Genomic DNA, 168,811 nt, shown 5'->3' with positions numbered 1-168,811 from the left:
CGATGACATGAAGAGGTAAAAACAAAAACCAGCTCTCATCTTTACTATTATTTTTAAGTTGATCTTTACAATGTTCAAAAACACCCACGGTAATATTTTTGAATAGTAAAACTTACGCAACTATTGTACGTTATACCTTTTATCCTTTTATGGGATTATACTTTGCATGTAAATGTTTTAAAGAAACCTCTTATAATGTTACATATTGCTGCGCTTTTTTATAAAAGATACATTTCTCAATCTGTGTCATACTCATCGACGATTTCCGCAAATTATATGATGATCTCTGCAAGCTATATAATGTAAAAGCTTTTGCGAACTATATAAAAATCACAGAGTATCTTAAATAAAAGGCAGCATCATTTTCTTTATCAGCTGCCAACATTACAACAGCCCTTGGCACCTGAAAAAGGATGAAGTGTTTGATGTATTTCTTAAACGATTTTATCTGCCCATCAGCTCTGTTTGTTCACGGGGAAGAGAAAAAATTTGATTGATTATGAAAAGATTTAAGATGAGAGAGGCTCATGATATTCAGAGTTTTTCATTGAAATTGCAAAACAATAAACACTTATTATAAATTAATATATTATCCAATGAGTTGAAGATGAGAAATATTTTTTAGCTTTAATGGAACAAGAGAGGGATTGTATAAAAATTAAAACGATCACTCAATAGAATCTATTTCTAAAGCTTTATATGTTTGAGAAGAAAACTATCCCTTCCGATCATGCATTTGTTTTTATATAAGATTGCTAAAAAACAGATTATTGCGTACAAATAAAAAAGCACTTCTTTCGAAAGCTATCGAAAGTTTAAGCGATATATACGTCCATCCTATATTCATGCAACATATTAATTTATAATGATAATATAGCGTTATTGACATTGAATGAGAACTCTGAATACCATAAAATGCTCTCGTTGCAAATTTCTCTCATGTTAAATCAATCCCAATCACTTGCTTGCATGTCATAAGTGGGGTGAGCCATGTGGCTAAAACTGTACAAAAAAAGCATGCCTCCTATAAATTCTTTCAAGTTTCAAGGATCGTCACAACTTTGGGGGTATGCCCAAGTGTGCGATGGTGAGGGGTTATCCAACCTATGAGTCATAAAATAAGATATTAAAAGATCATTTTAATTCTCTTAATATTTAATTTAGTAAACAAAAGCCTTATTTTTAGGCTATAAGAAGTTTTATTTTGAGAGGCTTTTTTGGTTGATATTCTTTTGAAAGGTTCTCGATAACACATAATTGGTCTTTGCGTTTTGTATTATTCTTTGCTAAATCGCCTTATATGACAATAGATCGTAACTATATTCGTAATTTTTCCATCGTGGCGCATATTGATCACGGCAAATCCACTTTAGCTGATCGTTTGATTCAAATGACAGGAGGGCTTGATACACGTGAGATGAAGGAACAAGTGCTTGATTCCATGGATATTGAGCGTGAACGTGGGATTACTATTAAAGCACAAACAGTGCGTTTACACTATAAAGCAAAGGATGGAGAGACCTATATTTTAAATCTTATGGATACACCTGGTCATGTGGATTTTGCTTATGAGGTTTCGCGTTCATTGGCTGCTTGTGAAGGTTCTCTATTGGTGGTGGATGCAAGCCAAGGTGTAGAGGCACAGACATTGGCAAATGTGTATCAAGCCATTGATAATTCTCATGAATTAGTTGTTGTGCTTAATAAAGTAGATCTTCCAGCAGCAGAACCTGAGCGTGTAAAAGAACAAATTGAAGATGTGATAGGCATTGATACATCTGGGGCTGTGGAAATATCAGCAAAAACAGGATTGGGTATTCCTGATGTTTTGGAGGCAATTGTAACACAATTGCCACCCCCACGTACAGGCGATGTTTCAAATCCCTTAAAGGCAATGTTGGTTGATAGCTGGTATGATGCCTATCTTGGCGTCATTGTGTTGGTACGGGTGATTGATGGTGTATTAAAAAAAGGTCAAATCATTCGTATGATGGGTACTGGGGCAAAATATCCTGTTGAGCGTGTTGGGGTATTTACACCTAAAATGGTACAAGTTGATGCGTTAGGGCCAGGCGAGATTGGTTTTATCACGGCTTCTATCAAAGAGGTTGCCGATACACGTGTTGGGGATACGATTACGGAAGAGCGTCGTCCTTGTGAAAATGCTTTACCTGGTTTTAAGCCTGCGCAACCAGTTGTCTTTTGTGGGCTTTTTCCAATTGATGCTGCCGATTTTGATGATTTGCGTGCAGCCATGGGCAAATTACGCTTAAATGATGCGAGTTTTTCTTTTGAAATGGAAACATCAGCGGCCTTGGGGTTTGGTTTTCGGTGTGGCTTTTTAGGGCTTCTGCATCTTGAAATTATTCAAGAGCGATTAGAGCGTGAGTTTAATTTAGATTTAATCGCGACAGCACCCTCGGTTGTTTATCGCATGAATATGAATGATGGCTCTGTTAAAGAGTTGCACAATCCAGCAGATATGCCTGATGTGGTTAAAATTTCTTCTATCGAGGAACCGTGGATCCAAGCGACAATCATGACTCCTGATAATTATCTTGGGTCAATTTTAGAGCTGTGCCAAGAGCGGCGTGGGATACAGGTTGGGTTATCCTATGTTGGAACACGTGCTATGGTGACGTATGATTTACCACTCAATGAAGTTGTTTTTGATTTTTATGATCGCTTAAAATCGATCTCAAAAGGGTATGCTTCTTTTGATTATCAGATGAAAGATTATGCAGAGGGGGATTTAGTTAAAATGTCTATTTTGGTGAATGGAGAGCCTATTGACGCATTGTCAATGCTTGTGCACCGAACGATTGCGGAAAAGCGTGGGCGTTCAATGTGTGAAAAATTGAAAGATCTTATTCCTCAGCATATGTTTCAGATTCCAATTCAAGCGGCAATAGGTGGTAAAGTGATCGCGCGCGAAACAATTCGTGCTTTGCGTAAAGATGTAACAGCAAAATGTTACGGGGGCGATGTAACACGTAAGCGCAAACTTTTGGAAAAGCAAAAAGAAGGCAAAAAGCGAATGCGCCAATTTGGAAAGGTAGAAATTCCTCAGTCAGCGTTTATTCAAGCGCTCAAAATGAATAAGTAATAAAGAAATGCCGTTCACTGATGGCGCTTTTTGCATTTATCTTTTGGCTTAGATTTTTAAAGAGTTCTTTTTAATGAAAATTGCACAGTATTCATATTTTGGTTATCGTTTTTTTCATTGTGTCTCGTTTCTTACGTAAAACAGAATATTTTAAAAATACATTTGCGTTATATATTAGCGCACTTTTTTAAAGAAATATCTCTCAATGCACCTGACCTCATTTTACAGCGGGACCATGAAGATATAACGGTAAAGATCTCCGTGAACGACCTAAAACTATTTGTGGCATTATCATCTTTACCTGTCATAAAGTTCATAGTGCCGTCATCATACTTTTTACACGCTCAAAATGTTATGAGTGCTCTTAGGGTTTGAGAGAATGCATTGAAGACATTTTACTTTTTTTATTAAGAGGTATCTTACCCAAAAACTCCTTACGTTTATAATGCGCAAGGAGATGAAAGCGATTGATTGAATATGAAAGGATTTGAAGTGAGAAAATCCTTGTATTTTAAGATGTTTTTAAGTCTAAAACAATGAATTATTATTATAAAACAATAGGGTATTTAATCACGTAAAAGATCATTAATGGATGTTTTCTCTCGTGTTTTTTGATCAACACGTTTTACGATAACAGCACAATAAAGATTAGGGCCTGCCTCACCATTTGGGAGTGGTTTTCCAGGGAGAGACCCCGCTACAACAACGGAATAAGCTGGGACTTCACCAATAAAAATTTCCCCTGTTGTCCGATCAATAATCTTTGTAGATTTTCCAATAAAGACTCCCATTCCTAAAACAGCGCCTTCACGAATAATACAGCCTTCAACAACTTCAGAGCGAGCACCGATAAAACAATGATCTTCAATAATGGTTGGATTTGCTTGCAGAGGTTCCAAAACACCTCCAATACCAACACCGCCAGAAAGATGAACATGTTTACCAATTTGTGCACAAGAACCAACGGTGGTCCATGTATCAACCATTGTCCCCTCATCGACAAAAGCACCAAGATTGACAAAGGAGGGCATGAGTATAACGTTGGGTGCAATATAGGCAGAATGGCGTACAATGGCTCCTGGAACGGAACGGAAAGCAGCGTTTTTAAAATCTGCCTCTTGCCAACCGGAAAATTTCGAAGGAACTTTATCCCACCAATGTGTTCCATTGACTCCACCAGCAATAATTTGCATTGGATTTAGCCGAAAAGAAAGCAAAACAGCTTTTTTCAACCATTGATGAACATGCCATTGTCCATTTTGTTGCCGTTCTGCAACACGAATTTCCCCTTTATCAAGAAGGTTCAATGTATGTTCGACACTCTCACGAATTTCCCCCTTTGTGGTAGTATTAATAGAATCACGATCATCAAATGCTTTTTCGATAATGATTTCAAGTTGTGTGAGATGAGGCATGATAAGAGTTCCGTTAAACAAGTTGAAAGCTTCAAGATTTATTCTCTATGAACTACGCGAAGAAATGTTTTCAGTCAATAAAATGGTAAGAAAGTAGGACATGTGTATGAAAAAAGGCTGTAAAGAAAAAAGAAAAGAAGAACAAGAAAATTGGACACCACTTCTTCATACGAAAGAAGCTCTCCAACAGATCCATAAAGGCTCTAATTCAGCACAAATGCGTTCATCGACTTATCGTTTAGCTTATATCGATCAAGATTTTATGATGCGTCCAGAGCTGCGTTCACAACGTATTAGTCTTGAATTTTTAAAGCCGGAAATAACCCTTAAAGAATATAATATTCAATCAACCGTTGTTTTATTTGGTGGTGCACGTATTCCTGAACCCGGGCAAGCAGCGTGGGCTGCAAAAAATGAAACCCAAAAGAAAAACTTGCATGCTATGTCACATTATTACGATGAAGCAAGAGAGTTTGCGCGTTTGTGTTCCCGCCATTCGGCAAAAACAGAATATCGTGAATTTGTCGTTGTTACGGGGGGCGGACCAGGGATCATGGAGGCAGGAAATCGTGGTGCCTGTGATGTTGGGGCTCCAACGATTGGTTTGAATATTATTTTACCACATGAGCAAGCACCTAATTCTTATGTGTCTCCGCATTTGTGTTTTAATTTTCATTATTTGGGAATGCGCAAAATGCATTTTTTAGTACGGGCAAAGGCATTAGCAATTTTTCCTGGAGGATTTGGAACTCTGGATGAGTTGTTTGAGACGTTAACTTTAATACAAACAAGACGTATGAAACAGGTACCCATTTTATTGTTTGGTAAAGAATTCTGGAGCAATGTTATCAATTTTGAATATTTAGCTTCGCAAGGTACAATTTCTCCTACGGATGTTAATTTGATAAAATTTGTCGATACAGCAGCAGAAGCTTTCAAAGAAATTTGTTCTTTTTATAAGCTTTCTTAACGGCTTTTGAAAAAGTTATTTTTGTGAGACAGTTAATATTCTACCTTAGTCAAATAAAGCCCTGAAGGAGGAGCAACAACACCACAACGTTTACGATCTTTAGCATGAAGAGCTGCTTCAAGATCTTGAGCTGTCCAGCGTCCAATACCCACTTCCATGAGGCTTCCTGCAAAGGAACGGATTTGATGATGAAGAAAAGAGCGGGCCTGCGCGTAAAGGAAGATTTCTTCTCCTTCTCTTTTCACATCGAGGCGTTCAAGGGTGCGAATAGGGCTTTTGGCTTGGCAATGTGCTGAACGGAAAGTTGTAAAATCATGGTGTCCTACAAGTTTTTGAGCTGCTTCATGCATGCTTTCAGCATTAAGAGGTTTTGGCAACCACCACACACGTTTGGCATTTAAGGCTGGTGGAGAGCGACGATTGAGAATTTTAAAAAGATAATGGCGTTTGATAGCGGAAAATCGTGCATCAAAGTCATCAGGGACATTTTCTACATTTAAGATTGAAATCGCTTCCCCCTGTTGACGCAAAAGAGCATTGAGTGCATCTCGTACAGTATGGGGAGGCCAGTTTTTTATGAAATCAACATGGGCCACTTGTCCTGTAGCATGCACCCCTGCATCTGTTCGACCTGCTGTTGTTATGGTTAATTGTTCTCCACTAAAGCGGAAGATAGCCTGTTCAAGAGTCCCTTGTATGGTTGGGAGGCTTGCTTGACGCTGCCAGCCAGCGTAATTTGATCCATCATATTCAAGAGTAAGTTTAAACCGTGGCATATCAAAAAATAGCAGAAATATGAGCGCCTCGCAAAAAAGTTGCGCTCTCAAGGACTTTACCACCAGATCTTTGTAGATGGGTTATTTCAAGACGCCCTTGTCCACAATGGATAATCAAAGAACCTGGTTCTATTCGACCAATTTCAAGAGAAGGACCTGTGATTAGACGACTTCCAAGAATTTTCACCCGTTCTTCTTGTCCAGTGATATTCATGTTACACCAGCAACCAGGAAAGGGAGAGAGCGCACGGATATATTGATGAATAAATTCAGCAGATTTTGTCCAATCAATGCGGGTTTCTTCCTTTTTGATTTTGGTAGCATAGGTGATGCCTTCTTCTGGTTGGGGGGTAAGTTTAAGTTGTCCTTTTTCCAGAGTTGATAGAGTTTCTATCATAAGTTCTGCACCAATATGTGAAAGTTGTTTTGAAAGCTCAGCAGTGGTGGTGGTATCCGTAATAGGGAGTGAGCGTGAAAGAGCAATAGGCCCTGTATCAAGCCCTTCATCCATTTTCATAATCATCATCCCCGTTTCTTTATCTCCAGCCATAATGGCACGCTGAATAGGCGCAGCACCGCGCCATCGTGGTAAAAGCGAAGCATGGGCATTAAAACAACCAAAACGGGGCGTTTCGAGAATAGCTTTGGGCAATAGGAGTCCATAGGCAACGACAACAGCAGCATCAACACAAAGTGCTGCAAATTGAGCTTGCTGTTCAGCTGTTTTGAGTGTTTGAGGCGTGAATACGGGAATAGATCTTTCTTCTGCTGCATTTTGAACAGGTGAGGGGATGAGTTTAAGACCGCGACGCCCTGCTGGACGAGGGGGTTGACTATAAACGGCGACAACATCATGCCCAGCATCTAACAAAGCATGTAAAATGGGAACAGAAAAATCCGGTGTTCCCATAAAACTTAATCGTAATGCCATTACAAAACTGTTTCCTGCGTATTTTTTTCTTTTGCGCGTTTTTTAAATTTTCGGATGACCATATCACGTTTGATTTTTGAAATATAATCAATAAAAAGGCGCCCATCTAAATGATCAATTTCATGTTGCAAGCAAGTGGCTAAGAGATCATCTGCTTCAATCTCTGTTTGTTTTCCTTCACGGTTTTGATAGCGAATACAAAGGCGTTTAGGGCGTTCAACTTCTGCAAAATAGTCAGGAATAGAAAGACAACCCTCCTTATGAACATTACGTTCCTCTGAAAGCCATAAAATTTCAGGATTGATAATGACAAGCGGATTTTTTGGCGCATCATTTGGAGAGACATCTATAACCAACATGCGCAGGGGTATGCCAATTTGAATAGCAGCAAGACCAACGCCGTTGGAATGATACATAGTCTCCAGCATGTCATCAGCAAGCTTTTGGAGAGCTGTATCAACCTGCTCAACAGGTTTTGACACTTCCCGTAAAATCGGATCTGGTAAAGTAACTAAAGATCTCATTGACATGAAGAATAGATTAATCAATGCGTGTGTATTGGTCAATATTGAATAACGGATTCTGGCGCTTTTTTGAGATAAGCGCGTTATATTACTGTTTATGTTTGATTCGTTTTTTTCTATATTCGCAGATGAGTCTTTTTCTAAACTAATGCTTTTGCTTTTATTGATACTCGTCTGTTTGGCATTTTTTATGCTGATATATTCTCATCGAAAAAAAGCGCTTTTGGAAAATGAGATTGCTGAACGCGCACGTGAAGCACAAATGCAGATGGCTACTTTGCTGAAAACACAAGCTGAAATGCAAGGCCGAATGCAAACGATGGCAGAAATTTTTGGTCAAAGACAGGCAGAATTGAATAAATCACTCAGTGAGCAACTCAATGGCATGACAACAAGCTTGGGGCAGACACTTCAGGTACAGACAAAATCTACTTATGAAAATTTGAATCGTTTGCAAGAGCGTTTAGCCGTCATTGATGCGGCGCAAAATAATATTCAGTCACTGACTGGACAGGTTGTGCAGCTGCAATCCATTTTAAGCAATAAGCAGACCCGTGGTACTTTTGGTCAAGGGCGGATGGAAGCCATTATTGCTGATGCTTTACCAGCAAATGCTTATGCTTTTCAAGCTGTTCTTTCTAACGGAAAGCGCCCAGATTGTCTCATTCATATGCCCAATAAATCCCCTTCTCTTGTTATTGATGCTAAATTCCCTCTAGAAGCTTGGAATGCGCTGCGTAAAGCAGCATCAGAGCAAGAACGTCAAGAGGCAGAACGTCAGTTTCGCACCGATATGGATGTTCATATCCGTGATATTGCGCAAAAATATCTCATTCCTGGAGAAACCCATGATACCGCTTTTCTTTTTGTGCCGTCGGAATCGATTTTTGCAACAATTTATGAAGATTTTGAACCATTGGTACAAAAAGCCAATAGAGCTCATGTGATTATTGTTTCACCATCTTTATTAATGCTTTCTGTCCAAGTTGTGCAAACCATTATGAAAGATGCGCGGATGCGCGAACAAGCACATTTGATACAGTCAGAAGTGGCAAAATTAATGGAAGACTTTGGACGAATGGATACACGTGTTCGCGCACTACAGAAGCATTTTCACAAAGCAGGGGAAGATATAGAGGGAATTTTAATATCGTCCTCCAAAATTATGAAACGGGCAAATCGTATTGAAACTTTCGAATTAAAAGAAAATTACTCCGAACCAGCAAAAATGACAACATCGGCCCCATCGACTCAGTCGCAAACATTACGTTTTGTTGACGAGGAATAAAGTAAAGCAAGCCTCTTCAAGATAAGAAGTTAAGATCATATTCTTTATTGATTAGTAATAATTTTTGACTATCTCTAGTCTGTTTTATTTCTTAAATTGAAAGGAATAGGAAATATGCGACACCTTTTGTGTTTAGGGGCATTGGTGTTTTTGCTAGGGGGCTGTGCAACAACCACTCCGATCCACACAAACAATGCTTGTGCTATTTTAGCACAAAAAAATGGTTTTTTTGATAATTGGGGTAAGGCATCTAAAAAAGCAGAAATGCACTATGGTATTCCTATGCCGATTATTCTTGCAACTATTAATATGGAATCGGGCTTTCGTCATAATGCACGTCCTCCACGCAAAAAACTACTTGGTTTTATTCCATGGAAACGTCGGTCTACAGCTTATGGCTATTCTCAAGCGCTTGACAGTACATGGGCCATGTATCTTCGCTCCACAGGCAAGTCTTTTGCACGGCGTACGAATTTTGCAGATGCTGCTGATTTTGTTGCTTGGTACTATCGCCAAACTGTTCAACGCAATGGGGTGAGGTTTGATGATGCCTATAGCCTTTATTTAAATTATTATATGGGGCATGGTGCTTATGCGCGGAGTGGTGGGCATGTTAATGCTGCACTTTCACAGGCAGCGCAGCGTATGGCAAGGATGTCGAGACTCTATGAACAACAATTAAAGAGATGTGGATGGCGTTAGAGAAGATTTTCGAAAATCTTAATTAGGAAGTTGATGAGATAACATTATTTGAAAGCAAAATTTCTTATGGTGTAATTAACAGTATCGTTTTTCTAGTTGCAACAACATATTGATTTATAATGCTAACCTAGCGCTATTCATATTGAGTTAAAATTCCGCATACTGTAAGATTCTTTCATTTCAAATCTGTTTATCTTGAATCAATTAAAATCACTTGCTTGCATGTCAAAAGCGGGGTTGGCGTGTGGGTAAAAATTGTATAAGAAAGGACTAAAAGTGGCTTTTATGAACCGTCTTAATGCAAGGTCTGTCGCAATATTGGGAGCTGGCAAATATAAGGATGGTGCTAGCTTGCTGAATCAAATAAATTGTTATTAAATAAAATAAATGCAAATGACAAAAAAGCTTTTGCAATATGCAATGTATCTCAAGGTCCTCTTGGTATTTTTTCCTTTTGTCCAAAGAAGTTATATTGATGCAAAACATTTACAATAGAAACGATCTTCTATTTAGTATTCTCATTGAGTACCGGATTAAATACCAGAGATTGTTTAATAAAAATTTTTAAAGATAATATTATTTTATTCGGATTAAATTGAAGAGTCTCGAATACCGTAGAGTTTTATCATTTCATATTTCTTGATATTAAATCAATAAGAACCATTCGTTTGCACATAACAAGCGTAATCGGCATGTAAGAAAAATTGTAAAAGAAAGGATTCCCAATATTTCTTATGAATTATCTCAAATCTTAAGATCTATCCCATAAGCGGTCGCCAATATAATGGTGGGCCCGTCCTAGATTTCAATTTCGCTTGTGATAGGCTAGGAAAACATATTGAAGGGACTCAATTGTGTGAGGGCTTATGACGAGAAAATTTACTCTATTTTGAGTTTTTATGGAATACATAGATAATTTATCATGCAAAATCAATATGTTATTTTATCGTTAACATATCTCATGAATGAGCAGGTAACCTCTATTTAAGAGGAGCACTTTTAAAATTGGTGCACATACTCCCTGCTATAATTTTTTTGATAGAAAAGCTGGTCCTTTTGGTGGAGCTAAGCGGGATCGAACCGCTGACCTCTTGCATGCCATGCAAGCGCTCTCCCAGCTGAGCTATAGCCCCTATAAAAATCTTCCCCAAAACGATAGTACACAACCTCAGCTCTTGTAAAACGAGAAAAATTGAAGATCAAGAAGAATTTTTATTCCAGAGAAAAGATGCCTTCTTTTACTTCTCTTAAGAGTCGTCATCATTAGAAACACCGCCTCCGAGAATATCGGTAACGTCATCATTCTCATCGTCATCATCGTGAGATAAAAATGTATCATCATCATCACCCAGATCGACATCACTGTCTTCTAAATCAGGAAGATCATCATCTTTAGAATCGTCATCTTCTTCTTCAAGCAGCATAAAAGCAGACTTTTCAAGTGCTGTATCAAGCTCTTCAGTATCCACTTCTTCTTCATTGTTTGCTTCAGCTGCTGCAACCTCAAAATAAGAGCGCGGATAAGAAATCCCTGTATAAGGCGACACAATAGGGTCGCGATTTAGATCGTAAAATTTTTTTCCTGTTTCTGGATCAACACGTTTCGTTCCAAGTTCTTGTTTTGCCATAAACCGTGCCTCTTTGATTAACTCTATTCCATTAAAAGATAAATTTTATGGTGCTTAATCGAAAAATAATGCCTTTGTCAAAGATAAATATACTGTTCCACAGTGATTTTCTCATGACGCTCTTTAAAGCATGTGCTAAAGAATACATAATTTCATAAAAGTTAGATAGAATTAAATAGAATTTTCATGCAAAAAGCAATCCCTATAACTGCCTATAAATCGAGTCGTCTCTCTGGAAAGATTCAAATACCAGGAGATAAATCAATCTCTCATCGCTCTCTTATACTGGGAGGATTAGCAAGTGGTGAGACATATATCCACGGGTTACTTGAAAGCGCTGATGTACTTAATACAGCTGCTGCTATGCAAGCTATGGGCGCCTATATAATTAAGAAAGATGACTTCTGGATCATACGAGGAACAGGAAATGGTTGCCTTTTAGCTGCACAAAAACCTTTAGACTTTGGAAATGCTGGAACAGGTGCTCGCCTGATTATGGGAATGGTTGGTTCCTATCATATGAAAACAACTTTTATTGGTGATGCTTCTCTCTCTAAGCGTCCTATGGGACGTATCCTTGATCCACTGCGTCTCATGGGGGTTGAAATTGAGGCAACTGACGGCAATCATCTTCCTTTAACGCTTTATGGTCCGAAAATGGCTCATCCGATTCGCTACCGTGTTCCAATAGCTTCCTCTCAAGTTAAATCGGCCGTTCTACTTGCTGGACTGAATACAGCGGGCATTACAACGGTTATTGAGCCGGTTTTCACACGTGATCATACGGAAAAAATGTTAAAAGCATTCGGTGCAAAACTTGACATAGAAAGAGATAAAGAAGGCGCGCGTTTGATACATCTTCATGGTCAACCTCATCTTACTGGACAAACGATTCATGTTCCGGGAGATCCTTCTTCTGCTGCTTTTCCAATTATCGCAGCTCTTCTTGTAGAAGATTCTGATATCACCATTGAAAATGTTCTGATAAACGATTCTCGAATAGGGCTTATCGAAACATTGTGGGAAATGGGGGCTCAAATTGAATTTTTGAATCAACGCCAAACAGGTGGAGAGGATATAGCCGATCTACGGATAAAATCATCGATCCTTAAAGGTGTTAGAGTGCCTAAAGAACGTGCTCCATCGATGATTGATGAATATCCTGCTTTGGCAGTTGCAGCAGCCTTTGCAGAAGGTAAAACAGTGATGCTAGGAATTGAAGAATTGCGCGTTAAAGAATCAGATCGACTGTCTTCTGTCGCTCAAGGATTAAAAATTAATGGTGTAGACTGTGAAGAAGGCCAAGATTTTCTTGTTGTTTATGGAAAAGGTTCTGCCAAAAATTTAGGGGGTGGAAAGGTTTCCACACATCTTGATCATCGAATTGCTATGTGCTTTCTCACCTTTGGGCTTGCATCAGAAAAACCTGTTACCATTGATGATAAACGAATGATTGCGACGAGTTTTCCAGAATTTATTCCTTTTATAAAACAACTTGGGGGAAAAATTTCTTGAAGCCTTTTGTTATTGCCATTGATGGACCTGCTGCTTCAGGCAAGGGGACCTTAGCACGAAAAATTGCTGCCCATTATCATCTTCATCATCTCGATACAGGACTGACATATCGTGGTGTTGCGCATGCGCTTTTACAACAAAATTTAGCGCTTAATGATGAAAAAAATGCTATTATTTATGCTAAAGAACTTGATTTTAATACCTTAAATTCTGCTCTTCTCTCTTCTCATGAACTTGGTGAAGCGGCTTCAAAGATAGCGATTAACCCCGCTATACGTAAAATTCTTATCGAAAAACAACGTAATTTTGCCAAAACTTTACCTGGAAGCGTGCTGGATGGGCGGGATATTGGCACGGTCGTTTGTCCGGATGCCGATATCAAATTTTATGTTCTAGCCAATGTTCAAACACGTGCCAAACGTCGCTACCAGGAGATTTTAAAAAAGGGAGAGCAAGCAAATTATCATGAAATTCTCAGCGATCTTGAACAACGAGACCGTCGGGATATAACGCGCAAACAAAACCCGCTAAAACCAGCAAAAAACGCCCACTTGCTTGATACATCAGAATTGAGTATAGAAGCAACATTTGCAATTGCATGTAGTTTTATTGATCCAATCATAAAAATGCATATAATTGGATAAATTCGTTAAGGTAACTTCCAGCCTAGCGCTAACTTTTCTTCCTTATATGCAAGGAAAAAGGCTAAGGAGTTGCTCATGTTAACACTAACCTAGCGCTCATACCTTCATAATACAAGGTATATATTAGGAGTTCTTATGTCACAATACAATCCCACAACAGCGGATTTTGAAGCTCTTTTAACAGAATCTTTTCAAACAAATGATCTCAATGAAGGATCTGTTGTTAAAGGTCGTGTTATTGCAATCGAAAAAGACATGGCCATTATTGATGCTGGACTTAAAGTCGAAGGACGTATTCCTCTCAAAGAGTTTGGAGCAAAAGCAAAAGATGGTTCTTTGCAAGTTGGCGATGAAGTTGAAGTTTACATTGAACGCATTGAAAATGCGATGGGTGAAGCTGTTTTATCGCGTGAAAAAGCACGGCGTGAAGAAAGTTGGGTCCGTTTAGAGGAAAAATTCAATGCTGGTGCACGCGTTGAGGGCGTTATCTTTAGCCAAGTAAAAGGTGGTTTTACGGTTGATCTTGATGGGGCTGTTGCTTTCTTGCCACGTAGCCAAGTTGATATTCGTCCTATTCGTGATGTTTCACCTCTCATGCATAATTCACAGTCCTTTGAAATTTTGAAGATGGATCGTCGTCGTGGCAATATTGTTGTCTCACGCCGGACTGTTTTAGAAGAAAGTCGTGCTGAACAACGTTCAGAAATCGTACAAAATCTTGAAGAAAACCAAATTGTTGAAGGTGTGGTAAAAAATATTACAGATTATGGCGCCTTTGTTGATCTTGGTGGGATTGATGGTCTCTTACACGTTACAGATATGGCATGGCGGCGTGTTAATCACCCATCTGAAGTGCTTACAATTGGTCAAACGATTAAAGTTCAGATTATTCGCATCAATCAAGATACGCACCGCATTTCTCTTGGAATGAAACAGCTTGAAAGTGATCCTTGGGAAAGCATCAGTGTTCGGTATCCGATTGGTAAAAAAATCAAGGGTGCTGTTACCAACATTACGGATTACGGTGGGTTTGTTGAAATTGAACCAGGAATCGAAGGATTGATCCATGTTTCTGAAATGAGCTGGACAAAGAAAAATGTTCACCCTGGAAAAATTCTGTCTACATCACAAGAAGTAGAAGTGGTCGTTCTTGAGATTGATCCTTCTAAACGGCGTATTTCTCTTGGCTTAAAGCAAACATTTGAAAATCCATGGGAAGCTTTTGCCAATAAATTTCCTGTCAATTCACAAATTGAAGGAGAGGTTAAAAATAAAACAGAATTTGGTCTGTTTATTGGTCTTGAAGGTGATGTTGATGGTATGGTTCATCTGTCTGATCTGGATTGGAACCGTCCTGGTGAACAAGTTATTGATACTTATAACAAAGGTGATGTCGTTAAAGCAGTGGTCCTTGATGTTGACATTGAAAAAGAGCGTATCTCTCTTGGAATTAAGCAGCTTTCCAGCGATAAAGTTGGAGAGGCAGCCGCTTCTGGCGAATTGCGAAAAGGTGCTGTTGTAACGTGTGAAGTGATTGCTGTTAACGACAATGACATTGATGTGAAGTTGATTGATCATAACCTTGAAACAACCATTCGTCGTGCGGATCTCGCGCGTGATCGTGATGAACAACGTCCTGAGCGTTTTGCAATTGGACAAAAGGTTGATGCGCGCATCACAGCATTTGATAAAAAAACACGTAAAATTTCAGTATCAATCAAAGCGTTAGAAATTGCAGAGGAAAAAGAAGCAGTTGCACAATATGGTTCTACAGATTCCGGTGCTTCTCTTGGCGATATTCTCGGTGCAGCTTTGAAAAAACAAGAACAAGATTAATCATCAATCATTAAAGTTATTGGTGTTATTAAGGTCACTCCTGAAAGGAGTGACCTTTTTATTTTTTTAAAAAATTATCTATTTAATTTTTTAATTATTGCATCAAAAATTATAAATGCTTGCAAATAAAAACAAAAATTTTATTTTTTTGTTTATCAACGGTTCACTATTCAGATAAAATGCTTACAATTAAAATAAAAAAATAATATAATCGAATAACAATGGGACATTATGGCGTGCACAATACCTTTCATAAAGTGCTTTTTTTCTCAAAAAAAAGAAAAAGACCATTTTATTAAGACAGATTTTCCTCTTCGTGCAATTTATAAAGTGCAGGAAGATCTTTATAATTTAGGGAATGATATAGCTTCTGGTAAAGAAATTTTACTCCCTGAATATGAAGGAGTAGAAGATTTTCGCAAGAGACTGAATGAAAACTCTAAACTTATACTTCATGCTTTTCATACCAGTGATTTGGCTGCTCGAAACGATGAAACGATAGCACCCTCTGCTCAATGGCTTATTGATAATCATTACACTATTGATAAAACAATACAATTGTTACGCCGTAATCTCCCCAAGTCCTTTATAAAGAAACTTCCTCTTTCTACACAAAAAGCAGGAATACCACGCATTTTTGCTTTAACTTGGCTTTATATTGCACATACCGATAGTCGTTTTTCACAAGAAACACTCACGGCTGTGATTAATGGATTTCAAGAAGTTTCTCCGCTCACAATTGGTGAATTATGGGCACTTCCTTCTGTCATAAAAATGCTGCTCATTGAAAATGTGCGTCGTCTCTCCGTGCGTATCGAAAAAGCGCGGCATATGCGCCATCTTGCTAGTCAAGTGGCTGATAAAATTTCTCTTGTAGAAAATACAACAAGCTTAAACTCTCTTTTTACGCGGTATAAACCATTCATTGCTGATCCAACTTTTTCAGCGCATTTATTCTATCGTTTGCGTAGTGCATCTGTCGATTCAACTGTAGCCTTAACTTGGCTTGAAAAACAATTGGAAAGTCAAGGCAGTAGCTTAGAAAGTGCAACGGCTGATGAACATACCCGACAAGCAGCAGATGGCGTGACCATGGGCAATATTATCCGTGCTCTTAAAGCGATAGATGATGTTGATTGGACAGTATGGTTTGAAACAGTAAGTTGTGTTGATGCTATTTTGCGTAAAAATAGTGATTTTTCTGAAATTGACTTTCATTCACGCAGTATCTATCGACAAGTTATTGAAAAAATTGCACGATTTTCGCCTCTTAGCGAGCTGGAAATTGCTCATAAAGTCGTAGAAATGGCAAGCGCCACTTCTGAAGATACATCTCATTGTTCCTATGTGGGGTGGTATCTTGTCGATAATGGTCGAGATGCCTTTGAAAAAGCTTGTGGGTATAATCCACCTTTTTTCATAAAATGGGCACGTGCTTCTTATTGCTTAAAACTGAGAGTCATCGCCGTTCCTGTCTCTTTTCTGACACTTGCTCTTTTGTTTGCAGTTTACACCCTTTTACAAATATCTGGCATGACACGATGGGGGTCGTTTTGCTTTACTGTATTAGCGCTTTTTCCTGCTATGGATGCAGCTTTTTCTTTCTTTAATACGATTGTTTCATGGTTTGTTCCCTCAAGACAACTGATTGGTTATGAATATAAAGAAGGTATTCCAAAATATGCACGGACAATGGTTGTTGTCCCTACTTTGATAGCATCACGCGATGATATTGATGAGCAAGTGCGCAATCTTGAAGTGCACTATCTTTCCAATCCTAAAGGCGCTATTCATTTTGCACTCATTACAGATTGGGTGGACTCTTCCTTGAGAGAAACACAAGATGATATTGATTTGTTGCATTATGCGCGAAGAAGCATTGATAAACTCAATAGTCGTTATCATCGTAATGAATTTCCTCTTTTTTTCCTTTTACATCGCCGACGCCTTTATAATGAAAGTGAAAAATGTTGGATGGGATGGGAACGAAAGCGGGGAAAACTTCATGAACTCAATCGGCTGTTAAGAGGCGATAAAAATACGAGCTTTTATCCTCCTGATCCACATCTTCCTATGGATTGCCGTTTTGTTATGACACTGGATTGTGATACACGTCTTACCCCTCAGAGTGTCACAAAACTTGTTGGAAAGCTTAATCATCCACTTAATTATCCTATTTTCGATCCGCAAAGTGGAAAGGTTGTAAAAGGTTATAGCGTTTTGCAACCGCGCATTATTCCCTCTCTGACAACTGGGAAAAAAACATCAATTTTCCAACGGGTTTTTTCTACCAACCGTGGCATTGATCCTTATGTTTTTGCTGTTTCTGATACTTATCAAGATCTTTTAGGAGAAGGCAGCTTTATTGGTAAAGGTCTTTATAATATTGATGCATTTGAACAAGCACTGGATGGTAAAATTAAAGAAAATTCTGTTCTCAGTCATGATCTGTTAGAAGGAGGTTATGCCCGTACGGCTCTTGTAAGTAGCATAGAAGTCATTGAAGATTATCCAACAGCTTATCATATTGATGTTATGCGTTATCATCGCTGGATTCGTGGTGATTGGCAACTTTTACCTTATCTTTTTTTCCCCCGTCAAATAAGCTCTGTGACGCGTTGGAAAATGCAGGATAATTTGCGTCGTTCTTTCACGCCATTGATGTGGTTAATCGCAGCATTTGCAGGATGGGCTTTTTTGCCATTAAAGAGTGCAATCGTATGGCAAATATTCTTGCTGCTTAGCGCCTTCATTGCACCCATTTTATGTGTATTAAAAATGTTTGTCTCATCCAATATAGATTATTCTTTGCGCGGGCATTTTCAATTAATTGGGAACAAAATTTCTCTTACAAGCGCTGATATATTTCTTAAAACAACGTTTCTGGCTCATTCGGCATATTTTATGACCGATGCGATTATTCGTACACTCTACCGTATGATGATTTCAAAACAGCACCTTCTTGAATGGAAGACCTCTGCTGCAACAAAATCAGCTCCTAACCGTTTAAGTTTTTATATCCTTATCATGGCACCAGCATCGCTTATTGGTGCCCTTGCCATAGCGCTCCCTCTTTTTTCTGATAGTTTTGCAAGCCTTATTGCTTTACCTTTTGGGATAGCATGGTTTTTTTCACCCCTCATTGCTTGGGCTGTGAGTCAACCTTCAACATTTCAAGATAGCCTTGATCTTTCTTCAAAAGATGAAAAAAAACTCCGCTCTATTGCAAGGCGGACATGGCTTTATTATGAAACTTTTGTCAATGAACAAAACAACTATTTACCTCCCGATAATTTTCAAGAAGATCCTGAACCTCTTGTTGCGCAACGTACGTCTCCTACCAATATTGGGCTTTATCTTCTTTCTGTTATTGCTGCGCGTGATTTTGGCTGGATTGGTTTTGAAGAGACCATCAGCCGTATTGAATGTACATTACGCTCTCTTGAAAAAATGGAAAAGTTCCGTGGCCATCTTTATAATTGGTATGAAACGAATACACTTAGACCTCTTTTGCCGACTTATGTCTCAACCGTTGATTCAGGAAATCTTGCTGGCCATTTGGTAACACTCTCTTCTGCTTTAAGTGAATGGACTGAAAAACCGGCTCTTCTTTTTAAAAGTGACCGAGAAGGCTTAGCGGATGTTCATGCTATTCTTGAAGAAACTTTCCAAGAAATTGCAAATGATCGATCCGATTTACACCCTTTACGCCAAAGAATCGAAGAAAATATCACTCGTTTTCATCATTCTGTTCGTACTTTTATAGAACAAGAAAACACTTCCTCTTCTTATATCGCGGATCTGTTACGTGCAGCCCATGATATTGGGCACTTAGTTGATGAACTTGATCAAAAAATTCAAACAATAGAATCTGCTCGTGCACTTTCTTGGGCTAAATGCCTTATCGAGACTTGCAACATTCATTATCGTGATGCGACTACTCATTATGATACTGAAAAATTATGCAAAAAACTAAATAGATTGGCTATAGCGGCACGAAAAATAGCCTTTGATATGAAATTTGATTTCTTAGAACAGCCTAAACGGCACCTTTTATCTATTGGATATCGTGTGCAAGAAAACAAACTCGATGAAAATTGTTATGATCTACTCGCTTCAGAGGCACGTCTTGCAAGCTTTTTTGCCATTGCAAAAGGAGATATAAAACTTAAACATTGGTTTCATCTGGGACGCCTCCTCGTCCCCATAGGTTGGAAAGGTGCGCTCCTATCATGGTCTGGTTCCATGTTTGAGTATCTTATGCCATCTCTTGTGATGCATGAACCTTTAGGATCTCTGCTAGATCAAACAAATCGACTGATTATTCGTTGTCAAATGCAATATGCCCATACACGGGAATTGCCATGGGGTATTTCAGAGGCTGCATTTAACACGCGTGATCATTTAATGAATTACCAATACGCTCATTTTGGTGTTCCAAGCCTCGGACTCCAACGTGGTCTCTCACGCAATGCTGTCATTGCTCCTTATGCAAGTTTTCTAGCGGCACAATATGCACCTGCTTGCGCTGTAAACAATTTAAAACGGCTTCGTAATCTTGGAACTTTAGGAACCTATGGTTATTATGACTCTGTCGATTTTACCCCTTCACGCTTGAAGACAGGGGAAAAATACGCTGTTGTACGCAATTATTATGCGCACCATCATGGCATGTCTATTCTTGCTCTTAACAATGTTATTTTTCGAGGGCGAATGCGTGATCGTTTTCATCGTGATCCTGTTGTTGAAGCAACGCAATTGCTCTTACAGGAAAGAGCGCCTCATCTTATTCCTATGATCCACACCAAAGCGATTAATCGCATGCGTAATAAGTCTCAAACATTGGATGACGCCCCTTTGCGCATTATTACAAATCCGTTGCTCAAACCACGGGCAACGTTACTTTTGTCTCATGGCTTTTATTCTACCATGTTAACCGCAAATGGCTCTGGTTACAGCCGTTGGCATGATTATGCGATTACGCGTTTTATGCCTGATGCAACAGAAGATCAACAAGGCACTTTATTCTTCTTACGCGATATACATAGTGGACGGTGGTGGTCTGTGACCAGTGAACCAACACGCGTTATTGAAGAAGAAGCTGTTAGCATTTTTACGGATGAAAAAGCTGAATATAGGAAAATAGTTGATGGTATCAAATCAACACTTGAATGTCTTATTACATCTGAAGGGAGTGGTGAAGGGAGACGTATTCAATTGATGAATACAACAAATAAAGACTGTCTTATTGAAATTACTTCGTATGGTGAACTAGCACTTGCAACAATGGATATGGATAGTGCGCATCCTGTTTTTTCACGGATGTTTATAGAGACGGAAATTGCTGATGAAGGAAAAACAATTTTTGCCAAAAGGCGTAAACGCTCACCGAATGACCCTGAAATCTATGTTGCTCATTTTGTTTCCAGTACAACAGATACTCTCCAAGAGACAGAAGCTGAAACGGATCGCTCGTTATTTATTGGGCGGGGGCGATCCATTCGTCGGCCTGCTGCATTTGATAAAAATGCGCGGTTCAGTAACAGTCAAGGTTGTGTTCTTGATCCTATTATGTCATTGCGATGCCGTGTAAAAATCCCAGCTCATGGAAAAGCTGAACTTGTTTTTTGGACTTTTGCGGCTCATGCAAAAGAAACACTTCATAATCATATGAAACATTATCGGCAATCTGATATGTTTCAAAAAGAACTTTCAATGGCATGGACACGCTCACAAGTCGCACTATACCAAAGCGGAACCCAGCTTAAAGAAGCCATTGTTTATCAAAAATATGCAACGCCGCTTATCTATCTTGATCGAACATGGCGTCTTCCTTCTGAAATATTAGCCAAAACGCTTGGAAAACAGTCTGATCTTTGGCCTATGTCCATTTCAGGAGACAATCCAATCTGTCTTCTTAGATTAAATAACGAGGGAAATATAACGGTATTGCGTGAGCTTCTTAAAGCACATGAATATTGGCGTATGCGGGGACTCATCGTTGATTTGGTCATTCTCAATGAACAAACATTTTCTTACATACAAAATACACAACGCGCTCTTGAGTGGGTCTGTGAATCTTATCGACATCATATGCAAGAAACAGATGAACGCCAACATATTTTCACGCTTCGACGTGATCACATCAGTGAACAGAGCTTTAGAACGCTTCTTGCAGCAGCACGCATCGTTCTTGATGCACAAAATGGCTCTTTGTCTGAACAGCTTAAACGACTTGATGAGAGTGATTTTGATTTCACAATCCGTAAAAATTACCAAGAATCGTATGATCAATTAGACTCGCCAAAATATAACGAAGAAAGGCGGGTTACAACACAAACTGAACAAAATCTTTTTGCTTCTATTGGTCTTGTTAGCCACCAAAAACCATCCTCTTTCCACACAAATGGAGAAGATCTAAAATATTGGAATGGTTACGGTGGTTTTAATCAACATAATCATTATGTCATACGTCTTCATGGACACACTACCACACCCCATCCGTGGATTAACGTCATTGCTAACAAAAGCTTTGGCTTTCATGTCTCTGCTGAAGGTGCACTTTTTACTTGGGCTCACAATAGCCGCGATTATCAATTAACGCCTTGGGCCAATGATCCGACGTCTAACCGGCCAGGTGAAGCACTTTATCTGGTTGACCGTCAGTCTTTAAAACGTTTTTCACCCATTTCTGCTGTAGAATGTGATGAAAATGTGATCTATGAGGCTTGTCATGGTTTTGGATTTTCAACTTTTAAATCGACACATTCAGAAATCGCATTAGAACTAACGCATACACTTGACCTAGAGAAACCTGTCCGCTTTTCACGTCTTATCCTTAAAAATGAAGGGGAAAAACCACGCAGTTTACGCCTTTATAATTATGTTGAATGGGTTTTGGGTAATGTTCGTACAAAATATGCCCCCTTTATTGTTTCCTCTTATGAAGCCAGATGGGGTGCACATTTTATTCAAAATCCCTATCATATTGAAAAGTCTCAACAAGTTACATTTTTATCCGCATCAGAAATGCCTACAAGCACCACGACCAATCGCGCTGAATTTATTGGTGCAACGGGAACCGTAACTCATCCAAATGCGATCTGTAAAGCTGGTGCTCTTTCCAATACGGTTGAAGCAGGATGTGATCCTTGTTCCGCATTCGCCTATGATATTGATCTTCAACCAGGGCAAACAAAAGAAATTATCTTCTATCTTGGCAGCGCTGAAAATAGGCAAGAAGCTGAAAAATTACTCAATAAAGTACGTGTCAGTGATTTTGAAACTTTGCTTACACAACAAGAACAATATTGGAGTCATTTTGTTTCCCCATTCCAAGTAAAAACACCTGATCCCTCTTTTGATATCATGGTCAATCATTGGCTTCCTTATCAAGTCTATGCATGCCGAATCATGGCACGTGCAGGATTTTATCAAGCCAGTGGTGCATTTGGTTTCCGCGATCAGTTACAAGATAGTTTGTCTTTACTATTGCTGGAACCACAATTGACACGTGAACAATTGTTAAATGCCTCTGCACATCAATTTCTTGAAGGTGATGTACAACATTGGTGGTTGCCTGATACGCAGGCTGGCATTCGCACACGCATTTCTGACGATATCGTTTGGCTAGCATATGCAACAGCTCTTTATGTCAATACCACGGGCGATGATGCTTTTCTTGATACGCTTATTCCTTTTATTGAAGGAGATATTCTCAAAAGTGGACAACAGGATGCTTATTTTCAACCCACCCAATCCTCAAAGGTTGCAACAGTCTATGAGCATTGTGCTTTAGCTTTAGATCTTGCCATTAAACGCTGCGGTCCTCATGGACTTCCGCTTATCTTAGGGGGTGATTGGAATGATGGCATGAATTTGGTAGGAAGCCAAGGAAAAGGAGAAAGCACGTGGTTGGGATGGTTTCTTGGGAGCACACTACAAGAATTCATTCCTTTAGCTCAAAAACGGAGTGATAATACCCGTGTTGAAACATGGAGTGCTTACTTTGAACGTTTGAAAAAATCCCTAGAAAAAAATGCTTGGGATGGCGCTTGGTATCGACGTGGTTATTTTGATGATGGGACGCCTCTAGGTTCTCAAACCAATGATGAATGTCAAATTGATAGCATTGCTCAATCTTGGGCTGTCATTTCTAAAATGGCACCACTGGAGCGTCAAAAACAGGCTATGGCCTCAATGTTTGAACATCTATATGATGAAAAAGGGAAACTTCTCCGTCTTTTCTGGCCTCCTTTTGATAAAACAACGCTCGAACCTGGTTATATAAAAGGTTATCCCCCAGGCATTCGAGAAAATGGTGGGCAATACACCCATGGTGCTATTTGGAGCATTTTAGCGCTTGCTGAAATGGGTGAAAGCGATAAAGCGTATGCTTTATTTTCTATGATTAACCCCATTACTCATGGACAAAATCCTGAAACCTATCGAGTTGAACCTTATGTGATGGCTGCAGATATTTATGCTGTTGAACCACACCGTGGTCAAGGCGGTTGGACATGGTATACAGGCTCAGCAGCGTGGTTTTATCGTGCGGCAACACAAGCTATTCTTGGCATACAGCGTCAGGGAGATCTGTTGTTTTTACAGCCAAATTTACCCTCTCTTTGGCCAAAATATGAAGCAGAAATGAAGTTTTATGATGCCGTTTATTCCATTAAAGTCAAATGGGGATCTGAAAATATGCTTCACGTTAATGGCAAAAAATATACCGAAGTTCATACCGGGATAAAATTACAAAAAACAGGTCAGCATGAAATTATATGTATTGTTAAATCCTAAAGACGAAAAAAGAGAGCATATTTTTTATTATTGTCCAAAACTGTAGAGTTGTTATAGTTCTTGCACCGCATATATTGATCTTGTTGGTGCATAATATTTTAGATTTTATGAGACTGAAAGAAAAAGATTATGAATCATCCGGATATTGCTAGACGTGTTTACGATCATACTTGGAAACTTGATCCCATTATTCGTTCACTTCTTGATACGGATTTTTATAAGCTTCTTATGGTACAGATGATTTGGGGGCTTTATCCCACTGTCAACGTGACTTTTTCTCTTATAAATCGCTCTAAAACAATACGTCTTGCCGATGATATTGATGAGAGTGAATTGCGTGCCCAACTTGACCACGCCCTTAGTTTGCGCTTTACAAAAAAAGAAATGATCTGGCTTGCTGGTAATACATTTTATGGACGCAAACAAATTTTTGAACCGGATTTCCTTCAGTGGCTTGAGAATTTTCAACTTCCAGAATATGAACTAACCCGTAAAGATGGCCAATATATTCTTCATTTTCATGGTCCGTGGGCTTATAGCTCTATGTGGGAAATTCCAGCTCTTGCTATTATCAGTGAGTTACGTTCACGTGCTGCTATGAAAAAATTAGATCGCTTTGCTCTTGATGTACTTTATGCGCGGGCTAAAGCCAAAATGTGGAGTAAAGTTGAACGCCTTAAAAAATTGCCTGATATTAAAATATCCGATTTTGGTACAAGACGCCGCCATTCTTTTTTATGGCAGCGCTGGTGTGTGGAAGCATTAAAAGAAGGTATTGGTCATTCTTTTACGGGAACTTCGAATGTCCTTCTTGCCATGGATACAGATTTAGAAGCTCTTGGAACCAATGCCCACGAATTACCTATGGTTATTGCTGCTCTTAGTAACAACGATGATGAATTACGCAGAGCTCCGTATCAAGTTTTGCAAGATTGGAACCGTTATTATGGTGGGAATCTTTTGATTGTTTTACCTGATGCCTTTGGTACGGAAACATTTTTATGTGATGCTCCAGATTGGGTCGCAGATTGGACGGGCTTTAGACCAGATAGTGCACCTCCTATTGAAGGTGGAGAACGTATTATTCAGTGGTGGAAAGAAAAAGGGAAAGATCCGCGCGAAAAACTCTTAATTTTTTCTGATGCACTTGATGTCGATACAATTGAAAAAACTTATCATCATTTTCATGGAAAAGTGCGCATGAGTTTTGGATGGGGTACTGATCTTACCAATGACTTTACAGGCTGTGCCCCTCAAGAAATCGCAACCCTTGATGCTCTTTCTCTTGTTTGTAAGGTGACCCATGCCAATGGTCGACCAGCTGTAAAACTTTCAGATAATCCTGAAAAAACGATTGGTGATTCAAAAGAAGTACAACGTTATCTGAATTTTTTTGGTAATAAAAAGCGTATTGCTAGACCTATAAAGATGTAGTTTTCGGCTCTGTAAACCGATCATTAACGCGTCATATTGTTTTATAAGGTTAACCTTTTTCATATCCTAAGGACGAGAATTCTTACCCCTTGCAGGTCTCCTTAATAGTTTGGCTTCAGTAGATTTTTCTTAGCTTTCCATACATGTCGTTTACTTAAAACTAAGGCTCGATAAGAAAAACTTAAAAATACGGTACGATGCACTTAAAAGATTTCACGTGCTGAGAAGGTTTAACGAAAGAAGCTTACATGCTTTATATCATTGTTATAGATAAAAGTATTTTACGGTATAACAGGATACTATTATTTTTTATATTGAGTGAGGATTACCGTAAGTTTTATCTCATTTTAAATCTATTTTTGGATCAAGCACAATCATCTCTTTGCATGCTACGACAAGTGGAATAGTTTCGTGTGGATAAAAACTATAAAACAGCTCTTATGAATGCAAAAGGCTATGGCAATATTCGCAATGGGTAAGGCAACCTTTGAGCATGACAAATAGCGTAGTGACAATCAGATCGCATCTGACAAAAGAAGGGTAGTGGTGATCAAATAGATTTTACAGGACATTTAATATTATACTCTAGAGCCCTTACGAAGGGGCATACAGCATTGAGAAATGTTTTGTGTAAAATAAGCGTGTAAATAACACGATAGGTATGAGGGATTTTTTTTATTTTACGTGAAAGACATGATTCATAAAAGCAGAGAATGTGATCATATTTTATTTTGAATAAGCTTCATGCAAAGTCAGAAAATTCGTTTATGCGCATATCACCACAAGAATACATGAATATATAAAGCCATTTGAACAAAATTCTGTTGTTTCTTATGGCTTATCCTTAAACTAAAAGTGTAGGAGAACATTGATCACTATAATAGATTGGCTTCTTAAGCGTATAAGTATAAAATAATGAAGTTAATAAGCTTTATATGATGTTCTCATCAAGAGATATGAAAACAAACGGAATGTCTTGCTAAAAAATGCGATATGAATGAGTTTTAAGGGGGGAGTGCATAATTTGCTTTGCTCATAGAAATTATTGCACAAACATACAATTAATCAATTTCTCTTAAAAAGCTTGTTATTTCATATGCGTTTTGGACCTAAAAAGGTTATATCTAAAACTTAAAATAGTTTTCACAAATAAGTCAAAGCTAAAAAGAGCATCTCATAAAGCCTTTTTTCTCATTATGAAGATGGACGCGTTACAATATAAAGAGCAATTAACAGTAATATAACGGCAATGAGTAACGAAATCCACAAAGGAGGGTATACCATTACGAAAAAGGATAAAAATCCTCCTGTCATACTTATCATTGCAAAAACTTTAATAAATGGGGAGATAGCTTTTTTTTCTTCCCATCGTTTAAGCGGAGGACCAAAAATACGATGATTATTCAACCATTGATGAAAACGTGGGGAAGAACGCGTAAAACACCATGAGGCGACCAATAAAAAAGGTACAGTCGGCATAATAGGAAGTATCACACCGATAATACCTAATATAACCATTATCCAACCTGCTATAGAATAGCAGATGCGCAAAGGATGTGATATTTTGAAATATTTCTTCATTCTCTTGTATTATTTTCTTCTACGCAAAACATCACACAAAAATATTGCATCTATTTTTTTTGGCTGTTCATATGTTTGAGCGCACAAACATTCTCTCCATCTTCATGGGTAAGCATCTTTGCTGTTATAAGTTCCTTAAGAATATTAAATAGCTTCGCAATATGATAATTATTGTATGACTTCAAGAAATAAAAAGAGATTCTAGAAAAGAAAAAAAATAAAAAGGCTGCAGAATAAATCAATGCAGCCTCTTAATTAAGAATGCAGTGTTGGGGGGGAGAATATGCACTGCATTCACCTGCTAGACATTAGGAGGAAAAATAACCTAGCACCCCGAAATCTAATTAAAATAAGCATGAGAAACAATATATAAAAATGCATAGCTGATATGCATGAATTTAAATTCTTCAAGTTTCTTGAGCTGTGTTTTGACGAAAGAAAATTGCCATGAAAATTGCCATAAAAATTAACGTTAAGATCAACACAATTGTGGAAGCAGAATCAGAACCGATAAATAAGCTGAGATAAATCCCTAAAAAACCAGAAACAGCCGCAACAAATATAGCGATCATCAACATGAAAGAAAATCGTTTTGTGATAAGATAAGCAATTGCTCCTGGGGCTATTAATAAAGAAATAACGAGAACAATACCAACCGCTTTCAAAGCTGCAACAATTGTCAGAGAAATCATAGTTAAAAGAGTATAGTGGAGCAATGATATTCGCAGTCCCATAGCACGGCCTTGAACGGAATCAAAAATATACAGCATAAAATCGCGCCATTTTGCTCCTAGAATAAAAGTAACAATGGCAGAAATGATCGCCGTCTGTGTAATATCAAGCCAGTTAACACCCAATAGGTTACCGAATAGAATATGATTTAAATCTAAGCTGCTATAGATAGATGTTGCTAAAACAAGCCCTAAACCAAACATCGATGAAAAAACAACGCCCATCACTGTATCTTGTTTGATACGACTATTGCTTCCCAAAAAACCTGTTGTCAGTGCACAAACCATACCGGCAACAAAAGCCCCACAAGTAATCAAAGTCATTGTAATATTCTCTGGACGTATATGCTGGAACCAAGCAAAGGGCAAAGAAGTTAAAAATGCTATCACCCATGGTGTTGTCATATAACCAACCACAACACCTGGAAAAACAGCATGGGAAATGGCATCGCCTAATAGTGCCCATCCTTTCAAAATAAGAAAACAGGAAAGCATTGCCATTGGAATAGAAAGGATTGTAACAATAAGCATGCCTTTCAGCATAAAAGAAAACTGAAAAGGAAGTAGTAATTGATCAATCATGATAACATCACACCTTTTTTGGCTGCATTTATCCGTAAACGCGCAGCAATATATCCGTGTTTAGGAGCAAAAATAAAAGCTAATATAAATAGAAATGCTTGAAAAAGCACAACAACACCACCTGTTTGCGCATTTAAAAAATAACTCACATAAACACCCAATACGCTTGTGAATGTCCCAATTATAACTGCAATAACCAAAATATTTACAAAACGATCACTTAAAAGATAAGCTGTTGCTCCAGGTGTCACAACCAAACAAATGACCAAAAATGCTCCGACTGTTTGCATAGCAGCAACAGTACAAGCAGCAAGCAATGTGAAAAAGAGAATCTTTAAAAACTTTACATTCAACCCAATGGCACGGGCATGTGTTTCGTCAAATAAAGAAACGAGAAGATCTTTCCATTTCAAAAGCAGTATAAATAAAGACAAAAAACCAATAAAAGCTAATTGTATAATATCTGATGAACTAACCGCTAAAATATTTCCTAAAACAATCGTATCAATATTAACCGCCATCGGTTTTAATGATTTAAGAAATAATCCAAAAGCAAAAAAGGAAGAAAAAATGAGACCAATAATGGTATCTTCTTTCAGTTTTGTCCGATGATTAAAAAAAAGCATTGCTGCTGCTGCAAGACCACCAGAAAAAAAAGCGCCAAGTGAAAAAGGTAACCCTAAAAGATAAGCTCCTGCGACACCAGGTACAATCGAATGGGAAAGCGCATCACCAATCAATGACCAACCTTTTAACATCAAAAAAGCCGAAAGAAAGGCACAAACACACCCAACTAATCCAGAAACCCACATCGCATTTACCATATATTGATAGCTCAGTGGCTCAAGCAACCAAGAAATCATGCAACGTGCTCCACTCTTTCAGCATTATCACGAACTATAGACTGTTTTCTCCCCATGAAAGCATCATTTTTTTTGGTGCCTTGAAGATTAAAAAGATGGTGGTGCAAAGCCCCTCCAAAAGTTTTTTCTAGATTTTCCTTTGTGAAGATTTTTTCTGTTAATCCAGAAGCTAATACGGTCCCTTTTATTAAAACTGTATGATCACAAAATTCTGGAACAGAGCCTAAATTGTGAGTGGAAACCAAGATGACCGCTCCTTCTTTACGAAGCTCTTGTAACAAAGCAATAATTTTATCTTCTGTGGTAACATCAACCCCTGTAAACGGTTCGTCTAATAAAATAGCTTTTGCTTTCTGTGCCAGAGCACGCGCCAGAAAAACACGTTTTTTCTGTCCACCAGAAAGTTCTCCAATTTGGCGCTTGGCAAAAGACAACATATCAACCCGTTCTAAGGCAATACGGACAGCTTCATAATCTTTTGTACGTGCATAGCGAAAGAAATTCATATGACCGTATCGTCCCATCAAGACAACATCTTCAACCAGAACAGGAAAATTCCAATCAACATCTTCACTTTGAGGAACATAAGCAATAAGGTTTTTTTTCAAAGCCATATCAACGGGCGAATCGAATATGCGAATTTTTCCCTTTGAGGGACGTACAAACCCCATAATTGCTTTAAATAACGTTGACTTACCGGATCCATTCACACCAACCAATGCCGTAATAGACCCCGTTGGACTTTCAAAATTTACTTCGCGTAAAGCTGTATGTCCATTACGATAAGTTACTGTTACTCCTTCGGCAAATATTCCAGATTTCGTCATTGGCTTTTTACTCCCTCTAATAAGGCTTTGCTAATACGTCCACTCGTGACACGTAATAAATCGATATAAGTGGGGACTTCACCATTTTTCTCACTGAGAGAATCAACATAGAGAACACCTCCGTATTTGGCTCCTGTTTCTCTTGCGACTTGTTTTGCAGGTGCTGGAGAAATTGTGCTTTCAGAAAAAACAACGTGAATATTATGTTTGCGAACCATATCAATAACATGCTTAACCTGCTGTGGTGTTCCTTGCTGGTCAGCATTAATGGGCCATAAATAGAGTTCTTTCAGATCAAAATCATGTGCTAAATAGCTGAAGGCACCTTCACTGGTCACAAGCCAACGTTTATCTTGAGGCACGGCTTGCAATTCCGATCTAATTGGATCAATCGTTGCACGAATCTTCTTTTTATAAATTTCAGCATTTTCTTTATAAATAGCAGCATGCTCAGGATCATATTTTACAAAAGCATCGCGTATATTATCAACATAAATTAAAGCAGCAGTTGGTGACATCCATGCATGAGGATTTGGCTTACCGCTAAATGGGCCTTCACCAATTGTAATGGGGACAACACCTTTTGAAACAACAACACTTGGAACATCCTTGATGTTTTGAAAAAACTTTTCAAACCAAAGCTCTAACTCTAATCCATTCCACAATACAAGGTTAGCGCCTTGCGCACGCATAAGATCACGGGGGGTAGGTTGATATTCGTGAATCTCAGCCCCTGGTTTTGTAATCGATTCAACATCAGCAGCATCACCTGCTACATTTCGTGCCATATCAGCAATGATGGTGAATGTTGTGACAGCTTTAAATTTACCAGCACATACCGCCAAATTGGGAGTGAAAAAAATAAAACTACCTAGAATTAGAGTAAAAATCTTTTTTATATTCATTAATTTTCTCTTCATATTGCGAATGATTTGCATTATCATTTAGCAATAACAGTTATCTTTTGCATTTGCAATGAAGGATTTTTACAAAAATTAACTTTTCAAGCCTTTTAAAAACAATTCTTTCTCGTCTTAAAAATTTACCTTGAAAAAATGAATGATTTTAAAGAGAAGGCTGTTTTGCACAGCATTATATAAAAAGCAGAGATATCTTTCTCGCTCGTTTCTGAAGACCTTATGCTTTATGGCACTTTTATGTCTTATAAAACCTATGTTTTTTTATTGCTGATTAATCAACATCTCATTCCAATGATAACATATTAATTTATAAGAAAATTTATCTTTTTATTGAGTTAATATTCTGAATATCATAGGATTTTTTCATTTTAAATCCTCTTATTATAAATCAATGGAATGTCGTAAAATTCTCTTTTAAAAGAATTCGATAGACTTCAAGATTTAAAAAAATAAAGGAGCATTTTGCAATGCTCCTGTCTTTATTAAAATTTATTCCGAAAAGACTCAACGACGAAGATAAGCGCCTGTCATTTTAGTGACATTTTCTATCACTTTTGCAGCAATTTCTTCTAGGTCTTTATCTGTCAAGGTGCGTTCAATCGGTTGAATAACAATTTCAATAGCAACAGATTTCTTATTTTCACCAAGGCTTTGATCTTCAAAAAGATCAAAAATTTGCACGGAATGAATAAGTTTTTTATCGGCTCCTTGAGCAGCACGAACAATAAGTGAAGAAGCAATTGTTTTATCAACGATAAATGCAAAATCACGCCGCACCATTTGAAATGGTGATAATTTCAAAGGAGGACGGCTTTTTGTTGTTTTTTTCTTTGGCTCTGGAATTTGATCTAGAAAAATTTCAAAGCCGCATAAAGGACCACTAACATCTAATTTTTCTAGGGTTGCTGGATGAAGAACACCAAAAAAACCAAGAATAATTTTTGAACCAAGTTTTATGACTCCTGAACGGCCTGGATGATACCAATCAGGGGCTCCAACTTCAATCTGTACTTTTCCAATATCTATATTGCATGCTTCTAAAACGGCTAAAGCATCTGCTTTGGCATCAAAAACATCAACAGCTGTTGCATTTCCATTCCAAAAACGCCCAGCCCCTTCAAATTTCTCTGTGCCACGACGAATCCCACTCACGATACGTCGTTGTTTATCAGGGGTATCACCTTCATAAATGCTGGAAACTTCAAACAAAGCAAGATCAGAAAAACCACGATCAGCATTTTTCTGGGCTGCTATGAGCAACCCAGGTAAAAGAGAAGGACGCATCACGGACATATCAGCGGCAATAGGATTGACTAATTTAAGCTCGGCTTGACCTCCTCCAAAAGCAAGAGCCTGATTTTCAGAGATAAAAGACCACGTCACCGCTTCTTTCATACCGCGATGGGCTAAAGTCAAACGCGCAACTCGTGAACGAATTTGCACGCTTGTTAAAACTTGATCTTTTCCTTCTGCGAAGTTTTCCAAAGGAATAGGTTTAATTTTATCTAACCCATAAATCCTCATGACTTCTTCAACCAAATCGGCTTTACCCATAATATCAGGGCGCCATGATGGTACTTTTACTGTAACGACATCTCCCTTTCCCTCAACGCAAAATCCAAGTTTTGTTAAAATAGAGATGGCTTTTGCAGGCTCTATTTCCAAATGTGTCAAACGTTTAATTTCAGAAAAAGGAAAAGCGATCTGTTTGATTTCTTGTTGCTGATAGCCAACAATTTTTTCCTTGGATACTTCACCGCCACAAAGACGTAAGACCATTTCTGTTGCAAGCTCAAGTCCTGTTTCCATAAAAACTGGATCAACGCCCCGTTCAAATCGATAACGTGCATCACTGATAAGCCCTAATGCTCTCCCTGTGTGGGCGATACTTTTTGCATCCCAAAGTGCCGATTCAATGATAACGCGACGTGTTGTTTCATCACAGCTTGTCCTTTCACCGCCCATGATACCGGCAATCGAAACAACGCCCTCTGCATCGGCAATGACACAATCGTGAACGCTCAAATGATAGGTTTTTCCGTTCAACGCTTGAAGTTGTTCCCCTTCACGAGCACAACGAACAGACAAATTTCCTTTAATTTTATCGGCATCAAAAACATGGAGCGGACGACCAAGGTCAAAACAGATGTAATTGGTCATATCAACCAGTGCATTAATCGGTCTTAAACCAATTGCATTCAAACGCTGTTGTATCCACTGTGGTGATGGGCCATTTTGAACATTGCGTACCTCACGCCAAGCAAAGCCTAAACATAACGATGTATCTTGCGCAAAATCGAATGAAACATCGAGAGGAGTGTCAAAGGAAGCTTCAAATTTTGCTAAAGACAATTCTTTTAATTGTCCGATTCCAGTGGCAGCAAGATCACGTGCAATACCACGAACACCTGTGCAATCAGAGCGATTGGGGGTTAAACCAATATCAATGATTGGATCATCTAAACCGGCATAAGTTGCAAATGAACCCCCAATAGGTGCATCTTCTGGAAGTTCAATAATGCCATCGTGTTCACCTGATAATTCAAGCTCTGCTTGTGAGCACATCATTCCAAAACTTTCAACACCGCGGATTTTTCCTACAGATAATGTCACATCGAGTCCTGGAACATAAGTGCCTGGTAATGCAAGAACACCAATAAGACCAGCACGCGCATTTGGTGCTCCACAGACAATTTGTAGAGGTTTAGCAGTTCCTGTATCGACTGATAGAATCTGGAGTTTATCTGCATCAGGATGTTTTATTGCCGTTAAAACTTTTGCAATCACAAATCCTTTTAAAGAAGAGCGATCATCAACGTGCTCAACCTCAAGACCGATAGCTGTTAGTTTCTCACAAATTTCATCCAAAGATGCGTTTGTCTCTAGGTGATCTTTTAACCACGACAATGTAAATTTCATTTTAAAACCTCACATGAAAGCGATGACTAAAATCACACATTTTTATTAGGAAAAAAAGCAGGCATATCAAAGCAACGAAAGCCATAATGATCTAACCAACGAAGATCAGCATCAAAGAAAGCCCGTAAATCAGGCATACCGTATTTTAACATGGCAATACGATCAATGCCCATTCCCCATGCAAAACCTTGATATTCATCGGGATCTAACCCAACATTTTTTAATACATGAGGATGCACCATTCCGCATCCTAAAATTTCCAACCAATCCTGTCCTTCTCCAAACTTTACTTCTGAACCAGAACGATCACATTGAATATCCACTTCCATAGAGGGTTCGGTAAAAGGGAAAAAAGAGGGACGAAAACGCATATTTACAGAAGCGACTTCAAAAAATTCTTTACAAAAGGTTTCATGCAGCCACATCATATGCGCAATAGTGGAGGTTTTATCAATGACAAGACCTTCGACTTGATGAAACATGGGGGAATGCGTTGCATCTGAATCCATGCGATAAGTTTTTCCAGGAATAATGATCCGTATCGGTGCTTTTTGTTTTTCCAGTGTACGAATTTGTACAGGTGATGTATGGGTGCGCAATAATTTGCGTTCTCCCATTTTATCAACATCAAAAAAGAAGGTATCATGCATTTCACGTGCTGGATGCCCTTCAGGAAAATTCAATGCCGTAAAATTATAATAATCTGTTTCAATATCAGGTCCCTCTGCGAGAGAAAAACCCAATTTCGTATAAATGGCGATAATTTCCTCAATCACTTGTGAAATAGGATGGATACGTCCCCGTTCCATAGGAAAAGAGCGAACAGGCAAGGTAATATCAACCATTTCACGAGCAAGACGAGCATCCATTTCTTGTCTTTTTAGAAGATCACGCTTTTGTGCCCATAATTCTAAAATGCGATTTTTTAATCCATTAAGAACGGGACCAACTTTTTGACGCTGGCTCGCCTCCATTTTTCCTAATTCTTTTAATTTTTCAGAGATGCTGCCTTTTTTACCTAATGCTGCAATACGCACTGTTTCAAGTGCCTGTTCATCCCCCGCAGCTTCTAAAGCTAAACAAATTTCTTGTTCCAGACGCTCAATATCGTTCATATTTTTGCCTATTTTTTTAATAAAAGAAAACCCGCACTCGCAACAGCCAGCACGGGACCTCGGATAAATAAATGCTTTAAGAGAACACGACTGGCTTACTTGACAGCGCTTTCAAAAGCATTAGGTGTTGTATCTTTTAAATATTCTAAAGCTTTTTTTGCCGAAGCGACTAAAGCAGAAAATGCTTCCGCCTCGTGGATTGCTATATCTGAAAGAACCTTACGATCAACTTCAATACCGGCTTTTGATAAGCCATCAATAAAGCGTCCATAAGTGAGACCTTCTGCACGAACAGCTGCATTAATTCTTTGAATCCACAAAGCACGGAAAGTACGTTTTCTATTTTTGCGATCACGATAAGCATACTGCTTTGAACGATCAACGGCTGCTTTAGCTGCACGAATGGTATTTTTACGACGACCGTAAAAACCTTCAGCTTGTTTTAAAACTTTTTTGTGCTTAGCGTGTGCTGTCACACCTCTTTTCACACGTGCCATATTATAATCTCCTCAAAATCAAAAGCGTAAGGTTTAAATACCATTCGGCAAATAATGCTGAATGACTTTTTTAGCATCTTGTTCACACAAAACCATTGTTCCACGTGCATCGCGAATAAATTTATTCGAACGCTTAATCATACCGTGGCGCTTACCTGCAGCTGCTACTTTAACTTTGCCTGACGCTGTGATTTTAAACCGCTTTTTAGCGGATGATTTGGTCTTCATCTTGGGCATTTTGCTACTCCATACATCAATTGATTCAATCAAACATTTTATTTGCTCAAACGGACCAACGCTTGAACAAGCATTTCAAACAGCCACGGCATGCCCTGCCGGGCGGCTCTTCAAAGACGCTTTCATAAGCTAGTATACACAAAATAGCAAGACCGTATTATAAAAAAATGGGTGCTCCATTGCCTTGAATTTCAATCAAAGGAGCCGGAATAGCATTTGTTTTGCTTGCGGCTTTACAGAGATCAGCAATAATGCATTGTGTACATTGTGCTTTACGCGCTTGACAAATATAGCGTCCATGTAAAATCAGCCAATGATGTGCATGACGAAGATAACGGGTTGGTATAATCTTTAATAATTTTTTCTCGACAATTTCTGGTGTTTTGCCAGGCGCTAAACCAAGGCGATTACTTAAGCGAAAAATATGTGTATCAACCGCCAATGTAGGCTGACCAAAAGCAACATTCAAAACAACATTAGCAGTTTTTCGTCCCACGCCTGGAAGGGCCATAAGTGCTTCACGTGTATTAGGAACTTGACCGCCATATTGATCAATTAAACAGTTGCAAAGCGCGTAAATATTGCGTGCTTTTGCACGCCAGAGACCAATTGAACGGATATGATGGGCTATTTCTTCTTCTCCCAATGCAGCCATTTTTTCCGGTTGATCAGCAAGATAAAATAATTTCTTTGTCGCTTTATTAACGCTTACATCTGTCGCTTGAGCTGAAAGGACAACAGCAACCAAAAGCGTAAAAACATTTGTATAGATAAGGTCACTCTTAGGTGTAGGACGTTGTACAGAAAAACGATGAAATATTTCTGTAATTTCATCTTCATTATACAATATACCAGATAAATTTCGCATTTTTGATAATTTTATGGTATTTTGAGATGTTTTTATGTTACTTTGAGGCATTGAATTCTCTTAATCTTCTCTCTTGAAGTTATCATTCACGCTCGCCATATGAGAGGAATGCAGCGAACACTTTAATATAGAGTTTGGTCAAGTAAAGCCGCTTTAAAGAGGATACTCATGAATGACACATGTGACACCTTTCTCCAATCCTTTTCTTTTAGGATTTGAAACCGTAGAAAAAATATTACAACGTATCGGTAAAGCTGATGAGGCTTACCCAGCCTATAATATTGAACGTTTACACAAAAACGATGATGCAAATCATATCCGGATAACTTTAGCTGTTGCTGGATTTAAGATTAATCATCTTAATATTTTGCTCGATGATAATCAATTGGTTATTCATGGTAAACAAACAGACAACCAAAATCATCAATATTTATATCGCGGTATAGCTGCGCGACAATTCCAGCGGACCTTCGTTCTTGCGGAAGGAATGAATGTCACAAATGCTGAGTTGAAAAATGGTCTTTTATCAATTAATCTATATCAACCAAAATTAAAAAAAGAAATAAAACAGATTCCAATTAAAGTCAGTTGTAGTGAGTCATAAAAGTTAAGGCGTAAAGGAACAGTGAAATGGGAGAACATAAACAAAGCTTATCGTTTCAGAACACGTCCTACTCTGATGCGGGACAGATTGCTTATTTAAAAAAGGTTTGTACAGATGATTTGGCTAAAAACTTTCCAGATCTTCCACCCATGACTCCAGGCATTACCATATGGGCACTTTTTGGTGAAACAGGTTATCCTATCATTTTATCTGATGAGCGCTCTATTGCTCTTGCTGGAGCCAATGAGCATGAACTCCAAATTGTAACGCTACACTAGATTGCCTTATGAGAGAAAAACGGGTCTTTTGTCAATTTTATCCGTTTTTTCTCAATTAGAGGGGATTGAGACATTTAGCGGTATTATTGGCTTTGGCCTTCTTTTGTTGGTAAGGGCACGCGGTATCTTGGTATTGTATGTGTTTCTTAAAAAGGATTGGTCGTCTGCTGTAATGTCGTGTTATCACTCAAATAACATATTGAAGACTATTCATAATTGATTTGTTACAACTGGAATGGGAGTCATGAAAATCGTGCGATTTTCCCATTTAAGTTTCTATCGTATGGATCAATAAAAATTCTTGTTTGTCATAAGCAGAGTGAGCGTGCAGGTGAAAAGTACGTGAAGACAAGCAGTAAAAATGCCTTTTATGACTTATCTTAAGTGCCAAGGGCTCTCGCAACATTGGGGATGAATGAGTATGATTTTGCCAATTTTTATATAAGTATAAAGTTGGTGGTGCTCTATAAGTTTTTTATTTATAGAATCATATTCCTTACGGGCTTGGTGAGAAATGGGCTAGAGCGTAATTAAGAGATGTTTCTTAAAAAAACGAGTGCGTGAATTGGTAGAACAAGTAAATGTGTTTTGTTTTTCGTGAGGGGTGTGACTGCATTGAGAAATATGAAAAACAAAAGCATGAGACAAGGTGTCATCATTATTTAAGGTATCGCTATGGATGCTTTTGAAAGGCATAAAGCTAAAAGTGTGAGGAGATAGTAAGTTTTTTGACAATTAGGCTTTCATGTCCTTCACCAATTAGACTGTATTCTTATTCCAGAAATTACGCAAACAGATCGATGCAATAATAATTTTCCACTAAATTTGGCATATAAAAATCTGGAACAGTTCGTGTTGCACTGAACCGTTTTAATATTTATCTTAAATATACAATTGTGCTGAGATTAGATGTTGAGGTAAAAATAAAAGCTTTATGATTTTATAAAAAAATTTATGCAGAACTTTTAATTTTGTGCTTCAACTGTCTCAGTAGAAAGGTATTTTTCTCTTTTGAAGATTAAAACTCTTGTTTTTAGAGTGAAGTTACAGCACAACAAGCAAAATGGAATTATTTGAGGGGAAAAAAATAATGCCTTCTTACCGTTCAAGAATATCGACACACGGGCGTAATATGGCAGGTGCCCGAGGTCTTTGGCGTGCAACCGGGATGAAAGATACGGATTTTGGTAAACCCATTATTGCGATTGCGAATTCTTTTACACAATTTGTACCAGGGCATGTCCATTTAAAAGATCTTGGACAATTGGTTGCGCAACAAATAGCCATTGCTGGTGGTGTTGCAAAAGAGTTTAACACCATTGCTGTCGATGATGGCATTGCAATGGGGCACGATGGAATGCTTTATTCTCTGCCTTCACGTGAAATTATTGCTGATTCTGTAGAGTATATGGTCAATGCCCATTGTGCGGATGCTCTGGTCTGTATTTCTAATTGTGACAAAATTACACCTGGAATGCTAATGGCTGCTTTAAGATTGAATATTCCAACAATCTTTGTTTCAGGCGGTCCCATGGAAGCCGGTAAGATTAAATGGAAAGATCAAGAGTTAAGAGTTGATTTGGTTGATGCTATGGTTGCCGCCGCTTCAGAACAAAACTCAGAAGAAGAAGTTGCTGAAATGGAGCGCGCTGCTTGTCCTACATGTGGCTCTTGTTCTGGAATGTTTACGGCCAATTCCATGAATTGTTTAACAGAAGCCTTAGGGCTTTCGCTTCCGGGAAATGGATCAGTGTTAGCAACCCATGCAGATCGACGAATGCTTTTTGAAGAAGCTGGAAAGCAGATTGTTGCATTGGTCAAGCGTTATTATGAAAAAGATGATGAAACAGTTTTGCCACGCTCTATTGCTTCACGCAAGGCTTTTGAAAATGCCATGACCGTTGATATTGCTATGGGGGGATCAACCAATACAGTTCTGCACCTTCTAGCTGCGGCGCAAGAGGGTGAGGTGGATTTTACCATGACAGATATTGATCAACTTTCACGTCGTGTTCCTGTTTTATGCAAGGTTGCTCCTGCTATTGCGAATATTCATATGGAAGATGTTCATCGTGCAGGTGGGATTATGGGTCTTTTAGGTGAATTGGATGCGGCGGGACTTATTGATACATCAACCTATACGGTTCATGCAAAAACTATGAAAGAAGCTCTTGATCATTGGGATATAAAACAAACCAATGAACCAGCAGTCCATGCATTTTATCGTGCTGCTCCAGGTGGTATTCCAACACAGATAGCTTTTAGCCAATCTTGTCGCTATGAAACTCTAGATCTTGATCGTAAAAAAGGTGTGATTCGTGATAGGGACCATGCCTACTCACAAGATGGAGGATTGGCAGTTCTTTATGGGAATCTAGCAAAAGAGGGCTGTATTGTAAAAACAGCAGGTGTTGATTCATCAATTTTGACCTTTAAAGGTCCGGCAAGAATTTTTGAAAGCCAAGATTCAGCTGTTTCAGCAATCTTAAATAATAAAATTAAAACAGGTGATATTGTTTTAATCCGTTATGAAGGTCCACGTGGAGGACCTGGAATGCAAGAAATGCTGTATCCAACGAGTTATCTCAAATCTAAAGGATTGGGTAAAGTTTGTGCACTTGTGACAGATGGACGTTTTTCAGGGGGAAGCTCAGGGCTCTCGATAGGACATATTTCACCAGAAGCAGCTGAAGGAGGGGAAATTGCGTTGGTGGAAGAAGGAGATATCATAGAAATTGATATTCCAAACCGTAATATTCATATGTTGGTTGATGACCTTGAGATAAAGCAGCGTCGTGCTAAGATGGAAGCGAAAGGAAAAGAGGCGTGGCAACCGGTTGAGAAACGTCAACGCAAAGTTTCAAAGGCGCTCAAAGCCTATGCTGCGATGACGACATCTGCCGCAAAAGGCGCGGTTCGCAGTATTTAATGAGATAATGGACGTATCTTATAAAGAAAGCACTCTGTTTTTTTTGGTATCTTTTACGTGATATTCTACGCAGATTATTCTATTTGAATGAGAATTTTGAATATCGTAAGATTTTTTCATTTCCGACCTGTGTATGCTGAATCAATTAAAATCATTCTCTTGCGCGTTATAAGCGCAGAGAGCCCTGCGGAAAAAAACATTCAAGAAAAGAGTAAAAATACCTTTTATGATTTGTCTCAAGCACAAAGGATTTATCGTAACATGAGGGATGGACAAATAGAATGATGATGCCAGTTTGCAAGATACATCAAAAAAAGAGCACATGAGTTTTTATTAAGAAAGTTTTTGAATAAAAAAGAACATCTATTTTTTATAGGGGCTTATTCTTTTCAAGCTGTTTGAGATGATAAATTGCTTCTAAAGCTTGCTTAGGGGAGAGCTCATCGGGATGAATATTTTTTAAAGCTTCGTGAAGGACATCATGTTTGTTGTTTCCTTCGTTGAGGGGAGAGGTCGCTTTAAGAGAAAAGAGCGGTAAATCATCAATGAGTTTATGTCCTTTTCCAGCCATTTCACCTTGTTCTAATTGATGGAGGACATCTGTCGCTCGTGTAATAACAGCGCTAGGAAGTCCAGCAAGCTTTGCAACTTGTACCCCATAGGATCGGTCTGCGGCTCCTGGTGTGACCTCATGAAGAAAAACCACATCGCCATTCCAATTTTTAACTTTCATGGTTACATTATGCAGTCTGCCAAGTTTTTCGGTCAGTGCTGTCATTTCATGAAAATGGGTAGCGAGAATAGCACGACAATGGTTAACTTCATGGAGATATTCAACGGCAGCCCAGGCAATAGAAAGTCCATCAAAGGTTGATGTACCACGCCCTATTTCATCGAGAATAACAAGAGAATGGTGGCTCGCATGATTGAGAATCGTTGCTGTTTCAACCATTTCCATCATAAAGGTTGAGCGTCCTCGCGCAAGATCATCGGAAGCTCCGACACGACTAAACAAGCGATCAACGACACCAATATGTGCTGAAGTGGCTGGAACAAAAGATCCCATTTGCGCCATAATAGCAATGAGAGCATTTTGTCGCAAAAAAGTTGATTTTCCTCCCATATTAGGCCCTGTCAAAAGCCATATTGCGGCATATTGCTGATTTTCTTGCACAGAGAGATCACAATTATTGGCAACAAAGGGTTCTGCTGCTTGTTTGCGCAGCGCCTGTTCAACAACAGGATGGCGTCCTGCGGTAATATGAAAGGTTAGGGAATGATCAATTTTAGGGCGGCAATAGCCTTGTTCTTCAGCAAGATATGCTAAAGCAACAGAAACATCTAAAATAGCAAGTGCTTCAGCGGCTTTACGAATAAAGTCAATTTGTTCAATAATTTCCTGAACGAGCGTATCAAAGATCTCCAGTTCAAGTGTCAAGGCGTGGTTTGCAGCATGCGCAATACGACTTTCAAGGTCAGCAAGTTCTGTTGTCGTAAAACGCATAGCGTTTGCCATTGTTTGCCGATGAATAAAGCGTGCTTTAGCTTGTGGATCATTTATAAGGGCAGATGCTTGTGTACTGGTGACTTCAATGAAGTAACCTAGAATATTATTATGCTTTATTTTGAGTGTCTTAATATCTGTTTCTCGGGCATATTGCGCTTGAAGTTCAGCAATGACACGACGTGATTCATCACGTAAAGAACGCATTTCATCAAGCTCTTTATGATATTGAGAGCGAATAAAACCACCATCACGTTTCAGCAGGGGAAGATCATCAGCCAGTGCTTGTTCTAAATGGTGATGTAAAGCAATGGGTAGGTTCGAAAAGACCTGTTGTACATCACTTATTTCTTGAGGTAGGAGCTCATTATTAAGAAGCTGATGAATTTCACGAATGATTTCAAATCCGCGCTGAATCGTTGCCATATCACGAGGACCTCCTCGTCCAAGAGCTAAGCGTGAAACGGCGCGGGGCATGTCTGGTCCCCCTTTTAAAGTGAGCTTTATTGCCTCTGCAAGAGAAGGATTACGGAGAAAAAAATCGATAGAATCCAAACGCGTATCAATCGCTGAAGGGGTGGTAAGAGGAGCAATAAGGCGATCGATGAGAAGGCGAGATCCTCCTCCTGTTACAGTGCGATCAATAGCTTTTAGTAAACTTCCATTCCGTTGACCTGATGTCGTTCGAATAAGCTCTAGGCTTAGTCTGGTTGCAGCATCAATAAAGAGGGTAGCACTTTCATTTTGACGCTCAGGTTGCATGAGGGGAGGACGATGTGTGATTTGTGTTTTTTCGATATAACGAATAGCCGCCACAATTGCAGAGAGTTCGCAGCGTGAATAATCTGCAATACCTTCAAGAGTTGCCAATTTAAAATAAGTACAAATATCGCGTTCAGCGGTGAGGGTATCAAAAAGAGAAGTTGGTTGAGGTGAGACGATACGATCAAGAACACTAAAAAGTGATTTGTGAGATTTATCATGAAAAAAGGAATCAGCAACAATGATTTCCTGTGGATCCACACGCATAATATCTGCTAAAAGTTTCTCTTGGCGGCTTTCTGTTACACGAAATATGCCTGTTGAGATATCAATCCAAGAAAGAGCAAACTCTTCTCCGTCGCTGGTTTTTATGCGGGCAAGTGTCATCAAATAATTTGCGCGTGTTGGATCAAGGAGTTTTTCTTCTGTTATCGTTCCAGGGGTTACAAGACGAACAACATCACGCCGAACAACGGATTTTGAGCCTCGTTTTTTCGCTTCAGCAGGATCTTCTGTTTGTTCACAAACAGCAACGCGATAACCACAAGCAATTAGTTTTTGTAAATAATCATCAGCAGCGTGAACGGGAACACCGCACATAGGAATATCTTGTCCTAAATGTTTTCCGCGTGCTGTGAGTGTGATTCCCAAGGCTTGAGCAGCTTCAATGGCATCATTAAAAAATAATTCGTAAAAATCCCCCATTCGGTAAAAAAGAAGAGAATCATGATGAACGGCTTTAATTTCTACGTATTGCTCCATCATAGGTGTAAGACGTTCTTGAGAGGAAGCAGAGAGGGAAGCAGGCTGCGGAATTAAATTATTTTTATGGTTGTTTTTTTTATCCATTTTTACGTGGCCTGTTTCCTTGCAGTAAAGCTTTGACTCTTTTTTTTACTTCAATATTTATTTATCTCTAAATTGAAACGCATTATCAGATTTGCTAAGGCAAAGAATAGCGATTTCTAATATATGAATCAAATTTAAAAATTGAGTGATTATACGTATTATCAAGCAAAATTTATACCGTTTTTGGAGAAAATAAAGTGAGATGAAAAAGAGCGAACAGGATCAGAAAATATCTCAAACCGTTTACAGTGCGAGCGAACGAGAAGCTCTTGATTTTCATAGTCGTGGTCGACCAGGAAAGCTTGAGATTGTTGCAACAAAGTCTATGGCAACACAGCATGATTTAGCTTTGGCTTATTCACCAGGTGTTGCGGTTCCAGTTAAGGCAATTGCTCAAAATCCCGCGCTCGCTTATGATTATACAGTAAAAGGCAATCTTGTTGCTGTTATTTCAAATGGTACAGCTATCTTAGGCTTAGGAAATTTAGGTGCACTTGCTTCTAAGCCAGTCATGGAAGGCAAAGCAGTGCTGTTTAAGCGTTTTGCGGATATTGATTCGATTGATTTAGAAATCGACATAGACGATACGGAAAGTTTTATCAATTTGGTGCGTCATCTAGAACCTTCTTTTGGTGGAATCAATCTTGAAGACATTAAGGCGCCTGAATGTTTTATGATTGAAAGTCGCCTGCGGGAGGTGATGAATATTCCTGTTTTTCACGACGATCAACACGGTACAGCAATTATTGTGGCCGCTGGTGTTCTCAATGCTTTGACTTTAACAGGACGCGATATGCAAAATACGCGGTTAGTCTGTAATGGTGCTGGTTCTGCAGGGATTGCTTGTATTGAATTGATTAAAGCGATGGGCTTTCGTTCTGAAAATATCATACTTTGTGATACAAAAGGTGTGGTTTATGAAGGTCGTAAAGAGGGAATGAATCAGTGGAAGTCTGCGCATGCTGTTCGGACGGATAAACGTACGCTTATGGAAGCAATGGAAGGGGCAGATATATTTTTCGGGGTTTCTGCTAAAGGGGCATTGACTCCTGAAATGGTCAAATCCATGGCACCGCAGCCAATTATTTTTGCTATGGCCAACCCTGATCCAGAAATTACGCCGGAAGAGGTTATGCAAGTGCGTCAGGATGCCATTGTCGCAACAGGTCGTTCCGATTATCCCAATCAGATTAATAATGTTCTCTGTTTTCCTTATATATTTCGTGGTGCACTTGATGTGCGTGCAACGGTTATTAATGAAGACATGAAAATCGCTGCGGCAAGGGCTATTGCCAATTTAGCACATGAGGAAGTTCCTGACAGCGTTGCAGAAGCCTATCGGGGAAAGCGATTAAAGTTTGGTCCTGATTATATCATCCCTGTGCCATTTGATCCGCGTTTATTTACGGTTGTTTCAATGGCGGTAGCAAAAGCCGCAATGGAAAGCGGTGTTGCGCAAAAGCACATAGATGATTTAGATGCCTATGAGCGCGATTTGAATGCGAGACGTGATCCTATTTCTTCGGTGATGCGAGGGGTTTATAACCATGTTCGTCAAGCACCAAAACAAATTGTCTTTGCAGAAGGTGAAGAAGAGCAGGTCATGCGGGCTGCTGTTTCCTATGTTCATCAAAAATTAGGACAAGCGATTTTGGTTGGTCGTGAGGAGCAAGTAAGAGAAACGGCTGTTTTTGCTGGAATTGATCTGGAGCGTGAAGGTATTTCTATCATCAATGCTAAGCTTTCCTCTCGTACAGATGCTTATGCGAATTATCTTTATAAAAAGATGCAGCGTCAAGGCTGGCTGTTGCGTGATTGTCATCGTCGTATCAATAATGATCGAAATTATTTTGCTGCGTGTATGGTGGCACTAGGGGATGCGGATGCAATGGTTACAGGGGTAACACGCAATTATGAAACAGCGCTTGTTGATATACGTCGGGCAATTGATGAAAAACCAAAAGAACGATTGATTGGTATTTCAGTAGCTATTTGCCGTGGTCGAACTGTGTTTATTGCGGATACTGCTGTTTATGAAAATCCTAATTCGGAAGAACTTGCGGATATAGCGGAACAAACGGCTTCATTTGTGCGTGGATTTGGGTATAAGCCAAGGGTTGCATTTTTGGCATTTTCTACATTTGGTTATATGAAAGGGAAGGTTACACAGCAAATTCAGGAGGCAATTAATATTTTGCATGAACGCAAAGTTGATTTTGAGTTTGATGGAGAAATGAGTGCTGATGTCGCGCTTAATACCAAATTGATGCAGCAATATCCATTTATGGGATTAACGGAGACCGCTAATATTTTGGTTATGCCTGGATATCACGCCTCTTCTATCGCAAGCAAAATGTTACAAGAACTTGGGGACGCAACTATCATTGGTCCTATTTTAATTGGATTGGAAAAATCTGTCCAAATTGTACCGTTTAGTGGAAACGATACTGATGTTGTCAACATTGCAATGCTTGCAGCTTATCATGCGGCAAAAGTCATCTAAAAAAAGCCCCATAATATAACAATAATATGTTATGGGGCTTTATGATAGTAAAAGAATAAATTTTTAGGATGGCTGTGTCTGATTGTCTTTTTGTTCTTCAGCAAGACGCTTTTGGAAGAGGGCTGCAAAATCAATAGGATCAATCCACAAAGGCGGAAAACCACCATTTTGAGTAGCATTCGATATAATTTGGCGAGCAAATGGAAATAAAAGACGAGGACATTCAATAAAGACCAGTGGCATAACATGTTCTTGTGGAATGTTTTTAAGGTGGAAAACGCCACCATAAATCAGCTCCACATGAAATAAGGTTTCAGTGTCATCATTGGCTTTGACGGAGAGAGACAAAACGACATCGTAATTATCATCCCCAATGGGGTTAGCATTGACATTAATATTGATATCAATTTGTGGGGATTTTTCACGTGCACGCAATGAATGAGGAGCACCTGGGTTCTCGAATGAGAAATCTTTTAAATATTGAGTTAATACAGCAAAAACCGGCTCTACACTATTGTTGTTCATTTCACCTTCAGCCATACGACGAACCTCTCTCATTATAGTATATATGTTTTTATTTTAGCTCTAAAGATCGGATTGGTTATCATGCCTTGCAAGAGGTTGCAAGGAATGCGCTCTTTTTATCTTGAAGATTTTTTAATTCATTACAGATTTTGGAGCATTTTAATGGTTATCATCATTTTTGCGCCATGGGGATTCTTTTGTATCATAAATTTTGTAATCTTCAGCATTAAGATCAATTATTTTTTCAGAGTCATGTGTTCTTTTCGTGTTGGGATTCATTTTGTTTTTTAATGATGAAAAGAAATGCCAAATAACAGAGCGAATTGGTTTAATAAGAAGCAATATTCCCAAAAGATCACTTACAAAGCCAGGAAGAATGAGCAAAAGCGCACTAAACATGATGAAAGCATCATGAATAATATTATTTTCTAATGCACGTCCTTGGATAAGTTCACTTTGTATGTTTTTTAAAAGGCTAAGCCCTTGAATTCGCAATAAAACAACCCCAACTATGGTTGTGAAAACAACCAAACTCAAAGTTGCCAAAATACCAATTTCTTGACCAACAAAGATAAAACCAGCGATCTCGATTAAAAGAATACAAAGAAAGATAACGACAAAAAAACGAGGTTTTATAGAATAAAGTTTTATCACATGAAAATTTCCTTCTGGATGAGGTGGGGAGAAATCCTTAAGAGAACTCCTTCATATAAAATCTATAAAAATATTTGAATGGTAGGATTCCTTATTTTACATATTTATTGATAAATGATATTGACTGCAATGTTTATTACTGACTTAAAGCTTGGAGATTGACAGCGCCCATGGAATTTGACGTTATACTTGTCATCGCTCTTGTTGTTATGGTTGTTATTTTTGTGCAACTCCGTAGTGTATTAGGAAAACGAATTGGGTTTGAAAAGCCTCCCTTTGATCCTTATTCACGTCGTTCTAAAAAACAAGCTGAAACAGAAACGGCTGATAATATTGTTTCGCTCCCTCATCAGAAAAATTCACAAAAAGGTAATTTTAGTGAAATTGATAAAATTGCACCGGAGGGAAGTGTTTTGAATAGAGATTTGCGGGCACTGTGTAAAGTTGATCCTCATTTTTCTCCTCAATCTTTTATAAAAGGTGCACAAATTGCTTATGAAATGATTGTAACGGCTTTTGCTAAAGGTGATCGTGGTCAACTTAAAAGCTTACTTTGTCAGGATGTTTTTGAGAGCTTTTGTACAGCTATTGAGCAACGAGAAAAAAACAAAGAAAGAATAGAGTTTACTTTTGTTGGAATTAATAAAATCGAATTTGTTGCAGCGGCAATACAAGAAAAGGACGAACTTTTAACGGTACGTATTGTTAGTGAGATGATTTCTGTTACTTATAATGAACAGGGTGAGCGTATAGATGGTGATCCCGATGCTATTGTAGAAATTAGAGATATTTGGACGTTTGTTCGCAATAGCCTATCGCCGGATCCAAACTGGAAGCTTTTTGCTACAGAGGATGAAAATTAAAGTTCTTTTTGTTTTTCTTCCATAAGTACGCAATGATTTATGAGAAATTGAAATGTCCTCAAGTGAATGGAGACAAAAAAGAGATTTATTGACTGCACAAGATCGCCTTTTATGGGAGATGGTTTGTCGTACGACAAAACCTCTTCATGGTAAGATGTCTTCTTCTGTTTTAGAAGATATTGTAATGACTAATGATAAAAACCATTACACAACTCAACCTCCTTTAATTTCTCAGGAAAAGCAACAAGCTTCAACAATTATTAAAAAAGAAAAGAAAGCAGTTACACAAGCGCATAAAATTCATTTTTTTGATCATGTTGCGCATCGTAAAATTTCCCAAGGGCGTTATCCTCTTGAGGCGCGTCTTGATCTTCACGGTTATATGCAAGAAGAAGCTTATTTTTTCTTAAAAAATTTTTTACAATCCTCTCAGAAGAGGGGGTTGCGTTATGTTCTTGTGATTACAGGAAAAGGCCGATCCATTGGGAGCGATGGGGCTTTGTGTAGATTTGTTCCGTATTGGTTATCAACACCAGCTTTTCGATATTATGTTCATGCATTTGAACAAGCTGCGCGTCATCATGGTGGTGAAGGGGCGCTTTATGTTTGGTTGCGTCGTTTCGTGTCGGGAAAAGGAAAATGATGTTATTATAGTCGTCAAGTTTAATATTTATTTCAAAAGATTTTGTCTATTATAGATCATAGAAGAGGTAAGATAAAATAATGATTTATAATCATAAATCATTATTTTCGTCTCTTGTATAAGACGCTTTTAATACAATATCTTCTTATTTTTAATTTTTTTATAAAGACTATTATCTTACACTCTATATAGTGGCTCATTTTTTATGGTTTAATAGAATGACTCACCTACGAAAAACAGAAAGTTTTAAGTAGAGCACTTTTGAAAGAGAATGGAGTTATTTAATTACTTTCATGGCTTTTAGATGATAAAGGTCCGTAAAACTTTTTTGTAGTATTACGCTGCGCGTTTTCATATTTTAGAGTTGGGGATTGCTCATATATTGCCATCAATCTTATCTCTATGAATATGACGTGTAGTGCTCTGTAAGAATAAGTAAACATAAAGTCCGATGTGTCACGTTGGTATGTCACAAAGTTTTTATCAGAAACTGCCACTTTTTTTCCGATTCATCGTTGGAAAGTTTTACGTTTTATGGCGTTGTTTCCTTAAAAGAGCTTTTGCTTTTGTCACTACTTATAAATCAACATTCAAATCTAATGCAGCTGCATATTTGAGATAAATATTAAGGTGGTTCATTGCTCTACGAGTTGTATCAGATTTTGGAGGTCAAATAGATAAGCGTATCTTTTGTGGGGTAATTTCTGAAATAGGAAAACAGCCTAATTGAAGAAGGATATAAAGCTTTAAAGCTGTTCCCCAGTTTAGTCATTTCCTTTAATTTGGCTTTACGGTTTTCAAAAGTATCTAAAGCAGTATCTTATAATAGAGATTACGCATTATTTCAGGCTTTTGTTTATTGCGTGTTTTTTTTGGGTCACGACCCTCATATAAAATAGAATGCTATTGGTTTGCTCATTCACGGGTTTATTAAAAAAATATTTTTCAATGTTCATCACACTCGTTTTGCTACGGCCCTCATGAAGGGGATATAATGACAAAGCTTTGAGCTCCTCATCTTTATGCTTATAAAGAATCAAAACGATACCATTACACACTTGTGTCAGCCCTAGAATATTGCGCTAATCTTGGGCATGTGTGGCAATTCATTAGAGGTATTTTTATTGGTAAAGTTTTTACCCACACGCCAGATTCACTTGGTTGTGTGCAAGAGAATGGTTTTGATTGATTCAAGATAAACAGATTTGAAATAAAAGAATCTGACGATGTGTGGGATTCTTATTCAATATAAACAATGATAAACTATCATTTATGAATCAATACCTTAAATCATATCTAAAAAATTCTTTAAGGATTTTTGCATAATCGATCAGCGCACATATTACTACTGGTGTTAAAAACAGATAAGTCCGTGAAATAACGAAGAATTTTATGTGTGTAATATTTATCTTTCTTTGTTTAGGTGCGAAAGATAAGCAATTGCTTTTTCAATACGATGCAAACTTTCATCTATTTCTTCTTCCCTAATGATAAGAGGAGGCAATAAGCGTACGACATTGTTGTTGGCTGCAACACTTAAGAGATATTCTTTTTCCAAAGCATCGACGACAAGATTTGAAGGAACAACACATTGAATGCCCATCATAAGACCCACCCCCTGAACTGCACGGATAATGTCAGGGTAAATATTGAGCATATGCAAAAGCCCACTTTTTAGTTTATCCCCCATGTTTTGCACATGGCTAAGAAAACTTGACTCTAACAGGGTATCAAGAATACTATTTCCTACAGCCATTCCAAGAAGATTCCCTCCAAATGTTGAACCATGGGTCCCAAGTGTCATACTTTTTGCAACTTTATCTGTTGCAAGGCAAGCCCCTAATGGAAACCCACCTCCTAGTCCTTTTGCGAGGGTAAGGATATCAGGTGTGACACCACTCCATTCATAAGCAAAAAGCTTTCCGGTTCGTCCCATGCCCGTTTGGACTTCATCAAAAATCAACAATAGACCATTATCATCACATATTTTGCGCAAAAATCTTAAATATTCATGAGAAACTGTTCGTATCCCTCCTTCTCCTTGAATGGGTTCAATAAGAATAGCGGCGGTATTTTTATGAATAGCGTTCCGCACAGCGATTTCATCACAAAAAGGGACTTGAATAAATCCACCAGCTTTAGGTCCAAAGCCCTCAAGATATTTTTCATGTCCCGTCGCAGCAAGTGCTGCAAGTGTTCGTCCATGAAATGCCCCTTCAAAAGTAATGATTTCAATGCGTTCTAGATGACCAGCAGCATAGTAATAATGACGTGCGGTTTTGAAAGCGCATTCCAATGCTTCCGTGCCTGAATTGCAGAAAAAAACCTTATCTGCAAAACTATTTGCACAAAGCCGCGTGGCAAGAGCGGTCTGTTCAGGAGACTGAAAAAGATTAGAAACATGCCAAAGTTTTTCAGCTTGTCTTTTGAGCGTATCAACCAGTTTAGGATGGGCATACCCTAATGCATTAACAGCAATGCCAGATGTGAAATCAAGATAACGTTCTCCTTTGTCGGAAATAAGCCAGACACCATGCCCCTGTTCAAAATGCAAGTTTCGTCGTGCAAAACATTCGTAAAGTGGTTGGATAGAGATGGTATCCATCATAATTTCCTTTATATTTTAACCTTTTTAATATATACAAAGCAACACTACAAATAAGACAACATGATACATTTCGTTACAGTGTTTTCAACGTTTTATGACGATGAATGATTATATCTATGGAGTAGATCATTACACCAATTGAAAAAAGTCAACAAAAGTTCTATAAACAAGCATTTTGGGGAAAAGCCTTAAATAAAAGTGAACGCTTAACCTATGATTGGTTTGCAAGTTGGGGAAAACATTCTAAATAAATTCTTCAAGAGGCAAAGACTCTTGTCATAGAGTGAGTGCATATTGTAATTTACATTATCGTTAAGCAAGATGATGTGTTTTGATTTGTAAGTTCCACAGGTTGGATGATTTTCTTATGCTCGCTTAGAGTGTAAAATTCTTTCATTCAGCGCATTGAAAATATTATTGAAACATTTGAAGGTGTGAAGGGGGAGCATCTCAGTGATATAATCGGAATGGAGTGCTGGTATGGGTTGGACATGTGAACGCGTTGAGCTTCTTAAGAAGCTTTGGAGTGAAGGGTTAAGTGCAAGTCAAATTGCTGCTCAATTAGGTGGGGTCAGCAGAAATGCAGTCATCGGTAAAGTGCATCGATTAAAATTGCCAGGGCGTGGTAAGACAGCACCAGGAAGCGTGCGTGCGCAAAAAGCTCCTGCAGGAAGTAGCTCATCATCTCCACGTGTGCGTCGCAACACATCCAGCGCATCACCAATAAACACACAACCTATCGATATTGAAGAAAAAACTTTAAAGACAGAGTTTATAGCAGAAGCTGTAAAAGAAGTTGATATGTCTGCAAAATCCAATGTCGTTGTGCCTATATCACGTCAACTTAATCTGCTGCAATTGAGTGAAAATACATGTAGATGGCCGGTGGGGGATCCATTATCAGCAGATTTTCATTTTTGTGGTGCTGATTCTGATGAAAATAGTCCCTATTGTGCTTTTCATGCTAAGCTAGCATTTCAACCAATATCTGAAAGACGACGAATAAGAGTGTAAACTCCACGATATAATCTCATATTTTGCGTTTTCTATGCTTCATTATTAAATTTTAATGATTGAATTATTATGAGATAAGAAATTTTATGAAGCTTTTAGTCAATGAGAATATCTCTCCATAAAAATATTCGATGAAATTATATCTTTTGGTGCTGTTTCATAGATAGATGTAACAATTTATTGGTTTATAAAGCTACTCTAGTGCCATTCATATTAAATTAGAACTCCGAATATCGTAAGATTCTCTCATTTCAAATCTGCGTATTTTGAATCAATAAAACCCATTTGCTTGCACACCACAAGAAAGACTGGTGTTGTAGGTAAGGTTGTATAAGAAAGGAGTAAAAATACCTCTTATAATCCTTCTTTCAGTGCCAAGAGCTTCAAGGATTGTCGCAACATTGAGGGTAAGTAATAGTGCTAGCTTGCTCTTTAAACTTCAAGATCGAAGTCCTTAATAGCTTTATCGTTACCTCTTTCATGAGGGCTGTCACAAAACAGGAAAGGTCAAAAAACCTTTTATAGATAAAACACTCGCGATGATTTTTGACAGATCATCTGCATGCCTCCATACTTCATTCGATATCAGTATGTGCTAGCTTGAGAGAGGTTCCATTATGCTTACGGGCTCGAAGATGCAGATTGATTATAGTAAAGATATAGCTGATACAGAACGTATTTTATCGCATTTTTGGGGATATCGTTATATTGCAAGCAACAAAACACCAACGCATGCTCAAATGAGCGCAATATACACAAATTCCAGTTATTAATGCCCTGACAGATGATATATATCTTTACCAAATGCTAGCAGGCATTTTAGCCTATGAGGAGCATTGTGGGCCAATTAATGGCAAAATGTTTTTGTGGATGGGAATAAAGTACTCCATTTTTTGATTGAAGCTGCGGCTTTTTGTATTTTCATTTTCGTATTGTCATTCCAAAGGGCAGTGAACCTCAAGCGCAATTTATAGATTGACTACCTATAAATTGGGCACGTCGAACTGGGAGCGTATCTTACGTTAACTCATAATCTCCTTCAAATCGCTCAAAATGCTGATTGTATTACGACTGAGTTTCGATGGGATAAGAATTTCATGCTTGCAGTCATTCTATTTTTCAGCCTTATCAAGTCAATGAAGTTTTCATGAAATGAGCAAACCTTGATGCTCTTTATTATGCATTGTCTACCTGTTTATCGTGGGGAAGAAGTTGCCAAGACTGTGATTGGTGGACTACATTCAGTTATTTTCGATGAGGTTAAAAATCGTTTTCATGCTCAAAAAGCGTTTCTGTCTTGGTATTTACAAGATGCGTTTTTCTCTCCACAATAGTCTTTCTATAACAAATTATAATAAAAGGTACAGCCATGAATGAATCCGCTAAAGATGAAGCCTCTTTCAACCATATCTCCTTGCATGAAGATGATAGTGTTATTCCTTTCCAAGTCGAAGAACTTGATATCCGTGGACGTGCTGTACAACTTGGGGAAACTTTAAATTCTATTCTTAACAGACATCAATATCCTGAGCCAGTTTCATATCTTCTGGCAGAGGCTTTACTTTTAACTGTTCTACTTGGAACCTCTCTCAAGCTTACGGGAAAATTTATTTTACAAACCCATTCCGATGGGCCGGTTAATATGTTAGTGTGTGATTTTTCTCCTCCTTCTAGTTTACGTGGATACGCTCGTTTTGATAAAGAACAGCTTAAAGAAGCCATGGACCATGATCAAACACCTTCAGAAACACTTTTAGGAAAAGGCACTTTAGCCTTTACGATTGATCAAGGGCCTCACATGCAACCCTATCAAGGGATCGTGGCATTAGATGGATCAAATTTACAAGAAGCTGCTCTTACTTATTTTGATCAATCAGAGCAAATTCCGACCGATATTCGTTTGGCTGTTGCTATATTAATCAACCGTGATCAACAAGGACACCCCCAAAAAAGCTGGCGAGCTGGAGGTATTTTAACGCAACTTTTACCTCAATCATCGTTCCATCATAAAATAGATGCTCCTCATCAAAAGCAAGAAGAAACAAAAACTCAAACCCAATTGGATAACCAATGGCAAGAAGCTAAAATACTTATGGCAACGATTGAAAGCTCAGAATTAACAGATCCCCAAGTTGGGAGTAAAAAGCTCTTGTTTCGCCTTTTTCATGAACAAGGTGTCAGAGTTTTTAATCCTTTTTCTCTTGTTGATCAGTGTTCTTGTTCACGCGACAAAATTAAAGGAATCTTAGAAGGTTTTCCAATTGATGAACGCGATAAAATGGTTAAAGATCAATATATTTCAGTCACATGTGAGTTTTGCTCACAAACCTATCGTTTTACACCACAAGAGTTTTTGGAAGAAAAAATATAATCAATTTCATAGCAAAATGATGATTACAACAAAAGCCCATGTTAGTTTATGCTCTAAAAACGTAAAGCATAAGCTTATATGAACCTCTAGAATGTGTCTTTCCTTAGCTTTTTTAGATGTATGCTCATGATCTTTCTGTTGAAATCACTATTCACTCGACATGCTTTTTAAAAAAGGGGTCTCTGTAAAAGATGTTTTACTTCTGTTGAAAGGAATTCTTTTTTATTTTTCTTCTGTCATAATTGCTTGTTCAATTTTGGGGAGAATTTTTTTCTGATAAACTTGCCATGTTAAAGGACCAACATGTTTAGCAATAATGATGCTCTCTTTATTTAAGAGAAAGGTTTCTGGGGGGCCATACACCCCCCAATCAATGGCTGTATGTCCTGAAACATCAAAGCCAATCAATTTAAAAGGATTCCCAAAGTTATTTAAAAAGCGCAGGGCGTTTGCTTTGTTATCCTTATAATTAATACCAATCAGATCAAAACGTTTATCTTGTGCAATTTTTATAAGAAGAGGATGCTCTTGGCGACAGGGTAAACACCAAGAACCCCAAAAATTGATCAATGTGACACGTCCTTTAAACTGTTTTGAATTGAGATAATTTTCTTTATCAAGAAGAGGAAGGTGTGTCTTGGGGGCAGGCTTTTCAGCCAATGCATTTGGAAGAAGAGAAGGATCTTGAGAATATTCCTTATCCATAAAATTGAAAAAAAGCGCGATGAGAAGAAGAAAAAGTACAAATGGTCCAAAAAGAACAAATACAACAGGTAAAGAGATATTTTTTTTAAGTTTTGGAGGGGTGTTCTTCATTGTATTTTTCTTTTTGCGACAGTTCTTTTTTGTTTAGCTGTTGGAGAATTTTTTTTTGGTATAAAGCTCTGCAAAGAATATAGCCAAGGAGGGATAAGAGAGATATTGCAGAAAGCCCATAGCTGAAAATAACAATTTGCTCGTGTTTTAGGGTCCCAAGGAAAAAATCAATTTTTTGAGATAGGTTTCCTAAAAGCCCGCTGTGAATGCCATTTAGGTCGAGCATGATGAAGAGTCCTGTTGTTGTATACGACGGGATTTTTTGGTCTGAAGTATCTGGATATAACGATGATTAATTTCATTTCGCATCGCCATTAAATAGAGCGTAATACACATAAAGATGAAACAAAATAGCATTGTTATAAGGGGCCATAACATAGCATTGTCAATTGTTGGTCCTCCAGCACGTAACAGGGAGGCTGGTTGATGCAATGTATTCCACCAATTAACGGAAAATTTAATGATAGGAATATTAACAAATCCAACAAGGGTAAGAATTGCAGTAGCACGAGCAGCTTTTACTTGGTTATCAAAAGCACGTCCAAGCAGAATGATGGAAAGATAGATAAAAAGCAGAATTAAAACTGATGTTAATCGTGCATCCCAAACCCACCACGTTCCCCATGTAGGGCGCCCCCAAAGTGCTCCTGTCATGAGAGCCAAGGTGGTAAAAATTGCTCCAATATTTGCACCACATTTGAGAGCCACATCAGCAAGATGATATCGCCAAATCAAAGTTCCTAATGCTGCTACACTTATTAATACGTAACAGAATGTAGATAACCACGCAAAAGGTACATGAAGGTACATAATCCTAACAGTGATACCCTGTTGATAGTCGTCTGGGGAATGCATCACTAGAATAAGTCCTAAGATAAGAAGACAAACCGTTATGCTGGCGAGCCAAGGCAAAACGATACTGCTTATTTTCATGAAATGGGTAAAACTTGCAGGTAATGACCTTATTTTATGTGTATGAGATAGTTCATTCATAAAATTCATAATAGGCAGAGTTTCGCTATGCGGCAATCATCTTTTATTATTCTGATAAAAGCTTGAGTGTTAAAGCAGCAACAAAAGAGCTAAAAAGACTCAAAAGAAGTGAAAAAGCGCTAAGAAGCGCCAAGGATGTGAGAAAAGAGGCATTTGGATTTGTTGGGGAAGTTGCAGCTGAAACGCCAAAAATCATAATGGGAATAATCCACGGTAAGATAATGATGAAAATAAGAAGAGTGCTGTGTAACAATGAGGCTGCAAGTGCCGCTCCTATAGCGCCAATAAAAACGATAGCTGGTGTTCCGCATAAAAGGGTAAGGATTGTTGTAAAAGTTATCGTGACATCTAAGTGGAGCATGAGGGCTAAAATAGGTGTTACAAAAATGAGCGGAAGCATTGTTCCTATCCAATGAGCGATGCATTTGGTAAAGACAATCAGTGTAAAACTTTGTCGTTGTCCTGAAAGGATAAATTGGTCGAGATTGCCATCATCGCGATCGATTTGAAAAAGTTTATTCAGATTGAGAAGTCCTGCGAAAAGAGCTCCAAACCACAATATCCCTGGTCCTATTTGTGCAAGAGTGTTGGGATCTGGTCCAATGGCAAAAGGGGTTATGATAACAACAGCAATGAAAAACAATAGTCCTGTGAGTGAAGAAGTTTGTGGTGCTAATAATAGTTTAAGATCTCGCCAGAACAGTGCTTTCATTTTATTCTCTCCTAGAGAGGTAAAAATTTTTCCAGAGCAATGGTATGGTTTTCTGGAATACCTAGGGAATTATGGGTTGCGGCGATAATCATACCACCTTGATTGAGATGACGCTGGAAAATATGAGAAAGGCATTTTTGAGCATGGCTATCAAGCCCAGATATTGGTTCGTCTAAAATCCAAATAGGACGATAAGAGAGCAAAAGTCGGGCAATAGCGACACGTCTTTGTTGTCCAGTGGACAGAGCGTTAAAGGGTAAATATTCAAGATCAGAAAGACCAATATCAGCAAGGGCCTCATAGGGGGAGTATAGAGGTTGACCATAAAACTCTGCCCAAAATTGCAAATTGTTTATGACAGATAAGAAAGGTTTCATGGCATTTTGAGACCCGAGATAATGACACGCAGTTGCAACAGGATATCTTTGATCATGGTCTTTAAGGACGATTTGACCTTCATCAGCTTCAAGAAGACCAACAATGATTCGCAGTAATGTAGATTTTCCGATACCATTGGGACCGGTGATGGTCATCAGTTGCTGTGGAAATAAACAAAAAGAAAGGTTTTTGAACAGAGTTTCCCCGTTTCTATAAGCTGCTAATTTTTTTCCTGATAACATCATTAGATTGCCTGTTTTGCTTTAATTTCCCTATTTTTTATTGCATTAGAGCATAAAAAACACGTTTTTTATGCAATTGTCCCTAGAATAGTTCTAGAAATAGTTCTATAAGAAATGTGTTACATCAATATCTGGTGTAAAATGGTTTTCGGCGCTGATTTCCGCATTTGCCTATAAAAGGTGGAGGGGGAAATGGATAGCGGAGGTAGTTGCGTCTGCGCTCAAGCTGCGACCTTGACTCGTAGTTTGTGTTGTTCATTCCTGGAAATTGGGTAGTTTTTAGTATGAGGGTGGACACAGTCATGACTCACATTGATAGTTTTAATTGTCGCAGAATTTTAAATGTTGGTGGCAAAGAATATACTTATTATAGCTTGATTGAAGCGGAGAAGAATGGACTTGAAGGTATTTCTCGTTTACCGTTTTCAATGAAAGTTATTCTTGAAAATTTATTGCGATTTGAAGATGGTCGCACGGTTAAAAAAGAAGATATCCTTAATGTTGCTAAGTGGTTAAGCGACAAAGGAAGCGCGGGGGCAGAAATCGCCTACCGTCCTGCACGTGTTCTTATGCAAGATTTTACCGGTGTTCCTGCTGTTGTTGATCTTTCTGCAATGCGCGATGCTATGGTCAAACTTGGCGGTAACGCTGAAAAAATTAATCCTCTCATCCCTGTTGATCTTATCATTGATCACTCAGTTATTGTTGATGATTTTGGCACTCCCATGGCTTTTAAGGAAAACGTTGAGCATGAATATGAACGCAATGGAGAGCGCTATCGTTTCCTTAAATGGGGGCAGCAAGCCTTTCAAAATTTTCGGGTTGTTCCTCCAGGAACAGGGATTTGTCATCAGGTTAACCTTGAATATTTAGCGCAATGCGTGTGGATGAAGAATGAAGAGGGGGCTGAGACGGTTTATCCTGACACCTGTGTGGGAACTGATTCGCATACAACGATGGTCAATGGTTTGGGGGTTTTAGGTTGGGGGGTTGGTGGTATTGAAGCTGAAGCGGCAATGTTAGGCCAACCCGTTTCTATGTTGTTACCTGAAGTAATTGGTTTTCATCTAACAGGGAAACTTAAAGAAGGTGTAACAGCTACTGATCTCGTGTTGACGGTGACTCAAATGCTTCGCCAAAAAGGTGTTGTTGGTAAATTTGTTGAGTTTTTTGGTCCTGGTTTGGAACATATGACGCTTGCTGATCGGGCAACGATTGGGAATATGGCACCTGAATATGGAGCAACATGTGGTTTTTTCCCAATTGATAATGAGACAGTGCGTTATCTCAATATGACAGGGCGTGATGAGCATCGGATTGCTTTAGTCGAAGCTTATTCCAAAGCACAAGGGATGTGGCATGATGAAATGGTGGCTAGTCCCATTTTTAGTGATACAATTGAATTAGATATGGGAACCGTTGTTCCTTCTATGGCTGGTCCTAAACGTCCTGAAGGGCGTATTGCATTGGAAAATGTTGGGCAAGGCTTTGAGAAGGCCTTAGTCGAAGATTATAAGAAGACTGGACAAGATGAGCGTTATTCGGTTGAGGGTGAAGAATATACGCTTGGTCACGGTGATGTGGTGATCGCTGCGATTACATCATGTACGAATACATCAAATCCAAGTGTTCTTATTGCCGCAGGTCTTTTGGCACGAAATGCTGTGGCAAAAGGGCTCAAGAGCAAACCGTGGGTAAAAACCTCTCTTGCACCTGGTTCACAGGTCGTTGAAGCTTACCTTAAAAGTTCAGGTCTACAAAAAGATTTAGATGCACTAGGATTTAACTTAGTAGGGTTTGGGTGCACAACATGTATTGGGAATTCTGGTCCTTTGCATCCAGCTATTTCCAAAACCATTAATGACAATGGTGTCATTGCAGCTGCAGTTCTTTCAGGAAATCGTAACTTTGAAGGGCGTGTTTCCCCTGATGTACAAGCCAATTATTTAGCTTCTCCTCCATTAGTTGTCGCACATGCGCTTGTTGGGACGGTGTGTAAAGATTTAACCAAGGAACCTCTTGGTGAAGATTCAGATGGTCAACCGGTTTACTTAAGAGATATTTGGCCAACTTCTCAAGAAATACAGGCGTTTATCGAAAAAAATGTTACGCGTAAGGTTTTTGCCGAAAAATATGCCGATGTCTTTAAGGGAGATGAAAATTGGCAAAAAGTTCAAATCCCTACAGGTTCTACCTATTCTTGGGATGAACAATCCACCTATGTCCGTAATCCTCCTTATTTTGATGATATGAAGAAAACGCCGGATGTCTTATCAGATATTAAGGATGCGCGGATTTTAGGTTTGTTTGGTGATAAAATCACGACAGATCATATTTCTCCTGCTGGTTCTATTAAGGCAGCTTCTCCTGCTGGTAAATATTTAATGGATCATGGTGTTAAAGTCGCTGATTTTAATCAGTATGGAACGCGCCGTGGGAATCATGAAGTTATGGTGCGTGGGACCTTTGCTAATATTCGCATTCGTAATTTCATGTTAGGAGAAAATGGTCGAGAAGGAGGTTATACGATTCATTATCCATCAGCGGTAGAACAAGCCATTTATGATGCAGCAATGGCGTATAAACAAGAAGCTGTTCCGCTTGTTGTTTTTGCAGGTATTGAATATGGCAATGGATCATCACGCGATTGGGCAGCCAAGGGGACCAATCTTCTTGGTATAAAAGCGGTGATTGTACAATCTTTTGAAAGGATTCATCGCTCTAATCTTGTTGGTATGGGTATTGTTCCTTTTGTTTTTGAAGAAGGTGTAAGTTGGAAATCTTTAGGCTTAAAGGGAGATGAAAAGGTAACAATTGAAGGGATTCATAACTTGAAGCCTCGTCAAAAGACTGTAGCAACAATTACTTTTTCTGATGGTCGGGTAAAGACTGTTCCATTATTATGCCGTGTTGATACTGAAGATGAACTAGATTATTTGCATCATGGTGGAATTTTGCAATATGTCTTGCGTAAGCTAGCCGTTTAAATGCTTTTGTTTGTTGAGAAATGTCTTTAAACGATTAAGTTATAAAGTTGCGCATCAAAGAATTTGACGGCGTTTTTTATGTCTGTCTTTGAAAATTCAATTGACGTTGGCTTTAACATTGCGCTATAAGTCACACGAATTATAAGCAGCTTTATAGTTTTGCTTGGGTTAGGTTTGTTTATATTGGTAGAGTGTTCTGTAGACTCATTTTGCCAAAGTTTTGAAAGAGAGATTATATTTATGGCGAATACACCTTCTGCTCGAAAAGCGGTGCGCAAGGTTGCAGCACGCACACAGGTTAATAGGGCCCGCCGTTCACGCGTTCGTACTTTTATACGTAAGTTTGATGATGCTTTAGCTGGGGGTGATAAGGCAGCTGCGGAAATTGCATTTAAGAATTTTGAGCCTGAGATTATGCGTGCGGTTTCTAAAGGGGTTTTTCATAAAAATGCTGCTGCGAGGAAAGTATCGCGTTTAGCGAAGCGTTTGAAAGCTCTTAGCGCTTAAGTTTTTTCTTTTTTATTGAGAATAAAGCCAGCATCCATCAGGGTGCTGGCTTTTTATTTATTGCTTTAAAAAGTTTCTGTTGAAAATAAGAATCGGCAATGATTCTCCTCTTGAAAAAGGAGATAAAGTTTATCGGGGGGGCATGGTTATCCACAAGCTTTGTGGATTTTTACAGAGTCTTTTTTGTCAAGCATTTTATTTTTTTTTTTAATCTGAAGAGATTCTTTAATGATTGGTAAATTTAGAGAAAAAAAATGAATTGAATCAATAATTTTTCTCATTCTTTATTGATATAAGCATTTTTTTGGGGATCTTTTGATTTTATTTTGACCTCTTGCATTTTACCTCTGCTGTTTTGTATGTTTCTTGTGAAGACTGAAAAGCATGAAGGGGTTACATCAGCGTGTTATTCTGTATTTTATTGAATACAAGATGCTTTGGTTTAGACTTTTAAAGCTTTTGTGTTGGAGAGGTTTTCTGACGTTTTTTTAGTTTTCTTAATTGGTATGTTTACCATTTTAGAAGGTTGGGTCATATCATGAGTGCAAGTAAATCTTATTGGTCATCTTTATTAGTAGGGTTGTGATGAGGCTATCCTAGGGGAGGGTGAGTAATCTTATTTGGGATAGGGCGTTTTGCCTTCACTGGGCTTATTTAGGTGTTTGGCAGGACAAATTTTATTTTTATCAGGATGGAAGATGGTGGATAAATTGAACTCTAAAGCTAGTTCCTTTAAAAGGGTTGCGGTAAATATCCTGTCGACAGAGAACATAATAAAGGATAGGATGACAGAGAATGATGGGGCCGTTTGTAGAAGTTCTTCTGTAGGATATTCTATTGTTTCAGAGGAAGAAAGTGCAGCGGCTTTTATACGTGTGATGGCACAATTAAAGGCCCAGGTTGGTGTTGAGGCTTATACCAGTTGGTTTGGTCGTGTGAAGCTTGCTGAGTATAGTCATACGCTTGTAAAGCTTTCTGTTCCTACCGCTTTTTTACGTTCATGGATTAATAATCACTATGGTTCTCTTTTAACAAATTTATGGAAACAGGAGAATTCATCGATTCTTCGTGTTGAAGTTATTGTTCGCGGTATGGAACGCGTTTCAAAAGATGTGGTTTGTAAAGCAAGTGCACCTTCTGTTGTGCTAGAGGAGCAGGCAACGTCATCTTTTGTTGAGAATTGTCCAGAGCATTCAATCAAGAATTCTCAGACGGGTGTTTTTGGCTCTCCGCTTGATTCTCGCTATAGTTTTGAAACTTTTGTTGAGGGGGCTTCTAACCGTGTTGCTTTAGCGGCTGCGCGTTCAATTGCAGAGGGGCATAAAAGTGCTTTGCGTTTTAATCCTCTTTTTATTCATGCCTCTGTTGGTTTAGGAAAAACACATTTGCTTCAAGCAATTGCTGCTTCTGCCTTGAAGCGTTTAACGTCTGCACGTGTTATTTATTTAACTGCTGAATATTTCATGTGGCGTTTTGCAACAGCTATTCGTGATAATGATGCTCTTTCTTTTAAAGAACAGCTTCGTGATATCGACCTTTTGATTATTGATGATATGCAGTTTTTGCAGGGTAAGTCGATACAACATGAATTTTGCCATTTGCTTAATATGTTGCTTGATAGTGCAAAACAGGTTGTTGTTGCTGCAGATCGTCCACCAGCGGAACTAGAATCGCTTGATCTTCGCGTTCGTTCTCGTCTTCAAGGAGGGGTCGCTCTTGAAATTGAAGCTCCAGATTATGAAATGCGTTTGCAAATGTTACGTCAGCGGTTGAAGGTTGCACAACAAGACGATGGCATGATATCAATTTCTGATGATATCTTGGAATATATTGCAAAAACCGTTTTAGGGTCTGGGCGCGATATTGAAGGCGCATTTAATCAGCTCTTGTTTCGTCAATCTTTTGAGTCTGATTTATCTTTAGAACGGATTGATGAGTTATTAGGTCACTTGACACGTCCCGGTGAACCTAGACGCATTCGGATTGAAGAAATTCAGCGTACGGTAGCACGCCATTATAATGTTTCTAAACAGGACTTGTTATCTAATCGTCGAACACGGACAGTTGTGAAGCCACGGCAAGTCGCAATGTATTTAGCAAAAGTATTAACGCCACGCTCACTGCCAGAAATTGGACGTCGTTTTGGTGGACGTGATCATACAACAGTTTTACGCGCTGTGCGTAAAATTGAAGATTTGGTTTGTGGTGATCAAACCTTGGCTAAGGAACTTGAATTGCTCAAGCGGTTGATTGGAGAACAGGCTGTATAGCGTTTATCATTTCTTCCTTTGGAAAAACTTTAAAGGATTTAATGGAAAGATTTATTTTTTCTTATGCAGGGGTGACTTGCCATTTTAAGAGAGCTTTAATAAAATCCGGTAGGCGATTCTTTTAAGAGAGTCTATTATTTTAATTCTAAGGAATTTTTATCGTTTTTTAGTAAATCATACAGGGTTTTTATGCGTATTACAGTTGATCGCAGTCAATTTCTCAAGTCTCTTGGTCGTGTTCACCGTGTGGTAGAGCGCCGTAATACTGTTCCTATTTTATCGAATGTATTGATTGATGCCGAAAATGGCCGTGTTCAGTTAAAAGCAACAGATCTTGATTTAGAGGTTACAGAATCTTTTACAGTTAATGTTGAACAAGCTGGAGCAACGACTGTTCCGGCATATTTGCTCTACGATATCATTCGAAAACTTCCTGATGGCAATGAGGTTGTATTATCTGTTGATGAGAATCAAGCAAGTGCAATGTCGATAGTTTCTGGTCGTGCACACTTTCAGCTTCAATGTCTTCCGAAGGCAGATTTTCCAGAATCACTTCCTGGGCAGTTTGGTTATCGCTTTTCTCTATCGGCGTCAGGGTTAAAGCATTTACTTGATTGTACGCAATTTGCTATTTCTACTGAAGAAACCCGCTATTATCTTAATGGTATTTACTTCCATGTTATTAATGATGATGTTTTGAAATTGCGTTTGGTTGCAACAGATGGTCATCGTTTGGCACAAGTTGAAATGGAAGCTCCTTCAGGAGTTGAGGGAATGCCCGGTGTTATTGTTCCCCGTAAAGCTGTAGGAGAATTACAGAAACTTCTTTCAGAAGAAAATGATGGCGATGTATGTATAGAACTTTCAGAGGCGAAGATTCGTTTTTCTGTGGGTTCTGTGATTTTTACCTCAAAGTTAATTGATGGAACATTTCCAGATTATCAACGTGTTATACCTCTTGGTAATGACAAAGAATTGGTTGTGAATAGGCAGGACTTTTCTTCTGCAGTTGATCGCGTTTCAACGATTTCAAGTGATCGGGGGCGCGCGGTTAAGTTAATGATTGAGCATGGACAGTTGCGGCTTGTGGTTAACAGCCCTGATTCTGGCAGCGCAGAAGATCAGTTAGCTGTAACTTATACATCTGAACCGCTTGAGATAGGGTTTAATTCACGTTATCTTTTAGATATTGCTGGGCAACTTTCAAGTGATGAGATGGTTTTTCTGCTGTCAGATGCTGTAGCACCTGCTCTCATTCGTGATAATAATGATGCGGATGTGCTTTATGTACTGATGCCTATTCGTGTTTAGGGGCCGTTATTTTGCAATATATGGCTGGTCATGTGCACAAAGTGGCAGTGAGACAGCTGAGACTGTTGCGTTATCGTAATTATGCTTCCTTGGAAATTCATTTTTCGGGTCAGCATGTGGTTTTTACTGGCCACAATGGAGCTGGTAAGACAAATCTTTTAGAGGCGTTATCTTTTCTTTCTCCGGGGCGTGGTTTAAGGCGAGCCTCTTATTCTGATGTTAGTTTTTCAGATGGTAGAGGTGAAGGGTTTGTTGTTTTTGCACGTCTTGAATGTGTTCTTTATGGTGAAGTAAAGATTGGTACAGCTTTAGAGATTAGCGATAACAGTCGAAAGATCCATATTAATGGTGTGAATGAGCCAAGTGATCGCTTAACAGATTACTGTCATATAAGTATCTTGACGCCTTCTATGGATGGTCTTTTTACGGGATCTTCGCTTGAGCGCAGACGTTTTTTAGACCGTATGGTTGTGGCGATCGATCCTTTACATAGTCGCCGCATAGCCGATTATGATAGAGCGATGCGCGCACGTAATCGCTTGTTTTTGGATGGAAATGAAGATTATACTTGGTTTGACGCTTTAGAAAAACAGATGGCAGAACTGGCGGTAGCTATTTCTGCGGCGCGTATTGATGTTATTCGGCTTTTAAACGATATGTTTACACAAATGCCATCTCAGATACCCTTTCCACGGGCTTTTTTACAAAGTGATGGTTTTTTGGAAACGGCTCTCAGTAGATTATCAGCGACTGAAGTTGAAGAGCAATTTTGTGATCGGTTGCAGCGTAACCGTGCAATAGATCGTGCTGCTGGGCGAACATTAGAAGGACCACATCGCGCAGATTTGCAGGTTTTTTATGCGGATAAAAATAGAGCAGCAACATCTTGTTCAACAGGTGAACAAAAAGCGCTGTTGACAGGTTTGGTTTTGTGTCATGCACGCCTAACAGGTATGATGTCGGAAAGGGCTCCAATTCTTCTTCTTGATGAAATGGCTGCTCATCTTGATTCGCATCGTCGTGCTGCTTTATTTGACATTCTTGATGATTTAGCTGTGCAAACATTTATGACAGGAACAGACCGTCTTTTATTTGACAGTTTAAAAGGACGCGCAGAGTTTTTTGAGATTAAGGATGGCGCTGTATTGCTGTAAAACATGCTAAATATTTTTTAATAAGTGATAATCGAGAAGAAAAGGCTTGCTATGTCTGTGATGATAACGATTTTAAACGGTCCTAATTTAAATTTTCTAGGCCAACGCGAGCCAGAAATTTATGGAACTGAAACTCTAGAAGATATTGAAAAAAGTTGCAGAGAATGGGCAAAAAAAACGAACTTTATCATAAATTTTTTTCAAAGTAACTGTGAGGGTCAATTAGTAGAATGGATCCAAGAAGCAATAGGACTAAGTTCTGGATTGATCATAAACCCAGCAGCTTACAGTCATACATCTGTTGCTCTTCTTGATGCTCTAAAAATGTTTTCAGGGCCGAAAGTAGAAGTTCATTTATCCCATATTTATCAACGTGAAGCTTTCCGTCACCATTCTTATACCTCTTCAGGTGTCGATGCTATCATAACTGGATGTGGAAGTGATGGGTATCGATTTGCACTTGAGTATATTGCAAAACAATTAAATAATAATCATTAAAAAGCAAATGTTGGATCATTGGATGAAAGAGTGGTATAGGCTTTGAATTCGCTTGATAATTATTTTCAAATTTGTACAATATGAGGTATGATATTTATGACAGTTTTTAGTGCGTATGATGGGGGCAGATAAAGATGGAAAGTTTTGTTAGACGGACAAAAATGCTTATGATTTTAGGGGGCATAGCACTATTTTTGTCTGGTTGTAAGATTGATGTTTTACAGCCCTCGGGTTATGTTGCACGTCAACAGCTCATTTTGATTGCTGCTTGTGTGTTTGTTATGCTTTGCGTCGTTATTCCAGTCATGGTGAGTGTGGTGTTTTTAGCGATAAAATATCGGGCATCAAATATGAAAGCGGAATATTCTCCTGATTGGGCACATTCAAATAAAATTGAAGCAGTGATGTGGGGTATTCCAATTTTAATCGTAATGGTTTTGGGTGTATTCGCAACTTATTATACTTATAAGCTTGAGCCTGCAAAGCCTCTTCCAGTGGAGGTTGTGGGTGAAGGGGAGCCATTGCAGATTGATGCTGTTGCTCTTGATTGGAAATGGGTTTTTATTTATCCTCAGTATGGTATTGCATCGATCAATGAAATTTACGCACCTAAAGGACGTCAAGTTTTATTACAATTGACGTCAGAAAATTCTGTCAATGCTTTTTGGGTTCCTAAATTGGGTACAGTTCTTTACGCTATGCCGCAGATGAATGCGAAGTTGCATTTGATTGCTGAAGAACATGGCGTATTCAAGGGGACCTCCGCAAATTACAGCGGCGATGGTTTTTCGGGTATGCGGTTTAATTGGCATTCTGTATCTTCGCAGGATTTTGATGATTGGATTGTAAAAGCTCGGGCCAATGGGCGAGAACTTGATCGTAAGTCTTATCGTCAACTTTCTATTGCGCCTCGTATGGGTGATATTGCTGCGAAGGAAAAAGATGCTGAAGTTCGTTATTTTGCACCTGTTGAGAAGCGGCTCTATTATCGCATTGTTAATCGATGTGTTGATGAAAATACGGTATGTAATGAAGATTTAATGAAGCGCGCTGCTGCTCAGACGCTATGGGGTGCACTATGTTCAGTATTTGATCCCGAGGTTATTTAAGGGATCAATAGAGAGAGAGCCCTTTTAACATAAGGTTTCTTTTAAACTTGAATTTCATTTGAAATGGATTGAGAAATGTTTGGAAGACTTACAGATCCTACAGCAGGTGCTTTTCATGCGCTTGCACATGAACCGATCGTTTTATATACATGTATCGCGATTGTTGTGGTTGGTTTTATTGCTGTTGTTGCTTTAACAGCGCTTGGGTGGTGGGGGATCTTGTGGCGAAATTGGATCACCACTGTTGACCATAAGCGCATAGGTATTATGTATATAATTCTTGGAATTATTATGCTTGTTCGCGGTTTTGCGGATGCACTTATGATGCGAACGCATCAAGCTTTAGCTCTTGGGAGTGAAACAGCGGGTTATTTGCCCCCTGAGCATTTTGATCAGATTTTTTCGGCGCATGGTACAATCATGATTTTTTTCATGGCTACGCCTATTTTATTTGGTCTGTTTAATTATCTTATACCACTTCAAATTGGTGCACGTGATGTTGCTTTTCCCTTTGCAAATAATCTAGGTTTTTGGATTACGGCTGCAGGGGCAATCTTGATTAACATATCACTAGGTGTTGGTAATTTTGGCCGTGGTGGTTGGCTCATGTATCCGCCTTTTACAGAGTTGCAAACAAGTCCAGATACAGGGGTAGACTATTATTTATGGTCGCTTCAGCTTTCTGGTATCGCGACAACAATGGGGTCAGTTAATTTCATTGCAACAATGATTAAGATGCGTGCTCCTGGAATGACAATGATGAAAATGCCTGTTTTTTGTTGGAGTGCTTTTGTCAGTAATGTCCTTATTTTGGTTATTTATCCTGTCTTAGCTGTCGCCTTTGCACTTTTGGCTTGTGATCGTTATCTGAACATGAATTTCTTTACCAATGTTGGTGGTGGTAATCCAATGGTGTGGATTAACTATGTTTGGGTTTTTGGTCATCCTGAGGTTTATGTTTTGGTTGTTCCGGCTTTTGGGATTGTTTCTGAGGTTGTATCAACTTTTTCTTCAAAACGCCTCTTTGGTTATACTTCCATGATATGGGCCATGTTGGTAATTTTGATTCTTTCGCTTCTTGTTTGGGGACATCATTTCTTCACAATGGGTGGTGGTGAAGCTGTAAATACCTTCTTTAGTATTGCAACGATGATCATTGCCGTTCCAACAGGGGTAAAAGTCTTTAATTGGTTGCTTACGATGTATAAAGGAAAGATACGCTTTGAGCCTCCAATGCTTTGGTGCATGGGAATGATTTTTACGTTCGTTGGTGGTGGATTAACCGGTGTTTTATTATCGATTGTCCCTGCAGATTGGCAATTTCATAATTCGCTCTTTTTAGTCGCGCATTTCCACCATACAATTATTGGAGGTGTGGTTTTTGCTTATTTGGCTGGACTTGCTTTTTGGTTTCCAAAAGTCTTTGGGTATAAACCAAATCGCATGCTAGGTATTGCATCTTTCTGGTGTTGGTTTATTGGTTTTTATCTTGCCTTTTTCCCAGTTTATGCTCTTGGTTTAATGGGAGCGACGCGTCGTCTTCAGCATTACATGGAACCTAGTTGGCAACCGATGTTTATAATTGCTGCACTAGGGGCTCTTATTATCTTACTTGGTATTCTCTGTTTTGTGTTACAGATTGTTTTGGCAATTTGGTATGGCATTAAACATAAGGGTCATTTACCGGTAACAGTCAATGATTCTTGGGGTGATGCACGGACTCTTGAGTGGTCAACTTCTTCACCGCCTCCTGCATATAATTTTGCAATACTTCCAGAGGTGGAGACGGATGATGCTTATTGGAATATGAAAAAGAATGGTTATCAACGTCCGACAAGTGGATTTAAAAAAATTCATATGCCATCAAATACTTCAGCTGGAATTATTGCAGGATTCTTTTCATTAGTTGTTGGTTTTGCGCTTGTTTGGCACATTTGGTGGCTTGTTGCGATTGGACTGATTGGTTTTGTTGCAACGCTTGTGGGTCATTCATTAATAGGTGATCACCATGGTTATTATATTCCAGCTGAGGAAGTGCAAAAAACAGAAGATGCTTTTACAGCTGTTCTTAAAGAACAAGGAGTAACAGTATGAGTGCTGTAACAATGAATAATGCGAGTACAGTGGATGAGCATCATCACGACAATAGCTCGATCATGACGTTTGGATTTTGGGTCTATATTCTTTCAGACTTGATTCTGTTTTCGACACTTTTTTCAAGTTTTGCTGTTTTTTCTGCTTCTTATGGTGGCGGTAAAGCGGGCAATGAATTTATAGATTTAAAGTTTGTTTTGGTTGAGACGGCTTTATTATTGTTTTCATCAATTACTTATGGGTTTGTGATGGTACAGGCACATAAGAACAGTATTAGTGGTGTGCGCTTATGGATGGCCATTACCTTTGTACTTGGAGGTTGCTTCATTGCTATGGAGCTTTACGAATTCCATGAATTATTGGGTGAAGTCTTTTATTACGATCCTCGTGCTTATGTGGGTATTGATCCTGCAACAGGTTTACAGCTTTTTGGAAAAGAGGTTTTATCTGCTTATTGGTCAGCATTTTTTGCTTTGGTTGGTACCCACGGGCTTCACGTAAGTGTTGGTCTTCTTTGGATGGTGGTGATGTTTTTTCATCTACGTCGGAGTGGTTTGGATCAGGATAATAAAACGCGTCTAACATGCCTTTCAATTTTCTGGCATTTACTTGATATTGTGTGGGTTGGTGTTTTCACCATGGTTTATTTATTAGGAGCGTTGTGATGAGCATGCAAAATGAAGCACATGGTCCCAGTACTGGTTCCTATTTAATCGGTTTTATTCTGGCTGTATTTTTCACTTTGGGTTCTTTTATTCCTGTCATGTATGGAATGATGGAAAGTTGGGCAATTAGTACAAAGGTTGCATATCTTATTGGGATGGCACTTATTCAGATTATAGTACAAATTGTTTTCTTTTTGCACTTGAACTCTGGTCCAGATGCCAAGTGGAATTTAAGCGCTTTATGGTTTGCAGCCATTTGCGTTTTTGTTATTGTTGGAGGTACGTGGTGGGCTATTTCCCATTTGAATTATAATATGATGGGTGGTTCAGGACGTGTTATTGAACCGGAAATATCAGGAGTAAATGATTCTTCGGTGTCTGGGCAGTTATCAAACAAAGATATATCTGCAAGAAAACAGCCAGAAAAGATGCTGGAGTTAGAAATGCCTATGGAGCAAACGCCGGGTATGCAAACTCCTGTGGATCAAGTTCCTGGTTCAGAAACGCCCATGGAGCAAATGCCAGGTATGCACTCTCCTGTGGATCAAGTTCCTGGTTCAGAAACGCTCATGGAGCAAATGCCAGGTATGCACTCTCCTGTGGATCAAGTTCCTGGTTCAGAAACGCCCATGGAGCAAATGCCAGGTGTGCAAACTCCTGTGAATCAAATCCCTGGTTCAGAAACGCCCATGGAGCAAACACCAGGTGTGCAAACTCCTGTGGATCAAGTTCCTGGTTCAGAAACGCCTATGGAGCAAACGCCAGGTGTGCAAACTCCTATAGAATAGATGTGAGAAATGCTTGTAGGGCTGATGCGGACTGTATCAGCTCTACAAGGTATACTGTAGAAGTTCTTAGGATATGAAAGAGGGGGCTTGAGTGTAAGATATCAGTGGTGCATATCATTATTTTGACTGTGTTTTTATTTTTAACAAGGCGATCCATTGAGTGTTTCGTTAAGCTTTAAAACAAATAGCTATTGTAGAATATACAAAGAGTATTTTTATAAAATTCAGTACAAAGAAAGAGAATGTAAAAAAACAAGTTTTTATGTTGTGTGCGATAAAGCTACGAAGAAATAACATTTTGGTTTTATAGGATTTATATTAAAGATAACATTGAAGTTATTTGTAATAATAATGAGAATTTGAAATCAAAAATTTAGAGAATAAACAGAAAATTTAATGAAAACCATTGCAATGACAGTTATTGGTGCTGGTTCTTTTGGTACTGCATTAGCGATTGCTCTTGCTCGTAATGGTCATAATGTTTTACTTTGGGGACATAATTCTCAAAATATCGAAAAATTACAGGAACAACGTTGTAATCAAATATATTTACCTGATATTCGATTTCCTGAAAACTTATTACTTGAAGCTTCGCTTGAAACTGCCATAGCAGCAAGTGATAATATATTAATTGTTGTTCCAAGCCATGTATTTCGTCAAGTGTTGTATAATATTCAACCCTATTTGGATCAACATTCACGCGTTATTTGGGCAACGAAAGGTTTAGAACATGGCACTGGACGTTTTTTACAAGAAGTCGCTCGTGAGATTTTAGGTGAAAAAGTCCCTTTAGCTGTTTTTTCCGGACCAACTTTTGCTAAAGAACTTGCTCTTGGTTGGCCTACTGCAATGACGATAGCAGCTTCTGATGTTGAGTTTGGTAAAGAGTTACAGCAACTTTTTCATTGTGACAAAAATTTTAGAGTTTATAAAAGCTCAGATATGATTGGTGTTCAATTAGGGGGAGCCGTCAAAAATGTTATTGCTATAGGTGCAGGAATATCAGATGGCATGGGATTTGGAGCAAACGCACGAATAGCTCTCATCACGAGAGGATTAGCTGAAATCAGTCGTTTAGGGGGCGCTATGGGGGCTGAGCTTTCCACATTCATGGGAATGACAGGCTTAGGTGACCTTGTTTTGACATGTACTGATAATCAGTCGCGTAATCGTCGTTTTGGAATACTTCTTGGTCAAGGAATAGATATAAAAGAGGCGGAAAAACAAATTGGTCAGGTTGTAGAAGGGTATTTAAATACCAAAGAAGTACATATGTTAGCGCAACGTCAAGGAGTAGAAATGCCCATTGTAGAGCAAATTTATCAAATTCTTTATTGTGGTAAAAACGTAACTGAAGCAGCTAACACATTACTAAGCCGTGCTCTCAAGGACGAAATATAATACGAGCCTTGTGTTTTTAAATATTGCCAATCTTAAAAAAATAGAAACATTCTATGAAGAAATATAAAATAGATTTTTTTGATGTTTTTATAAAAAATAGCTGAAATATAAAAGCGTTAGCTTTTGTTAAGCGATTGCTTTGAAATAAATTATCGTTTTCACATTAAACATGTTTGTGTAAGCTTTGAAAAAAGATAGGAAACCTAATTTGGTAAGAATATGAAGCTTTAAAAGTCCAGTTTTCATCTTTACTATCATTTTCTTATTCAGCTTGACGATTTTCAAAGGCATTTCTTAATACATGCAATTCCATTCCAAAATGGTACTATAAACAGTATAATTAAAATCTCTGGGAAATACACAAAACCCATCATGCTTCCTATCTTAATGTTTTGTGAAAGAGAAAGCTGATGTTATTATATACTTTTTCAGCTTACAAAGTTTAGGCAGGTTTTGGCACTTGAAACAGTTAAAACCATCCGCTCGCACATTACAAGCGGGAAAGGCTGTGTGGATAAAAACGATCAAGAAAGGACTGAAAATTCTTCTTATGGCGCCTCTCAAGTATCAAGAGCTATTGCAACATTGAGGAGTGGCAGGACTTAATTGTTCAGGCTTTTTTCACAAGTGTAAAGATGGGAGCACAATGGCTTTATGGCTACACAAATGGTTGCTCTTGTCGCGAAATGGACTTGGGAGCAAGATATCTCTTAAAAACACCTGATTGGCACTTTAAGTCATAGGGTTTGAAACATTTTATTTTGCACAAGGAGTGTAATTCCAAACAGATATGCGATAAACAAAAGCATAATCTTTATTGTTAAAAACAATATTGCTGTAGATATTTTTGAGAGTCGTAAAGCTGAATTAAAGGATGATGGTAAGGCTGAAAGATGGTTTCTACCTTTATACTTTTATATTCTCTCCATAGTTAGGTGTCTCCCGTTTCAGAGATAAATCAAACAAAGAGATGCAACGTACTTTCTCCTATCTGGCATATACAAAGCTGCAACAGTAGAGGAGGCGCTAAATAGCTTACATATTTGTTCTTATGCTGCACTTTAGGATTGGATGTTGATTGACAAGCAGCAGAAAAAGCATGGGATTTATTAGGAAAATAATTCCATAAAATATAAAACTTTTTAGAAAAATCGATTGTAGAGGTATGGCAGCTTTTTAGACAAAACAATAATAATGATACAATTGGCTTTGTGTTGGCTTATTCTTACAAGGATTTTTACACAGTTCTGTGCGTTATATTTATAACAATAAATTGAAAAAAATATATTGATTATCCTTGGTTTGAAAATATGCAAAGAAAGCGTAATTCTACCATAGAATTTCGTTTTTCTTTTTCATCAGAGGGATTAAAAATTTTAGCAACAAGTACGTTTGCTATCTCGGAATGATTTTTGTATTCTGCGAAAAATTGTAGTCCTCTTAGTGAGAATGATATGTCATTATATATGCAATAGACTGGCCTTAAAGCCTTTCCCTATGAGGGTTCAGTTCAGCTGAGACAGCACTCAATACGCAATTTAAAGCATTCTACATATGATTAATTTTCTTTTTTAAGTCGAATATTTTTTATCCTTCTGGGGAATCTTCAGTTTTTTTCAGTTCCTCAAGTATTGGCATAGACATGATGTTATAGCCTGAATCAACATAATGGATTTCACCTGTAACGCCTGAGGATAAGTCAGAGAGTAAATAAAGGGCAGATTGTCCAATTTCATGAATATTCACGGTACGACGTAATGGGGCATTACGACGTTGATGTGAAAATATTGCACGTGCAGCTGCAATACCATTACCTGCTAAGGTTCTAACAGGACCCGCTGAAATCGCATTGACGCGGATATTTTGCGGGCCAAAGTCTGCTGCTAAATAACGAACCATAGCTTCTAAAGCAGCTTTAGCAACCCCCATGATATTATAATTAGGCACAACTTGTTGTGAAGCACCATAAGTAAGGGTTAAAAGTGCTCCTCCATTAGGCATAAGCTTGCCGGCGCGTTGGGCAATTTCAGTAAAGGAATAAGCTGAAATAACCATTGTACGTTGAAAGTTTTCACGCGTTGTAACATCAACGTAACGTCCTTTTAGCTGATTTTTATCTGAAAAACCAATGGCATGGACAATAAAATCAATCGTTTTCCATTCTTTTTCAAGTTTCTCAAAAACCTCGTCAACATTTTCAATTTTTTCAACATCACACTCTAGAACTAATTTGCAGCCAAGTTTATCTGCTAGGGGCTGAACACGTTTTCCGAAAGCATCTCCTTGATAAGTTAATGCTAATTCAGCTCCTGCTTGTGCGAGTTGACAGGCAATACCCCAAGCAATTGAATGGTCATTTGCAATTCCCATAATAAGGCCACGTTTGCCCTCCATCAAACCTTTCATATTATTCTCCGTAAGACCGTATTTTTTTCAATTACTAAGATACTTTCATTTATACATAGCGTTGAAAAACAAGCGTTGCATTGGTACCGCCAAAGCCAAAAGTATTTGACAATACGGTATTCAGTTGTTGATGATCACGTCGTTCACGAACAATTGGCATATCAGCAAAAGCTGGATCAAGTTCTTCAATATGGGCACTTTCACAAATAAAATTATGATTCATCATTAATAATGTATAGATCGCCTCGTGGACCCCTGCGGCTCCTAGGGAATGTCCTGTTAGAGATTTGGTGGCAGAAATGGGGGGACATTGATCACCCGCTCCAAAAATACGGCGGATAGCTTCTATTTCAGGAGGATCACCAACAGGCGTTGCTGTTGCATGGGGATTGATATAATCAATTTTATTATTGACTGTTGCAAGGGCCATGCGCATGCATCGTTCTGCTCCCTCTCCTGATGGAGCAACCATATCATGTCCATCAGATGTTGCACCATATCCAACGATTTCTCCATAGATTTTTGCACCACGTGCTTTAGCGCATTCCAGTTCTTCAAGAACCAAAACACCAGCGCCTCCAGCAATAACAAATCCATCACGATTGACATCATAGGCACGTGAAGCTTTGTGAGGGATGTCATTATATCTACTAGACATAGCACCCATAGCATCAAATAAAACAGAGAGTGTCCAATCCAAATCTTCGCAGCCACCGGCAAAGATACGATCTTGCTTGCCATATTGTATTATTTCATAAGCATTCCCAATACAATGATTGGAGGTAGCACAAGCTGAAGAGATTGAATAATTGACCCCTTTTATTTTAAAAAAAGTTGCAAGTGTTGCGGATGCTGTAGAACTCATCGCTTTAGGCACAACAAAAGGCCCAACACGTTTTGGGCCCTTTTGACGTGTAATATCAGCCGCTTCTACGATTGACTGCGTTGAAGCACCTCCAGAACCCATAATAATACCAGTGTGTTCGTTTGATACTTCATGAGGTTCTAAACCAGCATCAGCAATCGCTTGATCCATGGCTATATGATTCCATGCTGTTCCACGTCCATGAAAACGGAGAGCACGTCGATCTACGAGTTCTTCTATATTAATATCGGGTTTACCGTAAACTCTACTACGAAAGCCCAATTCAGCATACTGAGATGCGTAAGAAATCCCGGATTTTGCTTCATATAAACTGGTTAAAACAGCCTCTGGATTATTCCCAATCGCGGAAACAATTCCCATTCCGGTTATAACAACTCGACGCATCCATACCTCCTTGTTTCATACAGAATAGTAAAAGATTCTTTCTGGTGAAAATAATGTTCAATCTTCTTTGAATAAAGCAACGCGTAAATCATTCGCTTTATAAATAGTTTCTCCATCTGCCTTTAGCCATCCATCAGCTATTCCTAAGACTAAATTTCCACGTCGAATACGCTTAAAATCTATTCCATATTCAAGAAGTTTGGTCTGTGGCGTTACCATACCTGACAACTTTACTTCACCTGTTGATATTGCTCTGCCTTTTCCTGGTTCGCCCAACCAACCAAGAAAAAAACCTGTTAATTGCCACATACCATCCAATCCAAGACATCCTGGCATAACGGGATCGCCTATAAAGTGACAATTAAAAAACCACAGGTCTGGTGTGATGTCAAATTCAGCACGAATTATTCCTTTATCGTATTTACCACCAGTCTCACTGATTTGAGTGATTCGATGAATCATCAACATTGGCGGTGCTGGCAATTGCGCATTACCCTTACCAAACATTTCGCCGCGAGCGCAGCTTAGAAGCTCTTCATAAGTGTAGCGAGACTTTTGTTCAGTCATGGTTACTCCATTTATTTGCATATATCTTTATTTCTGCGCTTTTCCCGAACTTACTTTTAGAGCAAATTTCAAAGAGAGGGAAATGATTTTATATCATTTTTAATGACAAAAGCTCTTTTTCATGTATTCTACATAGGTAATTATTTAAAAATGGAATACAAGATTGTACCATACTATTCCCATTTTTTTATATTTTTATCTTATTGAAGCAGGAAGATATTTTAGTTTGTAACATGTCAGGGAGTCCAGACAATTTAGATATGGATGAAAAGAAACAGTCCACAAAAGAGTGTGGAGAAGGTGTACAATATTATTCCACTTCTATGTTAGAAAAACGTTTACGTGAAAATGGTTTGCGTCCAACACGCCAGCGGTTAGAGCTTGCGCATATGATTTTTTCTGAAGGAAATCGTCATATTACTGCTGAAGAGCTCTATGAAGAAGCAGTGAGAGCGGGGGTTCCTGTATCTTTAGCAACGGTTTATAATACGCTTCATCAATTTACGGAAGCGGGATTGTTACGGATTATTGCTGTAGAAGGTTCGAAGACTTGGTTTGATACAAATACCTCTGATCATTATCATTTTTATATAGAAGGTGAAAATCATATCCTTGATATTCCTTGCAACTTAGAAGAAGCTCCCATTATTGGAAATTTGCCTAAACCACCAGAAGGTATGGAAATTTCACATGTTGATTTGATTGTGCGATTAAAACCAAAAAATCAATCTTGTGATAGGGAGCAAGAATATTCGATGAGGAATAAAAGTTAAACGTGATGTGTTTGAGTATTCACCACCCTTTTATTTTTTCATCAGGATAAATCCCCCATAATTGAGGTTGATGAAGCCATCCATGAACATTATTAAGAGTGATTTCGCACCATTGTCCATCGCATTGGTGAATATTGCCAATGACATTAGGCTCTATTTCTGCCACAAGTTCTGCATTGTCAGTGGGGTTTTTTCGTAGCATCAGCCTTTTTGTTTTATCTTTTTGCCATGGAATCGTTATAGCAGTTCGTTTCCCTGATAAAAGCGATTGATATACCCATCCTTCATCACCTTCTGCATCACGAATTTTACGCCATTGATCGTATTCTTGGATGATTTCAATAGGTAATCCCTTTTTTTGATAGGTGAAAATGATAGAATAGTTACTTCCTGGTCCAACGCGGACATTAACACGGTTAGGTTTAATCGAAGCAAATCGCGGAAGTGGTAAACCACTAGGACCTAAATTTTGATTAAATGTTTGTGCATGCAACAAACGCGGTGAACCTAATACAATGACCTTTGCGATTAAAATACATGATGCGAGCATTAAAACGCGAAACCAACGAGAATTTTGCACACTGAACTCCTTATATTGCGTCATATATTGGTCAATTTAAAATCTGGAAGATAAGATTGGAGACGAATAAAAATTATGACATATTTCTCGTTAAAGAGATCTAAACAATGAAAAAATTGTTATGAGACGAGCAAAATAAAGAAAACAAAAGTTTGAATTTCTTAGTGTTTATCGTGTTTATGAGGGGATAGTTATAAATAAATATTAGATTTTTAGCGAGCTGTATGTGTGAGAAAGATATTAAATAGAAAAGTATATTGTGGTCGAGGTGGTGTTTGTAGAGAGAATCGGAGCTAAAATATTATCTCTTTTTTCTGAGGGTATTTCTCGAAATAAAAGCGTAGTTATGCATGTTATGAATACGAAAACTGTTCAGTAAAGAGATTATGGTGTGGCTTGAGAAGATAGTTTTAAAGGAACAAAATAATACGATAGATGAAGCATTCAAGCGTAAAAATTGAAGAACATTATAGAGTAGATTGATATATGAAGGAATAATTTTAACAGAATAGTTTCTATTACATAAAATTTGATACCCTATGATCTTATGCAATGATAATGCTTATCCTTATGGGAGAGATATTGATACGATCATTCTATTTCACTCGTTCACCGTTCTCAATGTTATGCTATTCTCATTATTTGAGAGCATTCATAAGAAGCATTTTTATTGTATTTGCATACGGACTCCGCTATGTCGATACACAAGAAAAAATCTTGATTGCTTTAATATGAGAAAGTGTTGAAACACCTTACTCTATTCAGAGACATTACTTAATATAAAAACATTTCATTATTATAAATAAACAAGTTATAAATTTAAGCGCGTTATTTAAATTGTAAAAATATTGTCATTAAAAATGATTAATATAAAACACTAACATCTATATTAAAATACAGCATTTTCTCTGTTTATTTTACCTTTTATTTTTTAAACTTAGTATAAAAAGTTGAATAAAATAAATGGTTTATTTGAAACAAGGTCAATGATATAAGTGATAAGTAGAAGAAACTTATCAAGAACAAGGAATCTGTAGTGCAGTGGCTAAAATTCTTCATCCTTTAGGGAAATCAGAGTCAAGAGGTATTACATAAGTGAAGGAAGAGAGAGTTATATATTTTCATATCCCCCATACACAATCGCATATGGCAACAGCCACTTGTGTTTTGCAAATTGATCTAAAATCTTCGAAGGATACAGAATATTTAAGAACCCAAAAAGAAAATCATCATAAGAAGTTCATAGAAGAAACAGTTATTTGAAAGATAACAAGACGGAGAAAATCATAGTGAAAGGTGATAAGTAAACACCTGACACTCAATCCACATTCTACATAGAAATAAGTTGCTTAAATATCTACAGTGTTTTTTGCTAGCGACTTTTGAAACTTACAAAAGTGAAATAAGCCCCACTATCTGTAATAAGAGCGTTTATCACTTCCAGATAATTAATAACTTATTTTATATCACTAAAGTACTCAACAACATTGCACAATTGCAAACAAAACAATACGATAAACAACCTATCATAATTGCCCCTAAAGATAAAATCTTCGATAGCTTATTCTCTATTGCTTATACAATTCTATGATGCATTAAAAGTATATTACTTCACTGCAACAGCGCGTCCGTTACTAACAAAACCCTCTCTTTGCGCACGCTTACGAGCAAGCTTACGTGTACGACGAATAGCCTCAGCTTTCTCACGAGCACGCTTTTCAGATGGCTTTTCATAATAACTACGCATTTTCATTTCACGGAAGATACCTTCACGCTGCATCTTTTTTTTCAACGCGCGGAGCGCTTGATCAACATTATTATCACGAACGAGTACTTGCACTATGTATCCTGCTTTTTTCAGTGTCACAAATGATAGGAAAACCTACGTCCTTTTAAAGACATATCCAAAAGGACAAGGGCTTATATCATATAAATAAGACATTTGTCTATATCGCTTTTTAAAATTCTATTCCTTTTTGCAATAAAAGGTTTTTTTATAATGACTGATAAAGTTGACGTTTATCAACTTATGAAAGTCCTTGTATTTGATCATTTTCGTCAAGATAAATTTTTTCAGCGGTAGGATAATGTGGTAAGCCGGGCATGGTCATAACATCTCCACAAATGACAACAATAAAGCCGGCTCCCGCACAGAGACGAACTTCTCGCACAGGAATTTCAAAATCAACAGGAGCACCATATTGCTTAGGGTCAGCAGAAAAAGAATAAGGTGTTTTTGCCATACAAATAGGGTAAGTGCCAAAACCTTCTTTTTCCCAAGATTCAAGTTGTTTAAGAATAGGAGCTGAGATAATGGCGCCACGCCCACCATATAGCTTTGTTATAATACAATTAATTTTCTGAATGAGGGGAATATTATCTTGATAGAGAACTTGAAAATGAGAATCTTGCTTTTCAATTAAGTCAATGAGTTCTTGTGCAAGTACTACTGCGCCTTTCCCACCTTGTTCCCAATGTCTACAAATAATTGCTTTGTGTCCAGTTGTGGCAACTATTTTTTGTAATGTTCTTATTTCAGCGTCGCTATCGCTGTTGAAATGATTAATTGCGACAACACAAGGGATACCGTAATGTTCCATATTTTGGATATGTCGTAGAAGATTCGCTGCTCCCTTTTCTAAAGCGGTAATATTTTCTTCGGTCAGATTATTTTTGTCCACACCACCATTCATTTTTAATGCACGAATTGTTGCGACGATCACTGTTGCATTTGGTATAATACCGGCTTGCCGACATTTGATGTTGAAAAACTTTTCTGCTCCAAGATCGGCTCCAAATCCTGCTTCTGTGACAACATAATCAGCCAATTTTAAAGCGGTTTTGGTTGCTATAACTGAGTTACAGCCATGAGCAATATTGGCAAAAGGTCCTCCATGAACGAGAACAGGATTATTTTCAATTGTTTGTACAAGATTGGGTTGTATGGCATCTTTAAGAAGAACGGCCATGGCACCTTCGGCATTGAGATCAGCCACTGTTACAGGTGTTTTATCATAACGGTAAGCAACAATAACTTTTTTAAGCCTTTGTGTCAGGTTTTCTAAATTTTCAGAAAGGCAAAGAAGTGCCATAATTTCTGATGCAACGGTAATATCAAAACCTGTTTGACGTGGAAAACCATTTGTTATACCGCCCAATGAAATGACAATATCACGCAACGCACGGTCATTCATGTCAAGAACACGTTTCCAAACAATGCGACGTGGATCAATGTTGAGAGCATTTCCCCAATAGATATGATTATCGATCATTGCAGCAAGAAGATTATGAGCCGCTGTAATAGCATGAAAATCCCCGGTAAAATGCAAATTAAGGTCATCCATTGGAACGACTTGCGCATAACCACCACCGGCAGCCCCACCTTTTACACCAAAACAGGGGCCCAAAGACGGTTCTCTCAGTGTGGCTATTGTTTTTTTTCCAATAAGGTTAAGGGCATCACTCAGCCCAACAGTTGTTGTTGTTTTTCCTTCTCCAGCAGGTGTAGGATTGATCGCTGTGACGAGGATAAGTTTACCATCTGGATTGTTATTGAGTGATTTTATGTAAGAGGAAGAAATTTTAGCTTTATCATGGCCATAGGGAATGAGATTTTCATGTGAAATGCCAATTTTTTGTGCGATTTCAGTAATATGCTGCTTTTTAGCAGTGCGAGCAATTTCAATATCTGTTTGAGGCATGGAAAAATTCTTTAAACTGAGCTTTTATTAGTATTTGGGATCTGCACTCTATGGATTAATGTGAAGAATCCATAAAGAATAGAAGGTATAAGGTATCATAAAGGTCGATGATATGCTGTGCAAGAGATAATACGAAAAGAACACAGGAAGAGTTTTATCGTTTTTTTGAAAAAAGAATCTCTATATTTTAAGTTTCGATAAGTTTTTAGGCAGCCTGCGGTATCTTTCTCAATATCAGCGAATGATGAACATTAGAAGAAAGTCTTTAGGCCATTAATTTAAAAACTTTTTACGCAAGCGATATTGTTATACTTTTTATTCACAGCTTTTAATATCTCAAGAATTACATCAGCTTTAGAAATTTTGTTAAAAGGATAAAATGAGCAAAAAATCACATAAAAAAATTCAAATTTTCTGACTAAAACACTGCTGATAGTAAAATATTGTAATAAATGGCGCACCCGAAGAGATTCGAACTCCTGACCCCCAGATTCGTAGTCTGGTGCTCTATCCAGCTGAGCTACGGGTGCATACACTTCAGATTTTCTACATCGTCTAAGACACAAGGGTTCCTAATCGTTTCATCAAAGAAATGCAAGCGAAACTTAGATTATAATCAAAAAAATCTCTTTTTCTATGGGATATTTAAAAAAAAGAGCATCATATATCATGGTTTGAGTTAGATTTTTGATAAGACCACTTTCTGGTTGTGGTTGTGCAAAGTAATATGAACGATAGTTAACTTGACGTTTTTTTCTATGAAAGATAATCAAGCAGAGATGAGATATGTTTTTTGCAGCGGGGGGTAAATATATACCTGCTGTTTGGTTTTTGTGTAAAACGCCGATATTACTGTTGAAAACTATTTCAGATCAATATGACACAGTGAGGGTGAATGTATGGCGTCATTAAAAAAGATCTTCCCATTGGTGTTTTTAATTATCGTTTTAATGCTTACTTATTGGGCAGGGAAACAGAGTACAAAACACCCCATTTCTATGGCGGATAAAACAAGTGTATCGTATAAAGCTTCAAAGGGAGAAACGGGAAGACCACCGACGAATGTTGTCGTTGATTTGGTAAAAACTAAAGACTTTTATGAACATCTTAACGTTTTAGGAAGTGGACAAGCACTTGAAGAAGTCGAGCTTACCCCTTTATCGCCAGGTGTTATTGATAAGTTTTTTGTGTCAGCTGGTACAAAAGTAAAAGTAGGTGATACGATTGCAAAGCTTGATTCTAAAAAAGAGGAAATAGCAGCTGCAAAAGCAAAAGTACAACGAGATAATGATGCGTTAACGCTTTCGCGTATTCTTAAATTACGAGCGAGCCATACAGCAACAGAAGTTCAAGAAATTACGGCACGCTTAGAGTTAGATAATGCAAATTTGGTTTTACGGAATGCTGAGGTTGATCTCGACCGGCGAACAATTCGTGCACCAATCTCTGGAGTTGTTGGTATTTTACCTATTGATGTGGGAAATAACGTGACCCTTAACACGGTTATTGGTCGTATTGAGAATAGAGAACGTATTTTAGTCGATATGTGGGCCCCTGAGCGATATGTATCACGCCTTCATAAAGGAGATGAGGTAACGGCAATATTAACTGCGCAACCAGATAAATCTTTTGTTGGTCATATTTATGCGATTGATAATATCGTTGATCCAGAAAGTCGTACACTTCATGTTCAGGTTGAAATCAATAATGAAAAAGATACGCTTATGTCTGGTATGTCTTTTTCTATTGCCCTGCAATTTCATGATGGTTCTTTCCCCGTTGTTAATCCTCTTGCGATTCAATGGAACAGTAAAGGGTCATTCGTTTGGCGTGTGAGAGATGGAAAAGTAGAGTCGATACCCGTATCAATTATTCAGCGTAAAGCAGATCAAGTTTTTGTAAAAGCTTCCCTAGAAGATGGTGATAAAGTTGTTATTCAAGGGGTACAAACGCTTTATCCAGGAAGTAAAGTAACTATTGATAATCCAAATGATGATTCAAAACCCCATCAACAGAAATTATCAGCAGTTTATGGAACGGATATACAATGAGCCAAGAGTTGAGCACAAAACAGCCAATGTCACAGCCAGAACAAGGTGGTCTCATTGCCTTATTCATTCGCAGGCCGGTTTTTACTTTTGTTTTAAATGCGCTGATCATCATTGCAGGATTTGCAGCATGGTTGAATGTTGATATCAGAGAATTACCCGACGTTGATACACCTGTAACAACAATTGTGACGCTATTTTCTGGTGCGTCGGCAGAAACAATTGATCGTGAAGTAACAAAAATTATAGAAGATGCTGTTTCTCGTGTTTCAGGTGTTAAGACGATTTCTTCAACATCTTCTTTTGGAAGCTCCTTTGTGCAAATTAATTTTAATGTCGGCGTTGATTTGAATGTAGCGGCATCTGATATCCGTGATGCTCTATCTCGCGTTACTTATTCTTTACCTAAGGATGCGGATGCTCCTTTGATTATTAAAGCAGATTCGAATGCTGCTGCCATGATGTATTTGGTTGTGACATCACCAACAATGAGTATTGATGATTTAACAATGATTGTAGACGATAAGATTGTTGATGCGATTTCTGCTGTTGATGGTGTTGGTGATGTACAGGTTGATAATGCTCGCAAAAAGATTTTTCAGATTGATATAGATCAAGCAAAACTTGCAAGTTATGGATTAACTGTCGCAGATGTTGCACGCGTTCTTGCTGATATGAAAACAGATGTTCCAGTAGGGTCAATACGCAATTCTAAGCAAACTTTAGTTGTTCGTGCTACTGCGCGTTTAACAACACCAGAAGCTTTTGAACAAGTCGTTTTAAAGCCGCATGTACATCTTCGTGATGTTGCGCATGTGACGTTGTCACCCGATATAGAAGACGTTATTCTTCGTATCAACGGAAAAACAGGGGTTGGATTAGGTATTGTACGTAAAGCTCAAGCCAATACTCTTGATATTTCTGCAGGCGTGAGAGCTGTTGTCGATAATCTCAAAAATATACTTCCTTCTTCTGTACATATAGAAGTTGTAAATGACGATGCTACTTTTATTAAAAGCGCGCTTCATGAGGTTGAGGTTGCGTTGATCATTGCTATTTTAAGCGTTATCTTGGTTATTTTTCTTTTTCTCCGAGATATTCGTGTAACGCTGATCCCTGCTGTATCTCTTCCAGTCGCTTTGATTGGTACTATTGCAGCCATTTATCTTGTAGGGTTTTCATTAAATATTCTCACATTTTTAGGACTTGTTTTGGCAACAGGGCTTGTTGTCGATGATGCCATTGTGGTTCTGGAAAATATTGTTCGACGGCGCAATATGGGGATAGGTGTTAGAGCTGCTGCGGTGTTAGGAACCCGTGAAGTCTTTTTTGCTGTTATTGCAACAACATTGACTTTAGTGGCCGTATTTGTGCCTATCTCCTTTCTTCCTGGACAAGTTGGAGGACTCTTTAGAGAATTTGGGTTTGTTTTAGCAATTGCTATTTTGCTTTCTGCAATTGTTGCTTTAACGCTTTGTCCTATGTTGGCTTCACGTTTTCTCAAAGAGCATGTTGAGGAGACAGAGGAAAAGACCCATTATTTGACTTTTTTATATAAATGGGGTTCTTTGCTTCATAAGGCATATACTTACACTTTGCATAAGTGTTTAGAAAAGCCTTGGGCTGTTGTTATTGCTTCACTTGTTTTTGCAACTCTTTGCGTTGGAGGCTATACGAAGTTGCAACAAGAATTAACACCAGCAGAAGACAGAGCTCTTATCTTTTTGGTCATTAATGGGCCACAAGGTATTTCAGCAGAATATTTGAACAAACAGATAGAGAAAATTGACGAAAGTTTTCAGCCATTACGTGATGCGGGTGAAATTTCTGGCAGTTACTCTATCGTAGGTATTGGCGGTGCACCCAATACTGCTTTTTTGATTTTAAAGCTTTCACCTTGGGATAAACGTGTACGCTCTCAGCAAGAAATTGTAAACGATATTAATGAAAAGGTTCGAAAATTTCCAGCAGTTTTTGTGTTTGCAGCGCAGGGAAACTCTCTAGGTGTGAGAGGAACGGGGCAAGGGTTACAATTTGCCATTCTAGGCGATGATTATGCAGCATTACAACCCATTGCGGATAAGTTGGTACATGCTTTACAAGCTGATTCACGTTTTATTCGTCCGCGTCTTACTGTTGATGCTAAACAACCGCAATTTTTTATTGAAATCAATCGAAAAAAAGCCTCTGATTTAGGGATTGATATCACCAATTTGGGCGATACATTACAAGCAATGTTGGATGGTAAAAAGATTGGTTCCATTAATGTGGATAATCATTCTTACGATGTTAAATTGATATCGCGTAAAAATTCTATGAAGAGTCCTAGCGATTTAGAAAATATTTTTTTAAAGACCAAAGACAATCGATATATTCCTTTATCGGTTATTGCGCGTTTGCATGAAAAAGCTGTCGCTCCTCAATTAAAACGGGAAAAGCGCATGAGTGCTGTTATTTTAAGCTCAAATCTTGCTCAAGGTATTGCTTTAGGGGAAGCGTACCAAGCTGTACAGAAAATTGCTTCTCCTTTGTTATCAAAAGGAACCTACATTGTCCCCTTAGGGGAAGCCGAAACACTTAATGAAACATCTTCTAGCTTTATGATCGTTTTTGGCATTGCCTTTTTGATTATTTTACTCATTTTAGCGGCTCAGTTTGAAAGCTTTATTTCAGGATTCATTATTATGGCTACTGTGCCATTAGGGATTGGTTGTGCTGTCATTGCTATGCTCTTAAGTGGTGTGAGTCTTAATATTTATAGTCAAATTGGGCTAATTTTGTTAATTGGTATTATGGCAAAAAATGGTATTCTGATTGTTGAATTTGCAGATCAATTACGTGATCAAGGAAGAAGTGTGCGTGAAGCTGTGGAAGAGGCAGCAAATATTCGTCTGCGTCCAGTTTTTATGACAATGATTTGTGCCATTTTAGGGGGTGTTCCTTTGGTTTTAGCCAAAGGGGCTGGTGCAGAAGCGCGTGTAGCTTTAGGTTGGGTGATCGTTGGTGGTTTAGGTTTAGCAACGGTTTTTACGCTTTATGTCACACCGGTTGTTTATCTTTTTTTAGGGCGTTTTATAAGATCAAAAGCAGAAGAGGATTTGCGCTTAGCACAAGAACTTAATCAAGTTGAATGATGGTTCGAGTAGAAAAGATTGGAAAGTTTATTCTTGTAAAAAATATCATTTTTGAACCTTATTTTTTTACTTTATATATTCCTTCATTTTTTGTGTGAGCAGTGAAAAGAGCGAGAAACCAAGGAGATGCTTTTTATTTTGTTATTGTTTGGACCTAGATTTCATTATCAATAACCGTATAGGATAAGCTTATGGGAGATAGCTTTTCGATTCGAGATGAAAAGGCTTTTGAAGCCGTATTAAAAGCTTTAAGGAGGCATGCTGCAGAGGATGGGGTCTATGATATTCGTCGGCATTTTTTAGCGGATGACCAGCGTTTTTCCCATTTTTCTCTAAGGCTTGATGATCTTCTTTTTGATTTTTCAAAATGTGGTGTAACATTTAAAACATTACAGCTTCTTGATGAGTTAGCTGTTGCAGCAGACGTATTGGGGCGGCGTGATGCTATGTTTTCGGGTAAAGCCATTAATACAACTGAAAAACGCTCCGTTCTTCATATTGCATTACGTTTACCTGCTGATGAAATTTTCATGTTGGATGGTCATGATCTTATTCGTGATATTCAAGATGTTCTTGAGGATATGGAAAGATTTGCTGAAAAGGTTCGTGATGGAAGTTATAAGGGAAGCCGTGGAGAGAAAATAAGTGATATTGTCAACATTGGTATTGGTGGTTCTGATCTTGGTCCTTCAATGGTTACATATGCTTTAAAACCTTATCATGATGGTCCACGTTGTCATTTTGTTTCTAACGCTGATAGCGCTCATATTTCTGATACTCTCTCCATTTTGAATCCGGCAACAACGCTGTTTATCATTTCTTCTAAAACTTTTACAACGGCTGAAACAATGGCGAATGCTCAAGTTGCTCGTCAATGGATTCGTTCACATTTAGGGGAAGAAGCTATTAATACGCATTTTATTGCTATCTCGAGTGCGCTTGATAAAGTAGCAGAATTTGGCATAGATTCCACAAGAGTTTTTAAATTTTGGAATTGGGTTGGAGGCCGTTATTCAATTTGGTCTGCCATTGGACTTGTTGTTATGTTTGCAATAGGAGGGCGTAATTTTCGTCAATTTCTCAATGGTGCTTTGCAAATGGACCAGCATTTTAAAACCATGCCTTTGCATAAAAATATTCCTATTCGCTTTGCTCTTTTAGGGTTTTGGCATCGTGTTATTTGTGGTTATTCATCACGCTCTATCATTCCCTATGCACAGCGTTTAATACATTTTCCAGCTTATTTACAACAACTTGATATGGAATCAAATGGTAAGCAAGTTTCGCTGGATGGAAAACCATTAAATTTTTCAAGTGGTCCAATCGTTTGGGGTGATTCTGGAACAAATAGCCAACATGCTTTCTTTCAGCTTCTGCATCAAGGAACAGATGTTGTTCCAGTAGAGTTTATTTTATTTATAAAAGGGCATGAGAAAAATTTACATTCTATGTATGAAATATTGCTGGCAAATTGTTTAGCACAATCAAAGGCTTTGATGAAGGGGCGTAGTATTGAAGACGCGCGGCATATCTTGATAAAAAATGGTGTTGATGAGTGTGAAGCAGATCATTTAGCACTTCATAGAAGTTTTAAAGGAAACCGTCCCAGTATGACGCTGGTTCAAGATTTATTAACACCTTTTGCACTTGGTCGTCTTATTGCGCTTTATGAACATCGTATCTTTGTTGAAGGTATTTTAATGAATATTAACTCTTTTGATCAATGGGGTGTTGAACTTGGCAAAGAATTAGCAAATGAATTACTCCCCATTCTTCGTGGAGAAAGTAAAGCGGATAATCGCGATAGTTCAACATTAGGGTTGCTCACTCATATTCAAGCAAGACGTGAAAAATAAATATAATTTGATCATAGATTCTGTACGAATTCAAGCAAAGGTAAAGGGGAGAAAAATATGAGATACTCTCTATTTTATTCTCTGCTCCCCTATGGTCTGAATTGAATTTTGGCCATAGAAAATAAAAAAAGAGCAAAAAACAGATTTTACAGGTTTCGTACAGTGTTTTTGGAACTATTATCCATGTGAAAAAAGGCTTGAAATGCTGTGCTATATTAGAAGGACTAAGTATCCTATGAGAAGATCTTCTATCTCTAGAAGAGATACTCTCAAAAATCATGGTTGTAATTACTTTGAGACATAGAGCGATTATGAGGGATCATAAGAAAGAATTGGATGGGAATTTTAAAAAAGCTTATCCAAGATCTGACTGAGAAGTTATTGGAACTTTAGCAGTGCAAGTTGGCTTTGTTTCATATTACTCAAAAATTAGCACTCAATCTTGTTGTAATTGGACTAAATTTAAAAGACCTTTTTGCTGAAAGTTTTTATAATATCATAAGAGATAAAAAATATTTCTTCTTAGTTTTGTACAAAAAGGGGATGCTATTTTTTATCCGTTGCATCATTGTCCGCAACATATTTTAGAGGGTTGTCATTTGAAATATGCCTTAGAAAATTATTTAGCAAGAGAGCGTCTCCATATGTATTGGAAAGCCGTTTCCTATTCTTTATTTCACTTTATAAATACAGTGTTATCTCGTATAGAATTGATACGGATAGATAACTTGCGAAAAATAAATACCCAAAACGCATTTACACTCAAATTTTATGAACAATCAGAGTTTAGGACCGCGCCATATTTGACAATAGAGAAAAGCATAAAATGGCTTAGCGCTTTGTCTAAAGGTGAGAAAACTATTGCGTAATTCTGTTTTTCTTATGATTTTGATTGGATGTTTAACAAGTTTTTGTGCGAGTGGTGTACTTTCTATTGGTTTTTCTTTGTTACAATTACAAGATAAAACGGGAGAAGCATCTGCTGCTTTAAATATTATTAATTTAATCGCAATTGGAATCGCAGGCTTCTGTTTGGGGAATGTGTTAGCGTGCTATCAAGGTTTTATCATTGGATTTTATAGTCAAATTATTTGTGCGGGATTGTTGTCTTTCTTATTATTCATAAACAACACAGTATTTATTTTATTTGTGTTTTTTCTACTCGCACTATTGATGGGGGCTGATAACCCAAATAATAACACTGCCCTAAATCAACTGATTCCAGATCCTAAACAAAAAGCTGGTATTTTTGCATTTTATACCAGTTGTTGTCAGTTCTTTATTATTGTGTCTCCATTGCTTATATATTTTATAATTGTGCATTTTGGGCACAAAATAGCTATAGGCTTTATTGTATTTATTTATCTTTTAAATGCCGGTTTATGGTTTCATATAAAGTCTATACAACAAATAAATAGGATAAAAGAGCCATCGAAAAGGCCAACCCAAAGAACTTATGGAGTTGGTTTTAAGTGCCTTTGGAAAATTTCTGCTTTACGTTTTTTGACGATTAATCGTATTTTGAATAACTTTCTCTATACAGGGGCTCTCGTTTTATTGCCGCTTGTTCTTGCATCGATAACGTCAGATAATATAAAATTTACAGCCATTCAAAATTCTATCTTTGCTTTGTTGGCACTGGGTTTTGTAATTAATGGCTTCGTTTCATCCTATTATTTAAGGAAATTTCCATCTTTAATTCGTTTTTTCGTATGGGGTGTACCGGCTTTTGCAATAATCGCAATTTCTTTTGTTTTATATTTAAACTTTACCCAAAATTCTCTCTATATCATGGGCTTTTTATTAGGCATTGGGCAATTTTATTTTAGGGTATCGGGGATAACAATTGGTCAAGCTGTTACACCTAGTGACAATTTAGCTGAGGTGATTTTGGTAGGTGATGCCAGCGTGCGTATTATAACAGCTTTATTTTCTATTATGCTTTTATATGCAGCAAACTTTTTTTCATTTCCTATATTATACAGCCTTTGTATATTTATAGGGTTTTGCGCACCTTTATTTATTTTACAAGGACTATCTATTTACTTAAAAGGCTTAGAAATAAAAGAAAGCGCCCTATGAGGGATATTCAATTATTATGCCAACCTTTTTGTGATTATGGTAAGAGATAAAAATTTTATAAAAATATTCAATAACATTAATTCTAAATGAGTACATTGCGTGAGAAAAGCTGAGGTGTACGTTAAAAACCTCTGATGCGAATAAAACGCATTGAGTCCGTTAATCAACGGAATTGCAAAGAGCACTATGATCACTATTGTTTCTAGATCTCTATCAAAGGTTGGTGAGAGGCAAAAATCCTTTAGAGATATTTTATGCCAGATCAGGTAATTTGAAGATTATGAGAGGAGAATTTTAGAAATTATAAAACACGTGGAAATACAATGCCAGTTCCTAGAGGATAAATCATGACACGCATAGACTGGCACGCTCTGATTAATTGCAAACAAAAAATCCTGAAAATGTTGAGTCTTCAGCTATACCATACTAAGCATATAAAGTTCGTTTTAAGTTAATGGCGGAGAGAGAGGGATTTGAACCCTCGATAGAGTCACCCCTATGCCGCATTTCGAGTGCGGTGCTTTCAACCACTCAGCCACCTCTCCATATTAAAGTGCGACAAAAATACGCACTATTCAAATAGTGTATACGAGGGGTAGATACCCTTCAATTGTTTTTGGTACAACCTTTTTTTCTTTTTTGTGGTACTTTATTGACAGAGAATAGAAATTCCTTCATATAGGTAGAATATGAGCGTGGAGAAATCTGCGCTTATTTGTGTTGAGGAAGGTTTTATCTTTCTTATAAGAGTGGTTACGACTGATAAAAAGCAGCCTATTTTCCCTTATTTCAAGGCAGAAATTAAGAGCTGGAGTGAACGGAAGGATAAAAAATGTTCGCAGTCATTAAAACCGGTGGTAAGCAATACCGCATTGTTGCTAACCAAGTGGTAAAAGTTGAAAAAGTAAATGGCAATGCGGGTGATGTTGTTGAATTCAATGATGTATTGATGGTTGGGCAAGAAGGAAATGCAGTTATTGGCACGCCTGTTGTTGCAGATGCATTGGTGACAGCTGAAATTGTAGAACAGGCACGTGGGCGCAAAGTTATCGCATTTAAGAAGCGACGCCGTCAAAATTCTAAACGCACGCGTGGTCATCGCCAAGAATTTACGACACTTCGTGTTTTAGAAATTGTAATGGGTGGTTCTAAGCCTAAAAAAGCAGCAGCAAAACCCGTAAAAGAGGAAGCAACTGCACAAAAAGAAACAAAAGCTGCTGCTGTTGAGAAGACAGTTAAAAAAGCGGCTGAAAAAAAGACCGCAGCATCGCAGAAGAAAGCGGCTGTAGCATCAAAGAGTAAGAAAGACTAAAGGAGAGCGTCTGTGGCACATAAAAAAGCTGGTGGTTCCTCGCGTAATGGTCGCGATTCAGAATCGAAACGTCTAGGCGTTAAAAAATTTGGTGGTGAAACCGTTATTGCTGGAAATATTATTATCCGTCAGCGTGGTACACGTTGGCATCCTGGCAACAATGTTGGAATTGGAAAAGATCATACGCTTTTTGCGCTATCAAATGGCAAGGTTTCTTTTCAGCGGAAAGCCGGTAATCGTTCCTATGTTTCAGTCATTCCTATGGTAGAGGCCGCAAAGTAATCTGTAGCGTTCTATAGAAATAAACTGTAATTTTATTGGATTTTGTGATTCCATTGAATTGCAGTTGTAGTTTTATGAAGATTAAAAGGGAAAGATAGTATTCTATCTTTCCCTTTTTGCATTGGAACCTTAATAAATGTAGAAGATGAAATTGGGAAAATGACTTTTCCCAATGCGGGGGACGATTTATGCGGTGTTGTGTTTGCACTGAAGATATTGATATTATAATGGAATTTATTGATAAATTTGTGTGTAATCATAAGGAGGATAGACTTTCTTTTGATGAAAGAAGCTTATTATGAAGAAGCGCTCAATAATTTTTTTATAAGAGAGGCGATTGTTTTCGGAAAATTATGAGAAGTTTGATGAAAACATTATTTATTGCAATCATTTATGAAGATAAGTCTTTATATTGGCCTTTGTACTGTTGAGGAGAGCATGCTATTTGAGAGGGAGTGTGGATAGGTAAGGCTACTTATCTTAAAAGATAAAGGATAAAAAAATCCATAGGAATCAGTGAGTAAGTTTTTTAAAGGTAAAATGTATTAAGGGGGGAAGTTAATTGAGAATGAAATGATATTTTAAAAGAGGGTGTTATTTAAAGATATAAAAATAACCTATATGTAATCAGCTACCTTTAAGAGTATTTTTTCTGATTGCATGATTATTATTTTGGTTATTTATGTATTACTGGAAATACATGAGCATAAGAGCTGAGGTTGATCTCAGGTAATACTTATTTTGCATTTTTGGTGTTTTCAGTTATTCAAATGTCTAAAAGGTAAGATAATTTGTAGCGTTTTTCCTAGTTTTATTGGTTAAGGATAGCGTTTGGGGATGTGCATACTTTGCAAATTGGTAACAGAGGGTAGTACGTGTTTGATATATTGATTGAAGTAAAGGAGTAGCTAAAAATATATCAATGTTATATATTAGGGGGGAAAGTATACTAAAATGAGCGGCGCAGAACTTTAAAGATGATAAATTGCCTAGAGCAATTTGTAGTTATGTAATGAATTTATAAGAGGGATAGTAGGTTAAATCAACCTAGAGGGGTAAGTTGAAATGTTAGCTGAAGTTACAAATGATAGGGGAGGATGCTTTCGAGGGAATAATAACAAGTTATGTTGAATAATTTGAGATAATGAAAGTGTTTTTAAAACATAGTTTTTTAGTTGATTGGTTTTGTTTAAGTGATTGGGGCTGCAAAATCGAGGGTTTAGCTTCGTAAGGTAAAGGGGCAGACTCACTTATGATCGTTTTAAGCAACCTGCAGAGTGGTGATATTCAATTGTTTTATAGGTTATATTAAGGTATTTAAGCACCTGACTTGGCACTATTCCGTAAAATAAAAGAGATCTTTCATGTTGTTTATAGCTTGTATTTTTGAAAAATCAGCTCTGAAAAGAAATTTATCAGAGATATTCGTGTTCAGATGTGAGGCGGTTTGAATTCATGATGAGATATGAGAAAGCAGAAGCAATGACTGTAGATTTTATAGAGAGTGAAATCTTGTCTATAAGATCTGTACAACTTGCAGCTGCTTTTGATCATAAAAATGATGCGATATCAGCTGCTGCTGAATTGCTTGTGCAGGTTGGTGCTGTTGATAAATATTATCTATCAAGCATGCTTGCACGTGAAGAAATAACCAATACTTGGCTTGGGAATGGTATAGCTATTCCTCATGGCATGGTTGAAAATAGTGATTTGATTATCAAGGATGCTGTTGCTGTTATACAAGTTCCTGATGGTGTTGAGTGGCAGGATGGAAAGAAAGCATATTTGGTTATTGCCATTGCAGCGTGTCCAGATCGCTATAGAGAAATTTGCAAAAAGTTGACATCTCTTTTGTTTGATAAAAAACAGCTTGAAGTACTTGCAACCACTACGGACAAACAGCAAATTGTTACAACTCTGTTTAATCAAGATATGAAGATAGAAAAAACAGTGATTGGTGATCTTTCGGTGCGTCAGGAATGGACTTTAGATTATCCAAGTGGTCTTCATGCACGCCCCGCTTCTCTCTGGGTTGATTTTGCAAAAAAGGTTCAGAATTCTATCAGAGTTCGTCATGGTCAATATGCCGTTGAAATGAAAAATTTAGTTGGTTTATTGCAATTAGGAGTAAAAACCGGAGATGTTTTGATTTTCTCTACAGATGCTGAAGATGGAGCACAGCTTCTCAATGAAGCCATTGCGATTGCGAAAAAAGTGAGTATTAGTGAACAATGTGTCATGAGAGAAACAGAATCTCAAATAAAGACTTTGCATGGTTGGTATCCAAGCTCTCTGCAAAAAGGCATTTCTGGTGTTGGAGCAAGTTCAGGGTTAGCGTTTGGTAAAATTTTTGTTTTAAAGCAAAATGATATTTCCATAATAGATCAGCCAATTGATTTTGCAGTTGGTGCTGCCTGTCTTGAGAATGCTCTTACAAAAACAAAACATAAAATGGCATCTGTGATTTCTGATATTACAGTGCGTATGGGAGAAGATTCTGCGGCGATTTTTTCTGCGCAAATGGTTTTGCTTGAAGATGAAAATCTCATAGCTCAAGCTTGTCGTTTTATCGCAGAAGGTCATGGTGTTGCTTGGTCTTGGGATAGAGCGGTTCGGCAGTTTTCAGATATGTTTTCTAAGGTAGATAATCCTTTGTTAGCAGCACGCGCTATTAATTTAGTTGATGTTGGTCGTCGTGTTTTAGGGGAAATAAATCCATCTTATAGAACATTCTTTTTAGATGACATTCCAAGTGATGTTATTCTGGTTACAAACGATCTTTCTCCTTCTGATGTTGCACAACTTGATTGTACAAAAGTAAAAGGATTAGCAACGGCATGGGGAGGACCACTTTCTCATACAGCTATTTTGGCACGTACTCTTAATATTCCCATGGTTGTTGCTGCAGGTGATGATATTTTAGCGGTTCAGTCTGGTATTCAGGCTATTATTGATGGCGATAACGGGTTCATTTATCTTGATCCTACGCTTGAAGATGTTGAAGATGCTCAAAGGCATCTTGATACTGTTGCACAAAAACGTGTTAGTGAGATAAGCGCGTTTAGAACGCCAGTGCAAACGACAGATGGTCAAAGAATTCGTATTATGGCTAATGTCAATCATGCAACTCAGGTTCCTGTTGCGCTTGATTTGGGAGCTGAAGGTGTGGGGCTCATGCGCACAGAATTTTTATTTTTAGATAATCCACATATTCCAGATGAGGAGGTCCAATTTGATATATACCGAGCGATGATTGCAGCTGTAGGAGATAAGCCATTAATTATTCGTGCGCTCGATATTGGTGGAGATAAACAAGTTACGCATTTACATTTATCGAAAGAAGACAATCCTTTTTTAGGTGTCCGAGGAACTCGGCTTTTGTTACGTCGGCGTGATCTTTTAGTGCCTCAACTACGTGCTTTGTACAGAGCTGCAAAAGAAGGGGGAGATCTATGGATTGTATTTCCAATGGTGATGTCTGTTTCAGAGATTGTTGCTATAAAAAAGATTGCAGAAGAAATACGTAATGATATTGATGCACCAAAATTAAAACTTGGTATTATGATTGAAGTTCCAGCTGCGGCCATTATGGCAGATATGTTGGGTGCTCATGTTGATTTTTTCTCAATTGGAACCAATGATTTAACACAGTATACAATGGCTGTTGATCGGCAAAATCCATACCTTGTGTCTGATGTTGATAGCCTTGATCCAGCAGTTTTACGTCTGATTTATCAGACTATTCAGGGAGCAGCGCAGCATGAGTGTTGGGTTGGTGTATGCGGTGGTATGGCTGGAGATCCTTTTGGTGCGATGATTTTGACTGGATTAGGAATTAAGGAGCTCTCTATGATATCGTGCGATATTTCTCCAGTAAAGGCGTGTTTGCAGGCTCATAGTTTTGAAGATATGAAAGTTTTAGCACAAAAAGCACTACAATGTGAAACAGCACGAGCTGTACGCGCTCTAAGCAAAGATATCCGGTGGTAAAGAATGTAAAGAGGAAAGAACGCGCTCATTGTGACAAGTTATGGGACCTTTAGTACCTTAGGACTATTGTCTTTTAGAGCTATTATAGGAAACATAATTAATTTATAATTGATAAATCATCATTTTAAAGATTTTCTCATTTTATACTTTCTTTATCTTAAATGCATAAAAATCATTTTCTTATTCTTTATGTAAAGTATTTTTCCCACATTCCATTCCCGCTCATGGTGTACAAGTACATGATTTTAATGCATTCAATATGAAAGGGGAGGTGAAGGGAAAAATTTACGCTATTTGAGGATCTCATTTTAAGAGTGCAATTTTAATGAGAAATATAATAGATTCATATCGTTATTGTTGTATTTTATTGTTGGGTCAATCAATGTTGATAGGCGAGAGATGTTTAATTATTTCCTTGTGAAGAAAACATAAACCGTATGCCAACTTTAAGGGCAGTGTTTTTTTGATAAAGTAGAAAGTATATCAGTTAGCATGAAAGTTTATGATACAACCTTTTTACTCCTATTATTAGACCTATCCACGGAAAAAGTTTTTTAAAAAAAGACAGGATATGCTTGTTATTCAACACATATTAGCTCTTATTTAATCAATAAATTTGAATTTTGCATTTTGAATGTATAATTTAGGCTTGCACGTTATTTCTTTCTGGGTATAGTGCAAACCTTCTGGAGAGGTGGCCGAGTGGTTGAAGGCGCACGCCTGGAACGCGTGTATATGGGAAACCATATCGAGGGTTCGAATCCTCTCTCTCCGCCATTTACCATAAAATCAATGGGGTATATAAAAGTTAGGGGAATTTTTTTCTTTAATTTCGTTAATTTATTTATCTTATACTCCTAAATGAGTTTCCGTTATCTTGATAGCATGGTCTTATAAATTCAACATTTTTAGGCTTTTCTATAAAAAATGGCTACGAATGCTCCTTTCTAAAGCTGATAATTCATCATCACTCTGTCCCCAAATTGCTATAATAGCTGGGCAAGTATTTAAATCGGTGGTTAGGGGTAGAGGCTCGTTTTCTTTAAAAAAGAGCATAAAATGAACCACATTTTCCCAAGAATGAAGCTTTTGCTGCCATAGATTAACATCTTTTATGATATGCCCATCAATCTTATTGATAAGAAAGATAATACGTCCTTTTTTCTTAAAACGACTTGGGGTTTGCGAAAACTTTCCCGCAATAAGGTTAACGGAGCTTTCAAGTAAATCATCTTCATAGCAATGTGCAAACAAAGTGGGAGCAATCCCTCCGTGAAGGCGGGCTCCTACTTCAATCATCACTGGACCGCGAGCGGTTTGCATGATTTCCATATGGGCGGGTCCATATTCAATTCCCACCGCGTGAATACACTGTTTTGCATAAGAGATAAGAGGGGCATAAAGGGGATCTTGAGCATCAAGCACATCAAGCGATTCATAAACAAAGGCACTTCTATTATGCATACCCTTTTTATATCGTGATAAAGCGCATATCTTTATAGCTTCTCCCTTTACAACGGCATCTACGATATATTCCTCTCCCTCCAATCTTTCTTGGAGCAAATAAACCTCGTTAGGTTTGCCAAAAACATTTTTCTGCGTCCAGTCAATTTCAGAGACCCACGTTGCCACTTCCTCACGGCTAGAGAAAAATAAAACACCATCACTTCCAGCAGAATCGTTTGGCTTTACCACATAGCCACTGAAGCTTTCAAAATCATCAAGAGCACAATCACCTTCTGTAAGAATTTTTGATCGAATATAGGATAAACCTTTTTCACAAAGACGCTTTTGCATTGCGGCCTTTTTCCGCCGCCAATCGGTGGTCAAGGGATTATTTCCAGGACAACCATAGTAAGCAGCCAATTGTTCTGCACAATAAATACTGACCTCAGCACCTGCTATCACAGCTTCTATTGTGCCGATAGGAAAGCGTTGCTTTATCTCATCGACGCTATGAAGTTTTGTTTCTGCCATGCCTTCTCCCTGATAAGAAAGCATATAGTGTGAAAAAGGTGCTGGTTGAGAGACAACGCCGTAACAGGTATAGCCTAATTTTTGTAAGGCAGGGGCATAGAGGGCACCTGTGGAGAAAGGGTCGACAATAAGAATAGTTTTGCTCATATTTGGGCCTGCTGTGATGAAAGAAAAAGAACATAAATAAAGATTATCAGCCCGATAAGGGGAAGAAGGTAAATGGCTGCTTGAGGCCCCATAAGGACAGAGCTTGTAAGAAGACCAAGAATAACATAACCCGCCGATTGAGAGAGCGTATAAAGCATGCCACTATAGCTTCCCACCAGCTCTGCTTGAGTTTCTGTTTTTGTTGCTTCAATCATATGTTTGCGGGCGTTAATCCGCATGGTATTCATTGAAAAGCCAATAAAAAAGCAAAAAACCATAGCCAAATAAGGCAATTGTGTGGTGCTGAAAATAAGATCAGCCAAACCCAATATGAGGGCTGGAAAAATGAATTCAAAGCGCGGGATTTTGATAAAAGCAGCCAGAAAAGCGCCTACACCTGCAACCGCGCTGCACAGGCCATAATATTCAGAACCAAAATTTTTCACACTCTGAAAAAGAATGGTTGCCAGTGTATTATAGGCGCAAATGTGAAAGCCAATAAGGCCTATGCAAACACATAAAAGTTTAAGCTCTAGAGAAAGCCTCTCTGCTTGCGGTATAAGCGTTGGTTTTTTATCGGTGATAGGAGACAAGCCATTCGTCGTGCACTCGGCACTATATTCATCGCGAAAGATAACATATCCGGCCACAAGGCTTACGATAATGTCAAACACACAAATGGCTGCAATCAAACCATTATAGCCGATTTCAGGGGCTATTCCTCGTGGGCTGGTGGCTTCTAAGAGATAGCCGCTCAGTGCTGCCCCCAAAAAGGCGCCAATCTGCACCACTGTTTGCATAATGCGAGAAGCCTTTTGGGCACTAATATAACCACTAAGCGCGAGTTTCGTATTATAAGTTTCCAGCGTACTTAAGGTGATCAAAGAGAGATAACCGATCGAGATAGAGACCACAATAAAACCCAAAGGAGAGTCGACATAATGAAAAAGAGAAATCAATAAAAGAAGGCTATAGATGACAATCCGCCTTTTGTATAAATCTCCCAATTGCAGTGAGGCTTTAATATGCACTAGGCCACTTTTTTTCAAAAGAGTGGGTGTAAGGGTTCCCAAAGCCATGGTTATCCCTAGAAAAACCGATGAAGATGTTATGCGATAAGCATTCCAAAGGTTACTTAAGAAGAGCACCATATCAGAAAGATAGAGCAAGACAACAAGCCCATAAAACCGAAACATTAGCTGTTTACGCATATCATTCCCCCCATGTTCACATCTTTAAAAATATGCAATAGTGTAATTAGTCTATAACGTCCATAAACAGTTAGTACACCTATGACTAGAGAGGTCAAGTTTTTTGATAGGGGCATGATATAAAGTTGAACGTTGATATTGACTGTAATGCTAGCGCATTCTTAAGAAGTGTGAGTGAGAGGGGACGACGATGAGTATTTTTGCTGGGTCTTTTGTCGGGGCATTTGGCTGATAAAGGCTTAACTTTGATTGATAATGAGCACAACTATGTTTGAGAGTTATCTTTTGTGTTCTCAAGGCTGACACTGTTGAGTTTAAGATGAAGAGTTATTCTTGATCATTGCAGCGATGAGTTTGGATTTTAAGCTGGCAATAATCCTGCATTATAAGGCAGAAATTATTTTATGGTCTCAAATTGAGGTGCCTTAATACAACTTTGGGTAGTTTTATGCAGCTAATTATACAGCCAATTTGGGTGGCATGGCTTCATTTCTTGAGGGGATCATAATGCGTTGCAAGGTAACGGGGAGAACTATAGGTGTAAGATTATTTTGTATAGATGTAGAGTTCACTGCGATATAAAAGTTCCAAATTTCCTTGCACTTCATATTGTTTTATCAGTTTAACCAATTCCTGCAAATATTCTTCTCCATGGTTGGCAATGGCGCGTTGCGCTTGCGTTGAAGAGCGGCTCATGCCTATAAAAGCTTCGGAGGGGATCGTCATCGTCCAATTGTGTATATGTAAAGCAACATTTTCTGGATTGACATCAAGACCATCACGCATTTCCTGTAAAAAGTCAAAATGACGATAATAACGAGAATAGTGAGGGCTCATCTCTTCTAATAATGTTTCATAAGCAGCGAGAAATTGACTATTTTGAAAATCGCGATTGTTTTGAATAACCGCCATAACGCCTCCAGAGCGAAGCTGGTTTGAGACAGTGTTCAGCAACAAAGGGCGATCCATCCACTGAAACGCTTGTGCCGCAACAACAAGATCAACCTTGCCGATTTGGGGCAAGAGACTTTCGGCTTTACCGTGATACCACTTCACAAAAGGAAATTTTCTTTGACCCTGCTTAATCATATCTTCTGATATATCAATCGCATGATATTGATGTTCATTGCCTAGAAGTTCAACAATTCCCTCTAATGCGATGCCCGTTCCTGCTCCTACATCCACGATGGACAAATGTTTTTTGTCTTTAAAAGGAAGCAGCATGGTTTTAAATAAGTTGAGGGGATAGCGTGGACGATAGCGATCATAATCATCAGCTAGTCCATCAAATTTTTCATTTTGCGGTTGAATAGTTTGTAGCATGTAGTGCGGTCCCCCTCACGAATTGTGCTGTGCATAAAGAAGCTCTCCTTGCATAAAGAAACTCTCCTTTGTCCATTATGTCAAGTATAAATCTTAAAAGAAAGTTGCATGGGAATTATTTTGGGCCCTTTCTATAGAGCTAATATGAACATTCTTTTCTGCTTCAAATGATGTATTTTGAAAGCCTATTTTTTTGCGTAAACCACTGATGAGGTTCCATATATCTCTCTAAAAATCTGTCTCATTTCTGATGCGATTATCTCTGGAATACCTTTTATGGGCATCAAATTTATAACCTGCTTGCGGGAATGATCAATCTTAAATACCCCATCGTGAAAATGAGATCCCCTATTCGCTTTGTAGTCATTACAGTTAAAATAATTAATTTCAGTACTACTGTGTTCCGTCTATGGTGCCAATGTAACGCGCAATGAGAGTAAAAATATTTATGAATCTTCAGTATGTTAAGATTATCATCATATGATGCCTAGAATATTTTCTTTTCATAAAAAAATGAATCAGGCTCTAACAAAATGAGGAATTTTGTTTCTTTAAATTTAATGAACGAGAATAAAGCGCTTAATATATATTTAAAATGTGATTATACTGCATACTCAATAATGTATGTATGAGGGAATAATTTATGTTCATTGCAAATTTGAAAGAACGCGCTGCTTTATTCGAGAATAGAACTTTCCTCTATTTCACCTTAAGTGGTTTGTTTGCTACATTTGGAAATGGGCTAAATTATATCGCATTGTCATGGCTTGCCTACCATCAGACAAGTTCAATTCGTGGTGTCGCGTTGATGATGTTTTTTCTCTGGATGCCTAGTATTATTTTTGCACCTATTTTTGGCATATTAGCAGATAAATATAACCGTAAAGCGCAGATTATAATTTCAAATCTTGTCAGAGGCTTGGTGATTGTGGGGTGGAGTATACTTGGGCAATTAGGCATAGAAATTGATTTGATGATTTTATCTGCTCTATTGGGTATTTTTATCTCTTTTTATATGCCATCAGCGGTTCCTTTAATCCAAAGCATTGTTCCTAAAAAACAGCTCATCAATGCAAATGCAACCATCGACATGGTTTATGAACTTGGTACGATCATTGGTATGGGCTTGAGTGGCTTTATACTTGTCTATGTAGGAATAAAAGGAGCACTTCTGATAGGCGGTATATTTTTTGTTATTGCAGGTTTATTTAATTTTGCAATGAAAGTACCTAAACCCCGAAGATCTAAAAGTCAAAGCAAGCAAAATTGGTGGAAAAATTACACAGCGTCCCTTCATTATCTTAAGCAGAATCCAGTTCTTTTTATGCCTTATATAAACCAGATGATTATTATGACGCTGTTGATGACCATCCCTGTTATTCTGGTGCCTTATACACAAGAGGTCTTAAACGCAGATAGCAGGACCTTTGCAATATTTGAGGTGCTTTATTCTATGGGTGTCGTGACAGGTGCGTTTTTTTCACCACTTCTTTGTAAAGTTTTATCCATAAGGAAAACGTTGGCATTTTTACTAGCTTTCATGGCTATTGGGCTTATCATTCTGTCTGTTAATACACACACTTTTGTTGTTTTTCCTGTTTACTTTATAATTGGATTTGGACTTTCGAGTTGGGCTCTTTCGATTTCTTTATCGCAACTCTCTTGTGATCCCCAATACCAAGGAAGATTGCAGGCAAGTTTTAATGGTTTGTCTGGATGCTTTATCCTTGGAGTCTATCTCATTATGGCAATCGATAGCAGGAGCATATCCCCTCAATTGATATATTTTCTTCAAAGCATTGTTGCGTTTGTTGGAATATTGATCGTGTTGTTTTATAAACATGAAAAACAATAAATTACATTGAAGTTGATTAAAACTATACCAAACATTGACGAGCGGCATATTTCATATTTTGCTAAAGGATAGGTGAGAAAATACGAAAATGTTGCTCTGCCCTTAATGAAAAAGCATAGATTTATAAAGCATAAACTTATGTTGTTATAAAATAACAATGATTTTTTATGATAACCGAAAAGGGCTTATGCGTTTTAATTCATTGCATTTTTGTAAAGAGGCAAAGACACAACACTTTAAAGCTTCTTAGCAATTTTTTAGTTTAAGTAGAGCAGACAATAAAGTGATCAGACAATCTCTCATCGTACGGAAAGATTATTACATTATTTTTGTTTTTCACAATCCATATGAAAAATTGTATCAATTTCATCCTCGTTGGAATGAGCATTTCTGCGACGATGCAAGGTTTGAACAATCTCTTTTTTTAAAAGCGCATCTGTTTCACTTAAACGGAGAATACTGAGTTCCAATTCAAGAGATAAAGCTAAATCCACACATAATTTAAGCTCTTCTCCAATGTCTAAACCACGTTTATAGTTGTCATAAAGACCAACCAGTGTATCAGATAATTCTTTATCGCATAAAGAGGCCATGCTCACTCCTCCACGTTGCGGTTTTCTGTGCAGCTTTGGCATATTTAAGTATTACTCTACGATTATTACTCAAAATTGCCATGTATACGGACCTCATGGTTTTTTTAATTTTCTGCAAAATACGCGCTTTTAAATCAATGCCTATTAAAAATGTTATCACTTCAAGATTTTGAAGCGCCCAATTGTAAATAGGGATGACAATGCGCTTACTATAGAACTTATAGCATTTAAAACACATTGCCAAAAGGTTTTTAATTTTCGTAGAGAAAGCGTATTTTGACGGTAAAACAAATACCCTGAAATTTTTATTGCAAATTACAACTAAAACAATGCCATTAATGTCTAGAATAAGCCAGCATGGTTTAACGTTCAGCTTCTTAAGAAGGCATGATAATCTCATTTTTTGTAAATGTGCAATTATTTTTCCTCTTTTATATTGATTTTTAGACATTGATAAACCTTTTATCTTATAAAACTGTGAGAGAGATGTATTTACATATTTTTGTAATAAGATTTCAGTGGTATATTGCACAACACGCAATGAAAAAACGTATTGGATTTTTACTGTTCTAAAATCTAAAAACATATGACGGCACTTTCTGAGAGAGCAGATGATAGAACTTCGCTCGATGAGTGTGCAATTGGCAAATATCATTTTTTCATGAGAGGATACTTAAATGTTTTTGACACTGGAGGTCGGTATTTGGTAAAATTCCACGCGTTTTGCCTAGGGTGTATGAGAATGGGGCTTGGCAAAATACTATGGTGATTGCTCTTTTTGTGTGATTGTCATAAATTTCGCTCCTGCAAACGGATGCTGCAACATCCGTTTTTTGTGGGGTTATGTTATGTAATATCTACCCAATATAACGGGTAGTAATAATAGGTATATAGCCTAAATAGGCTTTTGTAAATACCCAAATAGGCATTTGGAGTAATTTTTTTGGCACGTCCTGAAAAAGAACCTAAAACCGAATTAGCAAAACGGCTACGAAAAGTAAGAAGCTCTCTTGGTTTCAAGGAACGCAAACAATTTGCTGAACACTTTGATATTCCCGAAACAACTATGCGCAATTATGAAACGGGATTGCGAGAGCCTCCTGCATCTATACTGCGGATATATAAAAATCGTTGTGGGATATCTTTAGATTGGCTCGTTACGGGTGAAGGTGAAATGTTTACAGATGCGGCAAAAGCAGTTGCTTTCAAACCGCAAGCAATTCCTGTTGGGTTGATGAAAAAGCTTGGGCATTTAGCTTATACAACGTATCATGATGCAAAAATAGATATACCTCCTGAAGATATCGCAGAATTTGCAGGAGAGCTTTACGGAAAACTGCAAGAGTTTATTCAAAATCTCAATGATATAGAAGAAGTCGAAGCAACTTTTCCGCTTTTAAAACTTCATTTAAAGCGTAAAATCGAAGGTGAGAAAGCGCCTTAAGTCACGTCACAAGATACAAATGAACAGCTCTTTTAAAAAATAGAATTTTTTGATTTTCTACTGTATGAATAGGTCTGAAATAGGAAAAGTATACGGTTTTCGGCTCGTTTATTCACCATAAAAGAAATCATCATTATAAATCAAGATATTGCTCTAATACCGATAAAACCGTTCATAAAAAGAATGACGGTTGATGATACAAATAGAAAATTATTTAAAAAGAAGCTGGCACCATTAATATTTGTTGGTGAAGAAAAAATACCGACAATATTAAAAATATTATGCGTTATATGAGGGAAAAAAGTTTAGAAAACAGCTTCTTTTCGGTTTGTGATGTTTTAAAAATTATATAACAGTAAAAATACAATGACGATGTTTGGTGCCTCTATAAAACAAGCAAGCGGATATAAAACCTAATGGTGTTCTTTTCTTCGTGAGGGCATACCCCTGTGAAGGTAATAGCTCAGAAGAGAAAGGAACGAAAGATCATTTTAGTGCACTTTTATCCTTTGACGAAGATGATTAAGTGAGCACGTGGACATTAAAAGTTGCTCATTATATTAAGAAAATTTCCTTATCAAAAGACATACATAATACATTGAGACAAATAACCTTGTATAGTAAGGAGAGAGCTTATGATGATCATAAGCTATGAGATTATACGATAAGTTAAAAAACATCATAAGTTAATTCTTATAAGAAAAGCTATTTTATTAAAAAGTATTTTTACAAATTGACAAAAAATTATTTTTACACTCTTGCCATTTTGCTGCTGCGCTTTATTTGAAAAGTAGAATTGCTCTTTAGTGAAACTATTTTTGTTAAGAGATAAATCGCAGTATTTTTGAATGGAGATAACGGTATATTTTCAAAGTTTTGTGTTTTTATTTATTTTTTAGCTTGAATCCCTCTGGCTAAAAGGGTTGGGGACTTTTCTAGATTCGATGTTGTTACAGAGATTTTAGGCTGATGCTGCATGAATAGCGGTATCAGAGGGGGGAGGGTTTTGTTTTGATTTATTGGTTTTTTTGATGTGCGCAAACCAAGCGTTTTGCCATGAGTGTTTTTGCGCGTTGTGATGATGTTGAACTCTGTTGGAGGGGTCCTTATGAAAAAAAAATATTCCACACCAAATTTAATTAAAGCTGTCTCAGTTAGTGCTGCGATGGCCACACTTTTATCAAGTGTTTCCCCTGTCTTTGCTGCGAATCTCGCAATAAGGGGATCACTTGTTCAGAGTACAACTGGTACCGATGTTATATATCCGTATGGTAGTCATGGCAGTATTGTCTTTGCTGGTGATGATGATTACTGTGGTGTAGATAACGTCATTGGTCGTGGTGGTAAGCAACAGCAAGCGATTACTGATAATCAACGAATAACTGCACAAGAACAATATGACAGATTTATCGAGGGCTATTCTGCTCCTAACGGAAGTAACCCCTACGGTACAACTACTGAGAAGGTTACTTGGACTGGAGATGGGAATCTGATCAATAAAGCTAGTTATATGGGACCAGTTGGTACTAAAGGTTTTGTAAACGCTATACCTGAAGCTTATGGTGTCTATTCTTTTGCAACGGGGTGTGGTTCTTCTGCAACGGGGAATTATTCAACGGCATTTGGTGCTGGCGCAACTGCAACAACTGGTGGATCACAAGCTTTTGGTGTTTCTGCACTAGCAAGTGGTAAAGCAACAGTTGCTATAGGTATAGGGTCAGAAGCATCGGGCCAATCTGCTGTTGCATTTGGTGGTCTTACAACGGCCTCTGGTAAAGAGAGCGTAGCTTTAGGTTTCAGAACAAAGGCAAGTAAGGAATATGCGATTGCTATAGGTACACGGGCTGAAGCGACAGCTTCAGGTGCTATTGCAATAGGTGGTAGCGAACCTGTGGAAGATGATGAACAAGAGAGATACGTACAGGCAAATGCTAAAGATGCGATTGCTATAGGCTCTTTTGCTCATGCTGAGATGGAAGATTCTGTTGCAATTGGTTCAAATGCACAGGTGCGTGTTAAAGATGGTGTTGCTATCGGTGGTGGCTCTGTTTCTCGTACGGGAAGGGGTGTTAAGGGTTATGATCCTACAGGTCAAGAGGCCACAAAAAATGGTATAGCATGGGTAAGCACAGCAGGAGCTTTTAGCGTTGGTGAAGTTGGTGGTAGCGACGACGATCAAGGTCAGTTAACGCGACAAATTACGGGTGTGGCTGCTGGTACTGAAGATACCGATGCAGTAAACGTAGCGCAGTTAAAAGCTATGAAAGATGTCATGGGAGGAGGAGGAACTTGGAAACTTTCTGCTAACGATACAGATCCTACAGATGTGAATTCAGGCGATACCGTGGATTTTTCAGTAAAAAATAGTAAAGTCGGAGAAGATAACTTAAGAATTGAAAAAAATAATGAAAACAATAAGCGGAAAATGCAATTTGCTTTAAGTGATAATCTTAAATTGATAAGTGTCACCACAGACAGAAGCTCTATGAGCGATGATGGCTTTATTATTGAAAATGGGCCAAGGATGATTATTGATGGCTTTTATGTTAATGATGAAACAGGCCCAAGTATGACTATAAATGGTATTGATGCTGACTCTAAAAAAATTACAAGAGTAGCAGATGCGACTGAAAATACTGATGCTGTAAATTATAAACAGCTGAAAGATGTAAAAACACTTGCAGAAAAAGGCTGGAAACTTTCTATTGATGGGAACAATGCTACAGATGTCAAAGTAGGCAGCACAGTAGATCTTGTTCCAGGAGCTGATGATAACAGTAAGAAAAATATTAAAATTGTCAAAAGTAATGGAAATAAAGTTACATTTACTTTGAAGAGTAATCTTGAGTTGACAAGCGTTACTGCAGGTAACAGCCTTATCAATGATGAAGGCTTTAAGTTTGTTGATGGTGATGGACCAAGCATAACTTTGAACGGTATTGAGGCTGGAAATAAAAAAATTACGCAAGTAGCTAAAGGGACCGATGACGCTGATGCGGTAAATTATAAACAGCTGAAAGATGTAAAGCAGATTGCAGAACAAGGCTGGAAGCTTTCTGTTGATGGGAACAGTGCTACAAATGTTGGAGCAGGAAGTAAAGTAGATCTTGTTGCTGCTGAAGGTAATGACGGGCACAAAAATATCAAAATTAAAAAAGACGATAAAAATAAAGTCACATTTGCTTTAAATGATACTCTTAAGTTGCAGAGTGTCACGACAGGCAACAGCATAATGAGTGATGAAGGCTTTACGTTTGTGGATGGGGGACCAAGCATAACTACCAATGGTATTGATGCGGGTAGTAAAAAAATTACAAATGTTGCAGCGGGAAATACAGATACCGATGCAGTGAATTATAAACAGCTGAAAGAGTTCACAGCAGGAATTGAAACGGGCTGGAAGCTTTCTGTTAATGGTGATCAAGCGACAGATGTTGGGGCAGGCAGTGCCGTAAAGTTTGTTGCCATTAAGCAGAAAGACGATGATAATAATGAGACTGAAAATACAAATATCAAAATTGTAAGAGGCGATAACAATGAAGTAAAGTTTGATTTAAGTGAATATATTAAAGTTGGTCGTGTAGAAACGGGGCTTAGCAGGATGAGTAATGCTGGTTTCATGATTCAGAATGGTCCAAACATGACCAAGGGTGGTATCTATGCTGCCAATACAAAAATTACAGGCGTACAAAAGGGGACTAATGAGAATGATGCTGTGAATGTTGCACAGTTGAATGAAATAAAAGACCAGATAACTGGCAATAGTCTTGTGAAATGGGAAGAAGAAGGAAAGCTTATCACTATTGGTAAGGAAAAAGGCGGCACAAAAATTGATATTACAAATAAATCAGGTGACGCTCGGACAATTTCTGGTGTGAAAGATGGGGCGGTACATGAAGGTTCAACTGAAGCTATAAATGGTTCCCAGCTATGGAAGACAAATGAGAGTGTTAAAGGTTTTGAAAAAGACATTGAGCATTTTCGTACGAGAGTTGATGCTATATCGGGTACGGTTACCGATGTTAGTAAGGAGGTTTATCAACTTTCTCAAGATGCTTTACTGTGGAGTGATACGGAGCAAGCGTTTGTTGCACGTCATGGAACAGGTGAACAGAAGACAGAGAGCAAGATTAAATTCCTTGCAAATGGTAAGATTTCTGAAGATTCGCATGATGCAATCAATGGTTCCCAAATTCATTCTATAGGCAGCGACATTGCACAATTCTTTGGTGGTAGTGCGGAATTTAATAACGGTGAATTCTCAGGACCAAGATATGTTTTATCTAATGTTTCTGCCAATGGTGATGTGGTTCAGAAAGAGCATACGGATGTTGGTTCTGCTTTGGCAGGGCTTGATGCGAATGTCAAAAATGTCAATAACCACATAAAATATGTAGACAATAAATTTGAAAAGTTCTCTCAAGATGCTTTACTGTGGGATGATGGGAAACAAGCATTTGCTGCACGTCATGGAGCAGATGGACGTAAAACAAACAGTAAAATTACTTCTCTTTTGGATGGTGAAATTTCTGAAGAGTCAACCGATGCTATAAATGGTTCCCAGCTTTATTCGATGGGCAATAAGATTGCGAATTATTTCGGCGGTGGCGCTCGTTATGAGAATGGGGAGTGGACAGAGCCTACTTTCAAGGTTTCTCAACGCGTTGAGAACGGTGATCTTGTTGAGAAAAAGTACCATAATGTTGCTAAGGCTTTTGAAGGAGTCGATAATTCTATCACGGATATCTATAATCAGATTAACAATGTGACAGAAAATAGTCTTGTTAAATGGGATGAGGACGAAAAGCTTATTACCATTGGTAAGGAAAAAGCTGGTACAAAGATCAGTATTGAAAACATGAATGGTGAGGAGCGTACAATTTCTGGTGTGAAAGATGGAAAACTCTCTCGAACATCGACGGAAGCAGTCAATGGTTCACAACTCTTTGAGACGAATGAGAAGGTTACCACTGTTACTAATAATCTTGAAAAGGTTGCCAAAAACACATCAAAATATTTTGGTGGCAGTACAGATGTACTTGAAGGCATAGAACCCACTTTCCTTATTCAGGGTACTACATATCATAATGTTACGGAAGCTTTCACGGGTGTGAATGTTTCTATAAATAAAATTGATAATAAGATTTCTGATTTGGAAAAAAATAGTCTTGTTAAATGGGATGAAGAACAGAAACTTATCACTATTGGTAAGGATAAAGCTGGTACTGAGATCAATATTGCCGGATATGCTGGTGTAGCACGTAAGATTTCTGGTGTTCAGGCAGCAGAAAATGATGATGAGGCTGTTAACAAAGGTCAGCTTGATAAAAGCATAGACAAAATTTCTAAAGATATTGAGATAGCAAGTGCTGCTGCGGTTCTTTATGATAAAAATGACGATAATAGCGTTAATTATGGGAGTGTGACTTTAGGTGGTGATAAGAACAACGGACCAGTTGCTCTTCATAATGTCAAAGATGGTCGCATTTCTGAAGATTCTCACGATGCCATTAATGGTAGCCAAATTAATAAAATATCAGCAGATATTGCAAAGTTTTTTGGTGGTGGTGCAAAATTTGTTGATGGTGCCTTTAAAGGTTTGAAATACACTTTATCTGCTATTGTCGATGGTCAGGTAGGGAAGGCTCATTATTATGATGTTGGTTCTGCTTTGAAAGGTCTTGATGGGAATGTTCAAGATGTAAATCAGCGCTTAACGAAGGTATCCAATGAGTTTAATCAGAAAATTGAAGGGATCTCAAAGGATGCTTTATTGTGGGATAATGATGAAGGAGCGTTTGTTGCACGTCATGAAAAAGATGGCAAGACAACAAACAGCAAGATTAAGTATCTCGCGGATGGTGACATTTCTAAAGATTCAATGGATGCGATTAATGGTAGCCAGCTTTATTCCATGAGCAACCAGCTTGCTGCTTATTTTGGTGGTGGTGCCAAATATGAGAATGGCAAATGGACAGCGCCTACTTTCAAGGTTGTTCAAGTTGACGCGAATGGTAAAACGATTAAAAATAGCTATAACACAGTTTCTGAGGCTTTTGATGGTATTAGCAACGGAATGTCAAATATTAATAATCGTATTGATGATGTCGTCAACAAGGTCGATTCAGAGGCTTTAAAGTGGAATGATAAAGAAAAAGCCTATGATGCTAAACGCGATGATAAGCCGAATAAAATTATCAATGTCGCTGATGGTAAAGTTGAAAAAGATTCGAAAGATGCGGTTAATGGTGGACAACTTTGGGAAACCAATGAACGTGTCACGGGTGTTGAAAAAGATGTTAAGCATCTTACCGACAGAGTTGATAATATCTCGGGCACAGTTACTGATATTGGTAAAACTGTTTACCATATTGAAAACAAAGTCGATAAGATTGATAACAAAGTTAACGACATTGCTGAGGATGCTGTTCGCTATGACAGAGATGAAAACGGCCAAAAGACCAATAAAATCACATTAGCGGGGGGGGATGCCAGTGAGCCTGTTGTGATTGATAATGTCGCTGATGGTAAAATTGAGAAAGGATCAAAAGAAGCTGTAAATGGTGGTCAACTCCATGATTACACCAAAGAACAGATGAAAATTGTTCTCGATGAATCAAAGCAGTATACGGATCAACGGATTAAGAATATTACGATTGATGCGATTGACGATGCTGTTGATAAATCCAAACAATATACAGATATGAAGTTTGACGTTTTAAACTACAGCATTGAGGGTGTGAAGAAGGAGGCAAGACAAGCAGCAGCTATTGGTCTAGCGGTGTCTAACTTACGCTACAATGATACTCCTGGAAAATTAAGCGTTGGATTGGGTGCAGGTTTATGGCGTAGTCAGTCAGCATTTGCCTTTGGTGCTGGTTACACCTCAGAAAATGGAAAATTCCGTTCTAATATATCTGCAACAACTTCTGGCGGTCATTGGGGTGTAGGTGCGGGATTCAATATGACATTGAATTGATAATCAACAAAACATATAAAAAATTCTTTTCACCCTTGTCTCATGAGGCAGGGGTGAATTGTTTTTAACATCTGTAAAATATGCGGCTTACATCTATAAAAGATATGCATAGAGAGTTTGATAAGGTCTATAATGATAGCGATAGGCTTTAAAAACAGAAAAAACTGCTACGCTTGCGTTCAAGAGTTCGCTTTTTCAAAAGAAAAATAATACATTATTATTCAATAATGATGCATTTTTGTTTTTACTTTAGAATTTTTTACAGTGTTTTAAAAAGAGAGAAAAGGAATTTCTCTTGATGCTCGACAAAACTGTAAATTGACGCTTCACCTTCGAGTAAAGACAAATATATTGAGTTTGATTGTGGAAGTGATAAAAATGAAACTAAAAATCCCCCTTTTGCGCATTTTTCAAGAAAAATCATAGATTTTTTGATTTATTTTACACAAAAAATATTTCTTCTTAACACATAGATAAAGATAAAAAGACTATTTTTTCAATACATTAGAATATAATCTGTGAATAAGATAAAAAATGAAAAACTAATTTAACTTGCAAAAAATAACAAATAAGTTAAAAATTAAGAAGATATTAACCAATATGCCAAAAGATAAAACTTGTTTCTTATTGAAACACAAAAAAGGAAAGCACATCCACTTTAACGTCTAAAGACACCACTTCTCTAACTTTTTCAATCACACCTTTAAAACTTAACACATGCAGAAGAATAAATCTCAGAAGTTAACTAGCATTTAAATGTGTCTTTTTTGTGTTTGCGGTTAAAAAATTTTTTTTCATTGGGGAATTTGTTATGAAAAAATTATATACAAAATCAGCGGGGAATGATTCAAAATTTTCTCGTTTTCCTTTTATTAAAGTTGTGTCATTAACTTCAATTGCTGCACTTTTATCGAGTGCTTCTCCTGTTTTTGCAAAAAGTCTTGTTTCAGGAGGAGGGGATTCTACAAACATTTCTACCAACATCCAGGGTACTGTTGTAGCATATCCACCAAGTGTGATTTCAGTTTATGGTGACACTACAGGTTATTTGGGATCTGTTAATGTCTCTCAGAGTGATTATGTAACAGCATTGAATATGGCGTTAGCCTCAAAAGTGAGTGCTTTAAACGGCTATGTAAATTTTTTAACCGAAGTCCTTTCTGAGATAAGCGATGATAATTCTGTTGCGAATATTCTTAAAACAGATAGCAGTAACCGATTGAAAAAAGCGGTCGGCACAGAGGAGAAAAAGCAACAATCGATCATCAATCCCAGATTGTTAGTCCGTAACAACATATCGTCCCAACAATTTACTCAGGATGATGATGGATCAGCAGTTGATGCATCTGATATCGCGCAAAATGATTTACCTCCAATAATGCCACGTGATGTATCGGGAAATAAGGTTACTTTAGGGGCGGAGATTGATGAAAAAATCGGAAGCGGTGTTGTTATTGGTGCCAAGTCAACGGTAAAAATATTACACCAGAGTAATCTAACTCTGGGGCAGACCACTGTGGTCGGTTTTCAGGCGCAAGTTTTTAGAGGGGGGAGTGTTGCTATTGGTAATAATACACTGATAACGAAGGACGCAGTGAACGGAATTGTTGTTGGTCCTTATGCACAAGTGGGGCAGCAAGGTGCTATGGGGTTAGGTTATGGGGCAAAAGGGGCAGGAGAGACGAGCATTGCTATAGGTTTTGCAGCGCAAACTGAAGGGAAGGGTGCTATTGCAATAGGCTCTACGATGCAGACGAGTTCTTTAAAGGGTGATAACCCAAATGACGATCAGAACAAAGATCTTAGTCGCACCAAGGCACTTGGTGAAAATTCTTTAGCGATTGGTTCTGAGTCCTTGGCAAGTGCCACTCAGTCTATGGCTTTTGGAATGCAGTCACAAGCAACAGGTGAGAATGCAGTTGCTATAGGTACTCTGGCTAAGGGGGATAAAGAGAATTCAGTTGCTATCGGTCCTGAGTCATCTGCAAGTGCCCTTCAGTCTATGGCTTTAGGATATCAATCACAAGCAACAGGTAAAAACTCTGTAGCTATAGGTACTCTGGCTAAAAGTGATCAAGAGAATTCAGTTTCTATAGGTCCTGAGGCATCTGCAAATGCTGTTAAGTCAATGGCTTTAGGATATCAATCGCAAGCGACAGTGGCAGAAGGGGTTGCTATAGGGGCACTTTCTGTAGCGGATGTTGGTGGTGCTATTCCAGGTTATGAGCCTTTCACGAAAGGCGACACAAATAATAGGGGTTATGTATGGAAAAGTACATCAGGTGCTGTTAGTATTGGTGATAATACTAATAAAATTTCACGGCAAATTACAGGGATAGCAGCTGGTGCGGAAGATACCGATGCCGTGAATGTTGCACAGTTGAAGTCATTACAAGACTACGTGGATAAAGGTTGGAATCTATCTGTTGGTGGTAAAGGTGCTAAAGCTGTTTCTATAGACGGCTCGGTAGATTTTTCAGCTGGAAGTAGCAATTTCGAAATCACAAAAGGCAAAGACGACAATAAGTTAAAATTTGACCTCGCAAAGGATATTACCCTTAATAGCATAAAAGCAGGGGGGAATACTTTAAACGCAACAGGTTTAACAATTACAGGTGGTTTGCAAATAACGTCTGAAGGTATTAAAGCTGGCGATAAAAAGATAACAGGAGTAGCAGCGGGGACTGATGCTACTGACGCGGTAAATTTTGCACAGCTTCAGCAAGTCGAACAACAAGTTGCAGCCAGTGGCTTTGTAAAACAAGATGATACAACAAGAGACATCACCATTGGTAAGGATACAGATGGTAATAAAATCGATTTTATGAATAAGACTGGTGAGGTTAGAACTCTTACAGGCATAAAAGCTGGGACACTCTCAGCAGACTCAAGTGAAGCCGTTACCGGGTCTCAACTTTTTAAGACCAATGAAAATATAACAACTGCCGCCACGAATATAGCCCAGTACTTTGGGGGTGGTGCAAGTTATGAGAATGGCGAATGGACAGACCCTACTTTTACGCTTAAAACTTTTGACGCTGAAGGCAATGAAAAAGCCGAAACTTATCATGATGTAGCAAAAGCTTTTGAAGGTGTGGGTCAGTCTTTTACAAACGTTCAGGATAAAATCACCAAAGATATTACAAATAAGTTCAACGACTTTACACAAAACATCACACAGATTACGCAAGAAGTTCAAGGTGATGCTTTATTGTGGAGCGACAGTGATAGTGCATTTGTGGCCAAACATGGCGAAAAAGAAGCAAGCAGCAAAATTACGTTTCTTTTAGACGGTGATATTAATGCAAATTCTACAGATGCCATTACAGGTAAACAGCTTTATACTTTAGGTGATAAAGTTGCAAAGTCCTTGGGGGGTGGTGCAAGTTATGAAAATGGCACATGGAATGCTCCTAACTTCTCTGTTAAGTCTGTTAAGGATGATGGCTCTTTTGAAGAGACAAAGTATGATACTGTAGCGGATGCCTTTTCTGGAGTTGGTACTTCTATCACGAATGTTCAGAATAAATTGACTGAACAGATTAATAATGTAGTGAAAAAAGTGGAAAGCGAAAGCTTTGTTCAACAAGATGAAGCAACGCATGATCTTACTATTGGTGCAAAAACAGAAGGCGATAAAATCAACATTGCCAATAAGACAGGTGGAACAAGAACTCTTTCTGGTGTAAAAGCTGGTACTGAAAGCAACGATGCAGTGAATTTTGCACAACTGAAGGAATTAAAAGAACAGGTAGCCGCCAGTAGCTTTGTGAAGCAAGATGCTAAGACACAACACATCACTATTGGTAAGGATACAGGTGGTGATAAAATTGATATTGCCAACAATAAAAGTGAAAAGCGCACTCTTACAGGCATAAAAGCTGGTGCACTCTCAGCAGATTCAAACGAAGCTGTCACGGGTTCTCAGCTTTTTACAACAAATCAAAATGTAACAACTGCCGCTACGAATATAGCCAAATCCTTTGGTGGTGGTGCTGAATATAAAGATGGCAAATGGACAGACCCTACTTTTACGCTTAAAACGATTAATACTGATGGTGAGGAAAAAGATAAAACTTATCATAATGTAGCTGAGGCTTTGAGTGATGTCGGTCAATCTTTTACAAACGTTCAGGATAAAATTACCAAAGACTTTACAAATAAGTTTGAGAGTTTCACTGAAAACATCACGCAGATTACAGAGCAAGTTAAAGACGATGCCTTATTATGGAACGATACTGAGCAAGCCTTTGTAGCGGATCATGGTAAGGATGCTGAAAAGAAAAATAGCAAAATTACACATCTTTTAGAGGGTAATATTGCTTCTGATTCAACAGATGCCGTGACAGGTAAACAGCTTTATACTTTAGGTGATAAGGTTGCACAGTCCTTGGGGGGTGGTGCGAGCTATGAAAATGGCACATGGATTGCTCCAGGTTTCAAATTTAAGTCTGTTAATGATGATGGTAGCTCTGAAGATAAGACATATAACAATGTAGCGGATGCTTTTTCTGGTGTTGGTACATCTTTCATAAATATTCAGGATAAAATTACCACAGTAAAAGATGAAATAACCAATACAATTAATAATAAAATCATCAAAGAGCTTAATAAAACGAAGGATGATGCTTTATTGTGGGATGATAAAGTTGGTGCTTTTGTTGCTCAACATGCCCAAAAACCCACAGATGGTGATGAAGATGCTGTTAAGAGCAAGAGTAAAATCACATTTCTTTTAAATGGTGATGTTACTGAAGACTCAACCGATGCAATTAATGGTTCTCAACTTTATGCTTTGGGGAACGGTGTTGCGCAGTCTTTTGGTGGTGATGCGAGCTATAAAAATGGCACATGGGTTTCTCCAAAATTTAAGTTTCAAAAGGTTGGTGCTGATGGTCAAACAGAAGAAGAAAGCTATAATGATGTGACATCAGCGTTTACTGGCGTTGGAGAGAGTTTCCAGAATGTTGTTAAGAGATTTGATGACAAAGTAGAACAGATTACACAAACGGTTCAAGGTGATGCCTTATTGTGGAGCGAGAGTGATAATGCATTTGTAGCACAGCACGGTGCAGAAAAGAGCAAGAGTAAAATCACATCTCTTTTGAAGGGTGATGTTACCGAAGAGTCAACCGATGCAATTAACGGTTCCCAACTTTATGCTTTGGGCAGCAGTGTTGCTCAATCTTTAGGGGGAAGCGCTAGCTATAAAGATGGCAAGTGGACAGCACCAAGTTTCTCGGTCACATCCGTTGATGATAAAGGTCAGACAGCCACAAAAGAATACCAAAATGTTGCTGATGCATTCACGGGTGTTGGCAGCAGCTTCACAAATGTTGTTAAGAATGTTGATGACAAAGTCGATGGTGTAAAAAAAGATTTTGATGAGAAAATCAATGATATAACAGCAAAAGTTCAAGGCGATGCATTATTGTGGAGCGAGGATGATGAAGCCTTTATTGCCAAGCATAACAAAGGTGGAAATGAGGAAAACCAAGAAAAAGTTGCCAGTAAGATAAAATATCTCGCACAAGGAGATATTAATAATACCTCCACAGACGCAATTAACGGTTCCCAACTTTATGCTTTGGGTAGCAGTGTTGCGCAATCTTTAGGGGGGAGCGCTAGCTATGAAAATGGCACATGGGTTTCTCCAAAATTTAAGTTCCAAAAGGTTGGTGCTAATGGTCAAACAGAAGAAGAAAGCTATGATGATGTAACATCTGCATTTACTGGCGTTGGAGAGAGTTTCAATAACGTTGTTAAGAAATTTGATGACAAAGTAGAACAGATTACACAAACAGTTCAAGGTGATGCCTTATTGTGGAACAAAAGTGCTAATGCATTTTCTGCACAGCACGGTGAAGAAAAGAGCAATAGTAAGATTACCTTCCTCGCTGATGGTAACATTACGAAAGACTCCACCGATGCAATTAACGGTTCCCAACTTTACGGTTTAGGTAACAGTGTTGCTCAATCTTTAGGGGATAGCGCTAGCTATGAAAATGGTGAATGGAAAGCCCCAACGTTTAAAGTTAAAAGAGTTAAAACTGATGGCACAGAAGAAGAGCAAAGCTATACGAGTGTAGCAGAAGCTTTTCAAGGTGTTGGAACCATTTTCACAAATATAAAAAATGAGATTATCAAACAGATTAATAATGTAGTTACCAAAATAGAGGATGAGAGTTTTATTCAGCAGGATAAGCAAACCAATCGCCTTACTGTTGGTGCTAAAACAGAAGGTACAGAAATCAATATTGCCAACAAAAGTGGTGCAAATCGAATAATTTCTGGCGTAGATGATGCAAAGAATAACAATGATGCTGTTAACAAAGGTCAGCTTGATAGTGGTATCAAGAATGTGACTGACCAAATAACAAATATTACTAAGAAAGTTCAAGGTGATGCCTTATTGTGGAGCGAAAGTGACGGTGCATTTTCTGCACAGCATGGCGCAGAAAAGAGCAAGAGTAAGATCACCTTTCTTGCGGATGGTAACATTACGAAAGACTCCACCGATGCGATCACAGGTTCACAGCTTTATTCGATGAGTAATCAGCTTGCTGGATATTTAGGAAGTGGTGCAGGCTATGATGAGAATGGAGAATGGAAAAAACCCATCTTTATGCTTAACACAGTTAAAGGTGATGGTACAGAAAGTGAAGAAAGTTATGATACTGTAGCGGATGCCTTTTCTGCTGTTGGTACATCTTTCAAGAATATTCAGAACAAAATCACCAATGAAATCACCAACGAGATTAATAAAACAAAAGGCGATGCTTTATTGTGGAATAATGAAAAAGAAGCTTTTGTTGCTCAGCATGGTGAAGAAAAAGCAAGAAGCAAGATTACCTTTCTTGCCGATGGTGACATTACGAAAGAATCGACCGATGCAATCAATGGTTCTCAGCTTTATTCAGTAATTGCTTCCCTTTCCAATTACTTTGGTGGTGGTGCAGGCTATCAGAATGGGCAATGGAAAGATCCCAAATTCGAGGTTGCACAATTCAAGAAGGATGATGATAGCAAAAAGAGCTATGATAATGTTGCCGCTGCGTTTGAAGGTGTTAATCAAAGCATGAAAAACATTAACGAGCGTATTAATAATGTGACTCAAAATGTCGCATCGAGCGGTTTAAATTGGAACGAGGAAGAAAAAGCTTTCGACGCTAATCATGAAGAAACACCAAGTAAGATCACACATGTAGCGGATGGTGACCTATCTGAACATTCAACAGATGCTGTTAATGGTAGCCAACTTTATAAGACAAATCAGAGGGTTGAAAAGGTTGAAGAGCGTGTAGACAATATTAATCAACAGGTCAAAGATATTAAAAATACGGTTACGAATGACGCCGTTAGGTATGATAAAGGTAACGATGGCAAGAAAAACGGTAAAATCACATTAGTTGGTGCAAGTGAAAGTGAACCGGTTTTGATAGGCAATGTAGCAAGTGGTGAGGTATCGGAATTTTCCAAAGAAGCTGTTAATGGTAGTCAACTTTATGAGACAAAGAAACAGGTGGAAACAGTCTTAGATGATGCAAAAAAATATACGGATGAACGTTTTAATAGCATTATCAATGACACGATAGGTGATGTTATTCACGAAGCAAAATCTTACACCGATATAAAATTTGAAGCATTAAAGTATGATATTAAGACAGTTCAGAAAGAGGCAAGGCAGGCAGCTGCGATAGGTTTGGCAGTATCAAACTTGAGTTATTTTGATACACCAGGTGCTTTAAGTGTTTCGTTTGGTACGGGTCTATGGCGTAATGAAACAGCTCTTGCGATTGGAGCTGGCTATATGTCAGAAGATGGCAAGATCCGTTCTAATATATCGGCCGCGAACTCTGGTGGACATTGGGGAATAGGTGCGGGCTTAAGACTCAAGCTAAATTGATGATAGAAAAGAACGTGTTATGAAGAAAAATATTCGCCTTGTCCCCACATGAATGAGGGCGAATATTCCACAGATACAAACATTACAATACAAACATTATTGTTTGCTAAGTAATGTTTGTATCTGTCAATAATCATAGCCTTAATGATGCGGTTAGCTCTTAAGGTTTTATTAAAAGCATTTCGCTTCCTTTATTGCAGAAATATTGCAAAAATATCACACTAGAATCCATAATGATATATTTTGATTGAAAATAATCATTTTTTTGTTGCTATTCTATTATAGAGTGTATATCGCTACATAAAGTATATTAGTAAGACTCATTTTGATTGAATGGATTTCAAAGGGGGGGCAAGTAATGCGCAAAGAAAAAACATACATCCCAAAAACATGTATATCTCATTGCATGATACTTAAAGTAAAAACCTAACTAAAAAGTAAAACAACCGGAAAATAAAAATTCCTTAGGTATTATAATCCTTTTTACTTCACTTATTATTAACAAAATAATGCTTTCTAATAAAACTAACGTCTATAAATAGGAAAACACACACGAAAACCTTTTATAAAGCATTTTATAGTAATCACGACAAAGTAAACAAGGCAATATTAATACACAAAACCTCTTTCAAGTTAGACAACAAAACAATACACGAAAACCCAATAAAACCTAAATACGTCATTTTTATGTCAAAAAACATAAATCAACAAATTAGGTTTCAGTATAAAAAACACACAAAACAAAAAGGTAAAAGACTCAAAATGTTCACACTCTAGACAATTTCTCCATATCTCACTACCCAAGTAGAAGAATAATGCTGAAATATGTCTTTTTTATGTTTTGGAGGTGTTTTTCTTACTTGGAGAATTTATTATGAAGAAAATATATGCCACACGAACAGCAAACAAATTAAGAGATTCTCATTTTTCTTTTGTTAAAGTTCTGTCATTGGCTACAGCAGCGACATTTTTATCAAATATTTCTCCTATTTTTGCAGAAAATAATGATTTTAGAAACACCTTTTTTGAAGGTGTTAACAGTGCTGTTATGTCTTATCCACAAAGCATCATCTCTGTGGCTAATTTGAATACTTCTTCTGATAAATCAAAAGAAAATTATGTAACGGCGTTGAATGCAGCGCTAGCAGCAAAAGTGGCAGCAAAAGCGAATGCTTCTAATGACTATGTGAATTTTCTTACCAACACTCTTTTAAAGAGCAATAATGCTAAATCTATCGAGAATGTTTCAACAGCAGACAACCGTGATCTGTCTCAAAGAATGGTAAATATCGAGGATAAAAATAAAAGATCTCTCGTTAATCCACAATGGTCTGTTGATAACAACTTTCCTCCCCAACTATTTAATCAGAATGGAGAAGATGCAGCGGTTATTGATGTTTCTAATAACGCGCGGAATGATTCATCTACAGGGCTAGGGAACGCTAGAATGGCACGCAGTGGTATCATGCCACGGGCAGCAAGTAATGATCTAATAGATAACTCATTTAATGTTCTAATAGTGGATCAAATGGTTTCGGTGGAGGCGGAAAGATCTGTTGTTATTGGTGTGGGAGCTATTGCAGGCAATGCGAGTCAAGTAGGATCAAGTGCAAGCGGGTCCTACACTGAAGATTCTGTTATTATTGGTTATCGTGCAGAAGGCAGATTTAAAGAATCTGTTTCTGTTGGTTCAGAAGCAAAAACAGCGGGGAAATATGGGGTTGCAATGGGTAAAAAGGCACTCGCCTTGTCAGAGGGATCGATTGCTATAGGTTATAGGTCATGGACAGGTGGTGTCGCTAGTTTTCAGGGTTTTGCAGGGCCGTACAGCACGGCGTTAGGGTTTAAGGCTAAGGCTTCAGTTGATTCCGCTGTTGCTCTAGGGGCGAATTCTTTTGTTGATACTGTTGCTAATGTTGAAGGTTATATCCCTTTCGGAAAAGATATTAAAGGCGATAAAGGGTATATATGGAAAAGCACACTAGGTGCCGTTAGTGTTGGTAATGTTCCAGATAGTAAAACACGACAAATTATCGGAGTAGCGGCTGGTACTCAAGATACGGATGCCGTCAACGTTGCGCAGCTGAAAGCAGTAGAAAATACTGCAGGGAGTTGGCAAACTTCTGTTAATGGTAAAAACACCACAGTTGTGAGTACAGGCAAAGTAGTAGACTTTTCTGCCGGCAGTAGCAACCTTAACATTACCAAAGGCGAGAAAGACAATAAGATCAAATTTGATCTCGCAAAGGAAATTACACTCGATAAGGTTACAGCAGGGAAAAATATTTTTGATGCTACGGGATTAGTCATTCAGAATGGCCCCAAATTCACCACGAATGGTATTGACGCTGCAAATCAAAAAATCACGGGAGTAGCAACGGGTACCAACGACACCGATGCTGTTAACGTTGCTCAGTTAAAACAAGCCGTATCTCAGTCTAAAGACAGTCTTGCTGATTGGTCTAATGACAGGGTGAGAATAGGTGCTGGTGAAGCACTTAGTAAACCAGGAAGTGTTGTAATGGGAGCAGGCTGGTCGGATTACGTGGCTGGTCCTGGTTCTGGTGCTACTATATACCACGCTCCAGAGGTATCCGCAGACTTTGGCATAGCTATAGGTACAGATGCTAAAGTTCGAAAGAATTCTAAAGGAGCAATTGCTCTTGGTTATTATGCGAGCGTGGAGGATAATATTGAGGGAGCAATTGCTTTAGGCAAAAACTCTCAGGCTTCAGTTGCGGGGAAGATTGCAGGCTATGATCCTAAGACTGGAAAAGCTTCAACATCAAACAATATTGAATGGAAATCTGGTAGTTTTGGTGCGTTGAGTATTGGTAAATCTGGCATTTTTACACGGCAGATTGTGGGGGTCGCAGCTGGTACCAACGACACTGATGCCGTTAACGTTGCACAGCTAAAAGCGCTACGAGATTCTGTAAACGTAAATTGGGAGCTTTCTATTGACGGCAAGAACAAGACGAATGTTAATTCAACCAGCCCAATGGATTTAGCTGCTAGCAGTAACAATCTTAGCATCACAAAAGGCGAGAAAGACAATAAGGTTAAATTTGATCTCGCAAAGGATATTACACTCGATAAGGTTACAGCAGGGAAAAATATTTTTGATGCTACGGGATTAGTCATTCAGAATGGTCCCCAAATAACCACCGATGGCATTAACGCTGCAAATCAAAAAATCACGGAAGTAGCAGAAGGTACCAACGACACCGATGCCGTTAACCTTTCACAGCTAAAAGCAGCCCAAGCGGCAGCAGCTATAAGAGGTTTAAAAATTAACGCCACGAATAAAGACTTTAAAGATCCTAAAGCTGAAGCAGAAGACTCCGTTGCTCTTGGGAATGGCGCTAGCGTTGATGAATTATCCACCGGTTCACTTGCTTTTGGTAAAGGTGCTTCTGTAAAAAAGAAAGTGGATTCAGATGGAAAAGAAACTGGTTCGTTCGATGCTATTGCTTTAGGTACAAATGCATCTGTATCTGGTAAGAATAGCATGGCTATTGGCGCTAACGCAACTACTAGCGAAGAGGGTGCATTTGCTCTTGGTGCTAGCGCAACGGCTAGTGGTTCCCAATCATTTGCTCTTGGTTACAATGCAGTCGCTAGCGGTGCTGGCAGCATTGCTTTTGGTTATAATGCAACCTCTAGTAGTGGCATTGCTTTTGGTTCGGGCGCAACCTCTAGTGGTACAGGCAGCATTGCTTTTGGTGACAATACAACTTCTGACATTGGTGCGATTGCTATTGGTTCGCAGGCAGGAGGTGAAAGAGGAAAAGACACCGCCTATGCAGTGATGCTTGGGTTTCAAGCAAAAGCATTGGTGAGGGAAAGTATAGCTTTAGGGGCATTTTCTACTGTTGATGTTGGTGCTAATGTTGCGGGATATGATCCTAGGATTAGAGCAAATTCAAATGAACAGGACAAGGCTTGGAAATCCAGTTATGGCGCACTTAGCATTGGTAATGCTGAACAAGGTAAAACCAGACAGATTATAAATGTTGCAGCTGGTACCAACGATACTGATGCTGTCAACGTTGCTCAGCTAAAAGCGCTACAAAACTCTATAAATCCGAGTTGGGATCTCTCTGTTAATGGTAAAAATAAAACGAATGTTAATTCAACCAGCCCAATGGATTTAGCAGCTACTAGTGACAACCTTAGCATCACAAAAGGCGAAGACGACAATAATGTCAAATTTGACCTCGCAAAGAATATTACACTAGAGAGCATAAAAGCAGGCGAGAATACTTTAAACGCTACGGGTTTAATCATTGCAAGTGGTCCCCAAATAACCACCGATGGCATTAATGCCGCAAATAAAAAAATCACAGGGGTAGCAGAAGGTACCAACGACACCGACGCTGTAAATTTTTCACAACTGGAGAAAGTCAAAGAACAAGTAGCCGCCAGTAGCTTTGTGAAACAAAATCCTGACACGAAAGATATCACCATTGGTAAAGAAACAGGTGGTGATAAAATCGATATTGCCAACAATGAAAATGGTAAACGTACTCTTACAGGTATAAAAGATGCTATACTCTCAGCAGATTCAAGTGATGCCGTAAATGGTTCCCAGCTTTATAAACTTGGTAATAACGTTGCCAAATATTTTGGTGGTGACGCTAGTTATGAGGGTGGCAAATGGGTTGCATCATCATTTAAATTTCAAAAGATTGACGCTGATGGGGAAATAGAAGATGGCAACTATGATAATGTAACAACAGCCTTTTCTGGTGTTGGTACAAGCTTTGAGAATATTGTTAACAACTTTGATCAAAAACTTGAAGCAGCGACACAACAAGTTGAAAACAATATCACCAAAATTACAGAGCATGTCCAGGGCGATGCTTTATTGTGGGATAAAGAGCAGAAAGCTTTTGTTGCACAACATGAGGAAGAAGGTAGCAAAGAAAAAGGTGTTAAGAGCAACAGTCGGATCACCTTTCTTCAGGCAGGCAAAATATCAAGTGACTCCACAGATGCAATTAACGGTTCGCAGCTTTATGCTCTTGGTGATAATGTTGCTCAATCTCTGGGTGGTAGTGCTAGCTATAAAGATGGCACATGGGTTGCACCACAATTTAAATTTCAAAAGGTTAACGCTGATGGAAAAACAGAAGAAGGAAGCTATAATAATGTAGCATCTGCATTTGCCGGCGTTGGAGAGAGTTTCAAGAACGTTGTTGAAAAAATTAATAACAAAGTAGAACATATAACAGAGCAAGTGCAAGGTGATGCCTTATTGTGGAGTGATACCGATGGAGCTTTTGTAGCCAAGCATAGCAAGGCTGGAGAAGAAGGAAAAAAGAAGGTCGCAAGTAAGATTACGTATCTTGCGAATGGTACGATCGCTCAAGACTCCACAGATGCAATAACTGGTTCTCAGCTTTATGCCCTTGGTGATAATGTTGCGCAGTCTTTAGGTGGTAGCGCTAGCTATAAAGATGGCACATGGACTGCTCCCAATTTCAAGCTCAAGATTGTTGATGTTGGTGATCAAGAAGGTGAGGAGAAGACATATCATGATGTTGCTTCTGCATTTTCTGGTGTTGATACAAGTATTCATAACGTTGTTAACAAGTTTGATGCTAAAATAGCAGATGTTACGAAATACATTCAGGATAATACTTTATTGTGGGACAAAAATGCCTATGCCTTTATTGCACAGCATGGTGAGGAAAAAAGCAACAGCAAGATCACATCGCTTGCCGATGGTTCCATTGTAGCAGGTTCAAGCGATGCGGTTACGGGTGGTCAGATTAATAGGATTGTTTCTGGTGTTACAAGTGCATTAGGTGGCGACGCATCATTGAGTCCCGATGGTACTTTTAAAGGACCTACCTATGGCTTATCGACGGTCTCTAAAGCAGGTGAGGTAACAAGTAAATCGTATGAAGGTGTTGAAAAAGCCTTTGAAGGACTTGATGATAATATCAAGACTGTGAACGATCGCATTAAGGAAGTCTCAGAGGGCGTTGCACAGGATTCTTTAAACTGGAGTGATGCTGATGGTGCTTTTGTTGCACAACATAAAGCGGAAGAAGGTAAAAAGGAAAACAGTAAGATAAAATTCCTTGCGGATGGAGATATTAAGGAAAACTCTACAGAAGCTGTAACTGGTGGACAGCTTTATAGCTTGAATCAGACGCTTGCAAAGTATTTTGGTGGTAGTGCTAGCTATAAAGATGGCGCATGGACTGCCCCGACATTTACATTTAAAACTGTTAACGCTGATGGTAAAACAACAGAAGGAAACTATGATAATGTAACAGCAGCCTTTTCTGGTGTTGGTACAGGCTTTGAGAATATTGTTAACAACTTTGATCAAAAACTTGAAGCAGCGACACAACAAGTTGAAAACAATATCACCAAAATTACAGAGCATGTCCAGGGCGATGCTTTATTGTGGGATAAAGAGCAGAAAGCTTTTGTTGCACAACATGAGGAAGAAGGTAGCAAAGAAAAAGGTGTTAAGAGCAACAGTCGGATCACCTTTCTTCAGGCAGGCAAAATATCAAGTGACTCCACAGATGCAATTAACGGTTCGCAGCTTTATGCTCTTGGTGATAATGTTGCTCAATCTCTGGGTGGTAGTGCTAGCTATAAAGATGGCACATGGGTTGCACCACAATTTAAATTTCAAAAGGTTAACGCTGATGGAAAAACAGAAGAAGGAAGCTATGATAATGTAGCATCTGCGTTTACTGGCGTTGGAGAGAGTTTTGATAATGTTGTTAAGCAACTTGATGACAAAGTAGAACATGTTACGCAAACAGTTCAAGGCGATGCCTTATTGTGGAGTGATTCTGATAAAGCATTTGTAGCGACACATGGTGAAGGTAAAGATAAAAGTAATCGCAAGATTACATCTCTTGCGGTAGGAAGTATTGTTGAAGGTTCCACGGATGCGATCACAGGTTCTCAGCTTTATGAAACAAATAGCAAGCTCGCACAATATTTAGGGGGAGGAGCTGGTTATACAGAGAGCACATGGCGTAATCCAACTTTTAAAGTGAAAACTGTTGACGCTGATGGTCAGGAAAAGGATGAAGACTATCAGAATGTCGCTGCAGCTTTTGAAGGAGTTGGTACATCTTTCACCAATATCAAAAAAGAGATAACCAAACAGGTTAACAATCTTCAGTCAGATGATTCAGCGGTTGTTCACTATGATAAGCAGAAGGATGAATCTGGAAGCATTGATTATACGAACATCACCTTGGGTAAAGGTGCAAATGCTCCTGCTGTTGCACTTCATAATATTGCCGATGGTAACATTGCAAAAGATTCAAAAGACGCAATTAACGGTTCGCAGCTTTATGATCTTGGTAGCAAAGTTGCGCAGTATTTTGGTGGTGATGCTAGCTATGAGGCTGGTACATGGGTTGCACCACCATTTAAATTTCAAAAGGTTGATACTGATGGTAAAACAACAGAAGGCAGCTATGCTAATGTAGCATCTGCGTTTACTGGCGTTGGAGAGAGTTTCAAGAACGTTGTTGAAAAAATTAATAACAAAGTAGAACATATAACAGAGCAAGTTCAAGGCGACGCCTTATTGTGGAGTGAAACTGATAAAGCCTTTAGTGCCCAGCATGGGAAAGAAGATGAAAAGGCAGATAGCAAAATTACGCACCTTAAGGCTGGAGACATTACAGCTGCATCAACGGATGCAGTTACAGGTGGACAACTTTATTCGATGAACGAACAGCTAGCAACCTATTTAGGTGGTGGTTCTGGCTATGATGAAAAAGGAAACTGGATAGCTCCTAGTTTTAAGATCAAGACTGTTAAAGAAGATGGTAATGCTGAAGATAAGAGCTATACTACTGTAGCAGAAGCTTTAACAGATGTTGGTAGTTCTATCACGAATGTTCAAAATAAAATTACCAATGAGATTACCAACCAGATTAATCATCTTCAGTCGGAAGATTCTGCTGTTGTTCATTACGATAAAGACGATAAAAATAATACTGTTAATTATGCAAGTGTAACTTTTGGTGGTAAAAATAAAACTCTTACGGCTCTTCACAATGTTGCGAATGGTACGATCACTCAAGACTCCACAGATGCAATTAATGGTTCGCAGCTTTATGCTCTTGGTGATAATGTTGCTCAATCTCTTGGTGGTAGTGCTAGCTATAAAGATGGCACATGGGTTGCACCACAATTTAAATTTCAAAAGGTTAACGCTGATGGTAAAACAGAAGAAGGAAGCTATGATAATGTAGCATCTGCGTTTACTGGCGTTGGAGAGAGTTTTGATAATGTTGTTAAGCAACTTGATGATAAAGTAGAACATGTTACGCAAACAGTTCAAGGCGATGCCTTATTGTGGAGTGATTCTGATAAAGCGTTTGTGGCCAAGCATAAAAAGGTTGGCGCTGAAGAAGAACAGGAAAAAACCGCAAGCAAGATTACGTATCTTGCGAATGGTGCGATCACTCAAGACTCCACCGATGCGATAACCGGTTCCCAGCTTTATGAAACAAATAGCAAGCTTGCACAATATTTAGGTGGTGATGCTAGCTATAAAGATGGCACATGGATTGCACCAAGCTTTAAGGTTAAAACCATTAAAGGTGACGGCAATACTGGAGAAGAGGATTATACGAGTGTATCTGAAGCATTTGCTGGTGTAGGGACTTCTTTCACCAATCTTCATAATGAGCTTAACAAAGAGATTAGCCAAGTCGTTAGTGATAGTCTTGTTAAACAAGAGAAAGAGGGTGATCCTATTACTATCGGTAAGGAAACAGAGGGTAGTATAATTAGCTTTCAAAATAAGAATAAAGAAAACCGAACTCTTTCCGGTTTGATAGGTGGAACAATCTCTAAAGATTCAGATGAAGCGGTCAATGGTTCCCAGCTTTATGATCTTGGTAGCAAAGTTTCTCAATCTCTTGGTGGTGATGCTAGCTATGAGAATGGCGCATGGAGAGCCCCAAGCTTTAAGGTTAAGACTATCAATGAGGATGGTACTAAAGTTGAAGATAAGGATTATACGAGTGTATCTGAAGCATTGGCTGGTGTAGGGACTTCTTTTGAGAATCTTCACAAAGAGTTTACCCAAAGCAATACAGAAGTTACTGAAAACATTAAACAGAATGCATTGTTGTGGAGTGATGAGAGCAATGCCTTTGTCGCTCAGCACGGGAAAGATGAAGCTGCAAAAACGAATAGCAAGATTACATTTCTTGCCGATGGTAATATTGCAAAGGATTCAAGTGATGCCATAAATGGTTCGCAGCTTTATGATCTTGGTAGCAGTGTTGCCAAATATTTTGGTGGTGACGCTGGTTATGAGGGGGGCAAATGGGTTGTATCACCATTTAAATTTCAAAAGGTTGACGCTGATGGTGAAATAGAAGATGGCAACTATGATAATGTAACAACAGCCTTTTCTGGTGTTGGTACCAGCTTTGAGAATATTGTTAACAACTTTGATAAAAAACTTGAAGAAACGACACAACAAGTTGAAAACAAGATCACTAACATTACAGAGCATGTTCAAGGCGATGCTTTATTGTGGGATAAAGAGCAGAAGGCTTTCGTTGCCCAACATGTCCAAAAATCCACAGATGATAGTGAAGAAGATGTTAAGAGCAACAGTAAGATCACGTCTCTTTTGAATGGAGATATTTCTGCCACCTCCACAGACGCAATTAACGGTTCCCAGCTTTATCAACTTGGTAGCAATGTTGCTCAATCTCTTGGTGGTAGTGCTAGCTATAAAGATGGTGCATGGACTGCTCCGGAATTTACATTTAAAACTGTTGGTGCTGATGGTAAAATAGAAGAAGGAAGCTATGATAATGTAGCATCTGCGTTTACTGGCGTTGGAGAGAGTTTTGATAATGTTGTTAAGAAACTTGATGACAAAGTAGAACATATAACAGAGCAAGTCCAAGGTGATGCTTTATTATGGGATAAAGAGCAAAAAGCCTTTGTAGCGCAGCATGGAGAAGGTGACAGTAGAAAAGCAAGCAAGATCATGTTCCTTGCGGATGGAGATATTAAAGAAAACTCCATGGAAGCGATTAACGGTGGTCAGATCTATGATTTAAAGAAACAGTTTGCTGGGTACTTTGGCAATGGTGCTGGTTATAATGAGAAAGGCGAATGGAAAAATCCTGACTTCCAAATTCAGGCTTTCAATAATGATGGCACGAAAGGTGATAAAAAAAGCAGTGATAATGTTGCAAGTGCGTTTAATGACATTAATGACAGCATGAGCGCTATCAACAATCGCATTAAGGAAGTTTCAGAAGGCGTTGCACAGGATTCTTTAAATTGGAGTGATACTGAAGGTGCTTTTGTAGCGCGGCATGGTGAACAAGAAAAAACGAATAGCAAAATTAAATTTCTTGCTGATGGTGACATTACGAAAGAATCGACAGAAGCTATAACTGGTGGACAAATTCATACACTCACTCATGATGTATCAAAGATTTTAGGTGGAGGTGTTGAGTTTACAAATGGCCAATTGAGCAAAGATAAATTCACAGTTAAGGCTTTCAATTCAGAAAAGAATGAATCTGAAGATACAAGTTATGATAGTGTAGCAGAAGCGTTTGCTGGTGTAGGAAGTTCTTTTGAGAATGTGGTTAATGACTTTACTAAAAAAGTAGATGGTATTACTGAACATGTTCAGGGTGATGCATTGTTGTGGAGCGATAAGAGTAATGCCTTTGTTGCACAGCATGGTGAGGCAAAAAGCAATAGTAAGATCACATCTCTTGCAGCAGGAAGTATTTCTGAAGGTTCCACGGATGCGGTAATTGGTGGACAACTTTATGAAACGAATAGCAAGCTTGCACAATATTTAGGTGGTGGAGCTGGTTATAAAGATAGCACATGGAGTGCTCCAAGCTTCAAGGTTACAACCGTCAAGGAAGATGGGAGTGATGTTGAAGAGCAGAGCTATGCGAGTGTATCGGAAGCGTTTGCTGGTGTAGGCACTTCTTTCAAGAATATTCATCAAGAGCTTAAGAATGAGATTAATCAAGTTGTGGGGGATAGTCTTGTTAAACAAGAGAAAGAGGGTGATCCTATTACTATCGGTAAGGAAACAGAGGGTAGTATAATTAGCTTTCAAAATAAGAATAAAGAAAACCGAACCCTTTCCGGTTTGATAGGTGGAACAATCTCTAAAGATTCAGATGAAGCGGTCAATGGTTCTCAGCTTTATGAGACCAATGATAAGGTTGCAACCTATTTAGGGGGTGGTGCGCGTTATGAGAATGGCACATGGACTGCCCCAAGCTTCAAGTTTAAGACTGTCAATGAGGATGGTACTAAAGTTGAAGATAAGGATTATGCGAGTGTATCTGAAGCATTTGCTGGTGTGGGAAATTCTTTTGAGAATCTTCACAAAGAGTTTACCCAAAGCAATACAGAGGTTACTGAAAACATTAAACAGAATGCATTGTTGTGGAGTGATGAGAACAATGCCTTTGTCGCTCAGCACGGGAAAGATGATGCAGCAAAAACAAATAGTAAGATTACGTTTCTTGCAAATGGTATGATTACTCAAGACTCCACAGATGCTGTAAATGGTTCCCAGCTTTATAGTTTGGGGAGCAGTGTTGCGAAGTCTTTAGGGGGTGGTGCGCATTATGAGAATGGTGCGTGGACTGCTCCAAACTTCAAGGTAAAAACCATTAAAGATGATGGTCATTCTGGAGAAGAGGATTATACGAGTGTATCTGAAGCATTTGCTGGTATAGGGACTTCTTTTATCAATATTAAGAATGAACTTAACAAAGAGATTAGCCAAGTGGTTAGTGATAGTCTTGTTAAGCAGGATGCTGATACGAAAGTCATCAAGATAGGAGCAGAAAAAGGCGGCAGCACCATTAGTATTGCCAATAGTGGTGATGCACCACGGACGCTTTCAGGTGTGAAAGCAGGAGCACTTTCGGCAGAATCGAATGATGCGGTCAATGGTTCCCAGCTTTATTCAATGAGTAATACACTAGCGACCTATTTTGGTGGAGGTGCTGGCTATAAGAATGGAGAATGGAGCCAACCCAACTTCAAGGTTACCACAGTCAAGGAAGACGGCAGAGGTGTTGAAGAGCAAAGCTATGCGAGTGTATCTGAGGCGCTTTCTGGTGTAGGGACTTCTTTCACCAATCTTCATAATGAGCTCAAGAATGAGATTAAGCAAGTTGTGGGTGATAGTCTTGTTAAACAAGATTCTAAGACACATGTTATTAGTGTAGGAAAAGAAAAGAGCGGTACTGAAGTTAACTTTGCCAATATTGATGGTGCCTCACGGACGCTTTCAGGTGTGAAGGCAGGAGCACTTTCGGCAGAATCGAGAGATGCAGTTAATGGTTCACAGCTTTTTGCCACCAATCAACATGTGAATGCTGTATCTGATGATTTACAAACAACAGCCATGGATATAGCGAAATCGCTTGGTGGTGGCGCTGAATATAAAGAAGGCCAATGGAAAGCGCCAAGCTTTAGAGTTAAAACCATTAAGGATGATGGTCATTCTGGAGAAGAGGATTATGCGAGTGTATCTGAAGCGTTTGCTGGTGTAGGTACTTCTTTCACCAATCTTCATAATGAGCTTAAGAATGAGATTAACCAAGTTGTCAGTGATAGTCTTGTTAAGCAGGATTCAGACAGTAAGGTTATCCGCATTGGTTCAGAGAAAGAGGGTACAGAAATCAGCATTGCCAACAGTGCAGGTGCAGTGCGTAGTCTTTCTGGCGTAAAAGCGGCAACAGTTTCAGAAGGCTCGACAGAGGCAGTGAATGGTGGTCAGCTTTATTCTTTAAATCAGACGTTAGCGACGTATTTTGGAGGTGGAGCTCGTTATGAAGAAGGTCAATGGATCGCACCTACATTCACATTAACCAGCTTCAATTCTGATGGGAGTTCAGAAGAGAAGAGCTATAATAATGTTGCAGCAGCCTTTGCCGGTATGAATAGTTCCTTCACGCAGCTTCATGATACTATTTCTGACAATATTGAACAGAATGCGTTGTTGTGGAGTGATGAAGATCAAGCTTTTGTAGCGCTTCATGGGAAAGGATCTCAAAGAAGCAAGAGCAAATTGAAGTCCCTTTTAGATGGTGACATTTCAGAAGGTTCTACAGAAGCGATCACGGGAAATCAGCTTTATTCACTCAATCAGACGTTAGCGCTGTATTTAGGAGGAGGAGCGAGCTATGAAGGAGGGCATTGGACAGCGCCCGAATTCAAGGTTGCACAATTCAATAGCGATGGCGGTTCGTCAGATAAGAAGGTTTATAATGATGTTGCTGGTGCCTTTGAAGGTGTTAGTGAGGGTATGACGAGTATCAACGATCGTATTACGGAGGTTGCGAACAATCTTGATACGAATGGCTTGAATTGGAATGAAGACAAGGGTGCGTATGATGCTGGTCATAAAGGAGAATCGAGTAAGATAACGAACGTTTCCGATGGTGCGGTAGAGGAAGGCTCGAAAGACGTTGTAAATGGCGGTCAGCTTTGGGATACGAATAATAGGGTTAGCAAGGTTGAAGACCGTGTAGATACGATAGATCAACATGTTAAGGACATTGAAACGGCTGTGACTGATGGCGCAGTTAACTATGATAAAGGAGCGGATGGTAAGAAGAGCAATAGCATCACGTTGGTCGGGGGAGATGAAAGTGCTCCGGTATTAATAGACAATGTGGGTGATGGTAAGATTGAGAAAGGCTCTCATGAAGCAGTTAATGGGGGTCAGTTGCATGATTATACGGAACAGCAGATGAAGATTGTTCTTGATGATGCGAAGAAATATACGGATGAACAAGTAAGTAGTTTTGTCAACAATGGCATTAGCGAGGCGAAATCCTATACGGATATGAAGTTTGATACGTTGAGTTATGCGATTGAGGATGTTCGCAAAGAGGCAAGAAAAGCGGCAGCTATAGGTTTGGCAGTGGCAAATTTACGCTACAATGATACACCTGGAAAATTAAGTGTCGCAATTGGTAGTGGTATATGGGAGAATCAATCCGCTTTTGCTATTGGTGCTGGATATACATCACAGAATGGAGATATTCGGTCTAGTTTGTCTATAACCAGTGCGGGAGGTCGCTGGGGCATTGGTGCTGGATTTAGTATGACATTGAATTGATAATAAAAACACATTAGGAAAAACTATATTCACCTCTTCGGATTAGAGAGAGGTGAATATAGTTTTTCGTAGGCAAAAAACGTTTATATGACCAACAGATGGGCACGTTTAATTATCAAATACAGTAGTAAAAACAATATAGAAAGACACACTTCATTTCTCATGAACAGTAATAATTTTTCCTCTACATAAAAGAAAATCTTAATAAATATCTAAAAAGACTCACTTTTTTCTTGCTATTCCCTTTAAAAGCTTATATTGATACAAAAGGTACATTATTAAGACTCATTTTGTTTGAAAGAGATTTCTCTTGATTCGCGGGGAGATTTCTAAACATCTCAAAGGGGACTCGCAATGCATTTAAATCAAGAGCGCAGCGCGTTAGCACATTTTTATTATAACGTCGCACTCAAACCCCTTCTGAGTAAAGAACGGGGCTTGTAAAGTATCTTATTTCTAAAATAATGGCACCCCCACTTAGATACTGCTAAGGTTTTAATTTACTAAAATTCAGTTAAAAAAATCACACCTATTAATTGTTTAAGCAGCCTTGACACGTCAAAAATAAGCTTAACTCAATACAAAAGCAGCATCTCAAAAGATGAAAAATCTCCATTATAAAAACACTCCCTTACCTTTGCGATAAAAAGCAAAAAGGGAAAAGACTCAAAACGTTACTGCTTTCATTAAAGTATAACTCATAACCATAAATTCATTACAGCCTGAAAAAACATGTCAAAAACAACTCAAAACCTCATAGCTGGTAGATCTCTAATGTCAAAATATGTCTTTTTTATGTCATTAGTTCGTTTTTTTTGTGGGGGAGATGATAAGATGAAAAAAATATCAACGATGCCTGTCGGCAGAAATTTAAATACGATTGGTTTATCTTATCAACGACCTTTTGTGAAAGTGCTTTTGGGGGCTTTAGCAGTTGTATTTTTCTCACATGTTTTTCCCAGTTTTGCGGAAAATATTGTTTCAAAAGAAATGCTTTTGGCAAGCGCTGAAAAATCTCAAATAGCTTATTCACAAAGCGGCATTGTTACGGATGGTGATGATGGCAGTACTCTAGATGTTTTGAGTTTACCAAAGAAAAATTATTTAACTATTTTGAATGCATCGTTAACCCCAGAAGTTAATGCTTCTAATGGCTATGTGAATGTTTTTACGAACACTTTTGGGGATGAGAGCAATGCTAGATCTATCGTGAATGTTTTAACAACAGACAGTCGTGGTTTATCGATTCGTGCTGGTGATCAAGCAGGGCTACAAAAGCCAGAGATGCAGAATCTTAAGAATGTTCCGTTGTTAAAAGAGTCCACAGTTAAGTTTGCTGATAACTCTTTAGCGGCAGGTTCAAATACAGTTCCTTTAAGTAGGGCTCTGAATAATGTGGCTGGTTTAGCTCGGTCTGTACCAACATCATCATCAACCAAGCCGATTTTGCTCGGTGTTGGGGCGACTGGTGAGGGAAATTCTCCGATTGCTATAGGTAATGATGCCTCATCTAAACACCGGGCGGTTTCTATAGGTGAAATGGCGCACTCTTTCGCGAATAATGCAGTTGCTATAGGTCCAAACGCTAACGTTATGGCGACTGCTGATGCTGGTGTTGCTATTGGTTATCTGTCTAAAAGCAAGTATGTGGCGAATGTTCGTGGTGTGTATATTCCTTTCGGAAATAGTATGAGTATGCCAGGATATGTGTGGACACCCAAATATGGTTCTGCTGCTGTTGGTGATCCGAGCGCAGGAATTACACGACGAATTACTGGAGTAGCGGCTGGTGGTCATGATACTGATGCAGTCAATGTTGCACAGCTGAAAGCTGTAGAAAAGGCTATAAGAGATCGTCTTGGCGGTAGCGGTGGTGGCGGTAGCAGTGGCGGCGGTAGCAGTGGCGGCGGCAGTGGCGGTGGCGGCTGGAGGCTTATTACTACAGCAGATGGTAGCAACCTTCAAATAACACAAGTTGATTCCAAGCACGATTTATACTTTGAAAAAGGTTCTAATATCACGATTAGTAAAACAGGTCAGGGTGTAAGGTTTGATTTAGATAAGACTATTCAAGTAGATAACGTATATTTAGGAAATGCTTTATTATCAAACAACGGTTTAATGCTTGGGGGTGGCCCAAGTATAACAACAGATGGTATTAATGCTGGCGATAAAAAGATAACAAACGTATTAGCTGGAACTAAGGATACTGATGCCGTCAACTTTGCGCAGCTAAAAGCAGCAATGGGGGGAGGGCAAGGGGCCGGTGGGGCTTTGAGAGGTTTAGTTATTGACACATCGGATACAGCATTTACAGATCCTGTAGCCGAATCTCAAAATTCCGCTGCTCTTGGTTCATTCGCTAAGGTTGCTAAAGGGTCGCCTTATTCGTTTGTCTTTGGTCCATTCGCCGAGATTGGTGGAGAGTCCCAGTTGTCGCTTGCCATTGGTTCGTTCTCCAAAGTTGGTCTCAACTCCGTTCAATCATCTGTCCTTGGTTATTCAGCATCAGTTGGTGATAACTCTAGTAATGGGTTGTCCATTGGTTCGTTTGCCAAAGTTGGTCATTATGCCGGTCAATCGTCCGCCTTTGGTTATAAAGCCACTGTTGGTGATACCGCCAGTAATGCGTTGGCCTTTGGTCCTGAAGCCGTAGTTGGTGACAATGCCAACTATGCGATAGCTCTTGGTAGTGGGACCAACGTGTCAGTTGAGGGTGGTATCGCATTAGGTTCACATTCTATCGCTAATGTTGGCTCTGGTATTGCAGGGTATGACCCAATCACCAAAACAGGCTCAACAAACGCAGATAAGGCATGGAAATCTGGTTATGCTGCACTCAGCATTGGGAATATTAAGGAAGGCCAAACACGACAAATTACCGGATTAGCCGCGGGTACTCAAGATACTGATGCAGTCAACGTTGCACAGCTGAAAGCTGTAGCAAAGGCTGCAGATGGAAGCTGGAAGTTCGTAGGTGTAAATAGTGATGGTAATTCCACAGTAATAGATGTTAATTCAGATAACAATCTAACCCTTGAGGCTGGTTCTAATGTAACGCTTAGCAAAGCATCCAAAGGAATAAAAATTGACTTGAGTGATATTCTCACAGTAAAGGGCATAAATTTAGGAAAAACGACACTAACAGAGAATGGTTTAATATTTGAAAATGGTCCACAAATAACCACGACTGGTATTAATGCTGGAGGGAAAATAATCACAGCTGTTGCACCTGGTAATATTTCTGCAAATTCAACAGAAGCTGTAACGGGTTCTCAGCTTTATGCGACGAATGAAACCGTTAAGGGAGTTCAAGGAGATCTTCAAACTGCTGCTGAGAATGCTTCGAAATATTTAGGTGGCGGAGCCGATATCGAAAAAGGCGTTGCACCAACCTATAAGGTGGATGATAAGGAATATCATGATATCTCAGGTGCTTTTGGAGGTGTTGATGAAGGTTTCAAAGACCTTAAAGACAAAGTTGCCAAGAACGAGACTGAGGTTTCTGATCGTCTGAAAGATGCATTGTTGTGGGATAACAGTAAAGCTGCATTTGTTGCACAGCATGGTGCTGAGAAGAGCAACAGTAAGATCACGTCTCTTGCTGATGGGTCTATAACAAAAGATTCAAGTGATGCAGTGACGGGTTCTCAGCTTTATTCCATGAATGAACAGTTGGCTCAATATTTAGGGGGCGGTGCTGGCTATGATGGTTCAGGGCAGTTTAAAGGCCCTAACTTTAAGGTCAAAAGCTTTAAAGAAGACGGCAGTGAAGAAACACAAAGCTATGATAATGTCGCGGCTGCATTTGATGGTGTTAATGTTGCGTTCACGGGCTTTGAGCAAAAAGTTAGCCATGAGATTACCGAAAAGGTTAATAATGTCATTGGAGATAAGGTTGAGGGTATTGTTGGAGATAAGATTGATGAAGCTGTTGCCAAAGCCAATAAAAACGGCCTTGTTCAACAAGATGAGACGACACATCGTATCACGATTGGTTCATCGGTTGCTGGCAGTGAAGTCAATATAGCCAATAAGTCAGGTGAAAGCCGTGTTCTTTCCGGCCTCAAAGATGGTTCTCTTAAAGAAGGCTCGACAGAAGCAGTGACGGGTTCTCAGCTTTATGCGACGAATGAAACCGTTAAGGGAGTTCAAGGAGATCTTCAAACTGCTGCTGAGAATGCTTCGAAATATTTAGGTGGCGGAGCCGATATCGTAAAAGGCGTTGCACCAACCTATAAGGTGGATGATAAGGAATACCATGATATCTCAGGCGCTTTTGGAGGTGTTGATGAAGGTTTCAAAGACCTTAAAGACAAAGTTGCCAAGAACGAGACTGAGGTTTCTGATCGTCTGAAAGATGCATTGTTGTGGGATAACAGTAAAGCTGCATTTGTTGCACAGCATGGTGCTGAGAAGAGCAACAGTAAGATCACGTCTCTTGCTGATGGGTCTATAACAAAAGATTCAAGTGATGCAGTGACGGGTTCCCAGCTTTATTCCATGAATGAACAGTTGGCTCAATATTTAGGGGGCGGTGCTGGCTATGATGGTTCAGGGCAGTTTAAAGGCCCTAACTTTAAGGTCAAAAGCTTTAAAGAAGACGGCAGTGAAGAAACACAAAGCTATGATAATGTCGCGGCTGCATTTGATGGTGTTAATGTTGCGTTCACGGGCTTTGAGCAAAAAGTTAGCCATGAGATTACCGAAAAGGTTAATAATGTCATTGGAGATAAGGTTGAGGGTATTGTTGGAGATAAGATTGATGAAGCTGTTGCCAAAGCCAATAAAAACGGCCTTGTTCAACAAGATGAGACGACACATCGTATCACGATTGGTTCATCGGTTGCTGGCAGTGAAGTCAATATAGCCAATAAGTCAGGTGAAAGCCGTGTTCTTTCCGGCCTCAAAGATGGTTCTCTTAAAGAAGGCTCGACAGAAGCAGTGACGGGTTCTCAGCTTTATGCGACGAATGAAACCGTTAAGGGAGTTCAAGGAGATCTTCAAACTGCTGCTGAGAATGCTTCGAAATATTTAGGTGGTGGGTCTGATGTCTTAAAAGGCGTTGCACCAACCTATAAGGTGGATGATAAGGAATACCATGATATCTCAGGCGCTTTTGGAGGTGTTGATGAAGGTTTCAAAGACCTTAAAGACAAAGTTGCCAAGAACGAGACTGAGGTTTCTGATCGCCTGAAAGATGCGTTGTTGTGGGATAACAGTAAAGCTGCGTTTGTTGCACAGCATGGTGCTGAGAAGACCAACAGTAAGATCACGTCTCTTGCTGATGGGTCTATAACAAAAGATTCAAGCGATGCGGTTACGGGTTCTCAGCTTTACGGTTTGGGTAGTGATGTTGCACATTCTTTAGGTGGGGGCGCCCATTATGAGAATGGCGTATGGACAGATCCTCGCTTTACGTTTACAGGCGTGAATGCAGATGGTCATGCAGAAGATAAGACCTATAATGATGTATCGCTTGCCTTTGCTGGTGTTGGGAAGAGCTTTGATAATGTTCTTAAGAGTTTTGATGAGAAACTCAAAGATATCACCTCTCCTGGTCAAGGCGATGGCTTGTTGTGGAGTGATGATGCTGGAGCATTTGTTGCGCAGCATAAACAAGGTGGTATTGTTAAAAACAGCAGAATAACTGCGCTTGAAGCCGGTAAGGTTACAAAGGATTCAAGTGATGCAGTGACGGGTTCTCAGCTTTATTCCATGAATGAACAGTTGGCTCAATATTTAGGGGGCGGTGCTGGCTATGATGGTTCAGGGCAGTTTAAAGGCCCTCAATTTAAGGTCAAAAGCTTTAAAGAAGACGGCAGTGAAGACACACAAAGCTATGATAATGTCGCGGCTGCATTTGATGGTGTTAATGTTGCATTCACGGGCTTTGAGCAAAAAGTTAGCCATGAGATTACCGAAAAGGTTAATAATGTCATTGGAGATAAGGTTGAGGGTATTGTTGGAGATAAGATTGATGAAGCTGTTGCCAAAGCCAATAAAAACGGCCTTGTTCAGCAAGATGAGACGACACATCGTATCACGATTGGTTCATCGGTTGCTGGCAGTGAAGTCAATATAGCCAATAAGTCAGGAGAAAGCCGTGTTCTTTCCGGCATTAAAGATGGTTCTCTTAAAGAAGGCTCGACAGAAGCAGTAACGGGTTCTCAGCTTTATGCGACGAATGAAACCGTTAAGGGAGTTCAAGGAGATCTTCAAACTGCTGCTGAGAATGCTTCGAAATATTTGGGTGGCGGAGCCGATATCGAAAAAGGCGTTGCACCAACCTATAAGGTGGATGATAAGGAATACCATGATATCTCAGGCGCTTTTGGAGGTGTTGATGAAGGTTTCAAAGACCTTAAAGACAAAGTTGCCAAGAACGAGACTGAGGTTTCTGATCGCCTGAAAGATGCGTTGTTGTGGGATAACAGTAAAGCTGCGTTTGTTGCACAGCATGGTGCTGAGAAGAGCAACAGTAAGATCACGTCTCTTGCTGATGGGTCTATAACAAAAGATTCAAGCGATGCAGTGACGGGTTCCCAGCTTTATTCCATGAATGAACAGTTGGCTCAATATTTAGGGGGCGGTGCTGGCTATGATGGTTCAGGGCAGTTTAAAGGCCCTCAATTTAAGGTCAAAAGCTTTAAAGAAGACGGCAGTGAAGAAACACAAAGCTATGATAATGTCGCGGCTGCATTTGATGGTGTTAATGTTGCGTTCACGGGCTTTGAGCAAAAAGTTAGCCATGAGATTACCGAAAAGGTTAATAATGTCATTGGAGATAAGGTTGAGGGTATTGTTGGAGATAAGATTGATGAAGCTGTTGCCAAAGCCAATAAAAACGGCCTTGTTCAACAAGATGAGACGACACATCGTATCACGATTGGTTCATCGGTTGCCGGCAGTGAAGTCAATATAGCCAATAAGTCAGGTGAAAACCGTGTTCTTTCCGGTGTTAGAGATGGTTCTCTTAAAGAAGGCTCTACAGAAGCAGTGACGGGTTCTCAGCTTTATGCGACGAATGAAACCGTTAAGGGAGTTCAAGGAGATCTTCAAACTGCTGCTGAGAATGCTTCGAAATATTTAGGTGGTGGAGCCGATATCGAAAAAGGCGTTGCACCAACCTATAAGGTGGATGATAAGGAATACCATGATATCTCAGGCGCTTTTGGAGGTGTTGATGAAGGTTTCAAAGACCTTAAAGACAAAGTTGCCAAGAACGAGACTGAGGTTTCTGATCGTCTGAAAGATGCGTTGTTGTGGGATAACAGTAAAGCTGCGTTTGTTGCACAGCATGGTGCTGAGAAGACCAACAGTAAGATCACGTCTCTTGCTGATGGGTCTATAACAAAAGATTCAAGCGATGCGGTTACGGGTTCTCAGCTTTACGGTTTGGGTAATCATGTTGCACATTCTTTAGGTGGGGGCGCCCATTATGAGAATGGTGTATGGACAGATCCTCGCTTTACGTTCACAGGCGTGAATGCAGATGGTCATGCAGAAGATAAGACCTATAATGATGTATCGCTTGCCTTTGCTGGTGTTGGGAAGAGCTTTGATAATGTTCTTAAGAGTTTTGATGAGAAACTCAAAGATATCACCTCTCCTGGTCAAGGCGATGGCTTGTTGTGGAGTGATGATGCTGGAGCATTTGTTGCGCAGCATAAACAAGGTGGTATTGTTAAAAACAGCAGAATAACTGCGCTTGAAGCCGGTAAGGTTACAAAGGATTCAAGTGATGCGGTTACGGGTTCTCAGCTTTATTCCATGAATGAACAGTTGGCTCAATATTTAGGGGGCGGTGCTGGCTATGATGGTTCAGGGCAGTTTAAAGGCCCTAACTTTAAGGTCAAAAGCTTTAAAGAAGACGGCAGTGAAGAAACACAAAGCTATGATAATGTCGCGGCTGCATTTGATGGTGTTAATGTTGCGTTCACGGGCTTTGAGCAAAAAGTTAGCCATGAGATTACCGAAAAGGTTAATAATGTCATTGGAGATAAGGTTGAGGGTATTGTTGGAGATAAGATTGATGAAGCTGTTGCCAAAGCCAATAAAAACGGCCTTGTTCAACAAGATGAGACGACACATCGTATCACGATTGGTTCATCGGTTGCTGGCAGTGAAGTCAATATAGCCAATAAGTCAGGTGAAAGCCGTGTTCTTTCCGGCCTCAAAGATGGTTCTCTTAAAGAAGGCTCGACAGAAGCAGTGACGGGTTCTCAGCTTTATGCGACGAATGAAACCGTTAAGGGAGTTCAAGGAGATCTTCAAACTGCTGCTGAGAATGCTTCGAAATATTTAGGTGGCGGAGCCGATATCGAAAAAGGCGTTGCACCAACCTATAAGGTGGATGATAAGGAATACCATGATATCTCAGGCGCTTTTGGAGGTGTTGATGAAGGTTTCAAAGACCTTAAAGACAAAGTTGCCAAGAACGAGACTGAGGTTTCTGATCGCCTGAAAGATGCGTTGTTGTGGGATAACAGTAAAGCTGCGTTTGTTGCACAGCATGGTGCTGAGAAGACCAACAGTAAGATCACGTCTCTTGCTGATGGGTCTATAACAAAAGATTCAAGCGATGCGGTTACGGGTTCTCAGCTTTACGGTTTGGGTAGTGATGTTGCACATTCTTTAGGTGGGGGCGCCCATTATGAGAATGGCGTATGGACAGATCCTCGCTTTACGTTTACAGGCGTGAATGCGGATGGTCATGCAGAAGATAAGACCTATAATGATGTATCGCTTGCCTTTGCTGGTGTTGGGAAGAGCTTTGATAATGTTCTTAAGAGTTTTGATGAGAAACTCAAAGATATCACCTCTCCTGGTCAAGGCGATGGCTTGTTGTGGAGTGATGATGCTGGAGCATTTGTTGCGCAGCATAAACAAGGTGGTATTGTTAAAAACAGCAGAATAACTGCGCTTGAAGCCGGTAAGGTTACAAAGGATTCAAGTGATGCGGTTACGGGTTCCCAGCTTTATTCCATGAATGAACAGTTGGCTCAATATTTAGGGGGCGGTGCTGGCTATGATGGTTCAGGGCAGTTTAAAGGCCCTCAATTTAAGGTCAAAAGCTTTAAAGAAGACGGCAGTGAAGACACACAAAGCTATGATAATGTCGCGGCTGCATTTGATGGTGTTAATGTTGCGTTCACGGGCTTTGAGCAAAAAGTTAGCCATGAGATTACCGAAAAGGTTAATAATGTCATTGGAGATAAGGTTGAGGGTATTGTTGGAGATAAGATTGATGAAGCTGTTGCCAAAGCCAATAAAAACGGCCTTGTTCAACAAGATGAGACGACACATCGTATCACGATTGGTTCATCGGTTGCTGGCAGTGAAGTCAATATAGCCAATAAGTCAGGTGAAAGCCGTGTTCTTTCCGGCCTCAAAGATGGTTCTCTTAAAGAAGGCTCGACAGAAGCAGTGACGGGTTCTCAGCTTTATGCGACGAATGAAACCGTTAAGGGAGTTCAAGGAGATCTTCAAACTGCTGCTGAGAATGCTTCGAAATATTTAGGTGGCGGAGCCGATATCGAAAAAGGCGTTGCACCAACCTATAAGGTCGATGATAAGGAATATCATGATATCTCAGGCGCTTTTGGAGGTGTTGATGAAGGTTTCAAAGACCTTAAAGACAAAGTTGCCAAGAACGAGACTGAGGTTTCTGATCGTCTGAAAGATGCATTGTTGTGGGATAACAGTAAAGCTGCATTTGTTGCACAGCATGGTGCTGAGAAGACCAACAGTAAGATCACGTCTCTTGCTGATGGGTCTATAACAAAAGATTCAAGTGATGCAGTGACGGGTTCCCAGCTTTATTCCATGAATGAACAGTTGGCTCAATATTTAGGGGGCGGTGCTGGCTATGATGGTTCAGGGCAGTTTAAAGGCCCTCAATTTAAGGTCAAAAGCTTTAAAGAAGACGGCAGTGAAGAAACACAAAGCTATGATAATGTCGCGGCTGCATTTGATGGTGTTAATGTTGCGTTCACGGGCTTTGAGCAAAAAGTTAGCCATGAGATTACCGAAAAGGTTAATAATGTCATTGGAGATAAGGTTGAGGGTATTGTTGGAGATAAGATTGATGAAGCTGTTGCCAAAGCCAATAAAAACGGCCTTGTTCAACAAGATGAGACGACACATCGTATCACGATTGGTTCATCGGTTGCTGGCAGTGAAGTCAATATAGCCAATAAGTCAGGTGAAAGCCGTGTTCTTTCCGGCCTCAAAGATGGTTCTCTTAAAGAAGGCTCGACAGAAGCAGTGACGGGTTCTCAGCTTTATGCGACGAATGAAACCGTTAAGGGAGTTCAAGGAGATCTTCAAACTGCTGCTGAGAATGCTTCGAAATATTTAGGTGGCGGAGCCGATATCGTAAAAGGCGTTGCACCAACCTATAAGGTCGATGATAAGGAATATCATGATATCTCAGGCGCTTTTGGAGGTGTTGATGAAGGTTTCAAAGACCTTAAAGACAAAGTTGCCAAGAACGAGACTGAGGTTTCTGATCGTCTGAAAGATGCATTGTTGTGGGATAACAGTAAAGCTGCATTTGTTGCACAGCATGGTGCTGAGAAGACCAACAGTAAGATCACGTCTCTTGCTGATGGGTCTATAACAAAAGATTCAAGTGATGCAGTGACGGGTTCCCAGCTTTATTCCATGAATGAACAGTTGGCTCAATATTTAGGGGGCGGTGCTGGCTATGATGGTTCAGGGCAGTTTAAAGGCCCTAACTTTAAGGTCAAAAGCTTTAAAGAAGACGGCAGTGAAGAAACACAAAGCTATGATAATGTCGCGGCTGCATTTGATGGTGTTAATGTTGCGTTCACGGGCTTTGAGCAAAAAGTTAGCCATGAGATTACCGAAAAGGTTAATAATGTCATTGGAGATAAGGTTGAGGGTATTGTTGGAGATAAGATTGATGAAGCTGTTGCCAAAGCCAATAAAAACGGCCTTGTTCAACAAGATGAGACGACACATCGTATCACGATTGGTTCATCGGTTGCTGGCAGTGAAGTCAATATAGCCAATAAGTCAGGTGAAAGCCGTGTTCTTTCCGGCCTCAAAGATGGTTCTCTTAAAGAAGGCTCGACAGAAGCAGTGACGGGTTCTCAGCTTTATGCGACGAATGAAACCGTTAAGGGAGTTCAAGGAGATCTTCAAACTGCTGCTGAGAATGCTTCGAAATATTTAGGTGGCGGAGCCGATATCGTAAAAGGCGTTGCACCAACCTATAAGGTCGATGATAAGGAATATCATGATATCTCAGGCGCTTTTGGAGGTGTTGATGAAGGTTTCAAAGACCTTAAAGACAAAGTTGCCAAGAACGAGACTGAGGTTTCTGATCGTCTGAAAGATGCATTGTTGTGGGATAACAGTAAAGCTGCATTTGTTGCACAGCATGGTGCTGAGAAGACCAACAGTAAGATCACGTCTCTTGCTGATGGGTCTATAACAAAAGATTCAAGTGATGCAGTGACGGGTTCCCAGCTTTATTCCATGAATGAACAGTTGGCTCAATATTTAGGGGGCGGTGCTGGCTATGATGGTTCAGGGCAGTTTAAAGGCCCTAACTTTAAGGTCAAAAGCTTTAAAGAAGACGGCAGTGAAGAAACACAAAGCTATGATAATGTCGCGGCTGCATTTGATGGTGTTAATGTTGCGTTCACGGGCTTTGAGCAAAAAGTTAGCCATGAGATTACCGAAAAGGTTAATAATGTCATTGGAGATAAGGTTGAGGGTATTGTTGGAGATAAGATTGATGAAGCTGTTGCCAAAGCCAATAAAAACGGCCTTGTTCAACAAGATGAGACGACACATCGTATCACGATTGGTTCATCGGTTGCTGGCAGTGAAGTCAATATAGCCAATAAGTCAGGTGAAAGCCGTGTTCTTTCCGGCCTCAAAGATGGTTCTCTTAAAGAAGGCTCGACAGAAGCAGTGACGGGTTCTCAGCTTTATGCGACGAATGAAACCGTTAAGGGAGTTCAAGGAGATCTTCAAACTGCTGCTGAGAATGCTTCGAAATATTTAGGTGGCGGAGCCGATATCGTAAAAGGCGTTGCACCAACCTATAAGGTCGATGATAAGGAATATCATGATATCTCAGGCGCTTTTGGAGGTGTTGATGAAGGTTTCAAAGACCTTAAAGACAAAGTTGCCAAGAACGAGACTGAGGTTTCTGATCGTCTGAAAGATGCATTGTTGTGGGATAACAGTAAAGCTGCATTTGTTGCACAGCATGGTGCTGAGAAGACCAACAGTAAGATCACGTCTCTTGCTGATGGGTCTATAACAAAAGATTCAAGTGATGCAGTGACGGGTTCCCAGCTTTATTCCATGAATGAACAGTTGGCTCAATATTTAGGGGGCGGTGCTGGCTATGATGGTTCAGGGCAGTTTAAAGGCCCTCAATTTAAGGTCAAAAGCTTTAAAGAAGACGGCAGTGAAGAAACACAAAGCTATGATAATGTCGCGGCTGCATTTGATGGTGTTAATGTTGCGTTCACGGGCTTTGAGCAAAAAGTTAGCCATGAGATTACCGAAAAGGTTAATAATGTCATTGGAGATAAGGTTGAGGGTATTGTTGGAGATAAGATTGATGAAGCTGTTGCCAAAGCCAATAAAAACGGCCTTGTTCAACAAGATGAGACGACACATCGTATCACGATTGGTTCATCGGTTGCTGGCAGTGAAGTCAATATAGCCAATAAGTCAGGTGAAAGCCGTGTTCTTTCCGGCCTCAAAGATGGTTCTCTTAAAGAAGGCTCGACAGAAGCAGTGACGGGTTCTCAGCTTTATGCGACGAATGAAACCGTTAAGGGAGTTCAAGGAGATCTTCAAACTGCTGCTGAGAATGCTTCGAAATATTTAGGTGGTGGAGCCGATATCGAAAAAGGCGTTGCACCAACCTATAAGGTCGATGATAAGGAATATCATGATATCTCAGGCGCTTTTGGAGGTGTTGATGAAGGTTTCAAAGACCTTAAAGACAAAGTTGCCAAGAACGAGACTGAGGTTTCTGATCGTCTGAAAGATGCGTTGTTGTGGGATAACAGTAAAGCTGCATTTGTTGCACAGCATGGTGCTGAGAAGAGCAACAGTAAGATCACGTCTCTTGCTGATGGGTCTATAACAAAAGATTCAAGCGATGCAGTTACGGGTTCCCAGCTTTACGGTTTGGGTAGTGATGTTGCACATTCTTTAGGTGGGGGCGCTCATTATGAGAATGGCGTATGGACAGATCCTCGCTTTACGTTCACAGGCGTGAATGCAGATGGTCATGCAGAAGATAAGACCTATAATGATGTATCGCTTGCCTTTGCTGGTGTTGGGAAGAGCTTTGATAATGTTCTTAAGAGTTTTGATGAGAAACTCAAAGATATCACCTCTCCTGGTCAAGGCGATGGCTTGTTGTGGAGTGATGATGCTGGAGCATTTGTTGCGCAGCATAAACAAGGTGGTATTGTTAAAAACAGCAGAATAACCGCGCTTGAAGCCGGTAAGGTTACGAAAGATTCAAGTGATGCGGTTACGGGTTCTCAGCTTTATTCCATGAATGAACAGTTGGCTCAATATTTAGGGGGCGGTGCTGGCTATGATGGTTCAGGGCAGTTTAAAGGCCCTAACTTTAAGGTCAAAAGCTTTAAAGAAGACGGCAGTGAAGAAACACAAAGCTATGATAATGTCGCGGCTGCATTTGATGGTGTTAATGTTGCGTTCACGGGCTTTGAGCAAAAAGTTAGCCATGAGATTACCGAAAAGGTTAATAATGTCATTGGAGATAAGGTTGAGGGTATTGTTGGAGATAAGATTGATGAAGCTGTTGCCAAAGCCAATAAAAACGGCCTTGTTCAACAAGATGAGACGACACATCGTATCACGATTGGTTCATCGGTTGCTGGCAGTGAAGTCAATATAGCCAATAAGTCAGGTGAAAGCCGTGTTCTTTCCGGCCTCAAAGATGGTTCTCTTAAAGAAGGCTCGACAGAAGCAGTGACGGGTTCTCAGCTTTATGCGACGAATGAAACCGTTAAGGGAGTTCAAGGAGATCTTCAAACTGCTGCTGAGAATGCTTCGAAATATTTAGGTGGCGGAGCCGATATCGTAAAAGGCGTTGCACCAACCTATAAGGTGGATGATAAGGAATACCATGATATCTCAGGCGCTTTTGGAGGTGTTGATGAAGGTTTCAAAGACCTTAAAGACAAAGTTGCCAAGAACGAGACTGAGGTTTCTGATCGTCTGAAAGATGCATTGTTGTGGGATAACAGTAAAGCTGCATTTGTTGCACAGCATGGTGCTGAGAAGAGCAACAGTAAGATCACGTCTCTTGCTGATGGGTCTATAACAAAAGATTCAAGTGATGCAGTGACGGGTTCCCAGCTTTATTCCATGAATGAACAGTTGGCTCAATATTTAGGGGGCGGTGCTGGCTATGATGGTTCAGGGCAGTTTAAAGGCCCTCAATTTAAGGTCAAAAGCTTTAAAGAAGACGGCAGTGAAGAAACACAAAGCTATGATAATGTCGCGGCTGCATTTGATGGTGTTAATGTTGCGTTCACGGGCTTTGAGCAAAAAGTTAGCCATGAGATTACCGAAAAGGTTAATAATGTCATTGGAGATAAGGTTGAGGGTATTGTTGGAGATAAGATTGATGAAGCTGTTGCCAAAGCCAATAAAAACGGCCTTGTTCAACAAGATGAGACGACACATCGTATCACGATTGGTTCATCGGTTGCTGGCAGTGAAGTCAATATAGCCAATAAGTCAGGTGAAAGCCGTGTTCTTTCCGGCCTCAAAGATGGTTCTCTTAAAGAAGGCTCGACAGAAGCAGTGACGGGTTCTCAGCTTTATGCGACGAATGAAACCGTTAAGGGAGTTCAAGGAGATCTTCAAACTGCTGCTGAGAATGCTTCGAAATATTTAGGTGGTGGAGCCGATATCGAAAAAGGCGTTGCACCAACCTATAAGGTGGATGATAAGGAATACCATGATATCTCAGGCGCTTTTGGAGGTGTTGATGAAGGTTTCAAAGACCTTAAAGACAAAGTTGCCAAGAACGAGACTGAGGTTTCTGATCGCCTGAAAGATGCGTTGTTGTGGGATAACAGTAAAGCTGCGTTTGTTGCACAGCATGGTGCTGAGAAGACCAACAGTAAGATCACGTCTCTTGCTGATGGGTCTATAACAAAAGATTCAAGCGATGCGGTTACGGGTTCTCAGCTTTACGGTTTGGGTAGTGATGTTGCACATTCTTTAGGTGGGGGCGCCCATTATGAGAATGGCGTATGGACAGATCCTCGCTTTACGTTTACAGGCGTGAATGCAGATGGTCATGCAGAAGATAAGACCTATAATGATGTATCGCTTGCCTTTGCTGGTGTTGGGAAGAGCTTTGATAATGTTCTTAAGAGTTTTGATGAGAAACTCAAAGATATCACCTCTCCTGGTCAAGGCGATGGCTTGTTGTGGAGTGATGATGCTGGAGCATTTGTTGCGCAGCATAAACAAGGTGGTATTGTTAAAAACAGCAGAATAACTGCGCTTGAAGCCGGTAAGGTTACAAAGGATTCAAGTGATGCAGTGACGGGTTCTCAGCTTTATTCCATGAATGAACAGTTGGCTCAATATTTAGGGGGCGGTGCTGGCTATGATGGTTCAGGGCAGTTTAAAGGCCCTCAATTTAAGGTCAAAAGCTTTAAAGAAGACGGCAGTGAAGACACACAAAGCTATGATAATGTCGCGGCTGCATTTGATGGTGTTAATGTTGCGTTCACGGGCTTTGAGCAAAAAGTTAGCCATGAGATTACCGAAAAGGTTAATAATGTCATTGGAGATAAGGTTGAGGGTATTGTTGGAGATAAGATTGATGAAGCTGTTGCCAAAGCCAATAAAAACGGCCTTGTTCAACAAGATGAGACGACACATCGTATCACGATTGGTTCATCGGTTGCTGGCAGTGAAGTCAATATAGCCAATAAGTCAGGAGAAAGCCGTGTTCTTTCCGGCATTAAAGATGGTTCTCTTAAAGAAGGCTCGACAGAAGCAGTAACGGGTTCTCAGCTTTATGCGACGAATGAAACCGTTAAGGGAGTTCAAGGAGATCTTCAAACTGCTGCTGAGAATGCTTCGAAATATTTAGGTGGCGGAGCCGATATCGAAAAAGGCGTTGCACCAACCTATAAGGTGGATGATAAGGAATACCATGATATCTCAGGCGCTTTTGGAGGTGTTGATGAAGGTTTCAAAGACCTTAAAGACAAAGTTGCCAAGAACGAGACTGAGGTTTCTGATCGCCTGAAAGATGCGTTGTTGTGGGATAACAGTAAAGCTGCGTTTGTTGCACAGCATGGTGCTGAGAAGAGCAACAGTAAGATCACGTCTCTTGCTGATGGGTCTATAACAAAAGATTCAAGTGATGCAGTGACGGGTTCCCAGCTTTATTCCATGAATGAACAGTTGGCTCAATATTTAGGGGGCGGTGCTGGCTATGATGGTTCAGGGCAGTTTAAAGGCCCTCAATTTAAGGTCAAAAGCTTTAAAGAAGACGGCAGTGAAGAAACACAAAGCTATGATAATGTCGCGGCTGCATTTGATGGTGTTAATGTTGCGTTCACGGGCTTTGAGCAAAAAGTTAGCCATGAGATTACCGAAAAGGTTAATAATGTCATTGGAGATAAGGTTGAGGGTATTGTTGGAGATAAGATTGATGAAGCTGTTGCCAAAGCCAATAAAAACGGCCTTGTTCAACAAGATGAGACGACACATCGTATCACGATTGGTTCATCGGTTGCTGGCAGTGAAGTCAATATAGCCAATAAGTCAGGTGAAAGCCGTGTTCTTTCCGGCCTCAAAGATGGTTCTCTTAAAGAAGGCTCGACAGAAGCAGTGACGGGTTCTCAGCTTTATGCGACGAATGAAACCGTTAAGGGAGTTCAAGGAGATCTTCAAACTGCTGCTGAGAATGCTTCGAAATATTTAGGTGGTGGAGCCGATATCGAAAAAGGCGTTGCACCAACCTATAAGGTGGATGATAAGGAATACCATGATATCTCAGGCGCTTTTGGAGGTGTTGATGAAGGTTTCAAAGACCTTAAAGACAAAGTTGCCAAGAACGAGACTGAGGTTTCTGATCGCCTGAAAGATGCGTTGTTGTGGGATAACAGTAAAGCTGCGTTTGTTGCACAGCATGGTGCTGAGAAGACCAACAGTAAGATCACGTCTCTTGCTGATGGGTCTATAACAAAAGATTCAAGCGATGCGGTTACGGGTTCTCAGCTTTATTCCATGAATGAACAGTTGGCTCAATATTTAGGGGGCGGTGCTGGCTATGATGGTTCAGGGCAGTTTAAAGGCCCTCAATTTAAGGTCAAAAGCTTTAAAGAAGACGGCAGTGAAGACACACAAAGCTATGATAATGTCGCGGCTGCATTTGATGGTGTTAATGTTGCGTTCACGGGCTTTGAGCAAAAAGTTAGCCATGAGATTACCGAAAAGGTTAATAATGTCATTGGAGATAAGGTTGAGGGTATTGTTGGAGATAAGATTGATGAAGCTGTTGCCAAAGCCAATAAAAACGGCCTTGTTCAACAAGATGAGACGACACATCGTATCACGATTGGTTCATCGGTTGCTGGCAGTGAAGTCAATATAGCCAATAAGTCAGGTGAAAGCCGTGTTCTTTCCGGCCTTAAAGATGGTTCTCTTAAAGAAGGCTCGACAGAAGCAGTAACGGGTTCTCAGCTTTATGCGACGAATGAAACCGTTAAGGGAGTTCAAGGAGATCTTCAAACTGCTGCTGAGAATGCTTCGAAATATTTAGGTGGCGGAGCCGATATCGTAAAAGGCGTTGCACCAACCTATAAGGTGGATGATAAGGAATACCATGATATCTCAGGCGCTTTTGGAGGTGTTGATGAAGGTTTCAAAGACCTTAAAGACAAAGTTGCCAAGAACGAGACTGAGGTTTCTGATCGTCTGAAAGATGCATTGTTGTGGGATAACAGTAAAGCTGCATTTGTTGCACAGCATGGTGCTGAGAAGAGCAACAGTAAGATCACGTCTCTTGCTGATGGGTCTATAACAAAAGATTCAAGTGATGCAGTGACGGGTTCCCAGCTTTATTCCATGAATGAACAGTTGGCTCAATATTTAGGGGGCGGTGCTGGCTATGATGGTTCAGGGCAGTTTAAAGGCCCTAACTTTAAGGTCAAAAGCTTTAAAGAAGACGGCAGTGAAGAAACACAAAGCTATGATAATGTCGCGGCTGCATTTGATGGTGTTAATGTTGCGTTCACGGGCTTTGAGCAAAAAGTTAGCCATGAGATTACCGAAAAGGTTAATAATGTCATTGGAGATAAGGTTGAGGGTATTGTTGGAGATAAGATTGATGAAGCTGTTGCCAAAGCCAATAAAAACGGCCTTGTTCAACAAGATGAGACGACACATCGTATCACGATTGGTTCATCGGTTGCTGGCAGTGAAGTCAATATAGCCAATAAGTCAGGTGAAAGCCGTGTTCTTTCCGGCCTCAAAGATGGTTCTCTTAAAGAAGGCTCGACAGAAGCAGTGACGGGTTCTCAGCTTTATGCGACGAATGAAACCGTTAAGGGAGTTCAAGGAGATCTTCAAACTGCTGCTGAGAATGCTTCGAAATATTTAGGTGGTGGAGCCGATATCGTAAAAGGCGTTGCACCAACCTATAAGGTGGATGATAAGGAATACCATGATATCTCAGGCGCTTTTGGAGGTGTTGATGAAGGTTTCAAAGACCTTAAAGACAAAGTTGCCAAGAACGAGACTGAGGTTTCTGATCGCCTGAAAGATGCGTTGTTGTGGGATAACAGTAAAGCTGCGTTTGTTGCACAGCATGGTGCTGAGAAGAGCAACAGTAAGATCACGTCTCTTGCTGATGGGTCTATAACAAAAGATTCAAGTGATGCAGTGACGGGTTCCCAGCTTTATTCCATGAATGAACAGTTGGCTCAATATTTAGGGGGCGGTGCTGGCTATGATGGTTCAGGGCAGTTTAAAGGCCCTCAATTTAAGGTCAAAAGCTTTAAAGAAGACGGCAGTGAAGAAACACAAAGCTATGATAATGTCGCGGCTGCATTTGATGGTGTTAATGTTGCGTTCACGGGCTTTGAGCAAAAAGTTAGCCATGAGATTACCGAAAAGGTTAATAATGTCATTGGAGATAAGGTTGAGGGTATTGTTGGAGATAAGATTGATGAAGCTGTTGCCAAAGCCAATAAAAACGGCCTTGTTCAACAAGATGAGACGACACATCGTATCACGATTGGTTCATCGGTTGCTGGCAGTGAAGTCAATATAGCCAATAAGTCAGGTGAAAGCCGTGTTCTTTCCGGCCTCAAAGATGGTTCTCTTAAAGAAGGCTCGACAGAAGCAGTGACGGGTTCTCAGCTTTATGCGACGAATGAAACCGTTAAGGGAGTTCAAGGAGATCTTCAAACTGCTGCTGAGAATGCTTCGAAATATTTAGGTGGTGGAGCCGATATCGAAAAAGGCGTTGCACCAACCTATAAGGTGGATGATAAGGAATACCATGATATCTCAGGCGCTTTTGGAGGTGTTGATGAAGGTTTCAAAGACCTTAAAGACAAAGTTGCCAAGAACGAGACTGAGGTTTCTGATCGTCTGAAAGATGCATTGTTGTGGGATAACAGTAAAGCTGCATTTGTTGCACAGCATGGTGCTGAGAAGACCAACAGTAAGATCACGTCTCTTGCTGATGGGTCTATAACAAAAGATTCAAGCGATGCGGTTACGGGTTCTCAGCTTTACGGTTTGGGTAGTGATGTTGCACATTCTTTAGGTGGGGGCGCCCATTATGAGAATGGCGTATGGACAGATCCTCGCTTTACGTTTACAGGCGTGAATGCAGATGGTCATGCAGAAGATAAGACCTATAATGATGTATCGCTTGCCTTTGCTGGTGTTGGGAAGAGCTTTGATAATGTTCTTAAGAGTTTTGATGAGAAACTCAAAGATATCACCTCTCCTGGTCAAGGCGATGGCTTGTTGTGGAGTGATGATGCTGGAGCATTTGTTGCGCAGCATAAACAAGGTGGTATTGTTAAAAACAGCAGAATAACTGCGCTTGAAGCCGGTAAGGTTACGAAAGATTCAAGTGATGCGGTTACGGGTTCTCAGCTTTATTCCATGAATGAACAGTTGGCTCAATATTTAGGGGGCGGTGCTGGCTATGATGGTTCAGGGCAGTTTAAAGGCCCTCAATTTAAGGTCAAAAGCTTTAAAGAAGACGGCAGTGAAGAAACACAAAGCTATGATAATGTCGCGGCTGCATTTGATGGTGTTAATGTTGCGTTCACGGGCTTTGAGCAAAAAGTTAGCCATGAGATTACCGAAAAGGTTAATAATGTCATTGGAGATAAGGTTGAGGGTATTGTTGGAGATAAGATTGATGAAGCTGTTGCCAAAGCCAATAAAAACGGCCTTGTTCAACAAGATGAGACGACACATCGTATCACGATTGGTTCATCGGTTGCTGGCAGTGAAGTCAATATAGCCAATAAGTCAGGAGAAAGCCGTGTTCTTTCCGGCATTAAAGATGGTTCTCTTAAAGAAGGCTCGACAGAAGCAGTAACGGGTTCTCAGCTTTATGCGACGAATGAAACCGTTAAGGGAGTTCAAGGAGATCTTCAAACTGCTGCTGAGAATGCTTCGAAATATTTAGGTGGCGGAGCCGATATCGAAAAAGGCGTTGCACCAACCTATAAGGTGGATGATAAGGAATACCATGATATCTCAGGCGCTTTTGGAGGTGTTGATGAAGGTTTCAAAGACCTTAAAGACAAAGTTGCCAAGAACGAGACTGAGGTTTCTGATCGTCTGAAAGATGCATTGTTGTGGGATAACAGTAAAGCTGCATTTGTTGCACAGCATGGTGCTGAGAAGAGCAACAGTAAGATCACGTCTCTTGCTGATGGGTCTATAACAAAAGATTCAAGTGATGCAGTGACGGGTTCCCAGCTTTATTCCATGAATGAACAGTTGGCTCAATATTTAGGGGGCGGTGCTGGCTATGATGGTTCAGGGCAGTTTAAAGGCCCTCAATTTAAGGTCAAAAGCTTTAAAGAAGACGGCAGTGAAGAAACACAAAGCTATGATAATGTCGCGGCTGCATTTGATGGTGTTAATGTTGCGTTCACGGGCTTTGAGCAAAAAGTTAGCCATGAGATTACCGAAAAGGTTAATAATGTCATTGGAGATAAGGTTGAGGGTATTGTTGGAGATAAGATTGATGAAGCTGTTGCCAAAGCCAATAAAAACGGCCTTGTTCAACAAGATGAGACGACACATCGTATCACGATTGGTTCATCGGTTGCTGGCAGTGAAGTCAATATAGCCAATAAGTCAGGTGAAAGCCGTGTTCTTTCCGGCCTCAAAGATGGTTCTCTTAAAGAAGGCTCGACAGAAGCAGTGACGGGTTCTCAGCTTTATGCGACGAATGAAACCGTTAAGGGAGTTCAAGGAGATCTTCAAACTGCTGCTGAGAATGCTTCGAAATATTTAGGTGGTGGAGCCGATATCGAAAAAGGCGTTGCACCAACCTATAAGGTGGATGATAAGGAATACCATGATATCTCAGGCGCTTTTGGAGGTGTTGATGAAGGTTTCAAAGACCTTAAAGACAAAGTTGCCAAGAACGAGACTGAGGTTTCTGATCGCCTGAAAGATGCGTTGTTGTGGGATAACAGTAAAGCTGCGTTTGTTGCACAGCATGGTGCTGAGAAGACCAACAGTAAGATCACGTCTCTTGCTGATGGGTCTATAACAAAAGATTCAAGCGATGCGGTTACGGGTTCTCAGCTTTATTCCATGAATGAACAGTTGGCTCAATATTTAGGGGGCGGTGCTGGCTATGATGGTTCAGGGCAGTTTAAAGGCCCTAACTTTAAGGTCAAAAGCTTTAAAGAAGACGGCAGTGAAGAAACACAAAGCTATGATAATGTCGCGGCTGCATTTGATGGTGTTAATGTTGCGTTCACGGGCTTTGAGCAAAAAGTTAGCCATGAGATTACCGAAAAGGTTAATAATGTCATTGGAGATAAGGTTGAGGGTATTGTTGGAGATAAGATTGATGAAGCTGTTGCCAAAGCCAATAAAAACGGCCTTGTTCAACAAGATGAGACGACACATCGTATCACGATTGGTTCATCGGTTGCTGGCAGTGAAGTCAATATAGCCAATAAGTCAGGTGAAAGCCGTGTTCTTTCCGGCCTCAAAGATGGTTCTCTTAAAGAAGGCTCGACAGAAGCAGTGACGGGTTCTCAGCTTTATGCGACGAATGAAACCGTTAAGGGAGTTCAAGGAGATCTTCAAACTGCTGCTGAGAATGCTTCGAAATATTTAGGTGGCGGAGCCGATATCGAAAAAGGCGTTGCACCAACCTATAAGGTGGATGATAAGGAATACCATGATATCTCAGGCGCTTTTGGAGGTGTTGATGAAGGTTTCAAAGACCTTAAAGACAAAGTTGCCAAGAACGAGACTGAGGTTTCTGATCGCCTGAAAGATGCGTTGTTGTGGGATAACAGTAAAGCTGCGTTTGTTGCACAGCATGGTGCTGAGAAGACCAACAGTAAGATCACGTCTCTTGCTGATGGGTCTATAACAAAAGATTCAAGCGATGCGGTTACGGGTTCTCAGCTTTACGGTTTGGGTAGTGATGTTGCACATTCTTTAGGTGGGGGCGCCCATTATGAGAATGGCGTATGGACAGATCCTCGCTTTACGTTTACAGGCGTGAATGCAGATGGTCATGCAGAAGATAAGACCTATAATGATGTATCGCTTGCCTTTGCTGGTGTTGGGAAGAGCTTTGATAATGTTCTTAAGAGTTTTGATGAGAAACTCAAAGATATCACCTCTCCTGGTCAAGGCGATGGCTTGTTGTGGAGTGATGATGCTGGAGCATTTGTTGCGCAGCATAAACAAGGTGGTATTGTTAAAAACAGCAGAATAACTGCGCTTGAAGCCGGTAAGGTTACAAAGGATTCAAGTGATGCGGTTACGGGTTCCCAGCTTTATTCCATGAATGAACAGTTGGCTCAATATTTAGGGGGCGGTGCTGGCTATGATGGTTCAGGGCAGTTTAAAGGCCCTCAATTTAAGGTCAAAAGCTTTAAAGAAGACGGCAGTGAAGAAACACAAAGCTATGATAATGTCGCGGCTGCATTTGATGGTGTTAATGTTGCGTTCACGGGCTTTGAGCAAAAAGTTAGCCATGAGATTACCGAAAAGGTTAATAATGTCATTGGAGATAAGGTTGAGGGTATTGTTGGAGATAAGATTGATGAAGCTGTTGCCAAAGCCAATAAAAACGGCCTTGTTCAACAAGATGAGACGACACATCGTATCACGATTGGTTCATCGGTTGCTGGCAGTGAAGTCAATATAGCCAATAAGTCAGGTGAAAGCCGTGTTCTTTCCGGCCTCAAAGATGGTTCTCTTAAAGAAGGCTCGACAGAAGCAGTGACGGGTTCTCAGCTTTATGCGACGAATGAAACCGTTAAGGGAGTTCAAGGAGATCTTCAAACTGCTGCTGAGAATGCTTCGAAATATTTAGGTGGTGGAGCCGATATCGAAAAAGGCGTTGCACCAACCTATAAGGTCGATGATAAGGAATATCATGATATCTCAGGCGCTTTTGGAGGTGTTGATGAAGGTTTCAAAGACCTTAAAGACAAAGTTGCCAAGAACGAGACTGAGGTTTCTGATCGTCTGAAAGATGCATTGTTGTGGGATAACAGTAAAGCTGCATTTGTTGCACAGCATGGTGCTGAGAAGACCAACAGTAAGATCACGTCTCTTGCTGATGGGTCTATAACAAAAGATTCAAGTGATGCAGTGACGGGTTCCCAGCTTTATTCCATGAATGAACAGTTGGCTCAATATTTAGGGGGCGGTGCTGGCTATGATGGTTCAGGGCAGTTTAAAGGCCCTCAATTTAAGGTCAAAAGCTTTAAAGAAGACGGCAGTGAAGAAACACAAAGCTATGATAATGTCGCGGCTGCATTTGATGGTGTTAATGTTGCGTTCACGGGCTTTGAGCAAAAAGTTAGCCATGAGATTACCGAAAAGGTTAATAATGTCATTGGAGATAAGGTTGAGGGTATTGTTGGAGATAAGATTGATGAAGCTGTTGCCAAAGCCAATAAAAACGGCCTTGTTCAACAAGATGAGACGACACATCGTATCACGATTGGTTCATCGGTTGCTGGCAGTGAAGTCAATATAGCCAATAAGTCAGGTGAAAGCCGTGTTCTTTCCGGCCTCAAAGATGGTTCTCTTAAAGAAGGCTCGACAGAAGCAGTGACGGGTTCTCAGCTTTATGCGACGAATGAAACCGTTAAGGGAGTTCAAGGAGATCTTCAAACTGCTGCTGAGAATGCTTCGAAATATTTAGGTGGCGGAGCCGATATCGTAAAAGGCGTTGCACCAACCTATAAGGTCGATGATAAGGAATATCATGATATCTCAGGCGCTTTTGGAGGTGTTGATGAAGGTTTCAAAGACCTTAAAGACAAAGTTGCCAAGAACGAGACTGAGGTTTCTGATCGTCTGAAAGATGCATTGTTGTGGGATAACAGTAAAGCTGCATTTGTTGCACAGCATGGTGCTGAGAAGACCAACAGTAAGATCACGTCTCTTGCTGATGGGTCTATAACAAAAGATTCAAGTGATGCAGTGACGGGTTCCCAGCTTTATTCCATGAATGAACAGTTGGCTCAATATTTAGGGGGCGGTGCTGGCTATGATGGTTCAGGGCAGTTTAAAGGCCCTCAATTTAAGGTCAAAAGCTTTAAAGAAGACGGCAGTGAAGACACACAAAGCTATGATAATGTCGCGGCTGCATTTGATGGTGTTAATGTTGCGTTCACGGGCTTTGAGCAAAAAGTTAGCCATGAGATTACCGAAAAGGTTAATAATGTCATTGGAGATAAGGTTGAGGGTATTGTTGGAGATAAGATTGATGAAGCTGTTGCCAAAGCCAATAAAAACGGCCTTGTTCAACAAGATGAGACGACACATCGTATCACGATTGGTTCATCGGTTGCTGGCAGTGAAGTCAATATAGCCAATAAGTCAGGTGAAAGCCGTGTTCTTTCCGGCCTCAAAGATGGTTCTCTTAAAGAAGGCTCGACAGAAGCAGTGACGGGTTCTCAGCTTTATGCGACGAATGAAACCGTTAAGGGAGTTCAAGGAGATCTTCAAACTGCTGCTGAGAATGCTTCGAAATATTTAGGTGGCGGAGCCGATATCGTAAAAGGCGTTGCACCAACCTATAAGGTCGATGATAAGGAATATCATGATATCTCAGGCGCTTTTGGAGGTGTTGATGAAGGTTTCAAAGACCTTAAAGACAAAGTTGCCAAGAACGAGACTGAGGTTTCTGATCGTCTGAAAGATGCATTGTTGTGGGATAACAGTAAAGCTGCATTTGTTGCACAGCATGGTGCTGAGAAGACCAACAGTAAGATCACGTCTCTTGCTGATGGGTCTATAACAAAAGATTCAAGTGATGCAGTGACGGGTTCCCAGCTTTATTCCATGAATGAACAGTTGGCTCAATATTTAGGGGGCGGTGCTGGCTATGATGGTTCAGGGCAGTTTAAAGGCCCTCAATTTAAGGTCAAAAGCTTTAAAGAAGACGGCAGTGAAGACACACAAAGCTATGATAATGTCGCGGCTGCATTTGATGGTGTTAATGTTGCGTTCACGGGCTTTGAGCAAAAAGTTAGCCATGAGATTACCGAAAAGGTTAATAATGTCATTGGAGATAAGGTTGAGGGTATTGTTGGAGATAAGATTGATGAAGCTGTTGCCAAAGCCAATAAAAACGGCCTTGTTCAACAAGATGAGACGACACATCGTATCACGATTGGTTCATCGGTTGCTGGCAGTGAAGTCAATATAGCCAATAAGTCAGGTGAAAGCCGTGTTCTTTCCGGCCTCAAAGATGGTTCTCTTAAAGAAGGCTCGACAGAAGCAGTGACGGGTTCTCAGCTTTATGCGACGAATGAAACCGTTAAGGGAGTTCAAGGAGATCTTCAAACTGCTGCTGAGAATGCTTCGAAATATTTAGGTGGTGGAGCCGATATCGAAAAAGGCGTTGCGCCAACCTATAAGGTCGATGATAAGGAATATCATGATATCTCAGGCGCTTTTGGAGGTGTTGATGAAGGTTTCAAAGACCTTAAAGACAAAGTTGCTAAGAACGAGACTGAGGTTTCTGATCGTCTGAAAGATGCGTTGTTGTGGGATAACAGTAAAGCTGCATTTGTTGCACAGCATGGTGCTGAGAAGAGCAACAGTAAGATCACGTCTCTTGCTGCAGGATCTATAACGAAAGATTCAAGCGATGCAGTTACGGGCTCCCAGCTTTACGGTTTGGGTAGTGATGTTGCACATTCTTTAGGTGGGGGCGCTCATTATGAGAATGGCGTATGGACAGATCCTCGCTTTACGTTCACAGGCGTGAATGCAGATGGTCATGCAGAAGATAAGACCTATAATGATGTATCGCTTGCCTTTGCTGGCGTTGGGAAGAGCTTTGATAATGTTCTTAAGAGTTTTGATGAGAAACTCAAAGATATCACCTCTCCTGGTCAAGGCGATGGCTTGTTGTGGAGTGATGATGCTGGAGCATTTGTTGCGCAGCATAAACAAGGTGGTATTGTTAAAAACAGCAGAATAACCGCGCTTGAAGCCGGTAAGGTTACGAAAGATTCAAGTGATGCGGTTACGGGTTCTCAGCTTTATTCCATGAATGAACAGTTGGCTCAATATTTAGGGGGCGGTGCTGGCTATGATGGTTCAGGGCAGTTTAAAGGCCCTAACTTTAAGGTCAAAAGCTTTAAAGAAGACGGCAGTGAAGAAACACAAAGCTATGATAATGTCGCGGCTGCATTTGATGGTGTTAATGTTGCGTTCACGGGCTTTGAGCAAAAAGTTAGCCATGAGATTACCGAAAAGGTTAATAATGTCATTGGAGATAAGGTTGAGGGTATTGTTGGAGATAAGATTGATGAAGCTGTTGCCAAAGCCAATAAAAACGGCCTTGTTCAACAAGATGAGACGACACATCGTATCACGATTGGTTCATCGGTTGCTGGCAGTGAAGTCAATATAGCCAATAAGTCAGGTGAAAGCCGTGTTCTTTCCGGCCTCAAAGATGGTTCTCTTAAAGAAGGCTCGACAGAAGCAGTGACGGGTTCTCAGCTTTATGCGACGAATGAAACCGTTAAGGGAGTTCAAGGAGATCTTCAAACTGCTGCTGAGAATGCTTCGAAATATTTAGGTGGCGGAGCCGATATCGTAAAAGGCGTTGCACCAACCTATAAGGTGGATGATAAGGAATACCATGATATCTCAGGCGCTTTTGGAGGTGTTGATGAAGGTTTCAAAGACCTTAAAGACAAAGTTGCCAAGAACGAGACTGAGGTTTCTGATCGTCTGAAAGATGCATTGTTGTGGGATAACAGTAAAGCTGCATTTGTTGCACAGCATGGTGCTGAGAAGAGCAACAGTAAGATCACGTCTCTTGCTGATGGGTCTATAACAAAAGATTCAAGTGATGCAGTGACGGGTTCCCAGCTTTATTCCATGAATGAACAGTTGGCTCAATATTTAGGGGGCGGTGCTGGCTATGATGGTTCAGGGCAGTTTAAAGGCCCTAACTTTAAGGTCAAAAGCTTTAAAGAAGACGGCAGTGAAGAAACACAAAGCTATGATAATGTCGCGGCTGCATTTGATGGTGTTAATGTTGCGTTCACGGGCTTTGAGCAAAAAGTTAGCCATGAGATTACCGAAAAGGTTAATAATGTCATTGGAGATAAGGTTGAGGGTATTGTTGGAGATAAGATTGATGAAGCTGTTGCCAAAGCCAATAAAAACGGCCTTGTTCAACAAGATGAGACGACACATCGTATCACGATTGGTTCATCGGTTGCTGGCAGTGAAGTCAATATAGCCAATAAGTCAGGTGAAAGCCGTGTTCTTTCCGGCCTCAAAGATGGTTCTCTTAAAGAAGGCTCGACAGAAGCAGTGACGGGTTCTCAGCTTTATGCGACGAATGAAACCGTTAAGGGAGTTCAAGGAGATCTTCAAACTGCTGCTGAGAATGCTTCGAAATATTTAGGTGGCGGAGCCGATATCGTAAAAGGCGTTGCACCAACCTATAAGGTGGATGATAAGGAATACCATGATATCTCAGGCGCTTTTGGAGGTGTTGATAAAGGTTTCAAAGACCTTAAAGACAAAGTTGCTAAGAACGAGACTGAGGTTTCTGATCGTCTGAAAGATGCGTTGTTGTGGGATAACAGTAAAGCTGCATTTGTTGCACAGCATGGTGCTGAGAAGAGCAACAGTAAGATTACGTCTCTTGCTGATGGGTCTATAACGAAAGATTCAAGTGATGCGGTTACGGGCTCCCAGCTTTACGGTTTGGGTAGTGATGTTGCACATTCTTTAGGTGGGGGCGCGCATTATGAGAATGGCGTATGGACAGATCCTCGCTTTACGTTCACAGGCGTGAATGCAGATGGTCATGCAGAAGATAAGACCTATAATGATGTCGCAACAGCCTTTGCTAATGTTGGTAGCAGCTTCACGAATGTTGTTAAGAGCGTCGATGAGAAAGTTGAAGGTGTTAAAAAAGACTTTGATGATAAAATCGAAAAAACGACAGAAGAAATTCAAAATAATATCAACAATATTACAGAGAAAGTTCAAGGTGATGCGTTGTTGTGGGATAGCAGTAAAGCTGCGTTTGTCGCACAGCATGGTGCTGAGAAGACCAACAGTAAGATTACATCACTTGCCAATGGTGACATCAATGCCAATTCGAGTGATGCTATAGCAGGTAATCAGCTGCACGCCTTGGGTGACAGTGTTGCGAAGTCTTTAGGCGGAGGTGCTCGTTATGAAGGTGGCCAATGGAAGGCGCCCGAATACAAGGTTAGAACCATTAAGGAAGATGGAAGTGATGTTGAAGAGAAATACGAGAATGTTGCTGAAGCGTTTGTAGGTGTTGGTAGCTCTTTCACGAATATTAAGAATGAGCTTAACAAAGCCATTAACCAAGTGGTCAGTGATAGTCTTGTTCAGCAAGATGAGACGACACATCGTATCACGATTGGTTCATCGGTTGCTGGCAATGAAGTCAATATAGCCAATAAGTCAGGAGAAAACCGTGTTCTTTCTGGTGTTAGAGATGGTTCTCTTAAAGAAGGCTCGACAGAAGCAGTAACGGGTTCTCAGCTTTATGCGACGAATGAAACCGTTAAGGGAGTTCAAGGAGATCTTCAAACTGCTGCTGAGAATGCTTCGAAATATTTAGGTGGTGGAGCCGATATCGAAAAAGGCGTTGCACCAACCTATAAGGTCGATGATAAGGAATATCATGATATCTCAGGTGCTTTTGGAGGTGTTGATGAAGGTTTCAAAGATCTTAAAGACAAAGTTGCCAAGAACGAGACTGAGGTTTCTGATCGCCTGAAAGATGCGTTGTTGTGGGATAACAGTAAAGCTGCGTTTGTTGCACAGCATGGTGCTGAGAAGAGCAACAGTAAGATCACATCACTTGCTGATGGGGCTATAACAAAAGACTCAAGCGATGCGGTTACGGGTTCTCAACTTTACGGTTTGGGTAGTCATGTTGCACATTCTTTAGGTGGGGGCGCCCATTATGAGAATGGCGTATGGACAGATCCTCGCTTTACGTTTACAGGCGTGAATGCAGATGGTCATGCAGAAGATAAGACCTATAATGATGTCGCAACAGCCTTTGCTAATGTTGGTAGCAGCTTCACGAATGTTGTTAAGAGCGTCGATGAGAAAGTTGAAGGTGTTAAAAAAGACTTTGATGATAAAATCGAAAAAACGACAGAAGAAATTCAAAATAATATCAACAGTATTACAGAGAAAGTTCAAGGTGATGCGTTGTTGTGGGATAACAGTAAAGCTGCGTTTGTCGCACAGCATGGTGCTGAGAAGACCAACAGTAAGATTACATCACTTGCCAATGGTGACATCAATGCCAATTCGAGTGATGCTATAGCAGGTAATCAGCTGCACGCCTTGGGTGACAGTGTTGCGAAGTCTTTAGGCGGAGGTGCTCGTTATGAAGGTGGCCAATGGAAGGCGCCCGAATACAAGGTTAGAACCATTAAGGAAGATGGAAGTGATGTTGAAGAGAAATACGAGAATGTTGCTGAAGCGTTTGTAGGTGTTGGTAGCTCTTTCACGAATATTAAGAATGAGCTTAACAAAGCCATTAACCAAGTGGTCAGTGATAGTCTTGTTCAACAAGATGAGACGACACATCGTATCACGATTGGTTCATCGGTTGCTGGCAATGAAGTCAATATAGCCAATAAGTCAGGAGAAAACCGTGTTCTTTCCGGCATTAAAGATGGTTCTCTTAAAGAAGGCTCGACAGAAGCAGTGACGGGTTCTCAGCTTTATGCGACGAATGAAACCGTTAAGGGAGTTCAAGGAGATCTTCAAACTGCTGCTGAGAATGCTTCGAAATATTTAGGTGGTGGAGCCGATATCGAAAAAGGCGTTGCACCAACCTATAAGGTCGATGATAAGGAATATCATGATATCTCAGGTGCTTTTGGAGGTGTTGATGAAGGTTTCAAAGATCTTAAAGACAAAGTTGCCAAGAACGAGACTGAGGTTTCTGATCGTCTGAAAGATGCGTTGTTGTGGGATAACAGTAAAACTGCGTTTGTTGCACAGCATGGTGCTGAGAAGACCAACAGTAAGATTACATCACTTGCCAATGGTGACATCAATGCCAATTCGAGTGATGCTATAGCAGGTAATCAGCTTCATGCCTTGGGTGACAGTGTTGCGAAGTCTTTAGGCGGAGGTGCTCGTTATGAAGGTGGCCAATGGAAGGCGCCCGAATACAATGTTAGAACCATTAAGGAAGATGGAAGTGATGTTGAAGAGAAATACGAGAATGTTGCTGAAGCGTTTGTAGGTGTTGGTAGCTCTTTCACGAATATTAAGAATGAACTTAACAAAGCCATTAACCAAGTGGTCAGTGATAGTCTTGTTAAGCAGGATTCAGACAGTAAGGTTATCCGCATTGGTTCAGAGAAAGAGGGTACAGAAATCAGCATTGCCAACAGTGAGGGTGCAGTGCGTAGTCTTTCTGGCGTAAAAGCGGCAACAGTTTCAGAAGGCTCGACAGAGGCAGTGAATGGTGGTCAGCTTTATTCTTTAAATCAGACGTTAGCGACGTATTTTGGAGGTGGAGCTCGTTATGAAGAAGGTCAATGGACCGCACCTACATTCACATTAACCAGCTTCAATTCTGATGGGAGTTCAGAAGAGAAGAGCTATAATAATGTTGCAGCAGCCTTTGCCGGTATGAATAGTTCCTTCACACAGCTTCATGATACTATTTCTGACAATATTGAGCAGAATGCGTTGTTGTGGAGTGATGAAGATCAAGCTTTTGTAGCGCTTCATGGGAAAGGATCTCAAAGAAGCAAGAGCAAATTGAAGTCGCTTTTAGATGGTGACATTTCAGAAGGTTCTACAGAAGCGATCACGGGAAATCAGCTTTATTCACTCAATCAGACGTTAGCGCTGTATTTAGGAGGAGGAGCGAGCTATGAAGGAGGGCATTGGACAGCACCCGAATTCAAGGTTGCACAATTCAATAGCGATGGCGGTTCGTCAGATAAGAAGGTTTATAATGATGTTGCTGGTGCCTTTGAAGGTGTTAGTGAGGGTATGACGAGTATCAACGATCGTATTACGGAGGTTGCGAACAATCTTGATACGAATGGCTTGAATTGGAATGAAGACAAGGGTGCGTATGATGCTGGTCATAAAGGAGAATCGAGTAAGATAACGAATGTTTCCGATGGGGCGGTAGAGGAAGGCTCGAAAGATGTTGTAAATGGTGGTCAGCTTTGGGATACGAATAATAGGGTTAGCAAGGTTGAAGACCGTGTAGATACGATAGATCAACATGTTAAGGACATTGAAACGGCTGTGACTGATGGCGCAGTTAACTATGATAAAGGAGCGGATGGTAAGAAGAGCAATAGCATCACGTTGGTCGGGGGAGATGAAAGTGCTCCGGTATTAATAGACAATGTGGGTGATGGTAAGATTGAGAAAGGCTCTCATGAAGCAGTTAATGGCGGTCAGTTGCATGATTATACGGAAGAGCAGATGAAGATTGTTCTTGATGATGCGAAGAAATATACGGATGAACAAGTAAGTAGTCTTGTCGACAATGGCATTAGCGAGGCGAAATCCTATACGGATATGAAGTTTGATACGTTGAGTTATGCGATTGAGGATGTTCGCAAAGAGGCAAGACAAGCCGCAGCTATTGGTGTAGCAGTGTCCAACTTAAGTTATGATGACACGCCTGGCAAAATCAGCTTATCATTTGGTAGTGGTTTATGGCGGAGTCAATCAGCATTTGCTTTTGGAGCTGGTTATATGTCTGAAAATGGAAAGATACGTTCGAATGTATCTGTTACGAGTTCCGGAGGTCATTTTGGGATAGGTGCAGGATTTAGGATAACATTGAATTGACAATAAAAATTCAAATCTCAAATGTTTATCTTAGATAAGACACACAAACAAATTCTAACCATCAACTCCATTAAGCCTTTATTTGATATTGGTCGGAATGAGAGATTGATGGTTAGAGTATAATGAGTACAGATGATGCAATAGAGTCGACGAACCTGTTTCAAAAGTGGTCGCTATAACAAATCTTTCATGATCACAACTGTAATACTGTAATCTTCCTTCCATGAATTTTGTTGCAAAAAAATCACATTAGAATCCATAATGATATCTTTTTCATTGAAAAGACTCATTTTGTCTTGCTATTTTGTTGAAAGACCTATAGGGCTGGATATAGTATATTAGTAAGACTCATTTTGATGGAATAGATTCCAAAAGGGGGGTAAGTAATGTGTAAAGATAAAAAATATATCACAGAAATATGTATGTATTATCACACAATACTTAAAGAAAAGGCCTAGCTAAAAAAGCCAAACGCTTAATAAAAGCCCAGATCTTTAATATTATAACCTTCTCTATTTCACTTATTATTAAGATTACTAGAGAATAATACTCTCTACCATAGCTAAATATGCATAAAAAAACATGCACTAAAACTTATTATGAAACATTTTATAACAATTACCACAAGTAAAAAATATTAACACACAACCTTTTTTTAAATTAGGCAACAAAACAACATACCAACAATGACTAAACTCTAAATATGTTATTTTTATGTCCAAAAAACATACAAAACAGAAAGATAAAAGACTCAAAACGTGCACACTTTGCCAAAAAGTGCTTTTCACCCAAGAGCCTAAAAGAATGCTAATGCTGAAATGTGTCTTTTTTATGTTTAAGAGTTTTTTTTGTTTGGGGAGATTATGATGACAAAAATATTGAGCATATGGACGGCAAAAAGTTTAAATTTAGCTCGGCTGTCTTTTATGAAGGCACTTTTTTTGGTTTCGGCAGTCGTATTTTTATCAAATATTTCTCCTAGCCTTTCAAGGGATGCTGTTTCAAAAGAAACACTTCAGGCAACTGTTCAAAAAAGCAGGGAAGGTGATCCACAAAGTTTTACTGCTGTCGGTAATAACAATGACAATGTTTTGGGTGTTTCCGATATATCAAGGGAGGGTTATTTAACAGCTGTGAATACAGCACTAACATCAAAAGTAAATGCTTCTAATGACTATGTGAATTTTCTCATCAACACTCTTTTAAAGAGCAGTAATATACCTCCTATCGTGAATGTTTTAACAACACAGGGCGATTCTGTGCAAGTTATTATACAAGATCTGCTAAAAGCAGTGAGCAAGAAAAAATCCCCACAATTTGCGAAAGCTACCGATGTTGATGCGTTCAATCTTCCTATCAGCAGGCAAGCCATTAGTTTAGCCAATGATATTGGTGAAGACGATCAAAACTTGAATGTTTCAGGGCTTAAAGTGCATCAGGCAAGAAACGCACGATCCATGCTCACCCAGAGAGCTGCTGATGATGATAATGGTGCTATAATGCAAGTTTTCAAAAATAAGGTAGTGATAGGCAACGGGGGAATCCTGGCGAATTCTGAGGGAACTATTGTGATAGGTCCTGGCAAGCAACCCATTAAGGGAGGGACTGGTAATGCGTATTACACTGCGCCAGTTATAGGTGAGAAGAGTGATAATTCGGTGCTGATCGGTTCTTCTGCTAATATTAGATCAGGTAGTACAGGTAGCGTCGCTTTAGGTTATGGAGCATTTGTATTTGCGAATTCAGGGGGTGGGCTGGCATTGGGTGACGGGGCTGGTGTTGATAATAACTCAGGATTTGCTACGGCTGTAGGTCATCTAGCTAAGGTGGCAGAGGGGGAGTATGGTGCTGTTGC

At 39.3% G+C, this 168,811-nt stretch carries 80 protein-coding genes and 4 tRNA genes (1 of these 84 running past the window's edge); 46 read left to right on the top strand and 38 right to left on the bottom strand.

The features are described 5' to 3' along the window. Nucleotides 1-1,300: 1,300 nt before the first annotated feature. Entirely contained in the window at nt 1,301-3,106 is a 1,806-nt protein-coding gene (gene lepA, locus AC6ER8_RS08090) for a translation elongation factor 4 (RefSeq protein WP_497078301.1), read from the top strand. Nucleotides 3,107-3,672: 566 nt separating this feature from the next. Here the strand turns inward: lepA and dapD are convergent. After that, the gene (dapD, locus tag AC6ER8_RS08085) at nt 3,673-4,521 is read right to left on the bottom strand and encodes a 2,3,4,5-tetrahydropyridine-2,6-dicarboxylate N-succinyltransferase (RefSeq protein ID WP_497078299.1); all 849 of its coding nucleotides are present in this window, start codon (nt 4,519-4,521) and stop codon (nt 3,673-3,675) included. A 106-nt stretch (nt 4,522-4,627) separates the two neighbouring features. Between dapD and AC6ER8_RS08080 the strand changes: the two genes are divergently transcribed. Further along, entirely contained in the window at nt 4,628-5,491 is an 864-nt protein-coding gene (locus AC6ER8_RS08080) for an LOG family protein (RefSeq protein WP_497078297.1), read from the top strand. 32 nt (nt 5,492-5,523) lie between these two features. Here AC6ER8_RS08080 and truA read toward each other — a convergent pair whose 3' ends face one another. The 3 genes from truA to def are packed head-to-tail and all read right to left on the bottom strand — an operon-like array spanning nt 5,524 to nt 7,728. Then, entirely contained in the window at nt 5,524-6,267 is a 744-nt protein-coding gene (gene truA / locus AC6ER8_RS08075; protein WP_497078294.1) for a tRNA pseudouridine(38-40) synthase TruA, read from the bottom strand. Nucleotide 6,268: 1 nt separating this feature from the next. Next, the gene (gene fmt / locus AC6ER8_RS08070; RefSeq protein WP_497078292.1) at nt 6,269-7,198 is read right to left on the bottom strand and encodes a methionyl-tRNA formyltransferase; all 930 of its coding nucleotides are present in this window, start codon (nt 7,196-7,198) and stop codon (nt 6,269-6,271) included. Then, nucleotides 7,198-7,728, bottom strand: coding sequence for a peptide deformylase (gene def, locus AC6ER8_RS08065; protein ID WP_497078290.1), 531 nt, complete (start codon nt 7,726-7,728; stop codon nt 7,198-7,200). Before def ends, fmt begins: the two co-directional genes overlap by 1 nt. A 91-nt stretch (nt 7,729-7,819) precedes the next feature. On the opposite strand from def, the gene AC6ER8_RS08060 reads away from it, so the two are divergent. Both AC6ER8_RS08060 and AC6ER8_RS08055 read left to right on the top strand, forming a co-directional pair. Next, nucleotides 7,820-9,010 (top strand): DNA recombination protein RmuC, encoded by a 1,191-nt coding sequence (locus AC6ER8_RS08060; RefSeq protein ID WP_497078288.1) that lies wholly within the window; start codon nt 7,820-7,822, stop codon nt 9,008-9,010. A gap of 114 nt (nt 9,011-9,124) precedes the next feature. Then, nucleotides 9,125-9,712, top strand: coding sequence for a transglycosylase SLT domain-containing protein (locus tag AC6ER8_RS08055; protein WP_497078286.1), 588 nt, complete (start codon nt 9,125-9,127; stop codon nt 9,710-9,712). A 1,057-nt stretch (nt 9,713-10,769) separates the two neighbouring features. On the opposite strand, the gene AC6ER8_RS08050 is transcribed toward AC6ER8_RS08055, so the two are convergent. Both AC6ER8_RS08050 and AC6ER8_RS08045 read right to left on the bottom strand, forming a co-directional pair. Then, a tRNA-Ala gene (locus AC6ER8_RS08050) sits at nt 10,770-10,845 on the bottom strand. Between the two features lie 114 nt (nt 10,846-10,959). After that, nucleotides 10,960-11,340, bottom strand: a complete 381-nt coding sequence (locus AC6ER8_RS08045) for a TIGR02300 family protein (protein ID WP_497078284.1) — start codon at nt 11,338-11,340, stop codon at nt 10,960-10,962. Between the two features lie 186 nt (nt 11,341-11,526). Between AC6ER8_RS08045 and aroA the strand changes: the two genes are divergently transcribed. From aroA to pncB, 5 genes are all read left to right on the top strand, one after another. Continuing rightward, nucleotides 11,527-12,855: a 3-phosphoshikimate 1-carboxyvinyltransferase gene (gene aroA, locus AC6ER8_RS08040; RefSeq protein ID WP_497078281.1), complete on the top strand. Its 1,329-nt coding sequence runs from the start codon at nt 11,527-11,529 to the stop codon at nt 12,853-12,855. Further along, nucleotides 12,852-13,499 (top strand): (d)CMP kinase, encoded by a 648-nt coding sequence (gene cmk / locus AC6ER8_RS08035; RefSeq protein ID WP_497078279.1) that lies wholly within the window; start codon nt 12,852-12,854, stop codon nt 13,497-13,499. The genes aroA and cmk overlap by 4 nt, the downstream gene beginning before the upstream one ends. A gap of 135 nt (nt 13,500-13,634) precedes the next feature. Beyond that, nucleotides 13,635-15,335: a 30S ribosomal protein S1 gene (gene rpsA, locus AC6ER8_RS08030; RefSeq protein ID WP_497078277.1), complete on the top strand. Its 1,701-nt coding sequence runs from the start codon at nt 13,635-13,637 to the stop codon at nt 15,333-15,335. Nucleotides 15,336-15,566: 231 nt separating this feature from the next. Continuing rightward, nucleotides 15,567-24,137: a glycoside hydrolase family 94 protein gene (locus tag AC6ER8_RS08025; protein WP_497078275.1), complete on the top strand. Its 8,571-nt coding sequence runs from the start codon at nt 15,567-15,569 to the stop codon at nt 24,135-24,137. A 129-nt stretch (nt 24,138-24,266) separates the two neighbouring features. After that, entirely contained in the window at nt 24,267-25,571 is a 1,305-nt protein-coding gene (gene pncB / locus AC6ER8_RS08020) for a nicotinate phosphoribosyltransferase (protein WP_497078273.1), read from the top strand. A 1,194-nt stretch (nt 25,572-26,765) separates the two neighbouring features. Here the strand turns inward: pncB and AC6ER8_RS08015 are convergent. The 10 genes from AC6ER8_RS08015 to nth all read right to left on the bottom strand — a co-directional run bounded on the left by AC6ER8_RS08015 (nt 26,766) and on the right by nth (nt 36,762). After that, complete coding sequence (locus AC6ER8_RS08015) at nt 26,766-27,152, bottom strand: YbaN family protein (protein ID WP_497078271.1); 387 nt, start codon at nt 27,150-27,152, stop codon at nt 26,766-26,768. A gap of 407 nt (nt 27,153-27,559) precedes the next feature. Beyond that, nucleotides 27,560-28,465 (bottom strand): metal ABC transporter permease, encoded by a 906-nt coding sequence (locus AC6ER8_RS08010; RefSeq protein ID WP_497078269.1) that lies wholly within the window; start codon nt 28,463-28,465, stop codon nt 27,560-27,562. After that, nucleotides 28,462-29,328, bottom strand: a complete 867-nt coding sequence (locus AC6ER8_RS08005; RefSeq protein WP_497078267.1) for a metal ABC transporter permease — start codon at nt 29,326-29,328, stop codon at nt 28,462-28,464. The genes AC6ER8_RS08010 and AC6ER8_RS08005 overlap by 4 nt, the downstream gene beginning before the upstream one ends. After that, a complete protein-coding gene (locus tag AC6ER8_RS08000) occupies nt 29,325-30,155 on the bottom strand; it encodes a manganese/iron ABC transporter ATP-binding protein (RefSeq protein WP_497078266.1) in 831 nt (276 codons plus the stop codon). The genes AC6ER8_RS08005 and AC6ER8_RS08000 overlap by 4 nt, the downstream gene beginning before the upstream one ends. Then, a complete protein-coding gene (locus AC6ER8_RS07995; protein ID WP_497078265.1) occupies nt 30,152-31,060 on the bottom strand; it encodes a metal ABC transporter substrate-binding protein in 909 nt (302 codons plus the stop codon). The genes AC6ER8_RS08000 and AC6ER8_RS07995 overlap by 4 nt, the downstream gene beginning before the upstream one ends. A gap of 519 nt (nt 31,061-31,579) precedes the next feature. Continuing rightward, complete coding sequence (pheT, locus tag AC6ER8_RS07990; protein WP_497078263.1) at nt 31,580-33,994, bottom strand: phenylalanine--tRNA ligase subunit beta; 2,415 nt, start codon at nt 33,992-33,994, stop codon at nt 31,580-31,582. A 32-nt stretch (nt 33,995-34,026) separates the two neighbouring features. Next, nucleotides 34,027-35,109, bottom strand: coding sequence for a phenylalanine--tRNA ligase subunit alpha (gene pheS / locus AC6ER8_RS07985; RefSeq protein ID WP_497078261.1), 1,083 nt, complete (start codon nt 35,107-35,109; stop codon nt 34,027-34,029). A 95-nt stretch (nt 35,110-35,204) separates the two neighbouring features. Beyond that, nucleotides 35,205-35,606: a 50S ribosomal protein L20 gene (gene rplT / locus AC6ER8_RS07980; RefSeq protein WP_497075168.1), complete on the bottom strand. Its 402-nt coding sequence runs from the start codon at nt 35,604-35,606 to the stop codon at nt 35,205-35,207. 33 nt (nt 35,607-35,639) lie between these two features. Continuing rightward, a complete protein-coding gene (rpmI, locus tag AC6ER8_RS07975; RefSeq protein ID WP_497078259.1) occupies nt 35,640-35,843 on the bottom strand; it encodes a 50S ribosomal protein L35 in 204 nt (67 codons plus the stop codon). A 157-nt stretch (nt 35,844-36,000) separates the two neighbouring features. Then, a complete protein-coding gene (nth, locus tag AC6ER8_RS07970) occupies nt 36,001-36,762 on the bottom strand; it encodes an endonuclease III (RefSeq protein ID WP_497078257.1) in 762 nt (253 codons plus the stop codon). A 121-nt stretch (nt 36,763-36,883) separates the two neighbouring features. Here nth and AC6ER8_RS07965 point away from each other — a divergent pair, with 121 nt between their 5' ends. From AC6ER8_RS07965 to ilvD, 3 genes are all read left to right on the top strand, one after another. Further along, nucleotides 36,884-37,315 (top strand): Hsp20 family protein, encoded by a 432-nt coding sequence (locus AC6ER8_RS07965; RefSeq protein WP_497078255.1) that lies wholly within the window; start codon nt 36,884-36,886, stop codon nt 37,313-37,315. A gap of 26 nt (nt 37,316-37,341) precedes the next feature. Next, nucleotides 37,342-37,593 carry a BQ00720 family protein gene (locus AC6ER8_RS07960; protein WP_005774433.1) on the top strand — a complete coding sequence of 84 codons (252 nt, stop codon included), beginning with the start codon at nt 37,342-37,344 and terminating at the stop codon, nt 37,591-37,593. A 1,090-nt stretch (nt 37,594-38,683) separates the two neighbouring features. Then, the gene (gene ilvD, locus AC6ER8_RS07955) at nt 38,684-40,522 is read left to right on the top strand and encodes a dihydroxy-acid dehydratase (RefSeq protein WP_497078253.1); all 1,839 of its coding nucleotides are present in this window, start codon (nt 38,684-38,686) and stop codon (nt 40,520-40,522) included. Between the two features lie 370 nt (nt 40,523-40,892). Here the strand turns inward: ilvD and mutS are convergent, their stop codons facing one another. After that, complete coding sequence (gene mutS / locus AC6ER8_RS07950) at nt 40,893-43,637, bottom strand: DNA mismatch repair protein MutS (RefSeq protein ID WP_497078251.1); 2,745 nt, start codon at nt 43,635-43,637, stop codon at nt 40,893-40,895. Between the two features lie 202 nt (nt 43,638-43,839). On the opposite strand from mutS, the gene AC6ER8_RS07945 reads away from it, so the two are divergent. Continuing rightward, a complete protein-coding gene (locus AC6ER8_RS07945) occupies nt 43,840-46,140 on the top strand; it encodes an NADP-dependent malic enzyme (protein WP_497078249.1) in 2,301 nt (766 codons plus the stop codon). 63 nt (nt 46,141-46,203) lie between these two features. On the opposite strand, the gene secB is transcribed toward AC6ER8_RS07945, so the two are convergent. Next, nucleotides 46,204-46,680 carry a protein-export chaperone SecB gene (secB, locus tag AC6ER8_RS07940; RefSeq protein ID WP_497075174.1) on the bottom strand — a complete coding sequence of 159 codons (477 nt, stop codon included), beginning with the start codon at nt 46,678-46,680 and terminating at the stop codon, nt 46,204-46,206. A gap of 144 nt (nt 46,681-46,824) precedes the next feature. Next, the gene (locus tag AC6ER8_RS07935) at nt 46,825-47,319 is read right to left on the bottom strand and encodes an FxsA family protein (protein WP_497078247.1); all 495 of its coding nucleotides are present in this window, start codon (nt 47,317-47,319) and stop codon (nt 46,825-46,827) included. A 170-nt stretch (nt 47,320-47,489) separates the two neighbouring features. Between AC6ER8_RS07935 and AC6ER8_RS07930 the strand changes: the two genes are divergently transcribed. Together AC6ER8_RS07930 and AC6ER8_RS07925 are read left to right on the top strand one after the other, a co-directional pair. Beyond that, nucleotides 47,490-48,182, top strand: a complete 693-nt coding sequence (locus tag AC6ER8_RS07930) for a Tim44/TimA family putative adaptor protein (RefSeq protein ID WP_497078245.1) — start codon at nt 47,490-47,492, stop codon at nt 48,180-48,182. Nucleotides 48,183-48,234: 52 nt separating this feature from the next. Beyond that, on the top strand, nt 48,235-48,825 hold the full coding sequence (locus tag AC6ER8_RS07925) for a Smr/MutS family protein (protein ID WP_497078243.1): 591 nt from the start codon (nt 48,235-48,237) through the stop codon (nt 48,823-48,825). Nucleotides 48,826-50,230: 1,405 nt separating this feature from the next. On the opposite strand, the gene AC6ER8_RS07920 is transcribed toward AC6ER8_RS07925, so the two are convergent. After that, the gene (locus AC6ER8_RS07920) at nt 50,231-51,430 is read right to left on the bottom strand and encodes an aspartate aminotransferase family protein (protein ID WP_497079676.1); all 1,200 of its coding nucleotides are present in this window, start codon (nt 51,428-51,430) and stop codon (nt 50,231-50,233) included. 483 nt (nt 51,431-51,913) lie between these two features. Between AC6ER8_RS07920 and AC6ER8_RS07915 the strand changes: the two genes are divergently transcribed. From AC6ER8_RS07915 to AC6ER8_RS07900, 4 genes are all read left to right on the top strand, one after another. Then, nucleotides 51,914-52,447, top strand: coding sequence for a GcrA family cell cycle regulator (locus AC6ER8_RS07915; RefSeq protein WP_497078241.1), 534 nt, complete (start codon nt 51,914-51,916; stop codon nt 52,445-52,447). 617 nt (nt 52,448-53,064) lie between these two features. Continuing rightward, nucleotides 53,065-53,220 (top strand): hypothetical protein, encoded by a 156-nt coding sequence (locus AC6ER8_RS07910; protein WP_497078239.1) that lies wholly within the window; start codon nt 53,065-53,067, stop codon nt 53,218-53,220. A gap of 405 nt (nt 53,221-53,625) precedes the next feature. Then, nucleotides 53,626-53,781 carry an ornithine carbamoyltransferase gene (locus AC6ER8_RS07905; RefSeq protein ID WP_497078237.1) on the top strand — a complete coding sequence of 52 codons (156 nt, stop codon included), beginning with the start codon at nt 53,626-53,628 and terminating at the stop codon, nt 53,779-53,781. Nucleotides 53,782-53,816: 35 nt separating this feature from the next. After that, a complete protein-coding gene (locus tag AC6ER8_RS07900; RefSeq protein WP_497078235.1) occupies nt 53,817-54,818 on the top strand; it encodes an Hsp33 family molecular chaperone in 1,002 nt (333 codons plus the stop codon). A gap of 222 nt (nt 54,819-55,040) precedes the next feature. On the opposite strand, the gene AC6ER8_RS07895 is transcribed toward AC6ER8_RS07900, so the two are convergent. The 5 genes from AC6ER8_RS07895 to ccmA are packed head-to-tail and all read right to left on the bottom strand — an operon-like array spanning nt 55,041 to nt 57,962. Then, on the bottom strand, nt 55,041-55,634 hold the full coding sequence (locus AC6ER8_RS07895) for a DsbE family thiol:disulfide interchange protein (protein WP_497078233.1): 594 nt from the start codon (nt 55,632-55,634) through the stop codon (nt 55,041-55,043). Beyond that, entirely contained in the window at nt 55,609-55,860 is a 252-nt protein-coding gene (locus tag AC6ER8_RS07890) for a hypothetical protein (protein ID WP_497078231.1), read from the bottom strand. The genes AC6ER8_RS07895 and AC6ER8_RS07890 overlap by 26 nt, the downstream gene beginning before the upstream one ends. Beyond that, nucleotides 55,848-56,627 carry a heme ABC transporter permease gene (locus tag AC6ER8_RS07885; RefSeq protein ID WP_497078229.1) on the bottom strand — a complete coding sequence of 260 codons (780 nt, stop codon included), beginning with the start codon at nt 56,625-56,627 and terminating at the stop codon, nt 55,848-55,850. Before AC6ER8_RS07885 ends, AC6ER8_RS07890 begins: the two co-directional genes overlap by 13 nt. 46 nt (nt 56,628-56,673) lie before the next feature. Further along, nucleotides 56,674-57,339 carry a heme exporter protein CcmB gene (gene ccmB / locus AC6ER8_RS07880; RefSeq protein ID WP_497078227.1) on the bottom strand — a complete coding sequence of 222 codons (666 nt, stop codon included), beginning with the start codon at nt 57,337-57,339 and terminating at the stop codon, nt 56,674-56,676. Nucleotides 57,340-57,350: 11 nt separating this feature from the next. After that, nucleotides 57,351-57,962, bottom strand: coding sequence for a heme ABC exporter ATP-binding protein CcmA (gene ccmA / locus AC6ER8_RS07875; RefSeq protein ID WP_497078225.1), 612 nt, complete (start codon nt 57,960-57,962; stop codon nt 57,351-57,353). A 299-nt stretch (nt 57,963-58,261) separates the two neighbouring features. Here ccmA and acnA point away from each other — a divergent pair, with 299 nt between their 5' ends. The 11 genes from acnA (at nt 58,262) to gpsA (ending at nt 72,743) form a co-directional block, all read left to right on the top strand. After that, on the top strand, nt 58,262-60,946 hold the full coding sequence (gene acnA, locus AC6ER8_RS07870; RefSeq protein WP_497078223.1) for an aconitate hydratase AcnA: 2,685 nt from the start codon (nt 58,262-58,264) through the stop codon (nt 60,944-60,946). Between the two features lie 240 nt (nt 60,947-61,186). Next, the gene (gene rpsT / locus AC6ER8_RS07865) at nt 61,187-61,453 is read left to right on the top strand and encodes a 30S ribosomal protein S20 (protein ID WP_497075187.1); all 267 of its coding nucleotides are present in this window, start codon (nt 61,187-61,189) and stop codon (nt 61,451-61,453) included. 698 nt (nt 61,454-62,151) lie between these two features. Next, nucleotides 62,152-63,723, top strand: coding sequence for a chromosomal replication initiator protein DnaA (gene dnaA / locus AC6ER8_RS07860; protein WP_497078221.1), 1,572 nt, complete (start codon nt 62,152-62,154; stop codon nt 63,721-63,723). A gap of 189 nt (nt 63,724-63,912) precedes the next feature. Next, on the top strand, nt 63,913-65,034 hold the full coding sequence (dnaN, locus tag AC6ER8_RS07855; protein ID WP_497078219.1) for a DNA polymerase III subunit beta: 1,122 nt from the start codon (nt 63,913-63,915) through the stop codon (nt 65,032-65,034). A gap of 20 nt (nt 65,035-65,054) precedes the next feature. Beyond that, the gene (recF, locus tag AC6ER8_RS07850) at nt 65,055-66,188 is read left to right on the top strand and encodes a DNA replication/repair protein RecF (protein WP_497078217.1); all 1,134 of its coding nucleotides are present in this window, start codon (nt 65,055-65,057) and stop codon (nt 66,186-66,188) included. Nucleotides 66,189-66,239: 51 nt separating this feature from the next. Further along, nucleotides 66,240-66,686: a type II 3-dehydroquinate dehydratase gene (gene aroQ / locus AC6ER8_RS07845; RefSeq protein WP_497078215.1), complete on the top strand. Its 447-nt coding sequence runs from the start codon at nt 66,240-66,242 to the stop codon at nt 66,684-66,686. A gap of 134 nt (nt 66,687-66,820) precedes the next feature. Beyond that, the gene (cyoA, locus tag AC6ER8_RS07840) at nt 66,821-67,795 is read left to right on the top strand and encodes a ubiquinol oxidase subunit II (protein ID WP_497078213.1); all 975 of its coding nucleotides are present in this window, start codon (nt 66,821-66,823) and stop codon (nt 67,793-67,795) included. A gap of 75 nt (nt 67,796-67,870) precedes the next feature. Continuing rightward, entirely contained in the window at nt 67,871-69,889 is a 2,019-nt protein-coding gene (gene cyoB / locus AC6ER8_RS07835; protein WP_497078211.1) for a cytochrome o ubiquinol oxidase subunit I, read from the top strand. Then, nucleotides 69,886-70,554 (top strand): cytochrome (ubi)quinol oxidase subunit III, encoded by a 669-nt coding sequence (locus AC6ER8_RS07830; protein WP_497078209.1) that lies wholly within the window; start codon nt 69,886-69,888, stop codon nt 70,552-70,554. Before cyoB ends, AC6ER8_RS07830 begins: the two co-directional genes overlap by 4 nt. Further along, nucleotides 70,554-71,342 carry a cytochrome o ubiquinol oxidase subunit IV gene (cyoD, locus tag AC6ER8_RS07825; protein WP_497078207.1) on the top strand — a complete coding sequence of 263 codons (789 nt, stop codon included), beginning with the start codon at nt 70,554-70,556 and terminating at the stop codon, nt 71,340-71,342. The genes AC6ER8_RS07830 and cyoD overlap by 1 nt, the downstream gene beginning before the upstream one ends. Nucleotides 71,343-71,738: 396 nt before the next feature. Beyond that, complete coding sequence (gene gpsA / locus AC6ER8_RS07820) at nt 71,739-72,743, top strand: NAD(P)H-dependent glycerol-3-phosphate dehydrogenase (RefSeq protein WP_497078205.1); 1,005 nt, start codon at nt 71,739-71,741, stop codon at nt 72,741-72,743. 1,587 nt (nt 72,744-74,330) lie between these two features. Here gpsA and fabI read toward each other — a convergent pair. Genes fabI through fabA form a run of 3 tightly spaced genes read right to left on the bottom strand, consistent with a single transcriptional unit; the run spans nt 74,331 to nt 76,986 of the window. Continuing rightward, the gene (fabI, locus tag AC6ER8_RS07815) at nt 74,331-75,149 is read right to left on the bottom strand and encodes an enoyl-ACP reductase FabI (RefSeq protein WP_497078203.1); all 819 of its coding nucleotides are present in this window, start codon (nt 75,147-75,149) and stop codon (nt 74,331-74,333) included. Between the two features lie 49 nt (nt 75,150-75,198). Then, on the bottom strand, nt 75,199-76,419 hold the full coding sequence (gene fabB / locus AC6ER8_RS07810) for a beta-ketoacyl-ACP synthase I (RefSeq protein WP_497078201.1): 1,221 nt from the start codon (nt 76,417-76,419) through the stop codon (nt 75,199-75,201). A 57-nt stretch (nt 76,420-76,476) separates the two neighbouring features. Then, a complete protein-coding gene (fabA, locus tag AC6ER8_RS07805; protein ID WP_497078199.1) occupies nt 76,477-76,986 on the bottom strand; it encodes a 3-hydroxyacyl-[acyl-carrier-protein] dehydratase FabA in 510 nt (169 codons plus the stop codon). A 233-nt stretch (nt 76,987-77,219) separates the two neighbouring features. On the opposite strand from fabA, the gene irrA reads away from it, so the two are divergent. After that, complete coding sequence (gene irrA, locus AC6ER8_RS07800; RefSeq protein ID WP_497078197.1) at nt 77,220-77,759, top strand: iron response transcriptional regulator IrrA; 540 nt, start codon at nt 77,220-77,222, stop codon at nt 77,757-77,759. Between the two features lie 19 nt (nt 77,760-77,778). Here the strand turns inward: irrA and AC6ER8_RS07795 are convergent, their stop codons facing one another. The 4 genes from AC6ER8_RS07795 to AC6ER8_RS07780 form a co-directional block, all read right to left on the bottom strand. Beyond that, a complete protein-coding gene (locus tag AC6ER8_RS07795) occupies nt 77,779-78,339 on the bottom strand; it encodes an SH3 domain-containing protein (RefSeq protein ID WP_497078195.1) in 561 nt (186 codons plus the stop codon). Nucleotides 78,340-79,945: 1,606 nt separating this feature from the next. Further along, nucleotides 79,946-80,179 (bottom strand): 30S ribosomal protein S21, encoded by a 234-nt coding sequence (gene rpsU, locus AC6ER8_RS07790; protein WP_100128225.1) that lies wholly within the window; start codon nt 80,177-80,179, stop codon nt 79,946-79,948. Between the two features lie 187 nt (nt 80,180-80,366). Continuing rightward, nucleotides 80,367-82,040, bottom strand: coding sequence for a formate--tetrahydrofolate ligase (locus AC6ER8_RS07785; RefSeq protein ID WP_497078193.1), 1,674 nt, complete (start codon nt 82,038-82,040; stop codon nt 80,367-80,369). Between the two features lie 453 nt (nt 82,041-82,493). Further along, nucleotides 82,494-82,570, bottom strand: a tRNA-Arg gene (locus AC6ER8_RS07780). Nucleotides 82,571-82,939: 369 nt separating this feature from the next. Between AC6ER8_RS07780 and AC6ER8_RS07775 the strand changes: the two genes are divergently transcribed. The 4 genes from AC6ER8_RS07775 to AC6ER8_RS07760 all read left to right on the top strand — a co-directional run bounded on the left by AC6ER8_RS07775 (nt 82,940) and on the right by AC6ER8_RS07760 (nt 91,160). Beyond that, entirely contained in the window at nt 82,940-84,091 is a 1,152-nt protein-coding gene (locus AC6ER8_RS07775) for an efflux RND transporter periplasmic adaptor subunit (protein WP_497078192.1), read from the top strand. Then, a complete protein-coding gene (locus AC6ER8_RS07770) occupies nt 84,088-87,222 on the top strand; it encodes an efflux RND transporter permease subunit (protein ID WP_497078190.1) in 3,135 nt (1,044 codons plus the stop codon). The genes AC6ER8_RS07775 and AC6ER8_RS07770 overlap by 4 nt, the downstream gene beginning before the upstream one ends. A gap of 191 nt (nt 87,223-87,413) precedes the next feature. Further along, the gene (gene pgi / locus AC6ER8_RS07765) at nt 87,414-89,078 is read left to right on the top strand and encodes a glucose-6-phosphate isomerase (RefSeq protein WP_497078188.1); all 1,665 of its coding nucleotides are present in this window, start codon (nt 87,414-87,416) and stop codon (nt 89,076-89,078) included. A gap of 861 nt (nt 89,079-89,939) precedes the next feature. Next, nucleotides 89,940-91,160, top strand: a complete 1,221-nt coding sequence (locus AC6ER8_RS07760) for an MFS transporter (RefSeq protein WP_497078186.1) — start codon at nt 89,940-89,942, stop codon at nt 91,158-91,160. 455 nt (nt 91,161-91,615) lie between these two features. Here AC6ER8_RS07760 and AC6ER8_RS07755 read toward each other — a convergent pair. Continuing rightward, nucleotides 91,616-91,705 (bottom strand) — tRNA-Ser (locus tag AC6ER8_RS07755). A gap of 287 nt (nt 91,706-91,992) precedes the next feature. Between AC6ER8_RS07755 and rplU the strand changes: the two genes are divergently transcribed. The 4 genes from rplU to AC6ER8_RS07735 all read left to right on the top strand — a co-directional run bounded on the left by rplU (nt 91,993) and on the right by AC6ER8_RS07735 (nt 97,521). Then, nucleotides 91,993-92,472 carry a 50S ribosomal protein L21 gene (gene rplU, locus AC6ER8_RS07750; RefSeq protein ID WP_497078184.1) on the top strand — a complete coding sequence of 160 codons (480 nt, stop codon included), beginning with the start codon at nt 91,993-91,995 and terminating at the stop codon, nt 92,470-92,472. Between the two features lie 12 nt (nt 92,473-92,484). Further along, entirely contained in the window at nt 92,485-92,754 is a 270-nt protein-coding gene (rpmA, locus tag AC6ER8_RS07745) for a 50S ribosomal protein L27 (RefSeq protein ID WP_497078183.1), read from the top strand. A gap of 1,455 nt (nt 92,755-94,209) precedes the next feature. Continuing rightward, the gene (ptsP, locus tag AC6ER8_RS07740) at nt 94,210-96,744 is read left to right on the top strand and encodes a phosphoenolpyruvate--protein phosphotransferase (RefSeq protein WP_497078181.1); all 2,535 of its coding nucleotides are present in this window, start codon (nt 94,210-94,212) and stop codon (nt 96,742-96,744) included. A gap of 688 nt (nt 96,745-97,432) precedes the next feature. Then, nucleotides 97,433-97,521 (top strand) — tRNA-Ser (locus AC6ER8_RS07735). Between the two features lie 141 nt (nt 97,522-97,662). On the opposite strand, the gene AC6ER8_RS07730 is transcribed toward AC6ER8_RS07735, so the two are convergent. The 3 genes from AC6ER8_RS07730 to AC6ER8_RS07720 all read right to left on the bottom strand — a co-directional run bounded on the left by AC6ER8_RS07730 (nt 97,663) and on the right by AC6ER8_RS07720 (nt 101,402). After that, a complete protein-coding gene (locus AC6ER8_RS07730) occupies nt 97,663-98,868 on the bottom strand; it encodes an ATP-grasp domain-containing protein (protein WP_497078179.1) in 1,206 nt (401 codons plus the stop codon). Then, complete coding sequence (locus AC6ER8_RS07725) at nt 98,865-100,079, bottom strand: MFS transporter (RefSeq protein WP_497078177.1); 1,215 nt, start codon at nt 100,077-100,079, stop codon at nt 98,865-98,867. The genes AC6ER8_RS07730 and AC6ER8_RS07725 overlap by 4 nt, the downstream gene beginning before the upstream one ends. 546 nt (nt 100,080-100,625) lie before the next feature. Further along, nucleotides 100,626-101,402, bottom strand: a complete 777-nt coding sequence (locus AC6ER8_RS07720) for a class I SAM-dependent methyltransferase (protein ID WP_497078175.1) — start codon at nt 101,400-101,402, stop codon at nt 100,626-100,628. A gap of 643 nt (nt 101,403-102,045) precedes the next feature. On the opposite strand from AC6ER8_RS07720, the gene AC6ER8_RS07715 reads away from it, so the two are divergent. Then, nucleotides 102,046-103,257, top strand: coding sequence for an MFS transporter (locus AC6ER8_RS07715; RefSeq protein WP_497078173.1), 1,212 nt, complete (start codon nt 102,046-102,048; stop codon nt 103,255-103,257). Between the two features lie 323 nt (nt 103,258-103,580). On the opposite strand, the gene AC6ER8_RS07710 is transcribed toward AC6ER8_RS07715, so the two are convergent. Continuing rightward, nucleotides 103,581-103,850 carry a hypothetical protein gene (locus AC6ER8_RS07710; RefSeq protein WP_497078171.1) on the bottom strand — a complete coding sequence of 90 codons (270 nt, stop codon included), beginning with the start codon at nt 103,848-103,850 and terminating at the stop codon, nt 103,581-103,583. Beyond that, the gene (locus AC6ER8_RS07705) at nt 103,831-104,436 is read right to left on the bottom strand and encodes a hypothetical protein (RefSeq protein ID WP_497078169.1); all 606 of its coding nucleotides are present in this window, start codon (nt 104,434-104,436) and stop codon (nt 103,831-103,833) included. Before AC6ER8_RS07705 ends, AC6ER8_RS07710 begins: the two co-directional genes overlap by 20 nt. Nucleotides 104,437-104,793: 357 nt before the next feature. Between AC6ER8_RS07705 and AC6ER8_RS07700 the strand changes: the two genes are divergently transcribed. The 6 genes from AC6ER8_RS07700 to AC6ER8_RS07675 form a co-directional block, all read left to right on the top strand. Beyond that, nucleotides 104,794-105,294: a helix-turn-helix domain-containing protein gene (locus tag AC6ER8_RS07700; protein WP_497078168.1), complete on the top strand. Its 501-nt coding sequence runs from the start codon at nt 104,794-104,796 to the stop codon at nt 105,292-105,294. A gap of 1,108 nt (nt 105,295-106,402) precedes the next feature. After that, a complete protein-coding gene (locus AC6ER8_RS07695) occupies nt 106,403-112,273 on the top strand; it encodes a Vomp family autotransporter (RefSeq protein WP_497078166.1) in 5,871 nt (1,956 codons plus the stop codon). Between the two features lie 811 nt (nt 112,274-113,084). Then, complete coding sequence (locus AC6ER8_RS07690) at nt 113,085-120,179, top strand: Vomp family autotransporter (RefSeq protein ID WP_497078164.1); 7,095 nt, start codon at nt 113,085-113,087, stop codon at nt 120,177-120,179. Nucleotides 120,180-121,053: 874 nt separating this feature from the next. Beyond that, entirely contained in the window at nt 121,054-134,325 is a 13,272-nt protein-coding gene (locus tag AC6ER8_RS07685) for a Vomp family autotransporter (RefSeq protein WP_497078162.1), read from the top strand. 834 nt (nt 134,326-135,159) lie between these two features. Continuing rightward, complete coding sequence (locus AC6ER8_RS07680) at nt 135,160-166,956, top strand: Vomp family autotransporter (RefSeq protein WP_497078160.1); 31,797 nt, start codon at nt 135,160-135,162, stop codon at nt 166,954-166,956. 926 nt (nt 166,957-167,882) lie between these two features. After that, nucleotides 167,883-168,811, top strand: partial view of a Vomp family autotransporter gene (locus AC6ER8_RS07675; protein ID WP_497078158.1) — the 5' end (the start) only. 17,626 nt of this gene lie beyond the right edge of the window; the window shows 929 of its 18,555 coding nt (coding positions 1-929); it begins with the start codon at nt 167,883-167,885; its stop codon lies beyond the right edge, outside the window.

It is taken from the genome of Bartonella sp. SL320, assembly GCF_059687635.1.
The sequence above is the reverse complement of the archived record's forward strand: the minus strand, read 5'-3'. Positions and strand labels throughout refer to the sequence as shown.

Coding starts and splice junctions, on each gene's coding strand:
- lepA (WP_497078301.1), top strand. CDS start 1,301: ATGACAATAGATCGTAACTATATTCGTAATTTTTCCATCGTGGCGCAT.
- dapD (WP_497078299.1), bottom strand. CDS start 4,521: ATGCCTCATCTCACACAACTTGAAATCATTATCGAAAAAGCATTTGAT.
- AC6ER8_RS08080 (WP_497078297.1), top strand. CDS start 4,628: ATGAAAAAAGGCTGTAAAGAAAAAAGAAAAGAAGAACAAGAAAATTGG.
- truA (WP_497078294.1), bottom strand. CDS start 6,267: ATGCCACGGTTTAAACTTACTCTTGAATATGATGGATCAAATTACGCT.
- fmt (WP_497078292.1), bottom strand. CDS start 7,198: ATGGCATTACGATTAAGTTTTATGGGAACACCGGATTTTTCTGTTCCC.
- def (WP_497078290.1), bottom strand. CDS start 7,728: ATGTCAATGAGATCTTTAGTTACTTTACCAGATCCGATTTTACGGGAA.
- AC6ER8_RS08060 (WP_497078288.1), top strand. CDS start 7,820: ATGTTTGATTCGTTTTTTTCTATATTCGCAGATGAGTCTTTTTCTAAA.
- AC6ER8_RS08055 (WP_497078286.1), top strand. CDS start 9,125: ATGCGACACCTTTTGTGTTTAGGGGCATTGGTGTTTTTGCTAGGGGGC.
- AC6ER8_RS08045 (WP_497078284.1), bottom strand. CDS start 11,340: ATGGCAAAACAAGAACTTGGAACGAAACGTGTTGATCCAGAAACAGGA.
- aroA (WP_497078281.1), top strand. CDS start 11,527: ATGCAAAAAGCAATCCCTATAACTGCCTATAAATCGAGTCGTCTCTCT.
- rpsA (WP_497078277.1), top strand. CDS start 13,635: ATGTCACAATACAATCCCACAACAGCGGATTTTGAAGCTCTTTTAACA.
- AC6ER8_RS08025 (WP_497078275.1), top strand. CDS start 15,567: ATGGCGTGCACAATACCTTTCATAAAGTGCTTTTTTTCTCAAAAAAAA.
- pncB (WP_497078273.1), top strand. CDS start 24,267: ATGAATCATCCGGATATTGCTAGACGTGTTTACGATCATACTTGGAAA.
- AC6ER8_RS08015 (WP_497078271.1), bottom strand. CDS start 27,152: ATGAAGAAATATTTCAAAATATCACATCCTTTGCGCATCTGCTATTCT.
- AC6ER8_RS08010 (WP_497078269.1), bottom strand. CDS start 28,465: ATGATTGATCAATTACTACTTCCTTTTCAGTTTTCTTTTATGCTGAAA.
- AC6ER8_RS08005 (WP_497078267.1), bottom strand. CDS start 29,328: ATGATTTCTTGGTTGCTTGAGCCACTGAGCTATCAATATATGGTAAAT.
- AC6ER8_RS08000 (WP_497078266.1), bottom strand. CDS start 30,155: ATGACGAAATCTGGAATATTTGCCGAAGGAGTAACAGTAACTTATCGT.
- AC6ER8_RS07995 (WP_497078265.1), bottom strand. CDS start 31,060: ATGAATATAAAAAAGATTTTTACTCTAATTCTAGGTAGTTTTATTTTT.
- pheT (WP_497078263.1), bottom strand. CDS start 33,994: ATGAAATTTACATTGTCGTGGTTAAAAGATCACCTAGAGACAAACGCA.
- pheS (WP_497078261.1), bottom strand. CDS start 35,109: ATGAACGATATTGAGCGTCTGGAACAAGAAATTTGTTTAGCTTTAGAA.
- rplT (WP_497075168.1), bottom strand. CDS start 35,606: ATGGCACGTGTGAAAAGAGGTGTGACAGCACACGCTAAGCACAAAAAA.
- rpmI (WP_497078259.1), bottom strand. CDS start 35,843: ATGCCCAAGATGAAGACCAAATCATCCGCTAAAAAGCGGTTTAAAATC.
- nth (WP_497078257.1), bottom strand. CDS start 36,762: ATGCCTCAAAGTAACATAAAAACATCTCAAAATACCATAAAATTATCA.
- AC6ER8_RS07965 (WP_497078255.1), top strand. CDS start 36,884: ATGACACATGTGACACCTTTCTCCAATCCTTTTCTTTTAGGATTTGAA.
- AC6ER8_RS07960 (WP_005774433.1), top strand. CDS start 37,342: ATGGGAGAACATAAACAAAGCTTATCGTTTCAGAACACGTCCTACTCT.
- ilvD (WP_497078253.1), top strand. CDS start 38,684: ATGCCTTCTTACCGTTCAAGAATATCGACACACGGGCGTAATATGGCA.
- mutS (WP_497078251.1), bottom strand. CDS start 43,637: ATGGATAAAAAAAACAACCATAAAAATAATTTAATTCCGCAGCCTGCT.
- AC6ER8_RS07945 (WP_497078249.1), top strand. CDS start 43,840: ATGAAAAAGAGCGAACAGGATCAGAAAATATCTCAAACCGTTTACAGT.
- secB (WP_497075174.1), bottom strand. CDS start 46,680: ATGGCTGAAGGTGAAATGAACAACAATAGTGTAGAGCCGGTTTTTGCT.
- AC6ER8_RS07930 (WP_497078245.1), top strand. CDS start 47,490: ATGGAATTTGACGTTATACTTGTCATCGCTCTTGTTGTTATGGTTGTT.
- AC6ER8_RS07925 (WP_497078243.1), top strand. CDS start 48,235: ATGTCCTCAAGTGAATGGAGACAAAAAAGAGATTTATTGACTGCACAA.
- AC6ER8_RS07920 (WP_497079676.1), bottom strand. CDS start 51,430: ATGGATACCATCTCTATCCAACCACTTTACGAATGTTTTGCACGACGA.
- AC6ER8_RS07915 (WP_497078241.1), top strand. CDS start 51,914: ATGGGTTGGACATGTGAACGCGTTGAGCTTCTTAAGAAGCTTTGGAGT.
- AC6ER8_RS07910 (WP_497078239.1), top strand. CDS start 53,065: ATGCTTACGGGCTCGAAGATGCAGATTGATTATAGTAAAGATATAGCT.
- AC6ER8_RS07905 (WP_497078237.1), top strand. CDS start 53,626: ATGCATTGTCTACCTGTTTATCGTGGGGAAGAAGTTGCCAAGACTGTG.
- AC6ER8_RS07900 (WP_497078235.1), top strand. CDS start 53,817: ATGAATGAATCCGCTAAAGATGAAGCCTCTTTCAACCATATCTCCTTG.
- AC6ER8_RS07895 (WP_497078233.1), bottom strand. CDS start 55,634: ATGAAGAACACCCCTCCAAAACTTAAAAAAAATATCTCTTTACCTGTT.
- AC6ER8_RS07890 (WP_497078231.1), bottom strand. CDS start 55,860: ATGCTCGACCTAAATGGCATTCACAGCGGGCTTTTAGGAAACCTATCT.
- AC6ER8_RS07885 (WP_497078229.1), bottom strand. CDS start 56,627: ATGAATGAACTATCTCATACACATAAAATAAGGTCATTACCTGCAAGT.
- ccmB (WP_497078227.1), bottom strand. CDS start 57,339: ATGAAAGCACTGTTCTGGCGAGATCTTAAACTATTATTAGCACCACAA.
- ccmA (WP_497078225.1), bottom strand. CDS start 57,962: ATGATGTTATCAGGAAAAAAATTAGCAGCTTATAGAAACGGGGAAACT.
- acnA (WP_497078223.1), top strand. CDS start 58,262: ATGACTCACATTGATAGTTTTAATTGTCGCAGAATTTTAAATGTTGGT.
- rpsT (WP_497075187.1), top strand. CDS start 61,187: ATGGCGAATACACCTTCTGCTCGAAAAGCGGTGCGCAAGGTTGCAGCA.
- dnaA (WP_497078221.1), top strand. CDS start 62,152: ATGGTGGATAAATTGAACTCTAAAGCTAGTTCCTTTAAAAGGGTTGCG.
- dnaN (WP_497078219.1), top strand. CDS start 63,913: ATGCGTATTACAGTTGATCGCAGTCAATTTCTCAAGTCTCTTGGTCGT.
- recF (WP_497078217.1), top strand. CDS start 65,055: ATGGCTGGTCATGTGCACAAAGTGGCAGTGAGACAGCTGAGACTGTTG.
- aroQ (WP_497078215.1), top strand. CDS start 66,240: ATGTCTGTGATGATAACGATTTTAAACGGTCCTAATTTAAATTTTCTA.
- cyoA (WP_497078213.1), top strand. CDS start 66,821: ATGGAAAGTTTTGTTAGACGGACAAAAATGCTTATGATTTTAGGGGGC.
- cyoB (WP_497078211.1), top strand. CDS start 67,871: ATGTTTGGAAGACTTACAGATCCTACAGCAGGTGCTTTTCATGCGCTT.
- AC6ER8_RS07830 (WP_497078209.1), top strand. CDS start 69,886: ATGAGTGCTGTAACAATGAATAATGCGAGTACAGTGGATGAGCATCAT.
- cyoD (WP_497078207.1), top strand. CDS start 70,554: ATGAGCATGCAAAATGAAGCACATGGTCCCAGTACTGGTTCCTATTTA.
- gpsA (WP_497078205.1), top strand. CDS start 71,739: ATGAAAACCATTGCAATGACAGTTATTGGTGCTGGTTCTTTTGGTACT.
- fabI (WP_497078203.1), bottom strand. CDS start 75,149: ATGAAAGGTTTGATGGAGGGCAAACGTGGCCTTATTATGGGAATTGCA.
- fabB (WP_497078201.1), bottom strand. CDS start 76,419: ATGCGTCGAGTTGTTATAACCGGAATGGGAATTGTTTCCGCGATTGGG.
- fabA (WP_497078199.1), bottom strand. CDS start 76,986: ATGACTGAACAAAAGTCTCGCTACACTTATGAAGAGCTTCTAAGCTGC.
- irrA (WP_497078197.1), top strand. CDS start 77,220: ATGTCAGGGAGTCCAGACAATTTAGATATGGATGAAAAGAAACAGTCC.
- AC6ER8_RS07785 (WP_497078193.1), bottom strand. CDS start 82,040: ATGCCTCAAACAGATATTGAAATTGCTCGCACTGCTAAAAAGCAGCAT.
- AC6ER8_RS07775 (WP_497078192.1), top strand. CDS start 82,940: ATGGCGTCATTAAAAAAGATCTTCCCATTGGTGTTTTTAATTATCGTT.
- AC6ER8_RS07770 (WP_497078190.1), top strand. CDS start 84,088: ATGAGCCAAGAGTTGAGCACAAAACAGCCAATGTCACAGCCAGAACAA.
- pgi (WP_497078188.1), top strand. CDS start 87,414: ATGGGAGATAGCTTTTCGATTCGAGATGAAAAGGCTTTTGAAGCCGTA.
- rplU (WP_497078184.1), top strand. CDS start 91,993: ATGTTCGCAGTCATTAAAACCGGTGGTAAGCAATACCGCATTGTTGCT.
- ptsP (WP_497078181.1), top strand. CDS start 94,210: ATGATGAGATATGAGAAAGCAGAAGCAATGACTGTAGATTTTATAGAG.
- AC6ER8_RS07730 (WP_497078179.1), bottom strand. CDS start 98,868: ATGAGCAAAACTATTCTTATTGTCGACCCTTTCTCCACAGGTGCCCTC.
- AC6ER8_RS07725 (WP_497078177.1), bottom strand. CDS start 100,079: ATGCGTAAACAGCTAATGTTTCGGTTTTATGGGCTTGTTGTCTTGCTC.
- AC6ER8_RS07720 (WP_497078175.1), bottom strand. CDS start 101,402: ATGCTACAAACTATTCAACCGCAAAATGAAAAATTTGATGGACTAGCT.
- AC6ER8_RS07715 (WP_497078173.1), top strand. CDS start 102,046: ATGTTCATTGCAAATTTGAAAGAACGCGCTGCTTTATTCGAGAATAGA.
- AC6ER8_RS07710 (WP_497078171.1), bottom strand. CDS start 103,850: ATGGCCTCTTTATGCGATAAAGAATTATCTGATACACTGGTTGGTCTT.
- AC6ER8_RS07705 (WP_497078169.1), bottom strand. CDS start 104,436: ATGTTTTTAGATTTTAGAACAGTAAAAATCCAATACGTTTTTTCATTG.
- AC6ER8_RS07695 (WP_497078166.1), top strand. CDS start 106,403: ATGAAAAAAAAATATTCCACACCAAATTTAATTAAAGCTGTCTCAGTT.
- AC6ER8_RS07690 (WP_497078164.1), top strand. CDS start 113,085: ATGAAAAAATTATATACAAAATCAGCGGGGAATGATTCAAAATTTTCT.
- AC6ER8_RS07685 (WP_497078162.1), top strand. CDS start 121,054: ATGAAGAAAATATATGCCACACGAACAGCAAACAAATTAAGAGATTCT.
- AC6ER8_RS07680 (WP_497078160.1), top strand. CDS start 135,160: ATGAAAAAAATATCAACGATGCCTGTCGGCAGAAATTTAAATACGATT.